At 66.1% G+C, this 225,635-nt stretch carries 213 protein-coding genes, 2 tRNA genes and 2 pseudogenes (2 of these 217 only partly in view); 72 read left to right on the top strand and 145 right to left on the bottom strand.

Going from position 1 to position 225,635, the window contains the following annotated elements; all coding sequences use genetic code 11:
* Window positions 1–283, top strand: the 3' portion of a protein-coding gene (locus Q0Q48_RS11335) for a cupin domain-containing protein (protein WP_295137522.1). It extends 266 nt beyond the left edge of the window; only the last 283 of its 549 coding nucleotides appear in the window; its start codon lies off the left edge, out of view; its stop codon occupies window positions 281–283.
* Between the two features lie 239 nt (window positions 284–522).
* Here the strand turns inward: Q0Q48_RS11335 and treY are convergent, their stop codons facing one another.
* From treY to Q0Q48_RS11270, 13 genes are all read right to left on the bottom strand, one after another.
* Window positions 523–3,027 (bottom strand): malto-oligosyltrehalose synthase, encoded by a 2,505-nt coding sequence (gene treY / locus Q0Q48_RS11330; protein WP_295137520.1) that lies wholly within the window; start codon window positions 3,025–3,027, stop codon window positions 523–525.
* The gene (gene malQ, locus Q0Q48_RS11325; RefSeq protein ID WP_295137518.1) at window positions 3,024–4,871 is read right to left on the bottom strand and encodes a 4-alpha-glucanotransferase; all 1,848 of its coding nucleotides are present in this window, start codon (window positions 4,869–4,871) and stop codon (window positions 3,024–3,026) included. Before malQ ends, treY begins: the two co-directional genes overlap by 4 nt.
* 203 nt (window positions 4,872–5,074) lie before the next feature.
* Window positions 5,075–6,844 (bottom strand): malto-oligosyltrehalose trehalohydrolase, encoded by a 1,770-nt coding sequence (treZ, locus tag Q0Q48_RS11320; RefSeq protein ID WP_295137516.1) that lies wholly within the window; start codon window positions 6,842–6,844, stop codon window positions 5,075–5,077.
* The gene (gene glgX, locus Q0Q48_RS11315) at window positions 6,841–8,949 is read right to left on the bottom strand and encodes a glycogen debranching protein GlgX (RefSeq protein WP_295137514.1); all 2,109 of its coding nucleotides are present in this window, start codon (window positions 8,947–8,949) and stop codon (window positions 6,841–6,843) included. Before glgX ends, treZ begins: the two co-directional genes overlap by 4 nt.
* Before the next feature lies 1 nt (window position 8,950).
* Complete coding sequence (gene glgB / locus Q0Q48_RS11310; RefSeq protein ID WP_295137636.1) at window positions 8,951–11,119, bottom strand: 1,4-alpha-glucan branching protein GlgB; 2,169 nt, start codon at window positions 11,117–11,119, stop codon at window positions 8,951–8,953.
* A 35-nt stretch (window positions 11,120–11,154) separates the two neighbouring features.
* Window positions 11,155–14,460: a maltose alpha-D-glucosyltransferase gene (gene treS, locus Q0Q48_RS11305; protein ID WP_295137494.1), complete on the bottom strand. Its 3,306-nt coding sequence runs from the start codon at window positions 14,458–14,460 to the stop codon at window positions 11,155–11,157.
* A complete protein-coding gene (locus Q0Q48_RS11300) occupies window positions 14,457–17,312 on the bottom strand; it encodes an alpha-1,4-glucan--maltose-1-phosphate maltosyltransferase (protein ID WP_295137492.1) in 2,856 nt (951 codons plus the stop codon). Before Q0Q48_RS11300 ends, treS begins: the two co-directional genes overlap by 4 nt.
* 384 nt (window positions 17,313–17,696) lie before the next feature.
* Complete coding sequence (locus tag Q0Q48_RS11295) at window positions 17,697–19,115, bottom strand: amidase family protein (protein ID WP_295137490.1); 1,419 nt, start codon at window positions 19,113–19,115, stop codon at window positions 17,697–17,699.
* A gap of 24 nt (window positions 19,116–19,139) precedes the next feature.
* Window positions 19,140–20,210: a sn-glycerol-3-phosphate ABC transporter ATP-binding protein UgpC gene (gene ugpC / locus Q0Q48_RS11290; protein WP_295137488.1), complete on the bottom strand. Its 1,071-nt coding sequence runs from the start codon at window positions 20,208–20,210 to the stop codon at window positions 19,140–19,142.
* A gap of 11 nt (window positions 20,211–20,221) precedes the next feature.
* Window positions 20,222–21,145, bottom strand: coding sequence for an ABC transporter permease subunit (locus Q0Q48_RS11285; protein WP_295137486.1), 924 nt, complete (start codon window positions 21,143–21,145; stop codon window positions 20,222–20,224).
* Complete coding sequence (gene ugpA / locus Q0Q48_RS11280) at window positions 21,142–22,035, bottom strand: sn-glycerol-3-phosphate ABC transporter permease UgpA (protein WP_295137484.1); 894 nt, start codon at window positions 22,033–22,035, stop codon at window positions 21,142–21,144. Before ugpA ends, Q0Q48_RS11285 begins: the two co-directional genes overlap by 4 nt.
* A 27-nt stretch (window positions 22,036–22,062) precedes the next feature.
* On the bottom strand, window positions 22,063–23,370 hold the full coding sequence (gene ugpB / locus Q0Q48_RS11275) for a sn-glycerol-3-phosphate ABC transporter substrate-binding protein UgpB (RefSeq protein ID WP_295137482.1): 1,308 nt from the start codon (window positions 23,368–23,370) through the stop codon (window positions 22,063–22,065).
* A 19-nt stretch (window positions 23,371–23,389) separates the two neighbouring features.
* Window positions 23,390–24,925, bottom strand: a complete 1,536-nt coding sequence (locus tag Q0Q48_RS11270; RefSeq protein ID WP_295137481.1) for an alkaline phosphatase family protein — start codon at window positions 24,923–24,925, stop codon at window positions 23,390–23,392.
* A 97-nt stretch (window positions 24,926–25,022) separates the two neighbouring features.
* Here Q0Q48_RS11270 and Q0Q48_RS11265 point away from each other — a divergent pair, with 97 nt between their 5' ends.
* Complete coding sequence (locus tag Q0Q48_RS11265) at window positions 25,023–25,919, top strand: LysR substrate-binding domain-containing protein (RefSeq protein WP_295137479.1); 897 nt, start codon at window positions 25,023–25,025, stop codon at window positions 25,917–25,919.
* Window positions 25,920–25,923: 4 nt separating this feature from the next.
* Here the strand turns inward: Q0Q48_RS11265 and Q0Q48_RS11260 are convergent, their stop codons facing one another.
* The 12 genes from Q0Q48_RS11260 to infA form a co-directional block, all read right to left on the bottom strand.
* Window positions 25,924–26,325, bottom strand: coding sequence for a Fur family transcriptional regulator (locus tag Q0Q48_RS11260; protein ID WP_295137477.1), 402 nt, complete (start codon window positions 26,323–26,325; stop codon window positions 25,924–25,926).
* A gap of 4 nt (window positions 26,326–26,329) precedes the next feature.
* Entirely contained in the window at window positions 26,330–27,076 is a 747-nt protein-coding gene (locus Q0Q48_RS11255; protein WP_295137475.1) for an energy transducer TonB, read from the bottom strand.
* Window positions 27,073–27,486: a TonB system transport protein ExbD gene (gene exbD, locus Q0Q48_RS11250; RefSeq protein WP_295137473.1), complete on the bottom strand. Its 414-nt coding sequence runs from the start codon at window positions 27,484–27,486 to the stop codon at window positions 27,073–27,075. Before exbD ends, Q0Q48_RS11255 begins: the two co-directional genes overlap by 4 nt.
* Window positions 27,487–27,490: 4 nt before the next feature.
* Entirely contained in the window at window positions 27,491–28,342 is an 852-nt protein-coding gene (gene exbB, locus Q0Q48_RS11245) for a tonB-system energizer ExbB (RefSeq protein WP_366915280.1), read from the bottom strand.
* Window positions 28,342–28,662, bottom strand: a complete 321-nt coding sequence (locus Q0Q48_RS11240) for a DUF3325 domain-containing protein (RefSeq protein ID WP_295137471.1) — start codon at window positions 28,660–28,662, stop codon at window positions 28,342–28,344. The genes exbB and Q0Q48_RS11240 overlap by 1 nt, the downstream gene beginning before the upstream one ends.
* A gap of 2 nt (window positions 28,663–28,664) precedes the next feature.
* Window positions 28,665–28,955, bottom strand: a complete 291-nt coding sequence (locus Q0Q48_RS11235) for a hypothetical protein (protein WP_295137469.1) — start codon at window positions 28,953–28,955, stop codon at window positions 28,665–28,667.
* Between the two features lie 365 nt (window positions 28,956–29,320).
* Window positions 29,321–29,770: a hypothetical protein gene (locus Q0Q48_RS11230; protein ID WP_295137467.1), complete on the bottom strand. Its 450-nt coding sequence runs from the start codon at window positions 29,768–29,770 to the stop codon at window positions 29,321–29,323.
* A 468-nt stretch (window positions 29,771–30,238) separates the two neighbouring features.
* Window positions 30,239–30,314 (bottom strand) — tRNA-Phe (locus Q0Q48_RS11225).
* Between the two features lie 35 nt (window positions 30,315–30,349).
* Window positions 30,350–30,571, bottom strand: a complete 222-nt coding sequence (gene yacG, locus Q0Q48_RS11220; protein ID WP_295137465.1) for a DNA gyrase inhibitor YacG — start codon at window positions 30,569–30,571, stop codon at window positions 30,350–30,352.
* A complete protein-coding gene (locus tag Q0Q48_RS11215) occupies window positions 30,564–31,748 on the bottom strand; it encodes a ribonuclease E/G (protein ID WP_295137462.1) in 1,185 nt (394 codons plus the stop codon). Before Q0Q48_RS11215 ends, yacG begins: the two co-directional genes overlap by 8 nt.
* Window positions 31,745–32,326, bottom strand: a complete 582-nt coding sequence (locus Q0Q48_RS11210) for a Maf family nucleotide pyrophosphatase (RefSeq protein WP_295137460.1) — start codon at window positions 32,324–32,326, stop codon at window positions 31,745–31,747. Before Q0Q48_RS11210 ends, Q0Q48_RS11215 begins: the two co-directional genes overlap by 4 nt.
* 3 nt (window positions 32,327–32,329) lie before the next feature.
* Window positions 32,330–32,548, bottom strand: coding sequence for a translation initiation factor IF-1 (gene infA, locus Q0Q48_RS11205; RefSeq protein WP_295137458.1), 219 nt, complete (start codon window positions 32,546–32,548; stop codon window positions 32,330–32,332).
* A gap of 189 nt (window positions 32,549–32,737) precedes the next feature.
* On the opposite strand from infA, the gene Q0Q48_RS11200 reads away from it, so the two are divergent.
* From Q0Q48_RS11200 to Q0Q48_RS11190, 3 genes are all read left to right on the top strand, one after another.
* Window positions 32,738–33,508, top strand: a complete 771-nt coding sequence (locus Q0Q48_RS11200; RefSeq protein ID WP_295137455.1) for a hypothetical protein — start codon at window positions 32,738–32,740, stop codon at window positions 33,506–33,508.
* Between the two features lie 17 nt (window positions 33,509–33,525).
* Window positions 33,526–34,110 (top strand): hypothetical protein, encoded by a 585-nt coding sequence (locus Q0Q48_RS11195; protein WP_295137453.1) that lies wholly within the window; start codon window positions 33,526–33,528, stop codon window positions 34,108–34,110.
* Window positions 34,111–34,260: 150 nt separating this feature from the next.
* Complete coding sequence (locus Q0Q48_RS11190; protein WP_295137451.1) at window positions 34,261–34,575, top strand: hypothetical protein; 315 nt, start codon at window positions 34,261–34,263, stop codon at window positions 34,573–34,575.
* Window positions 34,576–34,585: 10 nt separating this feature from the next.
* Here Q0Q48_RS11190 and Q0Q48_RS11185 read toward each other — a convergent pair whose 3' ends face one another.
* The 14 genes from Q0Q48_RS11185 to Q0Q48_RS11120 form a co-directional block, all read right to left on the bottom strand.
* Window positions 34,586–35,029, bottom strand: a complete 444-nt coding sequence (locus tag Q0Q48_RS11185) for an arsenate reductase ArsC (RefSeq protein ID WP_295137449.1) — start codon at window positions 35,027–35,029, stop codon at window positions 34,586–34,588.
* A gap of 13 nt (window positions 35,030–35,042) precedes the next feature.
* Window positions 35,043–35,531, bottom strand: a complete 489-nt coding sequence (locus Q0Q48_RS11180) for a UPF0262 family protein (RefSeq protein ID WP_295137448.1) — start codon at window positions 35,529–35,531, stop codon at window positions 35,043–35,045.
* Between the two features lie 2 nt (window positions 35,532–35,533).
* Entirely contained in the window at window positions 35,534–36,832 is a 1,299-nt protein-coding gene (hisD, locus tag Q0Q48_RS11175; RefSeq protein WP_295137447.1) for a histidinol dehydrogenase, read from the bottom strand.
* Window positions 36,822–37,502 (bottom strand): ATP phosphoribosyltransferase, encoded by a 681-nt coding sequence (gene hisG / locus Q0Q48_RS11170; protein ID WP_295137445.1) that lies wholly within the window; start codon window positions 37,500–37,502, stop codon window positions 36,822–36,824. Before hisG ends, hisD begins: the two co-directional genes overlap by 11 nt.
* 48 nt (window positions 37,503–37,550) lie before the next feature.
* Complete coding sequence (locus tag Q0Q48_RS11165) at window positions 37,551–37,976, bottom strand: DUF2948 family protein (RefSeq protein WP_295137443.1); 426 nt, start codon at window positions 37,974–37,976, stop codon at window positions 37,551–37,553.
* Between the two features lie 5 nt (window positions 37,977–37,981).
* Window positions 37,982–39,265, bottom strand: a complete 1,284-nt coding sequence (gene murA, locus Q0Q48_RS11160; protein WP_295137441.1) for a UDP-N-acetylglucosamine 1-carboxyvinyltransferase — start codon at window positions 39,263–39,265, stop codon at window positions 37,982–37,984.
* Window positions 39,266–39,277: 12 nt separating this feature from the next.
* Window positions 39,278–39,832, bottom strand: a complete 555-nt coding sequence (dcd, locus tag Q0Q48_RS11155) for a dCTP deaminase (protein WP_295137439.1) — start codon at window positions 39,830–39,832, stop codon at window positions 39,278–39,280.
* A 33-nt stretch (window positions 39,833–39,865) separates the two neighbouring features.
* On the bottom strand, window positions 39,866–40,039 hold the full coding sequence (locus Q0Q48_RS11150; RefSeq protein ID WP_295137436.1) for a hypothetical protein: 174 nt from the start codon (window positions 40,037–40,039) through the stop codon (window positions 39,866–39,868).
* Between the two features lie 79 nt (window positions 40,040–40,118).
* Complete coding sequence (locus Q0Q48_RS11145; RefSeq protein ID WP_295137434.1) at window positions 40,119–43,214, bottom strand: efflux RND transporter permease subunit; 3,096 nt, start codon at window positions 43,212–43,214, stop codon at window positions 40,119–40,121.
* A gap of 21 nt (window positions 43,215–43,235) precedes the next feature.
* Window positions 43,236–44,366 (bottom strand): efflux RND transporter periplasmic adaptor subunit, encoded by a 1,131-nt coding sequence (locus tag Q0Q48_RS11140; protein WP_295137432.1) that lies wholly within the window; start codon window positions 44,364–44,366, stop codon window positions 43,236–43,238.
* A 58-nt stretch (window positions 44,367–44,424) separates the two neighbouring features.
* Window positions 44,425–45,960: an efflux transporter outer membrane subunit gene (locus tag Q0Q48_RS11135; protein WP_295137430.1), complete on the bottom strand. Its 1,536-nt coding sequence runs from the start codon at window positions 45,958–45,960 to the stop codon at window positions 44,425–44,427.
* Between the two features lie 16 nt (window positions 45,961–45,976).
* Complete coding sequence (locus Q0Q48_RS11130; RefSeq protein ID WP_295137428.1) at window positions 45,977–46,669, bottom strand: CerR family C-terminal domain-containing protein; 693 nt, start codon at window positions 46,667–46,669, stop codon at window positions 45,977–45,979.
* A 244-nt stretch (window positions 46,670–46,913) separates the two neighbouring features.
* A complete protein-coding gene (locus Q0Q48_RS11125; protein WP_295137426.1) occupies window positions 46,914–48,713 on the bottom strand; it encodes an acyclic terpene utilization AtuA family protein in 1,800 nt (599 codons plus the stop codon).
* A 21-nt stretch (window positions 48,714–48,734) separates the two neighbouring features.
* On the bottom strand, window positions 48,735–49,520 hold the full coding sequence (locus Q0Q48_RS11120; RefSeq protein ID WP_295137423.1) for an enoyl-CoA hydratase: 786 nt from the start codon (window positions 49,518–49,520) through the stop codon (window positions 48,735–48,737).
* Between the two features lie 78 nt (window positions 49,521–49,598).
* Between Q0Q48_RS11120 and Q0Q48_RS11115 the strand changes: the two genes are divergently transcribed.
* On the top strand, window positions 49,599–50,489 hold the full coding sequence (locus Q0Q48_RS11115) for a PaaI family thioesterase (protein WP_295137421.1): 891 nt from the start codon (window positions 49,599–49,601) through the stop codon (window positions 50,487–50,489).
* Here Q0Q48_RS11115 and Q0Q48_RS11110 read toward each other — a convergent pair.
* Together Q0Q48_RS11110 and Q0Q48_RS11105 are read right to left on the bottom strand one after the other, a co-directional pair.
* Window positions 50,486–50,812, bottom strand: coding sequence for an Hpt domain-containing protein (locus Q0Q48_RS11110; protein ID WP_295137419.1), 327 nt, complete (start codon window positions 50,810–50,812; stop codon window positions 50,486–50,488). The genes Q0Q48_RS11115 and Q0Q48_RS11110 overlap by 4 nt on opposite strands.
* Window positions 50,809–52,884 (bottom strand): ATP-binding protein, encoded by a 2,076-nt coding sequence (locus Q0Q48_RS11105; protein ID WP_295137417.1) that lies wholly within the window; start codon window positions 52,882–52,884, stop codon window positions 50,809–50,811. Before Q0Q48_RS11105 ends, Q0Q48_RS11110 begins: the two co-directional genes overlap by 4 nt.
* Before the next feature lie 155 nt (window positions 52,885–53,039).
* On the opposite strand from Q0Q48_RS11105, the gene Q0Q48_RS11100 reads away from it, so the two are divergent.
* Together Q0Q48_RS11100 and Q0Q48_RS11095 are read left to right on the top strand one after the other, a co-directional pair.
* Entirely contained in the window at window positions 53,040–53,747 is a 708-nt protein-coding gene (locus tag Q0Q48_RS11100; RefSeq protein ID WP_295137415.1) for a response regulator, read from the top strand.
* Between the two features lie 64 nt (window positions 53,748–53,811).
* A tRNA-Ile gene (locus Q0Q48_RS11095) sits at window positions 53,812–53,887 on the top strand.
* 55 nt (window positions 53,888–53,942) lie between these two features.
* On the opposite strand, the gene Q0Q48_RS11090 is transcribed toward Q0Q48_RS11095, so the two are convergent.
* From Q0Q48_RS11090 to Q0Q48_RS11020, 15 genes are all read right to left on the bottom strand, one after another.
* Window positions 53,943–54,995, bottom strand: a complete 1,053-nt coding sequence (locus tag Q0Q48_RS11090; RefSeq protein WP_295137413.1) for a tyrosine-type recombinase/integrase — start codon at window positions 54,993–54,995, stop codon at window positions 53,943–53,945.
* Window positions 54,992–55,234 (bottom strand): hypothetical protein, encoded by a 243-nt coding sequence (locus tag Q0Q48_RS11085; protein WP_295137411.1) that lies wholly within the window; start codon window positions 55,232–55,234, stop codon window positions 54,992–54,994. The genes Q0Q48_RS11090 and Q0Q48_RS11085 overlap by 4 nt, the downstream gene beginning before the upstream one ends.
* A gap of 11 nt (window positions 55,235–55,245) precedes the next feature.
* Window positions 55,246–55,506, bottom strand: a complete 261-nt coding sequence (locus Q0Q48_RS11080) for a hypothetical protein (protein WP_295137409.1) — start codon at window positions 55,504–55,506, stop codon at window positions 55,246–55,248.
* Window positions 55,506–56,012: a hypothetical protein gene (locus Q0Q48_RS11075; protein WP_295137407.1), complete on the bottom strand. Its 507-nt coding sequence runs from the start codon at window positions 56,010–56,012 to the stop codon at window positions 55,506–55,508. Before Q0Q48_RS11075 ends, Q0Q48_RS11080 begins: the two co-directional genes overlap by 1 nt.
* A 69-nt stretch (window positions 56,013–56,081) precedes the next feature.
* On the bottom strand, window positions 56,082–56,501 hold the full coding sequence (locus Q0Q48_RS11070) for a hypothetical protein (RefSeq protein WP_295137406.1): 420 nt from the start codon (window positions 56,499–56,501) through the stop codon (window positions 56,082–56,084).
* A 394-nt stretch (window positions 56,502–56,895) separates the two neighbouring features.
* The gene (locus Q0Q48_RS11065; protein ID WP_295137404.1) at window positions 56,896–57,951 is read right to left on the bottom strand and encodes a phage portal protein; all 1,056 of its coding nucleotides are present in this window, start codon (window positions 57,949–57,951) and stop codon (window positions 56,896–56,898) included.
* A gap of 3 nt (window positions 57,952–57,954) precedes the next feature.
* Window positions 57,955–58,497: a hypothetical protein gene (locus Q0Q48_RS11060; protein WP_295137402.1), complete on the bottom strand. Its 543-nt coding sequence runs from the start codon at window positions 58,495–58,497 to the stop codon at window positions 57,955–57,957.
* A complete protein-coding gene (locus tag Q0Q48_RS11055; RefSeq protein ID WP_295137400.1) occupies window positions 58,485–59,018 on the bottom strand; it encodes an HK97 family phage prohead protease in 534 nt (177 codons plus the stop codon). The genes Q0Q48_RS11060 and Q0Q48_RS11055 overlap by 13 nt, the downstream gene beginning before the upstream one ends.
* A 3-nt stretch (window positions 59,019–59,021) precedes the next feature.
* Window positions 59,022–60,284, bottom strand: coding sequence for a phage major capsid protein (locus Q0Q48_RS11050; protein ID WP_295137398.1), 1,263 nt, complete (start codon window positions 60,282–60,284; stop codon window positions 59,022–59,024).
* A complete protein-coding gene (locus Q0Q48_RS11045; protein WP_295137396.1) occupies window positions 60,285–60,494 on the bottom strand; it encodes a hypothetical protein in 210 nt (69 codons plus the stop codon).
* Window positions 60,495–60,572: 78 nt separating this feature from the next.
* Entirely contained in the window at window positions 60,573–62,093 is a 1,521-nt protein-coding gene (locus Q0Q48_RS11040) for a terminase large subunit (RefSeq protein ID WP_295137394.1), read from the bottom strand.
* Window positions 62,094–62,432: 339 nt separating this feature from the next.
* The gene (locus Q0Q48_RS11035) at window positions 62,433–63,812 is read right to left on the bottom strand and encodes a phage/plasmid primase, P4 family (protein WP_295137392.1); all 1,380 of its coding nucleotides are present in this window, start codon (window positions 63,810–63,812) and stop codon (window positions 62,433–62,435) included.
* 477 nt (window positions 63,813–64,289) lie between these two features.
* On the bottom strand, window positions 64,290–64,868 hold the full coding sequence (locus Q0Q48_RS11030) for an NAD(P)H-dependent oxidoreductase (RefSeq protein WP_295137390.1): 579 nt from the start codon (window positions 64,866–64,868) through the stop codon (window positions 64,290–64,292).
* A gap of 112 nt (window positions 64,869–64,980) precedes the next feature.
* The gene (locus tag Q0Q48_RS11025; protein WP_295137388.1) at window positions 64,981–65,991 is read right to left on the bottom strand and encodes an alpha/beta hydrolase; all 1,011 of its coding nucleotides are present in this window, start codon (window positions 65,989–65,991) and stop codon (window positions 64,981–64,983) included.
* Window positions 65,992–66,096: 105 nt separating this feature from the next.
* A complete protein-coding gene (locus Q0Q48_RS11020; protein ID WP_295137386.1) occupies window positions 66,097–67,407 on the bottom strand; it encodes a carbohydrate porin in 1,311 nt (436 codons plus the stop codon).
* A gap of 224 nt (window positions 67,408–67,631) precedes the next feature.
* Between Q0Q48_RS11020 and Q0Q48_RS11015 the strand changes: the two genes are divergently transcribed.
* Window positions 67,632–68,483: an enoyl-CoA hydratase/isomerase family protein gene (locus tag Q0Q48_RS11015; RefSeq protein ID WP_295137384.1), complete on the top strand. Its 852-nt coding sequence runs from the start codon at window positions 67,632–67,634 to the stop codon at window positions 68,481–68,483.
* A 69-nt stretch (window positions 68,484–68,552) separates the two neighbouring features.
* Window positions 68,553–69,230, top strand: coding sequence for a type 1 glutamine amidotransferase domain-containing protein (locus tag Q0Q48_RS11010; protein WP_295137382.1), 678 nt, complete (start codon window positions 68,553–68,555; stop codon window positions 69,228–69,230).
* A gap of 2 nt (window positions 69,231–69,232) precedes the next feature.
* Here Q0Q48_RS11010 and Q0Q48_RS11005 read toward each other — a convergent pair whose 3' ends face one another.
* From Q0Q48_RS11005 to Q0Q48_RS10970, 8 genes are all read right to left on the bottom strand, one after another.
* A complete protein-coding gene (locus Q0Q48_RS11005; RefSeq protein ID WP_295137380.1) occupies window positions 69,233–69,691 on the bottom strand; it encodes a MaoC family dehydratase in 459 nt (152 codons plus the stop codon).
* Complete coding sequence (locus tag Q0Q48_RS11000; RefSeq protein ID WP_295137377.1) at window positions 69,688–69,993, bottom strand: sigma factor; 306 nt, start codon at window positions 69,991–69,993, stop codon at window positions 69,688–69,690. The genes Q0Q48_RS11005 and Q0Q48_RS11000 overlap by 4 nt, the downstream gene beginning before the upstream one ends.
* A gap of 3 nt (window positions 69,994–69,996) precedes the next feature.
* On the bottom strand, window positions 69,997–70,536 hold the full coding sequence (locus Q0Q48_RS10995) for a cupin domain-containing protein (RefSeq protein ID WP_295137375.1): 540 nt from the start codon (window positions 70,534–70,536) through the stop codon (window positions 69,997–69,999).
* Complete coding sequence (locus tag Q0Q48_RS10990; protein ID WP_295137373.1) at window positions 70,533–72,668, bottom strand: molybdopterin cofactor-binding domain-containing protein; 2,136 nt, start codon at window positions 72,666–72,668, stop codon at window positions 70,533–70,535. The genes Q0Q48_RS10995 and Q0Q48_RS10990 overlap by 4 nt, the downstream gene beginning before the upstream one ends.
* Window position 72,669: 1 nt before the next feature.
* Window positions 72,670–73,149, bottom strand: coding sequence for a (2Fe-2S)-binding protein (locus Q0Q48_RS10985; protein WP_295137371.1), 480 nt, complete (start codon window positions 73,147–73,149; stop codon window positions 72,670–72,672).
* A gap of 88 nt (window positions 73,150–73,237) precedes the next feature.
* Window positions 73,238–75,034: a succinate dehydrogenase flavoprotein subunit gene (sdhA, locus tag Q0Q48_RS10980; protein ID WP_295137369.1), complete on the bottom strand. Its 1,797-nt coding sequence runs from the start codon at window positions 75,032–75,034 to the stop codon at window positions 73,238–73,240.
* Between the two features lie 4 nt (window positions 75,035–75,038).
* Entirely contained in the window at window positions 75,039–75,281 is a 243-nt protein-coding gene (locus tag Q0Q48_RS10975) for a 4-oxalocrotonate tautomerase family protein (protein ID WP_295137367.1), read from the bottom strand.
* A gap of 11 nt (window positions 75,282–75,292) precedes the next feature.
* Window positions 75,293–76,003, bottom strand: a complete 711-nt coding sequence (locus tag Q0Q48_RS10970) for an SDR family oxidoreductase (protein WP_295137365.1) — start codon at window positions 76,001–76,003, stop codon at window positions 75,293–75,295.
* 280 nt (window positions 76,004–76,283) lie between these two features.
* Between Q0Q48_RS10970 and Q0Q48_RS10965 the strand changes: the two genes are divergently transcribed.
* The gene (locus Q0Q48_RS10965) at window positions 76,284–79,199 is read left to right on the top strand and encodes a winged helix-turn-helix domain-containing protein (RefSeq protein WP_295137363.1); all 2,916 of its coding nucleotides are present in this window, start codon (window positions 76,284–76,286) and stop codon (window positions 79,197–79,199) included.
* Here Q0Q48_RS10965 and Q0Q48_RS10960 read toward each other — a convergent pair.
* Window positions 79,109–79,888 carry a LuxR C-terminal-related transcriptional regulator gene (locus tag Q0Q48_RS10960; RefSeq protein WP_295137361.1) on the bottom strand — a complete coding sequence of 260 codons (780 nt, stop codon included), beginning with the start codon at window positions 79,886–79,888 and terminating at the stop codon, window positions 79,109–79,111. The genes Q0Q48_RS10965 and Q0Q48_RS10960 overlap by 91 nt on opposite strands.
* A gap of 246 nt (window positions 79,889–80,134) precedes the next feature.
* On the opposite strand from Q0Q48_RS10960, the gene Q0Q48_RS10955 reads away from it, so the two are divergent.
* Window positions 80,135–80,680 (top strand): cytochrome P460 family protein, encoded by a 546-nt coding sequence (locus Q0Q48_RS10955; protein ID WP_295137359.1) that lies wholly within the window; start codon window positions 80,135–80,137, stop codon window positions 80,678–80,680.
* A gap of 28 nt (window positions 80,681–80,708) precedes the next feature.
* Here Q0Q48_RS10955 and Q0Q48_RS10950 read toward each other — a convergent pair whose 3' ends face one another.
* Window positions 80,709–80,846 carry a hypothetical protein gene (locus Q0Q48_RS10950; RefSeq protein ID WP_295137358.1) on the bottom strand — a complete coding sequence of 46 codons (138 nt, stop codon included), beginning with the start codon at window positions 80,844–80,846 and terminating at the stop codon, window positions 80,709–80,711.
* 104 nt (window positions 80,847–80,950) lie between these two features.
* Here Q0Q48_RS10950 and Q0Q48_RS10945 point away from each other — a divergent pair, with 104 nt between their 5' ends.
* From Q0Q48_RS10945 to Q0Q48_RS10925, 5 genes are all read left to right on the top strand, one after another.
* Window positions 80,951–81,586, top strand: a complete 636-nt coding sequence (locus tag Q0Q48_RS10945) for a cysteine hydrolase family protein (RefSeq protein WP_295137356.1) — start codon at window positions 80,951–80,953, stop codon at window positions 81,584–81,586.
* A 48-nt stretch (window positions 81,587–81,634) separates the two neighbouring features.
* Window positions 81,635–82,507 (top strand): alpha/beta hydrolase, encoded by an 873-nt coding sequence (locus Q0Q48_RS10940; RefSeq protein WP_295137354.1) that lies wholly within the window; start codon window positions 81,635–81,637, stop codon window positions 82,505–82,507.
* Between the two features lie 156 nt (window positions 82,508–82,663).
* Entirely contained in the window at window positions 82,664–83,083 is a 420-nt protein-coding gene (locus tag Q0Q48_RS10935; RefSeq protein ID WP_295137352.1) for an organic hydroperoxide resistance protein, read from the top strand.
* A gap of 32 nt (window positions 83,084–83,115) precedes the next feature.
* Entirely contained in the window at window positions 83,116–83,346 is a 231-nt protein-coding gene (locus Q0Q48_RS10930) for a hypothetical protein (protein WP_295137350.1), read from the top strand.
* A gap of 3 nt (window positions 83,347–83,349) precedes the next feature.
* Window positions 83,350–83,946, top strand: a complete 597-nt coding sequence (locus Q0Q48_RS10925; protein ID WP_295137348.1) for a hypothetical protein — start codon at window positions 83,350–83,352, stop codon at window positions 83,944–83,946.
* A 42-nt stretch (window positions 83,947–83,988) separates the two neighbouring features.
* Here the strand turns inward: Q0Q48_RS10925 and Q0Q48_RS10920 are convergent, their stop codons facing one another.
* Entirely contained in the window at window positions 83,989–84,801 is an 813-nt protein-coding gene (locus Q0Q48_RS10920; RefSeq protein ID WP_295137347.1) for an enoyl-CoA hydratase/isomerase family protein, read from the bottom strand.
* A gap of 184 nt (window positions 84,802–84,985) precedes the next feature.
* Here Q0Q48_RS10920 and Q0Q48_RS10915 point away from each other — a divergent pair, with 184 nt between their 5' ends.
* The 3 genes from Q0Q48_RS10915 (at window position 84,986) to ggt (ending at window position 88,649) form a co-directional block, all read left to right on the top strand.
* A complete protein-coding gene (locus Q0Q48_RS10915; protein ID WP_295137345.1) occupies window positions 84,986–86,584 on the top strand; it encodes an aldehyde dehydrogenase (NADP(+)) in 1,599 nt (532 codons plus the stop codon).
* A gap of 263 nt (window positions 86,585–86,847) precedes the next feature.
* Window positions 86,848–86,988, top strand: a complete 141-nt coding sequence (locus Q0Q48_RS10910) for a hypothetical protein (protein ID WP_295137343.1) — start codon at window positions 86,848–86,850, stop codon at window positions 86,986–86,988.
* 53 nt (window positions 86,989–87,041) lie between these two features.
* Window positions 87,042–88,649, top strand: a complete 1,608-nt coding sequence (gene ggt, locus Q0Q48_RS10905) for a gamma-glutamyltransferase (protein WP_366915279.1) — start codon at window positions 87,042–87,044, stop codon at window positions 88,647–88,649.
* A gap of 200 nt (window positions 88,650–88,849) precedes the next feature.
* Here the strand turns inward: ggt and Q0Q48_RS10900 are convergent, their stop codons facing one another.
* Entirely contained in the window at window positions 88,850–90,070 is a 1,221-nt protein-coding gene (locus Q0Q48_RS10900; RefSeq protein ID WP_295137341.1) for an MFS transporter, read from the bottom strand.
* A gap of 906 nt (window positions 90,071–90,976) precedes the next feature.
* Here Q0Q48_RS10900 and Q0Q48_RS10895 point away from each other — a divergent pair.
* The gene (locus tag Q0Q48_RS10895; RefSeq protein ID WP_295137339.1) at window positions 90,977–91,450 is read left to right on the top strand and encodes a hypothetical protein; all 474 of its coding nucleotides are present in this window, start codon (window positions 90,977–90,979) and stop codon (window positions 91,448–91,450) included.
* 92 nt (window positions 91,451–91,542) lie between these two features.
* On the opposite strand, the gene Q0Q48_RS10890 is transcribed toward Q0Q48_RS10895, so the two are convergent.
* From Q0Q48_RS10890 to Q0Q48_RS10855, 8 genes are all read right to left on the bottom strand, one after another.
* Window positions 91,543–92,004, bottom strand: coding sequence for a carboxymuconolactone decarboxylase family protein (locus tag Q0Q48_RS10890; RefSeq protein WP_295137337.1), 462 nt, complete (start codon window positions 92,002–92,004; stop codon window positions 91,543–91,545).
* Window positions 92,004–92,441, bottom strand: coding sequence for a hypothetical protein (locus tag Q0Q48_RS10885; protein ID WP_295137335.1), 438 nt, complete (start codon window positions 92,439–92,441; stop codon window positions 92,004–92,006). The genes Q0Q48_RS10890 and Q0Q48_RS10885 overlap by 1 nt, the downstream gene beginning before the upstream one ends.
* Before the next feature lie 14 nt (window positions 92,442–92,455).
* Window positions 92,456–93,217 (bottom strand): SDR family oxidoreductase, encoded by a 762-nt coding sequence (locus tag Q0Q48_RS10880; protein ID WP_295137333.1) that lies wholly within the window; start codon window positions 93,215–93,217, stop codon window positions 92,456–92,458.
* A 36-nt stretch (window positions 93,218–93,253) separates the two neighbouring features.
* On the bottom strand, window positions 93,254–94,006 hold the full coding sequence (locus Q0Q48_RS10875; protein ID WP_295137331.1) for an SDR family oxidoreductase: 753 nt from the start codon (window positions 94,004–94,006) through the stop codon (window positions 93,254–93,256).
* A 123-nt stretch (window positions 94,007–94,129) separates the two neighbouring features.
* Window positions 94,130–96,238, bottom strand: a complete 2,109-nt coding sequence (locus Q0Q48_RS10870) for an ATP-binding protein (protein ID WP_295137329.1) — start codon at window positions 96,236–96,238, stop codon at window positions 94,130–94,132.
* 99 nt (window positions 96,239–96,337) lie between these two features.
* Complete coding sequence (locus Q0Q48_RS10865) at window positions 96,338–96,691, bottom strand: response regulator (protein WP_295137327.1); 354 nt, start codon at window positions 96,689–96,691, stop codon at window positions 96,338–96,340.
* Between the two features lie 78 nt (window positions 96,692–96,769).
* A complete protein-coding gene (locus Q0Q48_RS10860) occupies window positions 96,770–97,468 on the bottom strand; it encodes a response regulator transcription factor (RefSeq protein WP_295137325.1) in 699 nt (232 codons plus the stop codon).
* 224 nt (window positions 97,469–97,692) lie between these two features.
* On the bottom strand, window positions 97,693–99,300 hold the full coding sequence (locus Q0Q48_RS10855) for a winged helix-turn-helix domain-containing protein (protein WP_295137323.1): 1,608 nt from the start codon (window positions 99,298–99,300) through the stop codon (window positions 97,693–97,695).
* Window positions 99,301–99,429: 129 nt separating this feature from the next.
* Here Q0Q48_RS10855 and Q0Q48_RS10850 point away from each other — a divergent pair, with 129 nt between their 5' ends.
* Window positions 99,430–99,903 (top strand): GNAT family N-acetyltransferase, encoded by a 474-nt coding sequence (locus Q0Q48_RS10850; RefSeq protein ID WP_295137321.1) that lies wholly within the window; start codon window positions 99,430–99,432, stop codon window positions 99,901–99,903.
* Window positions 99,904–100,128: 225 nt separating this feature from the next.
* Here Q0Q48_RS10850 and Q0Q48_RS10845 read toward each other — a convergent pair whose 3' ends face one another.
* Complete coding sequence (locus Q0Q48_RS10845; protein WP_295137319.1) at window positions 100,129–101,046, bottom strand: MBL fold metallo-hydrolase; 918 nt, start codon at window positions 101,044–101,046, stop codon at window positions 100,129–100,131.
* Between the two features lie 519 nt (window positions 101,047–101,565).
* Here Q0Q48_RS10845 and Q0Q48_RS10840 point away from each other — a divergent pair.
* Window positions 101,566–102,048 carry a hypothetical protein gene (locus Q0Q48_RS10840; RefSeq protein ID WP_295137317.1) on the top strand — a complete coding sequence of 161 codons (483 nt, stop codon included), beginning with the start codon at window positions 101,566–101,568 and terminating at the stop codon, window positions 102,046–102,048.
* Between the two features lie 115 nt (window positions 102,049–102,163).
* Here Q0Q48_RS10840 and Q0Q48_RS10835 read toward each other — a convergent pair whose 3' ends face one another.
* From Q0Q48_RS10835 to Q0Q48_RS10825, 3 genes are all read right to left on the bottom strand, one after another.
* Complete coding sequence (locus tag Q0Q48_RS10835) at window positions 102,164–102,391, bottom strand: hypothetical protein (protein ID WP_295137315.1); 228 nt, start codon at window positions 102,389–102,391, stop codon at window positions 102,164–102,166.
* A gap of 355 nt (window positions 102,392–102,746) precedes the next feature.
* Window positions 102,747–103,520 carry a DNA-binding domain-containing protein gene (locus tag Q0Q48_RS10830; RefSeq protein ID WP_295137313.1) on the bottom strand — a complete coding sequence of 258 codons (774 nt, stop codon included), beginning with the start codon at window positions 103,518–103,520 and terminating at the stop codon, window positions 102,747–102,749.
* Window positions 103,504–104,349 carry a DUF692 domain-containing protein gene (locus Q0Q48_RS10825; RefSeq protein WP_295137311.1) on the bottom strand — a complete coding sequence of 282 codons (846 nt, stop codon included), beginning with the start codon at window positions 104,347–104,349 and terminating at the stop codon, window positions 103,504–103,506. Before Q0Q48_RS10825 ends, Q0Q48_RS10830 begins: the two co-directional genes overlap by 17 nt.
* 154 nt (window positions 104,350–104,503) lie before the next feature.
* On the opposite strand from Q0Q48_RS10825, the gene Q0Q48_RS10820 reads away from it, so the two are divergent.
* The 3 genes from Q0Q48_RS10820 to Q0Q48_RS10810 are packed head-to-tail and all read left to right on the top strand — an operon-like array spanning window position 104,504 to window position 106,560.
* Window positions 104,504–104,758, top strand: coding sequence for a DUF2282 domain-containing protein (locus tag Q0Q48_RS10820; protein ID WP_295137309.1), 255 nt, complete (start codon window positions 104,504–104,506; stop codon window positions 104,756–104,758).
* A 57-nt stretch (window positions 104,759–104,815) separates the two neighbouring features.
* Entirely contained in the window at window positions 104,816–105,292 is a 477-nt protein-coding gene (locus Q0Q48_RS10815) for a DoxX family protein (RefSeq protein ID WP_295137307.1), read from the top strand.
* Between the two features lie 17 nt (window positions 105,293–105,309).
* Window positions 105,310–106,560, top strand: coding sequence for an NAD(P)/FAD-dependent oxidoreductase (locus Q0Q48_RS10810; protein ID WP_295137305.1), 1,251 nt, complete (start codon window positions 105,310–105,312; stop codon window positions 106,558–106,560).
* On the opposite strand, the gene Q0Q48_RS10805 is transcribed toward Q0Q48_RS10810, so the two are convergent.
* From Q0Q48_RS10805 to Q0Q48_RS10795, 3 genes are all read right to left on the bottom strand, one after another.
* Window positions 106,538–107,716, bottom strand: a complete 1,179-nt coding sequence (locus Q0Q48_RS10805) for an MFS transporter (RefSeq protein WP_295137303.1) — start codon at window positions 107,714–107,716, stop codon at window positions 106,538–106,540. The two genes, Q0Q48_RS10810 and Q0Q48_RS10805, sit on opposite strands and share 23 nt — an antisense overlap.
* 30 nt (window positions 107,717–107,746) lie before the next feature.
* Window positions 107,747–108,205 (bottom strand): cupin domain-containing protein, encoded by a 459-nt coding sequence (locus tag Q0Q48_RS10800; protein ID WP_295137301.1) that lies wholly within the window; start codon window positions 108,203–108,205, stop codon window positions 107,747–107,749.
* Window positions 108,206–108,319: 114 nt separating this feature from the next.
* Complete coding sequence (locus tag Q0Q48_RS10795) at window positions 108,320–109,201, bottom strand: LysR family transcriptional regulator (protein WP_295137630.1); 882 nt, start codon at window positions 109,199–109,201, stop codon at window positions 108,320–108,322.
* A 125-nt stretch (window positions 109,202–109,326) separates the two neighbouring features.
* Here Q0Q48_RS10795 and Q0Q48_RS10790 point away from each other — a divergent pair, with 125 nt between their 5' ends.
* From Q0Q48_RS10790 to Q0Q48_RS10780, 3 genes are all read left to right on the top strand, one after another.
* Window positions 109,327–109,998, top strand: a complete 672-nt coding sequence (locus Q0Q48_RS10790; RefSeq protein WP_295137299.1) for a peroxiredoxin-like family protein — start codon at window positions 109,327–109,329, stop codon at window positions 109,996–109,998.
* Between the two features lie 68 nt (window positions 109,999–110,066).
* Window positions 110,067–110,849, top strand: coding sequence for a 3-hydroxybutyrate dehydrogenase (locus Q0Q48_RS10785; protein WP_295137297.1), 783 nt, complete (start codon window positions 110,067–110,069; stop codon window positions 110,847–110,849).
* Window positions 110,850–110,859: 10 nt separating this feature from the next.
* Complete coding sequence (locus Q0Q48_RS10780; protein WP_295137295.1) at window positions 110,860–111,873, top strand: patatin-like phospholipase family protein; 1,014 nt, start codon at window positions 110,860–110,862, stop codon at window positions 111,871–111,873.
* Between the two features lie 77 nt (window positions 111,874–111,950).
* Here the strand turns inward: Q0Q48_RS10780 and Q0Q48_RS10775 are convergent, their stop codons facing one another.
* Complete coding sequence (locus Q0Q48_RS10775) at window positions 111,951–112,667, bottom strand: alpha/beta family hydrolase (RefSeq protein WP_295137293.1); 717 nt, start codon at window positions 112,665–112,667, stop codon at window positions 111,951–111,953.
* 61 nt (window positions 112,668–112,728) lie between these two features.
* On the opposite strand from Q0Q48_RS10775, the gene Q0Q48_RS10770 reads away from it, so the two are divergent.
* Window positions 112,729–116,316, top strand: a complete 3,588-nt coding sequence (locus Q0Q48_RS10770) for an autotransporter domain-containing protein (protein WP_295137291.1) — start codon at window positions 112,729–112,731, stop codon at window positions 116,314–116,316.
* A 39-nt stretch (window positions 116,317–116,355) separates the two neighbouring features.
* Here the strand turns inward: Q0Q48_RS10770 and Q0Q48_RS10765 are convergent, their stop codons facing one another.
* From Q0Q48_RS10765 to groL, 3 genes are all read right to left on the bottom strand, one after another.
* Window positions 116,356–116,874 (bottom strand): host attachment protein, encoded by a 519-nt coding sequence (locus Q0Q48_RS10765; protein ID WP_295137289.1) that lies wholly within the window; start codon window positions 116,872–116,874, stop codon window positions 116,356–116,358.
* 98 nt (window positions 116,875–116,972) lie between these two features.
* A complete protein-coding gene (locus tag Q0Q48_RS10760) occupies window positions 116,973–118,100 on the bottom strand; it encodes a hypothetical protein (protein ID WP_295137287.1) in 1,128 nt (375 codons plus the stop codon).
* Window positions 118,101–118,110: 10 nt separating this feature from the next.
* The gene (gene groL, locus Q0Q48_RS10755; protein WP_295137285.1) at window positions 118,111–119,736 is read right to left on the bottom strand and encodes a chaperonin GroEL; all 1,626 of its coding nucleotides are present in this window, start codon (window positions 119,734–119,736) and stop codon (window positions 118,111–118,113) included.
* A 169-nt stretch (window positions 119,737–119,905) separates the two neighbouring features.
* Between groL and Q0Q48_RS10750 the strand changes: the two genes are divergently transcribed.
* Both Q0Q48_RS10750 and Q0Q48_RS10745 read left to right on the top strand, forming a co-directional pair.
* On the top strand, window positions 119,906–120,343 hold the full coding sequence (locus tag Q0Q48_RS10750; RefSeq protein ID WP_295137283.1) for a universal stress protein: 438 nt from the start codon (window positions 119,906–119,908) through the stop codon (window positions 120,341–120,343).
* A gap of 49 nt (window positions 120,344–120,392) precedes the next feature.
* The gene (locus Q0Q48_RS10745; protein ID WP_295137281.1) at window positions 120,393–121,082 is read left to right on the top strand and encodes a protein-L-isoaspartate(D-aspartate) O-methyltransferase; all 690 of its coding nucleotides are present in this window, start codon (window positions 120,393–120,395) and stop codon (window positions 121,080–121,082) included.
* A gap of 4 nt (window positions 121,083–121,086) precedes the next feature.
* Here the strand turns inward: Q0Q48_RS10745 and Q0Q48_RS10740 are convergent, their stop codons facing one another.
* Window positions 121,087–121,716: a hypothetical protein gene (locus tag Q0Q48_RS10740; protein ID WP_295137279.1), complete on the bottom strand. Its 630-nt coding sequence runs from the start codon at window positions 121,714–121,716 to the stop codon at window positions 121,087–121,089.
* Window positions 121,717–121,901: 185 nt separating this feature from the next.
* On the opposite strand from Q0Q48_RS10740, the gene Q0Q48_RS10735 reads away from it, so the two are divergent.
* The gene (locus tag Q0Q48_RS10735; RefSeq protein ID WP_295137277.1) at window positions 121,902–122,597 is read left to right on the top strand and encodes a YbaY family lipoprotein; all 696 of its coding nucleotides are present in this window, start codon (window positions 121,902–121,904) and stop codon (window positions 122,595–122,597) included.
* A gap of 23 nt (window positions 122,598–122,620) precedes the next feature.
* On the opposite strand, the gene Q0Q48_RS10730 is transcribed toward Q0Q48_RS10735, so the two are convergent.
* The 13 genes from Q0Q48_RS10730 to ppsA form a co-directional block, all read right to left on the bottom strand.
* On the bottom strand, window positions 122,621–123,316 hold the full coding sequence (locus tag Q0Q48_RS10730; RefSeq protein ID WP_295137275.1) for a CBS domain-containing protein: 696 nt from the start codon (window positions 123,314–123,316) through the stop codon (window positions 122,621–122,623).
* A 98-nt stretch (window positions 123,317–123,414) separates the two neighbouring features.
* Entirely contained in the window at window positions 123,415–124,398 is a 984-nt protein-coding gene (locus Q0Q48_RS10725) for a zinc-dependent alcohol dehydrogenase family protein (protein ID WP_295137273.1), read from the bottom strand.
* Between the two features lie 36 nt (window positions 124,399–124,434).
* Window positions 124,435–124,914, bottom strand: a complete 480-nt coding sequence (locus Q0Q48_RS10720; RefSeq protein ID WP_295137271.1) for an Hsp20/alpha crystallin family protein — start codon at window positions 124,912–124,914, stop codon at window positions 124,435–124,437.
* A gap of 100 nt (window positions 124,915–125,014) precedes the next feature.
* Window positions 125,015–125,545, bottom strand: coding sequence for a hypothetical protein (locus tag Q0Q48_RS10715; RefSeq protein WP_295137269.1), 531 nt, complete (start codon window positions 125,543–125,545; stop codon window positions 125,015–125,017).
* Between the two features lie 52 nt (window positions 125,546–125,597).
* The gene (locus tag Q0Q48_RS10710; RefSeq protein WP_295137268.1) at window positions 125,598–126,362 is read right to left on the bottom strand and encodes a L,D-transpeptidase family protein; all 765 of its coding nucleotides are present in this window, start codon (window positions 126,360–126,362) and stop codon (window positions 125,598–125,600) included.
* Entirely contained in the window at window positions 126,341–127,168 is an 828-nt protein-coding gene (locus Q0Q48_RS10705; RefSeq protein WP_295137266.1) for a universal stress protein, read from the bottom strand. Before Q0Q48_RS10705 ends, Q0Q48_RS10710 begins: the two co-directional genes overlap by 22 nt.
* Window positions 127,165–127,413 (bottom strand): ChaB family protein, encoded by a 249-nt coding sequence (locus tag Q0Q48_RS10700; protein WP_295137264.1) that lies wholly within the window; start codon window positions 127,411–127,413, stop codon window positions 127,165–127,167. The genes Q0Q48_RS10705 and Q0Q48_RS10700 overlap by 4 nt, the downstream gene beginning before the upstream one ends.
* Window positions 127,414–127,498: 85 nt before the next feature.
* Complete coding sequence (locus Q0Q48_RS10695; RefSeq protein ID WP_295137627.1) at window positions 127,499–130,009, bottom strand: cation-translocating P-type ATPase; 2,511 nt, start codon at window positions 130,007–130,009, stop codon at window positions 127,499–127,501.
* An 18-nt stretch (window positions 130,010–130,027) separates the two neighbouring features.
* On the bottom strand, window positions 130,028–131,134 hold the full coding sequence (locus tag Q0Q48_RS10690; RefSeq protein WP_295137262.1) for an SbmA/BacA-like family transporter: 1,107 nt from the start codon (window positions 131,132–131,134) through the stop codon (window positions 130,028–130,030).
* Window positions 131,134–132,078, bottom strand: coding sequence for a glucokinase (glk, locus tag Q0Q48_RS10685; RefSeq protein WP_295137259.1), 945 nt, complete (start codon window positions 132,076–132,078; stop codon window positions 131,134–131,136). The genes Q0Q48_RS10690 and glk overlap by 1 nt, the downstream gene beginning before the upstream one ends.
* Window positions 132,075–133,460, bottom strand: coding sequence for a GH1 family beta-glucosidase (locus tag Q0Q48_RS10680; protein ID WP_295137257.1), 1,386 nt, complete (start codon window positions 133,458–133,460; stop codon window positions 132,075–132,077). The genes glk and Q0Q48_RS10680 overlap by 4 nt, the downstream gene beginning before the upstream one ends.
* A gap of 15 nt (window positions 133,461–133,475) precedes the next feature.
* On the bottom strand, window positions 133,476–134,549 hold the full coding sequence (locus Q0Q48_RS10675) for a zinc-binding dehydrogenase (RefSeq protein WP_295137255.1): 1,074 nt from the start codon (window positions 134,547–134,549) through the stop codon (window positions 133,476–133,478).
* 60 nt (window positions 134,550–134,609) lie between these two features.
* A complete protein-coding gene (ppsA, locus tag Q0Q48_RS10670) occupies window positions 134,610–137,009 on the bottom strand; it encodes a phosphoenolpyruvate synthase (RefSeq protein WP_295137625.1) in 2,400 nt (799 codons plus the stop codon).
* Window positions 137,010–137,275: 266 nt separating this feature from the next.
* Here ppsA and Q0Q48_RS10665 point away from each other — a divergent pair, with 266 nt between their 5' ends.
* The gene (locus Q0Q48_RS10665; RefSeq protein WP_295137252.1) at window positions 137,276–138,019 is read left to right on the top strand and encodes a tetratricopeptide repeat protein; all 744 of its coding nucleotides are present in this window, start codon (window positions 137,276–137,278) and stop codon (window positions 138,017–138,019) included.
* Here the strand turns inward: Q0Q48_RS10665 and Q0Q48_RS10660 are convergent, their stop codons facing one another.
* Complete coding sequence (locus Q0Q48_RS10660; RefSeq protein WP_295137250.1) at window positions 138,020–138,601, bottom strand: DUF308 domain-containing protein; 582 nt, start codon at window positions 138,599–138,601, stop codon at window positions 138,020–138,022.
* Window positions 138,602–138,802: 201 nt separating this feature from the next.
* Here Q0Q48_RS10660 and Q0Q48_RS10655 point away from each other — a divergent pair, with 201 nt between their 5' ends.
* Window positions 138,803–139,066 (top strand): hypothetical protein, encoded by a 264-nt coding sequence (locus Q0Q48_RS10655; RefSeq protein WP_295137248.1) that lies wholly within the window; start codon window positions 138,803–138,805, stop codon window positions 139,064–139,066.
* Between the two features lie 30 nt (window positions 139,067–139,096).
* Window positions 139,097–139,408, top strand: coding sequence for a cytochrome c (locus tag Q0Q48_RS10650; protein ID WP_295137246.1), 312 nt, complete (start codon window positions 139,097–139,099; stop codon window positions 139,406–139,408).
* A gap of 30 nt (window positions 139,409–139,438) precedes the next feature.
* Here Q0Q48_RS10650 and Q0Q48_RS10645 read toward each other — a convergent pair whose 3' ends face one another.
* Window positions 139,439–139,798 (bottom strand): phasin family protein, encoded by a 360-nt coding sequence (locus Q0Q48_RS10645; protein WP_295137244.1) that lies wholly within the window; start codon window positions 139,796–139,798, stop codon window positions 139,439–139,441.
* 159 nt (window positions 139,799–139,957) lie between these two features.
* Between Q0Q48_RS10645 and Q0Q48_RS10640 the strand changes: the two genes are divergently transcribed.
* The gene (locus Q0Q48_RS10640; protein ID WP_295137241.1) at window positions 139,958–140,437 is read left to right on the top strand and encodes a DUF992 domain-containing protein; all 480 of its coding nucleotides are present in this window, start codon (window positions 139,958–139,960) and stop codon (window positions 140,435–140,437) included.
* A 63-nt stretch (window positions 140,438–140,500) separates the two neighbouring features.
* On the opposite strand, the gene Q0Q48_RS10635 is transcribed toward Q0Q48_RS10640, so the two are convergent.
* From Q0Q48_RS10635 to Q0Q48_RS10620, 4 genes are read right to left on the bottom strand one after another with little or no spacing between them, the layout of a single operon-like run.
* Window positions 140,501–142,102: an MBL fold metallo-hydrolase gene (locus Q0Q48_RS10635; RefSeq protein ID WP_295137239.1), complete on the bottom strand. Its 1,602-nt coding sequence runs from the start codon at window positions 142,100–142,102 to the stop codon at window positions 140,501–140,503.
* Window positions 142,099–143,592 (bottom strand): thymidine phosphorylase family protein, encoded by a 1,494-nt coding sequence (locus Q0Q48_RS10630; protein ID WP_295137237.1) that lies wholly within the window; start codon window positions 143,590–143,592, stop codon window positions 142,099–142,101. Before Q0Q48_RS10630 ends, Q0Q48_RS10635 begins: the two co-directional genes overlap by 4 nt.
* Before the next feature lie 9 nt (window positions 143,593–143,601).
* Entirely contained in the window at window positions 143,602–143,889 is a 288-nt protein-coding gene (locus Q0Q48_RS10625) for a hypothetical protein (RefSeq protein WP_295137235.1), read from the bottom strand.
* Window positions 143,886–144,227 (bottom strand): hypothetical protein, encoded by a 342-nt coding sequence (locus tag Q0Q48_RS10620; protein WP_295137233.1) that lies wholly within the window; start codon window positions 144,225–144,227, stop codon window positions 143,886–143,888. The genes Q0Q48_RS10625 and Q0Q48_RS10620 overlap by 4 nt, the downstream gene beginning before the upstream one ends.
* Window positions 144,228–144,596: 369 nt before the next feature.
* Between Q0Q48_RS10620 and Q0Q48_RS10615 the strand changes: the two genes are divergently transcribed.
* Window positions 144,597–145,010 (top strand): translational machinery protein, encoded by a 414-nt coding sequence (locus tag Q0Q48_RS10615; protein WP_295137231.1) that lies wholly within the window; start codon window positions 144,597–144,599, stop codon window positions 145,008–145,010.
* 25 nt (window positions 145,011–145,035) lie between these two features.
* Entirely contained in the window at window positions 145,036–145,185 is a 150-nt protein-coding gene (locus tag Q0Q48_RS10610; RefSeq protein ID WP_295137229.1) for a hypothetical protein, read from the top strand.
* A gap of 150 nt (window positions 145,186–145,335) precedes the next feature.
* On the opposite strand, the gene Q0Q48_RS10605 is transcribed toward Q0Q48_RS10610, so the two are convergent.
* The 8 genes and pseudogenes from Q0Q48_RS10605 to Q0Q48_RS10570 form a co-directional block, all read right to left on the bottom strand.
* Complete coding sequence (locus Q0Q48_RS10605) at window positions 145,336–146,082, bottom strand: helix-turn-helix domain-containing protein (RefSeq protein ID WP_295137227.1); 747 nt, start codon at window positions 146,080–146,082, stop codon at window positions 145,336–145,338.
* A 22-nt stretch (window positions 146,083–146,104) separates the two neighbouring features.
* Window positions 146,105–147,070, bottom strand: coding sequence for an ABC transporter transmembrane domain-containing protein (locus tag Q0Q48_RS10600; protein WP_295137225.1), 966 nt, complete (start codon window positions 147,068–147,070; stop codon window positions 146,105–146,107).
* A 13-nt stretch (window positions 147,071–147,083) separates the two neighbouring features.
* Window positions 147,084–147,455, bottom strand: coding sequence for a response regulator (locus tag Q0Q48_RS10595; RefSeq protein ID WP_295137223.1), 372 nt, complete (start codon window positions 147,453–147,455; stop codon window positions 147,084–147,086).
* Between the two features lie 50 nt (window positions 147,456–147,505).
* Window positions 147,506–148,117: a response regulator FixJ gene (gene fixJ / locus Q0Q48_RS10590; protein WP_295137221.1), complete on the bottom strand. Its 612-nt coding sequence runs from the start codon at window positions 148,115–148,117 to the stop codon at window positions 147,506–147,508.
* Window positions 148,110–149,237: pseudogene (locus tag Q0Q48_RS10585) on the bottom strand (PAS domain S-box protein); the annotation flags it as partial. The gene fixJ and the pseudogene Q0Q48_RS10585, both read right to left, overlap by 8 nt.
* A gap of 98 nt (window positions 149,238–149,335) precedes the next feature.
* The gene (locus tag Q0Q48_RS10580) at window positions 149,336–149,551 is read right to left on the bottom strand and encodes a hypothetical protein (RefSeq protein ID WP_295137219.1); all 216 of its coding nucleotides are present in this window, start codon (window positions 149,549–149,551) and stop codon (window positions 149,336–149,338) included.
* A gap of 13 nt (window positions 149,552–149,564) precedes the next feature.
* The gene (hemN, locus tag Q0Q48_RS10575) at window positions 149,565–150,908 is read right to left on the bottom strand and encodes an oxygen-independent coproporphyrinogen III oxidase (protein WP_295137217.1); all 1,344 of its coding nucleotides are present in this window, start codon (window positions 150,906–150,908) and stop codon (window positions 149,565–149,567) included.
* A 13-nt stretch (window positions 150,909–150,921) separates the two neighbouring features.
* The gene (locus Q0Q48_RS10570; RefSeq protein WP_295137215.1) at window positions 150,922–151,761 is read right to left on the bottom strand and encodes a universal stress protein; all 840 of its coding nucleotides are present in this window, start codon (window positions 151,759–151,761) and stop codon (window positions 150,922–150,924) included.
* Window positions 151,762–151,864: 103 nt separating this feature from the next.
* Here Q0Q48_RS10570 and Q0Q48_RS10565 point away from each other — a divergent pair, with 103 nt between their 5' ends.
* Window positions 151,865–152,599 (top strand): sulfite exporter TauE/SafE family protein, encoded by a 735-nt coding sequence (locus Q0Q48_RS10565; protein ID WP_295137213.1) that lies wholly within the window; start codon window positions 151,865–151,867, stop codon window positions 152,597–152,599.
* A 19-nt stretch (window positions 152,600–152,618) separates the two neighbouring features.
* Here Q0Q48_RS10565 and Q0Q48_RS10560 read toward each other — a convergent pair whose 3' ends face one another.
* A complete protein-coding gene (locus Q0Q48_RS10560; protein WP_295137210.1) occupies window positions 152,619–152,753 on the bottom strand; it encodes a hypothetical protein in 135 nt (44 codons plus the stop codon).
* A 137-nt stretch (window positions 152,754–152,890) separates the two neighbouring features.
* Window positions 152,891–153,688 carry a DUF2189 domain-containing protein gene (locus Q0Q48_RS10555; protein WP_295137209.1) on the bottom strand — a complete coding sequence of 266 codons (798 nt, stop codon included), beginning with the start codon at window positions 153,686–153,688 and terminating at the stop codon, window positions 152,891–152,893.
* Window positions 153,689–153,812: 124 nt separating this feature from the next.
* Here Q0Q48_RS10555 and ccoN point away from each other — a divergent pair, with 124 nt between their 5' ends.
* The 10 genes from ccoN (at window position 153,813) to Q0Q48_RS10505 (ending at window position 162,185) form a co-directional block, all read left to right on the top strand.
* The gene (gene ccoN, locus Q0Q48_RS10550) at window positions 153,813–155,276 is read left to right on the top strand and encodes a cytochrome-c oxidase, cbb3-type subunit I (protein ID WP_295137207.1); all 1,464 of its coding nucleotides are present in this window, start codon (window positions 153,813–153,815) and stop codon (window positions 155,274–155,276) included.
* A 10-nt stretch (window positions 155,277–155,286) separates the two neighbouring features.
* The gene (ccoO, locus tag Q0Q48_RS10545; protein WP_295137205.1) at window positions 155,287–156,012 is read left to right on the top strand and encodes a cytochrome-c oxidase, cbb3-type subunit II; all 726 of its coding nucleotides are present in this window, start codon (window positions 155,287–155,289) and stop codon (window positions 156,010–156,012) included.
* Between the two features lie 13 nt (window positions 156,013–156,025).
* Window positions 156,026–156,178 (top strand): cbb3-type cytochrome c oxidase subunit 3, encoded by a 153-nt coding sequence (locus Q0Q48_RS10540; RefSeq protein ID WP_295137203.1) that lies wholly within the window; start codon window positions 156,026–156,028, stop codon window positions 156,176–156,178.
* 10 nt (window positions 156,179–156,188) lie between these two features.
* A complete protein-coding gene (ccoP, locus tag Q0Q48_RS10535; protein WP_295137201.1) occupies window positions 156,189–157,049 on the top strand; it encodes a cytochrome-c oxidase, cbb3-type subunit III in 861 nt (286 codons plus the stop codon).
* A 19-nt stretch (window positions 157,050–157,068) separates the two neighbouring features.
* Window positions 157,069–158,541 carry a cytochrome c oxidase accessory protein CcoG gene (ccoG, locus tag Q0Q48_RS10530; RefSeq protein WP_295137199.1) on the top strand — a complete coding sequence of 491 codons (1,473 nt, stop codon included), beginning with the start codon at window positions 157,069–157,071 and terminating at the stop codon, window positions 158,539–158,541.
* Between the two features lie 10 nt (window positions 158,542–158,551).
* A complete protein-coding gene (locus tag Q0Q48_RS10525; RefSeq protein ID WP_295137197.1) occupies window positions 158,552–159,028 on the top strand; it encodes a FixH family protein in 477 nt (158 codons plus the stop codon).
* Entirely contained in the window at window positions 159,025–161,397 is a 2,373-nt protein-coding gene (locus Q0Q48_RS10520; RefSeq protein ID WP_295137195.1) for a copper-translocating P-type ATPase, read from the top strand. Before Q0Q48_RS10525 ends, Q0Q48_RS10520 begins: the two co-directional genes overlap by 4 nt.
* Window positions 161,397–161,552, top strand: coding sequence for a cbb3-type cytochrome oxidase assembly protein CcoS (gene ccoS / locus Q0Q48_RS10515; protein ID WP_295137193.1), 156 nt, complete (start codon window positions 161,397–161,399; stop codon window positions 161,550–161,552). The genes Q0Q48_RS10520 and ccoS overlap by 1 nt, the downstream gene beginning before the upstream one ends.
* Window positions 161,552–161,743, top strand: coding sequence for a hypothetical protein (locus Q0Q48_RS10510; RefSeq protein WP_295137191.1), 192 nt, complete (start codon window positions 161,552–161,554; stop codon window positions 161,741–161,743). The genes ccoS and Q0Q48_RS10510 overlap by 1 nt, the downstream gene beginning before the upstream one ends.
* 70 nt (window positions 161,744–161,813) lie before the next feature.
* Window positions 161,814–162,185 carry a hypothetical protein gene (locus Q0Q48_RS10505; protein WP_295137189.1) on the top strand — a complete coding sequence of 124 codons (372 nt, stop codon included), beginning with the start codon at window positions 161,814–161,816 and terminating at the stop codon, window positions 162,183–162,185.
* Window positions 162,186–162,198: 13 nt separating this feature from the next.
* On the opposite strand, the gene Q0Q48_RS10500 is transcribed toward Q0Q48_RS10505, so the two are convergent.
* Window positions 162,199–165,060 carry an autotransporter domain-containing protein gene (locus Q0Q48_RS10500; RefSeq protein WP_295137187.1) on the bottom strand — a complete coding sequence of 954 codons (2,862 nt, stop codon included), beginning with the start codon at window positions 165,058–165,060 and terminating at the stop codon, window positions 162,199–162,201.
* A gap of 275 nt (window positions 165,061–165,335) precedes the next feature.
* Here Q0Q48_RS10500 and Q0Q48_RS10495 point away from each other — a divergent pair, with 275 nt between their 5' ends.
* Window positions 165,336–166,319 (top strand): tripartite tricarboxylate transporter substrate binding protein, encoded by a 984-nt coding sequence (locus Q0Q48_RS10495; RefSeq protein ID WP_295137185.1) that lies wholly within the window; start codon window positions 165,336–165,338, stop codon window positions 166,317–166,319.
* Window positions 166,320–166,336: 17 nt separating this feature from the next.
* On the opposite strand, the gene Q0Q48_RS10490 is transcribed toward Q0Q48_RS10495, so the two are convergent.
* Complete coding sequence (locus Q0Q48_RS10490; protein WP_295137183.1) at window positions 166,337–167,422, bottom strand: amidohydrolase family protein; 1,086 nt, start codon at window positions 167,420–167,422, stop codon at window positions 166,337–166,339.
* Between the two features lie 10 nt (window positions 167,423–167,432).
* Window positions 167,433–168,416: a tripartite tricarboxylate transporter substrate-binding protein gene (locus tag Q0Q48_RS10485; protein WP_295137181.1), complete on the bottom strand. Its 984-nt coding sequence runs from the start codon at window positions 168,414–168,416 to the stop codon at window positions 167,433–167,435.
* 240 nt (window positions 168,417–168,656) lie between these two features.
* On the opposite strand from Q0Q48_RS10485, the gene dctP reads away from it, so the two are divergent.
* The 3 genes from dctP to Q0Q48_RS10470 are packed head-to-tail and all read left to right on the top strand — an operon-like array spanning window position 168,657 to window position 171,614.
* Window positions 168,657–169,706, top strand: coding sequence for a TRAP transporter substrate-binding protein DctP (gene dctP / locus Q0Q48_RS10480; RefSeq protein WP_295137179.1), 1,050 nt, complete (start codon window positions 168,657–168,659; stop codon window positions 169,704–169,706).
* 43 nt (window positions 169,707–169,749) lie between these two features.
* Entirely contained in the window at window positions 169,750–170,304 is a 555-nt protein-coding gene (locus Q0Q48_RS10475; protein ID WP_295137178.1) for a TRAP transporter small permease, read from the top strand.
* Window positions 170,304–171,614: a TRAP transporter large permease gene (locus tag Q0Q48_RS10470; protein ID WP_295137176.1), complete on the top strand. Its 1,311-nt coding sequence runs from the start codon at window positions 170,304–170,306 to the stop codon at window positions 171,612–171,614. Before Q0Q48_RS10475 ends, Q0Q48_RS10470 begins: the two co-directional genes overlap by 1 nt.
* A 10-nt stretch (window positions 171,615–171,624) precedes the next feature.
* Here Q0Q48_RS10470 and htpG read toward each other — a convergent pair whose 3' ends face one another.
* From htpG to Q0Q48_RS10450, 4 genes are all read right to left on the bottom strand, one after another.
* On the bottom strand, window positions 171,625–173,538 hold the full coding sequence (gene htpG, locus Q0Q48_RS10465) for a molecular chaperone HtpG (protein ID WP_295137174.1): 1,914 nt from the start codon (window positions 173,536–173,538) through the stop codon (window positions 171,625–171,627).
* Between the two features lie 80 nt (window positions 173,539–173,618).
* Window positions 173,619–176,903: an autotransporter domain-containing protein gene (locus Q0Q48_RS10460; protein ID WP_295137172.1), complete on the bottom strand. Its 3,285-nt coding sequence runs from the start codon at window positions 176,901–176,903 to the stop codon at window positions 173,619–173,621.
* 213 nt (window positions 176,904–177,116) lie between these two features.
* Window positions 177,117–177,650, bottom strand: coding sequence for an inorganic diphosphatase (gene ppa, locus Q0Q48_RS10455; RefSeq protein WP_295137169.1), 534 nt, complete (start codon window positions 177,648–177,650; stop codon window positions 177,117–177,119).
* An 85-nt stretch (window positions 177,651–177,735) separates the two neighbouring features.
* Window positions 177,736–179,364 (bottom strand): MFS transporter, encoded by a 1,629-nt coding sequence (locus tag Q0Q48_RS10450; protein WP_295137623.1) that lies wholly within the window; start codon window positions 179,362–179,364, stop codon window positions 177,736–177,738.
* Between the two features lie 196 nt (window positions 179,365–179,560).
* Between Q0Q48_RS10450 and Q0Q48_RS10445 the strand changes: the two genes are divergently transcribed.
* Window positions 179,561–180,202 carry a response regulator transcription factor gene (locus Q0Q48_RS10445; protein WP_295137167.1) on the top strand — a complete coding sequence of 214 codons (642 nt, stop codon included), beginning with the start codon at window positions 179,561–179,563 and terminating at the stop codon, window positions 180,200–180,202.
* Here the strand turns inward: Q0Q48_RS10445 and Q0Q48_RS10440 are convergent.
* Window positions 180,192–183,611 carry an ATP-binding protein gene (locus Q0Q48_RS10440; protein ID WP_295137165.1) on the bottom strand — a complete coding sequence of 1,140 codons (3,420 nt, stop codon included), beginning with the start codon at window positions 183,609–183,611 and terminating at the stop codon, window positions 180,192–180,194. The genes Q0Q48_RS10445 and Q0Q48_RS10440 overlap by 11 nt on opposite strands.
* 80 nt (window positions 183,612–183,691) lie before the next feature.
* Between Q0Q48_RS10440 and ettA the strand changes: the two genes are divergently transcribed.
* On the top strand, window positions 183,692–185,368 hold the full coding sequence (gene ettA / locus Q0Q48_RS10435) for an energy-dependent translational throttle protein EttA (RefSeq protein ID WP_295137163.1): 1,677 nt from the start codon (window positions 183,692–183,694) through the stop codon (window positions 185,366–185,368).
* Here the strand turns inward: ettA and Q0Q48_RS10430 are convergent.
* A complete protein-coding gene (locus tag Q0Q48_RS10430; protein WP_295137162.1) occupies window positions 185,365–185,931 on the bottom strand; it encodes a TetR/AcrR family transcriptional regulator in 567 nt (188 codons plus the stop codon). The two genes, ettA and Q0Q48_RS10430, sit on opposite strands and share 4 nt — an antisense overlap.
* Before the next feature lie 83 nt (window positions 185,932–186,014).
* On the opposite strand from Q0Q48_RS10430, the gene Q0Q48_RS10425 reads away from it, so the two are divergent.
* Window positions 186,015–186,701 carry a crotonase/enoyl-CoA hydratase family protein gene (locus Q0Q48_RS10425; RefSeq protein WP_295137161.1) on the top strand — a complete coding sequence of 229 codons (687 nt, stop codon included), beginning with the start codon at window positions 186,015–186,017 and terminating at the stop codon, window positions 186,699–186,701.
* A 50-nt stretch (window positions 186,702–186,751) separates the two neighbouring features.
* Window positions 186,752–187,228, top strand: a complete 477-nt coding sequence (locus Q0Q48_RS10420; protein WP_295137159.1) for a hypothetical protein — start codon at window positions 186,752–186,754, stop codon at window positions 187,226–187,228.
* A gap of 17 nt (window positions 187,229–187,245) precedes the next feature.
* Here the strand turns inward: Q0Q48_RS10420 and Q0Q48_RS10415 are convergent, their stop codons facing one another.
* The 6 genes from Q0Q48_RS10415 to Q0Q48_RS10390 form a co-directional block, all read right to left on the bottom strand.
* On the bottom strand, window positions 187,246–188,898 hold the full coding sequence (locus Q0Q48_RS10415) for a tetratricopeptide repeat protein (RefSeq protein WP_295137158.1): 1,653 nt from the start codon (window positions 188,896–188,898) through the stop codon (window positions 187,246–187,248).
* Between the two features lie 150 nt (window positions 188,899–189,048).
* The gene (locus Q0Q48_RS10410) at window positions 189,049–189,576 is read right to left on the bottom strand and encodes a hypothetical protein (RefSeq protein WP_295137157.1); all 528 of its coding nucleotides are present in this window, start codon (window positions 189,574–189,576) and stop codon (window positions 189,049–189,051) included.
* 240 nt (window positions 189,577–189,816) lie between these two features.
* On the bottom strand, window positions 189,817–190,641 hold the full coding sequence (locus Q0Q48_RS10405) for a sugar phosphate isomerase/epimerase family protein (RefSeq protein WP_295137155.1): 825 nt from the start codon (window positions 190,639–190,641) through the stop codon (window positions 189,817–189,819).
* A 71-nt stretch (window positions 190,642–190,712) separates the two neighbouring features.
* Window positions 190,713–191,525 carry a serine O-acetyltransferase gene (cysE, locus tag Q0Q48_RS10400; RefSeq protein ID WP_295137153.1) on the bottom strand — a complete coding sequence of 271 codons (813 nt, stop codon included), beginning with the start codon at window positions 191,523–191,525 and terminating at the stop codon, window positions 190,713–190,715.
* A 110-nt stretch (window positions 191,526–191,635) separates the two neighbouring features.
* Window positions 191,636–192,232 carry a phospholipid-binding protein MlaC gene (locus Q0Q48_RS10395; protein ID WP_295137151.1) on the bottom strand — a complete coding sequence of 199 codons (597 nt, stop codon included), beginning with the start codon at window positions 192,230–192,232 and terminating at the stop codon, window positions 191,636–191,638.
* 83 nt (window positions 192,233–192,315) lie between these two features.
* Window positions 192,316–193,110, bottom strand: coding sequence for a VacJ family lipoprotein (locus Q0Q48_RS10390; protein WP_295137149.1), 795 nt, complete (start codon window positions 193,108–193,110; stop codon window positions 192,316–192,318).
* Between the two features lie 243 nt (window positions 193,111–193,353).
* Here Q0Q48_RS10390 and Q0Q48_RS10385 point away from each other — a divergent pair, with 243 nt between their 5' ends.
* The 6 genes and pseudogenes from Q0Q48_RS10385 (at window position 193,354) to Q0Q48_RS10360 (ending at window position 200,939) form a co-directional block, all read left to right on the top strand.
* Complete coding sequence (locus Q0Q48_RS10385; protein ID WP_295137147.1) at window positions 193,354–194,331, top strand: metalloregulator ArsR/SmtB family transcription factor; 978 nt, start codon at window positions 193,354–193,356, stop codon at window positions 194,329–194,331.
* Window positions 194,331–195,263: a methylenetetrahydrofolate reductase [NAD(P)H] gene (gene metF, locus Q0Q48_RS10380; RefSeq protein WP_295137145.1), complete on the top strand. Its 933-nt coding sequence runs from the start codon at window positions 194,331–194,333 to the stop codon at window positions 195,261–195,263. The genes Q0Q48_RS10385 and metF overlap by 1 nt, the downstream gene beginning before the upstream one ends.
* 11 nt (window positions 195,264–195,274) lie before the next feature.
* Window positions 195,275–198,984 (top strand): annotated as a pseudogene (gene metH, locus Q0Q48_RS10375) (methionine synthase).
* Between the two features lie 7 nt (window positions 198,985–198,991).
* On the top strand, window positions 198,992–199,714 hold the full coding sequence (locus tag Q0Q48_RS10370) for a sulfite exporter TauE/SafE family protein (RefSeq protein WP_295137621.1): 723 nt from the start codon (window positions 198,992–198,994) through the stop codon (window positions 199,712–199,714).
* Between the two features lie 50 nt (window positions 199,715–199,764).
* Window positions 199,765–200,292 (top strand): hypothetical protein, encoded by a 528-nt coding sequence (locus Q0Q48_RS10365; protein WP_295137143.1) that lies wholly within the window; start codon window positions 199,765–199,767, stop codon window positions 200,290–200,292.
* Between the two features lie 134 nt (window positions 200,293–200,426).
* The gene (locus Q0Q48_RS10360; RefSeq protein WP_295137141.1) at window positions 200,427–200,939 is read left to right on the top strand and encodes a DUF992 domain-containing protein; all 513 of its coding nucleotides are present in this window, start codon (window positions 200,427–200,429) and stop codon (window positions 200,937–200,939) included.
* Window positions 200,940–200,947: 8 nt separating this feature from the next.
* Here Q0Q48_RS10360 and Q0Q48_RS10355 read toward each other — a convergent pair whose 3' ends face one another.
* From Q0Q48_RS10355 to Q0Q48_RS10330, 6 genes are all read right to left on the bottom strand, one after another.
* Window positions 200,948–201,802, bottom strand: coding sequence for a TauD/TfdA family dioxygenase (locus Q0Q48_RS10355; protein ID WP_295137139.1), 855 nt, complete (start codon window positions 201,800–201,802; stop codon window positions 200,948–200,950).
* Window positions 201,803–201,823: 21 nt separating this feature from the next.
* On the bottom strand, window positions 201,824–202,783 hold the full coding sequence (locus Q0Q48_RS10350; RefSeq protein ID WP_295137137.1) for an AEC family transporter: 960 nt from the start codon (window positions 202,781–202,783) through the stop codon (window positions 201,824–201,826).
* Between the two features lie 105 nt (window positions 202,784–202,888).
* The gene (locus tag Q0Q48_RS10345; RefSeq protein ID WP_295137135.1) at window positions 202,889–204,031 is read right to left on the bottom strand and encodes an acyl-CoA dehydrogenase family protein; all 1,143 of its coding nucleotides are present in this window, start codon (window positions 204,029–204,031) and stop codon (window positions 202,889–202,891) included.
* Window positions 204,032–204,071: 40 nt separating this feature from the next.
* Complete coding sequence (locus Q0Q48_RS10340) at window positions 204,072–205,268, bottom strand: acyl-CoA dehydrogenase family protein (RefSeq protein ID WP_295137133.1); 1,197 nt, start codon at window positions 205,266–205,268, stop codon at window positions 204,072–204,074.
* A 7-nt stretch (window positions 205,269–205,275) separates the two neighbouring features.
* Window positions 205,276–205,794, bottom strand: coding sequence for a DUF1993 family protein (locus Q0Q48_RS10335; RefSeq protein ID WP_295137131.1), 519 nt, complete (start codon window positions 205,792–205,794; stop codon window positions 205,276–205,278).
* A gap of 67 nt (window positions 205,795–205,861) precedes the next feature.
* Window positions 205,862–207,058, bottom strand: a complete 1,197-nt coding sequence (locus Q0Q48_RS10330; RefSeq protein ID WP_295137129.1) for an acyl-CoA dehydrogenase family protein — start codon at window positions 207,056–207,058, stop codon at window positions 205,862–205,864.
* A 227-nt stretch (window positions 207,059–207,285) separates the two neighbouring features.
* Between Q0Q48_RS10330 and Q0Q48_RS10325 the strand changes: the two genes are divergently transcribed.
* Window positions 207,286–207,975: an OmpW family protein gene (locus Q0Q48_RS10325; RefSeq protein WP_295137127.1), complete on the top strand. Its 690-nt coding sequence runs from the start codon at window positions 207,286–207,288 to the stop codon at window positions 207,973–207,975.
* Between the two features lie 121 nt (window positions 207,976–208,096).
* The gene (locus tag Q0Q48_RS10320) at window positions 208,097–208,576 is read left to right on the top strand and encodes a DUF2867 domain-containing protein (RefSeq protein ID WP_295137125.1); all 480 of its coding nucleotides are present in this window, start codon (window positions 208,097–208,099) and stop codon (window positions 208,574–208,576) included.
* Here the strand turns inward: Q0Q48_RS10320 and Q0Q48_RS10315 are convergent.
* Window positions 208,573–209,775, bottom strand: coding sequence for a CoA transferase (locus Q0Q48_RS10315; protein ID WP_295137123.1), 1,203 nt, complete (start codon window positions 209,773–209,775; stop codon window positions 208,573–208,575). The two genes, Q0Q48_RS10320 and Q0Q48_RS10315, sit on opposite strands and share 4 nt — an antisense overlap.
* A gap of 142 nt (window positions 209,776–209,917) precedes the next feature.
* On the opposite strand from Q0Q48_RS10315, the gene Q0Q48_RS10310 reads away from it, so the two are divergent.
* Together Q0Q48_RS10310 and Q0Q48_RS10305 are read left to right on the top strand one after the other, a co-directional pair.
* Window positions 209,918–211,045: a CaiB/BaiF CoA-transferase family protein gene (locus Q0Q48_RS10310; protein WP_295137121.1), complete on the top strand. Its 1,128-nt coding sequence runs from the start codon at window positions 209,918–209,920 to the stop codon at window positions 211,043–211,045.
* The gene (locus Q0Q48_RS10305) at window positions 211,045–212,244 is read left to right on the top strand and encodes an MFS transporter (RefSeq protein ID WP_295137120.1); all 1,200 of its coding nucleotides are present in this window, start codon (window positions 211,045–211,047) and stop codon (window positions 212,242–212,244) included. The genes Q0Q48_RS10310 and Q0Q48_RS10305 overlap by 1 nt, the downstream gene beginning before the upstream one ends.
* Here the strand turns inward: Q0Q48_RS10305 and Q0Q48_RS10300 are convergent, their stop codons facing one another.
* The 4 genes from Q0Q48_RS10300 to Q0Q48_RS10285 all read right to left on the bottom strand — a co-directional run bounded on the left by Q0Q48_RS10300 (window position 212,245) and on the right by Q0Q48_RS10285 (window position 219,007).
* On the bottom strand, window positions 212,245–213,393 hold the full coding sequence (locus Q0Q48_RS10300; RefSeq protein ID WP_295137118.1) for a DSD1 family PLP-dependent enzyme: 1,149 nt from the start codon (window positions 213,391–213,393) through the stop codon (window positions 212,245–212,247).
* Window positions 213,390–214,268 carry an SDR family NAD(P)-dependent oxidoreductase gene (locus Q0Q48_RS10295; protein WP_295137116.1) on the bottom strand — a complete coding sequence of 293 codons (879 nt, stop codon included), beginning with the start codon at window positions 214,266–214,268 and terminating at the stop codon, window positions 213,390–213,392. The genes Q0Q48_RS10300 and Q0Q48_RS10295 overlap by 4 nt, the downstream gene beginning before the upstream one ends.
* A gap of 64 nt (window positions 214,269–214,332) precedes the next feature.
* Window positions 214,333–217,107: a phosphoenolpyruvate carboxylase gene (ppc, locus tag Q0Q48_RS10290; RefSeq protein ID WP_295137114.1), complete on the bottom strand. Its 2,775-nt coding sequence runs from the start codon at window positions 217,105–217,107 to the stop codon at window positions 214,333–214,335.
* 37 nt (window positions 217,108–217,144) lie between these two features.
* Window positions 217,145–219,007, bottom strand: coding sequence for an AMP-binding protein (locus Q0Q48_RS10285; RefSeq protein ID WP_295137112.1), 1,863 nt, complete (start codon window positions 219,005–219,007; stop codon window positions 217,145–217,147).
* A gap of 78 nt (window positions 219,008–219,085) precedes the next feature.
* Between Q0Q48_RS10285 and oxlT the strand changes: the two genes are divergently transcribed.
* From oxlT to Q0Q48_RS10270, 3 genes are all read left to right on the top strand, one after another.
* The gene (gene oxlT, locus Q0Q48_RS10280; protein ID WP_295137111.1) at window positions 219,086–220,366 is read left to right on the top strand and encodes an oxalate/formate MFS antiporter; all 1,281 of its coding nucleotides are present in this window, start codon (window positions 219,086–219,088) and stop codon (window positions 220,364–220,366) included.
* Window positions 220,367–220,462: 96 nt separating this feature from the next.
* The gene (locus tag Q0Q48_RS10275; protein WP_295137110.1) at window positions 220,463–221,686 is read left to right on the top strand and encodes an acyl-CoA dehydrogenase family protein; all 1,224 of its coding nucleotides are present in this window, start codon (window positions 220,463–220,465) and stop codon (window positions 221,684–221,686) included.
* A gap of 218 nt (window positions 221,687–221,904) precedes the next feature.
* Window positions 221,905–222,273, top strand: a complete 369-nt coding sequence (locus tag Q0Q48_RS10270; protein WP_295137619.1) for a DUF202 domain-containing protein — start codon at window positions 221,905–221,907, stop codon at window positions 222,271–222,273.
* On the opposite strand, the gene Q0Q48_RS10265 is transcribed toward Q0Q48_RS10270, so the two are convergent.
* Both Q0Q48_RS10265 and Q0Q48_RS10260 read right to left on the bottom strand, forming a co-directional pair.
* Entirely contained in the window at window positions 222,270–222,881 is a 612-nt protein-coding gene (locus Q0Q48_RS10265) for a VOC family protein (protein WP_295137108.1), read from the bottom strand. The genes Q0Q48_RS10270 and Q0Q48_RS10265 overlap by 4 nt on opposite strands.
* Window positions 222,882–222,906: 25 nt before the next feature.
* Window positions 222,907–224,844, bottom strand: a complete 1,938-nt coding sequence (locus tag Q0Q48_RS10260; RefSeq protein ID WP_295137106.1) for a primary-amine oxidase — start codon at window positions 224,842–224,844, stop codon at window positions 222,907–222,909.
* Window positions 224,845–224,965: 121 nt separating this feature from the next.
* Between Q0Q48_RS10260 and Q0Q48_RS10255 the strand changes: the two genes are divergently transcribed.
* On the top strand, window positions 224,966–225,635 hold the 5' portion of the coding sequence (locus Q0Q48_RS10255; protein WP_295137104.1) for a DMT family transporter. The gene runs 257 nt beyond the window's last position; only the first 670 of its 927 coding nucleotides appear in the window; it begins with the start codon at window positions 224,966–224,968; the stop codon falls past the right edge of the window.

Below are 225,635 nucleotides of genomic sequence, written 5' to 3'. Positions count from 1 at the left end.
ATCGTTCCGGCAGATCGGCAAGGACCTGTCGGGTCGCGCGCTGCAGCTTCTGTACGAGACCTACAAGCCAGGCGCCGACACGGGAAAGATCATGCTGCGCCACGACGGTGAGGAAGCCGGCTTCGTGATCTCGGGGCGCATCGAGCTCACGATCGGCTCGACGCTGCACATCCTCAACGCGGGCGATGCCTACTACTTCAAGAGCGCCGAGCCCCATCGCTTCAGGAATGCGACGGCCAGGCCGGCGGTGATCGTGAGTGCCTGCACGCCGCCGACATTCTAGCAAAACGAAGAAAGATCTCGCGGGCCGGGCGCCACTCCGGCTGACCATGTTGGGCTACCTACGCACCGTGAGGTCATGGTCGCTGCTGTCGGATATCCGCTTTGGGCGTGCCCCCGCTCAAGGTGGACCCTCCCCGGCTCCCGTGCGTCGAGCTGCGTGTCTGCGTTCCACGCCGCCGCGAGTATCATCGCCCTTACACGCGTTGGGATGCGCTCACCAGACGGGTTATCAACAGACGTCTATCCTGGCGAAACGGACGAGAGGAGCGCTACCGGGATCTCGTTCCAGAGACCGCCGAGACCGGGTTGCGGCGACAGCTCCATGCTGCGATCGCGAAGTACATCGTGCACTGGTTTGGCGGAGCCGCCCGCGAGCCTGAGTGAAGTGCCCGACCACGCATCCGGTCGAAAGGCGAGATCACCCTCCTCCAGCATCATCGGCGCGACGAGCCGCGGGACGGCGACCAACAGCCACTCCTCGCCAGTCTGCCGCAGGAAGGCGACGACGGAATCGCGCAACGGCCCTTCGACCTCGACCGCACGGTAGCGGCCCTCCGCGAACAGGCGAGGCGCGCGCCTGCGCAGGGAAAGGGTGCGCCGGATCAGCGCCTGCTTGATGCGGCCGTCGCGCCAGTGCGTCATCAGCTCGGCCAAGCGCGCGTCCTGCATCGTGGCACGCGCAGCGAAATCGACCGGCCGGCGGTTGTCGGGATCGACGAGGCTGAAGTCCCAGAGGTCGGCGCCCTGGTACAGGTCCGGCACGCCCGGCACCGTGAGCTTGAGCAGGCACTGCGCCAGGCCGTTCACGGCGCCGGCAGGTGCGATGCGGCGGACGAATGCCAGAAGATCGTCCAGAAGGTCGGGCATGGCGGCTTCTGCCACGAGTCGCATCGTGAAGGTCCGGGCAGCCTCTTCATAGGGTTCGTTGACCGCCGCCCAGTCGCTCTCGAGTTTGGCCTCACGCAACGCCTTCTGCTGCCAGTTGCACAGACGCTGGGCGAACGCCTTACGGCCCGCCTCGTCGCCCCGGTCGAGATCGAGAGGCCAGGCGCCAACGATCATTTGCAGCAGCATTGCCTGGTCGCCCTGGGACACGGGCGACGACGTCGGATCGATCCAGTGCGACACGAGACCCGCCCACTCGGCCGCCAGCTCGCTCACCACCGCGAGCCGCGCCCGAACATCCTCCCCGCGCTTGTGATCGTGGGTGGCCGTCGCCAGCATCGTATGCGGATAGTCGGCCCGGCGCCGTTCCATGCGTGCATGGAAAGCATCGATGTCGAGCGCAAAAGTCTCTATGTCGAAGCCGACATCGTTGCGCGAGAGAAGCCGTCCATACCGATAGAAGCCGGTATCCTCGACCGATTTGGCGGCGACCGGCGCGCTGAGCTGCTGGAAACGCGCCATGGCGCGCGGCCACGAGCCTCGCTTGGAGTCCGGCGTCAGCATCGCCTCGAGCAGGGGCTCGACCGCCCAACGGTCGGTGGCGAGGCAGCTCTTCGCGACCTTCCCGGCCACCTCGCGCAAGATCTCCAAATCGTGGTCGGAGAGGAGCGTGCCAGCTCCATAGGTACGATAGACCGGCACATGGGCGAGGAACTCGATCAGCAACCGCCGCAGGGTGGGCCGCGGAATGAGGTCTGCGACGATGCCTTGCCAGGCCGCGGCGCAGGCTTCGAGCTGCGCGGAGAAACTCCGTGCAACGATCTCTCGTCGCGCCATGAGCTCTTCGTCGGCAAATCTTGCGGGGCGCCCGCTGACGCGCGTCCAGCTTTTCGTGAGAGTCGCCTCACCGGCCGGATCGTGCTGAAGCGCGCTCACCTCATCCATGAAGTCGTAGCCCGTCGTGCCGTCGCAGCCCCAGTCCTTCGGCAGCGTCTCGCCCTTCAACAGGATCTTCTCGACGACAAGCCAGGCGCTAGGTCGCCCATGCTCCCTCGCCAGCGCATCGAGCCGTTCGCGAAGTTGACGGCAATAGCCGGCCGGATCCGTGAGCCCGTCGACATGGTCGATGCGGAGGCCGTCCACCACACCCTCGGCATAGAGTCGCAGCGGCAGGGCGTGGACGGCCTCGAACGCTTCCGGCTGCTCCATGCGCAGGCAGACCAGTTCGTTGATGTCGAAGAAGCGACGCCAGTTGATGCGGTCGCCCGCCACCCGCCAGGAAGCCAGCCGATAGTGCTGACGGGCAAGAAGGTTTGCGAGACTGCCGCGCCCTTCCGCACTGCCGTCGCAAAGCGGGAAGGCGTTTTCGAAGTAGCGCAGCTCCGGCCGACTTCGGTCGTCGCGCACGACAGACAGCTCGCCGGCCGCGATGACCTCCGGGAGAGGGCGCCCGAGGACCGGCAGCAGGATTTTCGCCGTCCCCTCTTCCGTCGTCTCCCAGTCAATGTCGAACCATTCGGCATGCCGGCTCGCGCGGCCCCGGCGCAGAACATCGCGCCACCAATGGTTGCGGGTATCGGCCGCCATGTGATTGGGCACGATGTCGAGGATCAGGCCGACACCGACGGAGCGCAGAGCCCTGGTAAGCGAGAGCAGCCCCACTTCCCCGCCAAGCTCCGGGTTGACTGCCGTGGGATCGAGCACGTCGTAACCGTGCCGTGAACCCGGCCGCGCGACGGCGATCGGGGAAGCGTAGACATGGCTGACGCCCAATCTGGCGAAGTAGTCGGCGTGGTCCGCTGCATCGGCGAAGCTGAAGCCGCGGTGAAACTGCAGCCGCAACGTGGCGCGTGGGATCATGGGCGGCGCGCGACAATGGTCGCCGCGCGACCGGCGACGGCGGGATCATCGAAAAGCTTCGCGGCCGGCGGTTCGAGCCGTCGTCGCCAGTTGGGATGCTGATCGATCGTACCGGGGAGGTTGGGCTGGTCGGCGAGTCCCAAGAGATCCTCCAACGGCGCGAGCATGAGCGGCGCCGGCGAACTGGCAACGAAGCCCAGCGCCGCATCGACGGCCGGCACAGGATCGTCCGGCGCCGGCAGCGGACCTTGGGCGGCTCCGGCAACGGTGAAAGCCTGCCATAGGCGACGCCGGTCGCTCTGCCGCTCCTTGGCCTCGCCGGGAGCCGACAGGCCGAGCGCACCCCTGACTTCGATGTCGCTGCCGCGCCACCAACCGGCAACGGTCGGAAGGTCGTGAGTGGTCGTCATCGACACCGCGTCACGCCGCCAGCGGCCAGGCGTTCGGAAACTCCCGCGGTTTCGCTCGAACCACATCACGTCCATACCGGCGATGCCCGCCTCGGCGAGGCGGCGGCGGAAGCCGCGCGGAACCGTGCCGAGATCCTCCCCGATCACCACTGCGCCGTGCCGGTGTGACTCGAGAGCGAGCAGACGCAGGAAATCATCCAACGGATAATCGAGATAGGCACCGTCAGCAGACGACGCACCCTCCGGCACCAGCCACAGTCGCCGCAGCCCCATGATGTGATCGATGCGGACGCCGCCAGCGTATCGCATGGCCGCCCGCAACGTCGAAAGGAACGGATCGAACCCCGTTGCGACGAGTGCCCGTGGCGAGAAACCCGACAGGCCCCAGTCCTGTCCCGCGCGATTGAATTCGTCGGGCGGGGCGCCGATGTTCAGCCCCAGCAGCAGATCGCCCTGCCGGGACCAGGCGTGGCTGCCGGCGCGATCCATGCCTATGGCGAGGTCGCTGATCAGGCCGATTTTCATGCCCGCGCCGACGGCCGCCTCTTGCGCCGCTTCGAACGAACGCGCCGCTAGCCACTGCAGGAAGAGGTGAAAGCGGATCGTGGAAGCCTCGGCCGCCCGAAAGGCTGCCATTTCAGGATTCTCCGCTCGCGTAAGGCCGTGACGGAAAGCGGGCGGCCAGTTTCGCCAGAAGCCGAGCGCGGGCTCGGCGCGCAACCACTTGCCGTGCAGCGCCTCGAAGAGCGCGTGGCCCTGCAGCAGCTCGCCGCCCTCTCGCACGAACCCGTCGAAAGCCTTCGCGAGCCCGGTGCCTCTCGCCAGGTCCCGAGCCTCGAAGTCATCGAAGAGGCGGCGCATCAAGGTAAGCTTCGCCTCGCCCGCCGGTCGCCAGTCGACCAAGGTCGCGTGTTCCACTCCCTCGCCATCGTGGCGATGCTGGGCGACCCGCTCCGGTCCGAAAACGATCTCGGGGTCGGCGAACAGCGGATTGAAGAAGAGACGGTTCGACGGAGAATAAGGTCCGTACCGGCCGGGATCGGCGGCGAAGAGGCTGTGCACCGGACTGAGCGCGACGGCATCTGCGCCATGACGCGCCGCGCCCTCGACGAGGTGGCGCACGGCAGTCGCATCGCCAATGCCACCATCGCCGGGCCGGCGCAGGCTGTAGATCTGGGCCGCAACACCCCAGAGATGCTTGCCTTGAGCGCGATCTTCTATCGTAAGACAACGCGGCGGAGCGACCGCAACCGTCACATGACGTTCGCCGAACTCCAGCCGGTGATAGCCGACCCTGTCGAGTGTCGGGCCCAAGAGCTTTTCGCCGCGTATCGAAAATCTGAGCGTCGCGACGCTGCCATCCTCATAGGTGATCTGTCCACGGGCAGCGCCGCCGGCGCGAGCCGGAAGCGTGAGGCGGCTGCCGACCTTCATCGTGACAAGCGGTGGTAAGGTGTTGGCTGGACCGAGTTTCCGTCGACTCTCTTCGATGTCCCCGGAGGTGGCCGCGGGAAGGCCAAGGGCGCTTAGGATCCGACGGAGGGAATCGATCGAAACCTGTTGAGGGATGCCCAGCGCGTCCGTCCAGGTCTCGGCGAGGCCGGCTGCGCGGGCGAGCCCGCGGATCTCCTCGTCGCTCACGGAGCCGGTACCATCAGCGCGACCGTAGTGGCACCGGAAATCCGACCGCCGCGCGCCGCATCTGCTGCTCCGGGACGCGATTCGTACAGCAGGTCGCCGTCCACGCGCTCGATTTGCGCGGGCTCGCGTCCGAGATTGCTGGCCAGAACCAGCGTCGCACCGTCGCCGAGTCGCCAGCGAGCCACGACGGTCGACGGCTCGACGGACGATGCGCCTAGCGATCCGGTCCCTTCGAGCCTGGGCACCAGCCACTCGCGGCGAATGCCCAGGAGCTCGCGGTAGAGACGATGCCGCCCGGTCCCGCGTTCGGCGTCCGGTACGAGCCGGCTTCGTTCGAACGTCGTCGGTTCGTTGGGATCGGGAATACTCGACGTTCCCTCTCCTGGCGCGAAGCCTTTGAAGCCCGCGAATTCACGGCGGCGTCCCTCGCGGACTGCCTCTGCGAGATCGCCCGCGTGATCGGTGAAGTAGAGAAATGGTGAGGTGGCCGCGTCCTCTTCGCCCATGAAGATCATCGGCACATGCGGGCAGAGGAGCTGCAGCGCGATCGCTGCCTCCAGCAGATCCGGCTCGACACGCTCCGTCAGGCGGTCGCCGAACGGCCGGTTGCCGATCTGATCGTGGTTCTGAAGGAAAAGGACGAAGGACGTGGGAGGAAGATCGCTGCTGGGCGTCCCACGCGTCTCGCCGTTGCGATAGGCAGAGGGATCGCCCTGGTAGACGAATCCCTCGGCGAGCGCGCGCGCAAGACGCTTGGCCGGCTTGTCGGCGTAGTCGGCATAGTAGCCGTCGTTCTCGTCGGTCAGCAGCGCATGCAGGACATGGTGCGCATCGTCGTTCCACTGCGCATCGAAGTCGCGCCGCAGGTGATCGGCCACGTTGCCATCGTGCTCCAGGACGAGATGCACTTGGCGACCGGGCTCCGCCGAGCGGCGCACTTCGGCCGCCATCTCGTCCAGCCAGTCGGCCTCCGAGATGGCATGCACGGCATCGAAGCGCAGCCCGTCGAAACGGTATTCGTTCAGCCAGTAGAGCGCGTTCTCGGTAAAGTACCGGCGCACCTCGGGGCGGCGAAAGTCGATCGCCGCGCCCCACGGGGTCGCGATATCGTCGCGGAAGAACTGCGGCGCGTAGGCGGAGAGATAGTTCCCGTCGGGACCGAAATGGTTGTAGACGACATCGAGGAACATCATCAGCCCCAACCCGTGGGCTGAATCGACGAGCCCTTTCAGTTCGTCGGGCGTGCCATAGCTGCGGTCGGGTGCATATGGAAGCACGCCGTCGTAGCCCCAGTTTCGCTTCCCCGGAAAATCATTGATTGGCATCAGCTCGATGGCCGTGACACCGAGGTCGGCGAGGATCGGCAGGGCAGCCTGAACACCGGCGAAGCCACCGAACGCACCGACGTGCAGCTCGTAGAGTACCGTTTCGTGCCACGGCCGTCCGGCCCACCCGGCGTGGCGCCAGTCGTAGCTGCGCGGATCGATCACGAGGCTCGGCCCGTGCACATCGTCCGCTTGCGCGCGCGAAGCAGGATCGGGCACCGCCAGACCGTTGGCAAGACGGTAGAGATACTGCGCTCCCGGTCCGCAGGAAACCTCGGCCTCGAACCATCCATCGCCGATCGCCCGCATGGATACCGGAGCAACGCCTTCGACTTCGACGCTTACACGTGTCTGCGCCGGCGCCCAGAACCGGAAACGCGCCGCACCCGAGAGCAGGGGCGACGCGCCGAACGACAGATCCTGCATGAACTGCTTCTTCATCCCTTCGTCCTCGTGGCCAGCGCCAGCACGACGCTGCGCGGTGCGACCACGATTTCCACTCCTTCAAGATCACGCTCCGGCCCATCAGGCGCGGCGCTGTCCAGCACAATGCGCGTCGGCCAGTGCGGTTCCGGTAAAAGAAAGTGGCAGTCGGACGTTCCGGAGTTGAAGAAGGCGGTCAACATGGTGACCGAGCCGTCGTCATTGGGCCCAACCCGCCGCAAGGCGAGGCAGCGATCCTCGGCATTGTTCCAGGACTCGGCCGAGATGATCTCACCCGAAGCGTCGAACCAGGAGATGTCGGGCACGCCTTCGGCCGGAAATTCCCTGCCGTGGAGGAAGTACGGTGATCGAAGCACGGGATGACGATGGCGCAATGCCGCAACGCGCGCGACGAAGGCTGCAAGGCTCTTGCCTTCCGGCTTCTCAAGCGAGCTCCAGTCGATCCAGGAGGTCTCGTTGTCCTGGCAATAGGCGTTGTTGTTACCGTGCTGGGTGCGACCGAATTCGTCGCCGCCCAGCAGCATCGGTGTCCCCTGAGCGAGGAACAGCGTCGCGAGCATGGCCCGCTGGAGTCGTTGCCGCGTGTCGAGGATGGCGGGATCCGCAGTCGGCCCCTCCTCCCCCCAGTTGGCCGAATAGTTTTCGCCGTGCCCGTCCCTGTTGTCCTCGCCGTTCGCCTCGTTGTGGCGCTCGGCATAGCTCACCGTGTCCAGCAAGGTGAAACCGTCGTGCGAGGCTGCATAGTTGATCGAGGCCCAGGGACGGCGATGGCGCCGGTCGAAGAGGTCGCTGGATCCCGCGAGGCGAGCGGCGAAATCCGCCCGCTGGCCCGGATCGCCGCGCCAGTAGCGCCTGACGCCGTCGCGGAACCGGTCGTTCCACTCGGAGAAGCCCGGCGGATGATTGCCGAGCTGGTAGCCGCCCGGCCCGATGTCCCAGGGCTCGGAGATCAGCTTGACCTTCTGCAGCACCGGATCCTGGCGGATCGCGTCGAAGAACCCCGAGCCCGGATCGAAGCCGTGCGCCTCGCGGCCGAGGGTCACGCCGAGATCGAAGCGGAAGCCGTCGACATGGAACGCCGTCACCCAGTACCGCAGCGAGTCCATGACCATCTGCAACACGCGCGGTGTCGACAGGTTGAGCGTATTGCCCGTGCCCGTGTCGTTGATGCAGTGCCGCGGATTGTCCGCAAGCAGCCGGTAGTAGCTCGCATTGTCGAGGCCGCGGAAGGACAGCGTCGGCCCCAACTCGCTGCCTTCCGCCGTGTGGTTGTAGACGACGTCGAGGATCAGCTCGAGGCCCGCCGCATGCAGACGCCGCACTGCGATGCGCAGCTCGTCGAGCGTGCCGTCGGACAGGTATCGTGGCTCCGGGGCGAAGAAACCGATGCTGTTGTAGCCCCAGTAGTTGCGCAGCCCCTTCTCGAGCAGGTAGCGATCCTGAACGAAGGCGTGGATCGGCAGCAGCTCGACCGTCGTCGCGCCCAGCCGGCGCAGGTGATCGATGAACACCGGATCGCCCAAGGCCGCGAAGGTCCCTCGCTCGTTGGGCCGCAGGTCGTGCCGCAGCATGCTGAGTCCACGAACGTGCACTTCGTAGATCACCGTGTCGGACCACGGGACCGCGGGTGGCCGGTCGTCGGCCCAGTTGAAGCTCTCGTCCGCGACCACCGCCTTCATGACGCCCGGCGCGCTGTCCCGCCGGTCGAACGACAGGTCGGCGCGGGGCGAGTTGATTCGATAGCCGTAGAGCGCATCGGCGTTCCGCATCTCGCCGGTCAGCCGCCGCGCATAGGGATCGAGCAGGAGTTTGTGCGGATTGAATCGGTGCCCCGCCTGGGGCTCGTAGGGACCGTGGGCCCGATAGCCGTAGACCAGGCCCGCACGCGCGTTGGGCAGGTAACCGTGCCAGATCTCATCCGTGCATTCCGGCAGGTCGAAGCGTGCGATCTGACGTCGACCGGAGGGATCGAACAGGCACAGCTCGATCCGGGTTGCATGTGCCGAAAAGACCGCGAAGTTCGTGCCCAATCCATCCCAGGTCGCACCGAGCGGATAGGGCGAGCCTGCCAGCAGCCGGTCCGGCCAGGGAGATGTCGCCATCCTAGTCCTCGCCACGCAGGATTACCGCCGCAAGGGGCGGCAGGGTGAGCTGAACTGAATGGGACAGACCATGGGACGGGTGGTCCACGGCCTGGACGGCGCCGTCATTGCCCAGATCGCTGCCGCCATAGAAACGCGAATCCGTGTTCGCCACCTCGCGCCAGCGACCGGGCCTCGACACTCCGATGCGATAGCCGTGCCGTGGGACCGGCGTCATGTTGCAGACGACCAGGAGGGGCGCCCCCGACGTGGACGTGCGGAAGAAGGCAAAGACCGAGTTGGCGCGGTCGTCGCCCACGATCCAGGCAAAACCCGACGGATCGCTGTCGGATGCATGCAGCGAAGGTTCCGCCGCATAGAGACGGTTGAGATCGCGCACGAGCCGCTGGATGCCGGCGTGGGCCCCATCGTCCAGCAGATGCCAGTCGATCTCTTCGTCGTGGTTCCACTCGCGCTCCTGCGCGATCTCGCTGCCCATGAACAGGAGCTTCTTGCCGGGATGCGTCCACATGAAGCCGAAATAGGCGCGGAGGTTGGCGAAGCGCTGCCAGCGGTCCCCGGGCATCTTGCCCAACAGCGAGCCCTTCCCGTGCACGACTTCGTCGTGGGAGATCGGCAGCACGAACCGCTCCGAGAACGCATAGACCAGCCCGAACGTGAGTTGGTCGTGATGATAGGCGCGATGGATCGGCTCGTGCTCGATGTACTGCAGCGTGTCATGCATCCAACCCATGTTCCATTTGAAGGAGAAACCGAGCCCATCGGGCAGCGGCGCCGAAACGCCCGGCCAGGCGGTCGACTCCTCGGCGACCATGATCGCGCCGGGACAACGCTCGGCGACCACGGCATTGAGGTGTCGCAGGAAGCCGATGGCTTCGAGATTCTCGCGGCCGCCATGGATGTTGGGGATCCATGCGTCGGCCGCCCGGCTGTAGTCGCGGTAGAGCATCGAAGCCACGGCATCGACCCTCAGCCCGTCGACATGGAAACGCTCCAGCCAGTGGAGAGCGCTGGCGATCAGGAAGCCCTGAACCTCGCGCCGCCCGAAATTGTAGATGTAGGTGTTCCAGTCGTGATGGTAGCCCTCGCGCGGATCGAGATGCTCGTAGAGCGCAGTACCATCGAAGCGTGCCAACCCATGGCTGTCGGTCGGGAAATGAGCCGGCACCCAGTCCAGCAGTACGCCGACGCCGGCGCGATGCGCGGCATCGACGAAGCGGGCGAATGACTCCGGTGGCCCGTATGTCGCCGCGGGTGCGAACAGACCGAGCGGCTGATACCCCCAGGAGCCGCCGAACGGATGCTCCGTCACCGGCAGCAGCTCGACATGGGTGAAACCCATTTCTTTGACGTAGGGAATCAGGCGCTCCGCCAGGAAGTCCCACAGCGGACGCTCCCCTGCCCCCGCGCCGGTTTTCTGGTGCATCCACGAGCCGGCATGGACTTCGTAGATCGAGATTGCGGCCGTCGCCGACTGGCGCTCGGCGCGGCCGGCCATCCAGGCCGCATCGCTCCATTGCAGGCCGGAGGCCGGCGCGGCAACGATGGACGCCGTGGCCGGTGCCAGCTCCGCCTGCTGTGCGACGGGGTCGGCCTTCTCGGGCAGGTGCACGCCGCCTGGTCCCACGATGTCGAACTTGTAGCGCGTTCCGGCGCCGAGGCGCGGGATGAAGATCTCCCACACCCCCGCCGAGGGACGCAGGCGCATCGGATGGCGGCGCCTGTCCCAGGAATTGAAATCGCCGATCACCGCGACACGCTGGGCATTCGGCGCCCAGACTGCGAAGCGGACGCCGTCCACGCCCTCCATCGACGCGACGTTGGCGCCCAGCGCCTCGGCCAATTCGAAATGACGGCCCTCGTTGAACAGGTGGAGGTCCAGATCGCCCAAGACCGGCCCGAAGGCGTAGGCGTCCTCCGTTTCCTGCACGGCGTCCGGCCAACGGATTCGCAGGAGATACGCACCGGATCGCTGGATCGGGCCTTCGAACAGGCCAGCGCCGGCACCCGGCGTCAGCGCGCCCCAGGACGTGCCGTCATCGCGGCCGATGACCTCGACGGCCTCCGCACCCGGGACGAAGACGCGGACGATCCGGCCCGCCTTGTCTTCGTGCGGACCCAGGATGGCGAACGGATCCAGCGGACGGCATGATTCCAGCGCCTCCGCCATTTGGCGGTCGAGCCTGCCTTCCTGGGTCACCGCGTTCATGCGTTCTCCTGCGGCGTCGTCTCCCGCAGCAGCCGCGCGGCCAGGCGAGACAGGCCCGACAGCGGGATCGGCACCCAGGCCGGCCGGTTCGCCGCCTCGTAGCAGATCTCGTAGGCGGCCTTCTCAGCCAGGAAGAAATCGAGCAGCTCGCCGCGGTCCATGCCTGACAGCCCGACCGCTGCTTCGCGATAGCTTGCGAGGAAAGCGCGCTGCGCGCCCCTGCGCAGGCGGGTGACCAGCGTCAGCCGACGCGCCGGAGGGAGGCGATTGACGATCAGGTTCTTGGGATCGAGGGTCGCCGCAGCCGCGTAGTCGAGCGACCGCAGGAGGCCCGCGACATCCCGCATCGGACTCGCCTTGCGCCGCCGCTCTTCCATGGGCCGCGCCGGCTCGCCCTCGAAGTCGATGATGTAAGCGTCGGCGCTGGCAATCAGCACCTGGCCCAGGTGGAAGTCGCCATGGATGCGCGACACGATCGAGTCGAGGCCGCTTTGCGCGAGCTGCCGCAGCAAGGCCGTCAATGCCTCGCGCCGGTCGATCAATCGTTCCGCATCTGCCGCCGCCGCCTCATTGTCCCAGCTCTTGACGGCCGCAACCGCATCGATCGCCCGCGCAAGCAGACCGGTCGCCCGTTCGGTCCAGGCGGCGACGTCGTCCGCGTCCGCCCGGCGTGGCGAGAAGGCTTCGTCGGAGGTCGGTCGCGCCAGTACCTGGTGCATCGCTCCGAGCTGGCGGCCAATCGTGCCGGCGAAGGTATGGTAGTCCTCCATATCGTCGTCGCGCGACTCCGCCGTGGCCTCCCGGCTTGCAAGATTGTCGAGCGCACGGTTGAACTGGTTCAGCGTCCAGGTCCAGGCATCACCCTGGTTGCGAACAAAGGCCTGCGCCACCGCCAGCGCATACCGCTCGCCATTGGGCGAAACGCGGATAGCCTCGCCCAGCAGCGCCGGCGCATTGGCAAAGCTTTGGCTGGTCAGATAGCGGCTCATCTCGGCCTCGGGATGCTCCCCCGGCTGGATGCGGCGAAATATCTTCAGCATCACCGCTTCGTCGACGATCAGCGAGCTGTTGGATTGCTCGGCCGTCAACCAGACGACCTGCGCATCGGCCGGACGCTGCAGCAGCTCCACCTTGTCCGGTATGGCTTCGAAGACGATCCGGCCTTCAGGTGCCTGCAGCGTGACGCCCGACGCCATTGCAGCCAGCACCTCGCGCGCAAACTCCGGTACGGCGAAGGCGTCCGTAAGCAAGCCGATCCGGCGGCCGCGGCGCACGCGCGCGAGGGCGAGCTGCGCGGGCAGAGCCACGGCCTGCTTGTCTTCCCAACTCACGGAGAGCGGCAGCAGCCAGCGGCTCGTCTCGTCGCCTGCGGTTACCTCGACCTCGCTCAGCAGCAAATCGCGGGTACCGCCCGCGGGCAGCCGCGCCAGATAGGCGAAGCGGGACGATTTGAACGCCTTGTCCTTGGCGCCGAACCATCGACGTTTGGCGAGATACGGCGGCAGCGACTCGCGCTCCAGCAACGCCGCCGATGCCCACACCCCGTCGGCGAGCGAATCACGCAGCACGACGGTGATGTAGTCCGGCAAGGGTTCGGGGGCAGGCGTGTGCCACGACGGCGCATCGGTCTCACTGGCCAGGATGAACCAATAGAAACCGTAAGGAGGCAATGTCAGGAGATACGTCAGCTGACCGACGGGCGGGAATAACGAGCCGCCGTTGAGCTCGACGGGCACCCGCCCCGCAAATTCGGAAAGATCGAGCTCCACCGCCTGGGGTGTGCGCGAGACGTTCGCGACGCAGAGGATCACCTCGCCGTCGAGTTCGCGCAGATAGGCCAGCACCTTGCGGTTCTTCGGATAGAGGAACCGCAGGGTGCCCCGACCGAAAGCGGCATGGGTACGCCGCACGGCGATCATCTTCCGCATCCAGTGCAGGATCGAATGAACGTCGCGCGTCTGCGCCTCGACGTTGACCGTCTCGTATCCGTACAGCGCGTCCATGATTGCCGGCAGCGCCAGCGCGGCCGGATCCGCGCGCGAGAAGCCGCCATTGCGATCAGGAGACCACTGCATCGGGGTACGCACACCGTCGCGATCGCCGAGACGGATGTTGTCGCCCATGCCGATCTCGTCACCATAGTAAATGACCGGCGCACCGGGCATCGACAGCAGCAGGCAGTTCATCAGCTCGATGCGCCGTCGGTCGCGCTCCAGCAGCGGCGCGAGGCGACGGCGAATGCCGAGGTTCAACCGCGCCCGGCGATCCGTGGCATAGGTCTCCCACAGATAGTCGCGTTCCGAATCCGTCACCATCTCGAGCGTCAGCTCGTCGTGATTGCGCAGGAAGATCGCCCACTGGCAGTTGTCGGGAATCTGTGGCGTCTGGCGCATGATATCGGTGATCGGGAAACGATCCTCGCGAGCAAGCGCCATGTACATGCGCGGCATCAGCGGGAAGTGGAACGCCATATGGCATTCGTCGCCCTGGCCGAAATACTCCTTGGTATCTTCCGGCCACTGGTTGGCCTCGGCCAGCAACATGCGGCCGGGATAGGCGCGGTCGATCTCTGCGCGGATCTTCTTCAGGACCTCATGCGTCTCGGGCAGGTTCTCGTTGTTCGTGCCCTCGCGCTCGACCAGGTAGGGCACGGCATCGAGCCGCAGACCGTCGATGCCCATATCGAGCCAGAATTGCATCACCCCCAGGACCGCCTCGAGCACCGCCGGATTGTCGAAGTTGAGATCGGGCTGGTGCGCGTAGAAGCGATGCCAGTAATAGGCCTTGGCTTCCGGATCCCAGCTCCAGTTCGAGCGAAGCGAGTCGATGAAGATGACGCGCGTACCCGCGTACTTCTGATCGCTGTCGGACCACACATAGAAGTCGCGCTCGGGCGAGCCCGGCGGCGCGAGGCGCGCGCGCTGGAACCAGGCATGCTGGTCGGAAGTGTGATTGATGACCAGCTCGGCGATGACGCGGATGCCGAGCTTATGGGCCTCTTCGATCAGCCGTTTGACGTCGTCGAGCGTACCGTACTCGGGATGCACCGCCGTGTACTCGGCGATATCGTAGCCGTCGTCGCGGCGCGGCGACGGATAGAACGGCAGCAGCCAGATCGTGTTGACGCCCAGGTCGGCGATGTACGAAAGCCGCGAAATGAGGCCGGGAAAATCACCGATGCCGTCATTGTTCGAATCGAAGAACGACTTCACATGCAGCTGGTAGATGATCGCGTCCTTGTACCATTGCGGATCGGTCGCGACCGGTAGCGTAGCCGGAGCATCGGCGACGGGGGCGTTCATGCGGCGCTCCGGGGCGACAGGCGCCAGATGGCAAAGGGGATGACGGATGGATCGAGGCGGAGATGCTGGTTCTTGCCGTGCCAGGTGAAGCGGTCGCCGCGTACGAGATCCTCGACCTCGATGGCGCCGTCGTCCGGCAGCTTCCATTCCCACAGCGGGATCTCGAAGCCTGTCTCCTGGGCGTGATGGGGATCCAGGCTGATTGCGACGAGGACCATATCCTCGGCGCCCGGCGCACGCTTGCCGTAGACCAGCATCCGGTCGTTGCCGGCATTGTAGAAGGTGACGCCGAGATGGCTCTGCAGCGCAGGATACGACCGGCGCAGCCGGTTCAGCATCGTGATCTCCGCCACGATGTTGCCGGGCGCCGCGAAGTCACGCGGCCGGATCTCGTACTTCTCCGAATCGAGGTATTCCTCGCGGCCCGGCAGAGCTGCCGCTTCACAGAGTTCGAAGCCGGAATAGACGCCCCACAGTCCCGAGAGCGTGGCCGCCAGCACGGCACGGATCAGAAAGCCGGGGCGGCCGGAATTCTGCAGGAAGATCGGGTTGATGTCGGGCGTATTGACGAAAAAGTGCGGCCGGAAATAGTCGACGACCTCGGTCGTCGTCAGCTCGCGCAGGTAGTCGATGATCTCCTGCTTGCCGTTGCGCCAGGTGAAGTAGGTGTAGGACTGGGAGAAACCGACCTTGGCCAGGCGATACATCATCTTCGGGCGGGTGAAGGCCTCCGACAGGAACATCACGTCGGGATGGCGGCCGCGGATGTCGTCGATCATCCATTGCCAGAACGGCAAAGGCTTGGTGTGCGGGTTATCGACCCGGAAGATGCGGACACCTTCCCCCACCCAGTGCCGGACGACGTCGCGCAGTGCCAGCCAGAGCGACGGCACCGCGCCGTCGGCGTAAAAGTCGACATTGACGATGTCTTCGTATTTCTTCGGCGGATTCTCGGCGTACTTGATGGTGCCGTCCGGCCGCCGGCGGAACCACTCCGGATGCTCGCGCAGCCACGGATGGTCGAGCGAGCACTGGATGGCGAAGTCGAGGGCGATCTCGAGGCCTTGGTCCCGGGCCGCCGCCACCAGCCGGCGGAAGTCTTCGGGCGTGCCGAGCTGGCGATGGATGGCGTCGTGCCCGCCGCCCTCGCCGCCAATCGCGTAGGGGCTGCCGACGTCATCCGGCCCCGCCGTCAGGGTATTGTTGCGCCCCTTGCGGTTGACCTTGCCGATCGGATGGATGGGGGGAAAATAGAGAACGTCGAAACCCATCGCGCGCACGCGCGGCAGAGCATCGATCACATCGTCGAACGTGCCGTGCCGCTTCGGATCGTCCGTCAGTGATCGCGGGAACAACTCGTACCAGGAGGCAAATCCGGCCTGCGGCCGCTCGACATCCACCGGGAAAGGGCCCACGTCGAGGCGGAAGCGGCGTTCGGCGGCACCCGCAACGATTTCGCGAGAGGCTGCCGACGTGAGAAGGGCGACAGCATCAGCCGGTTCCGCCGCCTTGGCCTCGGCCAGCAGCGCCTTGATTCCCGGCTCCTTGACCAGTACCTCGAGAAAGAGAGCAACCTCGGTCAACTCGACGGCAACATCGATACCAGCGCGATGCTTCACCTCGAGGCCGTGCGACAGGCTGCCATACTCGTCACGCCAGGCCTCGACCGAAAAGTAATGCCGTCCGATCCGGTCCGGCATCACCGTGGCGCGCCAGCGATCGTTGGTAATGTGGGTCAGCTGCACGGCCTTGCGCTGGTCGTCGTCGGCCGACCACCACAGGACTTCGGCGCCCAGCAGGTCGTGTCCGTCGGCGAAAATATCGGCCTCGATCACCAGCGGCTTTCCGACAACGTGCTTGGCGGCGAACGCGCCGCCATTCACCGTCGGAGTCACGCGCTCGATGACAATGGGCGATTGGGCTGCCGCGGCATTCACTTCGCGTTTGCCCGGCTTCTTGCCGCTACGCACGGGCCGGGTTGGCATCACATCGAGCACGCGAATCTCTCCCGGTTCCAGGCTGGCACCCGAATCGGGTTCGGCCACACGCAGCGCACACCCTGCTGCCGGGGGCAGGATCGCGATGTCGAAGGGCAGCGCGCGTGCACGGAACAGATCGTTGTTGATCGCGATGGCTACACCTCGCCGTGGACTGCGAGCGTCCGCGCCGTCCGTCCTCAACAGGACAGACACCGGCTCCGCAGGACTGGTGAGCGACCGCAGGCCGCCGGAAACGCCCTTCGAGACGATGATCTCCGCCAACGCGGCGGCTTGTTGCAGCGCCCCGCCATGATCCGTCCCCTCTGGCACCAAAAGCCCATCGGCTGTGGCGGCTGCCAGCATCAGCGACCGGGCGGTTGCGGCGCGGCGCTCCATATCGAACGGCACGCCGGCGACACCCAGCACGGGCGCGATCCGGCGCAGCGATTCGTATTCCTCGACGAACCACGCAGCCCGGCCGTCCCACCAGCAGGTCGAGGCGAAGACGGCGGAGAGGTCCGCTCCGACGAGTTCGCCATGCCGGTGCCAGGGCAATCCAAGCGTCCATCCCCAGAAAGCGCACGCCGTTTTCATCCGGACGCGATGAATGATACGGCGCAGCGCATGCGGCGGCAGACCGTCGAGACCGAGAAGACGAAACCCCTGCGCGCCTGCGGTCACCAATTCGGACAAGAGCTCCGCCCACCAGTCGGCCGCAGCTTCCTCGGCGCCACTGCGCAACATGGCGGATGTCGCGACGCGACGATCGAGTCGGGGATCGAGCGGATTGAGGCCGGGCAAGCCCTCATAGAGGCCGGCCAGCGCCCTTGCCGACGCGCTCTCCAGGGCGAAGCGGTCGAGGACTATGTCCACAAACAGTGCAAGACCAGCCTTCTCGCAGACCTGACGCAACCCCCTGATCAGAACGAACGGCGCGCCAGCGGAGTTCAGATTGGCAATCGAGCGGCCGTGATCGGAGACAAGGAGGGGATCTCCCCCAGGTCCGAGATCGAAAACGGGACCGACGCAGACGTGATTGAAACCCGAAGCGACGGCGCTGCGTACGGCAGCTTTAAAGGCATGGAGGTCGCTCAGATGCCGCAAGTCTACATGCAGCACCTTTATCGCGCGCCCCTTCACCGTGGCAGGCACGATCGCCCCCGAGCTCGAACTCTCCCTCATGCGAAGGAAACTCCGCGGCTGGAACTTGGTTCCACCCCAGCGGAGAGCGCGGAAGAATGCCGAGGCTTCGGATCGTCAGGTGCCGGCGTAGACGGCGGGCGCGCGTTGCCGCCAATTGAAGTGTCTCTCCCAGGCGGCGCAGAATTGCAGCACGTGCTCCTCGGCGAAGCGCCGCCCGATGACCTGCAGGCCGACCGGCAGGCCCGACGATGACCAGCCGCACGGCACCGACGCGGCCGGCTGCCCCGTGATGTTGAAGGGATAGGAGAAAGGCGTCCAGCGTGCCCATGGCACCGGCCGCGTTCCCTCCATGTCCTTCGGCCCGTCGTCCTCCGCGGCGAAGGGCTCGATCGGCACCATCGGCATGATGAGCAGGTCGAATTGCCCGAACGCCTCGGCCACCGAACGATTGAAGGCGGCGCGCGCCTGCAGGGTCCGGAAATGATCCTCGAGCCTGATCGACGGCGCCCGCGCCACCATGCGCGCGAATCCCGGATCGATGCGCGCGATGTCTTCCGGCTTCAGGCCGCCATAGAGCGCGCCGCGCGCCACCCAAAGCGCATCGAAGATGTCGATCGGATCGGGCCAGTCGATCTTCGCCTCGACGATCTCGACGGGGAGATGCGCCTTGATCTCGTCGAAGGTCCTCGCGATCACGCCGGCAATGCCAGGCGCCACGGACGCACCGAACAGGGTTGGCGCCAGCACGCAGCGCAGCTTCGGCAGCTCGCCCAGCGTCTCGAGATAGGAGAGCGAGGCTGCCGGCAATGCCTGCGGATCGCGCGCATCCGGCCCCTGCAGCACGTCAAGCGCCAGCGCATAGTCCTCGACGGTGTTGGTCATCGGACCCGCGTGCGAGAGATGCTCGGTGGGGCTCAGCGGATAGGTCGGCACGCGCCCGAGCGATGCCTTCAGCGAGAAGATGCCGCAGAACGAGGCCGGCACCCGCATCGAGCCGCCGCCGTCCGAGCCCAGCGTCAACGGCACCGTGCCGTCCGCCACGGCGACGGCCGAACCCGAGCTCGACCCGCCGGCGGTCCTGGAGACGTCCCAGGGATTGCGCGTCACGCCGTAGAGCGGCGAATTGGACGCCGCCTTCCAGCCCAGCTCGGGCGTCGTCGTCTTGCCGACCATGACCGCGCCTGCGGCGAGCAGGCGCTCGACCGACGGCGCCGTCTCGGTCGCCACCGAATCGACGTACAGCCTCGAGCCGCGCTGCGTCTTGTACCCTTCGACCAGGAAGAGGTCTTTGATTCCGACGGGCACGCCATGGAGGGGACCGCGGAACGACCCGGCCCGCGCCTCCTTCTCCAGCTCCGCCGCCCGCCCCTTCGCGTCCTCGGCAAAGACGGCGCTGTAGGCGTTCACCCGGGCCTCGGTTTCCTCGATCGCATCCAGCGACGACTGGACCAGTTCCACGGGCGAAACCTCGCCCTGCCGTACGAGACGCGCCATCTCGACCGCGCTCAGGGCTGCGTACTGACGCAGTTCCATCGTCTTCCTCCCGATCCTGTCTTGCTAGAGGCGATTGCCTGATTTGGCGTCGAACGCGTGCACGTCCTTGCCGCGCACGATCACGCCGTGTTGCGTGGCCTCACCCACTTCCGTGTCGGGCGGCACCGCCACCACGAATCCCCCCCGGCCGTCGTCGAGATGCACGAGCTTCACGCTGCCCAGATCCTCGACCAGCTCGACCCGGCCGCCGAGGCCGCCGGCCTGCGGCGGTGAGAGCGTGAGCGCATCGGGCCGGACGCCGACCACGACCTGCTGGCCCGGCGCGCCGATCCTCCCGGACTCCCCCGCCGCGACCGACGGGCCGCCCGCAAGAACGATCGTGCGTCCGTCGCCGGCCACGGCTCCCTCGAAGAAATTCATCGGCAGCGAGCCGATGAAGCCCGCAACGAACAAGGTCGCGGGCCGCGCATAGACCTCGCCGGGCGAGCCCACCTGCTCGACCCGGCCGGCGTTCATCACGATCAGGCGGTTGGCGAGCGACATCGCTTCGACCTGATCGTGCGTCACCAGGATCGAGGTGGCGTCGAGCCGCAGATGCAGGCGCTTCAGCTCGGTACGCATCTGGTGGCGCAGCTTGGCGTCGAGGTTCGACAGCGGCTCGTCGAACAGGAAGACCTTGGGCTCACGGATGATGGCGCGGCCCATGGCGACCCGCTGGCGCTGGCCGCCGCTCAGCTGCGTGGGCTTGCGGCCAAGGAAGTCACCGATGCCCAGGATGCCGGCAACGCCCGCCACCTTGTCGCGAATGGTCGCCTTGGGCGCATGGGCGATCCGGAGCGAATAGGACATGTTCTCCGCCACGCTCATGTGCGGATAGAGCGCGTAGTTCTGGAACACCATGGCGATGTCCCTCTCGCGCGGCTCGAGCCGGTTGACCACCCGGCCGTCGATCGCGATCTCGCCGCCGGTGATCTCCTCCAGGCCCGCGATCATGCGCAGGAGCGTGGACTTCCCGCACCCGCTCGGCCCCAGGATGACGGCGAATTCGCCGTGGCGGATCTCGAGGTCGACGCCGTGCAGGACCTTCGCGGGCCCGTAGGATTTCTGGACTTTGCGTATGTCGACGGTGGCCAAGGAATGCTCCGCTATTTTTCCGAGTCGACGAGGCCTTTGACGAACCAGCGCTGCAGCACGATCACCACCACCACCGGCGGCAGCGTGATCAGCAGCGCCGAGGCCATCAGCGTGTTCCACTTCGGCACGGCTTCCGGTGCGGCGGAGATCTGCTTGGACAGGCCGATCACCGCGGTCGTCATGCTGGCCTCCGTCGTGATCAGCAGCGGCCACAGATACTGGTTCCAGCCGAACACGAAGAGGATGACGGTGAGCGCCACCACGTTGGTGCGCGACATCGGCCACAGCACGTCGATCAGGAAGCGCATCGGCGACGCGCCGTCGATCTTGGCCGCTTCGAGCAGTTCCTCGGGGATGGTGAGGAAGAGCTGGCGGAACAGGAAGGTCGCTGTGGCCGAGGCCATCAGCGGCAGGATCAGGCCGGCATAGCTGTCGAGCAGGTTCCACTTCACGACCGCTTCGACGTTCCATCCCGTCAGGCTCTCCAGCGGCCCGCGCAGGCCGGTCTCGTCGAGCAGCCAGCCCAGCCCCTGCAGCGGATGGGCGGCCACGGCATAGGTCGGTACGATGCGCACCTCGATCGGCAGCATCAGCGTGGCGAAGATCAGCCAGAAGGCGGTCATCCGGAAGGGAAAGCGGAAATAGGTGATCGCGAACGCGGACAAGATCGACACGGCGATCTTGCCGACCGTGACGCCGATCGAGACGACCAGCGAATTGACGAGCTGGCGGCCGAGGTCGCCGCGCTCGATGGCAACCTTCAGGTTGACCAGCAGCTCCCTGCCCGGCGTGAGCGGCATCGGCACCTGCAGCACGTCGGGCAGCGTATGGGTGGCAGCGATCAACGCGTAGTAGAGCGGCAGGCAGACGGCGATCACGCCGGCGATCAGGAGCAGGTGGCAGAAGAGGTCGAGCTTGGGGGTCCGTTCGATCATTGGGCGTACTTCACCCGCCGCTCGAGGAAGCGGAACTGGACTGCCGTCAGCCCGATGACCAGGATCATCAGGATCACCGACTGCGCCGCCGACAGGCCGAGATCGAGGCCGAGGAAGCCGTCGGCATAGACCTTGTAGACCATGATGTCGGTGGCGCCGCCGGGCCCGCCCTGGGTCAGGGCGTGGATGATGCCGAACGTGTCGAAGAAGGCGTAGACGACGTTGATCACCAGCAGGAAGAAGGTGGTGGGCGAGATCAGCGGAAAGACGATGCTGACGAACCGCCGGATCGGCCCCGCCCCGTCGATTGCCGCCGCCTCGATCAGCGAGCGCGGGATCGCCTGCAGGGCGGCGAGGAAGAAGACGAAATTGTAGCTCACCTGCTTCCACGCGGCGGCCACGATGACCAGCAACATAGCGTCGCTGCCGTCCAGCAGGGGATTCCATGGAATGCCGAAGCCCTGCTTCAGCATCAGCGCGATGGCGCCGTAGATCGGATGGAACAGGAACAGCCAAAGGACGCCGGCCAGCACCGGCGCCACGGCATAGGGCCAGATGATCATCAGCCGATAGACGGACTTGGCCCGCACGACCCGGTCGACCAGCACCGCGAAGGCGAGACCGGCCAGCACGGCCGAGACGGTCGTGCCGGTGCTGAAGATGGCGGTGCGGTAGATCGAGTTGAAGTATTCCGGACTGGTCAGCACGTCGCGGAAATTGTCGAACCAGACGAAGGTCGAGTGCTGGCCGAACGGATCGGTGACGGTGAAGGCCTGATAGAGCGCCTGTGCCGCCGGCCAGAACACGAAGATGGCCAGCACGAGCATCTGCGGCGCGAGCAGCAGGAAGGCCAGCGGCTTGTGCCGCTGGAAGTTCACCCGCTTGATCATGGCATCAGCCCGTCGCGCCGCCGCCGCTCAGTTGCCGCGCTGGCGTTCGAAGCGACGCAGGATCTCGTTGCCACGCCGCACCGCGTCGTCCATCGCCTGCTGCGCGGTCTTCTTGTTCGCCCAGACTGCCTCCATCTCCTCCTCGAGGGCCGCGACGTACTGGTTGGCGTTGCCCAACCGCACGGTCATCGTGTTGAGCGTCGGCGTGCCGCGCTGGACCTGGGTGATGGCCACTTCCTGCTGCGGGTACTTGTCGTAGTAGCCCTCGGCCTTGACCTTCTCGTAGGCGGCCTTGGTGATCGGCATGTAGCCAGTGTCCTTGTGCCACTTGGCCTGCTGGTCGGGGCTGGCGAGATGCGCGAGGAACGCGGCCACGCCCTTGTACTCCTCCGGCTTGTGGCCCTTCAGCACCCACAGTGCGCCGCCGCCGATCAGGCTGTTGTGCGGCGTCGTACCCGCTTCGTAGGGCAGCGGCGCGGCCTCGAAGGCGAACTTGGCGCTGGCCTGCAGCGAGGAGAAGACCGCCGAGGAATGGGTCATCATCGCGCAGCGGCCCGAGGCGAAGGCCGGTGTCGCGCTGCTGCCCTGGCGGCCCGAATAGGTGTAGCGCCCATCGGCGACCCACGACTGCAGGCGCGCGATGTTCTTCACCACGTCCGTCTTGTTGTAGGTGAAGACCGCGTTCAAACCATCGAGCCCGTTGTGCAGGGTGGCGATCGGCAGGTCGTGGATCGTCGAATAGTTGTCGACATGCACCCACTGCTGCCAGCCCGAGGTGTAGCCGCACTCGAAGCCCGCCGCGCGAAGCTTGGTCAGGTACTCGCCCATCTCGTCCCAGGTCGCGGGCGGCCGGGTGAGGCCCGCCTTGGCGAAGCCATCCTTGTTGTACCAGAGGATCGGCGTCGAGACGCTGAAGGGCAGCGACAGGAGCTTCATGTCCTTGGTGCGATAGTAGTTCAGCACCGGCTGGATGTAGTTGTTCCAGTCGATCTTGTAGCCTTCGGCTGCCAGCAGATCCTGCACCGGATAGACCGCGCCCGACAGCAGCATACTCTGCGTGCCCTGGCCGATTACGACCAGCAGGTGCGGGCTCTTGTTCGCCCGGAAGCCCGCGATCGCGGCATTGAAGGTCTCGTCGTAGGTGCCACGGCCGGAGGCCACGACCTTGTAGGCGGTCTGGGCGTTGTTGAAGCTGTCGATCTGCTGCTTCAAGGCATCGTCGATCGGTCCCAGGGTCGGATGCCAGAACTGGATTTCGATCGGTGCAGCCGCCGCCACCGAGGCGGCAAAGGCGGCGACCATTCCGGCGAAGGCGCCGAGCAACCTGTTCCTCATGATGGATTCCTTCTCCTGATCAGGGGCGAACGTGGAGGCCGTTGGACGAAACGTGCATGCCGGTGAAATCGCGGGCGCTCGAAACGATGCGCCACGACAGCATCTTCTGCGCATAGGACAGCATCGCCGGGGCTGCGGCGGGATCGCGCGACAGGTCGTTGAAGCAGTGCGGATCGGCGGCGAGATCGAAGAACAGCGGTGGCAGCGCGGCGAAATGGACGTATTTGAATCGCTCGTCGCGGATGACGGCCAGAGAGCAGGCGTCCATCGGCACGCCCAGCGCCGTCTCCGAATCGGCGGCGCCAAGCCCGCGGAAATCGAATTCCCAGTGCACTGCGCGGCGCCAGTCCTCGACCGGTTTTCCGTGCAGCAACGGGAGAAGCGAGCGGCCGTCGCACTGGCGCGGGATGTCGAGGCCGAGCCAGTCGAGGACGGTCGGCATCACGTCGACCGCCTCGGTGAAGCGCTCGATCGCCGTGCCGCGGCTCGCTTTCGCCGCGGAGCGTGGATCGCGCACGATCAGCGGCACGTTGTAGGCCTCGTCGAAATAGCCCTGCTTGCCGAGCATCCAGTGGTCGCCCAGCAGCTCGCCATGGTCGGCGGTCACGACGATCAGCGTGTCGTCGTAGAGCCCCCAGTCCTTCAGCTTGTCGATCAGGCGGCCGACCTGGTCGTCGACCTCCTGCACCATGCCGTAATAGGTCGCCCGTAGCTGCGCGAGATCGCTGGCGCTGAGATCGGCGACCAGCCCCTGCCCGGTGACGAAATAGTTCGCCTGGCTCTGTGAGCGCAGGTAGCTGGCGAGGAGCGGATGCTGCGCGGCCTCCGCCTCCACCGTCGCGGCGCGACGCGGCAGCGGCATGTCGGCCGGATCGTAGAGGGTGTTGTAGGGCTCGGGCGCGATGAAAGGCGGGTGCGGGCGAATGTAGGCCGCGTGCGCGAACCAGGAGGCGTCGCGCCGCACCGAGATGTAGTCGAGCAGCCGATCGGTCAGGAAGGCCGTGATGCTGTCCTCGGCCTTGAAGCGTGCCGCCGGAAAGGTCGGTCCACGGTCGCCCGCCGGGGTAGCCGGCCGATAGATCTCCGTGACGTCGTCGGCGAACGGATATCCCTTGGCCTTCAGGTCGGCCATCCACGGATAGGGCAGTTCCGGCAGGTGCAGCTCCGGCGCGAAACCGGGCATGACCGACTCGTAGGTCCGAAGCGCCGGATCGTCGGGCGGGAGGCCGGTCGGATCGGCCGTCGTGTCGGTGTAGCCGAACAGCGCCGGATCGTAGCCTGCCCTGCGGCATTCCAGGGCGATGTTGGTGAAGCGGCGCGCCAGCGGCGTGCCGTTCCGCATGACGCCGTTATTGTGCTGATAGGTGCCGGTCAGCAGCGCCGCGCGCGACGGACCACAGGGAGCCGCCTGCACGAAATGGCGGCGGCAGAGCACGCCATCGGCGGCCAGCCGGTCGAGATTCGGTGTCTTCAGGACGGGATTGCCAGCACAGCCGAGTGCGTCGGCCCGCCACTGATCGATGACGATGAAGAGGATGTTCCTCCGCGCGACCATCAATTGTCCCCCTTCCCCTTGCATGATCATCGGGTGCGCCAACCGATAGGACAATTCAATATTACTTCTGTAACTTAAAAATTATTAATATAGACGCATGCTGCACACACAGATCCGCGCCTTCGACGCCGTCGCCCATCACGGCAGCTTTTCACGCGCCGCCGACGCCCTGGGGCTGACCCAGCCCGCCGTCACCATCCAGGTGAAGGCGCTGGAAGAACGCTACGGCGTGAAGCTGCTCGAGCGGTCGCGCCGGGCGGTGCGCCTCACCGAGATGGGGGAGCGCCTGTTCCGGATGTCGCGGCGCTACTCGAGTCTCGAAGAACAAATGCGGGAGATTCTGACCGAATCCGCGGAGCTGGAAAGCGGACAACTCAGCCTCACCGCCGACGGGCCGCACATCGCCATGGGCGTGTTCGCCCGCTTCCTGGCGCGCTATCCCAACATCGAGCTGTCGGTCGCCATGGGCAACACGCGCTTCGTGCGCGAGCAGTTGATGGAGCGGCGCACCGACCTCGCGATCCTGCCCGGCGTCGAGCGCCATCCGCAGATCCACGCCATGCCGCTGTGGAAGCACACGGCCGTGCTGATCGTGGGCAACGACCATCCCTGGGCGAGCCGCGAGAACGTGCGGCTGGCCGAGCTTCAAGACCAACCGATGATCTCGCGCGAGGAGGGGTCGAACACGAGACGCGTTACTCATGCCGCGATGGCGAAGGCCGGCGTCCGGCCCCGCACCGTGCTGGAGCTGGGCAGCCGCGAGGCCGTCTGCGAAGCCGTCGGCGCCGGCCTGGGCTTCAGCATCATCTGGGAGCTGGAAGCGAGCGCCTCGACACGCTTTCGCACCCTGCACTTCCGCGACGCCAGGATCACCAGCAGCGACTACGTCGCCTGCCTGAAGAGCGAGAGCATGCGCCGCAGCATCAAGGCCTTCTTCACGGTGGCGGCAACCCTGTCGAACCAGCGCGAGGCGGCGCGGCGCAGCCTGCCGTGAGACGTCAGTTCTTCTCGCCGAACAGCTTCAACCTGAACTCGACGAGGTGGAAGCCCATGCGGCGGGCTTCCACCTCGATCATGCGGGCAAGGCCGCCCTCGTCGTCGAGCTCGATCACCTCGCCGGTCGCAACGTCGATCAGGTGCGGATGGACCGCCCGGCCGGCGCGCTCGTAGCGCGCCTTGCCGTCGCGGAAGACATGGCGCGTGACCACACCCGCCGTCGCGAGACTGTTCAACGCCCGATAGACCGTGGCCACGCCGATCCGGCGCCCGACCGAGGCGCGGCGGTGGATCTCGAAGGTGCAGGGATGGTCGGTCGCGTCCTCCAGCACCTCCAGCACGATGCGTCGCTGTTCGGTCAGCCGGACGCCGCGCTCGCGACAGAGATCCTCCAGCCGCCCCATCCCTTCACCTCCTGAGGAAGAACTGGATGGGGACGACGATCTCCAGGTTCTCGCCGGGCTGGTCCTGGGGCAGCGGCGGCAGCGGCTGGGCGCGCTGCAACAGCTCGAGCCCTTCCTGATCGAGCGCGGCATGTCCAGAGGGCCGTTCGATGCGCGCCGCGAGGATGCGGCCGTCTCGGCTCATCGTGAATCGCACATAGGTCACGCCCTCGTGCCGCGACCGCTGCGCCTCGGACGGGTAGCGCTTGTGGCGCTCGAGATGGCGCAGCAGCAGGCCCTTCCACGTCGGCAGGGTCGCCGACGGCGGCTCGGCCGAGGCGCCCGGCATCGGTGCCGCGGCCGTACGCGCCTGCTCCGGCGCCGCCTGCGGCGCCGAGACCTTGGGCTGCGGCGGCTTCTTCTCGACCTTCTTCTCGATCGGCCTGGGCTTGGGCGGCGGCGGCTTGAGGTCGAGCGGCGGCGGCGGCTCGGGATCGGGCAGGGTCACCTCCGCCAGTACCGGCGGCGGCATTTCCACCGGCGGCGGCTCCTCGGGCTCAGGGATCACCTCGCTCAGCTCCGGTCCCGGTGGTGCCTCGTTGGGCACGATCTCCGGCGCGGCCGGCAGCGGCGCCAGTTCCAGCATGATCGCGGCCGGCGGCGGCGAATACGGCACCTCGGCGGTGGCCCAGCCCAGCGCGATCCGGATCGCACCCGCGTGCAGCGCCAGCACGAAGACGAACGCGCCGATCCAGCGGGCCACTTCCCTCATTGCTCCAGCCCGACCAGGGCCACCTTCAGGTAGCCCGCCGCCCGCAGCACGTTCATCGCCTGCATCAGCTCGCCATAGGGTACCGCTTTGTCCGCCCGCAAAAAGATGCGCTCGTCCTTCTTCGCGCCCGTCGCCTCGTCCAGCGCCTTCGCCAGGGCCTCGCGACTCACCGGCGTGTCCTTCAGCGTGAACGACAGGTCCTCCTTCAAGGTGAGATAGAGCGGCGTGTCGGGCTTCGGCTGCCGCTCCGCCGTCGACACCGGCAGGTCGACCGGCACGTCGACCGTCGCCAGCGGCGCCGCCACCATGAAGATGATCAGCAACACCAGCATCACGTCGATGAACGGCGTGACGTTGATCTCGTGGTTCTCCGCCAGCTCATCGTCGCCATGGTCCAGCTTCACCGACATCGCGCTACCTCCGTCCCAGGTCGCGCGACACCAGTCGCAGCACCGCCGCCGACGTGTCGCCGACCAGAGCCCGGTAGGCCGTCACCCGCCGCGAGAAGTGGTTATAGATCACCACCGCCGGAATGGCCGCCGCCAGGCCCAGCGCGGTCGCCAGCAGCGCTTCCGCGATGCCAGGTGCCACAACCGCGAGGTTCGTCGTCTGTGAGCGCGAGATGCCGATGAAGGAGTTCATGATCCCCCACACCGTCCCGAACAGCCCCACGAACGGCGCCGTCGAGCCGATCGTGGCCAGCACGCCCGTACCCTTCAGCATGCGCCGACCCGTCGCCGCTTCGAGACGCTCCAGCCGCGACGCCACGCGTTCCTTCAAACCGTCGCGGTCGTCGACCGTGTCGGCGCTCAGCCTATGCTCGGCCTGTGCCGCCGCCACGAGGTCGCTCGACGGGGCCTTGTCGAGCGAGGGCGCGGAGTCCAACGCGGCCAGCAGGCGCCGCTGGCGCCGCACCGCCATCGCCAGCTCGAAGGTCTTGGCCACGAACACCGTCCAGGTCAGGACCGACGCCACGACCAGGCCGACCATCACCCCCTGCACCACCCAGTCGGCTGCCCGGAACATCCCCCACACCGACAGGTCCTTGGGCAGGACCGTCTGTGCCGGAGCGGCAGCCGGCGGCTGGCCGGGAGGCGTCACGGCCGACGGAGCGGCGTTGGTGGACGTAGCGGCATCGGGCGCCGACGCCGGTGCCGCAGGGGCCGCCGAGCCAGCCGGCGGCGCAGGCTCCGTCATCCCTGGTGCTTGCGCCAATGCCAGCGAAGGGAACAGCAGAAGAAGGACCAGCAGACGACGAAGCAGCATTACGCGATACCCTGAAGAGTGCGAACGACGGGGCGCAGCCAGTTGGCACGCCAGGTGACAGTGCAGGTCACGGCGATCGCGCCGACGCTCAGCATGGTCGCCCAGACGAGCGTTCCGAAGCTTGCACCGTCGCGCCACACAGCGAGCGCGAAGGAGGCCAGCAGGAAGGCGTAACCCGCGATCCGCATCGGAAGCACCAGCCGCGCCGGACAGTCACGCCCCCCGCCGGCACGCTCCCAATGGCGATCTTGGCTCAACGCCAGCAGGGCAAAGCCGAAATAGCAGGCGAGCGCCAACGCGATCAGGAGAGCGGGCGCCATCTTCAACCCCCTGCTGTCAGGCGCAGGAGACCCCAGGCGCCGCCCCACGAAGCGATCCCTGCAGCGACCATGACCAGGCAAAGACGGGCCAGGCGCCGGTCGGCGAAGGCCCAGATCAGCAGCGCCAGATAGACGAGGAAAGCCAGCATCGAGGCCAGGACCACGGCCTCGCTGCGCGCCATCAATCCACCGGCCGGCAAGCCGACGGCCGCCAGTGCGGCCAGACCGGCAGCCACGGCGTAACCGCCGCCGATGGCCGCGACGAGGCGGACAAGGACGGAAAAACCGGTCATGACGGAACCACGCTGCAACTCCCTCTCATTCATAAGACGAACGAGAAGGCCCGATTTCTCCCTGCCGGCGGCGTCGGCGAGCGATTTATTTTGCGCCGCCAACCTACCAGCTGGTTCGCTTCTGGTGCCCTGTGCCTTGACCGTCTTTCGCGCCGGCATGTCCGGCCAAGCGGGTCAATTCCTGCAGCGTGTCCAAGCGCTTCGAGGTCGGGACAGCGTGAGCTTGCAACGGACGCTGAGGCCCCACTCCCATCGACCGGTGGCCGAATCTCATCCGGCCGCGTCTGGCGGCCGCTTGAGGAATGATCCCGGCGTGGAGTCTGAGCCCGACATGAAATCCCATTCGGCGCGAAAGTGAGGACGCCTCACCGTCCGAGACTGGCGCTGGTCGTGTCCCTCGGCGGGAAGTGAAAAATCCCGTGGGGTAGGTTCACGGTCGGACCTTCTTCGGCAAGCCACTGCCGTGCAAGGGTCTCGTCGGTGAAGAGGCGCAACCGGCGGCGGTGGCCGATCCGCTCCTTCATCAGGATCGCCATGTCCACCAGGAGAGGCGGCGGGGTCTTCCCCAGATAGATTGCGATCGGTCCTGACTTGATGATCCCGCCAAGGCGCGTACTGGCGACCATGGTCTGCAGGTCCTGGTCGCTGAGCTTGATGTCCGCCCGGCTCAGGTCGAAAAGCTTGCAAAAGCCGGCGGCACCCTCTGCCCGCATGGTCTGGCGAAACGACGTGGCGAAAGACAGGTCGAACACGCCGATGCCGCGAATAACGACCAGGCTTTCCGCCGTGGAGACATTCCAGGCCAACACACACATGACGCTACTCCCCCGCTGATTGCTCTGTACCCGTAGAGCGCTCTCCCCCAAGAGCATCCTGCTATCAGTCTCAGAACAGAGTCATCATCTTTCGCGGAATTCTAGCAATTTAACTCTAGATGTCGGACAGGGCGGCATTCTTGTTCTTTTCACCAAAATATCATTTCGTCATCGCTGCGATTATCTGCGGCGGGAACGACAATTCGGTTTCTTTCTTGAAACGTCAGTGCAGGCTTCAGCGCAGAGACCTCGAAGCGCGGGGTGCTCGCGCTCCTTCGCCGGAACGACACAGGCCGTGGATCAAGAATTGACGGGCGAGACGCCAAGGCCCCGACTGCTCTCTCGATCCAACGCGAGAGAGCTTCCGCCGGAAAACCGCGCCATCAGACGGCGTCCAAAAGAAAACCGCCCATTGGGGGGCGGCTCAGGTTTCCCTGCTCAACTTGCTGATCTGGTTGAGAAACGGAATGGTGCCCAGGGGCGGAGTCGAACCACCGACACTGCGATTTTCAGTCGCATGCTCTACCAACTGAGCTACCTGGGCATGCCGTCCGTTGGAGGCGGGGCTTATAGGACGCGCTAGCTCGGCTGTCCAGACGATCCCGCTCCACCTGCAGGATCGTCCTCGCCGGGCCCCTCGTTGGTTTCGATGCGGTAGCCTTCCTTCAACCAGCGACCGAGATCGATGTCGGCGCAGCGCTTGCGACAGAACGGCCTGTACTTTGGATCGGCTGGACTTCCGCAGGTCGGGCATTTCGCTTCGATGCGCACGGCACGCAGCGGCGGGGATCGGTCAGTCATCACTCTTTTCCAGCGCTTCGAGCTGGGCCGCCAGGGTCGGGCCGCGCCGCGCGCGGGTCAACTCGAACAGGCCGAGCCGGGTGAAGCCATAGATCTGGGTCGGCACGGGGTCGCTCGCCAGATGCTCGGCCAGCACCGCCTGGACCTTGTCGCGATCGTAGGCGCTGCGCATCGTGACGAAGTCGATCACCACCGCACCTGCGATGTTGCGCAGCCTGAGTTGCTGGGCGATCGCCGGCGCCGCCTCCAGGTTGACGTCGACCGGCCGCCGTGGCGCGCGGCCCTGGCGGCCGCCCGCCCCCGCACTGTCGACATCCACGGCGCACAGCGTCTCGCCGGGCTCGAACAGCACCTCGACACCGCTCTGCAAGGCGATGCGCGGCGCCAGCGCGGTGTCGATCTGGCCCGCGACATCGTCGATGTCGAAGACCGGCATCGTCCCGTTGTGCCAGCGGACGCGGATCCTTTCGCCGAGCCGGTCCATCCTGTCCTGCAATGCGCGCGCCATGGCGCGGTCGTCGAGGATCACCTCTTCGAGGCCGGCACCATGATCGCGCAAGGCCCGCGCGATCGGATCGCGCTCGCCCGGGATGCGCGCCGACAGGTCAGCCGGCGGCTCGACGTCGAGGGCCAGTCGCCGGATCTTCTCCCACCGTTCGAGCACGCGGCTGGCGTCGGCCTGCAGAAGCTCGGCCGCGGTACCCGCGGCAGCCGTGCGCAGCACGATTCCGCCGTCGAGCAGGCCCTCGACGTGACCGCGCAGGCGGTCGCGTTCCGATTCGCCCTCGATGCGACGGGAGAAGGTCACGCCGGTGCCGTTGGGATGGTAGACGAGGTAGCGGCCACTGATGGCGACGTTCATCGAAAGCCGCGGACCCTTGTCGCCCTCGCCGTCGTTGCGCACCTGCACGAGGACGGGAGCGCCAAGCGGCGGCCAGCCGTCGATGGCCGAGCGGTCCTCGGCGCGCAGAAAGCCCGCGCGTTCGATGCCTATGTCGACGAAGGCAGCATCGAGATCGGACATCACGCGCTCGAGGCGGCCGAGGAAGATGCTCTCGACCCTCGTGGGCCTGTCGCGGCGAACTACCTGAAGTTCCATCAGGCGGCCCTCCGCCACCAGCGCCATCAGGAATGCCTTGGGAAGGACATGGCAGACGAGCCGGTCGACGCGGCTCATGGGGCTGCGGCCTTGAGAAGCGCCATGGTTTCGAACAACGGCAATCCGACGACGTTGCTGTAGGAGCCGGACAGGAAGGCGACGAAGGCGGCGGCGCGGCCCTGGATGGCGTAGCCGCCGGCCTTGCCGTGCCATTCGCCACTCGCGAGGTAGGCGTCGATGTCGGCCGCCTCGAGGCGCTTGAAGCGCACGATGGTCTCGACGAGGCGCGCGCGTACGCGGCCGTCGGGACCGGCCACGGCGACGCCGCCCAGCACGCGATGGCGGCGGCCCGACAGTCTCGCGAGGCAGTCGCGGGCCTCGGCCTCTTCCTCCGTCTTCGGCAGGATGCGGCGACTGCAGACCACGACGCTGTCGGCCGCCAGCACGAGCGCGCCGGCATGGCGCTCCCTCACGACCGCAAGCTTCGCCTGCGCCATGCGCAGCGCATAGGCGCGTGGCAGCTCGCCCGCTTGGGGCGTCTCGTCGATGTCAGCGGGGTCGATCGCGGCGGGCTCGAGTCCGACCTGCCGCAGCAGGTCGAGCCGTCGCGGCGACGCGGAGGCCAGTACGAGTGGAGGGATCGGCGAGGCGCGCAACGCCTACTTGAAGCGGAAGGTGATGCGGCCCTTGGTCAGGTCGTAGGGCGTCATCTCGACGGTGACGCGGTCGCCTGCCAGAACGCGGATGCGGTTCTTGCGCATCTTGCCCGACGTGTGAGCGAGAATGACGTGGTCGTTGTCGAGCTTCACACGGAACATCGCGTTGGGCAGCAACTCGGCCACGACGCCCGTAAATTCGATCAGGTCTTCCTTGGCCATCCGGCCTCCGGCTGGGGTGAAATTCTGGGAAAGCGGCCGGAAAATGGGCCGCAGGAAGGGCTAAGTCAATGGCAGCGCGGGCGACGGCAGAGGTTGGCCGGCCTTCTCACGAGAGCCCGCCTCGCCTATACAGGGCGCGGCTGCGGACGCCCGGGAAAGAAGGACCAGCAAAAGATGAACTCAACGTGCATGTCGGGCCTTGTGGCCGCCCTGCTCCTGGCGCCGGCGCTGGCATTCGCCCAGGCGCCGCCGGCTCCCGCGGCGGCGCCCAACGCCATCACCCATCCGGCCCAGAAGACGATCGGCAAGCCGGCCAAGCGGCAGTATTCGACGGCCCTGATCGTCATCAATGCCCGCGGGGCGAAGCTCGACGGCCAGAAGCTGGTCCTCGACGGCGTGTTGCCCACCGCAACCCTGTTCACCAGCCGGCCGAAGCGCTCGGTGGGTCACATGGTGACTCCGGACATGGCGGACATCTGGCGCACCGGCAGCTTCGCCAAGGATCCGCCTAACGCCACGGTCTCCGTCTTCAGCAAGGATGGCAGCAACGTGTCGGACCTCGTGGTGACCCTGAAGACCGCCAAGCTCGAGGGCGAGAAGCTCACTTTCGACGTCGATGTGCTGGAGGGTAGCCTCGGCGCCGCCGACGGTCCGGCCTCGGTGTTCATCGACACGATCTGGTTCGGCATCGGCTCGCACGGTGCGCAGTACTACGGCCAGAGCCAGACGACCGGTGGCGAGACGCCGGCGATCGGCGATCCGAATGGCACGAGCACGTTCAGCGGCTGGTCCAATCCCTCGCCGACGGAACCCGTCAATCCGTATCCCTATGCTGGTGGCGGAGGCGGCGGCTACAACAGCGGCGCCGGTGCGCCGCCGCCGCCCGACATCGATCCGCGCTATCAGCAGCGCTACAACGCGCCGACCTGCGGCAAGCCGCCCCTCCTGCCCTGCTACTGAGCCGCACGGTGATGATCATGCAATCCTTCCGTCTCTCCGTCGCCCTCGCGACCGCCGCCGCCACGCTCAGCCTCGCCTTCGGCGCCGCCGCGCAGACCCAACCGGCAGCGCCCGCCGCCTCGTCGGTGCAGGGCCTGCCCAAGGTCGTCGGCGCCGCGCGCCATCCGCGCCTCATCCCCTCGATGTTCGTGCTGAATGCACGGGGCGCCAAGCTGCAGGACAACAAGCTGATCCTCGACGGCATCGCGCCCAGCGTCATCGTGTTCGCCGACCGCCCGGTTCGTTCGGCCGGCCATGCGATGCTCGCTCACGTGCTCGAGGAGTGGACGCTGAAGGCGCCTAACTCTTTCGCCAAGGATCCGCCCAACGCCACGGTCTCAGTGCTGAACAAGGCGAAGGCCAGCGTGGTGGATGCCGTCGTCACGCTGAAGTCGCCGAAGCTCGAGGGTGACAAGCTCACCTTCGAGGTCGACGTGCTCGAGGGCGACCTCGCCGGTGCCGATGGCGGCGCGTCGGTGTTCATGGACCTCATCAATCTGCCGGTGCCGCGTCACAGCTCGCATCGCGCGGCCTGGTATGCGGGTTCCGACAGCGCGCGCTGACACTGTCCTTACACGCGCTCGTGCACGGCGGGAGGCTTGCCTGCGGGCACGAGTGCGCTCCCGCCACAATCGACCCACAATCCGGTCCGGAAATGATCCCGGGCGAAGGCGCTCCAGTGTGGCAGCGCTTCGCACCTGAGGAGAGACATCATGAACCGGACATTGCTTGCATTTTCCCTGGTCGGCGCCGCGGTCCTCGCGACGAATGCAGTCCAGGCGCAAGGCATGCCCACCGGTCGCGAGCCCGGTACCGAGCCCAACAGGATCTTCACGCCGACGACCGCGCCCAACTGGACGCCGACCGCCGAAGGCGCCATCGCGCGGCAGCAGATCCACGATGCCGGCTACAACGGCGTCACCATGCTCCTGCGCAACAAGGACGGCAGCTGGGAGGGCCAGGCCCTCAAGGGTGACACCTACTATCTGATCACCCTCGACCCGGCCGGGCACGTCACCCAGCGCTGAGCCGAAACGGTCAGACCGAGGGCGTGATCGGAATCCCGAAGCGCGCCTTCAGTCTGGCCAGGACCTGATCGCGGGTGTGACGGTAGGCATCGAGCCGCGTCTCCCGCGATCCCTCCACCGCGCTGGGATCGGGCATCGGCCAGTACTCGACCTCGGCAGCCGTGCCCCGCGTGAACTCCAGCGCACTGTGATGCGCCTCCGGCGACAGGGTGACGATCAGCTCGAACGACGCCGCATCGACGTCATCGAAAGTCTTGGCATGGTGACGGTGGACGTCGATGTCGATCTCGTCCAGCGCGGCGACCGCGAACCCGTCGACCTCGCTGGCGCGCACGCCCACAGAATCGATATAGACCCTGTGGCCGTAGAGCCGCTTGGCCAGCGCCTCGGCCATCGGCGACCGGACCGAATTCTCGCTGCAGGCGAAGAGCAGGCTGGACGGCAGTCCGATCATCGCCCCTGTCCGCTCACGATTTGATGTGCAGGGCGCAGATCAGGGTGAACAGCCGCCGGGCCGTGTCGTGGTCGACCTCGATCTTGCCGTCGAGCCGCTCCCGCAGCAGTTCCGATCCCTCGTCGTGCAGGCCGCGCCGCCCCATGTCGAGCGCCTCGATCTGCGACGGTCCCAGCTTCTTGATGGCGGCGTAATAGCTCTCGCAGATGAGGAAGTAGTCCTTCACGACCTTGCGGAACGGCGTCAGCGACAGGACGATGTCGCGCAGCTTCTCGTCGGACTCGCTGCGCACGTCGAATACCAGGCGCTGTTCGAAGATGCCGATCCTCAGGCGATAGGGTCCCGGCTGGCCGCCGACCAGATGGAAGTCGTTCTCCTCGATCAGGTCGAACAGTGCGACGGCCCGCTCGTGCTCCACCTCCGGCGTGCGGCGGGCGACCGAGTCCTCGTCCAGCACGACGTCGATGATGCGCCGCGTCCTGTCGATCGTTCCCGCCGGCACGGCTAACGACCCAGCCGGAGCGAAACCGACCGGCCATGGGCGCCGAGCCCTTCAGCATCGGCGAGCGCCACGGCGGACGGGCCGAGGGCGGCCAGCGACTGCGGCGTACAAGCGACCAGCGACGTCCGCTTCAGGAAGTCGGCGACGCCCAGCCCGCCGGAGAAACGCGCGGCGCGCGAGGTCGGCAGCACATGGTTCGTGCCGGCCACATAGTCGCCGATCGCCTCGGGCGTGTGGCGGCCGAGGAAGATCGCACCGGCATGGCGCAGCTTCTGCGACAGAGCCTCGGCCTCCGCCATCTCCAGGGCGAGCTCGACATGCTCGGCGGCAATGGCGTCGACGATGGGCGGCGCGGCCGAGAAATCCGGGACAAGGATCACGGCGCCATTGTCGCGCCAGCTCGGCCCAGCGATGCCCGCACGCGGCATCGTCTTCAGTTCGACCTCGACGGCGCGCACGACCGCATCGGCAAAGGCCGCATCGTCGGCGATCAGCACCGACTGCGAGGACGGGTCGTGCTCGGCCTGGGACAGGAGGTCGGCCGCGATCCACTGCGGATCGTTGTGCCGGTCGGCGACCACGAGGATCTCGGAGGGGCCGGCGATCAGGTCGATGCCGACCTGGCCGAACACGCGGCGCTTGGCGGCGGCGACATAGGCGTTGCCGGGTCCGGTGATCTTGTCCACCGGCTTGATCGACTGGGTGCCGTAGGCCAGCGCCGCCACCGCCTGCGCGCCGCCGATGCGCCAGACTTCATCGGCACCGGCAATCTCCGCCGCCAGCATGACCAGCGGATTGAGCGTGCCGCCCGGCGTCGGCACAACCATCACGATGCGCCCAACGCCCGCCACCTTGGCCGGCACGATGTTCATCAGCACCGACGACGGGTATGCCGCCGTGCCGCCCGGCACGTAGACACCGGCGGCGTCGACGGGCCGGTAGCGCGCGCCCAGTCGCGTGCCGGTGGCGTCGGTGAAGTCGACATCCTTCGGCATCAGGGCACGGTGAAACGCCTCGATGCGCTTGGCGGCGAAGGTCAGCGCCTCGCGCTGCGCGGTCGGCACCTGTGCCGCCGCCGCTTCGCGCTCGGCGTCGGAGATGCGCATGTTGGCGGCGGTGATGCCCGCCCAGTCGAATTTGGCGGTGTAGTCGACGACAGCCGCGTCGCCACGCGCACGCACGTCGGCGACGATGCCGGCCACGACGCGGTCGACATTTTCGTCGGTATCCCGATTGCGCCCCAGGAAGGCCGAAAATTCCTTCTCGAAACCCGGCGCCGAAGCGTCGAGCCTAAGCGGCACGGGGCACCCCGAGGGCGACTTCGCGGAAGCGGTCGATCCAGTGGCCGACCCGCTCGGGCCGCGTCTTGAGGGCAGCACGATTCACGATGAAGCGCGAGGTGATATCGGCGATGTGCTCGATCTCGACCAGGCCGTTCTCCTTCAGGGTGCGGCCGGAATCGACGAGGTCGACGATGCGGTGGCTGAGGCCGAGCGACGGCGCCAGCTCCATGGCGCCGGAAAGCTTGACGCACTCCGCCTGGACGCCGCGCGCAGCGAAGTGCCGGCGCGTCACCTCGGGATACTTGGTGGCGATGCGCACGTGGCTCCAGCGCCGCGGATCGTCCTTGCCGGCCATCTCGACCGGTTCGGCGACGGCGAGACGGCACTTCCCGATGCCGAGGTCGATCGGGGCGTAGATTTCCGGATAGTCGAACTCCATCAGCACGTCGGCGCCGGCGATCCCGAGATGGGCGGCGCCGAACGCCACGAACGTGGCCACGTCGAAGGAGCGGACGCGGATGATGTCGAGGTCTGGATGGTTGGTCGCGAAGCGGAGCTGGCGGGCATCGGGATCGGCGAAGGCCGCCTCCGGTTCGATGCCGGCACGCGCGAACACAGGGGCCGCTTCCTTGAGGATGCGACCCTTGGGCAGCGCCAGGATGAGCTTCTCGTTAGCCTCGCTCGACACGACAGGTTCTCCAGTAACGAATGCCCGCCCCTCGCCGGAGCCGAAGGGCTATTCGACCGGGTGGGCGGGCTTCCACGGGGTGGGCCAAGGCTCCCCGACATCTCCCAAATGGCATGCGAGACGGCCGATTTCCAGCCGTATGGCCCGGCCGGCCGAAAAGCGCAGCAGGACTGAATGCTCATTTTCCAGCACCACCGCGAGCAGTTCCAGCATCCGGTCGGGTTCAGCCGTGGGGATGTCATGGTGCCGCACCGTCGTCACCTCGTTGAAGACGAGGGCGGAATGGGTCCGGGTATGGCCAGTTGCCTGCCCCGGATCAGCTTCCCACCGGAACCGGTTGAGCAGCAGGATGAAGCGGCTTTCGTCCTTCAGGTAGGCGCAGTCGCGAACCGCCACCAGCGCGTCCTGAACGGCGGCCGAAACGATGGCCAGGTCGTCGGCGTCGAGCGCGGACAGCTTCAGCTTCGCCGTCATACGTTCTAGCCCTTCAGCCGCTCGATGTCGGCGCCGCAGGCGCTGAGCTTCTCTTCCAGGCGCTCGAAGCCGCGGTCGAGGTGATAGACGCGGTGGAGCATCGTGTCGCCTTCGGCCGACAGGGCCGCGATCGCCAGCGACACCGAAGCGCGCAGGTCGGTGGCCATGACCTCGGCGCCGCGCAGTTTCGGCACGCCGCGGACCAGGGCCGACTGGTGGTGGATGGTGACGTTGGCGCCCATGCGCGCCAGTTCCGGCACATGCATGAAACGGCTCTCGAAGATCGTCTCGGTGATCATCGAAGCGCCTTCGGCCCGCGTCATCAGCGCCATCATCTGAGCCTGGAGATCGGTCGGGAAGCCCGGGAACGGCTCGGTCATCACGTCGACGCCGTGCAAGGCGCCGTTGGTCCGGTGCACGCGCATACCGTTCTCGGTGTTCTCGAGCGTGACGCCGGCAGAACGCAGGCTGGCGGCCACCGTGTCGATCAGGTCGACCCGGCCGCCGATCAGTTCGACGTCGCCCGCGGTCATGGCGACGGCCATGGCGTAGGTGCCGGTCTCGATGCGATCCGGGATGACCGCATGCTCGATCGCGTTGAACGAGGTCACGCCCTCGATGGTGAGCGTCTCTGTACCGATGCCCCCCACCGGCACGCCCATCGCCGACAGGCATTCGGCGAGATTGGCGATCTCGGGCTCGCGGGCGGCATTGTCGAGGACGGTCGTGCCTTTGGCCAGAGCGGCCGCGATCATCAGGTTCTCGGTGGCGCCGACCGACACTTTCGGGAAGGTGTAGCGCGCGCCCCTGAGCCCCTTGGGCGCCCGCGCGACCATGTAGCCGCCGTCGATGTCGATCTCCGCGCCCATCGCGCGCAGGCCGGCGATATGCAGGTCCACGGGACGCGCGCCGATGGCGCAGCCGCCCGGCAGCGACACCTTGGCCTGGCCCTCGCGCGCCAGCAGCACGCCCAGCACCAGCATCGACGCCCGCATCTTGCGCACGATGTCGTAGGGTGCGGTGGTCGAAGTGATCTTCGCGGCCTTCAGCACCATCGTCGTACCGTGGCTGTGGCCGTTCTCGCCAGCGGTCGCCTCGATCTCCACCCCGTGCTGCCGCAGCAGCTGCATCATGGTGGTGATGTCGGCCAGGCGCGGCACGTTGTGGAGGGTGAGCGGCTGGTCGCTCAGCATCGACGCCACCATGAGCGGCAGGGCCGCGTTCTTGGCGCCGGAGATACGGATCTGGCCCTTCAGCTGGCGGCCGCCCCTGATGCGAATTCTGTCCATGGTCGCCTCCGCTCAGATTTTCGGCAGGGTGACGCCGCGCTGGCCCTGATATTTGCCGGCCTTGTCGCGGTAGGAAACCTCGCAGGGCTCGTTGCCCTGGAGGAAGAGGAACTGGCAGGCGCCCTCGTTGGCATAGATCTTCGCGGGCAACGGCGTGGTGTTGGAGAATTCCAGGGTCACGTGACCCTCCCACTCCGGCTCGAGCGGCGTCACGTTCACGATGATGCCGCAGCGCGCATAGGTCGACTTGCCGACGCAGATCACCAGCACGTCACGGGGGATGCGGAAATACTCGACCGTCCGTGCGAGCGCGAAGGAATTGGGCGGGATGATGCAGACTTCGGTGTTGCGGTCGACGAAGCTCTGCTGGTCGAAGTCCTTGGGATCGACCACCGACGAATTGACGTTGGTGAAGATCTTGAAGTCGGTGCCGACACGGGCGTCGTAGCCATAGGACGACAGGCCGTAGGAAATGACGCCTTCGCGCTTCTGGGCGTCGACGAAGGGCTCGATCATGCCCTTCTCCTGCGCCATGCGGCGAATCCAGCGGTCCGAGAGAATGCTCATTGGGGGCGCTTCTAAACGAGGGAGGGGGGCGGCTCAACCGCCGGTCTTGCCTGCGGTCGGATGACCCTGTCCCGCGCCCGACGGCTTCGGGACCTCCCCCTTGGCGCGCGCCTGCGCCTTGCGCCGCTTCAGGTTCTCGCGCAGGGCGGCGGCAAGCCGGTCTGCGCGTTCGTCCTTCTCCGGGACCTGCTTCGAGGGGGCGGTCATCCGCTCAAGGATACACTATTGTGGGGCGGCCGTGGCAGTCCCGTCTGCCGCCCCGCGTCGCCACCCCCCGGTCCGGCGGTCAGTCGCCCGCCGCCGGCGCCTCGATGTGCTCACCGGCACCGCGCTTCCTGGAATGGTCCGCCGCCAGCATCACGTAGACGGCCGGTACCACGAACAGGGTGAACAGGGTGCCGACCGCGAGGCCGCTGGCGATCACCAGCCCCATCGAGAAGCGCGACAGGGCGCCGGCGCCGGTGGCGACGATCAGCGGCACGACGCCCAGGACCATCGCCGCCGTCGTCATCAGGATCGGCCGCAGACGGATCGAAGCGGCGTCGATGATGGCCTCGCGCCGCGACTTGCCGGCCTCCTGCAGCTCGTTCGCCACCTCGACGATCAGGATGCCGTGCTTGCTGATCAGGCCCATGAGCGTGACCAGACCGACCTGGGTGTAGATGTTCAGCGTCGCCCCCGGCATGCCCACCGTGCTGAGCGCCATCAGGAAGATGAGCGCGCCCGCGATCGACATCGGCACGGAGAAGAGGATGATCAGCGGATCACGGAAGCTCTCGAACAGCGCCGCCAGCGACAGGTAGATGATGATCAGCGCGAATCCGAAGGTGACGATGAAGCCGCCACTTTCCTGCACGTACTGACGTGACGCGCCGCCATAGTCGATCGAGTAGCCCTGGGGCAGCGTGCGCTGCGCCAGCTCCTTCAGGGTCTGCAGCGCCTCGGCCTGGGACACGCCCGGGAAGGCCACACCCTGGATGGTGGCGCTGTTGAGCTGCTGAAAATGGTTGAGCGACTGCGGGATCGCCTTGGTGGCGATCGACGCGACCGTGGACAGCGGCACCGTCGTGCCGTCGGCGGCCTTGATGTGATAGTCGAGGATCTGGTCGATGTTCTGTCGCGACGACTGCTGGACCTGCGGGATCACCTTGTAGGAGCGGCCGTCGAGCGCGAAGTAGTTGACGTAGCCGCCGCCCAGCATCGAGCCCAGGGCGCCGCCGATGTCGCTCATCTTCAGGTCGAGCGCCGAGGCCTTGTCGCGATCGATCACGACCGTCGCCTGGGGCGCGTCGATCTTGAGATCGGTATTGAGGAAGATAAAGCGGCCGGTGGCGAGCGCCTCCTGCAGGAACTTCTGCGCCACATCGTTCAGCGCCTCGAACCCGCCCGTGGTGTTGATCACGAACTGGACCGGAAGGCCGGTCGAGCCCGGCAGCGGTGGCGGCTGGAAGGCGACGACCTGCGCACCGGCGATTCCCGCCAGCTGCTGCTGCACGATCGGCTGCAGCTGGTTGGAAGTCATGGTGCGCTTGTCCCACGGCTTCAGTACATAGCCCGCGATCGACTGGCCGGGCACGTCGAGCTGGAAGACGTGATCGGTTTCCGGATGGCTGGCGCCGATCTTGTAGATCTCCCGCGAGTAGATCTGGCGCTGGTCGATCGTCGAGTTTGGCGCCGATGTCGCGAAGCCGATGATGATGCCCTGGTCCTCCTGCGGCGCGAGCTCGCTGCTGGTCGCCGTGTAGAGGAAGTAGATGCTGCCGAGCACCAGCACGGCGAAGGTCGCCGTGACCGGGAGATAGTTGAGACTGCCGGTCAGCCAGCGGGAATAGCCGCGCCGCAGCCGGTCGAACACATTGTCGATGCCGCGGATCAGGCGCGCCTCCCAGCCGCGATCGTCGTCGCTGTGGGGCTTCAGCATCCGCGAGCACATCATGGGCGAGAGCGTCAGGGCGACGATCGCAGAAATGGTGACGGCGCCCACCAGGGTGAAGGCGAACTCGGTGAACAGCGCGCCCGTCAGGCCGCGCTGGAAGCCGATCGGCACGTAGACCGCGATCAGGACCACGGTCATCGCGATGATCGGGCCGCCCAGCTCGCGAGCCGCCTGGATTGCGGCCGGGAATGGCTTCTGCCCCTCCTCGAGATGGCGGTTCACGTTCTCCACCACGATGATAGCATCGTCGACCACCAGGCCGATCGCCAGCACCAGCGCGAGCAGAGTGAGCAGATTGATGGAGAAGCCGAAGGCCGCCATCATGGCGAAGGTGCCGATCAGCGACAGCGGAATGGCGATCACGGGGATGACCACAGAGCGGATCGATCCCAGGAAGGCGAAGACCACCAGGGTCACGATCACCAGCGCCTCGATCAGGGTGCGGATCACCTCCTCGATCGAGCTGTTCACGAACTCCGTCGAGTCGTAGATGATCTGGCCGTTCAGCCCCTGCGGAAGCTGCGCCTGGATCTCCGGAAAGACGTCCTTCACGCCCTTGATCACGTCGAGCAGGTTGGCGGCCGGAGCCACCTGGATGCCGATATAGACCGCCTTCTGGCCGTCGAAGCTTACTTCCGATTCGTAGTCGTCGGACCCAAGCGTCACGTTCGCCACGTCGCTCAGGCGGACGATCGCGCCCTTGTCCTGCTTCAGCACAAGGTTGCGGAACTCATTGAGCGAGCTGAGCGCCGTCGAGGCCTTGAGTGTGACCTGCACCATCTGGCCCTTGGTCGTGCCGAGCCCGGCGATGTAGTCGTTCGCCGTCAGCGCCTGGCCGACATCGGCCGCCGTCAGGCCATAGGCGGCGAGCTTCTGCGGATCGAGCCAGGCGCGCAGCGCGAAGTTCTTGGCCCCCAGCAGCTCCGCCGTCTGCACGCCTTCTACCGCCTGCAGCCGGGGCTGCACGACGCGCACCAGATAGTCGGTGATCTGGTTGGGCGCGAGTTCCTTGCTGTTGAAGCCGATATACATCGCGTCGATCGTCTGGCCGACCTTCACCGTCAGCACAGGTTGCTGCGTGCCGGCGGGCAACCGGTTCAGCACCGAGTTCACCTTGGTGTTGATCTCGGTGAGCGCCTTGCTCGAATCGTAGTTGAGGCGCAGGTAGACCGTGATGGTGCTGACGCCGCTCTGGCTGGTCGACGTCATGTAGTCGATGCCGTTGGCCTGGGCGACCGCCTGCTCGAGCGGCGTCGTGATGAATCCGGCGATCACGTCGGGGTCGGCGCCGTAGTAGGTCGTCGTGATCGTCACGACGGCATTCTCGGTGCGCGGATACTGAAGCACCGGCAGGGCACTGATGGCGCGCAGGCCGACGACCAGGATCAGCAGGCTCACCACGCTCGCCAGAACCGGGCGGCGAATGAAGATGTCGGTGAACTTCATGGAACGATGTCCTGCAGGCTGTTATTTGTCGACGATCGTCGGTGCGGCGTCGTTGGTCGGCACTGCGCGGTTGTCGACCACCACCGGCACGCCGTTGCGCAGCTTGATCTGGCCGGAGGTGACCACCGTGTCGCCCTCGGAGACTCCCTTCAGGATCGCCACCTGGTCGCCACGCGTGGCGCCCGTCGTGACGAAGACCTGTCGGGCAACGAGTTCGGACTTCGCTTCGGCGCCCTTGCCCTTGTCGTCGACGACATAGACCAGCGAGCCGTAGGGATTGTAGCTCACCGCCGTCTGCGGCAGCGTGACCAGCCGCTGCGCCGCGCCGGTGTCCAGCTCGACCGCGGCGAACATGCCAGGCATCAGCTTCTGGTCCGCATTCGGCAAGGTGGCGCGCACCTGCACGTTGCGGCTGCCCGTCTCGATCTTTGGATTGATGGCGGTGATCTTGCCTTCGAACGTGTGCCCCGGGAAGGCATCGATCTTAGCCCTCACCCTGTCGCCGACCGCGATCTGCGCCACGGCCTGCTGGGGCAGCAGGAAGTCGACGTAAATCGGATTCAGCGACTGCAGGGTGGCGATCATAGTGCCGGCCGCGAGGAACTGGCCGAGATCGACCTGGCGCAGGCCGAGCTTGCCGTCGAACGGCGCCCGCAGCGTCTTCTTGTCGAGGATCGCCTTCTGGACGGCGACCTGCGCACGGGCATTGCGGAGATTGGCTTCGTCGTTGTCGACGATCGCCTGGCTGATCGCCTGCGCCTTGAGCTGCTTCAGGTCGCGGTCGTAGGTGATCTGCGCGAGGGACGCCGTCGCCTCGAGCGACTGAAGCCGGGCTTCCTCGTCTTGCTTGCGCAGGGTCAGCAGCACCTGCCCTTCCTTCACCTCGTCGCCAGACTGGAAGGTGATCGCCTCGACCACGCCAGGCACTTCGAGCGACAGCTCCGCTCCGCGCACGGCGCGCAGGGTGCCGACCGCATCGATCTTCGGCTGCCAGTCGCTGGTCTCGGCCTTCGTCGCCGACACGGTCTGGGGCATGTTGGCCATGCCGGCCATGGCTTCCTTGATCTTGCCGTTGACGACGGTCTTGAAGCCGAACAATCCGCCGAGCACCGCGCCGACGAGAATGAGCATGATGAGCATTCGCTTGATCATCGTCTGCCTCTTGAGCTGATCAGGATGACTTGATTCCGATTGAAGGGAGCGCGGCCGATCAGTGACCGGCGCGCGGCAGCTTGATGTCTTGAACGGGCGGCAGCGCGAAGCGCGTGGGCTTGCCCATCGATTTCGGATCGACGTCGGTCCGGTTCCACCAGCCGCCGCCCAGAGCCTGGAACAGCGCGGCGGTATCGGCGTAGCGCGCGGCTTGGGCGCGCAGCCGGTTGATGATGGCGGTCTGGTAGGTCTGCTGCGCATTGAGCAGGATCAGGTAGTTCACGGCGCCGAGCTGGTACTGCTGCTCCGAGAGCCTGAGGCTCGCCGCCGCAGTCTGCTCAGCGGCGACCTGGGCGCGCAGCGTATCGGCATCGTACTGCACGGCACGCAGGGCGTTGGCGACATCCTGGAATGCCGACAGCACGACGCCGCGATACTGCGCGGCCGCCCGCTCATAGGCGGCGATCGCGGCCTGGCGCTGATGGTCGAGCTTGCCCCCGTCGAACACGGTCTGCGCGATGCCGAAACCGATGCTCCACACGCCCGCACCCGGCACGATCAGCGAGCCGATGCCCCCGGACGTGAAGCCCAGCAGGCCGGTGATGGTGAACTGCGGCATCTGGTTGGCGACGGCGACGCCGATGTCGGCGCTCGCGGCTTGGAGCTGGGCCTCGGCCGCCTTCACGTCGGGCCGCTGCTCGACGAGCTGCGAGGGCAGGCTGAGCGGCAGCTCCTGCGGCAGCTTGAGCTTGGCGAGATCGAAGCTCTCGCCGCGATCCTGGTCCGGCGAGCGGCCGACCAGCCGCATCAGCTGGTTGCGCTGCTGGGCGAGCTGCTTCTGCAGCGGCGGCAGGGTCGCCTGGGTCTGCGTGAGGGCGGCTTCCTGTGCCAGCACGTCGGCGCGCGAGGCACCGCCCAGGTCGAACTGGCGACGCACGACACCCAGCGAGTTGTTGAGAATGTTGATGATGTCCCGGGTCGCGCCGATCTGGGCCTGCAGCGACGCGAGGTTGATCGCGGCAACGACGACGTTGGAGGAGAGGGTGAGATAGGTCGCCTCGAGCTGGAAGCGCTGGTTCTCTGCGGCCGCCTCCCGGGATTCGACCTGACGCCGCACGCCGCCGAACACGTCAGGCGAATAGGAGATGCTGAGCGACGCCGAGGTAACGCCGAACACGGCCCCGGCGCCCGTCTGTCCCTGGGAGGCAGGAGAGGCGAGCTGCTGCTGGCCGGAGGCATTGGCGCCCAGGGTCGGAAACAGGCTGCCCTGCTGGGCGAAGTAGAGTTCCCGGGCCTGCCGCAGCGCCGCCTGCGCGGCATCGACATCGGGATTGGCCTGCAGCGATTCCTTGATCAGCGAATCGAGCTGCGGCGACTGGAACAGAGTCCACCATTCGCCGGGAATGTCCTGCTCGGGCGCGAAGGTCTGCGCGGCGCCGCCGGGACCGGCCGCGGAACTGGTCTGCAGCGCTAGCGGCTCGGGCGTGTAACCGGTCGAAGCAGGCTTGGCCGGCTTCACGAAGTCCGGGCCAGCGGTGCAGCCGGCGAGCAGGAAGGCCGTGAAAGCCAGGAGAAAGGGTGACCGCCTGTGCATGCTGGTACTCGCGACGCTATTTTTCGGGCGCGACGGCGCGGCAGATAGCGAGCGTCTGCTCGCGCACGATCTGCTTCATCAACTGGACGTTCTCGCCGTCGAGACCGACCGCCTTGAGGATGGGGCGCTTGTGGTTGTTGCAGAAGATGACGACCTGCCCGATCAGCGCCATCGTGCGCATCGTCATCTCCGGGTCGCCCTCGGACTTTCCGTGGATCCGGGCAAAGAGTGCGAGACAGGGATTGAAGATTTGCTGCATGCCGTTCTCGTGCATCCGGTCGAGTCCGGGCGTCTCTTCCACCTCGGCCCGCGCGAAGATCAGGCGGCGGCTCTCGACCTGGGGGCCGCTCGTCACCACGGTGACGAAGGCTTCGAGCGTCTGGCACAGAAGCTCCGTCAGCTCGGCCGACGTGGCCTCCGGATCGTCGAGCGCCGCTCGGACGCGGGGCAGCACCGTGGACATGTGCCGCTCCGTGTCGGCCACGATGTCCTCGATGATTGCCCGGTAGAGGCCTTCCTTGTTGCCGAAATAGTATTGGATGGCCGGGAGATTCACGCCCGCGCCCTCGGCGATCTGCCGGGTGCTGGCGCCCTCGTATCCGTGGGCGGCAAAGAGATCGAGCGCCTTTTCCAGGATGCGCCGACGCGTATCCTCGCCCCTCGCCTGGGTCCCGGGACGGCCACGTCCAGTGGTCTGAATATTGATCATCGCTACCCTGAGCAGTGCGGACCCGAGCCAATTACTATCAGTCGATACACTGTGTCAATCGATAGATATTATCCTGGTGCACGCGAATTCAGGGAGGCCGACAAGAGCAGGAAGGTGATGTCATGCACGCGCAGTCGCGCTGCCGCCGACGCCCGGGCGATGGACGGTGCGCCGCTCCAGACGGGCGGGTCCACAAGCCGGTAACAGCCGGACTGATGCTCTTTTCCGCGACGCCGCGAGGGGCTTAAGTGCCGAACGTCGCTCCCAGCGACTTCGGCACGCGCACCGGCATGTCCAGCAGCATCTGCGCGAAGGCCTTGGCCAGCGGATCGGCCTTGAGCGAGGCCATGCCGCCGCCGCCCAGTGCCTTGCGCAGCAGGAAGTTGAAGCCCTTGATACCCGGCAGCCGCCAGCGCGTGACCGGTCCCTCGATGCGGTGGGCGAAATACTTCGCAACCGCCTCTTCCGTCACCTCGGCGTCGAGGATGGGCTCGTACTCCGGCTGGCGCGCGAAGATGCCGATATTGGCGTTGTCGCCCTTGTCGCCGGAGCGCCCATAGGCCAGCGCGATCAGCGGCACGGTCACCGTATCGCCGGCCGGCAAGGGTTGGGCCGCCGGCGCTTCGACGGGAAGCTGTGCCAAGGTGAAGCCGCCGCTCAGCGCACCTTCCTGCATCGCGATCCGATGGCCATCGACGTCCACCGTGACCGGCACCATCGACTTCGGCACCAGGCAGGAGAACATGCGGATGACGGGCGACGGCGAGACGCGTCCGGCGCCGAAGCTGCCGGTCATGCCGACTACGCCGCCGGTCGACATCGGCGAGATCTCACGGCCGAGCAGCGCCAGCGCCTCCTTCTGGTCGTGCTTGGCGGCGATCTTGACGACGACCTCGCGCGCATCCGGCACGCGGCCGTGCGGCCCGTAAGTCGCCTCGCTGCCGATCACCTCGATGCTGACGTCGCGATAGTCCGCCATGCCCTTCTCGCCGAACAGGCGGCGCGTCTTCTTGATGATCGACTCCGCGCTGTGGCGGCCCTTGGCCACCGCCTCGCGGCCGCCCAGCATGAAGATCGAGCTGAACTTGTAGCCGTCGGGCCAGGTCGTCGAAACCTTGTAGGTGTCGGTGGGCGGGCGGCCGCGGGCACCGCTCACCCGCACGCGGTCCTTGCCGACCTGCTCGTAGGTCGCCTGCGTGAAGTCGCACACCACGTCCGGCACCATGTAGGCGCGCGGATCGCCGATCTCGTAGAGCATCTGCTCGGCGACCGTCGCGGTCGTGATCAGGCCGCCGGTATCGTCGGGCTTCGAGAGCACGAAGCTTCCGTCGTCCGACACCTCGGCGATCGGGAAGCCCATATTGTCGTAGTCGGGCACCAGCCGCCAATCGGTGAAGTTGCCGCCGTTGCACTGCGCGCCGCATTCGATGATGTGGCCGCACAGCGTGCCGGCGGCGAGACGATCGAACTCTTCCGGTGTCCACGAGAACGCGTGGATCAACGCGCCCAATGTGACGGCGGAATCGACGCAGCGTCCGGTGATGACCACGTCGGCGCCTTCGGCCAGCGCCCGGGCGATCGGGAAGCCGCCGAGATAGGCATTCATGCTGGCGATCTTCGAGGGCAGCTCGGCGCCCGTGTCCATCTCGCGGATGCCGGCGGCGCGGAATTCGTCGGCGCGCGGCAGGATGTCGTCGCCCAGCACGACCGCGACCTTGAGCGTCACGCCCGCAGCCACGCAGGCTTTCAGCACTGCATCGCGGCACGCGAGTGGATTGACGCCCCCGGCATTGGTCACGACCTTGATCTTCTTCTCGGCGATCTCGCGCGCCAGCGGCGCCATGACGACCGAGACGAAGTCGATGGCATAGCCCGCCTGCGGATTGCGCAGCTTCTGCGCCGCCATGATCGACATGGTCACTTCGGCGAGATAGTCGCTCACCAGATAGTCGACGTCGCCGTGCCGCACGAGCTGCACCGCGGCGGTCTCGGTGTCGCCCCAGAAGCCCGAATGGCAGCCGATGCGGACCGTCTTCTTGCTCATCGCGCAGCCCCCTTCGACACCTTACTTCTTCTTGCGGTTGACGAAGGCGCCCATGCGCTCGATGTGCTCGCCCTCGGCAACCGACTGGGCAAAGGAATCGATGCCGGCCTGAACGGCCTCGTCGAGCGGCAGCCGCTCCCAGCGGCGCATCAGCCGCTTCTGCGCCCGCACGGCAAGCGGCGTCGCATCAACGATGGAATGCACGCAACGCTCGACGGCCGCGTCGATCTTCGCCGTCTCGACGACTTGCTCGACCATGCCCCAGGCCTCGGCCTTGGCGGAGTCGATGTTCTCGCCAGTGAGAAGCATCCACGACGTGCGGCCCCAGCCGATCAGGCGGGGCAGCAGCGCCGCCTCGACGACGGAGGGAATGCCGACCTTGACCTCCGGCATGCCGAAATGCGCCGTGTCGGTGGCGATGCGCAGGTCGCAGGCGGCCGCCACTTCGAGGCCGGCACCCAGCGTGTAGCCTTCCAGGCGACAGATCACCGGCACCGGACAGTCGCGGATGGACTGGCAGAGCTTGTGGACCATGGTGATGAAGGCGCGACCATCCTCGGAGGTGCGCATCCCGGCCATGTGGTTGATGTCGGCGCCGCCGATGAAGGCCCGGCCGCCAGCACCGGAGAAGACGACGACGCGCAGATCCTCCTCGGTCGAGAACGCGTGGAAGGTCGCGGTGAGATCGTGCAGGGCGGACGGGTTCAGGACGTTGAGACGCCGCGCATTGTCGAACACCAGATGGGCCACCGTTCCGGCATCGCGCTTGTCGCGCCGGACCTCGATCTTGTGGGTGGCTTCGCCCATGGCGTTTCGCTCCGTGGCTCTTTGTGATTGCGCGATTCTCCCCTATTAGAACCCGCCCACGACGCTTCACAAGAGCCAATGCCCGATACGATCGACCTCTCCCGCTACACCGTGTTCGTGCCGCCGGATCCGTTCGAGGATCATGTCGGGCCGTTCTATTTCGACCTCCAGGGCGATGCCCGGAAGGCTGGCACGGTGCACTGCGTGCTGCCGACCCTGCCACGCCACAGCAATTACATGGGCGGCGTGCATGGCGGCGGCATCCTGACCTTCGCCGACTATGCGCTCTGCCTCGTGGCCGGCCGCGCCGCCGACGGCGGCACCAACACGTCCTTCGCCATGACGGTGAGCATCGCCGTCGAATTCCTCAACGGCGCCGTCATCGGACCGCCGCTGGAAGCGCGCGGCGAGCCGCTTCAGGTGACGGGCCGCCTCGCCTTCGCGCGCGGCTCGATCACCCAGGAAGGCCGGACGATCGCGCTGTGGTCCGGCGTCTGCCGGCACGTCGCGCGCGCCAAGGCGATGGCGCGCAAGGACGAGCAGGCACCGTCACGGATCGACCTGCCGCCGCAGCTCGTGCCCGAAGGCTTCGAGCCGTTCAAGGCGAGCCCCTACTCGACCCATATCGGTCCGGCCTTCGTGCGCCGGGAGGCCGACGGCGCCTCGCTGGTGCAGCCGACCCTGGCGCGCATGTGCAATTCCGGCGGCGCACTCCATGGCGGCTACATGATGAGCTTCGCCGACACCGCCATCACACGCGCCGCGGCCATGTCGACCGACATGGCACCGACCACCGTCTCGTTCGCGGCCGAGTTCCTCTCCGCCGGCGACATCTCCGCGCCGCTGGTCACGCGCGTGGAAGTGCCCAAACGCGGCAAGTCGATCGCCTTCCTGCGCGGACTGCTGGAACAGAACGACCGCGCCCTGCTCTCCTACTCCGCGACGGTGATGCTGCGGCCGCGACGCTAGTCGCTGTCCGACATGAGGATGGCGACCTTCGTCACCTCGTGACTGAAACTCTCTTCCAGTCGGCGCACAGCCGTAAGGCCGTGCGTCTTGGCCGCTTTTTCGACGGCGGCGGCGACCTGGCTCAAGGCGTTGGCGCCGATCATGCCCGACGCGCCTTTCACGCGATGCGCCGCCTGCGCGATTGTCTCCAGATCATCCGTGTCGCGGATCTCGCGTTCGGCGCCGCGCGCCGTGTCGAGGAACTCGCGTTCGATCTCGGCCAGCGTGACAGGGTCGTCGCCGAACAGCTCGGCCAGCCTGCCGCGATCATAGGCCAGATTCATGCCACACGTCTCCCAGTCGCATCCTTCAGCCAGACGTCGAGCGTCGCGCGCAATTGCTCGATGCCGACCGGCTTGGTGATGAAACCGTCCATGCCGGCTGCCCGGCTGCGCTCTTCTTCTCCCTCGAGCGCGCTGGCGGTGACGGCGAGGATCGGCAGGCGCGCACGGCCCTCCCGGGCCTCGCCTTCGCGGATGTGCCGCGCCAGCTCGAACCCGTCCATGTCCGGCATCTGCAGGTCGGCCAGCACCAGGTCGTAGCCGCCCTTGCGCCAGAGACGCAGGGCCTCCTCGCCGCTCGCCGCCACGTCGGTCGAGGCGCCCGCCAGTTCGACCTGCCGTGCCAGGATCCTGCGGTTGACGGAATTGTCGTCGACGACGAGGACACGCCCATCCAACTGTCCAACCGGATCCGGTGTTCTGGCGGAAGCCGTCGGGCAGTTGATCCTGCCGGCAGCTCGCGCGATCGTGCGCACGACGACATCGCGCCGCCACGGGCGCTTGAGGTCGGCGAGGGCGACCAGGTTCTTCGTGCCATCGATGCCCACGGCCGCCAGGTTCGACACCACGACATCGACCTCGGCGCCGGCATCGCGCAGGTAGTGCGCGATCGCGGCGCTTTCCTCCGGATCGGGCAGCGACAGGACGAGCGACAGATCCTTCAGCGGCAGATCGGCCGCAATCGGCTCGGCTGGCGCAGCGCCGAGCTGCACCGTGACGGTGAAGGTCGAGCCGACGCCCGGCTCGCTGTCGATCGCGACGCTGCCCTGCATCGCCTCGGCGAGGCGCCGCACGATGGAGAGACCGAGGCCGGTACCGCCGAAACGGCGCGTCGTCGAACTGTCGGCCTGGACGAAGGGATTGAACAGCCGGTCGCACTGCTCGGCGGTGAGGCCAATGCCGGTGTCGACGACCCGGATGCGGAGTCTGAGTCCCTGGCGAAGATCGGCCGGCGCGCGTTCGAGCACGAGGCGGACGGAGCCCGTCTCGGTGAACTTGATGGCATTGCCCAGCAGGTTGAACAGGATCTGCTGCAGGCGCAGTGGATCGCCGATCACCCGGGCGGGCACGTCGGGCGCCACGAAGGCCGACAGGAGCAGTCGCTTCTCGGCCGCCTTCGCGGCCAGCGTCTCGGCCACGCCTTCGATCAGCTCGACCGTCGAGAGCTCCAGCCGCTCGAGATCGAGATGCCCCGCCTCGATCTTGGAGAAGTCCAGGATGTCGTCGATGATCCGCAGCAGCGAGGCCGCCGAATGGCGCACGGTGCCCAGCTGGTCGCGTTGGTCGGGCGAAAGCTCGGTGCGCTCCAGCACGTCGATCATGCCCAGCACGCCATTCATCGGCGTGCGAATCTCGTGGCTCATCGTGGCGAGGAAGGTCGACTTGGCCTGATTGGCTTCCTCCGCCTCGCGCTGAGCCACCAGCGCGGCGTCGTAAGCGACCTGCAGCCGGCGCGCGAGATCCTCCTTCTCGTAGGCCAGCGCGATATTGTCGTACTGCCAGCGATGCACGTCGCGCACATAGGCCATGAGGTGTGCGACGTAGGCCGCGCCGGCGATGCCAACGAGCTGATAGAACGGCCCGCCCGAGGTGATCAGCACCAACAGCAACGGCGCCGTCGTGGCCACAGCGAAGGCGTAGAAGGTCGGCGGATGGGCGGACCGGATCGGCACCGCCGTCGTGATCGTGGCCAGCAACACCAGGCCGAGCAGCATGCGCTGCAACTCGAAATCCTTGGCAGCCAGTACGAAGCCCGCCCATCCCCAGCAGGCGCCGGTCAGGAAGGTAAAGCCTGCGAACCACCACCCCCAGTGCAGGGTCTGCTCGTCGCCCGGACGAGCCCGCGCGAAATTGCGGCGCAGGACGTCGAAGCCCAGGGTCACGGCCAGGTACGCCACGAAAGGTCCAGCCAGCTCGCTCGGGTCGATCTGCCGCCAGTAGATCGCCGCGATCACCGGCCACAGGACGAAGGAGAAATAGCGCGAGGGCGCCGATCCCTCGAACAGGCGCCTGACCAGCTCGGCGCGGACGAAACGGTCCTGCTGGGCGGCCGGGTCGGCAACGGCGAGCGACATTCAAATCCTGGAGACTAGGGCTTGGGGCGCCGCCCATGGAACGCGGCTAGGAATTGCGCGGACCCAATCGTATCAAAAATATCAAGAAAACGATATAATTCGTTGAGAAATAGTGTTATTTTGAAGGCATTAAAAGTCATTTATTAGGTTAAGATATGCAGCTACCGTCCGTATTATTGGTCGAGGACGACGCATTTCAGCGTAAGGCCGCCGAGACCTATCTTTCAAACCACGAGCTCAAGGTGACCGCCGTCGAAAACGGCGCCCAGATGCGCCGCCAGATCGCGCGCGCCATGCCGGACCTCGTCCTGCTCGACGTCCAGCTCCCAGGTCCCGAAGACGGGTTCGCGCTGGCCCGCTGGCTGCGCGAGAGCAGCGCCCGCGTCGGCATCATCATGCTGACGGCCGCCAGCGATCCGGTCGACAAGGTGCTGGGCCTCGAGAGCGGCGCCGACGACTATGTCGCCAAGCCCTACGAGCCGCGCGAGCTGCTGGCCCGCTGCAAGAGCGTACTGCGCCGGTCCGTGAACAAGGCCACACCGTCGCGGCTGGAGCGGGTGAAGATGGGTGGGCACATGCTCGACCTGTCCAAGCGCCAGCTCCTGGACGGCGAGAACGGCGACGTGCCACTCACCTCGGGCGAGTTCGACATCCTGAAGACCTTCGCCGAGAACCCCAACCGGCCATTATCGCGCGACTGGCTGCTGGAGACGACCAGCCACCGCGCCCGGGACCCGTTCGACCGCGCGATCGACCTCCGGATCACGCGCATCCGGCGCAAGATCGAGCCGGCGCCGGACAAGCCGACGGTGATCCGCACGGTGCGGGGTGTCGGCTATATGTTCGTGCCCCCCGCCGAATAGCCGGGCTATAAGGTCCCGCCCCGGTGCACCGGGGCGCGGCCGTGCCGGCCGATGCCGGTACTGGGGGCCCGTAGTTCAGCGGTTAGAACGAGCCGCTCATAACGGTTATGTCGCAGGTTCGAATCCTGCCGGGCCTACCACCGCCGAAAATTCTGCAGTCATTTCAGATACTTACACTCCGAAATCTGGCAAACCCTACTTGGGTTTGCCACTGGTTGTTCTCGTTGTGAGCTTGTGCACGGCCCCTTCAGCCAACCGGCGACGGTTGACGCTGCGCGTGTAGCGCTGAACCTCGCTCAGCGAGCGCCAGCCGCCCCAGGCCATGATTTCGTGATCAGTCCAGCCAGCTTCAGCGCCGCGCGTCGCGCCGGCTTTCCGCAGCCCGTGGGTGCTGTAGCGGGTCGGGAGGCCCGCCTCGATCGCCCAGTCGCTGAACAGGTTGCCGAAGCCGGCCGACGTGAACGCCTTGCCCTGCCCTGTCACCAGGAACGTCATTTGCCCGGCAGGCAGCTGGTCCAGCTCGGCTTGCAGCTCAGGCAGCACCGGGATCTCGATGACCGTCCCTGTCTTTTCCTGCCGGATTGTCAGCACGCCGCCTTGCAGATGCTGCCGCCCCATCCGCACCAGGTCGCCGCGCCTCTGCATGGTGCACAACGCCATTTCCATCGCGAGCCTTGCCCGCGTCCCGGACGGATGCCGACCCCGAAAGGCCGCGATGTGCTCAGCCGTCCAAACAGGATGACCCAGCGAGCGAATCGGGAGCGGCTTCACGCCGACGGTGGGATCGTCGACCCGCATGCCAACGTCGATCGCCAGCGCCATCAGCTGTCGCAGACGCTTCAGGAAGTTGTTGGCCGCTGTCGGCGTGCTGGCTTTCTTCGCCAGCATGTCTTTGACGTGGTGACGCTGGAGCAGCGCAACGCGCTTGTCGCCATGGTCGGCCCGGAACGGCTCGATGATGTTCCGATAGGTGGCCCGCGTGCTCGCCTTCAAGCCCAGGAACTCAGTGGAGCGGTAGTAACGGACGACCAGGTCGCCGATCGTGCCGGGAAGGACTTTCGAGGCGCCGACCTCGATACGCGCCGCCGTCTTGTCGTCCAGTGCAAGGCGATAGGCTTCGACGAACTCCGGACTTCCAGGATCTCCAGGCAGCGCAACGCGCTTGAAGCCAGGACGCCGCACATAGCGCCGCGTCTTTCCGTGTCGGTCCTTGAACTCGTGAATGTACTTCAGGAGCATCTTGGTCATGCCGCGTCCCATTCGTTTCGCTCGCCCGCGGCGGCGCCGGCGAGTTGGTCGAAAGCGCGGTCGAGGGCCAGGCGATCCCACACCCGCCGACCGTCCACGGCAACCGCCTTGGGCATCCGCCCATCGGCAACCAGCATGTCGAACTTGGAAGCAGAGACGCCGACATACTCGCTGGCGGCCTCGCGGCTCAGGCCTCGAGGCGGAAGGTTTGGGTGAAGGGCAGCACCGACGCGACGCATGAACCGCTCCGCTAGACCCGAACGCCGTTCGGTGCAGGCCGCAGCCTTTCGATGTCGGCCGCGCGCACGACCAGCAGCGAGTTGGCGAACGGTCCTTCCTTGATCGCCGGGAGCAGTCCTTGCCGCACCCAGCGCGAGACAGTTTTTTCCGAGCGCCGCAGCTCATGAGCGATACGCGCTCGGCCGATGACGATCGACGGATCAGTGCCATCGATCGGGCGATTTTCAGCCCCTCCAGCACAGAGGCTGAGCGCCTGGTGCCGGGCTTCCATTATTCCTCGCCGTCTTGGCCCAGCGTCATCAATTCCGCGTCGACGCGCTCGCGGATGATCTCGCGGAAGTGGGCCAAGTCGATGTTGATCGAAAAGAGGATCTTGCCGCAGGCCTCGAACGACTGGCCTTTGTGGTTCATAGCCGGGTCGAATCGGCTCGCCGGCACGAAGAACGACCGGACTTGCCCGACCACCAGCACGACTTGGTCCTCCGCGTAGGGAGTGCCAACGGCCTGATGGTCCTGCAGATAGTTCATTAGCCTGCAGGCGAAGTTGCCGGCCACAGCGGTTGTCATGCCCAGGCCATGCTCGCTGTCCATCAGCTTGGCGAAGAGGCACAGGCCCACCACGTCGAGTTCCGAGAAGGTGCGGGGCTTCCCGCGATGCCCGGCCGGGGCGCACGGATAATTCCCTGCGTTCACCGCCTCATTGAACCGCAGCCGGTCGATGCCCGCGATCTCCATCGCGAGTTGGCTGCGGATCCTGATTTTATCGTAATTCACCATTTCAACCGCTCCAGTTATTGCCAGTCGCCATAATACCGGGATTATGGCGACTGGCAATAATCATCTGGCCTACAGTCGAACGCCCGCCCTTTCCCCCTTCGCCATGGCTTCTTTCAGGTTCTGAAGCACCGCCCTGCGCAGAGTGTCGGTGTCCATCTCGCTCACGCCCTTGGCCGGCGAAAGCGGCTTTCCTTCGATCACCTGCATCAGCTCGCGGGCGCCGTCGAGGGCATCAAACACCAGCGCCGACCGCGCGCCGTCGATCTCCTCTTGGCTGATATTGGTGTTGGTACTTTCCATGGCTGCCAACGCCACCAGTTTGTCCAGCACTCGGCCAGCGGCACATTCGATTGGAATCATTGAGGTTTGCATGGTTGGCTCGTCAGGTTTCGGCTGTTCAAGGCCGGTTCGCCAGCGACGGGCTGGCAGCCGGGAGTTGAACACCTGCCTGACGACAGGCCGGAGCGCTTTTACCTTTCGGCTGGACATGGCGCACCGCTCCCGGCCATATGGCCAGGTTGGTGCGCCCGCCAAGGCGCCCACGAAGCGCTATCAGCCTGCCAAGGCTGGTCGCGCATCGGCCGCAGACCTCGCCAAAGGTCAGCCAGCCGTGTCAGGTCCGGGTGTTCAAGCCCACGGACACGCTACATGAAATCTTCGCAATAAGCACCACCCTCGCCAAAGGGTGGACGCTTGCGCGTGCCGTCGAAAAGAAAGAGCCCGGCGAACATCGTTCGCCAGGCTCTCTAAGCGTCACGCGGCAGGACTCGGTCCGCTACGCTTCGACGGGGTTTAGGGGGAACATGACCCCGGGCACTCGCCGTCTTATCCCAGTCCGATGGCGCCGAAAGCCCCTGCAGGGAGCGCCAGGGTCGGACCAGCCCTATTCCCAATCCATCTTCGCGAAGATGCCTGTCAGCGCCGCAGGATCGAGGCCGGCCTCCTTCGCCTGGGCGGCGGCCTGCACCAGCGTCGCGACCGCCCTTGCGCTGCCGCCCTGGTCGAAGGCTTGCAACGGCGTCAACACGTCGATCTCGATCGCCGCGCCCAGTTTCTCCTTGGCCTCCTCAGCGATCAGCTCGGCGATCGGCTGCAGCGTCCAGGTGGCGAGGTGACGTTGCGCCTCTCGAGTCATCGGCCCCGTGGTCGCCGGGTTGAACAGCGCCGGCAGGATGCCAAAGCATCCGCAGACTGCATCGCGTGCCGCTGCGATCATCTGAGCGGGCATGACACTTTCGAGATCCGGCGAAAGGCTGGCCGGCTTCCAGTCCGATGCCGGCGCTGGCCCGCCCGCCGCGCTGACCGTTACCGACTCTCTCAGCAGCACGCGCCCGCGCTGCCCCCGGAAAGAGCGGCCAAGCTTCGTGGAGTCTTGCTCCGGCTGCTCGGGCATCGGCACAACCTGCGAGCCGATCGGCGCCAGCTCATACACTTCCGACAACGCGCCCTCGACCGCGTTCAACATGCCGGCCGTGAGGCTCGCGCGCTTCAGTGGCGCCGTCCCATAGTAGGGCGCGGCAGGATCGCAGCCGATTCGAACGTGCAGCACCTCGCCGGCAAGCGCGGTCTGCGTCGTGCCGCCGCCGGCCTCGCTGACGCTGACACGATAGGCAGTCGGCCGGCCGTCGCGCGTGCGCAGATCCCAGTCGGCGCACGGCACCAGGCCATCGCCCTTGATCAGGAAGACGGCCTCGCCGCGAAGCGCGAGCGATCGGCCGACCAGCGCCATCGTGCGGCGATCGAGGCCGCTCGCACCCTTGACGGTCGCCAGGGCCAAGCCGTTCTCCCACAGCGACACACAGCCTTGCGCCGTCGCCGTGAGCTCGGCAACGCCACGCCGACCGGAAATGTAGGCCTCGCGCGCGGCGATGATCTCGGCCGTGAAGCCGGAACTGGCCGACCGTTTCTCAGCTCGCTTGAAGGGCCAGAGGTTCCACATCGGCTAAACCCTCCGAAACCTGCGCAGGAGGTCGGCCGCGCCGCTGTCCTGGAGCGCCTTCGCCACCGCTCGGTTGTCGTATTCACCCTGCCATACGTCGGGCACGCTTTCGGTCCGCACGCCGGGTTTGACGACGACGGCCGCCAGGTACTCCGCGAGACGCCGCCACGCTTCCTGCACGATCGCCGGCACCTCCGCGTCATCCTCGCCGACAGTTCCGATGATGCGATAGGGAGCGCAGCAAGGCAGGACGAACCCGCCCAGGGGCGAGGGAGTGAGCGGGACCGTCGCCCATGCGTCATTCTGCCAGACTTCAGTGGACGTGATGGTCGCGGGTCCCAATGGCGGCGACCAGGCGCCACGCCCCTCGACGATCCATTCGACGGTCCGCAGACTGAAGCGCCAGGCAATGTACGATTCCATGCGCTGCCAGATAGCGTCGGCGTCGAGCGCCGATGCCTTGGCAGAGAGACCGGATGGCGCGGCCGGATACCCTTCGTGCAGCATCTCCGTCTGCCTGATCAATTCGGCCATCACGCGCGCCACCGGAACATTGCGATACGCGAGGCGAGCGACCGCCCCCGAACGCCGTTCGGGAGATTGCGGGTCGCGATCGTCGTGTCTGGATAGGCCGGCCAGGCCTGGACGATCGAGATCTCGCCAAGGTCCAGCGACCGCAACTCACGATGCCGGCCGGTCCAACGCTCACCATCGGGCCTGACCTTGAAGGCGAACGACATACCGCCCAGGTCGCCGCGCTTCGCCAGCTCGAGCAAGTCGCGACCCAGCTGCGTATCGGGCACGTCCAGGTCGAAGGCGAGGCCTCGGCTATCCTCGGCGAGCCTCAGCGTGCCACTGCGCGTCCGCGCCAGCAGCCGGCCCGGGTCGTGGTCGACCAAGGCCAAGATGTCGTGACCATCCGCGAGCGTCGCCGTGAAGGCGCCAGCCGCGACGGTTTCCGTGAATGAGCCTATCCGGGCCTCGCTGCCGAAGATGGCCGCGTGCCCTTCCAGTTTCCGGCCGGCGGCGCGCAGCTCGAGCGCCGCCGAACGCCGTTCGGCTTCCATCGATCAGGCCAGGCGAACGCCGGTCAGGATCTCCAGCTGCGCGGGCCGCGCGACGGTCACATCCGCCGTCACCAGGCCCGTCAGCCGTAGGCCGCCCGACGTGGCGTCGCTATAGGGATCGCGAATCAAATCGACCCCACCCCAAAGGCCAACGAAGATCGGCGCCACACCGCCGGCCGTCGTCGTGAGTAGCGAAGTGGTCGCAAGCGGCGATCCGGTCGGCGCCGCGAGAGCATTTGCCGACATAGCGATACGATCGAGCGGAACATTCATGAGCATCTTGTCCCACTGCGTCAGAGGAGCGCCCGCTTCGAACAGGATACCGTCCATGGCGTTGTAGACTTCGGGGCGCAGCAGGATCTTCACGTCGGTTGGCCCCTTCGCCGCGTTGGCTGTCAGGAACCTCGTGATCGCGGCACGATAGGCGGCCCAGGACGCCGCGGCATTGATCGCGGTCGACGTGATGCCGTAGGAGCCGACCAGGACCCCAGACGGCTGGCCGTTGGCGCCCGTGCCCAGGAAGATCGCCTTGTCGAGCGCGGCCTCCGTCGCGGAGTTCATGTCACGTCGCACCGCCTGCTCCAGGGCATCGCCGCTCTGCTTCAGGGACTTGCGCGTGATCTTCATCGTGATGCCCAGGGTCTGATTGGGACCCAGCGCCTTATCCGTCGTGGCGAACGCGGTAGGGCCGGCGACAGCAGCGGTTTCGCCATCCGCCCAGCCAGCGGTCACGCTGCTCGTGACGACGGGCCATTCGACCAGGCCCTGGTCGATGTTGATCATCTGCGCGCCCATGTTGCCCGCGACGGACGCCGGGAACAGACGATCGATGATCGGCCGCGTCTCCTTCGGGTCCGGCACGCCGCTCGCGACGGTCTCGCCGGCACGCCGCTCCAGGGCCATCCACGGAATCGGCACGCCACGATAGCCGCCTTTGCTGCGCAGCTCCGACACGACTTCGGCCGTGGCGCCGCTCAACGCGGACCCTTCGTCCAGCGACAACACGACCTGCCGCAGCTCGAAGCGGCCGACCAGGTCGGACCATTGCTTGTCGCCCCCCGTCTCCAGCTCGTCCTTGGCCGAACGCCGTTCGCCATCCTCCGCAATGAGGGCGGCCCGATAGCGCGTTTCGTTGGTCTGGTACTCGCGATCGAGTTCCCCCATCGAACGGGTCTCATCGTCGCTCGGCTTTTCCTTGCCGACCAAGACGGCCAACGCCGCCCGGATCTCGGACTGGCGGCGGGAGATCTTCACGGACTCAAGCATTTACGTTTTCCTTTCGGTTTTGAGAGGGAGTTTCAGCAGCTCGCGCCAGGCCTGCCGGCGCGGGTCGGCATCGCCGTTGCGCTCGGCCCGCGTCTCCTCGATGTGGCATTTCCAATCGAGGGTGCGGACGTTGCTCAGCTCGTAGGCCAGGTCTGGCCGCGCCTTCGCGCTGATGATGTGTGCGACCTCCAATCGGAAATCGGCCGCCACACTTCACGCACTTCCATCCGTCGCGGCGCTTCGCGGCCAGCCTAAGCGGCGGCCATCGCCGATCATGGTGAGCCGCGCTCATGCCCACACCGCCGCGCGCGCCGGCCGGGCAACGCGACCCGACATGCGCGAGCCTTCGGCCACGGCCAGGACGGAAGCCGAGGCCGCATCGATGCGGCCGTTCGACCTCGCCTTCGCCAGCTTCAGGTTGTTTGCTGGATCTCGCAGCGTCACCGCGTCCGCGAAAGCGGAGCGGAGCAACAGGGACGGCCGGGAGCGCACGCGGCCGTCGAAGCACGCGCGCCGGAAGCGCTCGCAGTCCTCGCCGCCGTCACGAAAACCCATGCCGCGCCACACGATGTTGCAGCGGATACCCGCCTTGTCGATGCCTTCGCCGACCTCCGATTGCTTGAAGCGGTCCGCGACCAGGGCGCCGATCGGCTGGCCCTCGACGACGCGCAAGGCTTCCTCGACGAACTTCGCGACGGGCACCGTTTGATCGCCCAGGGTCGCCAGCTCGCCCCGCCCGTTCATCTGGCAGTAGCGGTCGCCGACGCCATCGGACTGCCCTCGATCCAGCAACGTCGGCCGGCTCGGAAACCAGCCCAGTGCCTCGAGGCGGCCGGTCTGCGGCCAGTAGTAGGCCGCTGCACTCATCGATGCGGACCCGCCCAGGTCCAAGCCGACGACGACAGGCCCGGCACGCTCGGCGAAAAACATGTCGTCGCTTTCACAGGCCAGCCACTCGTCGACCGTGAGCAGTAGGTCCCGCGTCTCGCCGCTCACGCGCTCGTTTCTGTTGAACAGCCTGAACGCCGTGAGCGTCGAGCCACCGCGCGCGATAGCTCGCCGGGCTTGCGCCTGGAGCCATTCGAGGGATGCACCGATGCCGGCGACGGCGCCGGGATTGGCGAGCAGCAGCGAGTCGAGATCGTCCGCAGGCAGGCCCGGCGCGGGTCGGTGTTCCTGCCGATAGACGCCCTCCTGATCTTCGTCGAGCCACCTGGAGAAGGGATGCGCGTCGCTTGCGGCCGATGTCGAGATGATCAGGGCCTTGCCACCGCGCTTGCCCAGGCCGGAGAGAAGCGCGTGCTCCAGCTCGTCGCCCTGCGCTTGCGCCCAGTGGCCGCGCTCGTCGAGCAGCGCGAACGTCGGCGATCCGCCCAGGGCCGACTTGCCATCGGCCGCAAGGGCGCGGATCAGATGGCCGCCGCCGTCGCCCGTGTACTCGATCTCGAACCGGGGCTGGCGGCGAAACTCCAGTTTCTTGGCCTTGTCGTCGGGCAGCGACCGCGCCAGCGTCGCCACGAAGTTCCAGGCGACGCGGGCCTGATCTCGCGTTCGCGCCGCGAGCGGGATTTCCCGGCGCGGTTGATGATCCCACACGCCCAGCAGAGCGCCCAGGGCGAGACCGGATGACAGCGCCGTCTTGGCATTGCCGCGCCCGATCGACAGGGCCGCCACCGACACGTCCCCGGCCAACGCCCCCTCGACGAACTGCTTTTGGAACGGCGCCAGGACCAGCTTTTGCCCGGCCCGGGGTCCCTCCGGGATCTCCAGCGTCTGCAGGAAATCGATGGCTTTGCCGGCCGCCGTCACTGCCCGCCCCCGGTCAGTGTGTGTGGAAGGAAGACTCCCACAGCGGTTACAGCCTCCCTAGGGATGCGCGGGCATTGGGACCATGTGAGCGCGAGCGCGACCATGGCGACATACGACACGAACGCCGATGCGTCAGGATAGGGACAAGCGGGGACATTTGCCCGCTTCGACGACGCTTGTGACACGTGTGACGGATGTGACGCTTCTCCGCTTATCAGCGTCTATGCGCGCACGCGCGCACGCGCGCGTAGGATGGGGATATGGCAACAAGCGTCACATGCGTCACAAGTGTCACCGGTGTGACGCATGTGACGCTTGTGACGCTTTCTCGCCGGTTGATTAGACGGGCAAACGCCCTGTTTCAGGCTTCAGGGTGAGCCCTGCGAATCCGCGCGCGCCCCTAGTCCGCTGCGGCGCTATGCCGTGCGCCTGCAAGTCTTGACTGAAGCGCTTTGAGCTTCCCGGATGCTCGCCGTTCTGCTCGGCCCACTTGCGCCACGATCCGAAGAGCTTGGTCGTGCCGGTCCAACTTGCCGGATCAAGGTCGCAACACTCGTCGATCCAAGCTGCCATCGCATCCTCGGCAGCCAGGTACTCGGCAGACGCCGCAACCACGGCCGAAGGTGGGGCGAGCCCCTGCTGCCGGTACTCCAGAGCTCCCTCAACACACCACTGGAGAATCGCCGGCCATTCACGCTTCAGCTTCTCGCGCAACTCCGGGTCGCGCGCGTGCGCCGGAATGGTGACGCCGAAGTTGATCATGTGCAGGCGCCGCCGCATCGCTTCATCGACGCTGCGCAAGACAGGCTTGTGATTGCCCAGCAAGATCAACTTGAACTGCGGCCGATACTCGAAATAGTCACCTCGCATGAAGCGCGCCGGGATCGTGTCGCCGCCCGTGATGGCCTTGATCTTCGATTCGGCCCAACGTGCGCCCGCCTCAACTTCGGATGCCGTCACCATGCGCGCTCCCTGAAGCATCGCCAGGTCGGTCGGATGCCGCTCGCTATGTGACGCCATGAACGTCTCCATAGGCGCCCGGCGATGATACTCGCCCAGGATGCCGGCGATCGTCTCGATCGCCACGGACTTGCCGTTGCCGCCCAGCCCGTAGAGGAAAAACATCGCGTGCGCCGACACGTCGCCCGTGAGGCAGTAGCCGAACACACGCTGCAAGAAATTCTCGATCTCCCGATCGCCGCCCGTGACCCTGTCCAGAAACTCGAGCCATAGCAACGGCCGCTCGCCGCCATCCGGGCCAACGGCCGTGATCTTGGAGAAGTGGTCTTCCGGCCGATGCGGCCGCAGCTCGCCCGAACGAAGATCGACGACGCCGGCAGGCGTATTCAGCGCCCAGGGATCTGCATCCCACTGGTCGACGGTCGCGGCCAGCCGTTGGTCGGCACGGCATAGCCGCTCGATCGCCCCGATCTTCTTCGCGCTCGAAATCTCCGCCGACAGAGGCCGCGCCTTGATGTCTTCGGCGATAGCCCGGCAGAATGAGCGCACATTGCCCAGCGCCGCGAGCGTTTCGTCTCGCCGCCAGTGTGTGCCGGTCCAGATGAACCAGGCTGCCCATTTGGCGACGTACCGCAGCTCGCCCAGGTGCATGCCAGCGAACTGCAGGGCCAACGCCTCATCGGAGGCGAAGAAAAGCCCCGGCTTCTCGTCGCCCTCATCCGGCGGCACCGCGTCGACGGCGAAATCGTCGTCGCTCATCGCTCGCCCCGCTCGCGTCTCCGAATGAGCCTGCTCGCCGCGCCCCATACCTCATGCAAAACGTCATGGCCCCTGCTACTGGCAATGGCCTCCAACTGCCGATCGCTTAGCCAGCCGAGCGCTTTCCCGACGCGCCGCCGCGCCGTCTCAAGGTTTGCATCGCGAAGGGCCTTGGTCAGGGCGCGTCGTGTCGCTGGGTTTGCCAACGCCTCAGAAAAGCGTTGAGAATCAATGGTGGCGGGAACGCAGGTTTGACAGCGGAAACCGTTGCGATCACACGTTTCCGACACTCCTGCCGGGCCTACCAGCCGCTCGCCGCCGCGAACACCGGCGGCGGGCGGTTAGCGCAGAACATCCGTTATTGACGTCGATCCGTGCTGCAGTGCCTCGGCTGCGCGGGCGACCTAAACTGGAGCCTCTAGGAGGCCCCTGGGCGGCCTAGGCCTGGAGAAATACTCGGCAAGCAGGCGCGATTTGTTAGGTCGACTTGCGGACCCTCGTGACGGCAAGTGTTTGGGCCCATGCCGCATAACTCGAGATCACCTTAGTCAGAAACTCCCGGGATTCTGCCGAGACCAGGGCCCCACGTTCATCGAGCATACCCGCGACCTCCGGCAGGTACGCTTCCGGTTGCTGCATTACCGGCATGTTCAGGAACACCAAACTCTGACGAATATGATGGTTCGCGCCGAAGCCGCCCAACTTGTACGGAGAAACGCTGACCACAGCGGTGGGCAGGCCATCCCAGACGCTGCGGTAGGGCGGACGGGAACCAACGTCGATCGCATTCTTAAGGCCGCCAGGGACCGAGCGATTGTACTCCGGCGTTACGATCAGGATCGCGTCAGCTCTTTGAATCTCGGCACGGAAGCGCGTCCACGACGCCGGCGGTGTCGGGTCCAGGTCTTCGGTATATAGAGGCAAGTCAGCGATCTCCACGATGCGGCAGTCGAGGGTCACCGGCGCGAGTTCCATCAAAGCATGTGCAATCTTGCGGCTGTAGGCATCTTTGCGAAGACTGCCGACGAGTACGGCGACGTTCAGCGGCGTTTCCATGGCGGTTTGACCTCCTGATTTACGCCGGCCCGATCGGACCAGCAGGCAGGAAGAGAGAAGGCTAAGCGGCTTCACCGATCCATTGGACCTGGGTGTCGGCGATACTTAGGTATCAGGATGCCGCAATGTCGATAACAGCTTGCGCAAATGCGTCAGGGGCTTCCTGTGGCAGATTGTGGCCAATCCCGCCGTTAATTTGCCGATGCTGGTACTTGCCCGTAAATCTGCGGGCGTAACTTGTGGGGTCGGGATGCGGTGCCCCATTGGCATCACCCTCCAGCGTGATGGTCGGCGTAACGATGGAAGGGAACGACGCGAGCTTCCGCTCGAGATCATCGAACCGTGCTTCACCGGGCGCCAAGCCGAGTCTCCAGCGGTAATTGTGAATGGCGATCGCAACGTGATCCGGATTGTCCAGGGCGACAGCAGATTGCCGAAACGTCGCCTCGCTGAATTCCCACCTGGGTGACGCGAGCTGCCAGATCAATCGCGCAAATTCATGCGTGTACTTGCGATAACCGGCTTCTCCCCGCTCGGTCACGAAATAGTACTGGTACCACCATTGCAGCTCGGCCTGGGGTGGCAGCGGTGCTCGATTGAGTTCCTGGCTCCCGATGAGATAGCCGCTGACCGAGACGAGCCCGCGGCAACGTTCGGGCCACAGGGCGGCGAGAATGCAGGCCGTCCTTGCGCCCCAATCACAGCCGGCCACGATCGGCCGCTCGAGGCCCAGCACGTCCATGAGCGCAATGGCATCGGCGGCAAGGGCCGCCTGCTGCCCGTTGCGGGGCGTCGACTCTGAAAGGAAGCGCGTGGCGCCGTAGCCTCGCAGGTACGGGACGATCACGCGATGGCCAGCAGCTGCAAGGCGCGGCGCCACATCGACATAGGTGTGGATGTCGTAGGGCCAGCCATGCAGCAGCAGGACCGGTATGCCCGATACTGGCCCTGCCTCCGCATAGGCGACGTCGAGGTCTCCAGCCTTTATCCGCTGCAGCGGCCCGAAGCCACGGCCGAGGGACGATTGCCCGAACGCGGATGTCGTCCCGACCGCACTAATCGCTGCCGCGCCCAACACCGTCGCGGCCAGCACCTGTCGACGTCGAACGTTCACTGGTTCCATGGTGCTTTCTCCGGTGTCGTCGATAGTCTCCGAATACGCCGCACAATGACGCGCCCGGAAGCTTCGGCACAGCTATGCGAAGGTATACTTGGCCGGACACTTCCCTCAGAAGTTGATCGACGTTGTGAATCCCAGCACGAACGCATTGGGATTGGCGCCGGTGCCGCCGGGATTGATCACGTACTGGATGCTGGGACGGAACAGGAGGCCGTTCACCGGCCGAAACGTGTAGTGCAGCTCGAAGGGAAACTCCGCGCCCTGCACGGCGACCGGACCGAGTCCGAGACTGTTTGCCAAGGCCTGCGACGCAGCGATGCGGCTGTTGACGCGGGTCATGCCCACCGCGAATCCGATATCGTCGTCCGGCCTCGATCGAAACGGGCCGGTATAGACCAAGCCGGCAGCGACCTGATTGTCGGTGGTCGAGCTCCTGTCGCTGGCCACCACGGCGTTCAGGAAAACATTGAGCCCCCTTCTCGTCTCCCATGCGGCCAGCGGCGTCAGTTGCTGGACGATGCTGAGGTAGCCGCCTGCCCGCCCCTGCTGGCGGCGAGGTCGCAATCCGGTCAGGGCATACGGGTTGCCGTTGATGTCGCTCACCACGTCGTTCACCGCGGACGTGTCGTACCATGCCCCGATCTTGTAGCTGCCAGGCAACCCGCCGGCGAGGCGCGGCAACCAGGTCAGCTCGATCGGGATGAGCACGCCCGTCGAGCCCTTGAAGAACACGGGCAGCAGCGTGTCGTCGGTCGACGCATACTGCGGATTGACGTCGTACGCGCCTGCCTGCACGTAGCCGAAGCCGTCAATATTATAGCGCAGGCGCGTCGCCCACTGGCTGACCGGCCAATTGTAGATATAGCCGGGAACGAGGTTGCCGGGCGCAGCGCCACAGAAGGTCAGGTTCTCGAACTCGCACGGGAACGAGGCGAAATCCTCGCCGAACGTCATGCGGCCGAGCTTCCAGTCGATCCTTCCGGAGAACAGGCTCTGGTTTACCCAAAGCTGCGTCAGTCTGACCGTTTGGCCGCGCCCATATATTTCCTGAACTTCCTGCAAAGTGCCCAGGGTGACATCGTCGCTGAGGTTCCGCCCGGTACGGGCCGTGAAGGTCAGCTGGAAAGTCGTGCCCCTGAGGCCCGCCAATCGCTCCAGATCCAGTGTCGCTCCAGCGACGTACTGATCGGCATACGCAGCCTCCTGCCGAATACCGCCCGTTGCGTTGAACGCGAATTCTCCGGTGTATCCGAGCTGCAGATCCAGGCCGCGATCCTGGAGCCAGAGGCGATGTCCGCTCCAATCGCCGAGAAGCCACGGAACGTCTCGTGTCCTGTCAGGCTCATACGACAACGGCTCCGTAGCCTGAACAACATCCCCACTCATCACAAGTGCCGCCAGCAGCACAGACCAGCCCACGCGCCGCCAAAGCGACGCGATACGCAGACTTCGTTTCCGCCGGCGCATTGTGTGGGACACCCGTCTCCTCGCACCCAGACATTCCGGATGATCTCATTGATGGCGGCCGCATCGGGGCCAAGCGATTGAACGAAGGTGTCGCCGATACTTTCGTTCAATGGAGCGCAGGCCATCCGCGCCACATCTATTCGCGGTCCCCAACGGTGAGCGAAGGAACTCTGCAGATGTCCCCATCCAACCGAGCGAAAGTCCGTGTCACGCGGAGGAGCGCCGCCTACTGGGTCGTCACGCTCGACAACCCGCCCGTGAACATCGTGGGCCCTGCCGAAATGCGCGAATTCATGAAGGTGCTGGAGCAGCTCGAGGCCGATCAAAATGTAAAAGTGGTCGTCTTCGACAGCGCCGTGCCCGGCTTCTTCATGGCACACTACGACCTTCTCAAGCCGCTCGAGGAGTCGACCAGCATGGAGCCCGGACCGACGGGCATGCATCCCGTGCCCGACTTCATGGTGCGCCTCGCCCGGCTCAAGGCGATCTCCATCGTCTCGATTCGCGGCCGTGCAAGCGGGATCGGCAGCGAACTCGCGCTCGCTGCAGACTTGCGCTTCGCCAGCCGCGAGAAGGCGATCCTCTCGCAGTTCGAGGTCGGTGCCGGCTTCGTGCCGGGCGGCGGCCCGATGGCCCGCCTGCCGCGCCTTCTCGGCCGCGGGCGCGCGCTGGAAATCCTGATCGGTGCCGACGATTTCGACGGTGCACTGGCGGAGCGGTACGGCTACGTGAACCGCGCGCTCCCCGATACCGAGCTGGATGGCTTCGTCGACGCGCTGGCGATGCGTATCGCGGGCTTCGATCACCAGACGATCGCCGAGACCAAGCGGCTGGTCGATGTCGCGAGCCTTCCGCCCGACGCCGAGATGCAGCCGGGCTGGGACGCCTTCATCGCCTCCGTGCAGCGGCCAGCGGCCCAGGCCCGCCTCAAGATACTGGTCGAGAAGGGCCTGCAGCAGCCCACCGACGTCGAGCGACAGCTCGGTCGCTTCACGGCGCAGTACCGCGAGGCCGGCGCGGGCGAGTAACGGTCCCGTTCCTTTTTTTCACCCTAGCATCAGCCACTCCGATCTGATGCCTCTGCCTGGAGACGGACGATGAAGATCCTGATGGTACTGACCTCGCACAACCGGCTGGGAAATACCGGCAAGCCGACCGGCTTCTGGCTCGAGGAGTTCACCGCGCCCTACTACGCGTTTCGCGATGCCGGCGCCGACGTCACCCTGGTGTCGCCCAAAGGCGGGCAACCGCCGATCGATCCCAAGAGCGACGATCCTGCCAACCAGACCGGTTCGATGACACGCTTCAAGCAGGACCCCGCGACGCAGAAGATGCTGGCGAACACGTCACTCCTGATCGACGCCACGCCGGACGGGTTCGACGCGATCTTCTATCCGGGCGGTCACGGTCCCATGTGGGACCTGGTCGACAACGAGAAGTCGATCGCCCTGATCGAAGCGTTCTACGGGAGCGGCCGGCCTGTCGCCGCAGTGTGCCATGCGCCTGCCGTCCTCCACCGCGCCACACACAAGGGCGAGGCGCTCGTCAAAGGTCTGCGTGTCACCGGTTTCGCCAACAGCGAAGAGGAGATCGTCGGTCTCACCAACGTCGTGCCCTTCCTGGTAGAGGACGAGCTGCGACGCCTGGGCGGCCTTTACGAGAAGGCGGCCGACTGGGCCGACTTCACTCTTGTCGACGGACACCTGGTGACCGGCCAGAATCCGGCCTCGTCCGGGTCTGGCGCCCGCAAGCTCCTGCAGCTGCTGAACGCGTGAGATCAGTGCAGGTTGGACGGCCGGCGGCGCACGAGCAGGCTGCCGGTCGCGACCTGCACGGTCTCGCCCGCCTGGTTGCTGGTCGTAAAGCGCACCCTGATCACGCCGTGCTCCGGCCGCGACTTCGATTCCCGCACCTCCAGGATCTCGCTCTGGACACTGAGCACGTCGCCGGCACGCACGGGAAGCGGCCAGCGCAGGTCGTCGAATCCCATGCCGATCACACCGCCGGCCGGCCTGAGGCGCCCCTCGACCAGGAGCCGCATCGTGAGCGCGGCCGTGTGCCAGCCACTGGCGGCAAGGCGGCCGAACACCGTGCCGGCGGCGCCCACTTCGCCAAGGTGAAACGGTTGCGGATCGAACTCGGCGGCAAACGACTTGATCCGCTCCCCTTCGACCCTTGCCGTCGCTGATCCGTAGACTTGGCCGACCTGGTAGTCTTCCAGATAGTGCTCGCTCATCCTGCCCTCCCTCGGACACGATCGAAGATGGCGGCATGAACATGCAATGCCGCACAGACCTCGAAGCAGAATCCGCCATCGGGATCGAACCGGCAGATGGCCCGCATCAATCCGACCTGGCCTTCGGCGATGAGATCGGAGCACGGCCTGCCGTTCGCCGCATAGCTCGCAGCGATGTCGACCACGAGCTGGCGATGCCGGCGCGCCAGCCCCACGGCGGCGGAGATATCGTGTCGCTCGTACCATTGCCGGCAGAGCGCCGGTGTCGGAGCGGCAGGAAGCGCGATGGAGGAAATAGTCATGCCCTACTCCTTCCCGCTGCGGCGTGGATCATCGTGAGGGTCGACATAGTCGAGCCCGAGCGGTCCGATGGCGCTCACCTGGCTGACGTACTCCCCCGATCTCGCCCAGTGGAAATGAGAGGTGCCGCCGGGCAGGACGATGACGCTTCCCGGCGGGTAAGCCCGCAGGCGCGATTCGTCGAAGCGGTCGCCGAGGCCGATGTAGAAGACGCCGGAGATCACCGTGTAGACCCGATCCTCGGGATGCCGGTGCGGCGCGAGCTTCACGCCGCCCGGAACCTTCACGCGAATCGTATAGGGTCCCTCCTTTCCGGGGGTGCCGACGATGACTGCGAGACGCACGGAGGGCGGAAAGGCCGGGAAGGCGCGCCACTCGACCGTCTCCGGCAGGACGGCGAGAAACGCAGATTCTCCTGGTTGATGTGGCCGCGGCGCCGCCCCCTGCTGCTGCGCCTCGGCCTGGGAGGCCGCCATCAAGCTGCTCGCGGCGACGACAAGAGTAGACAGGCCGTGCCGGCGATTGGAGCGAGGGGTCATGATCATGCCCTCGAGAGATCGATCGGCATCTTGCGCAGGCGCCGGCCCGTCGCGGCGAAGACTGCATTGGCGACGGCCGGCACGGCAGCCGAGGTTCCGGGCTCGCCCATGCCTCCCGGCGCTTCGCTGCTCGGCATTATGTGCACCTCGATCGAAGGCGCCTCGTCGATGCGCAGCATCTGGTAATCGTCGAAGTTCGACTGCTGGACCTTTCCGCCTTTGACGGTGATCTCGCCGTACAGAGCCGCGGTGATGCCGAAGTTCACGCCGCTCTCGATCTGCGCGCGAACGGTATTCGGATTGACGACCATGCCGCAATCAACCGCCGCCACGACGCGACTGACCCTCACAGACTTGTCGGCTGCGACCGTGACTTCAGCCACCAAAGCCAGGTAGCTACCGAACACTGATTGCAGGGACACGCCCCGGCCCGAGCCGGCCGGCAGATTTCCTCCCCAACCGGCCTTGTCCGCGGCGAGCTTGAGAACAGCCTTGGCCCGTGGCGACTTGTCGAGCAACGCCAGTCGATAGGCAACAGGGTCCTGCCGCGCGGCCGTAGCGAGCTCGTCCATGAAGCTCTCGACCACGAAGACGTTGTGCGACGGTCCCACGCTCCGCCAGAAGGCGGTGGGAATGCCCGGCGGCTCGACGCGAAGGTACTCGACCCGCTTGTTGGGCAGCTCGTAGGCCAGCTTCACGGCTCCATCGATGCTGTCGGGATCCAGTCCGTTGGCGAAAGCGGGCGGCAGCCAGCGCGCGATGACCGAGGATCCGGCGAAGCGGTGGCTCCAGGCGACCGGCCGGCCCTTGTCATCGAGACCCGCCGAGAGGCGATCCAGCCAGTAGGGCCGGTACATGTCCTGGCGGATGTCCTCCTCGCGCGTCCACACCACCTTCACGGGTCCGGCCACCTTCATCGCGATCTCGGTCGCACGCGTAACGCCATCGACCTCGAGGCGGCGGCCGAAGCCCCCGCCGATCAGGTGCTGATGCAGGACGACCTTCTCGAGCGGTAATCCCGTCACCTTGGCCGCCGCGGCCTGAGCTCGCGCAGCCACCTGGGTTCCCACCCAGACATCGCAGCCGTCCGGCCTGACGTGGACGGTGCAGTTCATGGGCTCCATGGTGGCGTGGGCCAGGAAGGGCACCTCATACACCGCGTCGATTTTCGTCCGTGCAGAGGCGAGCGCCGCGCCCGCGTCCCCTATCTGTTCGGCGACCGGCCCGGCGGCGAGCGTTGCCTGTTCGAGCTCGCGCACGACCTGACCGTTGCTCACCTGCCCGTGCGCACCGTCATCCCACTGGATTTCGAGCGCCGCCAGGCCCTTGAGCGCGGCTCCCATGTGATCGGCTACGACAGCAACGGCGTCGTCGAGGCGTACGATCTGGCGCACGCCCTTCACCGCTCTCGCAGCCCGATCGTCGACCCACTTCAGGCGACCGCCGAACACCGGCGACTGCGCCAAGGTCGCGACTTTCACGCCCTCCGGACGCGCGTCAATACCGAAGACGGCCGTGCCGTTGACCTTGCCGCCGGAATCGAGCCTCTTGGCCGGGGTGCCGATGAGCTTGAAGGCCTTCGGGTCCTTCAGGGGAACGTCCTTGGGAACCGGCAGCCGAGCCGCCGCAGCGGCGAGGGCACCGTAGGAGGCGCGGCGGCCACTCGCCATGTGAAGGACTTCGCCTGCCGAGGCGTGGCAAGTGTCCGGCGCAACCTTCCATTGTTCGGCAGCCGCTTTAATGAGCAGCGTACGCGCCACGGCTCCGGCTTCGCGAAGCGGCTTCCAGGACGCCATGATGGCGGTCGATCCGCCGGTTGCCTGCACACCGGCGAGCAGCGGGTTGCCGTAGGCCTTCTCGTCCGGCGGCGCATGCTCGAGGCGAACGCGGCCGAGCGGGATTTCGAGTTCCTCCGCGACGAGCATGGGGATCGACGTGTAGGTTCCCTGGCCCATCTCGACGTAGGGCATTGTGAGCGTCACCTGCCCGTCCTCGCCGATATGCACGAAGGCGTTTGGCGTGAAGCCTTTGGCGGAGGCCGATGGCGGAGCCGCAGCAGCCGGCAGGTTCACGCTGAGCAGGAGCCCCGCCGCGGCACTGGTTGTAACGAGGAAGTCGCGTCGAGAAAGTGCGGTCATGTCAGCCTCCCTGGCTCTTGCGGGCGGCGGATTGCGCCGCCTGCTTGATGGCCGCGCGGATGCGCGGATAGGTGCCGCAGCGGCAGACATTGCCCGACATCGCATCATCGATATCGGCGTCGCTCGGACTGGGATTTCCAGCGAGCAGCGCGGCCGCGGACATGATCTGTCCCGACTGGCAGTACCCGCACTGGACCACCTCGACATCGAGCCACGCCTTCTGCACGCGCGCGCCCGCGTCCGTCGCACCTACCGCTTCGATGGTCGTGATCTCCGATGTTCCGACGCTGGCAACCGGCGTCACGCAGGAGCGGGTCGCAACGCCATCGACATGTACGGTGCAGGCGCCACAGAGCGCCTTGCCGCACCCGAACTTGGTGCCGGTCATGCCGAGCACGTCCCGCAATACCCAGAGCAGCGGTGTGTCATCGTCCACGTCCACACTGTGCTTCTTGCCGTTCACCTTGACGCTCAGGCTCATGTTCGCCTCCTGCTGCAGAGGCCGGAACGATGGACCGGAGACGGCCACAGATCGATTGAACGAAGGTATGATCGATACCTTCGTATGGTTAGTAGACGCGCTTGCTCGGAGGGATCGACGACACGTCGTTGCTCAGGGGCTGCAGGTGTACCGGCCGGTAGGCGAGCCGCACTTTGCCGTCGAACTCGAGCCAAGCCAGCGTATGCTTCAGCCAGTGCGCATCGTCGCGTTCGGGAAAATCCTCGCGAGCGTGAGCGCCCCGGCTCTCGGTCCGGCCAATTGCCGAATGCAGGCTCACGAGTCCCTGGGACATCATGTTGTCGAGTTCCAGTGCCTCGACAAGATCGGTATTGAAGATCATTGAGCGGTCAGCGAGCCCCAGCTCATTGTGCAGGCTGCCGAGCAGGCCATCGAGCGCCTTGGCCCCCTTGTCGAGCAGCGGACCGTCGCGAAACACCGCACAGTACTGCTGCATGGCTAGCTGCAGGGCCAGACGGATTGCACCAACTGAGCGACTGCCCTTCGCCCAGCGCAGCCGGTCGAGGCGATCTAAGGCCCGCTCCGTCGCCTGCGCCGGCGGCGCGGCAAGCCGTTCGCCGGGACGGACGCAGGCGACGGCGCGATGCGCGGCAGCGCGGCCGAACACCACGATATCGAGCAGCGAGTTCGACCCCAGCCGGTTGGCACCATGGACCGATACGCAGGCCGCCTCGCCGATCGCCATCAGTCCAGGCACGACGGCTTCCGGATTGCCGTCGTGCAGGGTCACCGCCTCGCCGTGTATGTTGGTCGGGACGCCGCCCATGTTGTAGTGGACGGTCGGCAGCACGGGGATCGGCTGGCGGGTGACGTCGACTCCCGCGAAGATCTTGGCGGTCTCGCTGATACCCGGCAGTCGCTGGTTCAGCAGCTCCGGCGGCAAATGCTCCAGGTGAAGGAGGATGTGATCCTTCTTCGATCCACAGCCTCGCCCTTCGTTGATCTCGATCGTCATCGCCCGGCAGACGACGTCGCGGCCGGCAAGATCCTTGGCTGTCGGCGCATACCGCTCCATGAACCGCTCGCCCGTCGCATTGGTCAGGTATCCGCCCTCGCCGCGCGCTCCTTCGGTGATCAGGCATCCCGAGCCATATATGCCCGTCGGATGGAACTGCGTGAACTCCATGTCTTCCAGCGGAAGCCCCGCGCGCAGCGCCATTGCATTGCCGTCACCGGTACAGATGTGGGCCGCCGTACAGGAGAAGTAGGCGCGGCCATAGCCGCCGGTCGCCAGTACGGTGCGGTGAGCCAGGAAGCGATGCAGGCGGCCGTCCGCCAGGTCCCAGGCGAGCATCCCATGACAGACTCCATCCTCGTCCATCAGGAGATCGAGGGCGATGTACTCGACGAAGAACTGTGTGCCGTGCTTCAGGCACTGCTGATAGAGCGTATGCAGGATTGCGTGACCGGTCCTGTCGGCGGCCGCGGCCGTGCGCTGGGCCATTCGCTTGCCATACTCCAGCGTCTGGCCGCCGAACGGACGCTGGTAGATCCTGCCATCCTGCGTCCGCGAGAACGGCACGCCGTAATGCTCGAGTTCGACGACCGCCGAGATGGCTTCACGGCACATATATTCGATGGCGTCCTGATCGCCGAGCCAGTCGGAGCCCTTGACCGTGTCGTACATGTGGAAGCGCCAGTGATCGCCATCGCCCATGTTCCCCAGAGCGGCCGCCATGCCGCCTTGCGCGGCGACCGTATGACTGCGCGTGGGAAACACCTTGGTCACGCAGGCCGTCCTGAGGCCCGAGGAGGCCATGCCCAGCGCGGCACGAAGGCCGGCACCACCGGCGCCGACGATCAGGACATCGTACGCGTGCTCGACGATTTCGTAGGGGGCGACCATTCACTTACTCTTCGTTGCCTGATCGCCGCCGCCGCCGTCGGAACTCGGCAACCGGCAAGCCGCCCCATCCCCAGTTCTCGAGCGCCACTTCCTCGATGACGACGAAGGTCGCCTCGGGCGGCTTGTTCAGCACCCTGGTCAGCAGCTCTGTCGCACCTGCGATCAGGGCCGCCTTCTCGGCGGCCGTGACGGATTCCGCGCCGGGCGTATTTCCTTCTCTCGTCACCTGGATGAGGACGATCGGCATGGCAATGCTCCTCAGCGGCCGGCGCTCTGGCCACCGTCGACATGCAGGATCTCGCCCGTGACGAAGGGCGCTCCCTCCAGGTACAGAACGGCGCCGACGATGTCGGAGACGTCGCCCATATGCCCGACCGGATGGAGCGCATCGAGGGCGGCATGGCTCTCCGGCGGATGCATGGGCGTGCGGATGATGCCGGGCGATACAGCGTTCACGCGTATGCCGCGCTTTGCGTATTCGATCGCGAGGGAACGCGTCGCGGCGCTCAGGCCGCCCTTCGACAGGGAGGCCAGCACCGACGGCACGTGCGAATCGGCGTGTTCCACCAGCGTCGTGGTGATCTGTACCACGAGGCCGCTGCCCTGCTTCTCCATCTGGGCGATCGCGGGCCGGGTAATGCGGAAGAAGCCCGCAACGTTCACCCCCATGACGGCCTGGTAGTCGGCTTCGCTGTAGCGCGTGAACGGCTTGGCGAGAAAGAGGCCGGCGTTGTTGACCAAGGTGTCGATCCGGCCGAACCGCTTCATGCCCTCCGCGATGACCCGTTCGCCGGTGCTGACGTCCGAGATATCGCCCGACACCGCGAGGACATCCGGATCGCTCGTGGATCCGATCGAACGTGCCGTCGCGACCACACGATAGCCGCGCTGCCGATAGGCCTTCACCAGGGCCTCGCCGATTCCCTGGGAGGCTCCCGTGACGACCGCAACCTTCTTTTCCGATTCCATCATTTCTCTCCTTCGCAATGCCAAGGAGATGAAATCGATCGCCGCCCAAGTCGATTGGACCATGGTGTCGACGACACCTTCGTTCAACGTTCGACCTGAGACGGATGGACTACAGTCCAGCCCGGTCTGTTGGATTTCGTACCCAGGGCGGTGTTTCCAGTGTCTCTGTGCCACACGGCAGGGACGGCAAGGCCCGTAGCTCCCTGGAGAAAATCCAAACAAAAGGCGTACTTTATCGCAGGGCGCGCGCGGTTGATAATCAGTGACTTCAGCATGGATCGTGGATTTGCCAGCGAGTGCGCCGCCCGACGTCTCGAGCCAGCATAAAGCGCGCGAGATCACCTTCGGACCCTTTCGGCTGCAGCCGGAGCGTCAGCTCCTGCTGCGCGGGACGGAGGAAGTGCGCCTCGGGAGCCGTGCCCTCGAAATCCTGATCGCATTGACCGAACGCCCCGGCGAGTTGCTGACGAAGGACGAACTCCTGACGCGCGTGTGGCCCAGGATCGTTGTCGAAGAAGGAAATCTTCGTTCGCAGATCGCGGCCCTTCGCAAGGCACTGAACGACGGCCGGGAGAATGCCCGGTACATTATCTCTGTCCCAGGCCGCGGTTATCGCTTCGTGGCCCCCGTCACGCAATCGGGGGCGACGGTAGCGCCGACGATCGAAGTCGCGTCGGTAGCGGTCGAACGGATGCTGCAGCTCCCCAAGCCGGTCACGCGGGTCATCGGCCGAGCCGGTGTCGTTGCCGAGCTGAGCAGGCGCCTGCAGCGTCGCAGGCTGATTACGATCGTCGGTCCCGGGGGAATCGGCAAGACCACGGTCGCGCTGAGTCTTGCCGACGGAATCGCTGACCTCTATCCCGACGGCGTCGTCTTCATCGATCTCGCCCCCGTTTCGAGCTCGATCATGCTGTCGAGCGTCGTGGCCTCAGCGCTCGGCCTGGCGGTGGTCGCGGACGATCCGATTTCGGAACTGATCACTTTCCTGCGCGACCGCCGGCTGCTGCTCATCTTCGATAGTTGCGAGCACGTCTTGGGGACGGCCGCGGCGCTTGCAGAAGCGATCCTGCGCGGAACCAGCGAGACGCGCGTCCTCGCCACAAGCCGCGAACCGCTGCGAGCCGAAGGGGAGAGTGTCCTGACCCTCGATCCGCTGGAAACACCTCCCGAGACCGCCGTGCTGACCGCCCACCAAGCGATGGCATTCCCGGCCGTCGAGCTCTTCATCGAACGCGCCTTGTCGAGCGCCGAGTCCTTCGAAGTCACCGATGAAACCATACCGATCGTCTCGAATATCTGCCGCAAGCTCGACGGTATGGCGCTCGCCATCGAATTGGCCGCAAGCCGCGTGCACACCTTCGGCTTGCATGAGCTCGCCACCCAACTGGACGATCGCTTCAGGCTTCTGATGCAGGGCCGGGGCACGGCGCTTCCCCGGCATCGCACGCTGACCGCCGCACTCGACTGGAGCTACCAGTACCTGGATGCCACGGAGCAGGCCGTACTGCGAAGGCTCGCCATATTCGTCGGCGGTTTCACGCTCGAGGCCGCCCAGGCCGTCGCCATCGGGCACAACGACATGGCCTCGGATGTTGTCCGTGCCCTGGCCGACCTGGTCGCCAAGTCACTCATCTCGGTGAAATCCAATGAACGAACGCCGATCTATCGCCTGCTCGACACCACGCGAGCCTATGCGATGGAGAAGCTCGTCGTAAGCGGCGACTTCGCGGCGGCAGCCCGTTCCCACGCCGAGCACTATCGGGTGGTTCTGGTGCGCGCCGGCGGCGACGCGGAGACCATGGAGCTAAGGGACTGGCTCTCGACTTATGCGCGCCAGATCGACAACGTGCGAGGGGCCCTCGACTGGGCATTCTCCGCGGAAGGTGATCCAATGCTTGGGGTGGCGCTTACCGAGGCCGCATTGCCGCTCTGGATGCACCTGTCGCTCATGAACGAATGCCGGTCGCGCGTCGCACAATCCTTGTCGGTGCTGACTTCGCGCGCCGCGCGCAATCCACGCCTGGAACTCCAGTTTCAGCACGCGCTGGGGGCGGTGCTCCTGAACATCGAGGCGTCCGGCCCGGAAATCGAGACTGCGCTGAACGAAGCGCTGAGGATTGCCGAGGATCTCAACGATACCGACTACAAGCTGCGTGTCCTCTGGTGCCAATGGTGCCTCGCCCACAATTGCGGCGCCTTTCGCGAAGCCCTCGCGCTCGCCGACCGGTTCTGCGAAGTCTCCAAAGAGTCACGCGATCCTGTTGATCCCCTGACGGGGGAACGCATGCGCGGCTTCACGATCCACTTTCTCGGCGACCAGCGTACGGCCCGCAGGAAGATCGAGTACATGCTCGACAATTATGTTGCGCCCGTTCATCGCGCCCACATCATCCGCTTCCAGTTCGACCAGAAGATAACGGCGCGTAATTTCCTGGTTTCGATTCTGTGGTTGCAGGGCTATGCCAGCCAGGCCTTGGCCATGAACGCGACGAATGTCGAGGAGGCCCAGGCCTTCGACCACACAATGACGCTTTGCAATTCACTGGCCAAGGGAGCCTGTCTGCTGTCGTTGCTGGCAAGCGACCTGCACGGCGCCCAGCAGTATATCGACCTGCTGCTGAAGCGCTCGGCGCGCGATGGCCTGCCGATCTGGCATGCCTGGGGCAAGTGCTTTCAGGGAATCCTGCTCGTCAAGCAGGGCAACATCACCGAAGGTCTCGACCTGCTGAAAGTGACCCTGGCTGGTTTGCCCGAGAACCGCTTCTCACTTCGGCACACCTGGGTGTTCGCCGAGTATGCCGACGGCTTGCGTATCGCGGGCCGAATCGATGAGGGTCTCGATGTGATCGAGAAGGCTCTCGGCATGTGCCGGCGGGACGAGGAATACTGGTGCATCCCCGAGGTCCTGCGGATCAAAGGTGAACTTCTCCAGGCCAAGGGCGGTCCGACGGAGGAGCGCGCCGCCGAGGAACTGTTCCTGGAATCGCTCGACTGGGCCCGTCGACAGGAAGCCCAGTCGTGGGAATTGCGGACGGCTCTCAGCCTGTGCCGTCGGTACCATCGCGCCGGACTTCAGCGCCAGGCTCGTGCGCTTCTCTCACCGATCTACGGCCGGTTCATCGAAGGATTCGAAACGTTCGACCTGCGCCAGGCCAAGGCGCTGATCGAGGAACTCGAGGTGGGCGACGCCGGCTGAACCTGTTTCACGCGGCCCTGGCCCGTGTACGGCTCTAGCTTAAGCCTGCGGGCGCAGTCCACGAGAGCCACAAGGGTTCGGACGTTCATCTTGCGCATCACTTTGCCACGATGCGCCTTAACCGTGATTTCACTGATCCCCAGTTCGCCGCCAATCTGCTTGTTCAAGAGGCCGGATACGACCAGCGACATGACCTGACGTTCCCGTTGGCTGAGCAGGGCGTAGCAGCCTTGCAAGGTCTTTTCCTCCCTGCGCCGCACCAGCAGGTCCTTGCTCCGTTCCAGGGCCAACTCGACCGACGCGATCAGCGCGTCCTGGCGGAGGGGCTTGGCCAGGACGTCGACGGCGCCGGCCCGCATGGCTTGAACCGTGCCCAGGACGTCCGCGTGACCGGTGACGCAGATGACCGGCGTTTCCGCGCGCTCGTCCGCGAGATGCCGCGGCATGGCCAGCTCGTAGAGCACGAGGCAACTTGGGACGCTGCATTCCGGCTCCAAAAGCAGGGCTTCGGCAGAGGCAATCTCCCGAACCTGCCAACCCATGTCGTCGAGCGCGGCGGCCATGCCCCGGCGGGCGGAGGTGTCCTTTGCGACAATGAAGACGATGCACGGCGCGACGGAACGGATATTGCCCGCCATGGCCGAGGGGCGGCCCGCACTGGACGCCGGATAGGACGAGAGTCGCATCATGGGTACTCCTGGGTTGCGCAGCACCGTCTCCCGGCCATCCCGAACCCCGGTAACCACGACGGGCCGGGACCGTGGCTCTTGCACGGTGTCTGCGCAGCCTGCGTCTCCCGAGGCCGAACAGCGAATCAATCGTCGTCAAAAGTTGTTAAATCGAGCGGCCCCCTCCGCTGCAATACCTTCGTGCAATAGCCCGCCACTCGTCGCCGCCACATCTTTTGCCCACCAACACCACAACGGGAGCGGGCCATGAAGAAGTTGCTGGCGCTGACCTTGTCGATCACCGCGGTCGGGCTGCTCGTCTTTGAAGGCCGCAGCCCCATCGCACAGGACACAGGGGCACAGAAATACAGCCTGCAGGTTCCGGATGGTCTGCGGTTCGACGAGTTCAGGGGATACGAGGACTGGCAGGTCATCTCGGTCAGCCAAGTCGATGACCTGCTCAAGGTCGTCGTTGGCGACCGCGCCATGATCGACGCCTACCGGGCGGGTGCGCCGGCCAATGGCCGCGCCTTTCCCGATGGTGCCCGGATGGCGAAGATCATGTGGAAGTCGGTCCAGAACCCGGACTCGCCCACTCCGGCGCAGGTCGCGGGACCACTCCAATTCATCGACTTCATGGTGAAGGACAGCCGGCGCTTCGCCGCGACGGCGGGCTGGGGTTACGCCCAGTTCAACTACGACGCGACCTCGGGCTCCTTCCAACCCGACGGGCGTGGCTCTGATTGCGGCGCTGCCTGCCACAAGCTCGTGGAGGCCAAAGACTCGGTGTTCACCGCATACGGCCGGCGCTGAAGGTTCGGCCATGACAAAGCACCGACTCTCACGGCGTACCCTTCTCGGCAACGCATCGATCGGCCTGTCGATTGTGGTTGCGGGTGTCGACCGCCCCGGCCTCGCGTTCCAGAAACTCAGCCAGGCCGATGCGCGGTACCAGGGCACGGCCAAGGGCGGTCAGCATTGCGTGAGCTGCCTTCACTTCCAGCCGCCGCAGAGCTGCAGGTTCGTACAGGGCGAGATCAGCCCTGATGGCTGGTGCCAACTTTTCACGAAGAAAGCCGGATCATGACCCAGGAGACCGCGAACACCTATCCGCCGGCATCGACCGCAGTGCTGCTGGTGGATCCCTACAACGATTTCCTGTCGGAGGGTGGCAAGTACTGGCCCATGGCCCAGAAGGTGGCCGAGGAAGTCCGGCTGCTCGATCATCTGCGTGCGGTCGTTGCTGCTGCCCGGAAGGCCGGCATCAGGATCTTCTTCGTGCCGCATCGCCGTTGGCAGCTTGGCGACTACGAAGGGTTTCGGCATCCCACACACACGCAGCTTCGCACGGCCAAGCGCCAAGGCTTTGCCAAGGGCACCTGGGGCGGAACATTCCACGACGATTTCCAGATCCAGCCCGGCGACATCCTGATCAAGGAGCATTGGAATTCGAGCGGCTTCGCCAACACGGACCTCGACTACATGCTGAAGCAGTTCGCCATAGAGCGCATTGTAGTGATCGGCATGATCGCCAATACCTGCGTCGAATGCACCGGCCGCTTCGGCACCGAGCTCGGCTACCACGTCACCCTGGTGCGCGATGCAACCGCGGCCTACAGCCAGGAAGCCATGCACGCGGCCCATGAGATCAACGGCCCGAGCTTCGCCCACGCGATCCTGACGACCGACGAGCTCGTCGCCGCTTTCAGTCGCGCCTAGCGGACGCCCTACCTCCCCAAAGGCAGTGGCCGTCATGAGGTTCGATCCATGAGCACCGCGTATCGCACCCGGCAGATCGGCGACGTCGAGATCTTCTATCGGGAAGCCGGCCCTCTCGATGGGCCGGTCGTCGTCCTGCTTCACGGGTTCCCGACCGCGAGCCACACGTTTCGCGATCTGATCCCCATTCTGGCGCGCGACTATCGCGTCATCGCGCCCGACCTGCCCGGCTTCGGCAACACTTCGGCGCCTCCGCGCGGCCAGTTCGACTACACGTTCGACAATCTGGCCGGCGTGATCGATCGCTTCCTGGAGGCGCTGGAGCTCGATCGCTACGCCCTGTACATCTTCGACTACGGCGCACCGGTCGGCCTGCGGGTCGCGTCAAGACACCCCGAACGCGTGACGGCCCTCATCAGCCAGAACGGCAACGCCTATCTCGAAGGGTTCGGCAACTCGTGGGGCCTCTGGCAGGCATACTGGCGCGAGCCGACCGCTGCGCATCGCGAAGCCTGCCGCTTGTCCCTGAGCCCGGACATGATCCGGAACTGGCAGTACTTCGACGGTTCCGACCGGACGGGCGTATCTCCCGACGGTTACACGCTCGATATCGCCTACATGGCCCGTCCCGGCCGGTCGGAGATCCAGCTCGACCTGATCCTCGACTATCGCAGCAACGTGGCACTCTATCCGGCCTTCCAGGCCTACTTCCGCGAGCATCGGCCGCCTCTGCTGGCGGTGTGGGGCCGCAACGACGCACACTTCATACCGGCGGGGGCGCTCGCCTTTCGCACCGACGTGCCCGACGCCGAGATCCGCTTCGTCGATGCCGGCCACTTTGCCCTGGAGACGCATGCGGCGGAAATCGGCGCACTGATGCTCGGTTTCCTCGGGCGCACGCTGGCGCACCACCGACGTTGAGGGCCGACCAGGAGGCCGCGCTTCGCCTCTTACTCCTCTCACACCAAGTAAGGAGCCGGTCCATACCTTCGCATAATGGATCACGCTCCGGCGATGCCCCAGTCTTCAAAGGGCAGGGCGTGACCGGCTCGATCACCAGCCTTCAAGGAGCATCCGATGACCCAGTCCACCACGAAGACCGTCTACACAGCGAAGGTCCACACCGTCGGCGGCCGCGACAAGGGCGAGGCGCGCAGCAGCGACGGTCGCCTCGACATCAGGCTCTCAGTGCCGGATGGTCCAGGCACCGGAACCAACCCCGAGCAGCTTATGGCCGCCGGCTGGTCTGCCTGTTTTGAGGGCGCCGTCATGCTGGTGGCCCGCGAGAAGAAGGTGCGGATCGAGCATCTCGCGATCGACGCCGAGATCGACCTCAACCTGGGGAGCGACGGCTACTCGCTAGGCGCGCGCCTCAACGTCAGCCTGCCGGACATCGATCGCAAGCTTGCGCAGGAGTTGGTGGATGGCGCCCACGAGGTCTGCCCGTACTCGAAGGCATTGAAGGGCAAAATCGGCATCGCTACGACGATCGTCTAGCTCGACAGCATCGACCATTCAGGAGGCCATCGATGACCGAGGCTGAAAGACTCCGGACCGAGATTCGCGACCGAGAGAGGAGGCTGCGCGCGCCGAAGCAGCGGCGCGATCATACCAGCCGCGACAAGCCCGCTGCCACTGGCGAAACGCCCGCCGAGACGATGGATCGCAAGCTCGACTCCGCCCTGTCCGACAGTTTCCCCGGAAGCGACGCGGTTTCGTTCCTGCAGCCCACGCCAGACAAGCCGACCGGCTTGCGCTGATCCATGCGCCCGGTCTTCCCCGTCGTCGCGCTGTTGGCCGCCCTGTCTTGCCTCTCCGCAGGCCACGCCAGCGCTGATGAACTGGGTCGGGGCTGGCAACTCGAACGCGACGTCGATTCGCCGACCTATGCTTTCATCGAACCCGCGATCACCGACCTCGACGTCGACGTCATGGTGTTGTCGTGCGAGCCGACTGAACGGAAGAGCGGCTTGCAGCTAAGACTCTATCCTCCGGAACCCGGTCCTTTCCGGTCGGCGCAGTCGAGTCCCGTCGAGTTGGCCCCCGATGTCGTTATCGACATCGACGGAAGGCGATACGCCGCTCGGCTTCTGTTCGCCGATGATTTCGTGGTGGTGGCGAACGCCGCCGACGGGGCTGTGCCGGTCCTGTCGGCGTCGCTTGTGACCTCGTTGCAGAACGGGAGGCACTTCACGATGAGGCTGCACACGATGGAGGCCTCTCCCTCCTCCCGCACGACGCCGGCGTTCGAGATCACCGCCGACCTCCAGGCGGGCATCGGCGGCGCGGCCATCGCCGTACTGCGTCGTTGCGGTACGCCGAACGACACCCTGGCTTCCGGCCCGGCCAGAGCACGTTGAGCCGCGAAACGGATCTGGCCCCAGGCGACCGGTCGCCCCCTGTCACTCGGCCACTGCTTTCCCGAGGGAGAGCTCGATGGCGGTTCGCCGCTGAAGACCTTGGGCCAGCAACCTTGCCATGCGCGCCTGCGCGCCGGGACGGGCGACCGACTGGAAGAAGGCCGCCAGGGCCGGCGGAAAGGCTGCATCTGGCGGTAGCGATGCTAGGTCGAGCAGCGACTTGGCGTGGACGATCCCATGCTTCTCGAAGCCGGCCAGGCGTTGGGCGAGGCCATCTACGAACGCAGACAGCTCAGCATCGGGCAGGGCACGATTGACGTATCCATAGCGCTCCGCGACGGCGCCCGAAAAGTCGTCCGCGCCCAGCACGACCTCCATCGCGCGCCCGCGTCCCATCAGGCCGGCGAGCCGTACCATAGGATTGCCGCCGGGCACGGCGCCGACGCCGACCTCGAACTGGCCGAGGATCGCGCGCTCGAGGCTGGCGAAGCGCATGTCGCAGGCCAACGCGAACTCGCTGCCCGCTCCCCGCGCGCGCCCCCGGATCTCGGCGATCGAGACGACGGGTGCGCGGGAGATTCGGACGAGGACATCCAGCCACGGATGGAGGCCTGACGGCCCCGGTGGCATCTCCGCCGTCCGCCTCTTGTCGGCCAGGACATCCCAATGAGCGAGGAAGAAGTCGTGATCGGCGCTGCGAAAGACGATGACCTTCACAACGGCATCGGTCTCCAGCTCCGCCAGCAGCGCTTGCAGCTCGACGATCGTGTCGGGGTCGATGAGGTTTATCGGCGGATTTTCGAATGTCGCGATCCAGAGGGCCGGGTTGTCTCGTTCGATCCTGAGCTGCGCCATGCTGCCTCCTCACTGGCTGTTGCGAGCAATGACGTGCCGATCGATGGCAGGAGATTCGATGGCACGAAGGTATCGACGACACCTAGGTGCAATACCGGCGCACTCCCCACCCCTTCACTTTCGACTCGGCAAGCGACCTCCGAGCCGGAGACCGCCCCTCACATTCCTATCGTGGAGCTGCACCATGCCCGTTCAGGGAACCATGTTGATCGGACAGTCGGCGCTTCATGGCGCCGCCCCCTCGCTCAACGCCTTCGATCCCGCGCTCGGCGCGCCTATCGAGCCTTCCTTTGGCGGTGCCACCGCAGCCGACGTAAATCGAGCCTGCCGCCTGGCCGACACCGCATACGACTCCTACAGTCGAACCGATCCGGAACTCAGGGCAACGTTTCTCGAGGCGATCGCCGCCAATCTCCTGGAACTGGGCGACGAGTTGGTCGAAAGGACCATGGCGGAGACCGGGCTTCCCAGGGCACGGATCCAGGGCGAACAGGCACGAACCGCCGCGCAGGTTCGCCATTTCGCCTCGGTCGTGCGCTCAGGCCTGTGGCGCCGCGCGACGATCGTCTCCGCCGACTCGAGGAAAGCCGTGCCAAGCCCGGACATGCGACTACATAAAGTTGCGTTGGGACCGGTTGCGGTTTTCGGTGCAAGCAATTTTCCCCTGCTCTACTCGGTGGCAGGCGGCGATACCGCGTCGGCCCTTGCGGCCGGCTGTCCGGTAATCGTGAAGGCGCATTTCTCGCATCTCGGCACGTCCGAACTTGTGGGGCGCGCCCTCCAGAAAGCCGTCGCCGACTTCGGCATGCACGAAGGCGTGTTCTCCCTCATCGTCGGAGCCGGTAACGCGGCTGCCGAAGCGCTCGTCGATAATCCCGCCATCAAGGCGGTGGCCTTCACCGGCTCGCAGGCCGGCGGCATGGCGCTGGTCCGCCGGGGACAGCAGCGCCCCGAACCGATCCCCGTCTTCTCCGAGATGACGAGCGTCAATCCCAACTTTGTGTTGCCGCACGTGGTAGCGACCCGGGGCGAAGCGCTTGCAGTCCGCTTCGCCGAACAGGTGGCTGCGGGTGTCGGCCAGATGTGCCTCAAGCCCGGCGTGCTCATCGCCCTCGAGGGAAACGGCTTCGGGGCCATGCGCTCCGCACTACAGGACGCGGTGTCGGCCAAGCCGGCAGCCACCATGCTCAGTCCCGGCATTCACGACGCCTATGGGCGGCGCACCGAGCGACAACGCGCGGCCGCCCCGGTCATTGCCTCCGGTGGGCCGCCCACCGGGAAGAATGACGGCCAGGCGCTCCTGTTCGAGATCAATGCCGACGCCCTGCTGGCCGACCTCACGCTGGCGGAGGAGATGTTCGGCCCAGCCGCCTTGTTGGTCCGATGCAGCCAGTTCAGTGACATGGTCCGGATCGCGGAGCGCCTGCCCGGCCAACTCACGATGACGCTTCAAATGGATGCTGAGGATGCCGCTTTGGCGAAGGCGCTGATGCCGGTCCTGGAACGCAAGGCTGGCCGCATCATCGCGAACGGCTTCTCCAATGCCGCGGTCGAGTTCACCTCAGCCACCAATCACGGCGGCCCGTTTCCGGCAACAAGCGACAGCCGCTTCACATCGGTGGGCAGTTCCGCGATCGACCGCTTCCTGCGGCCCGTGTCCTATCAGAACGTTCCGGCCGTACTGTTGCCGCCGGCTCTAAGGGACGAGAACCCGTACGGGCTGACGCGCCTGCGCGATGACCGCTTCGAGACGGTCCGCCAGAAGCGCGAGGCGGTCCGTTGAGAGACCGCAACGTCCGATACTTTCGGACAGGGTCGTCGATGCCTTCGACCAAGCGACTGCCGAGTGCCTCCCTGGTAGGACGCACGGATGGATCCCGCCTATATCTCCACCTTGGCTGCGTTGACCGGATCCGCGATCGGCGCATTGCCCTCCTTTGCTACCACATGGACCACACAGGCTTTACAGGCGCGTGCCGTCAACGGGCGTAGGAGCGCGCTCACCGAGAAGCGCTCTATGACGAGTTCACTCAGGAAGCTTCGCGGTTGTTCGTCGATGCCTTCGAGCATGAACTGGAAGACCCGGCGAAACTCGTGTCCCTCTATGCGATCGTGCGCACCATTCGCCTTTTCGGCGGACCAAGGGCTCTGCGCGAAGCTCAGAAGGTCATGTCGCAGATCGGCTAACTCCCAGATTGGTACCGTTGCGGGGGATCAGACCAGTCGGCTAAGAAATCTTCATGGTTGATATATGCACCGGCCGTCCGGCCACCCTCGCGCCCAACGGTATGGTTACATCCCCGCATTCACTGGCGTCACAGGCCGGCGTCGATGTGTTGAGATCAGGCGGATCGGCGGTCGATGCCGCCATCGCCACCAGCGCCGCGCTTTCGGTGCTCTATCCGCATATGACGGGCGTGGGCGGTGACGCGTTCTTGCTTGTCCATGAAGCCAAGACCGGTGCCGTACGCTATATCGACGGCGGCGGACGCGCTACCGCGGCCGGCACGATCGAAGCCTTCGCCCGGCGCGGCCTAGCCGAGATACCCTATCGTGGCGTACTGCCCGGCACCCTCACTGTTCCAGGCGCGGTCGCAAGCTGGGGCATGGCTCACGCTGCCTATGGTCGCTTGCCTTTGAAGCGCTGCCTGGAGAGCGCCATCGGCTACGCTCGCAATGGCTTCCCGGTGACGGCGCGGCTCGCCTACTGGCGCGAACTGGCGCGCGATGAATTGGCAAAAAGCCCCGAAGCGGCGGCCATCTTCCTGAAGGACGGTGCGATTCTCACCAACCCCGATCTCGCGAGGACCCTGGAGGCGATCGCCAGTGACGGCTGGCACGGCTTCTATGAGGGTGAAGTAGCGGGCGAATTGGCGCGTTGGTCGAGAGCCAACGACGGCTTCTTTACTCTGGACGACCTGAAGACGCAGAAGGCGCACTGGGGCGAACCGCTCAAAGGCAGCTACCGCGACGTCACGATCTACGAAACGCCGGCGCCCACGCAGGGCTTCGCCGTGCTGGAGATGCTGAACCTGCTTGAGCCAATGGAGATGCATAAAAATCCCTTTCTGGGCCCCGACTATGTGCATTTGATGGTCCAGGCCAAGCAGCTTGCCTATCACGACCGCGACCGCCATCTCGCCGATCCACGCTTCGTGTCTGTCCCGATGGAGCGCCTGATATCGAAGAAATATGCCGACGAGCGGCGCGCTCTGATGGATCCGGCCCGAGCCTTGCCGTGGGACAAGATCCCCTCCTACGGCAGCCTGGCCGGTGACACGGTCTATATCGCCGTGGTCGACGCAGAGGGCAATGCGGTGTCGATGATCCATTCCCTTTATGGCGGCTTCGGCGCCGCGGTCGTGGCGGGTCGCACCGGAATCGTCTTGCAGAATCGCTCGGCCTATTTCTCGCTCGATCCCAAGAGCCCCAACCGGGTCGAGCCCGGCAAGACGCCATTGCACACGCTGATCGCCTCGATGGCGTTCCGCGACGACAGGCTGTGGGCTGTGGTGGGCTGCATGGGCGCCGACGGCCAGCCTCAGATCCATCTGCAAACCTATCTCGCCCTGATCGACCACGGTCGCGACATCCAGGAGGCGCTTGAGACACCACGATTCCTGTCCGGCCGCTTCGCGATCGGCGAGCCACGCGATACGCTGCACCTTGAGGGACGCATTCCGGCCGAGACCATTGCCGAGCTCGAACGACGCGGCCATATGGTCAATCGCTGGGGCGCCTGGAACGAACTCGCGGGCCACGCCCACGGCATCACCGTGGACCCGGTCAGCGGCCTGCGCGTCGGCGGCTCGGATCCGCGCAGCGATGGCGCTGCGATCGGGTATTAGCTGGCTGTGTCAGCGTCCCGCAGCGACACCGTTGGGAGCAGCTAGCATCGGGCCCGCGCAACCAGCCGACGCCTGCCAATGTGCTTTACCGCTTAGCTGCCATTCAGCCGCCACCCGATGATGCAGAGCGGGGAGAGCTGTATTCTCATCAGCGCGGCGGCGTACTCAAGGTGGCCATCGCGATCTGACGAAAATCCTTCTCAAATCCTCCGCCAAAGCGGCCAGGTTGCGACGAGCGCCAGCAGGCCCATCAAGCCGGTGATCGCCGTGGCCTCGGGCGCTCCGATGAGATCGGCGAGCCAGCCCAGCCAGACGAAGCCGATCGGGCCGGTGCCGATGCAGACCGAGAGCACACCCAGGATGCGCGAGCGCATTTCCATCGGCGCCGCGAGATAGACGAGCGTGGCCTGCAGGGTGGCGAAGGTGGCGCCGGCGAGGCCGGTCACCAGCAGCGCCAAACCCGCCAGCAGCGGCGTGGGCGCCGCCGCAAAACCGATCAGCCCGACCAGGTAGGCGGCCGTGCCGCCGACATACGCGCGGGCATGCCAGCCCGGCGTCAGCCACAGCGCCAGCAGCAAGCAGCCGGCGAAGGCGCCGACGCCGTCGATGCTGGTGAGCAGGCCAACGCCTTCGGGGCCGAGCAGCAGCCGGTCTGTGCCGATCACAGGGATCATACTGGTGAAGGGCCAGGCGAAGACATTGTAGATGACGGTGACCGCCATGATCGCACCGAGACGGCGGTCGGAAAAGATGAGCGTCACGCCCTCCCAGGTGCGGGCGAGCACGGCCCCCGCACCGGGCGAGGACGGGATGTGGCTCTGCACCATCAAAGTGGCGGCGACGGCCGACGCGTACATTGTCACGCCCAGCAGGAAGGCGCCTTCGATGCCGACGCCCGCCAGCAGCAGGCCGCCGACAGCGGGCCCTACCATGCGACTGACATTGCCGGCGCCGACATCGAGCGCCATGGCGATGGCCATGCGATCGCGGCCCATGACTTCGCCCATCATCACGCGCCGGAGCGGATTGTCGGTGGCCCAGCCGCAGCCGTTAATGAAACTGGCGACGGCGAGGTGCCAGACTTCCAGGGCTCCCCTGAAAGCGACGACGGAGAGCAGGGCCGAGGTGACCATCATGAGGCCGACGATGCCGGCCAGGGTCAGGCGGCGGTCGAACCGTTCGGCGAAGGCCCCGAGGAAGGCGCCGAACAGGCCCATCGGGACCATGCGGAGCATGGTGATCATGGCGACGACCAGGGCGGAGCCGGTCTGCTGATAGACGACGATGCCCATGGCGACCGTTTCCAGCCAGCGCACGGTGGTGACGACGAACCCGACGTACCACAGGCGCCAGAAATCCATCGGGCTGGTCCGCAGCACCTGCCGGAATGAACTCGCCGTGTTCTTGTTGGTCTCGCCCATGCCGGCGCAGACTGTCGCGCAAGGCCGCGCCAAAGTCTCCTGTCCTGACACTGGAACCGCTACCAGGCTTTCCGGCAATTGGGCGTAACCTTGAACATCCCCGTCACGCACCCAACTCATGCGACACTTTTCGGAAGTCCGACCCCTACGTAGGAACTGACGGCTCCAAAGCGGACCCGCTCGATCAACCGACGCCTGCCGATGTGCTTCAGCGCGCCAGCCGTTCAGCTGTCGCGCAATGACGCAATGCACGTAAGCCGGTGCTCATGCGCGGTGGCACGTGCCAGGCCGAACTTCCAGCAGATTTCCTTCCACCTCATCCCGCTGGCCCGTATGCCTTGCTGCGGGGACTGTCGAAGGGCCGACATACCTCATCGTGCTCGATCCACCACGAGCGCGGTACGTCTGGCGCAACAAATAGTCTGGCACTACTTCCCTGTTCAGGTCGGCAAATTTCCCTGTTATCGCGCCAAAATTTCCCTGTTCCGATCGGCCAGGTTACAGCGACCCGAGGCCGGAAATCGCTGCCAGATGAGGACTTTTCGCGCCTCGCTCGCCGGGCCGATTGGAATTTCCCAGTTGTTTTCCCTGTTAGCAGGGAATTTGACCTGAGACTGGTTAGCGGTCGACTGGCCCCACTACCAACCGAGATCGAAGCGCGAGAGGTGCAAAGCCGGGCGGCCGGATTATCCTCAATCCCGCCGTCGACCTACGCGACGATGACCGCGTCATGGTTTCGCCCCGCTCGGCTGTTCGACAACCCAAGTAGACGATGGCTTCGGCTGCCCCGTCCGCGAACCTGCTCCGTGTATCGAAACACGTGTCGGTATCTCCGATACCGTGGGACAGGGTCGCCGATGCCTTCGACCAATCGACCGCCGTGCACCTCCCCGGTAGGAAGCACGGATGGATCCCGCCTACATCTCCACCCTGGCTGCGTTGACCGGATCCGCGATCGGGGCATTGGCCTCCTTTGCCACTACGTGGACCACGCAGGCTTCACAGGCGCGTGCCGCGCGACGGGCGCAGGAACGCGCTCACCGAGAAGCGCTCTATGGCGAGTTCATTCAGGAAGCTTCGCGCTCGTTCGTCGATGCCTTCGAGCATGATCTGGAAGACCCGGCGAAACTCGTGTCCCTCTATGCGATCGTAAGCACCATTCGCCTGTTCGGCGGGCCCGGGGCCCTGCGGGAAGCGGAGAAGGTCATGTCGCAGATCGGCGCGGCGTATTTTGCGCCGAACAAGGATGTCCGCCTGTTTGCCGAAATTGCGCCCGCTGGTGAACTCGACCCTCTCTTCGCCTTCAGCGCGGCCTGCCGGGACGAACTCCAGGCCCATGGCAAGAGATACCCACGGGGGCTGACTCGGAGGAGAGGCTGATGCCCGATATTCTCGCGGCGCTATGAGCTCGTCAGTGCAAAAGGCAATGAAGTGCGGCCGGAAGGCCGCACCCCGCATCCATCCTGGTTGATTCAAGCTACAGCCTTGATGTCCTCGACCGGGTGGATCGCGCGCAGGCCAATCTGCACCCGGTTCCAGACATTGATCGCGCCGATCAGCACCGTGAGATAGGCGATCTCCGTCTCGTTGAAGTACTCCTTGAGCTGTTCGTAGTCGTCGTCAGGCGCTCCGGTGTCCGCGACCCGGGTCAGCGTCTCGGTCCAAATGAGCGCAGCGCGCTCCCGGGCGGTAAACAGGGGCGATTCCCGCCAGGCGCTCACCAGGTGAAGGCGGATGTCCGCCTCGCCCTGCTTCAGGGCATCCTTCACGTGCATGTAGATGCAGTAGCCGCAGCCGTTGATCTGCGACGCACGCAGCCTCACGAGCTCGAGCAGGCCGTGCTCTAGGCCACTCTTGCCGATGGCGGTTTCCACCGCGACCATGCCCTTGATGGCATCGGGTGCGACCTGGAAGATGTTCATACGGGGCTTCATCAGACTTCTCCTTGCAGTTGGTTGAGACGAGCGGCGGGGGCGGCACGACCTGCGTGAACGGCCCAGAAAGTCAGGGCCACTCCGATGAGCGCGGGGAAAGAGACGGCGGGAAAATCCCGAGCGAGCGCCGATGGACCGCAGATGCCGACAGCGACTTCCCAGAAGTGGAAGAGGGCATGACCGCAAAGCCAGAGTGTGGGTGTCGCCCAGAGGATGACGCGGTGCCGGGGCAGAAAGGCACCGCTCAGAAAGGCTGTCCCGACGAACAGGAAGATCAGACCGATGTCGCGGACGAAGTGCTGGTTGAACGGACCCGTGGTCGTCACGCCCGGTACCGACAGATACCAGGCCTCGGGCGACCAGAGCATGAAGACTCCGTTCGCCTCTGCGGCGACACCGATAACGGCGGCAACGCCGAGACAGGTTGTCCGAAGCATCTTTCTACTCCTTGTCACTTGTTCGGTGGCGGCGGAACGTGGGTCAGCCACCAGTCGAACGAGGTACTGCCGAGCTGCGCCTTCGGACCGGGCATGAGCGAGCGATCGTCGACCTTCACGCCGAAATAAAGGGCTCCGGGGTCCGCGACGATTCGGCGGGGATCCTTGTCAAACGCGAGTACGCGACCGACCAACTCGTCGATCGGGAACGGCTTGGGCCCGGCGATCTCGATCATGCCGTTGACCGGCGCCGCCTGCGCAGCCTCGGCCACCGCCGCGGCGACATCCTGGGCAGCCATGGGCTGGAACAGGGCATGCGGCAGCCGCACGTCGCCAGCGCTGCTCCCCGATTGCGCGATGCTGCGCAGGAATTCGAAGAACTGGGTCGCGTGCAGCAGCGTGTAGGGGATAGGAGAAGTCTTGATCAGGCTTTCCTGCGCCTGCTTGGCGCGGAAGTAGCCACTGGCCTGCAGACGGTCGGTCCCGACGACGGAAAGCGCCACGTGATGCAGGACGCCGGCCTTCAATTCGGCCGCTGTCAGGTTCTTTCCAGCGGTCTGGAAAAACTCCATAGCCGCCTTGTCCTCGAAGGACGGAGAGTTCGCGACGTCGATCACGACCTGCGCACCGGCGAGCGCCGCATCCAGGCCTTCGCCCGTGATCGTATTCACACCCGTGTTCGGGGCGGCGGCGATGGTCTCGTGTCCCCTGCCCTTCAGGATGTCGACGACCTTCGAGCCGATGAGGCCGGTGCCGCCGATGACGACGATCTTCATGGTGATTCCCCTTCGATGTGTTGATGCGTTTGCGGTTCAGGTGAGTGCGAGGCCGCCATCGACGCCAATCACCTGCCCGGTGATCCAGTCCGAGGCGGGATCGGCAAGCCGGACGATCCACCGCGCGACGTCTTCGGGCTGGCCACGTCGTCCGAGCGGAATCTGCCGGCGCTCCTGCTCCTCGACGGCCGCGGCTTGCTCGGTCGACAGTCCCATCATCCCGGTCAGTGCGCCCGACTCCGTCGGGCCGGCCGCGACGGCGTTCACGCGGATGCCTCGCGGCGCGAGTTCGAGCGCCCAGCAACGCGTCAGGTGCTCGAGCGCCGCCTTGCTCGCCGCGTAGTGCGAGAGACCGGCCCCCGACTTCTGGGCGAAGGTGCTCGAGACATTGATGACCGCGCCCCTCGCCATTCCGAGGTGGGGCAACGCGGCAGCCGTCAGGAGACTGGGACCGACGACATTCACCGCGAAGATGTTCGCAATGACAGCTTCTGTCGCGTCGGCCAGGGGAAGTATTGCGCCTGCACCGGCATTGTTGACCAGGACGTCGAGCCGACCCCACTTCTCGATCGCCGCCGCAATCGTCCGCTCGGCGTCCTCGGGCACCGCAACGTCGGCCACCAGCCCCTCGATATTGGAATGCAACGCGGCCGCCTCATCGAGGAGCGCGCGACGTCGACCCGTGACGAGCACCATGGCGCCTCGTTGGGCACAGTCGAGTGCCGTAGCATGGCCAATGCCCGAGCTTCCGCCGGTGATGACCACGACCATGTCGGTCAAGGTTGGCATGAGGTCGCCTCCGGCTTTCGCATTTCGCCTCCTCGACGGCTCGACTGGCCGACGGGATGGAGAATGGCCGAACGAGTCCTGGGCGCCCATTCATCCTGGGATTCGGTTGCCTAATCCCAAGGTTTAGAACGGCCGGGGATTGACCGGCTGGCCTCCGATTGCCGGAAGGGTGAACGAGACTCGCGCGCCGCCGCCAGGCTGGTTGGCCGCCCGAATACACCCACCATGAGATCTGATGATCGACTGGCAGATCGCCAATCCAATGCCGACGCCACCCGGCTTGGTCGTGAAGAAGCTTTCGAAGAGGCGGCCCATGGCCTCGGTGGCGATGCCGGGGCCGGAATCGCGGACCGAGAGCTCGACCAGACTGTCTTCGACCAACGCGACCGCAATATTGATCCGGCGGGCCGCCCGATCTCCCTGCGAGATCGCCTGGATGCTATTGACGAGCAGGTTCACGATCACCTGCTGGAGCTGGACGCGATCCCCAAGCACCGTCGCAGGACCAGGCGCGGCATCGATGGACCAGGCAATGCGCCGGAATTCGATGTCGTGACGGACAAAGGTCAGCGCCTCCTCCGCAACCTCATGAAGGTCGAGCGCCTTTCGCTCGGGCTCCTTGCGCGCGGCGAGACTTCGGATACGTTGAATGATCTCGTTGGCCCGGTAAGCGCTCGATACGATTCGCTTCGTGAGCTGCTTGACCTTCTCCGAATTCAGATTGTCGCGCTCCAGCCACCGCAGACTCGTCTCGGCATTCGTTACGATCGCGGCAAGCGGCTGCTTGACCTCGTGGGCGATGGACGTGGCGAGTTCGCCAAGGGTCGATATCCGGGCTGCGTGGGCATAGTCCGCCTCGAGGCGCTGGAGCTGCGCCTCGGTGCGTAACCGCTCGGTGATGTCGAGCATGGTGAGGAAGGTCGTATCGAGCTGCTCGGGCGGGGTGGAAAAAGTCACCGAGAGAATTACGTCCCTGAGTTGTCCATCGAAGGTGAGGATTTTCGCCTGCTCGCTGAAATTTCGCCGACCCTCGAAGTGCGCGATCATGACCCGCTTCGCCATATCGGGGGTCGCCGTGAACAGATATCGGACCGGACGAATTAGGTCCGCGGCACTCCTGCCGCGAAAGAGCGCGACGGCCTCTCGGTTGACTTCCGTCACGCGGACGACGTCGTTGGAGAGCTCGATCAACTCCTCATGCGCATCGAGAAAGCTGGCGATGTCGGTCACGCCTTCCGACCGCAAGCGGTCGAAAACCTCGCCGGACGCGCGCGCGTCGACCTGCCAGAGCGCGGTCGGCATATGGTGGATCAGCTTGCGATAGCGATCCTCACCGACGTGCAGTTCCCGAACAGAGCGATCGTCGCTCAGGATGCCGCTTATCATCAGATAGATCGTGTTGGCGCGGCTCTGATCCAGCGAACGCCAGGCGGCGGCGGAGGCATTTTGAAGGGGGCCGTCCGAATGCATGGCGCGCGTCTGGGTGATCCGCCATGACTGCTGGGCCAGAACCATCGCGAGCAGCTCCACCAGCATCGGACGGCACTGCGACGGCCAGAAGTCCAGGATCGGTCGCGCAATCAGCTTCATGCGGTCCGCGGTGCCGCCAAATATACGAACTGCCTTCTCGTTGACGTTAACGATCCGGCAACGGGCGAGCAGGCGGTCCAGCCCATCGGGATCGCGGGCAAGCAGCGCGCCGGTATCACCGTCCGCCAGCGCGATGCGCTCCAGGTCATCTCGCACTTCGGAGACGTCGAGTTCCCAGCATGCCGCCGTGGCGCGATGCGGCGCGGCGCATTCTGCATCGCCGGACTTTGCGGCGCCCGTACTGATGCCCTTGCCGTATTCCACGATGTCATGCGGTAGGCCCGATGCCTTATATCGAACTGTCTGCGTGACGGATGCAGTCGTCAGCGCTCCCGCCGCGGTCTGCCGGCGGACGGTACCTTGCCACGTTCCTTCCCGCAGCAATTGGCGCCAATGGCCTTCTTCAAGCTCATAATCCGGAAAGAATTCGTCCAGTCGATGGCCGACGACGGCGAGCGCCGGCCAGCCGTAAAGCGCTTCGGAGGCAGGGTTCCAGTACCGGACAATGCCTTGGGCATCGCAGACGATGACGCTCTCGGACGCCAGATCCGCAAGCCCGGTCTGGGTACCGGCACCCATGGTGCCTTCGCCCGTCAGATCCGTCGTGTGGCGTTGAAGAGAAATCCCCCGATTGTGCAACATGTCGCCACCCCCTGCTCGCGACGGGAAAACTTCCGTATCGCGATCGCTTGATGAATCCGTTCACGCACACAAGCACGGAGCCCCCCCGGGCAACTGGCACTACCGCACTAGAGCCGCGTTCAGGGTCCGGGTCAGAAGCTCCTCGCCGACCGGCTTTGTGAGATAGGCAAAAGCGCCACCTGCAATCGCTTCCGACCGGCTTTCCACCTCCATCGACGATGTGATGACGATGACGGGGAGTCTCGATCCCAAGACCATCAGTTCCCGGATCAGCTCCATGCCACTCATCCCCGGCATGCGCAGATCGGTGATCAGGCAGTCGAAGGAATTCGGCGAGTACGCCGCAAGAAATGCCTCCGCTCGCTCGAAGGTGCGGCATTCCATGCATAGCACCTGAAGCAACTCCGACAGAGCATCACGCATTGCTTCGTCATCATCGACGACCGCAATCACGGGCGGACTGGACAAGCGATTTTCCTCGTTACTGGGGCCACGCGAACCCGTTGATGCCGCCTGAGAGGTTGCCGGCGTTCAGATGGGATGATCGGCGTTGTGGTTGTGACCGGCGCGGAGTTGGACCGGCAAAGCTTCCCAGGCACGGACGAGTTCGCCGACCGAGGTCGCCTGCATCTTACGCATCATGTTGGCGCGATGGACCTTCACCGTGATCTGGCTGATCCCCAGATCGAACGCGATCTGCTTGCTGAGGCGACCGCGCGCCACCTCTTTCATGACCTGGCGCTCGCGCGCCGTCAGCGTGCCGAAACGGCTGGCTTGCATCCTGGCGATACGGGCCATGGCGCGCTGGGCGATGTCACGCTCGATCCCGAGCTTGACCGCGTCGAGCAGCGCCTGGCCACGAACGGGCTTGGTCAGGAAGTCGATTGCTCCGGCCTTCATTGCCTGGACCGTCATGGGAATGTCGCCATGGCCACTCACGAATACGATCGGCTTCCTATCGCCGCTCGAAGAGAGGTGAGTCTGGAGATCAAGTCCACTCAGGCCGGGCATCCGCACGTCCAGGACGAGACAGCCAGGCCGATCGGCCAAATCGGCCTCCAGCAACTCGCTTGTAGAGCCGAAGCTGACCGCGTCGAGCCCGACCGATTCCATCAACTCGACGAGAGCCAGCCGCAACGCCTCGTCATCGTCGACGACGATGACGAGCGGCGTCTCCGCGCCAGAGGGCAACTCCCTGGATGCGGGCCGCACCCTGACGCGGCCCTGCATCCGCAGGACGCGAGCCGGTCCCGGACCGGGTTCCCGCGACGAAATTAGCCGGCTATCCGAAGAAGTTTGCGTGTTCCCGGGCATGGCGCATCCTTACCTTGGTGCCCGGAATCGACCGTACTTGCGCGTCCAGTCACGCGGGCTGGAAGTGAAACTAGAGGAACCGCCCGGCGAGGTCGCTAAGGACATCGCTAAGACCTGCTAAACCGGCCGCCCGCGCCCTGTCACCCTTGCGGCACTCCGAGTAGTCCCAGTCCGCGGTGCATGCGATCATGACAGGCAAGATAGGTCGGATCGTCCGAGAAGACCTGCGCGCGCAGATGATCGATGGTGAGATTGAAACCGCCCATTGCCTCGCACCATGAAACCAGCGTCCGGCGTGCCTCCGTCAGGCGACCAGCGTGAGCGAGCGCCGCGACCAGGAACGCCATGGGATAAACCAGGCTCGGACAAAGGTCCGTTCCCTGCACGAAGTAAGGGATCGCCTGCTCATCGCGTGCGTGGCAGAAGTGATACTGACCGAGGAAATGGTGCCACAGGCCGGCGCCGCGATCGCGCGGGCAGAGTGTCAGCGCATCCTCGAGCGGCGCCCTCATCTCCTCGAGCCGCCCGGCCAGGAATTGAACATGCCCGACATAGGCCAGGCACTCGGCATCGCAGGGATCCAGCGATAGACCGCGCTGAAACGCAGTGAGGGCTGCCTCGAACCGTCCCTGGCGCAACCTGACATATCCCCGGCAGAACCAGGCTCGCGGCCAGTCCGGTGCCCGTGCGACGGCCTGCATCGACAGTACGTCGGCACGGCGCACCTCTGGGGCCATGGCGGCATTGGAACGTGAGGCTCGAAGATCGGTGGTCGCCCGGATGTTGCCCGCAACAATCGCGTAGGCCAGCCCCGCCATCGCCGACGCATTGAGTGGTTCGTCAACTAGCACGCGTTCAAACCACTGCCTCGCCTCGTCGAGGTCATGACGGACCAGCAGACCCCGGTTCAGCGCGCTCCACCCGCGAAAAACCGATTGGGCAACGTGGGCGGAGCCTACCTGCTCGAGCGACCGGGCGGCTTCGCGGTCGATCAGTTCCGTAACGACGCCGTGGCTTAGCCTGCTCGCGATCTCGCTCTCGATCGCGGCGAGTCCGACAAGGCGGTGTTCGAACCGATCCGCCCAGAGGGTGGCGCCGCTGGAGGAGTCGTCGATCATCACGACGAGCTGCGCATCACGACGGCCCGGCCGGACGGCTGTGCGGAGAACATAACGGGCGGTCGGCTCGACCGCCGCTGATGTCGTTGTCGCATCGCTCAGGGCGTCGGAACCCGCCGGCATTCCGACCACGGCGACGCCCGGAATTCGGGACAGGTGGACGGCGAGGTGCCTACGGATCTCGGCCGCAAATGCCCGGGACCTGTCGTCATTGGGCAAGCACTGCACCGGCATTACGAGGACGGACAGGCCATCTACGCCGGGGCGGCCCGCCGGGGCCAGGGTATCGATCAGGCTTGGCTCGGATTGCGTTGTCTCGACCGGCATGACGAAGCGGTACCCGCGCCCATGTTCGGTTCGGATATACCGGTCGGCGTCGTCGTCCGCGCGCAGCACGCGACGCAGTGCGGCCATGTGAACGGTAAGGTTATTCTCCGCGACGACCCGGTTCCCCCAGGCTGCCTGCAGGAGGTCGTCCTTCGTGACCAGTTCGCCCGCACGCCCGAGCAGCAGCAGCAACAGCTCTGTCGCCCGGGAATTCAGGACGACAAGGTCTCCCTGTCGCTCGAGGCGGCGGCTGAGCGTATGGAAGACGAACGGGCCGAAGGCGAAACTCGACGGCTTCCCCATGAACTCGATCCAGTTAGCAGATTTTAGCAACTCTATCGCAGCGTCCGGCGACTACACCATGGAAAGTACCGGCAGAATGGCCCCCTGCACGCGAGGCGAACGATGAGTGACGAATTGCGGATCAGATCCATGATGCGCTCGGATTTGCCGGAACTGCTGCGGTTGATGGAGGGCATCGTCAGCTACGAGCGCGGCACGGGATTCCGGCTGACCGAGGCCGAATTGATGCGTCGCGGATTTGGCGAGCGACCGGAGTTCGGGGCCTTCGTCGCCGACCGTGGCAATGGGCGGCTCGGCGCCATGGCCGTGCACTACGAGATCCCGTTCATGCATACGTTGCAGCCACTGCTGATGATGAAGTGGCTGTTCGTGGATCCAGACCTGCGCAGGGCGGGCGTGGGTCGCCTGCTGATCCGGCGCATGGCAAGTCATGCATGCGAGATGGGCCACGACAAGGTCTGCTGGTTCGTGCTGAAGGACAATGCGCGCGCCCAGGCATTCTACCGCGGTGTCGGCGCAATGCCGGATCCGGAATGGGACAGGTGGATGCTCGGAAGCGAAGCGATCGCAGCACTCTCGAAGGAGGAAGTGCCGCGCGTCTAGCAAAGACATGAGAGCGCAACGGCCAAGAGACTCGCAAGCCGTTTGCGGGCTCGCACACCCTACGCCAAAGGCGGCCGATAGTGTCCACGCACCATCGGCCGCCAAGGGTCTGTCTTGATGCTCTCTCACTGAGCGTGGGACGGCCCCGTCGAGACTGGGCGCGGCAGCCGAACCGAGCACAGCCTGGAAGGCTGCGCCGTGTGTCGGCTCCGGCCACGGCTGGGCTCAGTAGTCCCAGAAAGCCGGCACCCAGCGAAACGCATCGCCGTCGGCAGCCACTCGACCGACCGACGGAAACGGCAGGTGGGTGGCCACCAGCTGGTCGCCGGACGCGGCGAGGTCGCGCAGCAATCGAATGCGAACGCGAGCGGCCTCCTCGGGATCGTGCTCGAAGCCGTTGTACCAGCCTGGGTGCTCGAAGCCGACCGTGAACACGGCGTCGCCGGCGAACATCAGCCCCTCGCCTCCGGATGCGACGCGGACGATGCTGTGACCGGGGGTGTGACCGCCGGTGCGGCGCACGACCACCCCCGGCGCCACCTCGTGCACCTCGTCGAACTGTCGCAACTGGTTGCTATATGCCTTCGCGAATCGATCGGCCGTAGACCGCAGGGCGTCCGGGAATCCCGGCGGCATGTGGACACGGGTGAAGTCGGGCGACTCCCAGAACTTCACCTCGGCAGCCGCCACGTGGATCCGGACGTCCGGACGTAGCTGGTCCTTGAATCCGTCCTCGAGGAGTCCACCGATATGGTCCATGTGCATGTGGGTCAGCACCACATCGGTCACGGAGGCCACGTCGATCCCGGCAGCCGCCAGCCGGTGGATCAGCTTACCCGCTCGCGGCAGGTTGAGGTTCGGATCGGCCCCCAGCCCGGTATCGACCAGTACGGTTTGATCGCCGCTGCGCACGACCATCACGTTGAGCGCCCAGTCGAAGGCATCGGCCGGCAGGAACATGTCGTTTAGCCAGGCCGAGCGCACGCTCGAGCCGACATTGTGTCCCAACATCTCGGTCGGAAGCGGAAGCACGCCATCGCTGATCACCATTACGTCGATCTCGCCGATCCGCAGGACGTAACGCGACGGAACCAATTCGTCTGAGCCCGGCCTTCCGGGATGCGGTGCAATTTGCAAGCTCATGTCTGTCTCCTTTTGACCGCCGCTCTACACACGGCATCGACGACGCTAAGGTCAGGCGTCATTGCGATCGATTGGGTCAGGGAATAGGACGAGCGATACCTTGATTTAGGTCGTTTTCGTCTCGCAAGTTATCGACGATGCTTACAAGAACAATGTTGGCTCAGCCTGGCAATTCCGTGTTCTGGCGCAAGAATTCCCTGTTCTGGCGTCCAGCTTTCCCGGTGTTTCATCGGCCACAAGTCGGCGAGATGAGCTCGGAATTCGTCGGCAGACGTAGACTTTCTTGCGCCTATGCCCACCCTATCGGTGGAAATTTCCCGGTTACTTTCGCTCCTAGCAGGGAATTCGCTCGGAGACTGGTTCGTATCGGACTGGCTCCACTACCAACCGCTCGCCTCCGCCAACACCGGCGGCGAGCAATTGGTCCAGAGATTTTCGACGGGCCGTGGCTGCGTCGGCCACAGAAGCAACGCCGATGAAACCCCAACATGTTGCGGCGCTTGCCTTGCGAGGGACAATATGGGCCTGAGAGTTCTGAAGGCGGCGCTAGTCGCTCTCCTCGCACTGGTGGTCGGCTACGCCGCAGCGCTCGGGGTCGGCCTGGTCGCGTTCGATGTCTTCGAGGTCTCGCAGCGCGAAGGCGCCAATGCGATGGCACTGGCGTTCGTCATCTGTCCGTCCGTAGCCGTCCTGGGCGCCGTCGGCGCATCACTCTGGTACTGGATCGCCTCCGGTAGGCGCGCGGCGACCAGCCACCCCACCGCCGCGGTGGCGCACCGAGGCAACGGCGCGCGTGTTGCCGCCATTGTCGCGTCCGCAGTCATCGGCTGGCTCGCCGGCACTCTCCTGCAATGGATGTTGGCAGGTCGTTCCTACGATGCGTTCATCGTCGCGCTCGCAGTGTCCACGGCGCCCTGGATCGGCGCGATCGTCCTGGGTGGCCTCACATGGTGGCTGACACGCCAGTCCAATTTCCCCAACGCGGATCGAGGCGATTCTTGATCGCAACTTGGTCCTGTGCGTCCTGGCACGATAGCCTGCCGGCCGAATGCTCGCGGCCAACTGCAACCACGCAGCAACGGGTTCGCCTTCTGCGCCCCTGCATACAGACGTTCGGCTAGACGCCGACGAGCTTCCTGAGTTTGGGTTGCAGCCGCTCCGACCAACCTTTCACGCCGGATTCCCATATGACGAGCTTACGTGTATCCGGCAGGCCGACCAGGAAGCGTGGCGAGTAGAGAGCGTTAACGGACCGTCCTGACGGCGTTTCGAGATAGGCCTCGATCAGCCAGCGTAGATCTTCCGGCCATTCGGAAGGCAGCCGTATGAGGCGCTGGCTGGCCACTTCGACGCGTCTGTAGGTAACTCGCTTGAACTGCTCTGTTTCACGCCACTGAGGTTCGATCTGGGCACGCCAGAACAGGCAGGGCCCTCAATTTGTATGATGCGCGTTGGCGAGAACCGGCTTTGTCGATGCGGCGGCCCTGCTGGCGAGAAGAGTGAGTCCAGCGCTGCCGGAAAGTTGGAGCATGGCACGACGTTGCATGGATACCTCCGCCCGATTTCGTTCCGATGAGATCACATCCCTCAGGAAGTCGCCAGATGGTCAGAGCGACGATTCCGGGTGGCGGCAGAAGCGGTCCGATCCGAGCCCACTGCTCTTCGCCTGGCCAATACAAATTGCTCCCGCTCCGGCTTCGTCAAACTGCCACCGCCCCGGCTGCGAAGATCTGCCATTCGAGCAGGTGCCGAAATGACTGCGCCGGATCGAAGGCCGACGAGTGGGCCTGCGCCAGCCGCGCGGCCTCCCCGACCGGCACGCCACGACTGATTGCCCCGACGAAAGCCGCGTCGCCCGGATCGAGATCTGCGAACACGGCGTCGTCCTCCTGACGCATCACCAGCAGCGAAGCACCTCCAGACGCGAGATCGACCTCGGCGTCGGGCGCGCCCGGTTGGCATGCCTGCCAGATGCGCCCGAGCGGGTAGGCCGAAGTCAGCAGGGTGACATCGGCCGCAAGGGCCAGCGTAAAAGCGACCAGCCGTTCGGGTGTCATTCGCCCGAGATCCGCCGCTTCCAGGCGCGGACTGTGCGCCGCATGGAAGGCATGGTTGAGCGCCCAGTCGAGGCGCGCCGCGTCGGCGAGATAGGGTAGCCCGCGCGCCGGTGCGAAGGCCTCGATGAAGGCCGCAAAACCCTCGCCATACTCGGCGAGCACGGGGCCTTCCGGCGGGCTGTCCGCCACGAACGCCTTCGCCATGGCGTCGAAGAACGCGCCGCCGACCAGACTGGCCACCGTCGGGAAGGTCGCTGCGAGTGCCGCGACGAGGCTTTGCCGGATGTGATTGCGATGTATCCGAAGCCGCGCGTCGGCGGAGATCGAATCGCCGGCGATCAGACCGAGCAGGCGGTCGCTGCCTCCGACGACAAGGCCGTCGGCAAACGCCGTCTGCAACTCAGGCAGCGCGAGCATGGGCCCTCCCCGCCTCCAGCATGCGCGCGGCCCGACGCGCCTCACCGAGCAGGACGTCGAGCGCCGGAATGTCAGTGTCCCATTCGACGAGCGTCGGCCGGCGTCCATATCGATGCACCATCTCGCCGAACAGCTCGAACACGCGGTCGTCGATACGGCTGCCATGATCGTCGATCAGTACCGGCTCGCCATCCGCGTCGTTCACGGCATGGCCGGCCAGGTGATACTCGGTCACCGCATGGACCGGCAGGTCCTCGAGCCAGCCCGCCGGATCGAGCCGCAGATTGTGTGCCGTCACGACGACGTTGTTGGCATCGAGCAGGAGGCCGCAACCGCTGCGCCGCACCACTTCCGCAAGGAACTCCGGCTCCGACAGGGTCGAATGCCGGAAGCCGAGATAGCAGGACGGATTCTCGATCGAGACCCGGCGGCCCAACCGCTCCTGCAGCCGCTGGACGTTACGCACCACGACCGCCAGCGCCTCCTCGGTGTACGGCAAGGGCAGCAGATCGTTGTAGTAGCGGCCCCCCAGGCTGCTCCACGACAGGTGATCGGACACGAGCATCGGCTCGACCCGTTCGACCAGCGCCACCACGCGGTCCAGATGGGCTTCGTCGAGACCGTCGACGGAGCCGAGCGACAGACCCACCGCATGGATGGAGAGCGGATAGTCGCAGCGCAAGCGCTCCACCGTGCGGAGCGCGGCCGTCGGCGCGAGATAGTTCTCGGCATGGATCTCAAGGAAGCCGATCGAGGGCCTGTCGTTCGAAATCTCGGCAAGGTGCGGCGCGCGCAGCCCGATGCCGGTCATGGCTAGATTGCCGTTCATGGGTTCTCCCTTGCAAGGCAGCAGGAGCCTACTCCGAAGCCCTCCCGTTCCGCCCTCACACGCCGGCTATCGTTCCAATGCCGACTCGATATTTCAGACCGGAGCGTGCCGGCGGCATGGTCGGCCATCCCGAGAGGGAGACCAACCGAAGGAGATGACCATGAAGACCACTCTCACCATCGCGGCCGCCCTCAGCACCGCCCTGCTGTTCGGCGCGGCGGCGCAGGCCCAGGGCAACGTCGAGAAATGCTACGGCGTCGCCAAGGCCGGAAAGAACGACTGCCAGACGGCCACGTCGTCGTGCGCCGGCACGTCCAAGAAGGACGCCGAGGCCAGCGCCTGGCTCGGCGTGCCGAAGGGCACCTGCGAGAAGATCGTCGGCGGCAAGCTGACAGCGGCAAAGAGCTGATCGCATCGGCCGCCGCCAGGGAGGCGGCGGCCGACTTTTTCCGAGGAGAGAGCAACCATGACGACGGACACCTTCACCCGTGAGACCGACGGGCTTCGTCCCATCGTTTCGCGTCTCGCCGCGCTGCGCGCCGCCGGCAATCGCTTTCCGCTGTCGCTGTTGGAATTCGGCATGCGCATGGCCGTCGGCGCGACGTTCTTCCGCTCGGGCATGAACAAGTTCGAGAGCTTCGACACCGCGGTCGAGCTGTTCCGCGAGGAATACCGCCTGCCTCTGTTGCCGCCGGAGATTGCCGCCACGATGGGAACCGCCGTCGAGCTGGGCGCGCCGGTGCTGCTGGTCCTTGGCCTCTTCGCCCGACTCGGCGCCGCGGCGCTGCTGGCGATGACGCTGGTCATCCAGTTCCTGGTCTATCCCGGCAACTGGCCCGAGCACCTGATGTGGGCCTCTATTCTCGCCTATGTTCTGACACGCGGGCCAGGCACTCTGTCGATCGATCGCATCATCGCGTTCAACCTGTTCGGACGCTCTTAACTCCAGAGAGGTTCGCCATGGCCCGTCCGCGTATCGTCATCGTCGGCGCGGGCTTCGGCGGCCTCAGCGCCGCGCACAACCTCGCCGGCGCCGACGCAGACGTCACCGTCATCGACCGGCGCAACTACCACCTCTTCCAGCCGCTGCTGTACCAGGTGGCCACCGCTGGCCTGTCGCCAGCGCAGATCGCCTCGCCCATTCGCGCAATCCTGCGCCGTGCGCCCAACGTGCGCGTGGTGCTGGGCAAGGTGACGGGCGTCGACCGGCAGCGCCGAATCGTACGGCTCGAGGACCGGGAGATCGCCTATGACCAGCTCGTGCTGGCAACCGGCTCGCGCCACTCCTACTTCGGCCATGACGAATGGGAGAAGGCAGCGCCGGGCCTCAAGAAGATCGACGACGCCACCAGCATCCGCCGCCGCATCCTGACGGCCTTCGAACATGCCGAGGCGACCGACGATGCGGAATCGCGCCGGCGCCTGCTGACCTTCGTGGTGATCGGCGCCGGCCCGACCGGCGTTGAGATGGCCGGCGCCATCGCCGAGCTCGCCCACGTCGCGCTGCGTCACGATTTCCGCACCATCGATCCGCGCGATGCCCGCATCGTCCTGGTCGAAGCAGGTTCCCGCGTGCTGGCCGCGTTCCCACCTGTCCTCAGTGCATCCGCCGGGGCGGCACTCGAACGGCTGAAGGTCGAGGTACGCCTCGGCACACCCGTGTCGAATTGCGACGAGAGCGGCGTCACGGCCGGCGCGGATCACATTCCCGCCGCCACCATCGTGTGGGCTGCCGGCGTGGCGGCATCGCCGGCCGCGCGATGGCTGGGAATCGAGAGCGATCGCGTCGGCCGCGTACCCGTCGGCCCGGACCTCACCCTGCCCGGTCATCCGGAGATCTTCGTCATCGGCGACACGGCGAGCGTCGGGCGCGGCGACGGCACGCAACTGCCGGGGCTGGCGCCCGTCGCCAAGCAGCAGGGCGCGTATGTTGCGCGCGTCGTCCGGGCGCGTCTTGCCGGCCGGCAATCGCCGCCGCCCTTCCGCTATCGCGACTATGGCACCATGGCGACCATCGGCCGGCGCTCCGCGGTCGCGGATTTCGGCTGGCTGCGGCTCGACGGGACCCTCGCCTGGCTGATGTGGGGCCTGATCCACGTCTCGTTCCTGATCGGGTTCCGCAACCGCGCCGTCGTGATGCTCGACTGGATCTGGGCCTACGTGACCTTCCAGTCCGGCGCGCGGCTGATCACCGGCTCAGAGCCGGACTGATCTCGCGATCCTCTACCAGCCAGGCCGCGAGCAACGCTCCCAGGGCAAGCGACACGCCGATGCCGATCACGCAGGTCGTCCAGCCCCATCGGTCGAAGACCTCTCCCAGGACGGCGCTGCCGGCGAGGCCGCCCAGGAAATAACTGGCGAGATAGAGCCCGCTGGCCGCGCCGCGATCGATCGTGGCGGCGCGCCCCACGAAACCGGTGGCGGTCGCCTGCGCGAAGAATGTGCCCACGGCAATAAGGGCGAGTCCGAGCAGCACCGAGGGCAGGCCGGTGCCCAGCAGGAGCGGCAGCCCGGCCGCAGCCACGGCAAAGGACAGCCAGAGGGTTGACCGCGTCCCCAGGCGTCGCACGACCATACCGGCCAGCGGCGTGGTGACCACCGAAGGCAGGAACACGAAGTAGATGACCCCGAGCATCATCATGCCGATGGCGAAGGGCGGGCCCACCAGCACGAAGTTCACGTAGGTGAAGGTGCCGATGAAGGCGAACAGGATCGTGAAGCCGGTCGCGAAGGCGGCACGCAGGCCGGGATGCCCGAGGTGACGGCGCCAGCTCGAGAAGGGAGAGCCGTAGCTCATGTCCGCCGCCCTCATGGGCGGCGTGCGTTCGACCGTGAACCAGACCAGTACGGCGCCGGCAAGGTTGAGGGCTGCGAAGACCCGGAAGTTCGCGGCGAGCCCCAGGTGATCGACCACCCCCGCCGCCAGCAGACGGCCGAACAGATTGGAGGCGACGTTCCCTGTCACGTACGCGGCGAAGGCGTTCGCCGTATCGGCAGGCCCCGTATGCTCACCGAGATAGGCCAGCGTGAGACCGAACGCCGTCGACATGAAGAGGCCCTGGACGATACGCAGGGCGGTGAACGCCGGCAGAGACGGCATGGTCGCCAGAAGCGCGGTCGGCACCGCGAGCAACGCAAGGCTGAGAAGGATTCCGCGCCGGCGGTCGAGGCGCCTTCCCAGCAGGGCGACGCCCAGCCCGCCAGCGGCCATCCCGACGGTACTGGCGTTGACGGCCAGTCCCATGGCGGCGGGCGTGACACCATAGGCCGCGGTCAGGGCCGGCAGGATGGCCTGCGTCGCGAACAGATCGACGACGGTCAGGAAGGCGGTGAGGCCGATCGTGAACGCGCGCAGGACACCCGACATGATGCGATCCCTCGATTCACCGGGATCCGGTCACATGTGCTTGTCGTTGGGGTCGCTCTGGATGTCGAACGACAGCAGGACGACGGTCGCCTTGCCGTTGTTCTGCCACCAGTGCGACGTGGCGTGCGTCTCACGGGCGACCTCGCCCGCCTTGTGGACGATCGGTACGACGCAATTGCTGGCATTCTCGACGATCTCGCCGGTCACGACGTAGATCAGCGCCGGTCGCTCGGCATGGCTGTGCCAGGGCACGATCCCACCCGGCTGAATCTCGAGCTTGCGAACGCGCATCATGTGGCCGTTCAGCGAGACCTTCTCCTTCGAGAGATCGATGGCGGCCAGCACCTTGTCGGTCACGCCCTTCGGGCCATGGCTCACGGGCTTGACGGCGTCGGCCTTCATCTTGTCGGCCGGGCATTCGCCGGCGAAGGCGGGGGCGGACAGGCCGGCCACGATCAGAGTGGAAGCAATCAGGGTTCGAGCGAACATCGGTATCTCCGTGCAGTTGAGCCGCGACGTAAATGCCGCGGCGATGTCGACAGCATCGGAGCGACGGGCTTCGTGTTGAAATGCCGAGTGAGGATCGATTCGATAGCCGCGCCGTCAGGCGCTGGCGTTCATCCACGCAAAAGCGAGGATCTCCCGGACGAAGGCGCCGACCGCCGGCACGTGTGGCCGCCCACGCACGGTGACGACCTGGATGCTGCGCACGATCTCGGGTTCGATCAGCGGCCGTACACGCAGACCGGGCATGGTGACGGCAAACTCCGGGATGAAGGTAAAGCCCAGTCCCGCCATCGCCATGCTCTGCACCCAATCGTCGCGATCGGAGCGGAAGACGATGCGCGGCTTGCCGCCGTGCTCGCGGAAGATCCGTCCCGCATGACCGAAGAACTCGCACTGCAAGCGATTGACATAGGCCTGATCGTGCAGGTCCCGGACCCTCACGGCATTGAGCTTGTCGAAGGAATGTCCCGGTCCGACTCCGATCACGAACCTCTCGTCGTACAGTCGGCGGGCATGGAAACGCTCGTCGATCTCCTCGGGCTGTCCATAGACGGCGACATCCAGCTCACCCTGAACCAACCGCTCCTGCAGCATCGTATTGGAACCGTCCTGCACGACCAGCCGCACCTTGGGATGCCGCTCGCGGAACGCCTGGAGGAAGGGCACGAAGCGGCGCGGGCCGATGGTGCGCATCATACCGAGCTTCAGCTCGACATCGTCGAGCCTTGCGAAACTCTTGGCACGTTCCTTGGCGGCATCGGTCTCGATGAGGACCTGGGTGAGATGGGGGCGCATCATCTCGCCGAGCCCGGTCAGGTGCGTGTTGTTGCGCTCGCGGCGGAACAGCGGGCCACCCAGTTCGTCTTCCAGGCCCTTGATCGCGCGGGTGAGCGACGGCTGCGAGACATTGCAGGACTCGGCCGCGCGCGTGAAGTTCAACGCCTCGCACACCGCGAGGAAGTAGCGGATCTGATGCATTTCCACGGCAGCGGTCCCCCGGAATCGCAGCCATTATGCCTCGCGCGACCATAGCCTGTGGCTATCGATTGCAAAACCGGAAGGTATTTCCGAGGCCTGGAGAGGGGCGCCACACTGCAGCCCGCATGAACCTCGTCCAGACCCTGCGCGACCTGAACGACCGCCACCGGGCGGCGCTTCCGGCTCGCGACCGGACGGATTTCGAGGACGAACTCGACCGGCTGCGCATGATCCGGCTGGTCGAGGAAGGGCTTGGCCTCGGCGATCATTTGCCCGACTTCAGCTTGTCCGATGGCGCTGGCCGGCTATGGACGTCGCAGGAACTGCTCGATCGCGGCCCCCTCGTGCTGGCGCTGTTCCGCGGCGGCTGGTGTCCCTACTGTGACCTCACCATGGCCGCCCTCGAGGAAGCCCGTCCGGCGATCGAGGCTCTGGGCGCCCGGGCCGTCGGCATCATGCCCGAACGGGTGGAGCACATCGCCGCGACCGTCGAGAGACGCGGCATCGGCTATCTCATGCTGAGCGATCCCGCCAACGGCTTCGCGCGGACCTGCGGACTGGCCTACGATCTGTCGTCGGCGCACATCCGCATCCATCGCGACCGCGGCCGCGATTTCCCGGCGCTGCACGGCGACACGCACTGGCGCCTGCCGGTGCCCGCCGTCTTCGTCGTGGCGCCCGATGCGCGCGTCGTGTTCGCCTTCGCCGACGTCGATCCAGCATGCTGGCCCGATCCCGAGGCGCTGCTGACGGCCCTTCAGGCGTTGCGCGATACGCACGCCCTATCGAATCGGTAGGGATACGGCATTTCAGCGCCGCCCGCGCCGCGGGCAGAGTGGGATCGTCCACCAGGAGGAATGATCCCATGCTCAACGGCAAGACCGCCATCGTCACCGGCTCCACCAGCGGCATCGGCCTCGGCATCGCCGAGGCCTTCGCGCGCGCCGGTGCGAACGTGGTGCTCAACGGCTTCGGCGACACGATAGAGATCGAGCGAACCCGCGCCGATCTCGCCCATCGCACCAATGCGATGATCGCCTATTCGCCGGCCGACATGAGCAAGCCCAGGGCGATCGAGCAGATGGTGCGGCAGACGACCGATGCCTTCGGCGCGGTCGACATCATGGTGAACAACGCCGGCATCCAGCACGTCGCGCCGATCGACGAGTTTCCCGAAGACAAGTGGGACGCCATCATGGCGATCAATCTCTCCTCGGCCTTCCACGCCACCAAGCTCGTGCTGCCGGCGATGCGCCGCAAGGGCTGGGGCCGCGTGATCAACGTGGCGTCGGCGCACGCCCTGGTCGCCTCGCCCTACAAGGCAGCCTACGTGGCCGCCAAGCACGGCGTGCTCGGCCTCACCAAGGTGACGGCCCTGGAGACCGCCGAGGACGGCATCACCTGCAACGCCATCTGCCCCGGCTACGTGCGGACGCCGCTCGTTGAGCAGCAGATCGACGATCAGGCCAAGGCGCACGGTATCGACCGCGAGAAGGTGATTTCCGACGTGCTGCTGAAGAACCAGCCGAACAAGCGCTTCGTCGAGGTGGCGGAACTCGCGGCCCTGGCGCTGTTCCTGTGCAGCGACAACGGCGGCTCGGTGACGGGCGCCGCGCTGCCCATGGACGGCGGCTGGACCGCGCACTGAGGAGGCCGTGATGGAGATCAAGCGCATAAATCTCGCCCTTCAGGGCGGCGGCGCCCATGGCGCCTATACCTGGGGCGTGCTCGACCGCCTGCTCGACGAGGAGCGCCTGGAGGTCGAGGCGATCTCCGGCACCTCGGCCGGCGCCATGAATGCCGCGGTGTTCGCCGATGGCATGGGCCGCGGCGGACGCGAAGAGGCGCGCCGCGCCCTCGACAATTTCTGGACCAACATCAGCCGGGCCGCGCAGGCCGGTCCCCTGCAGCCCACGCCCTTCGATCGATATTCGAGCGGATGGAACCTCGACCATTCGGCGGCCTTCGTGGCGTTCGACATGCTGACGCGCATGCTGTCGCCCTACCAGCTCAATCCGATGAACCTGAACCCGCTGCGCGGCGTACTGGAGCGCTCTATCGACTTCCGGCGGCTCGAGGGTTGCCGGGCAGTGAAGCTCTTCATCAGCGCAACCAACGTGAAGACCGGCAAGGTCCGGGTCTTCCAGTCGGGCGAGATCACGGCCGACGTGCTGCTGGCATCGGCCTGCCTGCCCTTCCTCTTCCAGGCGGTCACGGTCGACGGCGATCCCTACTGGGATGGCGGCTACATGGGCAATCCGGCGATCTTCCCCTTGATCTATGGCACGCAGAGCCAGGATGTGGTGATCGTCCAGATCAATCCGCTGGGCTGCGACCGCGTTCCGACGACGGCGGCCGAGATCATGAACCGCGTCAACGAGATCTCCTTCAATTCGTCGCTGATGCGCGAGATGCGCGCTATCTCCTTCGTCACCGACCTGATCGACGAGCAGAAGCTCGACTCCAACAGCTACAAGCGCATCAACGTGCACTGGATCGAGGCGGAGAAGCAGATGCGCGGCCTGGGGGTCTCCAGCAAGCTCAACGCCAGAATGGATTTCCTGCTGCACCTCAAGGCAATCGGCCGGAAAGCGGCGGACGACTGGCTCGCCGGGCACTTCGACCATATCGGCCACCGTTCGACGATCGACATCAAGGAGAAGTTCCTCTAGCGGGCCGTCACAACAGCCGGAGACGGCAAGGATAAACGAAACAAACGAAATAAACGAATCAGACCAACCAAAAAAACCTATTCCGACAGCCTGCCAGCAGGCGATTCCGCCGATTGCCGCCCCCTTATCCATTCTGCCACGATCTCCGCGATCTCCTGGAGAACCTCCTCAGGGCTTCGGCCCGACCGAACGAGGACACCGAATGAATGGTCGGCGTCCTTCACCGGTCGGAAAGTGGCCCGTTTCCCCAGCCTCTTCAGGACCTTTCGCAGGAGCGCGGGCCGGGCCAGGCCATCCCGTGTGCCCTGGATGAACAACAGGGGAATACCAGTGGCGGACAGATGCGCCGCACGGTCCGCCGAGGGCTTTTCCGGCGGGTGCAGCGGGAATCCCAGGAACACCAGGCCTCGAACGTTCGGCAGAGGTTCCAGCGCCTGGGCCTGGGACGTCATCCGGCCACCGAACGACTTGCCTCCCGCGAACAGAGGCAGTGCCGGCGCGAGCTTCGCCGCTCTTTTAACGGCCGCGCGTATCGCCGCGTGGGCCACGGCCGGCCGGTCGGGCCGCCCGGAGCCGGCCTCCATGTAGGGAAACTGGAACCTGAGGGTGCTCACACCCGCTTCCGCCAGCCGGTCGGCCATGGCGACCATGAACGGGTGTGTCATGCCCGCCCCCGCTCCATGTGCCAGCACGAGCAGCGCGATGGCGTCGGGAGCCTCCCGATAGAGCGCCGAAACGGTCGATCCTGGCGCAACACGCAGTCTGAAGCGCCGCGCTTTCGCAGAAATTTTCATCGATCAGGGCTAAAATGCTGAAATCCGGATAGGATCAATCGGGGACGAGGCTGGGGGAAGTATGCGTAAGCACATCGCGTTGATCTGTGGGCTGGCAATGCTGGTATGCTGTGAATTCTCATCAGCCTTCGGCCAGTCTTCCGCCGATATCCCCCTGAGCTACGTCTTCGACGCCCAATCCGGCGCCGCGCGTCTCTCGATCAACATCGGCATCAACGGCGGCGCGCCGAGGCCTTATCTGTTCGACACCGGGTCCTCGCTGTTCAATGCGGCCTTCGATCCCAAGACGTGGGGCAACTTTTCGCAATATACATCGTATGTTCCGGCTTCTCCCCTTGCCAACGGCAACAACATCAAGCTCTGCTATTCGGGAAGCACCAGCAGCGACTGCCGGGGCTACATAGGCAACATCCAGCTGATACCGACGCTCAGCTTCTATGCGCCAGCGGTAACGACGACGGAAACGGCACCGGCCGCGACGCTCACCACCCCCAGCGGGACAGGGCAGGGATTTCAGGTCAATGCCGCCTACATATACTCGGATCCAAAGACCGACCCGCCGACGTTGGACTTCTTTCCGCAGTATTTCCTTGACCCCGCAACGAAGGACCTGCCGGTACAGGAAGGGCTGTTCTACGGCGTGTTCGGCTCCAGAATCTCCGTCGACCTGCTCAACAAGAATTCCTGCAGCGGCTCGAATTGCTACGTTGCCGGCGGCGTGCTCGGACAGGCGATCATGCCGGGCGCGGCGCGCCAGGGTTTCGTCGTCGCCGCCAACGGCCAGGGCGATCCGGCAGATCCGTCCGCAGCTCCGAACGCTAAGGTCTCGATCGGCGGCACGACCCGGAGCCTGACGTCATGTAATCCGTGCGTGACGGTGGGCCTGACACCGGAAATCATCGGCCAGTTCGCGCCGGTTGCGATGCCGACGCCAGGTTCGGCTCCCGGCTTGATCCCGTGGGTGACGCCGACGTCATCCAGCCCGGCGCCTGCCTTTCCCAATCCCTACGGTGGTTCGACCGGAAACAACTCGGCACCGACGGACGCCATGTATTTCAAAGTGACCGTGTCGGACGGTGGCACGACGACCGCGAAGACTTTCACGCTGTTGGATACCGGGACCAAGTATTATTCCCTGACCAAGGAATTCTCGGAAACGCTCCGAGGCACGATCTCGATCACGGGCCTGACACCGGACGAGATGCCGATCGCCGGCCTGCCGACGGTGAAGGCCCCCCTCGTCGGCAAACCCAACTTCTATGTCGACGGGAAGGGAGAGACCAACACGATAGGCATCCCGTTCTTCATGCAGAATTCGGTGATGTTCGACCTGACCGACCAGGTGACCGGTTATACGCGGTTCTTCGTCACGGCCACCAATCTCGAGACGACAGCCTCAGGCCCCCTCGTCGTCACCAAGGACAACGTTCCACTGGGACTGGCCGGCGTCATTTCCGGCGCCGGCGGCATCACCATCGACAAGGAAGCTGCCGTACAGCTCAGCGCCACCAACACCTATACCGGCGAGACGAAGATCAACGGCACTGGCGACAAACTGGGGATGCTGCTGATTTCCGGGCCGGGCAGCATCGCCGCTTCGAACAGCGTGGAGAGCAACGGCGTGTTCGACATTTCACGTGCATGGGCATCGGTCAGCATCAAGGACTTGAGGGGCACCGGATGGGTCAATCTCGGCGGCCAGAATCTCAAGATCACCGACGGCAGCAGCACGTTTTCCGGCAACATCCTCGACGGCGGCGAGTATCCGGGAATTGGTGGCAGCGTAACCATCGCCGGCGGCACGCAGACCTTCGCCGGCGATAATTTCTACACTGGCGGCACGTCGGTCCTTGGCGGCAGCACCCTCAACCTCACCGGCACGATGATCGGCAACCTCACGATCGCGTCTGGCGCGTCGTTCAACACGACCGGCGGTTATTCGGTCGCCCGCGGGTCGATGCTGAGCAACGCCGGCTCCTTCAAATCGTCAAGCGGCGCCGGATTCCTGAACCATGGCATCGCCGTCAATACAGGCGCCATGACCAGCGACGTACTCAACACCGGCTCGTTCCTGAACAACGGAACCCTTGCCGGCGCGTTCGCGAACCTGGGCACTCTGTCGGGCACCGGAAGTTTCACCGGCACACTTGCCAATACCGGCACCGTGGCGCCGGGCACGCCGTACGGCACGATGACGGTGAACGGCAGGTACACGCAGACCCCGACCGGCGCGTTCCAGGTCGCGGTGTCCTCCTCCGGCCAGGCGAGTCGACTGAACGTCACCGGCGCGACGGGCACCGCCTCGCTCGCCGGCTCGGTCCTTGCGCAGGTGCAGGGCGGAGGCTATGCGCCGCGTACGACCTATACGATCCTGCAAGCCGCCGTCGGACTGAGCGGCGGCTTCTCCAGCGTCACGAGCAGCTCGCCGTTCCTTCTGCCGAGCCTGAGCTACGACGCCAACAACGTCTATCTCACCCTGCAAATCGGCGGCTTCGCCACCGCGGCGCTCACGCCGCAGCAGCAGGCGGTTGCGAGCGTGCTGGACAACACGGCCGCCACCGCGACCGGTGACTATGCCACCGTGCTGGGCGCGCTGGCCGCGCTGTCACCGGCGCAGGTCCAACCGATCCTGACGGCGCTGTCGGGCACCAACTATGCAGGCTTCTCCTCCGCCATGGTGCAGGGCGCGCAGTTCTTCATGAACAATTTTGCCAGCCAGGCGACCGGCGGCGGTCCGTCGGGCAGCGCCCGCGTGGCGCTTGCCGAGGCATGCGACGTTGCATGCGATGAGGCGGCTACGCCGCGCTGGGGCGCCTGGGGCGGCGCGATCGGCGGCCTCGGCACGATTGGCGCCGGCACCCCGCAGGGCGCCGTCACCTACAATGCGGGCGGGTTCGCCGCCGGCCTCGACCGCGCCTTCACCGAGAATTTCCGCGCGGGCGTCACCCTGGGCTACAGCGGCGGCACACAATGGGTCTCGGGCTTCAGCGGCCAGGGCAACAGCGACACTGTGCAGGCCGGTCTCTACGGCAACTATGCCAGCGGGCCGTTCTATGCCGACGGCCTGATCGGCTACGCCTACAGCAACAATCGCATGACGCGGCAGATCCTCATCCCGGGTCTGGCGGCGCGCACTGCCTTCGGTCAGACGGGTGCCAATCAGTTCTTCGGCCAGCTCGAGACCGGCTATAGCTTCGATATCGGCACCGGGGCCGATGCCTTCATCAAGCCGTTCGCGCGAGTGCAGGCCTATACCGGCACCCAGAACGGCTTCAGCGAGACCGGAGCGCAGTCGCTGAACCTCTCGGTCGCACAGCAGACGACCAACTCGCTGCGCTCGGTGATCGGCGCGCAGTTGGGGGCGTCGATGGACATGGGCTGGCGGGACAGGCTGGCGATGCGGTTCCGGCTGGGCTGGAGCCACGAATATGCCGATGTCGGCCGACCGGTGACGGCCGCGTTGGCGGGCGCGCCGGCATCGGCCTTCACAACCTTCGGCATCTCGCCGGTCCGCGACGGCGTCCTGCTGGGCCTCTCCGCCAGCACCGCCATCGCCGACGCGACCTCGCTCTACCTGCGCTACGAAGGCACGCTGGCCGGAACGGACGGCAGCCAGGGCCTCACAGCCGGCGTGCGCATGACCTGGTGAGTCGAGGGGATCTGGCCGACCTGCAATTGCCGCCGGGCGTCACCGGCGCTTGAGGTCGGCGGCGGTAACCCTGGGTGGCGAACCCAGCTTGCCGGTGAGCAACGGCTGCAACCGACGGCGCAGGCTGCTGGGCGGCTCGCCGGTGAGGTCCTTGGCCACTTCGTGGCTCATGCAGTCCAGCACCTGCTTCGCCAGGAGGCCGCGCAACTCACCGAGGCTGCGGCGGGGCGCCACCAGCATGAGATCGTCGAAGTCACCGCGGCCGCGGGCTTCCTCCAGCACCCCCGCAAGTGTCGCCATGAATTTGTGTTTCTCGAGCTTGTGGTAGTCATGCGGTGGCTCGAATGCATGCCGGGCACCGCTGCGCGCGGCACTGAAACCGCGGCCGGGCCGGTCGCTCTTGAGGTCGCGCGTCCGCTGCCGGCTCGCCGGTGCCACCAGGTCGGAAGGGCCGACGGGAACGAGCTTTCCCAACTTTCTGTCCGGACTGAAAATGCGGGCGCGGGCGCCATCCGCGACGACGATCCATGTCTTGGTGATTCGCGTGGCCATGATCATTCGCCTCTCAGTGAATGGCGGAAGAAGCGGTTCTCGCGAAAGACTATGCCCGCGGGGACCGATGTACTTGATCTGCGTCAATCGTCGACGCGAGCCGATCACCACGGGCACCGACGGTCGGCACCGAACAGCGCGGCGAAATCCTGCTTCGTACAGGTCAACGGCCGGGCGGCCGGCGGTTCGCCGACGGCCCGCGAAAACTCGATCGTCCAGGCCGAGAAACCAGCCATGAAAAATCGGCCGACGCCCCCGACCATGGTATCTCCGTCCCCCTCTTCCAACCCGACGGCCTGCGGATACCAGGCGCCACCCCGCACGATCTGCAGCGGCCGGCTCCAGGATTCCGGATCCGCCAGATCGCGGCTCAGGCTGACGTAGATGCCCTCCTGCACCAGATCACCGGCGCCGCCGGCGGTGTGGTTGAGCAGCATGACGAAGGCATCGAGCGTGCGATTGTAGTGCAGCGCCGGCCCCCAGAAACCGTCGGGATCGGCGTGACGCCAACCGCGCCGTATCGGCCAGATCGGCCTGGGCGGCAGCCTGTCGTCGGCCGACCAACCCTTCCCGGTCCAGAGTTCGGGCCACGCCGCGAGGTCCGAGGTCGGCAGGCGCAGCACGGCTATACCCTGCGCCGACTCGTTGGGATGGTAGCTGGAGAAGAAGACATAGATCGATCGGCCGGCGCGATCCGGCAGCGCGCTGAGGTCGCCGTAACCGCCGGCGAAGAATCCGTTCCGCCACGAGCAGTCGGCACGCTCGGAGGGCAGGCGCAGGAGATCGCCGCCATGGCGCCACGTCAACCCACCATCCTCCGACCTGGCTCGGCCCATATGGGGCATGAAGTGCTTCCCGGTGCCGCAAGCCGGCGTTTCGGCGTGGAACCACCCATGAAGGAGGCCGCCCGGCTCCTGCCAGACGGCTTCGATCCACTTGCCGATCCGAGGCTCGGGATCGTCACGGAACGTTACCGCAACGGGCGGCTCGTCGAATACCAGGTCCCGCCGACCGACCCGCCTCAGCGTGTGCCCGATGGGGTCGTAATGGGAGAAGAACGCCACGGCCGAGTCCCGGGCGAGCCGGACCGGGCTGTTGCCGTCGGTGCGCCAGCATGTCCGATCGTGCAAGGTGATGGGAGAGGCCGCATGAAAGCGGACGTGCAGATCGGCGTTGCCCGTTGCGGCTACGCCCATTGCGGCCACGCCCGTCTCGTCCACGAGAGACGTCACCTGCGGAGCCCTACATCAAGCCGGCCTCGACTTCCCGTTCGTGTTCCTTCTTCGGTTCGGCGATCTCGGTCATGGTCGCCTCGCTCAGCAGCAGGATGCTGGCGACCGAGACGGCGTTCTCCAGGGCAATGCGCACGACCTTGGTGGGATCGATGATGCCGGCCTCTACGAGATCGACATACTGCTTGCGGGCCGCATCGAACCCCTGGTTGCCCTTCGATTCCAGCATCCGTGCGACCACGACACCGCCGTCCGCGGCCGAGTTCTCGGCGATCTGGCGGGCGGGCGCCTCCAGGGCACGCTTCAGGATCTGGATGCCCGTCCGCTCGTCGCCTTCTGCCCCGGACTCCTCGGCCGCGACGGCCTCGGTGCAGCGCAGGAGGGCGAGGCCGCCTCCCGGAACGATACCTTCCGCCACCGCCGCCTTGGTGGCGCTGATGGCGTCGTCGAGCGCTTCCTTCTTGGCCTTCATCTCGGACTCGGCGGGCGCGCCGACCTTTATCACGGCAACGCCGCCCGACAGCTTGGCCAGCCGCTCGCGCAGCTTCTCCTTGTCATAGTCGCTGGTGGACGCCTCGATCTCGCGCCGGATGGCCGATATCCTGGCCTCGATGGCCGCCTTGGCGCCGCCGCCGCCCACGATCGTCGTGCGATCCTTATCAACGACGACACGCTTGGCCATCCCGAGATCCTCGATCGATGCGCTTTCCAGCTTGAGGCCGAGTTCCTCCGATATGACCTTGCCGCCGGTCAGGACGGCGATGTCCTGGAGTATCGCCTTGCGCCGGTCCCCGAACCCCGGCGCCTTGACCGCGCAGCAGCGCAGCGCGCCGCGCAATCCGTTGACGATCAGCGTGGCAAGCGCGTCACCTTCGATGTCCTCGGCGATCACCAGCAGAGGCCGTCCGGTCTTCACCATCTGGTCGAGAAGCGGAAGCATGTCCTTCAGCGCGGCGATCTTGTGATCGCAAATCAGGATACGCACATCCTCGAATGCCGCCTCCATCCTCTCCGGATTGTTGATGAAGTAGGGCGACAGGAAGCCCCGATCGAACTGCATGCCCTCGACCACCTCGAGAACCGTCTCCGTCGTCTTCGATTCCTCGACCGTGATGACACCGTCATTGCCGACCTTCTCCATGGCGTCCGCGACCATCTCCCCGATCGCGACGTCGTTGTGGGCGGAGATGGTTGCGACCTGCGCCTTCTCCTTCCGCGTCGTCACGGGCCGCGACATCTGCTTCAGCGCGCCGACAGCCGCGCGGACAGCGCGATCGAGTCCACGCTTGATGTCGATGGCACTCGCGCCGGCGGTCACGTTGCGCACGCCGTCGGCGAGCATCGCGTGCGCCAGGATCGTCGAGCCCGACGTGCCGTCGCCCACCACCTCGGCGGTCCGCTCCGCCGCCTGCCGGAGCATCTGCGCGCCGAGGTTCTCCTCCGGGTCCTTGAGCTGGATTTCCTTGGCGATGGTCACCCCGTCGTTGCAGACCAGCGGCGCTCCCCAGCTCTTCTGGATGAGGACCGATTTCGACTTGGGTCCGAGGGTGACGCGAACGGCATCGGCCAGCTGGGTGGCGCCGCGCAGCACTTTCTCCCGCGCGGCCGCACGGAACATCACATGCTTGAAAGCCATGACTGTCCTCCGGTTCGAACCTGCTTGTGGGTACAGGCTAGCCCCGATCGCCCTGGCCCGACCTGATCCATGTCAACCCGCGCCCGCCTCCGGCGGGATTGATCCAGGTCAAAAGGCGAGTTTCCCAGCCACGATATCATTCTATAGTTGCAATCGGGAGGATCGGGACATGTTCAAGCACATCCTCATTCCCACGGATGGCTCGGCACTTTCCACGACGGCCATTCAGAAAGCCCTGCAATTGGCTCACGACGCTCACGCGAAGGTCACCGTGATCACCGTCATGGAGCCATTCCACGTCTTCTCCATGGACAGCACACAGCTCGCGGACACGCGGTCCGCCTACGAGAAGCATGCCAGGGATGCCGCTAGACACTACCTGAACGTCGCGACGGAGCAGGCCGAGGCGCTCGGCGTGGAATGCGAAGCCATCCACGTCGAGCATGCCATGCCGTACAAGGCCATCACGGAAACCGCGGCGGAGAAGGGCTGCGATCTGATCGCCATGGCCTCGCACGGTCGCCGTGGCGCCGCTGCCCTGCTTCTGGGAAGCGAGACCGTGAAGGTGCTCACCCACAGTTCCATACCGGTCCTCGTCTATCGTTGAGGATCGGCTGCCGCCGCGGCCCAGGCTGTGGCGGGCGGAGGATGCTGCGATGAAATGGATCAATCCGTATCTCGAGGCCCGCGAACGCATGGTTCGCGACCAGATTGCCGGCCGGGGCGTTCACGACAGGCGTGTCCTCGACGCCATGCTTCACGTTCCGCGGGAAGCCTTCGTGCCCGAGGCATGCCGTCCGGCGGCCTACTCCGACCAGCCACTCGCCATTGGCGAAGGGCAGACCATCTCGCAGCCCTACATCGTCGCGGCGATGCTCGAGGCGCTGGGACTGGAGGGAGGCGAGCGCGTGCTGGAGATTGGCACGGGCTCCGGCTACGGTGCCGCCGTTCTCGCCCATATCGCCCGCGCCGTGCACACGATCGAGCGCATTCCGGCCCTGGCCAAGGCAGCCCGCGAGACGCTCAGGCGATTGGGATACGGCAGCGTGGACGTGGTCGAAGGCGATGGCACGCTGGGTTTGGAGCGTGCCGCCCCTTACGATGCGATCGTCGCCACCGCCCACGGGCCCGGCATCCCACCCTCGCTGCGGGCCCAGCTCCGCCCGGGCGGACGTCTGGTCATGCCCGTGGCCGACAAGGACAAAGGGCAGATGCTCGTTCGGGTGATCCGCGCAGGCAACGGCCACGACAGGATGGATCACCTCGAGCCGGTCCGGTTCGTTCCCCTCGTTGGCGCACAGGGTTGGCCCGAAGGCGACACGCGAGGCTCCGTCGACCTCCCCTGAAGGGTCAGCGGCGCGGGCTCGCGAGCGCCAGGTTCTGTGGTGCCGGCCCCGTGGCGCAGCGGCGCACCGCGGCAACGGCCTTGCCGCGTGTTCCGGCAGGGCCGGCCCGAAGGTCGACCACCGCCTCGCCCTCGAAGGCAGCAGGCTGCCCGGCCGGTTCGGCGACGAGATCGAACTTCAGCCTCATCGTCGTTCCCTGCTCGATCGCGTCGAGCAGCTGCTCCGAAACGCCCGGGAACATCTCCCGGGTCTCGTCGCTCAGCACGACATGGTCTTCGGCGAACAGCAGGCCGACCGGAAAGACATGATCGTCGATGACGATCTCGGCACGAGGGTCGCGCTTCGCCCGTCCCGCCGTCACGCCATCGGGCATCAGGGGACCGTCGTTCGTCAGGTAGAGCTGGAGCTGCAGGATGCGGCGGTCGTCCGCCTGTTCGCAGGCCAGCACCACGACGTCGAGATTGAGGTTGCGGCTGCGCGGCTCGATCATCGCGTAGCTGGGCGGGTCGACGCCCTGCTCCGGGGTCCAGCCGGCGCTCGCGTCGATGTCGCCCGCAAGAGCCGGGGAGAAGCACAGCCCGGTGACGATGCCGGCCATCAGGGCCGTTCGCACAATCCGCCGCAGAGCCTGCATGATGAAGGATCCTTTCCGCGTTCGATCCCACGTTAGCCGGGAACGGCGGGACCAGAGCTGATCCAAATCAAACCGACACCCGAACGGCGGGTGGCTTCATCGGTTGATGCAGGTCAATGAAGCGGCCCGAAATGCAGGCAGGCTGAGGCGTGGAATTCCGCCATTCGCCTGCTGAGGGGCGCCCAATGTTCATCCAACGGCTTCTCCCCGCGGTGCTCGCCGCTTCCATCGCCCATTCCGCGCTGGCGGCACCGGAGGGCGACATCTCCACTCCGATGCTTTCCCGGTGTGCGGGGAAGGCCGGTCTGGAGACGAGGCAGTCGGACGCCGCCTTCGGCCTGCTCGCCCTCGACGGTCTTCCCTGGCTCTCGATCGAACGAACGGACGAGGCGGTGGGCGTCCAGCCGATCATGACCACGGTGACGGGAACCGGATCCCGGCACCGCCGGAACGGCACCTCGGTCCCGTTCCGCTTCACGTGCGTGCTCGATGCCAATGGCCAGGCCCTGATGTTCTATGCCAGCCACCTGATGCCCAAGCTGGGCGATGCCCTGCCGCCGGCGACGATCGTCAGCGGCGCGGCAACACTGGCCGAAAAGACCCCGCTACCGCGGGGTGTCGAGCTGCAGATCCAACTGTACGACATCGCGCATTCGGCGGAGGGTGAACTGCTCGCCGAGCAGGTGGTGCGCAGCGGTTGGCAGGTCCCGATTCCCTTCTCCCTGCGCCTGCCCGGGAAGTTCTCGCCCGAGGGGCGCAAGCTGGTCCTCACGGCGCGGCTGATCGCGTCCCATCAGGTCCAGTACCGGCTGCCGGGTCCTCGCATCCTGACTGACCGGGAACTCCTTGCCCCGGTCGTCCTCGTCCTCGAAAAGCCCTGAGCCAAGGCGCCTGGCGATCCGCCCTAGACGCCCATGCCAACGGAGGCGGGAATCGAGCGCAGGTGACTCCTGACCTTCTTCACGCCAGGAACGTTCTCCGCGGCCACGCGATAGGCCTTGCGGACTTCCTCACCTTCGACGAAGCCCCAGAGATGGACCACGCCGTCGCTGACGACGACATTCACAGGCCACCGCGACTTCCAGGCCTGCTTGTCGAACTCAGCCACCACGGCCTGGCGGAGCTGCTTGTCGTCGGGCAGTCCGACGGTACCCTCCGGCTCGCGCGACAGCAGCGCGCCGAGCAGGTTGGCGCGGCTGACGATTCCGACGAGCTTGTCGTCCCGCACGATCGGGATGCGCTTGACGTGGTGCTTCTCGATCAACTCGACCAGCTCGCCCAGCGTGGCTTCGTCGCTGGCGGTGACGACCTCGCGGGTCATGACGTCCGCGACCTTGCGGGCGTGCGTGGAGACAAAATCCCGGGCGGCCGCCGCTTCGCTGCCGAGCAGACGCTGCAGCCAGGACTTGCGCGGGGCCGTCTCGATCTCCGCGCGATGGATGAGGTCCGCCTCGCTCACGATGCCAAGGACGTTGCCCTGGTCATTGACGACTGGCGCCGCGCTCACCCCGGCCCCGAGCAGGAGTTCGGCGGCGTCGAATACCGTTTCCTTCACGTTCACGCAGACGATGCTCTCGGTCATGATGTCCTTGGCGCGCATATCCCCGTTCCTTTCTCTCGAACTGATGGTGCAGGGTCTGTCAGGGTGCGCACGGTCGCATTGCGCCAAGTCAAAGGCCTGCGGCCGCCGCCGGGACCTCAGGGCACCAGCACCGCCGCGCCCTGGAAGGCGCCCGAGCGGAGGTCGGCAATGGCTTCGTTGGCAGCCGACAGCGGGTAAACCGTCGTCGTCGTCTTCACCGGCACCATCGGTGCCAGGGCGAGAAACTCCCTCGCATCCTCGCGCGTGAGGTTGGCGACCGAAAGGATCTGCCGCTCTTCCCAGAGCAGGCTGTAGGGAAAGGCCGGTATGTCGCTCATGTGAATGCCGCCGCAGACCACGCGCCCGCCCTTTCGAACGGCCTTCAGCGCTGCCGGCACCAGGTCGCCGACGGGTGCGAATAGGATGGCCGCGTCGAGAGGCTGCGGCGGGACCTGATCCGAGCCCCCGGCCCACGCTGCCCCCAGCGAGCGCGCATGCGCCTGCGCCGGGCAATCTCCCGGCCTCGTAAAGGCGAAGACCTCCCGGCCCTGCCATCGGCAAACCTGGGCGACGATGTGGGCGGCGGCGCCGAAGCCGTAGAGGCCGATGCGGTGCGCATCGCCGCAAAACTTGAGGGAGCGCCAGCCGATCAGTCCCGCGCACAGCAGGGGTGCTGCGGCCACCGGGTCATCGAAGCCCTTCAGCGGAAAGGAGAAGTCCGCACTGGCCACGACATGGGTCGCGAACCCGCCATCCCTGCTGAAGCCGGTAAAGACCGGGCGATCGCATAGATTCTCCCTGTCCGACGCACAGTAGGGACAATGGCCGCACGTCCCGCCCAGCCACGGCACGCCGACGCGGGTGCCCAGGCGCATCGCCGGCACGCCGGTGCCCACGGCTTCGACGATGCCCACGATCTCATGGCCGGGCACGATCGGATGCCGGATTCCCGAGAGGTCGCCATCGAGGATGTGGAGGTCAGTGCGGCATACGCCGCAGGCCTCGACCCTGATCAGCAGGTCGCCGGGGCCGGGCCGGGGGTCGGGCCGCTCCTCGAGCTGGAGCGACCCGCCAGGGGAAGAGAGAACCATGGCCTTCAAGGACGGACTCCCTCTTCCTTCGGAGTGAACGGAGCCTCAGGCGCCCTTGATGGCGACCTGCTTGACCTGGGCCGGCGGATTGGCCGTCTTGGCGATTTCCAGCTCCAGCACGCCCTTGGCGAACTTTGCGGAAATCCCGTCGCGGTCGGCATCCGCCGGCAGCGTGAAGGCGCGCGTGAAGGAGCCGTAGCTGCGCTCCGTGTAGTGCGTCTTGTCGTCGGTCTGCTCGACCTTCTTCTCGCCGGAGATGGTGAGGACGTCGTCCTCAACCTGGACCTTGACGTCCTTCTCGTCGAGACCGGGCAGTTCGACCGTCACGGTGTAGGCTTTGCCGTTTTCCTTCACCTCGACTTTGGGAACGTGATCGAAGACCTGCAGTGCCTTCGGCGCCGAGCTGGGCGCCATTTCGGGCCAGCCGAACGGCCAGCCGCGCATCATGCGGTTGAAAACCTGGTCAAAATCGCCGCCGAACGGCAGTGCGCTACGCGGCGTCGTCAGGGACTTTGCATCTGTCATAGGAACCTCCTTTCCGGCTTCGCTGTGGTTGCAAAACCACATTACCCGCCCGCAGGTTGCCAGCCCTTGACGGAGATCAAACGCGAGACCAACCGCCTGCCTAAACGGCGAGAACGCTCACCTTCATCGTGGCGAGCTTTCGATAGAGGCGGCCGTAATGGCGGACCGGCCACCAGTCGTAGAGGAATATCTGCAGCGGGCGCCACATCGCCACCCAGCCCAGGATCAACAGGCCTTCCCGGAAGACCTGCTGGAGGGGCGCGGGCGTGATCGAACCGGCAAGCTGACGGAGCAGGATGCAGGTCGCGAGGAACGCGAGGCCGATCACGAGGGCGAAGCGGCCTTCGCGAAGCTGGAACCGGATACGCCTCGCGCTCGCCACCGCACGGTAGGCAAAATAGTTGTGAACCGCCTGCTGGATATTCGATTGCCGCGCCTGGTCGAGCTGCTCCTGCGGGACACGGATGACGAGTTCGAGCGGGCTCTGGAGCGGATACTCATCCGCCCATCCCACGATGAACTCCTCGGCTTCACGGTCGAGATCCCTTTCATGAAAGGGCGACGGATCGAGGGAGTTGAAGAGCTGCCGGATATCGGAGATCCGGATGTCGATGATCTTTGAATCAGGCATGGCTCCCTCCGGTGGTGCATCGGGGCAGCACTCGATGAATACCGCAATCAGCCTATAGCGGGCCCAGGCACGTCCCCGGAAGGCCCTCGCCGAGCGAGACGGCGGCGGCAGTCTGCAGCCTGTAGAGGTCAGGATAGTCGCGCAGGCGGCCGTCATCGTCCGGAAATCGTGTGCGATAGACCAGCGCAACCGGAATGACTGCCGGCAGAAGCTCCCGGTGAGTCCCACCGCGTGCGATCGACCGGTCGATCTCGGCCTCCGTGACGTCGAGCGCCCAGGCGGCCAGGGTGCGCGCCTGTTCCACGCGCACGCATCCATGGCTGAACGCCCGGACGGGGCGCTCGAAGTACCTTCGATCATTGGTGTCGTGCAGGAAGATCAGCTGATCGTTGTCGAGTTCGAACAGGATGCGACCGAGCGGATTCTGGGGACCGGGCGGCATGTGACGCGCGCCTTCCCAGCGCATCATGGCCGGCGTCGGTGTCCAGGACGGGTTGAACGTGACCGCCCAGATCGCCGTCGAGAGTTCGGGCGTGGGAGTCGACGGCCGGCCGACGACGACGCGGCTGCGCAGGACCGGTTTCCCATCTTCGAGCGCCACGAGTTCGAACGACGGAATGTTGACCACGACCAGCTTGCCGCGCGGCGGCACCGTGATGCCGATCCCCTGCAGCGCCGCCGCGAGTTCCGAGACCGGCGGTACCGATGGTGATGGTACCACGGAAGAGGATGCCGGCGGTGGAGCGGTGGCGCAGCCTGCGACCAGCGACAGGGCGAGGACGGCGGCCAGCCTCGCTAGTGCGAGAGAAAAACGCATCGACTACCCGACAGGAGCTCGCTGGTGATCCCGCCAAGCGTCCAGCGCCCCTGGCGGTTGTGGCCGTAGGCACCGGCCACGATCAGGTCGGCGCCGTACTCCCGCGCCAGCCCCGTGAGCTGCGATGCGTTTGCCATCTCGGCGGGCACCACCTTCTGTTCCACGGCGATGCCGTGACGGGCGAGCCAGCCCGAGACCCGCGCCACGCCCTCCCGCGCCGCGGCCTCGTCGTCCGGCGAGAAGATCTCGGCGACGAGGACGTTCCGCGCCTTGATCAGGAGGGGCAAGGCATCGGCCACGGCGCGCCGGGCCTCCCGCGTGTCCTTCCAGGCAACGAGTATCCGATCGAACTTCGCGGTCCGGCATGACTCCGGCACCAGCAACACCGGACGCCCCGCCTGCATCACCAGCTCGCAGACGTCGGGTTGCCGCGTTGCATCGGGCAGCTCGCCGGCCTTGGGCACCCCCGCGAAGACGATGTCGGCCGCAGCGGCCTCGCGGGCGAAACGCTCCGGCAACGCCTCGATGCTGCTCTCGCCTTTCCAATCGACGGGCTTGTCGTACGGCGCCACCGCCGACCGGAATTCCGCTTCCGCCGCCTGAAGGTGTCGGTCGATCTGCTTCCGGTCTTCCTCGAACAGCGCCGCTGGCACCGAATAGTCTCCACAGATGCAGTGGATCGGCCGGCAGAACGCACGGCCCAGCAGGACGGAACCGAACTGCCGGCCGAACTCCATCGCCGTGCCGATCACGCCCCGGCAATCGCGACCGGGCGAGAGCGACACCATGACTGTCCTGTACGTCACAACCACTCCTCCTTGTGGCCAGGCCGGTCATGGGACGGGTTTGGCTGCCATTGCCCACCCGGCACGAGGTGATAGCGCTGCTTCACGGCCGCCCACGCCACACGGCTGGCATGCTCTTCGCGTCCCGCCTCGCCATCATGGAGAGCCCACGTTTCGTTGAAGGCTTCCCGGTAGATATCCTGTGCTCGCAGCGGAAGCTGCTGGCGAACCGAGATCGGCAGGTTGGCGTTGGAGAGGTAGAGCATATCCGTCGCGACCCGTTTGATGGCAGCCTGTGAACCATGCTGGCGACGACACCGCGGCGCCTTGACCTATCTCAACGTCGGGCAGTCAGCTCCGCAGACTGCGCCGCCACCACGGCTTCAGCGCTTCCAGGCCAAGAATAAGGCCCACGGTTGCGATCAGCGTCACGCCCAGATCGTCGGCGTGCAGCGGCCCGAACCGGAAGAGATCCATCGCCGGCGGCCACGTCAGCGCGACCGTCAATACCCCGGCGACCAGCGACAACAGTAACCACAGAAACATGTTGGGACGCCGCAGGGCCGCGGACAAGGACGACGAGAAGGAGCGGTTCACGACGATCAGCCCGACGTTGATCAGGACGAGGGAAGTGAACATCAGGGCACGGAGCTCATCGGTCGGCATGTCCCGGCCGATCCCCACCAGCAGTACGACGGCCAGGGCAACGAGGGCCAGCGCGCCCTGCAGCAGGCTGAAGACCATCATCCCGGGCGACAGCAGGCGGCTGGCCGCCGCCCGTGGTGGCCGCTGCATCAGATCGCGTTCCTCCGCCTCGGCCTCGAAGGCGATCGAGCAGACCGGATCGATGACCATCTCGAGGAATGCAATGTGGATCGGACTGAGCATGAACGGCATGCCGAACAGCAAAGGCAGCAGCGCGAGACCGGCGATCGGTATGTGTACCGCCACGATGTACGCGCTCGCCTTCCTGAGATTGTCGTAGATGCGACGTCCCAGGCGGATCGTCCGCACGATCGAGCCGAAATCGTCATCGAGAAGGACGATGGCGGACGCTTCGCGCGCGACATCGGTGCCGCGGCCACCCATCGCCACGCCGATATGCGCGGCCCGGAGCGCCGGTGCATCGTTCACCCCGTCGCCCGTCATCGCCACCACCTCGCCGTCCGCCTTGAGCGCCTGCACGAGGCGGAGCTTCTGCTCGGGCATGATGCGGGCGAACACGTTGGTTGTGCGGATGGACTCCCGAAGGGTCGCCTCGTCCAGCCTCTCCAGCGAAGGTCCGTCGACCGTCTGGCCGGCATCGAGACCTGCCCGCTCGGCGATCGCGCGGGCCGTTGCCGGGTAGTCGCCGGTGATCATGACGACCCGGACCTGCGCCGAGCGGCATTCGCGGATGGCCGGCGGCACGTTCTCGCGCAGCGGGTCGGCGAAGCCGACCAGACCCAGGAATTCGAGATCGAAGCCCGTCTGCGCGTCCGGCAAGAGGCCGTCCGGCAACCGTCCCCGCGCGACACCCAGCACGCGCATGCCTTCAATGGCCATGTCCTCGACCGCCCGGTGCAGCCACGCCTCCCCCGCTGGGTCGAGCCGACAGAGCGCGCCAACCGCCTCCGGCGCCCCCTTCGTCGCCACGGACCGGCCGCCATCCTCGTCCTGCCAGACATGGCTCATGGCCAGCAGCGTCGGTTGCAGACCGTAGCGGCGCAGGAGCTTGCCGCCCGCCGTACTGCTTGCCTCGGCCGCAATGGCCCTTTCCATCGGGTCGGAAGGCTCGGGCGAACTGGCGCGCCGGGCCGCCTCGATCAGGGCGACGGCCTCGGCGCCGGGCGCCCCCTGCCCGGTCCGCCAGGTCGTCCCGAGCGTGCGGACTTCCGCCAGGGTCATGCGGTTCTGGGTCATCGTGCCCGTCTTGTCGGAGCACAGGACCGTCGCGGCCCCCAGCATCTCGATGGCGGAAGCGCGACGCGTCAGGACCCGCACGCGCGACAACCGCCACGCGCCCATGACCATGAAGGCCGTGAGCACCAGGGGGAATTCCTCCGGCAGGAGCGACATGCCGAGCGCGATGCCGCCCAGCACGGCCTGCAGCCAGTCGTCCTTTGTCAGGCCGATGATGAGGACGACGGCCACGGTGGCAACGGCTCCCACCGTCGCGAAGATCCGCACGAGCCGACGGGTTTCCACCTGCAGCCTCGGGGGTTCCGGCGCGATCGCCTTCAGCGATTGCCCGATACGGCCAAGCTCGCTGTTCGGTCCTGTCGCCCGTACCACCGCAACGCCCTCGCCGTGTACGGCCAGAGTGCCCGAATAGAGGTAGGGCGTGTTCTCGCCACCCGGGCGCGCAATGGCGGCCCCTGTGTCACCGGCGGTCTTGCTGACGGGAACCGATTCACCGGTGAGCAGCGATTCGTCGACCACCAGACTGCTGGCCGACACGACGACCGCGTCCGCCGGAATGCGGTCGCCTTCGAGCACGACGATCGTGTCGCCGCGCACGACCTCGCGCCCCGGAATGCGTCGCCGCTCGCCGTCGCGGATCACCAGCGCGCGCGGGCTCGCCTGATCGCGCAAGGCCGCCAGCACGCGCTCGCTGCGGGTTTCCTGAACGACCGTGATCAGAACGGACAGCGTGGCGAAGGCGAGCAGCACGATCGCCTCGCCGAGATCGCCGAGCAGCAGGTAGATGGCGCCCGCCGCCAGCAGCAGCGAGAACATCGGTTCCTTCAGCACATCGGCGACGATGCGCAGGATGCCCCGGCCGTCGCCCGTGGGCAGTTCGTTGAACCCTTCTTCCCGCAAGCGCGCTTGTGCGTCCGCCTGCGAGAGGCCCGCCTGCCACGAAGCCCCCGTCGTCTCCATCTCAGATCGGGACAAAGATCATCTCCCGGACGCAGCCTCCGTCGCCACGGGCCGGCGCGGTGCGCCCAGCCGGTCGAACGCCAGCAGCAGGACGCCCACCCGGCTGGCCGATGACGCCCATTCCGCCAGACGCGGATAATTGTCGACCAGCCAGTTGAACGCAATCTGAACCGCCGCGAACGCCGCTGCGGCCTGGGTGACTTCGCCGAGCGACAGGGAACCGTCGATATACTTGGGCACGGAGAGGATGAGACCGATGATGGGCGCCAGCAGCGTGTTGCCGGATGAAACCAGCGTGGTCCGCACGTGCTGACCGCATAGCAATCGCCAATTTCGAATCACTTCGTCCAGCGCGAAGCTCACGGGCCTCGCCTGCGCGCCGGCACCCGTCGCACCGGCCGGCGCCGTACGAAGCCGGGCGACTGCGAATTTCAGCTCCGATTCGGCCTGGTTCTTCCGTTCGATGACGTGCGCCATGCGGCGTCCGACCAACACCATGGCTCCCGTCGTGAGCATGGCGTAGACGATGCTGGCGAACACCAGATAGCCCGGCAATTCCAGGCCGAGGCGCGCAGGCCCGATGGCAATCGAGCCGCCCACCGTCCACAGGACCACCACGAACGTCGCGGCCGTCAGCACCGACGCAAGCAGGCCAGTCACGAGATCGATCGGGGCGTCGGTGGCGATGCGCGCGTCCTCGGCGATTCGGTACTCCGCGAGCTGGGGCTCATCGCTCCCCGCCTCCAGACGCCGATAGTTGCCGTCCTCGAGCCACAGCCCGACCAGATGCGCGGTGAGCCAGCCGCGCCACCTTCGCTGGAAGGTCATGCGCGCCCAGACGGCGAAGGCGGCGAGGAAGATGCTGCAGGCCGCGAGACCGGGCAACAGATAGGTCTGGTGGCGGATCCCGGTGCCATTGCGCTTTTCCAAGGCGTCGAAGAAGTCGCGATTCCAGATGTTGAGTCGATACTGGACCAGAAGCTGCGCCACGACACAGAGGATGAGCAGCCCGATCAGCGTCCATGGCACCCAGGAGCCCTTGCCGCGGCCGAACCCGAGGGCGGTGTGCCAGAAGCGCCGGAGAGGCCGCGGACCGACAGCCGACACGCCATCGTCGGTCCTCATCAGTCGCCCCGGGCCGCCAGCGCCGCCAGGCCAAGGAAAGTTGGTTCCGGCCGGACGATGACGGCGATCGGAATCCGCTCGACGTAACCGGCGAAGCGGCCCTTCGCGGCAAAGCGCGTCCGGAACGACGGGTTGCGAAGAAGCGGGACGATGTGAGGCGCGATGCCTCCGCCGATCAGCACGCCGCCGCGGGCGGCAAAAGTGAGCGCCATGTCGCCTGCAAACGACGCCAGGAAGCCACAGAACAGTTCGAGCACGGCCCCATGGCGTGGCGCCGAGCCGTACAGGGCACCCCGGACGATATCCTCGGGCGTTGGCCAAGCCGGATCGTGGCCGTCCCTCGTCGCGAGCGCCGCGTCGAGATTCACCAGTCCGGCCCCCGACAGGACGCGTTCCGCAGAGACATGGTCAAAGCGCGTGCGCAGCATCTCCAGGATTGCGGCGTCACCCGCATCGCTCGCCGCGAGCGTCGCGTGCCCGGCTTCGCTGGCGATTGTCCGCGGAGTCGTGCCCGGGAAATAACAGGAGAGGCCGAGCCCCGTGCCCGGCGCGATCACTGCAACGGGCTCGCCCACGGGCGCACTTCCCTCGCCGACGACAGCCAAATCCTCGTCACCGAAGTGCGGCACGGCCCAGGCCAGCGCCTCGAGGTCGTTCACCAGACGCGCCGAGCGAAGACGCAGCGATTGGCGGAGGCTTTCGGCGTCGAGCGTCCAGGGTGCATTTGTGAGCTTGCAGCGCCCGCCCGAGACGGGACCTGCCGCAGCAATCACCGCGCGCTCCACGATCGTCCCGTCCGGCTGCCCGTTGAGAAAGTGATGCGCGGCATCATGCATGCTGGCATAGGCGCCGGTGCGCAGCGACTCGATAGGACCCACCTGCCCGTCCGTCAGCAAGGCGAAGCGGGTGCGCGTGCCTCCGACATCGGCGAGAAGGCAACTCATGGCACGATGCCGCGAACCTGGGCAGCGATGGTCGCCTTGTACCAGCGGGCCGAGGCCTTGGGGGTGCGCCGCTGCGTGGGGTAGTCCACGCGGACGAGGCCGAAGCGGTTGGCGTATCCCGCGCCCCACTCGAAATTGTCGAGCAGCGACCAGACGAAATAGCCGCGCACGTCGGCGCCGTAGGTGACGGCCTCTTCCAGAGCGTCCACGTAGCGCGAGAGGTAGTCGATGCGCTCGACGTCGTTCACGGCCCCCGCTGCGTCGCCGGTCTCGTCCGCACCGGCCCCGTTCTCCGTCACGTAGATCGGAAGCCGATACCGATCGCAGGCGTCGAGCAGCGTATCCCTGAAGGCGTCGGGATCTATCTGCCAGCCGATCGGCGAGCGCGGGACGTCGGCCGGCGCGTCGCTCCAGGCGAAGCCCAGTCGCGACGCGGCGTCGGCCCTGGCGTAGATCGGGGAGTAGTGATTGATGCCCAGCCAGTCGATGGGACGCTGGATCCGCTCCATGTCGCCGTCCTGGACGAAAGGCGCGACGCGCTCGGCGAGCGCCTTGGGATAGGCACCGCGAACCTGCGGATCTGCAAAGGCCCGGTTCCAGTACTCGTCCAGCAGGGCGGCCGCCGCCCGATCCTGGGCCGTCGGATCGACGGGGCGCACCGGCTGCATGTTGCAGATGGTTCCGAGCGACGCACCGGGAAGATAGGCCCGAAGCACGTCGATCGCCGCGCCATGCGCCAGGTTCACATGATGGATCGCGGCATGGTGCTGCGACGGATCGTCGACTGCCGGGGGATGCCAGCGGAAGGCGTAACCGAACAGCGTGAAGACGCCCGGCTCGTTGAAGGTCGCGAATCGCTTCACGCGATCGCCCAGCCGGCTCGCCACCAGACGGGCATAGTCCGCGAACCAGCCCGCGCTGTCGCGATGGACCCAGCCACCACGATCCTGCAGCGCCTGCGGCAGGTCCCAATGGTACAGGCAGACCCAGGGTTCGATCCCCGCGGCCAGCAGCCCGTCGACAAGCCGGTCGTAGAAGGCGATCCCGGCCTCGTTCACGGCGCCCCGTCCTTCCGGCAACACGCGCGGCCAGGCAATCGAGAAACGATAGGCGCCGACACCCAGGTCGCGCATCAGGGCGATGTCTTCGGCATAGCGATGGTAATGATCGCAGGCAACGTCCCCGGTGTCACCGTTGGCGATCCTCCCGGGCTCGTGGGAGAAGCCGTCCCAGACGCTGGGACCTCGACCATCCTCCCGGGCCGCACCTTCGATCTGATACGACGACGTCGAGACGCCCCACAGGAAGTCGGGTCGCAACAGACGTCGGCTCGCCACCGAAGGCACGGCCGGGCCGCCGAATGCGGAAGGAAGACTGACCATCTCGGGTCCTTCGGTTCAGGGGGTGAGCGCGACCTTCAGGACCCCATCGCGCTGATGGGAGAAGAGATCGTAGGCCTGCTCGATCTCGGCGAGCTTGAAGCGGTGCGTCACCAGCGCGCCCAGGTCGGCCCTTCCCGCGGCGATGACGCTCATCAGCCGCCGCATGCGCTCCTTGCCTCCCGGGCAGAGCGACGTAACGATCTTGTTGTCGCCGAGACCTGCCGTGAAGGCGTCGAGCGGAATGCGCAGGTCCGACGAATAGACGCCGAGACTCGATAGCGTGCCGCCCGGCCGCAACGCGCGAAGCGCGTTCTCGAAGGTCTGCTGCGTTCCCAGCGCCTCGATCGCGACGTCGACGCCACGGCCGCCCGTGAGTTCGCGGATCGCCGCGACGGGATCGCTCTTCTTGAAGTCGACGACATGGTCGATCCCCAGTTTGCGGGCGACGGCCAGTCGCGCCGGTACGGTGTCCACCCCGATCACCGTCGTGGCCCCCATCAACCGCGCGCCCAGCGCCGCACAGAGGCCGATCGGACCGAGGGCGAAGACCGCCACGATGTCCCCGATCCGGACGCTGCCGCCCTCGGCGCCCGCGAAACCGGTCGACATGATGTCGGGACACATCAGCACCTGTTCGTCGGTGAGGTTCGACGGCACCGGCGCGAGATTTGTCATTGCATCCGGCACCAGCACGAACTCCGCCTGGCAACCGTCGATCGTGTTGCCGAAGCGCCAACCACCGGCCGGCTTGAAGCCATGCCGCGTCGCCGGTCCGTCCTGCGAATGCGCGCCGCAAAGGCAGGCGTAGCTGTGCCCGCTCGGCGTGATGGCGCCTGCGACCACGCGCTGGCCTTCCTTGTAGCCTCTGACCTCGGATCCCAGCTTCTCGATGATGCCGACCGGCTCGTGGCCGACGATCAGCCCCCGGGCGACGGGATATTCTCCGCGAAGGATGTGTACGTCGGTGCCGCAGATCGTCGTCGTGCTGATGCGCACCAGCGCATCCAAGGGACCGACATCGGGCACCGGTCGCGACTCGAGGACGATCCGGCCCGGCTCGGCAAAGACTGCCGCCATCATCTTTGGCATGATTCCTCCGTTGTTCGACGCCACGCTAGGCGCGCGGGAACGTCGGGGAATTGATATGCCTCAAGCCTCCGCGCGAAACACGACCTCCATCGTCTGCGCGACGCTCTCGGGATTGACGCTGATCGAATCGATACCGAGCCTGGTCAGGAACGACGCAACCTCTGGGTAGTTGGCCGGCGCTTCGCCGCAGATGCCGACATGACGTCCGTTGCGATGAGCGCCTTCGATTGCCTGCCGCAGCATCTCCAGCACGCCCGGGTCGCGTTCGTCGAACTCGAACGAGACCATGCTCGAATCGCGGTCGACACCCAGGACGAGCTGCGTCAGATCGTTCGACCCGATCGAGAATCCGTCGAACAACCGGGAGAACGCATCGATCTGGATGATGTTGTTGGGAATCTCGCACATCACGTAGACCTCGAGCCCCTTCTCGCCGCGCTTCAGGCCGTTCTTCTCGAGCGCGGCGATGACCTGTGCGCCTTCCTCCACCCGGCGGCAGAACGGCACCATGATCCGGACGTTCTCCAGCCCCATGTCTTCGCGAACACGACGCAGCGCGGCGCATTCCAGGGCGAAGCCGTCCGCGTAGGCCGGATGCGTGTACCGGCTGGCGCCGCGAAATCCGAGCATCGGATTTTCTTCGCGCGGCTCGAAACCGCGGCCACCCAGCAACTTGGCATATTCGTTTGTCTTGAAATCCGACAGGCGCACGATGACGGGCTTGGGGTGGAAGGCTGCGCCGATCGTGCCGATGCCTTCCGAAAGGCGCTGGATGAAGAAGTCCTTCGGATCGTCGAAGTTGCGGGTCAGCTTCGCGATCTGCTCGCGATCCGCTTGATCGGTTACCCTTTCCGGACGGGCCAACGCCATCGGATGGACTCCGATGTGCTGATTGATGATGAATTCCATCCGCGCCAGGCCGACGCCATCGTTCGGTCGCATGGCCGTTCGGAACGCGAGGTCCGGATTACCCAGATTCACCATCACGGGCGTGCGCGGCCTCGGCAGGTCCGCGACATCTCGCGCGATGATCTCGATCGGCTGCTCGCCGGGATAGACGCGGCCGGTTTCGCCTTCGGCACACGACACGGTCACATGCCCGCCCTGCACCAGCCTCGTCGTCGCTTCCGCCGCGCCGACGATGGCCGGTATGCCGTGCTCACGCGCCACGATGGCGGCATGGCAGGTCCTCCCGCCCCGGTCGGTCACGATCGCGGCCGCCCTCTTCATCGCCGGCTCCCAATCGGGGCTGGTGGAACTCGCCACGAGCACGCCGCCCGGCGGAAAGCCGGCCAGGTCTGCGGGACTCGCGACGTGATACACCTTCCCGCTGGCTGCCCTCTCTCCAACCGCCCGCCCTTCGATCAGCGGAGCGACCGCGCTTCGGACCCTGTAGGTTTCGATAAGCGAAGGCGAGCGTCTCGAAATCACCGTCTCGGGTCGCGCCTGGACAATGAAAAGGGCTCCATCCGGGCCGTCCTTGGCCCATTCGATGTCCATCGCGCGCGGTTCACCCGCCAATCGCGAATAGTGCTCCTCGATCCGCAGGGCGCAGGCGGTCAATTCCAGTACTTCGGCGTCGGTGATACAGAATCGGTCACGCTTCTCGGCCGGCGTCTCGACGTAGAAGGTGGAACCGGCGTCAGCATCTGTCCCGTAGACCAGCTGCTGCTGCTTCCCGCCGAGGGACCGGCTTAGCACGCATCGCCTGCCGGAGCGGAAGGTCGGTTTGTGGACATGAAACTCGTCGGGGTCGACCTTGCCCTGCACGATGCTCTCACCAAGTCCCCAGACGCCCGTCACCAGCACGACGTCGCGAAAGCCGCTTTCGGTGTCGAGTGTAAACGCGACGCCGCTGGCCGCCCGGTCGGAGCGCACCATCTTCATGATGCCGACGGAGAGACCGACCTTGAGGTGATCGAAACCGTTGGCATTGCGATAGACGATCGCCCGGTCGGTGAAGGCAGACGCAAAGCACCTGCGGCATGCCTCCTCGAGATGGGTGACGCCCCGGACGTTGAGGAAACTGTCATGCTGGCCCGCGAAGCTGGCCGTCGGCAAGTCTTCGGCCGTGGCGGAACTGCGGACGGCGACCGCGACCCGCGCCCCGTATATTGCTTCGAGCTTCCGATAGTTCTCCACCAGCATCGTGCGAATCTGGTCGGTTCCCGTCGCGGCATAGACGATCGCCCTGGCTTCGGCGGCTGCTACGGCCAGGCGCCTGACGTCATTCGCGCCGACCCCGTCGAGCAAGGCCGCGAGTTTTGGCCAGGCGTCACTTGCGGCAAGCGCCTCGCGATATGCTTCCACCGTCAGGGCAAAGCCGTCGGGCACCTTCACGCCCTGCCCGGACAGCGCCGAGACCATTTCTCCGAGCGACGCGTTCTTCCCGCCGACCACAGCCACATCGGTCGCGCGGAGATCCCGGAACCACCGGACCTTGGAGGATGACATGGTCATCGCGCGCCCATGACCCGATCGTGCTGGGCGCCGGAGATGAAGAAGAGACCGAGCCGGCGACGCAGCATGTGTGCCCCCATTCCATCGCGGAATGCGAGGCAATCTAGGACTGCAGTCAAGACCGTCCTTGATGTACGTCAACACATACGGCGCCATACAGGAGAGCAGGACCGCCCCGGAGTCATCCTCCCGACCGACCGCCGAATGATTTTCGCCGTGCTTGATCTGGATCATGTTCCGCCGGGCAGGCGCTGGTAGCTTTCGGCATGGCCAAGACATGGACCTTTCTGGCGATCCTGTCGGGCGTGTTCTGCACGGCGGTTGCCGAGGCGCCGCGCGCGCAGGGCTACGAAGCGTTCTACCGGAAGTGCTACGAGGACGCGGCGTCCGACCAAGTGATCACCAGTTGCACGGCTGTCATCTCCCGAGGCCTCGTGGACAGGGACGACCTGGCCACGGCCTACAAGAATCGCGGCGACGCCTACGACGACAAGGGCCTGTTTGAACAGGCGTTGGAGGACTACGACCGGGCGGTCAGGACCAACCCGCTGGATGCTGAGGCCTTCAACAGCCGGGGTGCGACGTACATCGCGCTGGAACGCTACGAGCGGGCCATCGAGGATTTCGACCAGGCAGTCAGGCTCAATCCCTCGAGCGCGGTGACACTTGGAAACCGGTGCTTCGCAAGAGCCGTCCTGGGAGAACTCGAACAAGCCCTGTCGGACTGCAACGAGGCCCTTCGTCTCAAGCAGAAGTATCCCGGCGCCTATGCGTCCCGCGCAATCGCCTACCTGAAGCTGAAACGCTACGACGACGCCATCGCGGACTACACGATGCTGATCAAGAGCCAGCCCGACAACCCCTACGCACTGTTCGGCCGTGGCGTAGCCCGGCGCATGAAGGGAGACGTGGGTGGCGGCGACGGTGACGTCGCTGCGGCGGCATCGATCAAGCCGGACATCGCCGAACACATGGCCAGGCTCGGGATCTCGCTTGGGGATTCTCGATAACTACGGGGTCGTCCGGCCGAGCCAGTAGCCTACGCTCACGAGCAGGCCGCCGACTGCCGCCGCGAACCACCCGATCAACCATAGCAGGGCCTCCGCCTGGAGGTTCGGCCAGAAGGCCAGGGCCACCCCGAACAGAACCGCACCCGCTCCATCGAACACCAGTATCCAATGACCATCGACTGCCTTGCGCACCTCGAGCGCGGCCCAGACCTGCATCGCACCGGTCACGATGGCCCAGACGGAAATGATGCCGACCAGATGTGCGGATACTTCGTCGATCGCGACCAGCGTGCCGCCGGCACAGAGCAGCCCGGCCGATCCGATCAGGCCCAGCCAGAGGCGCGGTGCGCCGCTCCGGCCGCCGACCGCGGCGGCAAGGGCGAGAACGCCATCGACAAGCGAGTAGCCGCCCCACAGCATCGCCAGACCGGTTATGGTGAGCTTGGGCCAGAAGAAGACGAGGAATGCAAGGAGCAGCGCCACCATGCCCCGCAGCAACAGCAGCCGGCCGTAATCGGATGCCACGGCCTCGAGGGGCTCTCGATCGCGGCCTGCGATGCCCTGTCCCGGCAGGTTGTTCATGAAACGCCTTCCAGAGAGAATGCAGCCGACGATCCCGGCCGCCGCCAAGGCTAGGCTGGGACCAGTTGGCGCGCAAACGCGGTGCGGGGCCGTGCCTCCATCAAGTCACCGGGGTACAGGAAGCCGCCGGCGTGTGTTTGATTTGGAGCAAGTCCTGCGACGGGGAATCCAGTAGAGTTGATCTCGAAGGCAGGCGGGGGAATGGAAATGGGCTCCGGACGGGCATTGATCACCCTGTGGCTGGTCGGCAGCGCCATGTCGTGGATCGGCTGGATGCTCTTCGTTCGCATGTCGTGCGTCCAGCAGGTCGATGGGCGTCTGTTGTGCCAGACGGAGCATACTTGGCTGGCCTTCCTGTCGCGCTCGGCGAGGGATCCCCTCGAGGTCGCCTTGTTCGGATTGATCCCAGCGCTGTTGGTGCTGTTTGTCGGCATCGCGCTCTTCCGGGCAACGCGCCGTTCCTGAGCCTGCCCGATCGTCACGGACCTTTGGATCATGGAGAAGTCGATGAACCGAATGATCGCCCTGCTGCTCGTGCTCCTGCCGCTTCCCTCGATGGCGCAGGCCCCGGGCTATGGAGCGGCCTTGGCCGAACGCTGGTGCATGGCATGCCACATCGTCGAGCCCGCACCGAGGACCGCCAGCGCAAATGGCATTCCAAGCTTCTCCGCCATTGCGGCCAAGCCCACGACAAACGCCGAGCAACTCAAGGCCTATCTCTCGACGGGCCACACACGCATGCCTGATTTCTCTCTCAGCAATAGCGAACGTCAGGCCCTGGTGAACTATATCCTGAGCCTCCGATAGCCGGCGTGAACCGCGGGCCCGCGAGGCGACCTATCCCAGAAGCCGCGTCGTCTGCTGGGCCTCGGGCGTCGCGCCGGAAAGGGTCACGCTGGTGACCAACTCGGCCAGACGCTTGGCTTCCTCGGAATAGTCTTCGGCGGCGCGAACGCTCCAGGCGCTCTGGGCCTGCCAGACGCTCGCGACGTCGCGCGCGGACAGCAGCGTCAGCCAGGTCGAGAAATTGTCCTTGAGGCGACGCTCGGCAAATTGCGAAACCTCGCTCTGCCAGGCCACACCGGCCGCCGCCCATTCCTCGAAGGAATCGGCACAGTTCGACATCGCCGAATTCCACATATCTGCCGCCGGCAGTGACTCCACGCTCGGCAGCTTGTCCGCTTGCATGTCGTTCATCTCACCCTCCGCATCCGATGAAACCATAGGCGCAGACGGGTCACCGGCCGTTGATCTGCATCAACCCGCACGAGCTTGATGCAGATCAACGCTCTCGGGTTGGTTGCGCCCTAAACTACATAAATCGGATAGTTTTTCCGTCTGACCAGGAGACAAGTGATGAACATCTATGCTGCGGCCCTCACGGCGGCACTTTCCATTCTTCCCCTCGGTCTTGCGGCGCAGGCACAGACGCCTCCCAAGGGCGTCAATGTTGGTTCGCTGACCTGTACGGTTGCCGGCGGCGTCGGATTCGTGTTCGGGTCCTCGAAGGATCTCGATTGCATCCTCGCCAAGACCGACGGCACGGCCGAGCACTACACGGGCACCATCAAGAAGTACGGCGTAGATCTCGGCTTCACCAAGCAGGGACACGTCGTGTGGCTGGTCTTCGCGCCGGGCCAGGTCGCCAAGGGTGCGCTCGCGGGCGACTATGTCGGTCCGACGGCAAGCGCCTCGGTCGGCGTGGGCGCGGGCGCCAACGTCCTGATCGGCGGCGGCAACAAGCAGGTCAGCCTGCAACCGGTCAGCGTCGAGGGCAATGTCGGCCTGAACGTCGCCGGCGGACTGGCCGAGGTGACGCTCAAGGCAGCCAAGTAGGCAAATCTCGCGACAGGATGCGCCCGAAAGGGTTCGGGCCGCATCCTGCTTCCGCCATGGCCGCTATGGGCCGCCATTGCCCAGCGCGCGGCGCAGCTGCTGCAGGAGCCGATGCCGTGCCGCATCGTCGGGAGCGGCCTGCAGGGCCCGGCGTATGTCCAACAGCATCTGCGCATAGTCGTTGTGCCAGTCGCGCCGCACGTTGGCGGCGTCGGCCGGGAGACGCGGTATCCCATCCGCCTCGGGTGTCGCCATCCACCGGCCGTCGCGGTGGACGAACACGAACCTCTCGTCGAGGGTCGGCGCGATGATCCTGCGCCGTTCGACGCCGGCCACGGCAAGCGCGTCGCAGAGGCCGTCTATCCCCTCCGGCTCCCCGTGCACGAGCATGAGCGAGCCGAGGCCGTCCAGCATCGGCCTGCACCAGGCGGTCAGCTCCTCGCGATCGGCGTGACCCGAATAGGAATCGATCGACCGGATGCGCGCCCTGACTCCTATTTCCTCGCCGTGGATACGCACCTGCGCGGCACCGCCGCGGATCAGCGCCCCCAGCGTGCCGGGCGCCTGGTATCCGACGAAGAGGATGGTGGAATCGGTGCGCCAGAGATTGTCCTTGAGATGATGCTTGACCCTTCCGGCATCGCACATGCCGGAACCGGCCAGGATGATCGCGCCGGCATGGATACGCCCGATTGCACGGCTCTGATCGACGGTCTCGCTCAACCGGAACTCACCGCCGCTGAACGCATGTCCCCCCTCCGACCGGCTGAGGGAGGAGCGATGGGTCCGAAACACTTCGGTTGTCCGGCCGGCCAGCGGCGAATCGAGGAAGACCTGCGCGCCCTGCAGTTTCCCGCCGCGCTTCAGCTCCGCGATATCTTCCAGGATTTCCTGCGTACGCTCGACCGCGAAGACCGGCACGACGACATTACCGCCGGCTGCCAGTGCTGCCTCCAGTTCGCGACCCAGGACGGCCCTGCGGCCGGCCTCGGAGATGGGCTCGCGGGAACGATTGCCGTAGGTGGACTCGACCAATGCCACATCGGCGCGCCCGGGCAGCGCGGGATCGGGCTGCAGGGCCTTGTCGAGGGGCCCGACATCGCCGGAGAATACGAGTCGCAGCGGGCTCGGCGCGGCATCGACTTCGATCTCGATAAAGGCGCTGCCGAGAATGTGGCCGGCATTGCGCATGCGGGCCCGCACGCCGGGCAGCGGCTCGAACCAGCGATCGTAGGGCTTCGCGTCGATGAAGGAGAGTGAAGCCTCGGCGTCGGCACGCGTATAGATCGGCACGACCTCGGGCTCGGCCCGGCGGGCGTTGCGGCGGTTCAGGCGCTCGACGTCGTATTCCTGGATGGCGCCCGCATCGGGCAGCAGCCAGCGAAGCAGATCGCGCGTCGCCTCGGTGGCAAAGGCTGGGCCCTGAAATCCCGCGAGCGTGAGCTTGGGGAACAGGCCGCTGTGATCGATATGGGCATGAGTGAACAGCACCGCGCCGATCTCCGCAGGCGCGAAGGGAAAGGCCCGGTAGTTCAGCGCGCGCAGTGATTTCGGCCCCTGGAACATGCCGCAATCGACGAGCAAGGCGCCGCGCGGCGTCACCAGCCGGTGGCAGGATCCCGTGACGGTGCCGGCGGCACCATGGATATGGAGAGAAAGGGTCATGCGCGTCGTCCAATGGTTATGCCGTCGCCGGCAGCGGCCAACTGGGTGGCGAAGCGGAAGTCGGCTTCGAAAGCGGCGTGGATCCGGTAGAGTGGCTCGCCCTGCTGCACGGGATCGCCGATCCGCTTGAACAGGTCCACGCCCGCCCCCTTGTCCATCGGCGCGCCGGCGAGGCGGGCAATTCGCGCCAGGCGCAGGCAGTCGATCGCCGACACGACCCCGTCGTGGGCGGCCGCCACGTCATGCGTAAGGGTACCGAGGGTGACCTGCTGCGGGGGTGCCCCCTGCGCCGCCATCAGCCGCCGCATCTTCGCAAGAGCCGCGCCGCTATGCAGCAGTTCGCGCGCCCGCACGATCCCCTGGCCACCGCGCAGCGCGGGATCGAACTCGAGCACGTGCCCGGCCAGCAGGACGGCGCGCTCCTCCAGGTCCCGCGGTGCATCCGGATGCCGCTCCAGCACCTGCATCACGTCGCGGGCTTCCAGCCACGGACCGATGCCGCGACCGATCGGCTGGCTGCCGTCGGTCGCGAGGACATCCGTGCTGATCCCTACCTGGTCGGATACATATTCGAAGAGCTTGCGCAGCCGCAGGAAACGCTCGCGGTCGCGCAGTTTCGCCGTCGGCCCGACCGGCAGATCGAGCACGAGGTGCGTCGAGCCGGCCGCCAGCTTCTTCGACAGGATCGAGGCAACCATCTGCTCGGGCGTGTCGATCGCCAGCGGCCGCTCGACCGAGATCAGCACATCGTCTGCCGGGGACAGGTTGGCATGCCCTCCCCACACCAGACAGCCATGCTCGGCCGCCACGATCTCGTGCATCTCGTCCGAGCCGACATCGACCCTCGCCAGCACCTCCATCGTATCGGCGGTGCCTGCCGGTGATGTGATCGCGCGCGAAGACGTCTTGGGAATTGTAAGGCCATGCGCTGCCACGATCGGCACGACGATCATCGAGGTCCGATTGCCCGGGATACCGCCGATGCAGTGCTTGTCGACCACCATGTCGCTGCCCCACGACAGGCGACCTCCGACGGCCGCCATGGCCCGGGTCATCGAAAGGACCTCCGGTGCCGTCGTGAAACGCGCGCTGGCGATCAGGAAGGCGGCGATCTCCATCTTGGAATAGCGATGCGCAGCAAGGTCGAGTGCGATCTCCTGGTAGGCGACCGGGTCCAGTTCGGCGCCATCGATCTTGGCGCGCACATGGTCGAGGCTGGGCGGCGGTCCGGCCTGCGCAATCTCCACAAGCGTTCCCGCCGGAAGGCCGAGCTGACGGTAGGCGAGTTCGGACAGGCCGAGCTCGTCCCTCGCCATGATCGCCTCGTCATCGACGATATTCAGGGTGGCGACGATGCGGCGGCCACCGCCCCAGATCTCGATCCGGGCGAGGGCAACGAATTCCTGGGCGCGATAGTGCTCGCAGTGGCGAGCGAGATAGGCGACGGTTTCCTGGCAGGCGTCGATCCCGAGCTTCCGGACTTTGAGCATCAAGCCAGTCTAGCGACGGCGCACCAGCACGACGAGCGCGGAGATGAGTCCCGCCACCAGGTAGAAGCAGCCGACGATCAGGGGCGCATAGACATCGCCGACCGACGCGACGATGGCGCGATAGGCCGACAGGGTCAGGAAGGCGAGGCTGACGGCCAGCAGCACGCCGACCACGAGATAGCCGGCCACGGTGGCCGCGAGCCGCCGCCCCGAGGCGACGAGGACGCCTGCGCTCAAGGTCGCCGCCGACCGGGCGAGGGCGACCAGCAAGGCTCCGGTTTCCGAGGCCATGCTCATTTGCGCCGCATGAGAAGCGCCAGCACGAAGCCGGTGGCCGCTGCCACCCCGAGCGCGGTGAGCGGCTTCCGCCGGACGATTTCGGCAAGCCCTTCCTGCCCCGCTTCAACCGCCTGTGCCGCACCCTTGGCCTTGTCGGCCCATTCGTCGGCCAGCAGGGCCGCGCGCGCCAGTAGTTCCCGCGCTGCTTCGGCTGCCGCGGTGGCCGCTTCCGTGCCCTCGCTCTGCGCAGCGCGAGCAATCGCCGCGGATGCCTGGTCCAGATGCTCGCGCAGGGCAGCCGCCTCCGTCCCGAGGTAGCCGAACCTGTCCTTGGAAGCGCACTTGGTCATGAGCATTCCCCTTTGAGAATGAAGATCGTCGGCGGAGGCCGTCTCCGCTTTGACCTGAGTCAAAGCGCACCATGAGTGCGGAGACATAATGACATCGTGCGCACGTTCGTCTTTCGCTGCCCGACCACGGGCTACAATGTTCAGGGCCGCTACGAGGATCCTAACGGACCCCTGCCCGCATTCGTTGGCCAGCACTGCCTGGCGTGCAACGGGCTGCACGTCGTGGATCCGCGAACCGGCAAGGGCATGAGCGAACTACGCGCCACTGCCATACCGCGAAGGCCATCCGATCCGACCTCGTCGACCGATTGACCTGAATCAACGCATCGCGGCATCGACGGACGCAGGATATTTATATCGTTTTCGGGAGAAACCATGACCCACAGTCACGCCATCGTCTGGATGGACAGCAAGGAAGCCCACGTGTTTCGCTTCAACGCCGACGATGTGGAGCGCGAGAACATCAAGGCCCACAATCCGTTCCGCAAGGTGCACCACAAGGCGGGGGTCATCGGCGCGGGCCATGCGGCCCTCGACCTGAGTTTCCTCGACCATATCGTCGACGCCCTGCGCGGCACCCAGGAATGGCTCCTGGTCGGCCCTGCCCAGGCCAAGGAGGAACTCGTCCGGCACCTCGACAAGCATCTGCCGCACGTCAAGGCGATGCTGGTCGGCGTCGAGGCGATGGATCATCCGACCGATGGGGAGCTGCTCGCTTATGCACGGCGGTCCTTCAAGGCGATCGATCGATTGCGCCCCAACGCGCCGATCGGCGCCGTTTCCCACTGATCATCGTGGAGGCAAGGAGAGTCCGATGACCGACATCCCGATTTACTTGCTATTGCTTGCCTGCGGCTCGTTCATGCTGCTGAGCATTTCCGTGGCCTCGGCGACCGCACAATACCTGCGGTCGCAACCGGCGATAGCCGTCGCCGTCGTCAAGCAGCAGCCAGTCAATCGCTGACCGGCGCATCCGTAGAACTGCAATCGGCCGCCCATCAGGACGGCCGCGAACACCCTGAATATGATCCGGTGGATCCGCCCAGACGGTGAAGTGCCAGCAGGCGTCCCTGTCGCCGCGCCGTATCGTCCGCCCCGCCGTACCGGTGACGGCTCAGGCGTCGAGCCTGCGCAGGGCAGCCTTATTGCAGAGATCGACCGACCGGCTGCCGGCCTGCAGCCGGATCAGGCCCTGACGCGCAAAGCACGTCAGCGTGCGCGACACGGTCTCGATCGTGAGGCCGAGATGGTCGGCGATGTCGGAGCGCTGCATCGGCAGCTCGACGTGTTCATCGTCGCTCGAGATCCGGCTGGCCATGTCGAGCAGGAAGGTCGCAATCTTCTCATGGGCGGTCTTGCGGCCGAGCAGGAGCATGTGGTCCTGGGCACGGCCAAGGCACTTCATCATCGAAGCAAGGACCTGGTTGCCGAACGCCGGATCCGCTGCCGTCAGCTCGGACAGGCGCGAGCGGCGATAGGCCACGAGCGTGGCATCCCCCAAGGCCTCGGCCGTAAAGCGGTGGTCGGCACCCGCCTCCAGACCGAATACGTCGCCAGGAAGGTGAAATGCATCGATCTGCCGACGGCCATCACTCAGCAGCTTGCAAGTGCGGATCGCGCCGGAAACCACCTTGTAGAAGTACTCGGCCGGATCCCCTTCCGCGAACAGCTCCTCACCCTTGGTCAGCATCCGCGGCTGCCCGGCCGTAACCGTACCCGGATGCTGCATATTTGCGGCACCACGCAGGGCGACGGCGGCCGGAACACGGGCGTGAATGGCTGAATTCGTGTGCATGGCTGGCTCCCGACTGGGTTGTCTGTGGCGGACACAGGGATAGGCCCCCGGCGGGCGGCCAGCCATTTGGGTCTTGAACTAAGGGATTCTACGTAGGCTCCCCCGATTCCGGCGGGGTCACCAGATCGTCCAGGACGCCGGCGAACAGCCGGTACTTGATGCCCACCACGGCCAATTCCCGTGCCCAGTTCACGACGTCGCCCCAGGGATCGTTGAGCTTGCCGAGACCCGCCACCACGGCAACGACGGTTCCAACCTCAATCTTTCCCTGCAGGACCTGCCAGCCGCCGAAGCAAAGCGCCGAGGCGACGGACAGGTGGTGCATCATGTTCATCAGCAGGTTCATCGTGAACTTCAGCTTGTAGATGCCCATGTTGAGCACGAACACGCGCTCGATCGGATCGTGCGTCCACCCCCATTCGGCCTGGCCTTCCGGCGACCGGCGCCCTCCGGAGACCCGGCTGACGAGCCCGCCGCTGATGCCGCGTTTGACCAGAATGCGTGACTGGGCGCGGCGGTTGATGGCGCGTTGCAGGAAGGGAACGAAGACGACTTGCGGCAGGAAGAATGCAAGGCCGAGCAACGCCAGACGCCAGTCGAGATAGAACATGTAGATGATCACGCTGGCCAGCACGCCGCCCTGGAGCAGGGGTTCGGACAGGCTGACGCCTGTGAAACTGCCGATGGGCTCGGCCTCCTCGAGCACCATGGAAATCTCGACTCCGGCTTCCTCGCCGCTGACGTCACGCTTGGCCCGGCCGGCATATTCCCCGACGAGACTGCGCAGGCGCCGCACCGAATCCTCCGCGACCCAGCCGCGATAGACGTTGAGGCAGAGCTTCAGGCTCTGCTCGGAGAGCACGACGCCGACATAGGCGGCAGCCAGCCACAACACGGACTCGAAGGCGCCGCGGTCCACCAGGACGTTGATCACACGGCGCTGCAGCTCCAGGGGAGCCGCGCTCAGGAGGAAGACCAGGATCGACAGGACGGCCAAGGCCGCCTGATGGCGGCCCGACGAGCGGATCACGAATCCGAGGAGCGTCGCCGGCATCGAAACATGACGGTCAGGACCTCGCATCCAGGACTCGCCTGATGCTGCCGGCCAGATCGGAAAGCGGTTTCTCCAGCACATCGCTGATCCCCAGACTGGAGGCCCGGGATCGCAGGGAGCGCGTTACCCGGCCGCTGATCAGGAGGATCGGCAGGGCAACGCCCCGGCTCCGCAGCCGCTCCACGAGTTCGAGCCCGTCGATGTCGGGCATTCGGTAGTCGATGACAAGGCATGCGCCGGCGGGCAGGTCCTTCTCGGCCAGCAGGGCATCCGGCGTGGCAAAGAGCCGGACACTGAATCCCTCCATCTCCAGCGAGAACTTGAGCGCGTTGCGCACGGCAGCATCGTCATCGACGAGCAGAATGACATCGGGAGCCTTCGACATGCAGCAAAGTCGCCCAAAGCGGCCGGTGCCGCGTTGATCCAGCGCAAATTCTAGGATTCTCCCTCGGCCAGGAGGACCATGCGCACCAGTTCGGAGAGGCTGTCGGCCTGCATCTTGGTCATCACGTTGGCGCGATAGACCTCGACCGTGCGGGCGCTAATGCCGAGATCGTAGGCGATCACCTTGTTCGCCTTGCCGGCGGCGAGCCCCCGCAGGACGTCGCGCTCCCGGCCGGACAGGGCCTCGAGACGCTTGCGTATCGTGACCACGCGGTCCTCGCGCTCGCGATTGCGGGCATGGCTGTCGAGTGCCGACCTGATCGCGGAGAGAAGGGTTTCGTCGTCGAACGGCTTCTCGATGAAGTCGACGGCGCCGGCCTTCATGGCCTCCACCGCCATGGGCACATCGCCATGGCCGGTCATCACGATCACGGGAAAGCTCGCCTTGAGCTCTAGAAGGCGGCGTTGCAGTTCCAGCCCGTCCATCTCCGGCATGCGGATATCGGTGACCACGCACCCCGGCTGGGCGTCCGGCAGGACCTTCAGAAATGCGATCGCGGAATCATGCACGCGCACGGCAAGGCCTGCGGTGCTGAGCAGGAAGGCGAGCGACTGCCGGACGTCGACATCGTCGTCGATCACGTGAACGACCTGGCTAGGCATCGTCCGTCTCCCGGTCGTCTGCGGCGGCACGCAGGGTGAAGTGGAAGATCGTGCCGCCATCCGCAGGCGACTCGACCCAGATCTTTCCACCGTGCGCCTCGACGATCGTGCGACAGATCGAAAGGCCGAGGCCCATGCCCTTGCGCTTGGTCGTGACGAAGGGTTGGAAAAGCTGCCTCGCCACTTCCGGCGCGAGGCCCGATCCGGTGTCGGCGACAGTTACCTCGACCTGATCGTCGGGGCCCGCGACCGTGGCGATATCGAGCCGCCGGATCTCCCCTCCCTCGCTCATCACGTCTATGGCGTTGCGCATCAGGTTGACGAGCACCTGCTGGATCTGGATCCGGTCCGCCAGGACGAGATCGGCGCCGGGATCGAGCCTGAACGTGACCGCAATACCGTGCTCCCTCGCACCGACGAGCGCGAGCGTGCTCGCATCCTCGATCAGCTTGGGAAGACTCTCGATCCGCCGCTCGCTCTCCCCTCGCGCCACGAACTCGCGAAGGCGACGGATGATCTGCCCGGCCCGCAGGGCCTGGTCGGCCGCCTTGGAGACGGCATCCCGCAGCATGTCGACGTTCTCGCCTTCCATGCGCTCGAGCAGCCGGCGCGATCCCTTGAGGTAGTTGCTGATGGCCGTCAACGGCTGGTTGATCTCGTGTGCAAGCGTCGACGCCATCTCGCCGAGCGCCGTGAACCTCGACATATGGGTTACTTCGGACTGCAGCTCCTTCAGCCGGTCCTCCGTGAGCTGCTGGTCGGTCAGGTCGCGGATGAAGCCGGTGAAGTGATGGCGGTCGCCGGTGCGCAACTCGCCCACCGTGAGGTGCATCGGGAACGTCGTTCCGTCCTTGCGCTGGCCCACGACGATGCGGCCAATGCCGATGATCCGCCGCTCTCCGGTCGTGAGGTAGCGCTCGATATAGGCGTCGTGCTGCTCGCGATAGGGCGACGGCATCAGCAGGCTGACGTTGCGGCCGCACGCTTCGTCCGCGTCGTACCCGAACAGGCGCTCCGCCGTCGTGCTGAGCGATTCGATACGGCCACGCTCATCGATGATGATCATGGCGTCGGGCACGGTCTGCAGGATGGACCGCAGGCGCGCCTCCGCTGCCTCGAGCGCAAGCGCGATCGACGTATGGCTCATCGGGGCATCCGGCTCATCGGCGCATCACCATGACACGTGAACTATAGCACGCGCCGGAGCGCCGGAGGCAATCAGGGTCTTATGAAGGAGAGCGGCGCGTCCTCGTCGAGATTGTCGATGGCCGCCGTGAGTTCGGCCGCGATGTCGTCGTTCGGACGGCCCAGCCGGAAGATGCGAATCGCCTCCGAGAGCAGGCAGCGCGCGACCACGTCGTCGGCTATCCCCTGCTTCGATGCCTCGGCCAGCGCCGCCTCGACGTGCCGGGAGACCATTTCGTAAGTACTCATGACGATTCCTTCTTCAGATGCCGCGGGAATGCCGGCCGTCGACGTGGCCGAGATGGGCGTCGAACGCGGCGCACACGAAACGCAGCAGCGGGCGCCCGTGCTCGGTGACGTGCAGGGACTCACCATCGCGCCGGACCAGCCCGTCACTGACGAGCTTGGGAAGCGCCGCCACGTCGGAAAGGAACGATTCGGCCGACGCGCCGTGACGGCGACAGACATCACCGAGATCGACCGAGAAATTGCACATCAGCTTCTCGATGATCTCGCCCCGTAGCCGGTCCTCTCCCGCGAACTCGAGGCCCCGGACCGCGGCGAAGCATCCGGCCTCCATGTACGTGCGATAACGCGCCGGATCCGCCACGTTCTGGGTGTACCCGCGCGGCAGGCTGGAAATCGCCGAGGCGCCCAGGCCGACGACCGATGGCTGGTCGACCACGACATATCCCTGGAAGCTGCGCCGCAGCCGGCCGCGGTCCGCCGCGGTGGCAAGCGGATCGCTCGGGTGCGCATAGTGGTCGAGCCCGATCCTCGTATAGCCTCCCTCGACGAGGCGCTGCGCCACCAGCTCCGCCATGGCGGCGCGGTCGGCCGCCCCAGGCAGGCTCTCCGCGTCGATCAGGCGCTGGCGGGCCTTCATCCAGGGTACGTGCGCATAGGCGAAGACGGCAAAGCGATCCGGTGCCAGCTCGAGAGCGGCGTCGAGTGTGCGAGCCAGCGTCTCCGGCGTCTGCCGGGGCAGGCCATAGACGAGATCGATGTTTATGTGGCGGATGCCCGCGGCGCGGACCCTCGCAATGGCGGAAGCCGTGTCCTCGACCGACTGCATCCGGTTGATCGCCTTCTGCACGTCCAGGTCGAAGTCCTGCACGCCGAGACTCACGCGATCGACGCCTATCGCCTTCATCGTCGACACGAACTCGTCATCGCAGAAGCGGGGATCCACCTCCATCGAGGTTTCCGAGCCGCTGCGCCGGTCGAAGCGTCCGGCGAGCCGCTTCGACACCTCGACGAGGTTCGCGTGGCCGAGCTGGGACGGCGTGCCGCCCCCCCACTGGATCTGGCCGACCATCAGCCCGGGAACGGCTTCGGCGACGAGATCGATTTCCTTCGCCAATGCCTGGGCATAGGCGCCGAGCGAATCCACGCGGTTCATCGCCGCCGTGTGACAGGCACAGTACCAGCACAGGCGTGCGCAGAAGGGGACGTGGAGATAGACCGTCGAGCAGGCTCGCTCGAGGTCGGCAAGCCAGGCCTTGTGCTGCACCGCTCCGACGGCGCCATGGAACTGCGCTGCCGTCGGGTAGCTCGTATAGCGGGGGACCGAGCGGTCGTACGCGGCGATGGTCTGGGCGTCCATCAGTGCAGGGCCCTTAGTGGGAGATCAGCACAGGGACGGTCATGCTCGCGAGCAGCGTGCGGCTGACGCCACCCAGCACCATCTCGCGCACGCGCGAATGGCCGTAGACCCCCATCACGATCAGGTCGCTGCCGATATCCGCGGCACGAGAGAGAATGACGGCACCGACATCGCTGTCCGCGGCAACGTCGCGCTGCACCGTCACGTTGACTCCGTGCCGGGTAAGCCAGTGCGCAACATCCGCACCCGGCTCCGCGCCATGACCGTCGGGCGATGTCCGCGGATCGACCACGAGGACGACGACCTTCTTCGCCTTGCGGAGGAACGGCAGGGCATCGGCCGCGGCGCGCGCGCTCTCGCGGCTGGCATTCCAGCAGAGCAGCACGGACTCGCCAATCGGGGCGCGTACCCCGATATGCGGTACGACGAGGGTCGGCCGGCCGCTTGCCAGGACGACGGCTTCGGGCAGGTCCGACGGGGTGGGCGTCTGGGCATCGGGATCGGTCTGACCCAGGACGAGGAGGTCGGTATAACGCGCCTGGATGACGAGCTCGGAATCGATGAAGCCGTCGGTCACGCGCCATTCGTGGGACGGAACGCGGCGTTCCTTGACAGCCTTCTGGAAGGCCGTGAGCGCAGCGGCCTGGTCGGCGTCGGCGCTGGCTTCGTAGCTCGCGAACAGGGAATCCATGGCGACGCCACCCTCGAAGAAGATGGGCGCTTCGAGCGGCGGGCGGGCATGCATGCCGACCAGATGGGCGCCATAGCGCTCCGCCAGCTCCGCCGCAACGGTCAGCCTCTGGCCAACCTTCGGAGCGGCATCACAGTGAACCAAGATCGTCTTGTAGGTCATGGGCAGCCTCCTGTGGATCGAATGCCATCGTGCCGACCGCCGAAGGGCAGGACCTTGACGCAGGTCAATCGCCACCGGTGAAAATCGTGGTCCATTGCCGGCGATGGATATTTTCTCCCGGTTCCTTGCGATGTGCGGCGACGGCCTGATGGCCGCCGCATCGATGCCGTTTGGCCTGCCGGCGGCGCTGCTTCTGGCCGGCCTTGCCGGCAGCCTCGTGCATTGCGTCGGTATGTGCGGCCCGTTCGTCCTGGGTCAGGTCATGGCCGATGCCGAACGGCCAGCGGGCGGGCCTTATGGCGAGTGGCACCGCCTCGCCGGCGCACTGCTCGTGCCCTACCATCTCGGCCGTTTCACGACCTATACAGGGCTTGGGGCCCTCGCGGGCGGAGCAACGGCTGTCTTCGCCTCGCTCGAGATCTTCAACTGGCTGTCGGCGGCCCTGCTGGTCGCGGCAGCCGGCCTGCTGGCAGCCCAGGCCCTCGGCCTCGCCCTGAACGCCGCGTCGCCCGCGACAAATCTCGTGGCGCGGCTCGCCGCCCCCCTCTCTGCCTCACAGACTTCGGTTGCGCGGTATGGCCTGGGCATCGTCCTGGGGTTCCTGCCTTGCGGCCTGCTCTATGCTGCATTGGCCGCGGCGGCTGGAACCGGATCAGTCGTGACGGGCGCCTTCGCCATGTCGTGCTTCGCAGTGGGCACCGTGCCGGCGCTCATCGCCGTCGGCTGGGGCGGGTTGATCATGCGGCGACACCTGCGGACGATCGCCCGCTGGGTCAGCCCTCCACTCCTCGCCGGCAACGCGCTGGTCATGCTCGCCCTGGCGGGCCAGAGGCTCTAGCAGCCGGGTTTGTCGAGATTCAGCGGGTCGCGAGAGACTCGAAAGCGGCGCCCGCAGCCAGAACGAGCAGGATGGCGACGAACAGCCACAATCCAATGGCACTGACGTCATGGACGAACTCTCCGGAGGTCATCCTCTTGTCATGCTTGGTCATGTCGCCCTCCTGTACCCATGCCGTCACCGCGCACGGCGCTCCTTCTCTAGACAGGTGGCTAAGCGGACCCGCACCCGCCGGCAATTCAGGAATTGACCTAGGGGACTATACGTAGCCCACCCTGCCGCACTTCAGCATCACGCCGCAGGCTCCGGCTCGAAACGGATGACGTCACGGTAAGCATGCCACGTGGCATGCGCGACCAGCGGCAGGGTCACCACCAGCCCCAGCAATCCCAGAATCATACCGAGGCCGGTGAGGAACACGATCAGGCCGGCCCACAGCAACATGGGACGTAGGTTGAGGCGGGTCGCGGCTACCGAGGTCGCGATCGCCTCGAACATGTTCGAGTTCCGCCGGTCGAGCAGATAGGGAATGGAGAAAGCGCCGATCGCGAAGGCAATCGCCGCCAAAAATGCACCCAGGCCGATTCCCAGCGCCATGAACGGGAGGCTCTTCGAAGTCGTCCAGACGAGGTCGAGAAAGCGGTCCCAGGAGGGGATGGTGCGAAATTCGAAGAGAGCGAAGAGAAGCTGCGCCAATCTCATCCAGGCCAGATGGAAGAGCAGGAGAAGCACCCCCATCAGCGCGATCTGCTCGGGATTGCGACGCCATGCCATCAGGGTGGATATGCCATCGACGGGCTTTCCGGCCTCGAGACGGCGGCTGATCTCGTACAGGCCGGTGGCGATGAAGGGGCCGACATAGAAGAAGCCCGCGCTGAGCGGCAACACCAGGTACGGCAGATCGAACCGAAGCATCAGCACGATGGCCAGCCATCCCGCCGCCACCGGCACGACGCCATAGGCGAGGCTTGTGCCAGGTGCGGCCACAATGTCGCGCCACCCAGCAGCCAGCCAGGTCCACGGACGATCGACGGGAACACGCCGGATGAGTGGCCGGGGCGTCGGAAACACCGCAATGGTCTCGCTCATCGTGCCTCACAGTCGGTTTGCATGCGGCATTGTGATCCGCCATTCGTCGCAGCAGCCTTGACCCAAATCAAGGGCTCAACGTGCGCCACCTCCTAGGGTCCCCGCGACCATTCGGGGAGTGAGCATGTCGAGCCAAGCCGTATTGACAGCCGACCAGCGTCCGGCGCCGCGTTATGTAGAGGACGTGATCCGCGCGGCCGCCGTGCTGACCATGTTCTGGGGCATAGCGGCCTTCCTGGTCGGCGTCGTCATCGCAGCCCAGCTCGTGTGGCCGCAGCTCAGCTTCGACAGCCCGTACCTGACATTCGGCCGCCTTCGGCCGCTGCACACATCCGCCGCCATCTTCGCCTTCGGCGGCACCGCGCTGATCGGCACGGCCTTCCACGTCGTGCAGAGAACCTGCCGCGCCCGGCTGTTCGGCGGCGAGGCGCTCGGCTGGTTCGTGCTGCTGGGCTACCAGTTCTTCATCGTCGCCGCGGCGCTCGGCTACCTGTTCGGCATCACGCAGAGCAAGGAGTACGCCGAGCCCGAATGGTTCGTCGACCTGTGGCTCACGATCGTGTGGGTGGCCTACCTGATCGCCTACCTCGGCACGGTGCTGAAGCGCGAGGAGCCGCACATCTACGTCGCCAACTGGTTCTATCTGGCGTTCATCATCACCATTGCGATGCTCCACATCGTCAACAACCTCGCGCTGCCGGTCTCGATCACCGGGACCAAGAGCTACGGCGCCTGGTCGGGCGTGCAGGATGCGATGATCCAGTGGTGGTATGGTCACAACGCCGTCGGCTTCTTCCTGACTGCGGCCTTCCTCGGCATGATGTACTACTACATCCCGAAGGCGGCGAACCGGCCAGTCTACTCCTATCGGCTGTCGATCATTCACTTCTGGTCGCTGGTGTTCCTGTACATCTGGGCCGGCCCGCACCATCTCCACTACACGTCCCTGCCCGACTGGGCCCAGACCTTGGGAATGGCCTTCTCGGTGATGCTCTGGATGCCGAGCTGGGGCGGCATGATCAACGGTCTGATGACGCTCTCGGGCGCTTGGGACAAGCTCCGCACCGATCCGGGCCTGCGCTTCTCCGTGACCGCCGTCGGCTTCTACGGCATGGCGACCTTCGAAGGGCCGGTCATGTCCATCAAGGCCGTCAACTCGCTCAGCCACTACACCGACTGGACGATCGGACACGTGCATTCCGGCGCGCTCGGCTGGGTCGCCTTCATCGTGTTCGGCACGCTCTACTACCTGGTCCCGAAGATGTGGAACCGGCCGGCCATGTGGTCCACGCGCCTGATCAGCTGGCACTACTGGATCGCGACCATCGGCATCGTGCTCTACATCACGGCGATGTGGGTGAGCGGCATCATGCAGGGCCTGATGTGGCGCGCCTACGACGAGCTCGGGTTCCTCCAGTACTCGTTCGTCGAGACCGTCGCCGCCATGCATCCCTTCTACCTGATCCGTCTGCTGGGTGGCGTCTGCTTCCTGAGCGGCGGGCTGATCATGGCCTACAACATGTGGCGAACCATCCGCACCGAGACGGAGACACTCGCCACCCAGACCCAACCGGCACTCGCGGCGTAAGGAGCGTCCAATGTCTATCCGCCACGAGACGATCGAAAAGAACGCCATCCTCATGCTGGTCCTCACGCTGATCACGGTATCGATCGGCGGTCTGGTCCAGATCATCCCGCTGTTCACCGTCGAAACGACGATCGAACGCATCGACGGCGTGCGCCCCTATACGCCGCTCGAGCTGATGGGCCGCAACATCTACATCCGTGAAGGCTGCTACCTCTGCCACAGCCAGCAGATCCGGCCCTTCAAGGACGAGGTCGAGCGCTACGGCCACTACAGCCTCGCGGCCGAGAGCATGTACGACAAGCCCTTCCAGTGGGGATCCAAGCGCACGGGACCGGATCTCGCGCGCGTCGGCGGCCGCTACTCGAACGACTGGCACGTCGCCCATCTGGCTTCGCCGCGCGCCGTCGTGCCCGAAAGCGTGATGCCCGCCTATCCGTTCCTGGCGAACCGCCCGCTCGACTATGCCGACATCGCCCAGCATCTCCGCACGCTGCGCAGCGTCGGCACGCCCTACACCGACGAGATGATTGCCAATGCGCGCGCCGATCTCGAGGCGCAGGTCGATCCGGACCGCGACCCGACGGCCATGCAGAAGCGCTATCCCCGTGCGCCCGTCGCCAAGTTCAACGGCGAGACGAGCACGATCACCGAGATGGATGCGCTGGTCGCATACCTGCAGATGCTCGGCACGCTGGTGCAGTTCGGCGACATCCCGCCCGACCGGCTCAAGCAATAGAGAGGAGCCCGCCATGACCCTCGAAAGTCTGCACGAACTCCTCGCCTCTTTCTGGACGGTCTGGGCCGTCATCATCTTTCTCCTGATCGCCTTCTGGGCCCTGCGGCCGCGCAACCGGAAGCGCTTCGAGAAAGACGCCCGGATCCCCCTCGACGACGACCGCTGAAGGACTGGCCATGCCAACCAAGATCGAGAAAGACACACTGTCGGGCGAGAACACGACCGGCCACGAGTGGGACGGCATCAAGGAACTGAACACCCCGCTGCCGACATGGTGGGTCTATACCTTCTACGCCTGCATCGCCTTCGCCCTCGTCTACTGCGCCCTGTACCCAGCCTGGCCGTGGCTCGGCGGCCATACTGACGGGCTGCTGGGCTACTCCAGCCGCGCGGAACTGCGCCAGGAGCTCAGCGCACAGGCGAAGGAGCGCGCAGGCTTCGTCGACCGCATCCGCGCCGCGTCGCTGGCCGACATCCGCAAGGATCCGGAACTCTTCAACTTCGCCATGGCCGGCGGCCGTTCGGCCTTCCAGACCAACTGCATGCAGTGCCATGGCGCCGGCGGCGGCGGCAGCACCGGCTTCCCCAACCTGGTGGACGACGACTGGATCTGGGGCGGCAGCATCGACCAGATCTACGCCACCATCGAACACGGCATTCGCAACAGCGACGACAAGTCCCGCCAGTCGATGATGCCGCGCTTCGGCGCCGACGGGCTGCTGACGGGCGCCCAGGTGGCCGCCGTGACCGACTACGTGCTCAGCCTGTCCGGCAAGGCGAAGGCGACGCCGGAAGGCGCCAAGATCTTCGAGGAGCAGTGCGTCGTCTGTCACAAGGCAGGCGGGAAAGGCGACCAAGAGCTGGGCGCGCCCAATCTCTCCGACGGCATCTGGCTCTACGGCGGCAGCCGTGACGCGATCTACCGCTCCATCTTCTATGCCCGCAACGGCAGCATGCCGGCGTGGAGTGGCCGCCTCGACGAGGCGACCATGAAGATGCTGGCCGTCTACGTCCACTCGCTGGGCGGCGGTCGCTAGGTGTGATGCAGGTCGAACGATGGTCTCCCCCGCTCGCAAGACCGACAGGGCCACGCCGCGGCCGCCGGAGCCGGAGCCGCCGCCGCTGTACGCGCCACGGACCCGGGTCTATCCGCGCGCCGTCTCCGGGAAGTGGCGCCACATCAAGTGGGCCACCCTGGTCCTGCTTCTCGGCCTCTACTATGTCGTGCCCTGGCTGCGCTGGGATCGCGGACCCGGCGCTCCCTCGCAAGCTATCCTGATCGATCTCGACCATCGCCGCGGGTGGTTCTTCGACATTGTCATCTGGCCGCAGGAAGTCTACTTCGTCACGGGCTTCCTGATCCTGGGTGCATTCGGGCTGTTCTTCGCGTCGTCGCTGTTCGGCCGCGTCTGGTGCGGATTCACCTGTCCGCAGACCGTCTGGACGGACCTCTTCATGTGGGTCGAGCGGCTGATCGAGGGCGACCGTAACGAACGCATGCGGCTGGACCGTCTGCCGATGTCGGCCGGCAAGGCGGCCCGCAAGACGCTGAAGCACGCTGCATGGCTGATGATCGCCGCGGCCACAGGTGGCGCCTGGGTCTTCTACTATGTCGATGCCCCCACGACGCTGGTGAAGATATTCCGCGGCGAGGCATCGATGGAAGTCTATGCCTTCATCGGCCTGTTCACCGCCACGACCTATGTCCTGGCCGGCTGGGCGCGCGAGCAGGTCTGCACCTACATGTGTCCGTGGCCGCGCTTCCAGGCCGCCATGCTCGACGAGCAGAGCCTCATCGTCACTTACCAGAAGTGGCGCGGCGAACCGCGCGGCAAGCATAAGGCCGGCGACAGCTGGGCCGGCCGCGGCGACTGCATCGATTGCAATCTCTGCGTCGCCGTCTGCCCGACGGGCATCGACATCCGCGACGGCCAGCAGATCGAGTGCATCGGCTGCGGCCTGTGTATCGACGCCTGCACGCAGACGATGGACAAGGTCGGGCGCCCGACCGGCCTCATCCGCTGGGACACTCTCGCCGCCCAGCAGGCGAAGGAAACCGGGAAGGCGTCCGTTCCGTGGCGGCCCATCCGGCCGCGCACCCTGCTCTACGCCGGCCTGCTGAGCGTCGTCGCCGCCGTCATGCTGGTGGTCTTCGCCCTGCGTGCCGACACCGAGCTGACGGTACAGCGCGACCGCAACCCGAACTTCGTGCGCCTGTCCAATGGCGACATCCGCAACTCCTATACCGTCAAGGTGCTGAACAAGCGCCGCGCGCCCCAGCATGTGCGGCTCGAGATCGAGGGGTTGCCATCGGCACAGCTGGGCTTCGTCGGTGCCGACGTCGAGGGCAGCGGGCCGACGACGACGCTGGCGGTACAGCCCGACACCGTCGGCACCTTCCGCGTGTTCGTCACGATGCCGGCGCCCGCCGCGCCGTCGGGTGCCAAACCCATCACCTTCACCGTGCGCGACGAGGCGGGCGGCGGGCGTGCCTCGCACGATGCCGTCTTCGTCGGCCCGGGACGCTGAGGACAGGATCATGACTCCCACCGATCTCGCGCGCAGCCGGCACATTCCCTGGCTCTTCGTTGCCGGTTTCGCGATCGTGTTTGCGGTCAACGCAACGATGATCGGGGTGGCCGTCGGGTCCTTCTCCGGCCTCTACACACCGAAGCCGCGCGACCGGGGCCTGCACTACAACGAGGTCATCGCGGCGCAGCAGGCCCGTGATGCACTCGGCTGGCGGGTCGAACCCACCTGGCAGCCCGGCAGCGACAGGTTGGAGATCGCCGTGTTCGATCGCGCCGGCCAGCCTCTCGCCGGCGCGCAGGTCGCGGTGGCGCTGGTGCGTCCGGCTGAAAAGGGCGGCGTCCTGGGCGTTGCGATGACCGCCGTCGATATCGGCCGCCACGTCGGCCACATCGCCCTCCCCGCGCGCGGCAACTGGGATGTCGATATCTCCATCGAACAGGGCGGGCAGCGCTTTGCGCAGACGCGCCGGATGTTCCTCAGGTGACCGACGCGGTCCTCTACGCTCCCGGCGTCTCCGTTCCCGCGGGGCTGCGAACCTGCGCGCATTGCGGCGAGACGCTGCGAGGCGCATCGGACACGCTCTTCTGTTGCCCGGGCTGCGCCAGCGCGCACGCCATCATCGGCGCCGCCGGGCTCGGCGCCTTCTACCGGCGGCTCGAAGAGACGCGCGCGCACCGGCCCGAACCGCTCGACATCGACTTCACCGCCTATGCCAGGTCCGACGGATGCGGGGGCGCCTCGCTGGACCTGCTGATCGACGGCCTCGATTGCGCCGCCTGCGTCTGGCTGATCGAAAGCCTGCTGGCCCGCAATCCCACGGTCACGCGCGCGCGCGTCCATCTCTCCACGCGGCGCCTGTCACTCGCATGGCAGGGATCGACCGGCGACGCCAATGGACACGCCGGGCTGGTCGCAGCCCTGGGCTTCCGGCTGGCGCCCTACGACACCATTGCGGCCGCGGCCGGCGACGATCGCGAAACGCGCGAGCTGTTGCGCGCCCTAGCCGTGGCAGGCTTCGCGGCGGCCAACGTGATGCTGCTCTCCGTCGCCGTCTGGGCAGGCCATGACGGCTCGATGGGCGACGCCACGCGCACGCTTTTCCACTGGTTGTCGGCGGCAATCGCCCTGCCGGCGGTCGCCTATGCCGGACGGCCCTTCTTCCGCTCGGCGCTGAACGCACTGCGCGCCGGGCGCACCAACATGGACGTGCCGATCTCCATCGGCGTCACGCTCGCCTGCGTCGTCAGCCTGCACGAGGCCTGGGTCGGCGAACAGCACGCCTATTTCGATTCGGCCATCACCCTGCTCTTCTTCCTGCTGATCGGGCGCTATCTCGACCGCCGCGCGCGCGGCCGCGCCCGGGAAGCGGTACATGCCTTGCTGGCGCTGTCCAGCCGCAGCGCCACGGTGGTCGCCGCCGACGGCAGCACCCTGTCGCGCCGTGTCGACAGTCTCGTACCCGGCGACGTGCTGCTGGTCGCCGCCGGCGAGCGGCTGGGCGCCGACGGCATCGTGAGCGAGGGCGTCTCCTCCCTGGATGCTTCGCTGGTGACCGGGGAGAGCCTGCCGCTGCCGGCCTTTCCCGGCGTCAAGGCTTTTGCCGGCACGATCAATCTCGGCGCCGTCCTGCGTGTGAAGGTCACGGCGGCGGGCGACAATACCCTGCTGTCGGAGATCGTGCGCCTGGTCGAGGCCGCCGAACGGGGACGGTCACGTTTCGTGGCCATCGCCGACCGGGTCGCGCGCGCCTACGCACCCGTGGTGCATGTGACGGCCCTGCTGACCTTCCTGGGCTGGACCCTGCTGGGTGGCCTCGCCTGGGACCGTGCGCTGCTGATTTCCACGGCCGTTCTGATCATCACCTGTCCCTGCGCCTTGGCGCTCGCGGTGCCCGTCGTCCAGGTCGTGGCCAGCACGCGGCTGCTGCGGTCGGGCATGCTGCTCCTGTCGCCGACGGCGCTGGAGCGGCTGGCACAGGTCGATCACGTGGTCTTCGACAAGACCGGCACGCTCACTCTCGGCCGACCCGAGCTGGTCGCAGCACCGGACGATCCCGAGGTCTGTCGGCTGGCCGCCTCGCTCGCGCTCAACTCCCGCCATCCACTGGCCCGCGCCCTCGCGAGGGCCATACCGGAAGCGAGCCCGGCCGCGCGCGTCATCGAACATCCCGGCGCGGGGCTGGAGAGCGATGGCGTGCGACTCGGATCGGCGTCCTTCTGCGGCGTCATGGATCCGCCGGACGACGGAAGATCGGAACTGTGGCTTGCGCAGCCGGGCCGCCCGCCCCTGCGCTTCGCCTTCGCCGACCGGCTGCGGCCGGACGCGGCCACGACCGTAGCCGCCCTGCGCCGCAGCGGCCTCGCCGTCGAAGTCCTGTCCGGCGACCGGCAGGCCGCGGTGGCCGATGCGGCGGCGGCGGCCGGCATCGCCGAATGGCGGTCCGGCGTCACACCGGCGCAGAAGGCTCAGCGCCTCGCCGAGCTCGCCGCTCAGGGGAGACGCGTCCTGATGGTGGGCGACGGGTTGAACGACGCGCCGGCGATCGCCGCTGCCCACGCTTCCATTTCGCCGACCACGGCCGCCGAAGCCACCCAATCCGCCGCCGACGCGGTCTTCCAAGGCGACGCGCTTGGGCCTGTAACGGAATTCCTGGACGTGGCGCGCCGCGCCGACCGGCTGGTCCGCCAGAACCTGGCCCTGGCGCTCCTCTACAATCTCAGCGCGGTACCGCTCGCGATCCTGGGCAATGTCACGCCGCTGATCGCAGCCGTGGCGATGTCCTCTTCTTCCCTGCTGGTGATCGGCAACGCCCTGCGTCTCGGCACCGGCGGACCGAAAGGCCGGAGGTCCTGATGGACAGCCTGCTCGTCCTGGTGCCGGCGGCGCTGATTCTCGGCCTGCTCGCACTCGCGGCCTTCCTCTGGGCCCTGCGCAACGGCCAGTACGACGATCCCGACGGGGCCGCCGGCCGAATTCTTTTCGATGACGACGACACAAGGAGCAAATGATGTCCTACTGGATCATGGGAATCATGGCCGCGCTGATGGGCCTGGTCGGGCTGTTCATGGCAGGCGCCGCCAAGGACGGTGGCATCCTGGCCTTCGGGCTCGGCCTGTCGCTGTTCGGGGTCCTGTTCTGCTGGTTCATGATAAAGACCAGCTTCGACGAGGCCGAGCGGAAAGCCACCGAAGGCCGATAGCCGGGATTGATTTGGATCATGGGCTGTTGAATTCTGGCGGGCATAGTGAGTCATTGCCCAAGGAGAACTCATGCCCCTCAAGAAAATCATCCTCGAACTGGCCCGCACGCCGGAGTTTCCCAACGGCAGCTCGAACCATGGCTATGAATTCGTCGCCCCGCTCGATGCGCAGGGTCACCTGCAGGCGGAAGGTTGGGCGAAGCACAAGGCCGCCTGCACCGTGCGGCGCTTCTGGGAAGGGGCCGACGACGAGACCGGCCATTTGATTCACCGCCGCGACGGCAAGTGGGCCTTCTCCTACAAGCCGGGCGACGACGACGATGAGCCCATCTTCCGCTTCGACACCCACAGGTTCGTGGTCGGCGAATACGTGTCCGTCACCGAGCATGACGGCATCCAGCGGCCTTTCAAGGTCGTGAAGATCACGCCGAAGGTGGTGTGACGCTTGGTTTATCCTACCAGGTCATGCGCAAGCCGACGGTGAAGGCTTGGGCATTGTCCTGCCCCGAAACCTCGCCCTCGTAGCGCACATAGACGTTCATGGCCTCTGCGACGGTGGTGGACGCCGAAATTCCCAGCACGACGCCGTCGCGCTGCGGCGCCACCCCGTAAGTCGTGAACGGGGCGGCCGGAGCGCCGGCAAACGACGCCGTCACCGGCCGCGCCGTGTCGGCATATTCGTGGCTCCAGCCCAGGCGCATTTTCATGGCCAGACGATCGCGCCAACCCAGGTCCATCGAGCCGCCGAGTTGGGCACCCAGCACCGTGCGCAGCGAGTTCGTCGTTTGCTGCGCCACCGAGAGGTTGAGCGATCCCGCCCCCGTCTCCGTGAAGGCGTTCTGGGTGCCAGTATAGGCTTGCAGCCGCACAAACGGCGTCACGAAGGCCTCCGCAAGGCCGCCGATGTCGAAGCGATAGCCGGTCTCGACCTGGCCGTAGAATTGGTTGGCGCCGGTGAAGCCGGAGGCGGTGCGCGGCGCCAGACCCGGGATCGCGATGCTGCGCCACATCTGGTTGGCGCTGTAGGCATAGCCCGCGATGCCATCGGCGTAGACCTTGCCCTCGCTGTAGTTGGCGTAAAGACCGGCCTGAAAGGTATTGGAGTTACCGCTGCCGCTGAAGCCGCCGACCCACTGGTTGCCGTTCTGGTAGCCAGCCGTTGCGCCGATTCGGAGACCCTGTGCCACGAGGCGGTCGAGACCGCCCGCGAAGCCGACGACATTGTAGGTGAGTGCGCCGCTGTTGGTGCCCCCGTTGCTGATCGTGCCCAAGCCGCCCAGCGCCCCGCCCCACGCGCCCCATAGCGCAGGGGAGGCGGTCTCGCAGGCAACGCTGCAGGCCTCGGCGAGCGCGACGCGGCCCGAGTCGGTAAAGCCGCCGCCGCCGGCTTGGCCCGCGAAGTTGGTGAGGAAAAGCTGGGTTCCCTGCACCATCAAACTAGAGAAGCCCGAATAGTTCTGGCCGCTGATCGCGTTCATCGTCGCCTGGCCCTGCTGCGCCGAAAGCGACGCGAGGGCGCCGACCACCGTGGCGTAGTCGCCCGTCGCGGTGGGTGCCGTGGCATCGAGTACCGCGCCCACCGCCGACTGGTTGGGCGTCAGCGCCGCCTGGGCGAAGCCGCCGACCTGCAGGGTCAGGTACGCGTTGTTCGCGTCGTAACTCATCGTCGGGATGAGGAAGGGCGAGGTGCTGACCACCGACTCATATGATCCGCTCAATCCAGCCGTCGTCGTCACCAGTGTATAGGTCTTGCGTGGCGCAAAGCTGCCGGACTGGCCGATGACCTGCAGGCCGCCGGAAAGCCGAGCGGTGCCGTTCACTTCGAGCAGGTCCGCCGTGGTCGGCGAGACGCGCATTCCCATCGTGCCGACCGATGTCTGGACGAAGGTGCCGCTGATCTGGTGCACCCCGCCGGCTCCTGCAGGAGTGATACCCATCCAACCGCTGTTCTCGAACCGGGCATCGGGTCCCGCGAAGACCGACACGAGGCCGTCGATCGTGCCGCTGTTGACGACCAGCGAGCCCGTTGCCGTGCCATCTGTGCGAATCGCGTATCCATACTGGCCGGCGCTGATCGTGCCCGCATTCAGCAGTGAGCTGAAATCGCCCGTCATCTGGACGGCGATGCCGCCAGGACCCGTCACGCCGATCGTGCCGTAGTTGGTCACCACGCCATAGGTGCCATTGCTGATACCGATGGCGTTGCTGCCCGTCATCCGGATGGAGCTGTTGTTGACGACGTCGTCACCCGCGCCGTTGATCGCCACGGCGCCGGCAATGTTGCTCACCAGGTTCACCGAATTGGTCACGGGATTGTACAGGCCGGGGACGTTGACGCTGTAAGCCTTGGTCACACCCCCCTCGACATAGACGCCGATGATGGTGCCGCCATAAGTCGAATTGGCGGACGTCACATCGGCGCCCGGCACGGCAATCTCGGTCCAGGTCGCGACACCCGCCGCGTCGATGTGGACCGCCCACGCATGCTGCTTGCCGTCGATACCAAGGGAGTCGGCCACGAGGTTGTAGGTGTTGGCCCGGCCGCCGCTGGTGATGCCTTCGAAATGCGTGAAGACGGCGCCTGGCGCGTCATAGCTCGTGAAGACGCCCGTCGACTGATTGTAGATGTAGCCATGCTCCGTCGGATCGGCGTAGCCGCCCGCGATTCTGTTGCCGTAAACACCATAGGCGGTGGTGCTGACCGCACCCGGCTTGTTGTTGGTCGTGAACGTCCCCGTCGGGATGTCGTAGACGAAGGCGTTGCCGGTCGCGAGCATGGTGTCGTAATTGCCGACGACCTGATTGCCGAAGTTGCTATGGGCGATCGTGTACAGCGTGGTATTGCCGGGAGTGCTGGGATAGCGCAGCGTCGTTAGTTGCGATGCGGACGGCGCCGCCGCATCGAACAGATATCCGAGGTCGTAGGGGCTGGATGCCGCCGTTATGTAGCTTCCGACGACGCGCAGGATACCCGTGGACGATCCGAAACTCGGACCATAGGGTGTGCTGCTGATGGCGCCGGGATAGTTCGACTGATTGGCCGTCGCGGTCGGAAACGGGTTCATAGTGTCGGCGGGCACGCCGAACAGCAATCCCCCCGTATTGCCGCCGGTTCCCGGAATCGAGTAGTTGCCGGTCATGTTGCCACCGCGAATGCCGGTGACCGTCGTGATGGTACTGCTTCCGTACTGATAAGTCTTGAAGCTCAGTTGCGCCTGCGCCGTTCCGGTCAAGGAGCAGAGACCCAACATGCCGATCTGGACACCAACAATGACTGAGAAGGCACCAACGGTGCCTCGGGCCTTAGTCTCCCCCATGAACTCTCCTCGCTCCAGTCGGCCGCGCCCCTGTCGCCTGGCCGATAGCCGACACCGTACCGGTCCGCACGGCGCGCGCAAACAGAGTTTCTGACACGCCGGAGATTATACTTCCGTCGCGGACGATCGAGGCGATGCGGCGATCTCCTCTTCACTGAATCATTGATGCGAAGATTCGATGTATGAGCTCGGCGCGCACTGCCACGCTTGGCTCGCAATAACCGGTTCGGAGTCGTTCCGGAGCATTGCGAGTTTACCATGCGTAGGAGTTCAGTATGACCGGCAGCACTGCAACACGGCGCCACTTTCTCGGCGCCGGCGCCGCCGCACTCGCCACCGCGGCGCTGCCGTACCAGCTGCGCGCCGAGCCCTATCCGGGGCGCTCCATCACCTACGTCGTTCCTTTTCCGCCCGGCGCCACCAATGACAATTCCGGCCGTATCATTGCCCGCAAGCTCGGCGAGAAGCTGGGCCAGACGATCGTCGTCGACAACAAGTCGGGCGGCGGCGGATCGATCGGCGCCGAGTTCGTCGCGAAATCGAAGCCGGACGGTCACACGCTGCTCAATGCCTCTACCGGCAACCTGACGGTCGCGCCGCAGCTGATGCGCACCGGCTATGAGCCGTTCCGAGACTTCAAGCCGGTCGGCTATGTCGGGGCGTCCCGCTCCGTGTTTGCGGTCCACCCCTCCTTGCCCGTCAAGACGCTGCAGGAGCTGATCGCCTACGCAAAGGAAAATCCGGGCAAGCTCAATTTCGGCTCGGCCGGCAATGGCTCCGGTGGACACCTCGCCGGGGAATACCTCAAGCTTCGCGCAAACATCGACATGGTGCATGTGCCCTATCGCGGCAGCGCGGCCGCCGCGAAGGATGCGACCGCGGGCCTCGTGCAGTTGATGATCGATCCCATCACGGCGCCGCTCGTGCGCTCGGGGCAATTGCGCGGACTCGCGGTGTCCGGAAACGACCTGCGCGACGACCTACCCGGCGTGCCGAGTATAGCCGACGCGGGTATTCCCGACTGGGAACTGAGTGGCGGATTCGTCGCCGTCGCGCCGGCCTCGACGCCGGCGCCTGTTCTGGCGCGGTTGAACGAGGTCTTCGCCGAAATCCTTTCGGATGCGCCGACCATCGCATCGCTCAATGCGATCGGCCTGCGGCCGCTCGTCCTGACACCGGACGCTATCGTCGCGAACCTAAAGAAGGAAAGCGACACGAACCGGCGAATTATCCAGGCCGCGCACATAACAGCCGACTGAGATGCACGGTCGGGACGTTACCTTGCCTGGAGATCGACCGCTAGCGCCGCCGGCAGGCGGTCCAGACCGTAGGTGCGCACCGCGGTGCCGCTGTAGAGCGCCGTCTTCTCGGCCGCGCCAGCCTTCGCCGTCAGGCGCTTGAAGGCGTTCCACAGGACCGGGTAGCTGCATTGGCCCTTGTCGACCGGGAAGTTGCTCTCGAACATGCAGCGCTCGGCGCCGAACGCCTCGATACAGGGCTCGATATATGGCGCCCAGGTCTTCGCCAGCTCTTCCGAGCCCGGCGGCTTCGGCCTCTTGTGGAAGTCGAAGCCGTTCACGAACATGGTGAGACCGCCGAGCTTCACCCGCACATTGGGCAGCGCCGCCAGCTCCCTCATGCGCTGCTTCCATTCCGGGTAGACTTCCGCATGCTTGCCGCGGAATGGACCGATACCGAGCGGGCCGCCGACATGGTCGACGACGATGGTCAGTTCCGGCACGGCCTTCGCCAGCTTCACCACCTTCGGGAGCTGGGTGTGATAGGCCCAGACGTCGAGCGGGAGCCCCTGCTTCGCCAGTCGCCGCGCGCCCTCGGCGAAGGACGGATGCTCGAGCGGCCCCGGCGGCTTCATCGCCAGGTTCGACGTGACGTCCGGCGACGGATGCCAGGCGGTGCGATTGCGGATGCCGCAGAAGCGGCCGGCGGCAATGGCGCGGTGTTTCTCGAGCAGCGCTTCGACCTTGTCCCCAAGGGTCAGGTCGACCATGCCGATGATGCCGGCGCAGGCGCGCGTCGGCCCGTGACGGCCGCTCGCACTGACGGCGGCCGCGCCGGTCACGAACTCGGTCTCGCCCAGCGACCGTTCCTCGTCCGGCCCCGAGGCGCGATACATCTCCCCGCACTGCACGAATATGGTCGCGCGCACATCGTGGCCGCTCCCCGTATCGGCCAGGAGTTGCGGCAGCAGGTAGGAATGCCCGCCGTCACGCTCCCAGAGATGATGGTGCGGATCGACGATTGGCAGGCCAGGATCGAGGATCGGCTCCTCGGTCAGGCCAAGCCAGTCCTCGCGCACGATAATCTGCCGGCCATGGCCGAGCAGCGGATCGTTCTCGGACATGGTCTGCTCCCTACTCGATACGGATGTTGGCGCTCTTCACCATGTCGGCGAAGAAGGCGATCTGCTTTTCGCGGAAGGAAGTGAATTCGGCGACCGTGTTGGCCTGCGTCAGCGCGCCCAGCTCTGCGAGCCGCTTCGCCACGCTGTCCATCTTCATGACGGCGTTGACCTCGATGTTGAGGCGCGAGATCAGCGCGGGATCACTACCCGCCGGCGCGAACAGGCCATTCCATTCCCAGGTCTCGAAACCCGGAATAACCTCCGAAATCGCGGGCACGCCGGGCAGCACCTCGACCGGCTTCGGACCGGTATGGGCCATGCAGCTCACGTCCTTCGAGGTCAGCAGCGCCACGGTGCCCGGAACGTTGCTGAACAGAAGCGGAATGCGGCCGGCGAACAGGTCGTTCCGGACCGAGCCCATTTCCTTGTAGGGCACGTGATTGATCTTGATACCGGCCTTCTGGTTCAGCAGCTCGAGCGAAACATGCTGCACCGTGCCGACGCCGGTCGAGGCGCAGTCGAGCGCACCGGGCTTGCTCTTGGCCAGCGCGATCAGCTCGGGAACGGTCTTGGCCTGGAACTGTGAATTGCGCATCAGCGTGACCGGCGTCTGCATCGTCTGGGCGATCGGCAGCAGGTCGCGCTGCGTGTCGTAGGAAAGCTTGCCCGCGAACAGCGACGGGTTCACCGACTGCGCCGTGGCATCGTAGAGGATCGTGTAGCCGTCGTTGGGTGCGCGCGCCGCGATCTGGGCGGCGATGGTGCCCGCCGCCCCCGGCTTGTTGTCGACGGTGAAGCTCTGGCCGAGCCTCTCGCCCAACGCCTGGCAGTAGATGCGGCAGACGACATCGGCCGTTCCGCCGGCGCTGTAGGCGTTGACCACACGCACCGGTTTGTTCGGCCAGGCCTGGGCACGGCCGATCGCCGGCGCTGCCAGTGTTCCCGCGACGGCGCCCAGGAAAGTGCGGCGCCGAACGATTCCATCCTTGGACATGTTGTTTCCTCGTCACATGCAGTCTTCGTCGACCGTGACGAAGCCTTCAGCCACGGCGCTCCGCTCGACAAGGGCAATCCACGCCGATCCACTGCACGCCGGAACGAAAAGTCTTATGCCGGCTCGCGAGCAGGAGGTCCGCAGCAGCAGGATCCATCGGCAAATTCTCCGTGGACATGAATTTGAACGAGGCCCATGCTGGCTTCAATCAATACACAAGCAAGTACAGGGAGGAAAAAGATGGGAGTGCTGTCAATTCGTCTCGGCGTTGCTGGCGTAATTCTTGGTCTCAGTGCTACCTCGGCGCTTGCCGTCGACGGTCCCAAGGTTTCCTGGAACCTCTCCGTCTGGGGACCGCCCCGGGCCTTCACTGCCGGCATCGAGACCCTTGCCAACTACGTGAGCAAGGAAACCGACGGCAAGTTCACCATCAAGATCCACTACGGCGATTCGCTGTCGAAGGCATCGGACAATCTCGACAATATCAAGCTCGGCGCCTTCGAGATGGCGCAGATCTGCACCGGCTACCATCCGGGCAAGCATCCCGGCATCAATGCACTCGACCTGCCCGGCCTGCCGCTGGCCGATCCCGAGGTGCACGCGATGGTGCACGACGTCTTCTACAAGAACCCCTACATCGTGAACGAATTCAAGCGCTGGAACGCCATGGTCCTGATGTCCGTCCTGCAGCCGCAGTCGGAATTCATGGGCACCGGCGATGCACCGACCAAAATGGCGGACTTCAAGGGCATGCGCGTGCGCGCGCTGGGCGGCACGGGTGCGGCCATGAAGAATCTCGGCGCCGTCCCGACCTCGGTGCCTGCGCCGGAGGTCTATACGTCGATGGAGCGCGGCGTCTTCCGGGCCGCGGCGTTCCCGTACACCTACGCCTTCGCGTCGTACAAGATTCCCGAGATCGCGAAATGGTACACGACGAACCTGTCGCCCGGCGCGAACAACTGCCCGACCATCGTCGCTCTCGACGCCTTCGGCAAGCTGCCGCCGCAGTACAAGGAGCTGTTCGACAAGGCCCGGCCTCTCGCCTACCAGGCACTGATCAAGGCTCATAGCGAGACCGACAAGAAGAACCTGGCCGACTGGGAGAAGAAAGGCCTCAAGGGAATCGTCTATTCGCCGGAGGAACTCAAGATCTTCCAGGAAGTCGGCGCCGCGCCGGTATGGAAGGCCTGGGTCACGGAAAACGCCGCCAAGGGCGTGCCAGCGCAGGAGCTGCTCGATCTCATCCTTAACGAAGCCCAGAAGGCCAAGGCCAAGCTGAAGAAGAGCTGAGGCGGCAACGTCCGTGGCTGCAATGGCTTCTTCCGGCCGGGCAATGGGCGGTGCCCTCCTCGACCGCCTCGATCGCGCCCTGCAGGTCGTCGAATTCGTGACGGCCGTGATCGGCGGCGTCGTGATCTTCGGTGTGATGTGGCTCGGTGTCGCCGAAATGGTCATGCGCAAGGCGTTCAACGCGCCGCTCTATGGCCAACTCGACCTCATCGAGCAGACCATGGCGACTTATACCCTGCTCACAATCTCCTACTGCTACCGGAAGGCGGGCCACATCAGGGTCGACATCCTGGTCGGCCACTTCAAAGGACGCCGCAAATGGATCGCCGAGCTGATGGCATCCATCGCGGCGTTCGCCCTGATCGTCCTGCTGCTGCCGGGCGTCCTGCACTTCTTCGAGAACGCCTATTACATCGGCGATTCGACGATCAACACCCAGTGGCCGACCTGGCCTTCGAAGCTGGTTCCCGTCATCGGCTTCAGCATTCTCGCGCTGCGGATCGCACTCGAAATCTGGGCCTATGTGCGGCTGGTCGCCGATCCGCTGGCTGAACCGATCGCGGTACCCGTTGCATCACACCTGCCCGAGGACGCCTGATGGAGCCCATCACGATCGGCATCATCGGGATGGTTGCCCTCACCCTCATGATCGTGGCCGGTATCCGCATCTTCGTAGCGGCGGGGCTCGTCGGCTTTTTCGGATTATGGGCGCTGCGCGGCTTCGACAAGGCCGTCGGCATCGCTGGCCACATCCCCTACTCCGACACCACGAACTACGCGCTATCGGTCCTGCCGCTGTTCATCCTGATCGGTCACCTCGCCCACCACGCCGGAATCGTGCAGGGCGCCTATCGTTGCGCACGCGCCTGGCTGGGATGGATGCCCGGCGGACTGGCGGTCGCGACGATCTTCGCCGCGGCGGGTTTTGCCGCCGTGTCGGGCGCCAGCACAGCGACCGCGGCCGTCTTTGCCCGCATCTCGATCCCCGAGCTTCTGCGCTACAAGTACCAGCCCGGCATCGCCGCCGCGGTCGTGGCCGCCGGGGGAACCCTGGCGTCCCTGATACCGCCCTCGGCGATCATGGTCGTCTACGGCATCATCACGGAAACCTCGATCGGCGGCCTGCTGATGGCCGGCTTCATTCCCGGCGTCATTTCCGCGCTCCTGTACGCCTCGATCATCGTCGTGCGGTTCAGGATCAATCCGGCGCTCGGCCAGTCGGTCCACGGTATCCCGTGGCGCGAGCGGTTCGTCACGCTGCCCGACGCCCTGCCCATCGTGTTCGTGATCGGCGCCGTGATCGGAGGCATGTACACCGGCTGGGCAACGCCGACCGAAGTGGGCGCGCTGGGTGCCTTCATCGTCTTCGTCATGGCTTTGCTCAAGCGGTCCCTGACCGGGCGCGGCCTGCTCGATTCCCTGCTCGACACCGTGAAGCTCACGGTGATGATCTTCTCGATCATCTGGGGCGTCCTGATCTTCGTGCGGTTCCTGGCTTTTGCAGGCGTTTCCAGCAGCTTTTCCGACTGGATCGTCGCCATCGGCGTGTCGCCCTACCTCGTCCTGCTGTTCGTGATCGTGCTCTACACGGTGCTGGGCATGTTCATGGACGGCATCGGGATGCTGCTTCTCACCCTGCCGGTCATCTTCCCGGTGATGATGAAGCTCGACTTCGACCCCATATGGTTCGGCATCATCGTCGTGAAGATGGTCGAAGTGGGCCTGCTGACGCCGCCGGTCGGTCTCAACTGCTACGTCGTGAGCGGCGTCCGGCCCGACATCCCGCTTCAGGCGATCTTCCGCAACGTCTGGCCGTTCGTCCTCATGGACTTCGCCTGCGTCGGACTGTTCACGCTCTTTCCCGACATCGTCACCTTCCTTCCCAGACTGACGATGAGCGGGACGTGAGGCTGTCCCTTCAGACCGTTGCAGTGCCCCGCAAGGCTCGCACGACGTAGTCGTTGAGGCGGCGCGCGAAAGCGGCCGGATCGGACGGAATCTCGCCGTCGAGGATGCAGGCCTCGTCGAGCAGCAGGTTCGCGAGATCGTCGACGTCCTGCGTGCGATCTTCCTTCTTTGCCGCGCCCAGCGCCTTCACCATCGCGTGCTTCATGTTGAGCTCGAGGATGGGTCTGGCGCCGCTGCCGCGGTTCTGGCGTTCGAGCAGGCGCTCGAGCTCGCGGTCGCGGCCCTGCGCGCTCGCCACCAGGCAGGAGGCGCTGTCGGTCAGGCGCGTCGAGGCCTTCACATCCGCCACCTTGTCGCCGAGCACCTGCTTGGCGGCGTCCAGAACGGCGGCATCGTCCTCGACGGCATCGGCGGCGACGTCCTTGGCCTTCTCCTCGTCGACGAGGGGGATCAGGCCGAAATCGACCTCGCCCTGGCTCAGCGACTTGAGCGGCTTGCCCTCGAACTCCTGCGGCAGGGTCGTCCAGAAGGCGTCGACCGGATCGGTCAGCAGCAGCACCTCGACGCCGCGCGCCTTCGCGGCCTCCAGCTTCGGGTTCGACTTCAGCCGGTCGAGGCTGTCGCCCACCAGATAGTAGATCTCGGTCTGGTTCGGCTTCAGGTCGGCCACGTACTCCTTGATCGAGCGCGGCTTGTCGCCCGCCGTCGAGGCAAAGCGTGCGAGCCCCAGGAGCTGGGCCCGCCGCTCGCCATCTTCATAGAGGCCTTCCTTGAGGATCGGGCCGAACGTCTCCCAGATCTTGCCGAACGCTTCGGCATCCTTTGCCGCCGTGCTCTCGAGCTCCGAGAGGACGCGTCCGACGAGGCCCGAGCGGATCTGCCGGACCTGCGGATTGTTCTGCAGCATCTCACGCGACAGGTTGAGCGGCAGGTCCTCGCTGTCCACCACGCCGCGCACGAAGCGCAGGTAGGCCGGCAGCAGTTCGGCATCGTCGGTGATGTAGACTCGGCGGACGTAGAGCTTCACCCGCCCCTTGCGCGCCGGATCGGTAAGGTCGAACGGCGGCGTGCTCGGCACGAACAGCAGCACCGCATAGGACTGCCGTCCCTCGACCTTGTAGTGCAGGGTCAGTGCCGGCTCGTCGAAGGCCATGGCAATCGAGCGATAGGCCTGCGTGTAGTCCTCGGGCTTCACCCCGGATTTCGGGCGCTGCCACAGCGCGCTGGCGGCATTGACCTGACGCGCCTCGCCCTTGTCGTCGATCAGCTCGATCGGGAACAGCACGTGGTCGGAATAGGTGCGCACGATGCGCTCCAGCTCGTAGGGCTGGAGGTAGCGCACCGAGTCTTCCTTGAGATGCAGCACGATCTCGGTGCCGCGCGACACGCGCGCCGCCTGCTCGGCCGTGGCCGGCGACACCTCGAAGCCGGCGCCGCCCACCGAGGTCCAGGTCCAGGCCTCGGCAGAACCGGCGCGGCGGCTGGTCACCTCGATGCGGTCGGCGACCATGAAGGCGGCGTAGAAGCCCACGCCGAACTGGCCGATCAGGCCCAGCCCGTCCTTGGCGTCCTTCAGCCCCTTCAGAAAGGCCTTGGTGCCCGAGCGCGCCAGCGTGCCGAGATTATCGATCAGCTCCTGGCGGTCCATGCCGATGCCGTTGTCGGCAATGGTCAGTGTCTTGGCCGCCGCATCGGGCTTGATCCGGATCGCCAAGCGTTCGTCGCCGGACAGAAGCTCGGGCCGGGCGATGGCCTCGTAGCGGACCTTGTCGCAGGCGTCGGAGGCGTTCGACACCAGCTCGCGCAGGAAGACGTCGGTCTCGGAATAGACCGAGTGGATCATCAGGTTGAGAAGCTCGGCCACCTCGGCCTGAAACTGGTGCTTCTCCGGACCGCCCTGGGCCGCCGAACCGTCGCCGTTCATTGCGCTTCAATTCCTCGCGATGGATTTTCCGGCGGTGGATATAGGAAAAGGAGCGTGGACGGCAAGGGTCGGCAGCGACCCTACCATGTCATGCGGACACCGGCTGTGAAGGCGTGGGCATTGTCCTGCCCGGAGACCTCGCCCTCGTAGCGGACATAGACGTTCATCGCCTCGGCCACCGCCGTCGTGGCCGCAAGGCCCAGCACGACGCCGTCGCGCTGCGGCGCCACGCCGTAGGTCGTGAAGGGGGCGGCCGGCGCGCCAGCGAACGAGGCCGTCACCGGCCGCGCCGTGTCGGCATACTCGTGGCTCCAGCCCAGCCGCACCTTCATGGCGAGGCGGTCGCGCCAGCCCAGGTCCATCGAGCCGCCGAGCTGGGCGCCCAGCACCGTGCGCAGCGAGTTCGTCGTCTGTTGCGCCACCGAGAGGTTGAGCGATCCCGCCCCCGTCTCCGTGAAGGCGTTCTGGGTACCGGTATAGGCCTGCAGCCGCACGAACGGCGTGACGAACGCCTCGGCGAGGCCGCCGAGGTCGAAACGGTAGCCCGTCTCGACCTGACCGTAGACCTGGTTGGCGCCGGTGAGCCCGTAGGCGGTGCGCGGCGCCAGGCCGGGGATCGCGATGCTGCGCCACATCTGGTTGGCTGAGTAGGCATAGCCCGCGACTGCGTCGGCATAGACCTTGCCCTCGCTGTAGTTGGCGTAGAGGCCGGCCTGGAACGTGTTGGAGTTGCCGCTGCCGCTGAAGCCGCCGACCCACTGGTTGCCGTTCTGATAGCCCACCGTCGCGCCGACCCGCAGACCCTGCGCCACGAGCCGGTCGAGGCCGCCGGCGAAGCCGCTCACATTGTAGGTGAGCGCGCCGCTGTTGGTGCCCCCGTTGCCGCCCCCGTTGCTGATCGTGCCCAGGCCGCCCAGCGCCCCACCCCAGGCGCCCCACAGCGCCGGTGCAGCCGTATCGCAGGCCACGTCGCAGGCCTCTGCCAACGCAACGCGGCTCGAGCTGCCCAAGCTGCCACCGCCGCCCGCCTGCCCCGCGAAGTTGCTGAGGAAGAGCTGGATGCCCTGCACCATCGAGCTGGAGAAGCCGGAATAGTTCTGGCCGCTGATCGAGTTCATCACGGCCTGGCCCTGCTGCGCCGACAGCGACGCCAGGGCGCCGATGACGGTGGCAAAATCTCCGGTTGCTGTGGCGGCATTGGCATCGAGCACGGCCCCGACTGCCGCTTGGTTCGGCGTCAGGGCGCCGCGCGCAAACCCTCCGATCTGCAGGGTCAGATAGACGTTGTTCGCGTCGTAGCTGAGGCTGGGCTGCAGAAAGGGCAGAAGACTGGATACCGATGCATAGGCGCCGCTGACGCCGCTCGCCGCATTGAGCAGCGTGTACTTCGTGCGCGCCGCATAGATCCCGGACTCCGGAGCGACCGATAAGGTGCTGCCCGCCCCGATCGTCGCCGTGCCGGCGACGTTCAGCCGGTCGCTCTGGCCGGACGCATTGACCTCGGCCTGGTAGGTGCCGCCGGTCTGGCTGTAGTTGCCGGTGACACTCATTGTGCCGATCGAGTTGCCGGGGGCCAGCAGGCCCGCGTTGATCAGATCGGCACCGATCGTACCGGTGCCTGACAGCACCCCCAGGTTGGTGACGTTGCCGGTGATCGTGCCGTTGTTGGCGAAAAAGCCCATGTTGGCCACGCTACCGTCTACCGTCCCGGCATTGCCGAACACCCCCGAGCTGCCATTGATCACAGAGCCGGTCAGCGTGCCCGTGTTCACCGCGAAGCCTGCGTTGGCGAGGCTGCCGTTGAACGTGCCGTTGTTCGTGAAGCTGCCTGAATTTATCTGCCACTGGAGCGGCGTGCCGACCGTACCGTTGTTGACGAAGCTGCCGCCGGCATTGACGGTGAGCAGGCCGTTGCCGGCGATCGTGCCGTTGTTGACGAAGCCGCCGCCATTGACCGTCACGTCGCCGAGGATGGAGCCGCTATTGGCGATGGTGAGCAGGCCGCCGTTCACCGTCGTACCGCCTGTGTAGGAGCTGGCGCCGCCCAAAGTGAGGTTGCCGCGGCCCAGCGTCAGGCCGCCGGGTCCCGTGATCGAACCGTGCAGAACGCCTGAGCCGTCCTGCTGCACCGTGAGGTTGCTCATCAGGAACGTCGGGAAATCAGTCCGGAACTGGTCTGGCAGGTTCAGCGTGCCCTGCAGCGCCAGCATCGGGATGATGAATCCGTTCGTGCCGGGAGCGCCGGAAGCCTGGTAGCCGACGAAGCCATTCACCGGATCGTAAAGGTAATTGAGATTTTCGAAGTAGGTGCGCCCCAGATTGGTGAACCCCGAGCGGCCTTCCGTGACCTGCACACCGAAGGGCTCGACGCTCGGCTGAGGGTTGTTCCCTTCGGCGATCGACACGAAACTGTAGGCCGGCTGTGTCTGGCCGGGCAGAAAGACCTGCACCGTCGAGCCGGCCGGCAGGCAGTTGGTCTGGTTCCCCGGGCTATCGCTGCAATGGCTCGTTCCGACGGGCACGCTGCCGCCGTTCGGCGCCGTGACGATCATGTAGGAGATGCCACTGTCCGGCAGCTGGCTCATTGATCCAAGATTGTAGGTGGTGCCGCCGGTCGTGATGATGACTGACCCGTTCTGCGAGGTCCATTGCACCGGCTGTTGCACCCCGCCGATGCTGTACCAGGATTGCGAGCCGCCGGTCGCCAGCTGCTGCAAGGCGAAGCCACCGGTGTTCTGGTCGGTGAGGCCCAGCGTGACGCCGGGCTTGGGCCCGGTCATATTGATCATGTAGCCCGGCTGCATGGTGCTCACGCCGGGACCGCTCACCAGCGACAGGAATGTGTTCATGTTCCATAAACTGTTGGCCGGCGTGTTCACCGCGTTCGGGTCCGTCCCGACCATGATGCCGCCCCGGTTGAAGCCGACGCCGAGCTGGTGAAAATAGCCATTCGTGGAGGCCAGGATCGGCACACGCGCCGTCACTGACTGGCCGTTCTCGCCGTTGATCTGAACGTTCGTGAGGTAGAGCGGGCCCGTCGGATTATTGCCGCTGGTCGTGTAGGTGATGCTCGCATAGGGCGCGAGCAGCACGTCCGTACTGGGGTTGAAGGTGTAGAACGAGCTGGACGCCACGAGGCCGAGCGAGCCGGTATCCAGGATGAACTTGTTGGTCCCGCCACCATTGAGGGTCAACTTGACCATCGCCTGCTCGGGCCCGCCGGCGGGATAGGGTTCGAAGGTGATCGGCGCGAAGAACGACCCGCCGTTGCCGTACATGTTCCAGGATTGGGCCGCCGCCGCCCCATAGAAAAGCGTGCACGCCGACGCGGCGAGCATTGCCCGCCAGACACTGTAACGGTTCAAGCCTCTACCCCCCCAACTCCCACCGAGGGCGGCGATGGCGCCGCTCCATGCTCAATCCTGAACCAAGTCGGCCGAAAGCTAAAAAAAAGGCCTGCGCGTCGTGCATCTTCACAGTTGAGGGTGGGGAGACCGGAGCGCGATGCCCCCGTCGATCGTCACGCTGGCCGCGATCATGTCGCCCGACCCAAGAGACGGTAACCCTCGCCGCGTCGCTCAGCGCTTCTGCTTGGCCCGCTCGATTGCCTCTGTGATGAGCCGCTTCGCCTCGTCGACGTCGCCCCAGCCCAGCAGCTTCACCCATTTGCCGGGCTCGAGGTCCTTGTAGTGAATGAAGAAGTGCTCGATCTGGTGGCGCGTGATTTCCGGCAGGTCGGTGTAGTTCTTCACGTGCACGTAGCGCTGCGTCAGCTTGGGCGACGGCACGGCGATGATCTTCTCGTCGCCACCGCCATCGTCCTCCATGCGCAGCACGCCGATCGGCCGCACGTTGATCACCGCGCCAGCGATAATCGGGCGGGTGTTGGCGACCAGCACGTCGATCGGGTCGCCGTCGTCGGACAGGGTGTGCGGCACGAACCCGTAATTCCCGGGATAGCGCATGGGCGTGTAGAGGAACCGGTCGACCACCAGGGTGCCGGCCTTCTTATCCATCTCGTACTTGATCGGCTCGCCGCCGATCGGCACTTCGACGATGGTGTTCACGTCTTCGGGCGGCAACTTGCCGATGGGAATGGCGTCGAGGTTCATGCCGCGATACTTACCGGAGCCGTACTCAAAAAGAAACCGGCGGCCCTTGTGGGCCGCCGGTCCCTTCTTGTCGCAGACGGCGCGTTCAGTCGTCGGCGTAGATGTTGCGATCCTTGGTCTCCGGCATGAAGAGCAGGCCGACCACCAGGGTCATGCCGGCCACCACGATGGGGTACCAGAGGCCCGAGTAGATGTTTCCGGTCGCCGCCACGATGGCGAAGGCGGTCGGGGGCAGGAAGCCGCCGAACCAGCCGTTGCCGATGTGGTAGGGCAGCGACATGCCGGAGTAGCGGATGCGGGTCGGGAACAGCTCGACGAGCATGGCCGCGATCGGGCCGTAGACCATCGTCACGTAGATGACGAGGATCGTCAGGATGGCGATGACCATCGTCATGTTGACCTGCTTCAGGTCGGCCGCGGCCGGATAGCCGGCGGCGCGGATGGCCGCGGTCGCCTCGGTGTTGAACGCCTTCTCCTTGGCGGCGCCTTCGGCCCCCGCCTTCGCCTTGTCGAAGGAAGTAATGACCTTGTCGCCGATCTTGATCTGCGCCGGCGTGCCGGCCGGCGCTGACTGATTGCCGTAGTTCACCGAGTTGCGCGCGAGGAACGACTTGGCGATGTCGCACGAGGTGGTGAACGAGGCGGTGCCCGTCGGATTGAACTGGAACGAGCACTCGTTCGGGTCGGCGATCACGGTGACCGGCGACTTCTCGATCGCCGCGTTGAGCGCCGGGTTCACTGCATTGGTCAGCGCGTGGAACAATGGGAAGTAGGTGACCATGGCTAGCGCGCAGCCTGCCAGGATGATCGGCTTGCGGCCGATCTTGTCGGACAGCCAGCCGAAGAAGATGAAAAACGGCGTGCCGATCGCGAGCGACACCGCGATCACGATGTTCGATGTCGTGCCGTCGAGCTTCAGCGTCTGGGTCAGGAAGAACAAGGCGTAGAACTGGCCCGTGTACCAGACCGCGGCCTGGCCCGCGGTGCCGCCGAGCAGGGCGACGAGCGCGATCTTGGCGTTCTTCCAGACGCCGAAGGCTTCGCGCAACGGCGTCTTGGAGCCCCTGCCCTCGGCCTTCATGCGCTGAAACGCCGGGGACTCCTGGAGCTGCAGGCGGATCCAGATCGACACCGCCAGCAACAGGATCGAGACCAGGAACGGCACGCGCCAACCCCAGGCTGCGAACTGCTCAGGCGTCAGCGACAGGCGCAGCACCAGGATGACCAGCAGCGAGAGGAACAGGCCGACGGTGGCCGTCGTCTGGATCCACGAGGTGTAGAAGCCACGACGGCCCTGCGGCGAATGCTCCGCGACATAGGTCGCCGCACCGCCATACTCGCCGCCCAGCGCCAGGCCCTGCAGCAGTCGGCAGGCGATGAACAGGATCGGCGCCGCGATACCGATTGAGGCGTAGCCGGGCAGCAGGCCGACCACGAAGGTCGCGAGACCCATCAGGGTCATCGTGACGAGGAAGGTGTACTTGCGGCCGATCAGGTCACCGAGGCTGCCGAAGAACAACGCGCCGAACGGACGGACCGCGAAGCCGGCCGCGAAGCCCAGCAGGGTGAAGATGAAGGCGGCGGTCGGATTGACGCCGGCAAAGAAGTTCGCCGCAATGTTCGCGGCCAGCGAGCCCGCGAGATAGAAGTCGTACCATTCGAAGACGGTGCCGACCGAGGAGGCGATGATCACCTTTCTCTCTTCGCGCGTCATCGGACGCGAGTGGTCGTCTACTGTGCCTGCTACGGCCATGTGCGTTTCTCCCCTTGGTACCGTGGGTGCCCATACACGGACCCCATCTTGATTCTTGTGTAAATCGCACGTCCTGTGTGCTGCAATTCGACCAAGGTCCAAGGGCGCGTAGAGTGCACCGCAGCATTTTCTACCGTTGCGCAACAAAGATTGAACGATGTCCGGGGAAACGCTCTCCTTCCTGATCGCCGACGACCATCCGATGGTGCGGGATGCACTGGCATCGGCCCTGGCACAGTCCTTCGCCGGCGCACGGTTCAACATGGCCGGCACGCTCGACCAGGCGCGGGCGGTGCTGGACCGCGAGCCTGAGCCCGATGCGGTACTGCTCGATCTCGACATGCCCGGCATGGACGGGCTGGCCGGTCTCGCGCGCCTGCGCACCGAACATCCCACCGCACCGATCGTGGTCGTGTCCGCCGCGCGCGACGCCTCGGTGGTGCAGCGTGCCTACGAGTACGGCGCCTCGGCCTATATCGACAAGTCAGCCTCGCTCGAGGAGATTGCGGGCATCGTGCGCGCCGTGCTCGACGGCGAGATCTTCGCGCCGCCGGATGCCGTGGCGGGCGACAGCTTCGCCCAGCGCGCGGCACAACTCACGCCGCAGCAATGGCGCGTGCTGGCGCTGATGGTCCAGGGCGACCAGAACAAGCGGATCGCCCACAAGCTGGGCGTCGGCGAGGCCACTGTGAAGGCGCATGTCACGGTGATCCTGCGCAAACTCGGCGTCCGCTCGCGCACCCAGGCGGTGATCGAAGCCCGCGGGCTTGCGATGCCGACCGAAACGATCAGGCAGTAAGGCGTCCGGCCGCGGCGCTACGCAGCCTCAGCAGCGCGCGCAAAGACGCCGGCTTCACCGGCTTGTGCAGCAGCTCAACCTGTTGCGCTCGCGCCCGCAGGCGCAGTGTCGGGTCACGATCGGCAGTCACGAGGGCGGCTGGCACGGTACGGCCCCAGGTCTCGCGCAGGGCAACCACGGCCTCGAGTCCGTCGGCACCCTCGTCGAGATGCAGGTCGGCCAGGACGAGGTCGGGCAACCGGCCGGCGCGCGCCACCGCGTCCAGCGCCTCGCCCGGCGTCGCCGCCGTCGCGACGTTGCAGCCCCAACCGCCGAGCAGGGCAGTCATCGCCTCGCGCACCCGAGCCTCGTTGTCGAGACAGAGCACGAAGCTCTCGGCCTCGATCGACGGCAGCGACGGCTGCACCGGCAGCGCGACGGGCGCGGTCACGACGGCCGCGACCCTCGGCACGGTGACAGAGAAGGTCGAGCCCTTGCCGGGGGCGGAGGCGAGCGCGACGGGCAGGTCGAGCATGCGCGCAATGCGGTCGACGATCGCGAGGCCGAGGCCCAGACCCCGCTCCTCGCGCTGGCCCTCGTCCTCGGGCTGAAGCCGCACGAACTCGTCGAAGATCACGGCCTGCTTGTCGGGCGCGATGCCCGGCCCATTGTCCCTCACTTCGATGCGCAACGCGCCGCCCGCGCGGCGGCAGCCCAGCAGCACCCGCGCCGTCCTTCCCTCGCTCCGACCGTAGCGCAACGCGTTCGAGAGCAGGTTCTGAAGGATGCGGCGCAGGAAGGCCGGATCGGTGTTGACGAAGGCACCCGTCGGCACAGTCGTCAGTTCGACCCCGTACCGTGTGGCTGTCGGAGCGAAGGCAGTGGCGAGCGAGTCGAACAGGGGCTGGAGCGCGAACGGCCGCTTCTCCGGCTTGAAGGCGCCGGCATCGAGCTTCGAGATGTCGAGCAGCGCGTCGAGCAGCGACTCGACGGCGCCCAGGCTCGCATCGATCTTGCCGCCGAGATCGTTGCGCGGATCACGATCGATCATCGCCGCAGTAAATAGTCGCGCGGCATGCAGCGGCTGCAGCAGGTCGTGGCTCGCCGCCGCGATGAAGCGCGTCTTGCCGAGATTTGCTGCCTCCGCCTCCGCGCGGCTGGCCTCGAGCTCGGCGGTGCGCTCGGCCACCCGCTGTTCCAGCGTCTCGGCGGCGCGGCGCAGCTGGCCGTCGCTGTCCCGCAGCGCCTCGGCGGTTCGCACGCGGGCCGTCACGTCGTTGCAGGTGGCGACGAATCCGTCCTCCGGCAGCGGATCGAGCCGCAGCTCGATCACGCGGCCGTCGCGCGTGGCGATCTCGTGCGTCTGCGGCGTCCCGGGCCGGCGCAGCAGGTCGACGACGTCGGCGGTAGCGCCGAACTCGCGCGGCGCGGCGCCGACCGCGACGGCATCGTCGTCGAGCGCCAGCAGTGAGGTGAAGCGGTCATTGAAGATCTCCAGCCTGCCCTCACGATCGAAGGCGGCGATGCCCATGCCGACATGGTCGAGCGTGTTGCGCAGGATTTCGTAGTTGTAGCGGATCGCCTCCGACGCCTCGTCGATGATGGCGCGCGCACTGCGCGTCAGCAGCCGTCCGCGCCGGACCGAGGCTGCCACGATCACGCGCGCCGAGGCAGCGCCCAGCGTGCCGGACAACATGCGCTCGGTCCGGGCGAGCGCGGTTTCCAGCGACAGCTCCCCCGACAGTGTGCGGGCCGCGCGCTCGACGCCGACGAAGCGCGCGAGGAGCTGGCGCAGCTCCTCGATGCGAGTGGCGTCGGCCGGCGCGCGGCGCGACGGCGGCCGCGGTTCGGCACCCAGCACGAAGGCATCCGCCTGCTCGCGGTCGCGGCCCACGGGGCGCACCAGCAGGGAGACGCCGACCAGCAGCGCGCTGTTGACTGCGAGGCAAGCCAGGAACCCCTGCAGCACCGGATCGAGGGCGGCCAGGGGCGCAGGCAGGTACGGCATGAACGGGGCCACCGGCCCGTCGCCCGCCCCCTGGTGCAGGGTCGGCAGCAGCAGCGCGTAGAGCCAGACGACGAAGCCGCCGGCCAGGCCTGAAACGACGCCGTAGCGATGGGCGCGCTGCCAGTAGAGGCCGAGCACGAGACCCGGCGCGAAGTTGGCGACGGCACAGAAGGAGATCAGGCCGATCGAGGCGAGCGGCAGGTATCCCGAGATGATGCGCTCGTAGGCGTAGCCGGCCATCAGGATCAGCACGACGGCGGCGCGGCGCACCAGCACAACCACCGGACCCATGTCGCGCACCACGCCGGCCTGCCGGCGCAGCAGGTACGGCATCAGCAACTCGTTGCCGATCATGCCCGACAGCGCCATGCAGGCAACGATGACCATCGAGGTTGCCGCCGACAGGCCGCCGATGAAGACGAATGCCGAGAGCCAGCTCTTGCCACCGACCAGCGGCAGCTGCAGCACGTAGAGGTCGGGGCTGATGCCCGGTCCGAGCAGCAGCAGGCCTGCCGCCGCGATCGGGATGACGAAAAGGTTGATCAGCACGAGATAGACCGGAAACAGCCAGCGCGCCGTGCGGAGGCTCGCGGGATGGTCATGCTCGACGACGGCAACGTGGAACTGACGCGGCAGGCAGAGGAAGGCCATGCCCGAGAGCAGCGACATCACCACCCAGGTGAGCGGCGAGGCCTCGCGCGTCAGGCGCTCGGCCACGGCCGGGACCTCGGCCAGGCGCCCCACCATGTCGGCCGGGCCGTCGAACAGGAACCAGACGACGAAGGGGCCGACCGCCAGCAGCGCCAACAGCTTCACCACCGATTCGAAGGCGATGGCCAGCATCATGCCGCGATGCTGCTCGGAGGCCTGCACGTTGCGCACGCCGAACAGGATGGTGAACAGCGCCATCAGCGCCGCCACGATCAGTGAGGTGTCGGCATGCACCACGCCCGGCGCCCCGCCGCTCCACGGCAAGGGCGCCGCAATGGTGCGGAACGAGGAAGACACGGCCTGGAGCTGCAGCGCGATGTAGGGCAGCACGCCCACGGTCGCGAACAAGGTGGCGATGACACCCACCGCACGGCTCTTGCCGTAGCGTGAGGCCAGGAAGTCGGCGATCGAGGTGACGTTGTGCTGCTTGGCCACCCGCACCATCTTGGCGAGGATCGGATAGCCCAGGGTCACGACCAGGACCGGGCCGGTATAGATCAGGATGAAGTCGATGCCCGAGGTCGCCGCCCGCCCGACCGCGCCGTAGAAGGTCCAGGAGGTGCAGTAGATGGCCAGCGACAGGCCATAGACCACCGGCGCCACCGAGTTCCGCGACCAGTCGCGCGCATAGCGGTCGCCGAACCAGGCCACGGCGAAGAGCAGCCCCAGATAGGCCAGCGACAGGGCCAGGACAGCCGGTTCCACCAGCATGCGTGCGCGTTTCTCCCCGCCGTCATTGAACCGCCTGGGCGGGGCCGCTACAAGCTCCGCCACACAAGGATTCGGTCACAATGGCTTCTTACCAGTACATCTACGTGATGAAGGGTCTGAACAAGACCTTTCCCGGCGGCAAGCAGGTCCTGAAGGACATCTGGCTGTCGTTCCTGCCCGGCGCCAAGATCGGCGTGCTCGGCCTCAACGGCTCGGGCAAGTCGACCCTGCTCAAGATCATGGCCGGGCGCGACGACAATTACACCGGCGAGGCCTGGGCGGCCGAGGGCGTGAAGGTCGGCCTGCTGGAGCAGGAGCCGGGCCTCGACCCCAACAAGGACGTGCTGGGCAACGTCATGGACGGCGCCGGCGACATGGCGAAGGCCCTGGCGCGCTTCGAGGAGGTGTCCAACGCCTTCTCCGATCCCGACGCCGACATGGACAAGCTGATAGCCGAGCAGGCCGAGCTGCAGGAGAAGATCGACGCCGGCAACGGCTGGGACCTGGGCCGCACTGTCGAGATCGCCATGGACGCGCTGCGCTGCCCGCCGTCGGATGCCGACGTGACCAAGCTCTCGGGCGGCGAGAAGCGCCGCGTGGCGTTGTGCCGCCTGCTGCTCTCCAAGCCCGACATGCTGCTGCTCGACGAGCCGACCAACCATCTCGACGCCGAGTCGGTGGCCTGGCTGGAGCGTCATCTCGCGGAGTTCCCCGGCACCGTCGTGGCCGTCACCCACGATCGCTACTTCCTCGACAAAGTCGCCGGGTGGATCCTCGAACTCGACCGCGGCGCCGGCATCCCGTGGGAAGGCAACTACTCGTCCTGGCTGAAGCAGAAGGACAAGCGCCTCGAGCTGGAAGAGAAGACCGCCGACGCCCGCCGCCGTACCATGCAGCGCGAGCTCGAATGGATGGGCACCAGTCCGTCGGCCCGCCGCTCCAAGAGCAAGGCCCGTATCGCTGCCTACGAGCGCATGGTCGAGGAGGACAGCCAGCAGACGCTCGACCGGGCGCAGATCGTCATCCCGGCCGGCCCGCGGCTGGGCGACCACGTAATTCGCGCCGAGGGCATTTCCAAGGGCTTCGGCGACCGGCTGCTGATCGACAATTTGTCGTTCAACCTGCCGCCGGGCGGCATCGTCGGCGTCATCGGCCCCAACGGTGCCGGCAAGACCACGCTGTTCAAGATGATCACCGGCCAGGACAAGCCCGACAGCGGCACCTTCTCGGTCGGCCCGACGGTGAAGCTGGGCTATGTCGACCAGAGTCGCGAATCGCTCGATCCCAACAAGACGGTGTGGGAGGAGCTCTCGGGCGGCCTCGACATCATCAAGCTTGGCACCAGGGAAGTGTCCAGCCGCGCCTATTGCGGCTCGTTCAACTTCAAGGGCGCCGACCAGCAGAAGAAGGTCGGCCAGCTGTCCGGCGGTGAGCGCAACCGGGTGAACCTCGCCAAGATGCTGAAGAGCGGCGCCAACGTCCTGCTGCTCGACGAGCCGACCAACGACCTCGACGTCGACACCTTGCGCGCGCTCGAAGAGGCGCTGGTCGAGTTCGCCGGCTGCGCTGTCGTGATCTCGCATGATCGCTGGTTCCTCGACCGCACCGCCACCCACATGCTGGCCTTCGAGGGCGACAGCCATGTCGAGTGGTTCGAGGGCAACTACCAGGACTACGAACTCGACAAGCACCGGCGGATGGGCACCGATGCCGACCAGCCGCACCGCATCAAGTACAAGCCGCTGGTCCGCAGCTAGGCATCGGCAGCTTTGAAGCTCCGCGCGACGTCCAGAAGGGGCGTCGCGCTCCGGCGGATGCGCGCGATCACCAGCGCGCCTTCGACTGCCGCAATCAGCTGCTGCGCCGCCGACCGTGCCTGAGCCGCCGTCGCACCGGCACGGCGGAACACCGGCGCGATGATTTCGATCCAGCGATCGATTGCGTCGGCGCCAGCCTTGGTCAGCGCCTGTGAGTGCGGTGCCGTCTCCAGCATCGTGGTCGCGATCGGGCAGCCCGACCGGAAATCCGATTCCTTCATCCAGCCCGCCATCGTCGCGCAGTAGGCCTTCGCGAAGGCCGCCGGCGTCGCGGCGCGTTCGGCATGCGCCGCCAGCATCTCGCCCATCAGCTGGCCCGCAAGCCGCACCGCCGCCTCGGCCAGCTGCTCCTTGCCGTCGGGGAAATAGTGATAGAGCGAGCCCTTGGGCGCACCGCTCTCCACGAGGATCTGCTGCAGCCCCGTCGAGGCGTAGCCCTGCTGCCGGAACAGGCGCATCGCGGTGCGCACGAGCGCGTCCTTGTGCTTGGCGGCATTGGCCATCGAACTTTCCTCGCCGTTTGACTCTATGACGATTGGTCTATATCCATCCTTGAATTATAACAATTGGTCTATATGAGGGTTTCATGCTGACGAGTGTGACTTTCGAAGACGGCGTGACTCGCATCCTGCTCGACGACGGCAAGGTCAACGCCATGTCGCTCGAGATGCTGACCGAGATCGCGACCCGGCTGGAGGAAGCCGCCTCTCACGGCGGCCCTGTCGTCGTGCAGGGCCGGCCGGGAATCTTCTCGGCAGGTTTCGACCTCAGGACCTTCGCACGCGGACCGGACGCATCGCTCGCCATGGTGCGGGCGGGCGCGGACCTCATCCTTCGCTTCCTCAAGCATCCGAGGCCGATCGTGACGGTCTGCACCGGCCACGCCTATCCGATGGGTGCCTTCCTGATGCTGGCGGCCGACGTCAGGTTTGGCGTGGCCGGCAACTGGAAGATCGGGCTGAACGAGGTCGCCATAGGACTGACGGTGCCCCACTTCGCGCTCGCCCTGGCACGTCACCGCCTGTCACCGCCGGGGCTCGCGAGAGTGTCGACGGCGACGATGTTCGAGCCTGTGTCGGCACAGCAGCACGGATACCTCGACCAGGTCTGCGAGGCGGCAGACCTTCAGCCAGCGATCGAGGCCGAACTGCAGCGACTGAAAGCGCTCGACTGGCCTTCCTACGAAGCGACCAAGAAGCGCCTCAATGATCGCATCGCCGACGAGATCACCGCAGCGATCCAAGAATACAGGCCCGGCCGCGCCGCCGCCTGATGACTGTATCGCGTTGCCGGTGCCACCGGCGACCAGCTACGATGCGCCCAATGAATCCGCTGAACGAGGTCCAGTGGGGTGCCGACTGGGCGTGGGGCATCCCGCTAATCGCCTTCACCAGTGTCCTCCATGTCTTGTGCCTGGCGCTGTTCACGGCGCGGGTGGAGTACGCGATCGACCATGTGAAGAGCCGCCGCCACTTCTCCTTCACCTTCGCCTTGGTGATGGCGTTGGCGGTCACCCTGGTGACGGCACTGCACATCGTAGAAGGCGGCATCTGGGCGCTGGCCTACCGCTTCCTCGGCGCGATCCCCGACAACCGCTCGGCCATGCTCTACTCTCTGGGCGCGCTGACCACCTACGGAGACACCAGCATCCACCTCGAGCACAGATGGAAGATGCTAGGCGCGCTCGAGGCGCTGAACGGCATGCTGCTGTTCGGCCTCACGACCGCATTCCTGTTTGCGATGATCCAGCGGGTGTGGCCGGCGGCAACACGCCTAGGCTCTGACCGCCGGCGGGATTAACCCGGGCTGAAATCCACTCACGCAGCTTCTCTCCGACACAGACAGGAAGCCCGCACCGGGAACTCTGTCCGCGCCGAGGCCAGATCCAGCCGCGCCTTGATCAGAGGCGCCTCGACCGTCTCGCCCCGCCGCGTCAGGCATTCGTGGAGGCCGTGCAGGCTCCAGACGTTCTCGGGGTGCCAGCAGGCACGGTTGGTCTTGCCGTCGAAGCCGAGGTCGGCGCGATAGACGGCCTCGGCCTCGGCGAGATGGCCCTGCTCCAGCAGCAACGCGCCGAGCGCGTGGCGGGTCGGCTGCATCCACCCCCAGGGCTCGTCGTAGGGCAGCGAATCGTCGAGTTCGACGGCGCGGCGCAGATGGGCGAAGGCAAGATCGAAGTTGCCGCGGCGGTATTCCAGCTCGCCGGTTAGCATTTCCTCGGCGATGGCCAGCAGGTCGACCATAGTGTTGTTGTGCAGGCGCCGGCTCTCGGGCACGCGCGCCTTGGCGGCCCGGAAGGCCGCGCGCGCCTGCTCGGCCTGCTCGATCTCGCCCAGTACCGAATGCGCTACGCCCTTGGCGTAGAGCGTCATCGCCGTGGTCGAGCAGTAGAGCTCGGGGTCCTTGGGCAGCTCCTGCGCGATGATCTCGCGCCACTTGCCGAAGCGCACCAGCACGTGCTGCTTCATCGAGAGATAGCCCTCGACGAAGTCGGCCATCGGCGGCGACTGGATGCGCAGCAGCTCTTCCGGCGTGGTGTCGATCAGCTCCTGCGCCGCGGTGATGGCCGGCGTGTACTGGCCGAGGAACATGGCGCCGTAGACGATGAAGTGGTGGTCGTGGCTGCGATACATCGAATAGACGTTGAGGGCGCCCTCGCGTGCGAGGTACTTGCGGTCGACCACGACGGCCTTCTGGTTGTAGACGACGACGTCCCGATAGTTGCCGCACAGTACGTCAATATGGGTCGGCATGTGCACGAGATGGCCGGAGTCCGGCACCAGGTCGCGCAGCCGGTCGCCGGCGCGCAGCGCGCGCTGCGGGAACGGTGACATCTCCATCAGGTGGACATAGAGGTGCAGCAGGCCGGGATGGTCCCAGCTCGCGGGAATGTCGCGAAAGGCACCCTCCAGCACCTCGACCGCCTCCTCCGTCCCGGCGCCCGGCGTCGGCTGGCCGGTCTTGAGGTCCCACATCTGCCAGGGCGTCTCGTTCATGATCGCCTCGGCAAAGACCGAGCGCAGGTCGAGATCGCGCGGGTGGGCCTGGAACAGCTTGCGCATCTCGACCGTGAACGCCTTGTCCCAGGTCGTCTGGTCCTCGATCGCCTCGCGCTGCGGATAGCGCGCCGGCAAGGCGCGGATCAGCGCCTGCTCGACCGGCGAGGCGCTGGGCGCGGCAGCCAGTGCACGCTGCATGGCGTCGTAGGAGGCTTCGAGCGCCCGCTTCTTGCCGGCCGGATCGTAGCGGTGCCAGGGGAGATTGTAGTTCGGCCCGGCGGCGTAGGAGATGCCCCAGTGCGCCATGGCACAGCCGGGATCGGTCTCCAGCGCCTTCTCGAAGCACTTGATCGCTTCGGCATGATTGAACCCGTAGAGCCAGTTCAGTCCGCGATCGAACCAGAGCTGCGTCTGTGGCGAAGAGGTGGTGACGGTGCGCTTGTAGGCGCCGAGATCGTAATAGTCGTCCATGGTCCATGCCCCCGCTGCGATCCGGAGACATGGTGCCGTCGGGAACGGCCCGACGGCAAGCCCGGCCGTTCCTCGCGCGGGGAACGGCTCACCGGCAAGGCGGTGCCAGCCAAAGGCCTGTGCTCGACTACGAGGAGGCCGCTGGCTGCGTCAGCCGTCCGGCCTGTTCGTCCACCGCGGCGGCAAGAGCCTCGTGTTGAGCACGAAGGGCGCGCTGTTGTCGCTCAGGCGGATCGCGCCGATGAACGGCAGATCGTAGGAAGCATGGAAATAGATCTGCGAACGCTGCACGACGCCGTAGTCCTCGTTGAGCGGCGGCAGGCCGAACAGGGCACGGAACGGACACCGGAAGGTGGCCTGCTCGCCCGGTTTCAGCTCGGCGGCAGAACCCGCCGGAAAACGCACGTCGGTCGCCTCGATGAGAGTCGGCTCGCGGCCCGAGGCGCGCACATGATCGAGCACGCAGGCAAACTTCAGGCCCTTCATCGCAAACCACGGGCTCGTATTCTCCGCCGTGAAAATCGCGTCGAAGGGCGAGCCCGCTTTCTGCTCTTCCGACGCATAGCCCGGCACCGGCCTCATCGCCCAGGCGCCGATGCCGACGCCCGCGATCACGACCAGCACGGCCAGGAAGACGATCAGGCTCTGCAGCGACTGCATGCCGCTGCGCGCCATCATGTGCAGTTCCTGCTGCAGTGTCGTGCTCGGCGGCGGCAGCGGCCCCGGGGCCCGGGGCGCCTGCTTGCGTGCCCTTGTCTTCGGGCCGGAAACGGGAGGCCTGGCGCCGGAAGATGGCGGCTTGGCGCCTGAAGAAGCGCTCTTCCGGGACTTGCTCGGGGACTTCTTCTTCTGCGCCATCGTCCAGATAAGTAGCGCCTCCGGCAACTCTCATCCATCCCGCCGCTGGTCGCAGGTGGGTCAGGCGAAGGCGGCCTCCAGGGCGCGCCGCGTCGCCCTTGCGCCCTCGCTCGCGACATCGACGGCAGGCTGGGCCCAGTGGATGGGATTGGGCGCCTCGTAGCTCACCCAGCCGCGGTAGTCCTTTGCGGCGAGGAGCTGGAACAGCTCGCTCCAGCGCACGATGCCCCGTCCCGGCGGCAGACGGTCGACCGGCGGCGCGGTATTCGGCGCCGCATCGGGCACGTCGCTGTACTGCACGTAGAAGATCTCCGAACCCGGCACCTCCTCGAAACCGCGGCCAGGACGGCCGCCGCGCTGCAGGTGATAGGCATCGAGCAGAAGCCCGACGCTCTTCTGTCCCGCCTTGGCGATCAACTCCCGCAGGATGTCGAGGCGGCTCACGATCGGATGCTGGAACTGGTACTCCAGCGCCAGTCGCAAGCCATGGCGCGCAACGATTTCACCGGCGTGACGCACGTTCGCCACGGCGTCTTCCATCGATGCCGTTCCGGGGCCGATGCCGCTCATCACCGTCGCACAATCGAGCGTGACCGCCCTCTCGCACGCCTCCACCAGGGAAGCAAACAGCCGCTCGCGATCCTCCTTCGCCGCGAAGGCCCAACCGTATTCGCAGCCAACGGCACTGACGGACAATCCGTTCGCGCGCACGCGGCCGAGCACCGCCGTGTTCGAGAGCCCGCCCTCCCCGGCGCGCTTGAAGTCGACGCGGCGCAGTTCGACCGCATCGAAACCGCCGGCCTTCGCGGCGGCGAGCGCTTCCTCGAACGGCGTCGTGTCCACGGTCCAGAGATGGAGCGCGAGACCGCGGAATCTGTGACGCATGATTTGGAATCCCCCCAACCGATTATGAACGGTCGGGTGGGACTCTCAAGGCACCGGCGCCGAGGCGCTTGCTAGATGCGGTGATCCATGTCGAGTGCCGGCTCCGGGACGTCGACGCAGCCGATGATGCGGGCCGGGACACCGGCGGCGGTGCAGCCGGCCGGCACAGGATCGAGCACGACGCTGCCGGCCGCGATCTTGGCGCAGGCGCCGATCTCGATGTTGCCCAGCACCTTGGCGCCGGCGCCCAACAGCACGCCGCGGCGCACCTTGGGGTGACGGTCGCCGCGCTCCTTGCCGGTGCCGCCCAGGGTGACGCCGTGCAGCATCGAGACGCCATCCTCGACGACGGCGGTCTCGCCGATCACCACACCAGTACCGTGGTCGATGAAGATGCTCTTCCCGATCACCGCGGCGGGATGGATGTCGAGGCCGAACAGGGCACTCGACCGGCTTTGCAGGAAGTGGGCGAGCGTGCGCCTTCCCTGCGTCCACAGCCAGTGCGATGCGCGGTAGGTCTGTAGCGCGTGATAGCCCTTGAACCAGAGCAGCGGATCGAGATGCGAGGTGCAGGCCGGGTCGCGGTCCGCGACCGCCACGATGTCGGCGCGCGCCGCGAGGCCGATGGCAGGATCGGCCGCAAGCGCCTCGTCGAAGGTCTGGCGGATCAGCGCGGCGGGCACCTCGGTCGTGCCGACAAGCCGCGCGAGATGATAGCTGAGCGCGCTTTCGAAGCGGGGTTGACTGAGGATCGTGGCATGAAGGGTTCCGGCCAGCACGGGCTCGGCGGCCGCGGCCGACTGGGCGGCTTCGCGGATTCGATCCCACACCGGGTCGACCGACCTCAAAATCTCGGCCGGGTTCTTCGCAAACGCGCTGTCCATGGCGCTCTCCTCCGCTCCGCTCTCGTCCCCTGCGACGCCCGCGGGAGCGATCGACGCGCCTCCCTTGGAAAAAGACTACGCCGACCGGCCTACCGGTGCAATTCGCCGCCTCAGCGCGCGGCCCGGGCTTCCAGCTCGCTGACCAGCGGCTCGATCTGGCCGCCCTTGGATTGGATGTAGGAACTGAAATCCGCACGTCTAGTCATGACCATGCTCACACCCTCGACCCTCACGTCGATGATGCGGTCGTTACGGATTTCCCATTCGATCTTGATGGGCTGTCCGCTCGTCTGGTTCAGGCGGCTGTCGACCATCGTCAGCCCGTTGGCGCCCGGCGTCACTTTGCCGATGGTCAGGGTCTGTCCACCATACTGACCGAAGCGCTCGCTGTAGGCCTTGGCCTCGGCGGTGGCGACGGCCTTGAGGAAGCGCGCGCGCTCCTGCTCGGTCGCCTGGTTCCAGTACCGGCCCAGCGCCGAACGTCCCATGGCGGGCATGTCGAATCTGGTCTGGAGCACGCCCAGGATCGCCGCCTGACGCTCGGCACCGGTCTTCGTCTTGATGATCTCGATGACCTGCTGCGCCGTATTCTGCACGAGCTGCGCGGGATCCGCGGCAAAGGCAGGGTGCACCACGGGAAGGGCGGCGCAAATCGCGACAGTGGCGGCCAGTTGCAACACGACACGACGGGAAGCGAACTTCGACACCGTGGACTCCTATGGTGAAATTTCGGGGGTGAGCGTTCTAGCCCGGGCGCCCGGCCAACGCACCCTCCGCCGGGCGCGTTGCTTTAACGGACCAGTGCCAGGTTGTCGCGACGCTCCAGTTCGGCTCGGGCATTGGTCTTCTCGCGCTTCTCGCGGATCTGGTCGGCGCGGTTCTGGGTGTAGGCCGAACGCAGCGCCGCGTAGTAGTCGACGCTGTTCTTCTCGAGATCGTCGAGCGCGAAAATGGTGCGGGACCGGTAGTCGACGGCGTTCATGCCGTAACGGGCGATCTGGTAGTAGTCCCAGTTGACGGAGAGATTGAAGGTCAGGATGCGGAACGGATCGACCAGATAGTCCATCATCAGGCCGGTGCCGTCGCGCGCATTGGAGGGGCCATAGGCCGGCAGCATGAGATAGAAGCCGCCATTCTCCGGCTCGACGCCGGCCCACAGGCCGATCGTCTTGCCGAAATCCTCCTTGGTGCGCTCGAGGCCCAGGCTCGTCGCAACGTCGAAGATGCCGGCGACGCCGATGGTCGAATTCACGAGGAAGCGCGCCATCGTCGTCGCGGCGCGGTTCGGATCGCCCTGGAAGACCTCGTTAATGGCAGTCACCGGCTCGCCGAGATTGTCGAGGACGTTGCGCACCCCGGTCTGGGCCCGCTCCGGCACGAGGTCGCGGTACATGACTGCCAGAGGGCGGAAGGCCATGACATCGACGGCGCGGTTGATCGAGAAGATGAAGCGGTTGGGAGTCTCCAGCGGATCCCATACCTCGGCGGCCCCGGTATCGCCGGACGCGCAGCCACCGAGCACGGTCCCCGCAAGGGCGACCGCGACAACCGAGCGGCGAATGCTGGCAGCAATGGCTCTCGTCACACCGATCATCAACGCCGACCCCGGATCATCCCGCTGGCCCGGGACGCCGGGCCAAAAAGCGTGACGCGACGTTCACCCGTCGCATCAAGTCTAAGTGTTGCACACCCGCGCTGTAGATTGAAGTGAATCCCCGGTCAGAGCACTCGCGGGCCACAGTTACTTTGTTTCTAATTGTTCCGGAGGTCGTCGGGTCCTGGCGAGAACCCATTGCATACATAAAGATATGCTTATATTGTTCTTTTCATGGAACACCTCCTCACCCTGCTGCGGGCCGCCGCCGAGGATACCAGGCTGCGGATTCTCGCCTTGGCGGCACGCGAGGACCTGACGGTCAGCGACTACGTGAACGTGCTGGGGCAGAGCCAGCCCCGCGTGTCCCGGCACCTGAAACTGCTGGTCGAGGCGGGCCTGCTGGAGCGTTTCCGCGAAGCCCAGTTCACCCGGTTCCGCCTGACCAATGGCGGCGAGGACGCCGCCCTGGTGCGCGAATTCGTGCGCCGGCTCGACCCCAAGCACCCCCGGATCGCGACCGACCGCGCCCGGCTGGACGCCGTCCAGCAGCGCCGCCAGACCGCGGCTGCGCGCTTCTTTCGCGACAATGCCCAGCGCTGGGACGAACTGCGCGCCCTGCACGTCGCCGACCGCGAGATCGAACGGGCACTCAGCCATCACCTGCCGATCGGCGCGCGCCGGCTGCTCGACGTCGGCACCGGCACGGGCCGCCTGCTCGAAGTGCTGGCGCCCAAGGTTGAGCAGGCGATCGGGGTCGACCAGAGTCGCGAGATGCTGGCGCTGGCCCGCGCCAACCTGGCTCGCGCCGGCATCGACAATGCCGACATCCGCCAGGGCGACATGTATGCCCTGCCCTTCGAGTCCGACAGTTTCGACGTCGTCACGATCCACCATGTGCTGCACTACGCCGACGATCCGGCCGCGGCGCTGGCCGAGGCGGCGCGCGTCGTGAAGCCTGGCGGCTCGGTACTGGTGGTCGACTTCTCGCCGCACGACCTGGTCGAGCTGAAGCGTGAACATGCCCACGTCCATCTGGGCTTCGCCGACAACCAGGTGCAGGGCTGGCTTCGCAGCGCCGGCCTCACGCCGCTCGAACCGATCCACTTTCCCGGCCGCCGCCTCATGACGGGCATCTGGCGCGGCGAACGCGAGCTGCCGGCTCGCGCCACCCCGCGGCCTGCGGCCATTTCCGCCCATGGAGAATCATGATGAGCCCCGATACCGGTCCGATCGGCAATCCCCTAAGCTCCACTGGCAGCACGACCGCGACCGAATTCCCGGCCCGCGCGCCGCAGCGGCTCGCCGTGTCCTTCGAGTTCTCGCCGCCCCGGACCGATGCTGCCGAGCAGACACTCTGGGAGACTGTGAAGCGCCTGACGCCGCTCCATCCGTCGTTCTTCTCGGTGACCTACGGCGCCGGCGGCTCGACCCGCCAGCGCACGCATGACACGGTCGCGCGCCTCAAGAGCGAGACCGGCATCGATGCCGCCGCGCACCTGACCTGCGTCGCCGCCACCCAGGGCGAAATCGACGATATCGCGCGCGCCTATTGGGATGCCGGCATCCGTCATATCGTGGCGCTGCGCGGCGACCCGCCGGGCGGCATGGGCGGCCAGTACACGCCGCATCCCGGCGGCTACGCCAATGCAGCGGCGCTCGTCACCGGCCTGAAGAAGATCGGCGACTTCCAGATCAGCGTCGCCGGCTATCCCGAAAAGCACCCCTCCTCGGCCAACGAGAAGGCCGACCTCGAGAACCTGAAGGCCAAGGTGGATGCCGGCGCCGACCGCTGCATCACCCAGTTCTTCTTCGAGGCCGAGGATTTCCTGCGCTTCCGCGACCGCGCCGCCGCGATGGGCATCAACGTGCCGATCGTGCCGGGCATCATGCCGGTGTCGAATTTCGCCGCCGTCAATCGCATCGCCGGCCTCTGCGGCTCCAAGGTGCCGCAATGGTTCGCCAGCATGTTCGACGGGCTCGACGACGATCTCGAGACGCGCCGCATGATCGCCGCAACGGTGGCCGGCGACCTCTGCCGCCGCCTGCGCGACGAGGGCGTCGAGCAGTTCCATTTCTACACGCTGAACCGGGCCGATCTCACCTTCGCGATCTGCCACCTGCTGGGAGTGCGTCCCAAGTGACCAGTCAATCGATGACCCGCGAGCAAAAGGCCGAGCAGCTCCGCGAGATCGGCGCCGAGCGCATCCTGATCAAGGACGGGCCCTACGGCTCGATGATCCAGAGCTACAGGCTCGATGAGGAAGGCTTCCGCGCCGGCCGCTCGTTCAACCACGACCAGAAGGGCAACAACGACCTCCTGAACCTGACGCGTCCCGACGTGGTGGGCGAGATCTGCAACGCCTATCTCGACGCCGGCGCCGACATCGTGGCGACCAACACGTTCAACTCCAACGCCATCAGCCTGTCCGACTACGGCATCGCCGGCATGGCGCGCGAGATCAACATCGCCGCGGCCAAGCTGACGCGCGCCTGCGCCGATGCCGCCACAGCGCGCGATCCCGCCAAACCGCGCTTCGTCGCGGGCGCCCTGGGGCCGACCAACAAGACGCTCTCGGTCTCGCCGAACGTCAACGATCCCGGCTACCGCGCCGTCACCTTCGACGAGGTGAAGGACATGTACCGCGAGCAGATCGACGGGCTGCTGGATGGCGGCGTCGACTTCATCCTGGTCGAGACGGTGTTCGATACGCTGAACGCCAAGGCCGCCCTCGTGGCCGTCGACGAGGCGGGCGAGGCGCGGGGCGAGATCATCCCCGTGATGGTCTCGATGACGCTCACCGACCTGGCCGGCCGCAACCTCTCGGGCCAGACAGTCGAGGCCTTCTGGCATTCGGTGCGGCACGCCAAGCCGATCACCATGGGCCTGAACTGCAGTTTCGGCGCGACCGAGCTCCGTCCCTACGTTCAGACGCTCAACCCGCAAGTCGACAGCATGCTGTGCATCTATCCCAATGCCGGCCTGCCGAACGAGCTGGGCGCCTACGACGAACCGCCGGAAATGACCGGCAAGCTGGTCAAGGGCTGGGCCGAGAACGGCTGGATCAACGTGGTCGGCGGCTGCTGCGGCACGACGCCCGCCCACATCAAGGCGATCGCCGAGGCGGTCAAGGGCATCAAGCCGCGCACCTGGCATGTCCTGCCGCCGGCATTGCGTCTTTCCGGCATGGAAGCAGCGAGTTTCTTCTGATGAGCATTGAATCGAACACGGGCGAGAGCAAGCCCGAGAGCCGCGCCACCTTCATCAACATCGGCGAGCGCACCAACGTCACCGGCTCGGCCCGCTTCAAGAAGCTGATCCTCGAGGGCGACTATGCCGCCGCGATCGAGGTCGCCCGCCAGCAGGTCGAGAGCGGCGCGCAGATCATCGACGTCAACATGGACGAGGGCCTGCTCGACGCCGAGCGGGCGATGGACACGTATCTCAAGCTGATCGCGTCCGAGCCCGACATCGCGCGCGTGCCGATCATGATCGACAGCTCCAAGTGGAGCGTGATCGAGGCTGGCCTGAAGTGCGTCGCCGGCAAGCCGATCGTGAATTCGATCTCCATGAAGGAGGGCATCGAGCCCTTCATCGCGCAGGCCCGCAAGGTCCGCCGCTACGGCGCCGCGGTCGTGGTCATGGCCTTCGACGAGAAGGGCCAGGCCGACACCAAGGAGCGCAAGGTCGAGATCTGCGCCCGCGCCTACGACATCCTGGTGAACCAGGTCGGCTTCCCGGCCGAGGACATCATCTTCGACCCGAACATCTTCGCGGTGGCGACCGGCATCGAGGAGCACAACAATTACGGCGTCGACTTCATCGAGGCGACGCGCGAGATCAAGAAGCGCTGCCCCGGCGCCAAGATTTCCGGCGGTGTCTCCAACCTCTCCTTCGCCTTCCGCGGCAACGAGCCGGTGCGCAAGGCGATGCACTCGGTGTTCCTCTACCACGCCATCCAGGCGGGCATGGACATGGGCATCGTCAATGCCGGTCAGCTCGAGGTCTACGACCAGATCCCGCAGGAACTCCGCGACGCCTGTGAGGACGTGATCCTCAACCGCAATCCCAACGCCACCGAGCGGCTGCTCGAACTGGCGCCCAAGTACAAGGGCACCGGCGAGGTCGCCGAGACGCAGGATGCCGAGTGGCGCAGCTGGCCAGTCGAGAAGCGGCTGGAGCACGCGCTGGTCAAGGGCATGGACCAGTTCGTCGTCGCCGACACCGAGGAGGCGCGACTGCAGATCGCGCGGCCGATCGAGGTGATCGAGGGCCCGCTGATGGCCGGCATGAACGTGGTCGGCGACCTGTTCGGCGCCGGCAAGATGTTCCTGCCGCAAGTCGTGAAGAGCGCCCGCGTCATGAAGAAGGCGGTGGCGCATCTGCTGCCCTACATCGAGGCGCAGAAGACGGAAGGCTCGCGGCCCAAGGGCAAGATCGTCATGGCAACGGTCAAGGGCGACGTCCACGACATCGGCAAGAACATCGTAGGTGTGGTCCTGCAGTGCAACAACTTCGAGGTCATCGATCTCGGCGTGATGGTACCGTTCCAGGACATCCTGAAGAGCGCCAACGATAACAAGGCCGACATCATCGGCCTCTCCGGCCTGATCACGCCCTCGCTCGACGAGATGGTGACGGTGGCCGAGGAGATGACGCGCCGGGGCATGAACCTGCCGCTGCTGATCGGCGGCGCCACCACCTCCAAGGTCCACACCGCCCTTCGCATTGCGCCGCGCTACAAGGGCACGACGGTGCACGTCCTCGACGCCTCGCGCGCCGTCGGCGTCTGCTCGGCGCTGGTATCGGAGTCGGGCTCGCAGGCCGAGGATTTCGCCAGCAAGGTCGCGGCCGAATACGAGGCGATCCGGGTCGAACGCGCGGGCGGTTCCAAGGAGAAGGTCGTGCCGCTCGAAGCGGCGCGCGCCAACGAGTTCAAGATCGACTGGTCGGCCTACACGGCGCCCAAGCCGGCGCTCACGGGAACGCGTGTGTTTGCCGAGTATCCGCTGCACGAGCTGGTCGAGCGCATCGACTGGACGCCGTTCTTCCGCGCCTGGGAGCTGGCCGGCAACTATCCGGAGATTCTCGAGGATCCCGTGGTCGGCGAGAGCGCAAGGAAGCTCTATGCCGATGCGCGCAAGATGCTCGAGCGGATCGTGCGCGAGAAGTGGCTGACCGCCAAGGGCGTGGTCGGCTTCTGGCCGTGCCGACGCGAAGGCGACGACGTGGTGATCTACAGCGACGAGACCCGCACCAAGGAGATCTCACGCCTCTACTTCCTGCGCCAGCAGATCGAGAAGCGGGCGCCGCGGGCCAACATGTGCCTGGCCGATTTCATCTCGCCCGAGGCCGACTGGATCGGCGGCTTCGCCGTTACCGCCGGCCATGGCATCGAGGAGCATCTCGCCCGCTTCAAGGCCGACCATGACGACTATTCGGACATCCTGCTGAAGGCGCTGGCCGACCGTCTGGCCGAGGCCTTCGCCGAGCGGCTGCACGAGCGCGTGCGCAAGACCCTGTGGGGCTATGCGCCCGAGGAGGCGCTCTCCAACGAGGAGCTGGTGCGCGAGAAGTATCGTGGCATCCGCCCCGCGCCGGGCTATCCGGCCTGCCCCGACCATAGCCAGAAGCCCGAACTGTTCCGGCTGTTGAACGCCGGCCAGAATGCCGGCATCCAGCTCACCGAGAGCTTCGCCATGGTCCCGACATCGGCCGTCTCGGGCTACTACTTCGCTCATCCCGATGCGCAGTACTTCGGCGTCGCCCGCATCGGCAAGGACCAGGTCGAGGACTATGCCGCGCGGCGTGGCGTCTCGATCGAACAGGCGGAGAGGTGGTTGCGGCCGAACATCGGCTACTGAGCCGATGCTGAGCTACGCCCTCGTCCTGTTCGTCGGCCTGGTCGCCGGAACGGTCAGCGGCGTGGTGGGCACCGGCGCGACGGTCATCCTCTTGCCGGTGCTGGTCATGGTCTTCGGGCCGCGCGAGGCCGTGCCGATCATGTCGGTCGTCGCGCTGATGTCGAACTTCGCCAAGATCACCGCCTGGTGGCGTTTCATCGACTGGCGCGCTTCCGCGGCCTATGCGGCCGGCGGCATCCCCGCGGCGGCGCTGGGCGCGCGAACCTTGCTGGCGTTGCCCGAGAACACGGTCGAGACGGCGCTGGGCTTCTTCTTTCTCGCAATGATTCCCGGCCGTCGCTGGCTTGTCCGGCGCCATGTCGCGCTGGGCTATGGCGGCATGTTCGCGGCCGGGATCGTCATCGGCTTTCTGACCGGCATCGTGGTCTCGACCGGCCCGCTCAGCGTGCCGGCCTTCGCCGCCCACGGTCTGGTGAAAGGCGCCTTCATCGCGACGGAAGCGGCGGGCTCGCTCGCGCTCTACATCAGCAAGGCCGTCACCTTCCAGGCGTTTGGCGCACTGCCGACCGACATCGCGATCAAGGGACTGATCACCGGCTCCTCGGTGATGGGCGGCACCTATCTCGCGCGCCTGATCGTCGAACGATTGAGCGTCACCGCCTTCCAGCACCTGCTGGACATCGTCATGGCTGTGTCGGGTCTGGCTCTACTTTGGCAGGCGCTGAGGTAGACGCGCACAATATTGCTTGGCAAGGATGTCGCCCCTTCGAGGAGATGACAATGGCGATCACGAAGAAGCAGGAAGAGCGCGCGCTGAGCGCAGACGAAAAGGAACTGGTCGGCATGTCGGCCGTGCGAGCCTCGCGGTCGCTGACGGACGCCGAGCTCACCCGGCTGGTTAAGCGCCTGCGCACCAAGCGCGACCGCGCGAAGACGGTGGCCGAACGCCAACGCCGCGAGATGCGTGGCAAGGCATCTGCGCGGGGCGCCTCGCCGGCGAAGGATGACGACGGATCACAACTCAAGCTCATGATCCTGTCGGCGGCGCTCATCCGTCTCGACAACGAGACCGGGCGTCGTGCGGCTGCCAAGGCCAAGGAAACGATGGTCGCCAGCGCGAAGAAGGCATTGGCGCTCAAGGAGAAGGCGAAGCCCGCCAAGGCCAGGTCCAAGACGGCGTCGAAGGCCGCAACGGGTGGCCTTCGTGGCAAGGCGCGCATCGCCGTCGAGAAGCATGTGCCGGGATCGGTGCGCGGCAGTGTCCGCAAGCAGGGCGCACGCGCGCAGGCCAAGCGCGACGCCCGCTGAGGCCTGCGGCTCGCGCTGCAACTGGCAGCACGGCCCGTGCGGACCATCCTCCCTTCCCAGCGTCCGTCCGGCGTCGTAATGGCTGTCGCTGGACGGGCGCTCCTTCGGGCGGCCATTCCCTTACAGGAGCATCAATGAAGAACGTCGTCATGACGGCCGCCCTGGCCGCCCTCGCCCTCTCGACCGGCGCCTGCAGCATGCAGCAGCAGAGTGCGCAGCAGCTCAATACCACCAACGCCAATTCACGCATCTACATCGGCTCGCTGACCTGCAACGTCGGCGGCAGCACGGGCTATGTCCTGGGCTCGGCCAAGCCGCTCGACTGCGTGTTCCTCGGCAAGGACGGCGTCTCGACGGCGCAGTACACCGGCTCGATCGACAAGGTCGGCATCGACATCGGCTACACCAAGGCCGTGCACACGATCTGGCGCGTCTACTCGCTGGGCTCCGAGCGCGGCGCGACGCAACTGAGCGGTACCTATGTCGGCGAGCAGGGCACGGTCGCGGCCGGCAACCAGGCCGGCGGCAACTGGATCTACGGCGGCCCGAACGCCGAGATCGGCATGCTCTCGTCGGGCGTGATCAAGGACGCCGGCTACAATCTCGCGACCGGCGTGGCCGCGATGACGATCCGCCTGAAGCAGTAGCTTCGGCTTCAGACCCGAGCCGCCGTCGCCGCCTGCAATGCGCAGCCGGCGACGGTGATGCGGTGCATCAGGCGCCGCTCGCCCTGATAGTCGTTCTGGGCGCTGTGCCAGGTGGCGCGGTTGTCCCAGAAGGCGATCGAGCCGTCGCGCCACTGGAAGCGGCTGGTGAACTCGTCTCGCGTGACATGCGCGTAGAGATATTCGAGCAGCGGATTGCTGTCCTCGACGCTCCAGCCCTCGAAGTGCAACGTGAAGTCCGCATTGACATAGAGCGCCTCGCGGCCGCTCAGCGGATGGCGGATCACCACCGGATGCAGCACGTCGCCGACCTGGTCGCCATTGTGAAATACGAGGTCGCTGCCGCTCGCCTTGCGCGCCGCGGTGCCGAAGCGGTGTGCCGAGGAATGCACGGCGTTGAGCCCGCGCAGCGTCTGCTTCAGCCCTTCCGACAGCGCCTCGAAGGCGCGGTAGACGTTCGCGAACAGCGTATCGCCGCCCTTCGACGGCAGTTCGCGCGCCACCAGGATCGAGCCCATGGCGGGGATCTGGTCGTAGGTGTGATCGGTGTGCCAGCGCTCGCCGATGTTCTTCTGCTGCGTCGGCTCCTTGCGGACCTCGGCGATCATCGGATAGCCGGCGACCGGCGGGAAGTAGCGGTTGATGTCGATCTGGCCCCAGCGCTGCGCGAACGCGACGTGCTGTTCGGGCGTCAGATCCTGGTCGCGGAAGAAGATCACGCCGTGCTCGACGAAGGCGCGCTGCACCTCGTCCCACTGGCGGTTGCTCATCGACTTGAGATCGAGCCCCAGCACCTCGGCGCCGCAGCCCTCGAGTTCGCGAACCTGAACCGTCTCGTACGTCATGGGCATCCTCCAGTCTTGAGCTTAGCGCGCCTGCACCCCGAGCAACAACAGTGCCACGGACAGCGTGAAGACGCTGGCGGCGGTCGAGATCACCACGGCGTTGGTCGCGCGGGCGACGCCGATCCCGTACATCTGGGCGATCAGGTAGACGTTGGCGCCGGCCGGCAGGGCGGCGTTCAGGGTCGCCACGTTGAGCCACAGCGGATCGAGCGGAAAGACGTAGCGGCCGATCGTCCAGACCAGCACCGGCAGCACGGCAAGCTTGAAGGCCGACGCCACCGCCGCCGACTGCCAGTGACCTTTCAGTCCGACATGGGCGAGCGAGGCGCCGACCATGATGAGCCCGCAGGGCGGCGCCGCCGCCGCAAGGGCCTGCAGGATGCGGTCGATGACCGCCGGCGTCGCGATTCCGGGAACGTGGGTCGTTATCTCGCCCCACAGCAGGCCGGCGAAGATCGCGGGGATCACCGGGTGCTTCAGCATCGACAGCGCCGCACCGCCCAGGCGCTTCAGCACATTGCCGCGCCGCCCGCCCGCGTCGTCCATCTCCATCAGGAAGCAGGTGAAGGTGAGCAGGATCAGCGAGTGCACGCTGATGATCATCAGCAGCGGCACCAGTCCCTGCTCGCCGAAGCCGTAGCTGATGAAGGGAATGCCGATGCCGACACCGTTGGAGAAGGAACCGCTCAGCGCAAACATGGCCCGATCGCCGAGCCGCAGCCCTTGCAGCCGGCCGAGCACCATCAGCATGCCGTAGAGGACCATCACGCCGCTGAAGAAGGCGAGCAGCACCTGCGGCTCGAGCGCTTCCAGCCGCACCTTCGCCATGGAGCGGAAGAGCAGCGCGGGGAATAGGGCGTAGAAGGTGACGGCGGTGAAACCGCGCAAGCCCTCGGGACTGAGGAGCTTGCTGCGGCCGATCACCCATCCGACCAGCACCATGCCGAAGACCGGCACGATGATGTCGACGATCGCACTCATGTGCCGGGGGCGCGCCACTCCCGCGGCGCGTTCTTATTCGTTCTGCACGGCGCGGGCTGTCGCGCCTCAGAAGGCGCTGTCGCCCGCCGGCGCATGGGGATGCGCCTAAGCTGCCATCGCGAGGTTGCTGTAGCGGGTCAGGTGGTGCTGCTGGTTGCCGAACATCAGGTCGATCATCGTCAGCCGCTTGAAGTAGTGGCTGACCGCCATCTCGTCCGTGACGCCCATGCCGCCGTGCATCTGCACCGCGCTCTGGCCGCAGAACTTGCCCGACTTGCCGATCTGGACCTTGGCGCCGGACGCGGCCTTGGCGCGCACCGTCGGATCCTTGTCGTCGATCTTCAGCGAGGCCATCAGGGTCATCGAACGCGCTTCCTGCGCGTTGGTGAAGCAGTCGACCATGCGGTGCTGGAGCACCTGGAACTTGCCGATCGGCACACCAAACTGCTTGCGGGTCTTGATGTACTCGAGCGTCGCGGCGTTGATCGCGTCCATGCAGCCCGTCGCCTCGGCGCAGAGCGCGACGATGGCGCGATCGACCGCCTCTTCGACGATCGGGAAGGCCTCGTCGACCTTGCCCAACACCGCATCGGCGCCGACCGAGACCTTGTCGAAGGTGAGTTCCGAGGCGCGCAGCGCGTCCTGGGTCGGATAGTCGCGACGCGACAGGCCCTTGGCCTTGGCATCGACCACGAACAGGGTCAGACCCTTGGGCTCGCGCGCCGAACCGCCGGTGCGGGCCAGCACGATGATCTCATCGGCGGAGGCCGCGTTGTAGACCACGCCCTTGTGGCCCGAGAGCGACCAGCCGTTGCCTTCCTTGGTCGCCTTCAGCGACACGTCGGCCAGGTTGTAGCGGCTCTGGCGCTCCAGCCAGGCAAAGGCGAACTGCTTCTTGCCCTCGATCATCGGCGCCAGCAGGGCGGCCTTCTGGTCGGCCGAACCCGCACGGGCGATCATGCCGCCGCCCAGTACCACCGTCGGCAGGAACGGCTCGAGCACCAGGCCCTTACCGAACTGCTCCATCACGATCATGGTCTCGATCGGGCCGCCGCCGTAACCGCCATCTTCCTCGGAGAAGGCCATGCCGAGCCAGCCCAGTTCGGCGAACTGCGCCCAGTTCTCCGGCAGGAACCCGCGCTCGGTCGCCGCGATCTTGCGGCGGGCGTCGAACGCGTACTTGTCGCGAACGAAGCGCTCGGCGGCTTCCTGAAGCTGCTTCTGTTCGTCGGAAAGGGACAGATCCATGTTTCTCCTCCGGAATTCTTGGTTGCGGTTATAGCCCCCGTCAGAGGCCCAGCACCATCTTCGAGACGATGTTCTTCTGAATCTCGGTGCTGCCGCCGTAGATGCTGGTCTTGCGCATGTTGAAATAGCGCGGGGCGGCCGGCGGGGCGTGGTCGGGCCCAATCGGGGTCTCGTTGGTATCGTGGAACAGCATGCCGGGCTGGTAGGGCTGGGCATACTCGCCCACCGCCTCCATCGTCAGTTCCGCGATGCGCTGCTGGATTTCCGAGCCGCGCACCTTGAGCGTCGAGACCTCAGGCCCGGGCGCGCCGCCCTGGGCCATGGTCGAGAGCACGCGCAGCTCGCTCATCTCCAGCGCCTGGACCTGCAGGTCGATGTCGGCGATCTGCGCCGTGAAGGCGGGATCGTCGGCCAGGGTGCCGCCATCCTGCGGCTCGAGGCGGGCGATCTGGCGCAGCACCGAGACGCCGCGCTTGGACGCAGGGACCTCGGCAATGCCCAGCCGCTCGTTGGCCAGCAGGAACTTGGCGCAGGTCCAGCCCTCGTTCTCCTTGCCGATCAGGTTTTCGACCGGGACCTTCACATTGTCGAGGAACACGTCGTTCACGTGATGCGCGCCATCCGTCATGATGATCGGCCGCACGGTGACGCCCGGCGTCTTCATGTCGATCAGCAGGAAGGAGATACCCTCCTGCGGCTTGGCCTCGGTGTTGGTCCGCACCAAGCAGAAGATCCAGTCGCCCCAATGCGCGAACGAGGTCCAGGTCTTCTGGCCGTTCACGATGTAATGGTCGCCTTCCCGCACCGCGCGCGTGCGCAGGTTGGCAAGGTCGGAGCCGGCGCCCGGCTCGGAATAGCCCTGGCACCACGAGACTTCGGAGCTGCGGATGCCCGGCAGGAAGCGCTCCTTCTGCTCTTCCGTGCCGAACGTGTAGATCACCGGGCCGACCATCTTCGGGCCGAACGGCAGGATGCGCGGCGCGCCCTCCTCCGCCAGCACGTTCTCGAACAGGAAGCGCTGCGTCACGTCCCAACCCGGGCCGCCGTACTTCTTCGGCCAGGTGTAGGCGAGCCAGCCCTTCTTCCCGAGGGCCTTCTGCCACACGATATGGTCGTCCTTGTCGTAGTGCTTGCCCGAGAAAGTCTTCTCGCGGGTCGCCGGCGAGAGGCTCGCGCGCGCGAAGGCGCGCACCTCGTCGGCGAAGGTCTGGTGTTCAGGGCTGAGGGTGAGGTTCATTTCGGGGTCAGCTCGCAATTCGCATCTTGCCGAGAAAGTCGCGCTTTCCCAGCGGCACACCCTTCTGGCGCAGGATGTCGTATGCGGTGGTGGCATGGAAATAGAAGTTCGGCAGCGAGAACGACATCAGGAATCCCTCTGCCTTGAACGGGATCTTGCGGTCGCCGAGCGAGAAGATCACGTCCTTGCCCTCGAAACCATTCACCACGTCGGGCTTGATCGCCTCGAGCGTGGCTCTCGCGTCGCTCACCAGCTTCTGCAAGCCGACATAGTCCTCGCCTGCGGGTTTGGGCGGCGAGAAAGCGCCGGCCATTGCCCCCTTCACGCCGCCGGCGGCGTGGTGTGCCGCCGCGACGATCTGGAAGCGGAACGGCGCCATGTCGGGAAACAGCCTGGTCTCCACGATGTCGTTGGGATCGAGACCCTTTTCCTGGCAATGGGCAAGGCCTTTGGCGAGAAAGCCTTCGACGCCGCCCAGAACCTGCAGGAACGACACGACGCTGAGGTCATAGAGAGAGATGGCCACGAAGCGTTTCCTTCTTTACGGCGATGCTACGACTGGAGGAGAGGATCGGGGTGCTGCAGGATCCTGCTCACAGCCCCAGCACCATCTTCGAGATGATGCCTTTCTGGATCTCGTTGCTGCCGCCGTAGATCGTGGTCTTGCGCGTATTGAAGTAGCGCGGCGCGGCAAGGTGGGCGTAGTCGGGGCCGACCGGCTCCTCGTTCGTGCCCTGCCACAGGAGGCCCGGCAGGTACGGCGCGGAATATTCGCCGACCGCTTCCATCGTGAGTTCGGTGATGCGCTGCTGGATCTCGGAGCCGCGGATCTTGAGGCCGGAAACTTCCGGACCGGGCTGGCCGCCATGGGCCATCGTCGAGAGGACGCGCAACTCGGTGAATTCGAGCGCCGTCACCTGGATCTCGAGATCGGCGATCTTCTCGGCGAAGCTCTGGTTCTCGATCAGCGGGCGGCCGTTGTCCTGCTCGGCCCGGGCGATGTCCTTCAGCGCCTCGACGCCGCGCTTGGACTGAGGCACGGCGGCGATGCCCAGACGCTCGTTGGCCAGCAGGAACTTGGCGCAGGTCCAGCCCTCGTTCTCCTTGCCCACGAGGTTCTCGACCGGGACCTTGACGTTGTCGAAGAAGACCTCGTTCACCTCATGGCCGCCGTCGGCCATGATGATCGGCTTCACCGTGATGCCCGGCGTCTTCATGTCGATCAGCAGGAACGAAATCCCCTCCTGCGGCTTGGCCTTGGAATCGGTCCGCACGAGACAGAAGATCCAGTCGGCCCAGTGGCCCATGGTGTTCCAGGTCTTCGACCCGTTCACGACGTAGTGGTCGCCGTCCTTCTCCGCCTTGGTGCGCAGGCTCGCGAGGTCGGAGCCCGAGCCCGGCTCGGAATAGCCCTGGCACCACCAGACGGTGCTCTCGCGGATCGCCGGAAGGTACTTCTCCTTCTGCGCTTCGGTACCGAAGGTGTAGATCACCGGCCCAACCATCTTGGTGCCGAACGGGATGATGCCCGGCGCATATTCCTCGGCGCAGATATTCTCGAAGATGTAGCGCTGGGCCGGCGTGAAGCCCGGGCCGCCATGCTTCTTCGGCCACGTGTAGACCAGCCAGCCCTTCTTCCCGAGCGCCTGCTGCCAGCGCATATAGTCGTCGCGGATCAGGTGCTTGCCGTTTTTCACCTTGTCACGCACGTCGGCCGGCAGATTAGCGCGCACGAAGGCCCGCACCTCATCGGCGAATTTCTGTTCTTCAGGCGTGAAAGCGAGGTCCATGGTCCCCTCCCGAGGAGGCATTTTCGATTTGGCCGGAGTTTAGCCACGAGCCGGATCGGAACAAGCACCCATAAACCGACTGGCGAATGTCCGCGCCGAGATGCGGAACGAGTTGACGTAAGAAAATCTCACGTCATCGCCACCGGTCTCGCAACCATTGATCCAAGTCAATTCCCTACTCCGTGTAGTGGTGTTCACTCCTTCCAGCGCAGAGTGGGAGAGTATCGATGCGGAAGAGTTCGATTACAGGGGCGATGATTGCGGCAGCCCTGATGACTTGCTCGCTGGGGCAAGCAGCCAAAGCCGACGACACCCAGAGCCCCTGGCAGGTCCGCGTCCGCGCGCTGGGCGTCCTGCCGGCCTCGGGCGGCAGCACGGTGAACGTGCAGGGCGTGCCCGCGCTTTCGTCCCCGAATTCGGGCCTGTCGATCGGCAATTCGATCGTCCCCGAACTCGACATCAGCTACTACTTCACGCCCAACGTCGCGGCCGAACTCATCCTGGGAGTCACGCCGCACAACATCACGGGCACCGGCGCCCTGGCGAATACCAACATCGGCAGGGCGTGGCTCCTGCCACCGACCTTGCTGGCGCAATGGCACTTCACCGATTTCGGTCCGTTCAAGCCCTATATCGGCATTGGCTTGAACTACACGATCTTCTTCGGTCAGAGCGCCGGCTACACACCGACGAACGGGCTCGGGGTAACCAACCTCAGCCTCAACAACACCGTCGGCGGCGCCTTCCAGGTCGGGTTCGACTATATGATCGACAAGCACTGGGGTCTGAATTTCGACGTCAAGAAGTACATCTTGCGCCCGACGTACAATGCCACGGTCAACAACACCATCCCGGTGACCGGGACGGCCGCCATCGATCCGTGGATCATTGGCGCCGGCGTGACCTACAGGTTCTAGGTCCATCGGGCGAAGGCTCGATCGATATCGGCGTCGCTCAGGCCGGTTTCGCGCGGGACGGATCGTCCCGCGTCAGCGGGTCCCGGGGTACTCTCCGGGACCTGTTCCCATATTCCATCCCATGAGCCGTATCGCCCCGCCCGCCGAGAGCCGCCTCAGTGACTGGTATCCTGGCGCCAGCCTGACCGACAGTTTTGCCGTTGCCCTGCCGCCGGGTGCGCCCGCCGACGTCGACACCCTCGCCACCCTCCTCTTTGCCGACCCACCCGCGTGGTTCACGATCCTGCTGGCGATCCGCGATCGGGTGATGACGCCGTTCGGCGTCAAGGCCTCGCACACCTTGAGCGGCGGTGAACACATCGCCTTCTTCCCCGTCCTGTCGCGCTCGACCGACGAGATCGTGCTGGGCGCCGACGACCGCCATCTCGATTTCCGGGCATCCGTGCTCTTGCGTCGCACCGACAACAGCCTCGTCGCCACGACGGTCGTCCGTTGCCACAATCTGCTGGGCCGCCTCTATCTCGCGGCGATCCTGCCCTTCCACGTTCTGATCGTGACCGACTCGCTGCGCCGCCTGCGCCGGCGCCTCCAGCGTTCCTAAGGCACGATCAAGACCTTGTCCGCCTTGAGTTTCTCGATCGCCTCGTCGCTGAGGCCGGCCTCGCGAAGGACTTCGATGCCGTCGCCGCCGATCCGCGGTGCGTGCCGGCGGAATTCGACCTTGGTCTTCTCGAAGTCGAGCGGGCTGGCGAAGGTGGTGATCGGCCCCTCGGTTGGATGCTCGCGCTCGGTGAAGAAGCCGGTGGCCTTGAGGTGCGGATCGTCCTTCAGCTCTTCCAGCGTGCGCACCGGCATGGCGGGAATGTCGGCCTCGTCGAACATGTCGAGCCATTCTTGGGTCGGGCGATGCTTCAGGAGCTCGGCCAGCACCTGGTAGAGCTCGCTGAAATGCTTGGCGCGCTCCATGCGATCGACGAACCTCTTCTCCTGGGCGAGATCCGGCCGCTCCGCCAGCTCGAAGAACTTGACCCAGTGCGCGTCGGTATATGGTAGCGCGCAGATATAGCCGTCCTTCGTCGGGAACGGATGGCGGAACTTGTTGATGATGCGGTCGTAGCCCATGGGCGCGCGCTCGGGGTTCCAGGTGGCGCCGAACAGGTGCTCGGTCAACCAGAACGAGGCCAGCGTCTCGAGCATCGGCACCTCGATCATCTGCCCCTCGCCCGTGCACTTCCGATGGTAGAGCGCGCCCAGCACGGCGATGCAGAGATGCAGCCCGGTCGTCTTGTCGGCGATCAGGCTCGGCATGAAGCGCGGCGGCAGGCCGTCGACCCGGCTCTGCAGCGAGGCCGCACCCGAGACGCCCTGCACCAGGTCGTCGAAGGCCGGCTTGTGGCCGTAGGGTCCCTTGCGCGCATAGCCCAGCGAATAGGCATAGATGATCGACGGGTTGATCTTCTTCAGGTCCTCGTAGCCCAGGCCCAGCCGCTCGATCGCCTGTGGCCGGCTGTTGTGGATGAAGAGATCGGCGTCCTTGATCATGTCCTTCAGGACGGCGCAGGCGGCGGGCTTCTTGAGGTCGAGGCAGATCGAGCGCTTGTTGCGGTTGGCCGCCATGTAGATCGGCCCCATGGCCGGGGCGTTGCCGAGGCTGCCGCCCGAGGCGCGCAGCAGGTCGCCCTCCGGCGGCTCGACCTTGATCACGTCGGCGCCCATGTCGGCCAGATGCTGGGTGGCGAACGGGCCCAGAAGAACCGCCGTCAGATCGATCACCCGTACGCCCTGCAATGGTCCCGGCATTTCCTCGTCCCCGCTATGACGTTTTGATCTTGCCCGGACCGTGCCATCGCCCTTTGCGAAATGGTAGTCCTACAGTAACACCTCGTCCCGAGGCGCTTCGCGGTGCGAGGCGCGGGACATTTCTGGAAATTGGGGTCACGTGATGGCTGGAGCGCTGGACGGTCTGCTGGTGGTGAGTGTCGAGCAGGCGGTGGCCGCCCCCTATTGCGCCGCCCGGCTGGCCGACGCCGGCGCCCGCGTCATCAAGATCGAGCGGCCCGAGGGCGATTTTGCGCGCGGCTACGACGGCTATGTGCACGGCCAGTCGAGCTATTTCGTCTGGCTGAACCGCGGCAAGCAGTCCCTTACCCTCGACTTCAAGGCCAAGGATGACCTTGCCCTGCTGCACCGGCTGATCGCCAAGGCCGACGTGCTGATCCAGAACCTGGCGCCGGGCGCCGCGGAGCGTGCGGGCTTCGGCTCGGCCGCCATGCGCGCCGCCCATAAGAAGCTGATCACCGTCGACATCTCGGGCTATGGCGACCACGGCCCTTACCGGAACCGCCGTGCATACGACCTGCTGGTCCAGGCCGAAAGTGGCCTCGCCTCGATCACCGGCACCGAACATGCCCCGGGCCGGGTCGGCATCTCCGCCACCGACATCGGTACCGGCATGTACGCCCATGCCGCCGTGCTGGAGGCGCTGATCGCCCGCGGCCGGACCGGCGAGGGCCGCGCCATCTCGGTCTCGCTCTTCTCGTCGATGGCCGAATGGATGACCGTGCCGCTGCTCGGTATGGAATATTCCAACTACGAATGGCCGCGCCTCGGCCTCACCCATCCGTTCATCGCGCCCTACGGTGTCTATCCGACCTCGGACAAGGTGCCGGTGCTGATCTCGATCCAGAACGATCGCGAGTTCGAGCGACTGTGCCACGGCGTCATCGACCGGCCGGGCCTCGAGAAGGATTCGGACTACGCCACCGGCAAGGCGCGCAACGCGCGGCGCGACGAGACCAACGCCATCGTGGCGAAGAGCTTCGCGTCCCAGACCTTCGCCGATCTCTCCGCCCGCCTCGAAGCCGCACAGATCGCCTGGGCGCGGGTGAGCAGCGTGAAGGACCTGACGACCCATCCGCAGCTCCGCCGCGCCGGCTTCAACTCGATCGACGGCAAGGACGTCTCGATCCCGGCGCTGGCCGCCTCCTACACCGGCGAGCCCGAACGGCTGGGCGACGTGCCGGCGCTTGGCCAGCACAGCGAGGCGATCCGCAAGGAGTTCGCCGCCTGATGTCCGACCGGCCGACGGGCCGCCTGCTTCAGGGAGCAAGGCTCGCGGCCTACGGCGCCGCCTACTTCTTCGCCGCCGGCGCCTTCATGAGCTACTGGCCGGTCTGGCTGCGCGACCGCGGGGTCAGCGACACCGAGATCGGCACGCTGTTCATGTCGCGCCAGATCATCACCGTCATCGCCACGCTCTCGGTGGGCTGGATCGTCCACCGCCTGGGCGGCCCGCGCGGCGTCATCGTGGCGCTGGGCATCGGCGCCGTCGTGATGATGGTCGCCTACCAGTTTTCCTATTCGTTCCTGGCCATCTTCATCGTCACCATGATCTGGGGCTTCCTGTGGTCGCCGCCGATGCCGCTCTACGACGGCGTGCTGGTGACGGAGACCAAGAAGCATGGGCTCGACTATGCGCGGGTGCGCATGTGGAGCTCGGTCGCCTTCATCTTCGGCACCTTCCTCGCCGGCATCGCCGTCGACCGCTATGGCCCGCCCTGGGTGCTCTATGTCGGGATGGCAAGCATCGTCCTTCTGGCGCCCTTTGCCCTGCTCCTGCCGGCCACGCCGCCGCGCACCGCCGCCGCCGGCCACGACCACGCATCGTTCCGCGTGTCCGAGCTCTTGCGGCAGCCGCCGTTCCTGCTGTTCCTGCTGGCCTGCGGCCTCTGCCAGGCCAGCCATTCGGTGCTCTACAGTTTCGGCACCTTGACCTGGCGCGGCGCCGGCATCCCCGACGTGACCATCAGCGCACTGTGGGCCGAGAGCGTGGCCATCGAGATCGTGCTGATGCTGTTCGGCGGCTGGCTGCTGGCGCGACTGGGCGTCTGCGGCCTGATCGCGCTCGGCCTGACGGCCGGCCTCGTGCGCTGGACGGCCATGGCCTTCACCACCGACCTGTGGGCGCTGGTCCCGCTGCAGGCGCTGCACTCCTGCACTTTCGCCGCCTGCCATCTCGGCGCCATGGCCTTCCTGCAGCGCGCGCTCCCCACGCACGGCGCGGCGATCGGCCAGAGCCTCTATTACGCACTGGGCACCGGCGCGACGCAGGCGTTCGTCTACCAGTTCTCCGGCATCCTCTATTCCGAGTACGGCCAGCGCGCCTTCCTCGGCATGACCGTCGTCAGCGCCCTCGGAATGTGCGCGCTGCTGCTGCTCGCGCGCACGTGGAATGGCGGGCTGCTGGTGGGGCAGCCGAAGGCGGCGTAGCTACCGCGACCGGCCGCGCGCCGTTACCGGCCAGATCTCCACGAGCGTGTCGCCCTTCACCACGTGATAGCTCTCGTAGAGATTCACGGTCGGGTCGCAGTGCGGTGGGATCAGCACGACCTGGTCGCCGAGCCTGGGTGCCTCCTGGCCCTTGGGCGCGATCACCGCGAGATGCTCGTCGCCCATGAAGCGGGTCGTCGCGCCGTCGACCGCGCCTTTCAGGACCATCGGCGGGCCCTTCTCGGTGGCCATCGCCTTCAGACCGGCATCGACCGTGACCATGCCCGGCGTGTTGGCGCTGACGACGCGCGCGTCGATCTGCAGCGCCTGTTCGAAGGTCGGCTTGTCGAGGCCGCGCAGGTCGCAGACGTTGTAGTCGTGGTCCATGAACACGTAGGATCCGACCTGCAGCTCGGTGAAGACGCCGAGCTTGGCGTCGATGTAGTGCGTGCCCGTTCCTGAGCCGGTGACGATGCCGGGCTTCAGGCCCGCCTCCTCCAGCTTCGCCAGGATGCCCTGCAGGTATTCCGTGCGCTCCTTGATCTGGGCGGTGCGCTCCTTGAAGTCGACGATGTGCTGGTGGCTTCCGCAGTAGAACTGGACACCGGCATAGGTGAGCGAGCGGAAGTTCGCGACCTTCTGCACCAGATCGACCGTGGCCTCGGGCGTCGCCGTGCCGGTGCGGTGTATGCCGGGATCGATGTCGACGATCACGGTGAGCGGCTTGCCGGCTTTTGCCGCAGCAGCAGCCAACGCCTCGGCATTGGCGGGATGGTCGACCACGAGCATCAGGTCGGAGACCTTGGCGTTGAGCTCGACCAGCCGCTGGATCGCCTGCGGCGTCACTACCGGCGAGGTGATGTGCAGGCTCTGGATGCCGGCCTCGCCCAGCGCCTCGGCCTCGCCCAGCTTGGCGCAGCAGACGCCCAGCGCCCCGGCTTTCATCTGGCGGCGCGCGATGTCGGCCGACTTGTGGGTCTTGGAATGCGGACGCAATTTGACGTTATGCGCCTTGGCGAAGTTCGCCATCTCCGCAATGTTGCGGTCGAGCATGTCGAGGTCGAGCACCAGGGCTGGCGTATTGAGCGAGCCGCGCGATCCCTGCTGTCCGATGAGGTGGCCGTGCAGGCGCTGCGCTTCGCTGGTCATTTCTTCTGTCCTTCGGTTTGCAATGTGCGCACGACCATGGCTTCGCCGGTTGTGCCGTGGTTGACGCCGGCGCTCTTCATGAAGGTGTTGTCGGCGCCGGTGCCCCAGAGCGCGACGCCCTGGGCCAGCAGGCCGCCATCCACCTTCACCGTCTCGCCGGTGATGAAACGGGCCTCGTCGGAGGCCAGGAACGTCGCCACGTCGGCGATATGCTCGGGCTCGCCGCGCTCGGGCCAGGGCTGCTGGGCGAACTGCTTCTCGTATTTGTCGGGCCGGCCGCGATGGACGAGCGGCGTCGAGATGACGCCGGGCGCGATGCCGACCACACGGATGCGATCGGGCCCGAGCTCCGTCGCGACATTCTCGATCAGGCTGATGCAGGCCGCCTTCGCCGCCGAATAGGCATGGCTGCCGCCACCGCCGACCATGCCGGCGATCGAGGCCGTCACGAGGATCACACCACCGTCTCCCTGTTCCTTCATCGCCTGCGAAGCATGCTTCATGCCGAGGAACACCGACCGCGTCAGCACCGCGAACGTATAGTCCCAATCCTCGACGCTGGTCTGCGCGATCGGCCCGAAGGCACCGCCGACGCCGGCATTGAGATAGGCGATGTCGAGGCGGCCGAAACGGCTTTTAGCCTCGGCCACCATGGCCGCGACATCGGTCTCCTTGGCCACGTCGCAACGCACGAAACCGACCCTCTCGCCATGGCCCTGCGCCTTGGCAACGGCCAGAGTCTCCGCGCCATTGGCCTCGTTGAGGTCGGCCACCAGCACCTTTGCGCCCTCGGCGAGGAAGCGCATGACGGTCGCGCGGCCCATGCCGCTCGCGCCACCCGTGACGATGGCCACCTTGCCCGCCAGTCGATTCATGCCGATTTCGCCCTCCGATGCCATGGTGGTGGCGCCGGCATCGCGAGGCAAGCCTGACGTTTCGCTAACCGCTGTTGCGCAGGCCGGCCGCGATGCCGTTGATGCTGAGGTGGATGCCCTGCACCACCCCGGGATCGGCATCGCCGGCGCGGTGACGTCGGAGCAGCTCGATCTGCACGTGGTTGAGCGGGTCGATGTAGGGGAAGCGGTTGCGGATCGAGCGCGCCAGCGGCGGGTTGAGTTCCAGCAGCGTCTCCTGGCGCGTGATGGCGCAGACCGCGTCGATCGACGCCTGCCACTCCTGCCGCAGGCGGCCGAAAACCTGCGCCCGCAGCGCCGCATCGGTCACCAGCTCGGAATAACGCGAGGCGATGGCGATGTCGCTCTTGGCCAGTACCATATCCATGTTCGACAGGATGGTGCGGAAGAACGGCCAGTTGTCGTGCATCTCCTGCAGCATCGCCATGCCGTCGCCGGGCCGGGCGGCGGTCCACGCCTTGACCGCCGCGCCGAACCCGTACCAGCCCGGCAGCATCAGGCGGCATTGCGCCCAGCTGAACACCCAGGGGATGGCGCGCAGGTCCTCGATGCCCTGCTTCTTCGAGCGCGAGGCCGGACGGCTGCCGATGTTGAGCGAGGCGATTTCGTCCAGTACCGTGGACTCGCGGAAATACCGGTCGAACCCCTCGGTCTCGTAGACGAGGTCGCGATAGGCGCGGAAGGCGTGCGCCGACAGCCCCTCCATGACGGCGAGATAATCGGCGGGCGGCGGCGGCCGGTCCGCGTCGAGGAGCGAGGCTTCGAGGGTCGCGGCGGCCAGCGTCTCGAGATTGCGCCGTCCGACTTCGGCATTGGAATACTTGCCGGCGATCACCTCGCCCTGCTCGGTGATGCGGATGGCGCCCTGCACGGCGCCGGGCGGCTGCGCCAGGATCGCCTCGTAGCTCGGCCCGCCGCCGCGTCCCACCGAACCGCCGCGGCCATGGAACAGGCGCAGACCCACCTGATGGCGCCGGAAGGTTTCGATCAGGGCCAGCTCCGCCTTGTACAGTTCCCATGTCGAGGTGAGATAACCGCCGTCCTTGTTGCTGTCGGAGTAGCCCAGCATCACTTCCTGGATGTTGCCGCGCGACGCGAGCAGCCGGCGATAGGCCGGCAGGCCGAGGAGAGCGTCCATGATCCGTCCGCAGCGCTGCAGGTCGCCGATGGTCTCGAACAGCGGCACGATGTCGACGTCGAGGCGATCTTCACGCGGATCGAGCAGTCCGCCCTCCTTGAGCAGCACGGCGACTTCCAGGATGTCGGAGACGCTGTCGGCCTTGGAGATCACGTAGTGCGGCATGGCGGCCCGGCCGTAGCGCCGATGCGCATCGGCGGCCACGCGCACCAGGTCCAGCTCGGCGGCCGTCTCGTCGCCATAGGAGAGATAGGGCGACGACAAAGGCCGCATGTTGCCGAGCTCGCCGGTCAGCAGGGTCACGCGTGCGCCCTCGTCGAGCGCTGCATAGTCGATGCCGGCCCCGGTCGCCGCCATGAGTTCCGCCACGACGCGCGCGTGCACGTCGGAATTCTGCCGCAGGTCGAGCGACGCCAGATGGAAGCCGAAGACGTCAACGGCGCGCCGCAGCGACCGCAGGCGTCCCCGCGCCAGATCCGCCGAGCCGTTTTCCGCAAGCGACCGGTAGATCGTGTCGAGATCCGCATTCAGCTCGACTGCCGTTTCGTAGGCGGACGCCTGCCCAACCGGCGGATGCGGTGGTTCGAGTCCGTCGAGTGACCAGGCGGTCGCGGCCAGCCGCGCGTAGATACCGACGATGGCGCGGCGGTAGGGCTCGTCCTTGCGCTCCGGCGCGCGATCCGCCGAGCCTTCGACCAGCCCGTGCAATCCCTCCGACACATGCACGATGCGGCCGTCGAGCGACAGCTCGCTGCCCAGCTGGTGCAGCTCTTCGAGATAGAAGCGCAGCGCCCGCTGGCTCTGCATGGTGAGCGTCTGGCGCGTGACATCCGCAGTGACATAGGGATTACCGTCGCGGTCGCCGCCGATCCAGCTTCCCATTCGCAGGAAGGACGGAAGGTCGATACCCTGCCAGGCCGCTTCGACGCTCCCGAGCCGGTCCTCGAGATCGGCGTAGAAGACCGGCAGGGCGCGCAGGAACGTATGGTCGTAATAGGCGAGCCCGTTGGCGACCTCGTCGATCACCCTGAGTCGCGTGTCGCGCAGGATGCTGGTCTGCCACAGAGTGAGCACGGCGCGGCGCAGCGCCAGGCGATTGGCCCGCAGCTCGTCCGGCGTGAACTCGACCCGGTCGCGCGCGTCCAGCAGGTGCGCGATCTCCATTTCGCGGTCGATCGAACTCTTGCGCCGGATCTCGGTCGGATGGGCCGTCAGGACGGCACTGCAAAGCGCACAGGTGAAGAACGCCTGTAGTCGTTCGCGGGAAACACCGGCCTTCGCCGCGCGGCCGAGGGCATAGGCCATCGTGCCCGGCGGCGGTGGCGCCTTGGCGATGTCGTAGGCCCGCACGCGCCGGATCTGGTGCTGATCCTCGGCGATGTTGGCAAGGTGCGAGAAATGACCGAAGGCGCGGATGATGCGGATGGCCTGATCGGTCGGCAGTCCGCTCATGGTGGCCTGGAGTTCCTGCCGCGCCGCCTCGTCGGCATCACGGTGGAACAGCACCCCGGTACGGCGGATGTGCTCGACCAGCTCGAACGTGGCATCGCCTTCCTGGTCGCGCACCGTCTCGCCGAGAATGCGCCCGAGCAGCCTCGTGTCGTAGCGCAGCGGCACGTCCTTCTTGGCCGCTTCCTTCTTCGACATTTCGCTCGGGCTCATGGGCTGCCTCACTCCTGTCCAACGACCGATGCACGGACTAAGCCACCTCGATGACGCCCTCGCCTCCGGCATAGAGCTTGTCGACCAGCGCCTTGCGGCGGTCCAGCGTGGCGCGCTGGTTGATGTAGCCCTTGTCGGTGATCTCCTGGGCGTCGACCTGCGGCGGCTCGGTCATCAGCAGGACGCGCCTCACTCTCATCGACGAGCCGCGGCCTTCGGCGTTCATTTTCGCGAGGCCTTCCTTGAGCGTGCCGACGACGGCGGGGTGCGCCAGGAGTTCGGGCAACGGCAGCTGCGCGCCGCTGTCGCCCGCGAGCTGGCGGCAGGCGGCGACGTTGGGGAAACCCAGCAGGCCGACATATTCGCGGTCCTGGCCGCAGACCACGGCGTCCTGCAGCACGGGCGAGGCGGCGGCGATGGCGGTCGTGCGCAGGGTGCCGACCAGCACGAAGGTGCCGCTGGTCAGCTTGAAATCCTCCACGACGCGGCCATCGAAGATGATCCCCTGGCTCGGATCCTCGGGATCGACGAAGCGGCCGGCATCGCCAATCCTGTAGAAGCCCTCCTCGTCGAACATCTGGGCCGTGAGATCGGGTTGCTTGTAGTAGCCCGGCGTCACGATCACGCTCTTCAGCCGCAGCTCGTAGCGGCCCGCCGCCGGCGTGGGCGCCATCTTGAGCTGCACACCGGGATAGGGCAGGCCGATCAGACCGACGCGCTCGGAGGCCCAGTGCACGCTGGTCGCCGTCGGCGCGGTCTCGGTCGATCCCCAGCCGGTGACGAAGGGAATGCGGTAGCCGGTGTGCTTAACCGCCAGCGCCTCCATGCGTTCGTAGAGATCGTCCGGCAGGGCGGCACCGCCATAGGACAGTACGCTGATATTGGCGAAGAACCGCCGGGCGAGGCTCTCGTCCTTCTCCAGCGCCGTGGCGAGCATCGCGTAACCCGCCGGCACGTTCGAGAACGACGTCGGCGAGACCTCGCGCAGATTGCGCAGCGTCTCCTCGAACAGGCCGGGCAGCGGCTTGCCGTCGTCGATCCAGGTCGTGCCGCCCTCGTTCAGGTTTCCCTGGAAGGTCGCGTTGCCACCCATCGTGTGGTTCCACGGCAGCCAGTCGAGCATGACCGGCGCCGCGTCAGTCGCCTTGCGCACGCGCGCCATGCTCATCATGGCGACGTTGGCGCACATCATCTCCTGCGTATTGATCACCGCCTTCGGGATCCCGGTGCTGCCGGAGGTGAACAGGAATTTCCCAATAGTCTTCGGCTCGATCGCCTCGATGGACTTGGCCACTGCGCCGGTGGCCTTTGTGGCCACAAGCTCATTCCACGGCAGCGACTGCATTCCGGGCGGTGCCTTGTCGACATGGACCAGTAGCACGCCCTCCAGATCGAGCGCCGCCAGGGCGCGTGCATAGATCTCGCCATTCTGCACGAAGACCAGGCCGGGCTTGATCAGGTCGAAGACGTATTTCAACTTGGCGTGGTCCTGGCTCATGACCGAATAGGCTGGCGATACCGGCGCGACCGGGGCGCGGGCCTGCATGGCCGCCATGGTCAGCAGGGCGAATTCGATCGAGTTCGAGGACAGGATCATCACCGGCCTGTCGGGGCCGAAGCCGCGGTCGAGCAGCGCCTGCGTCACCGAATCGACCTGCTTCCTGGCCTCGCCGTAGGTGACCTTCAGCCAGTCGCGCGCCGGGCCGCGGCGCTGCGCCAGCCACAGGCGATCCGGCACCTCGGCGGCCCACTTGGCGAGGAGCGCCGGCACGTGGCGCGCATAGGGTTGCAGGGGATGATTCGACTGCAGCACCACGGTTCCGTCGGGACGGCGCTCGACCTTGATGTCACGACTGAGGAATTCGATAGGCTTGAACGGAACCTGCATTACACTGTCCAACGACGTTCTCCCCGGCGCTTGTCCTGTTGACGCGATTTAGGGACGGGAACCATCGCAGGGCAAGGGAGCGTTTAGCGAGTGTCGCTCGGCAATTCGTCGGTGCCAGACTCGGTGCCAGCACCGACTGCAGGCCGCTGGCTGCAATTGTGCGCCGGCCTTCTCTGCATGGTCGCGGTCGCCAACCTGCAATATGGCTGGACGCTGTTCGTCCATCCGCTCCACGACAAGTACGGCTGGAGCCTTTCCAGCATCCAGACCGCCTTCGCCATCTTCATCATCGCTGAGACCTGGCTGGTGCCATTCGAAGGCTGGGTCGTCGACCGGTTCGGCCCGAAATACGTCGTGGCGGCCGGCGGCGTGCTGGTGGCAACGGCCTGGTCCCTGAACTCGGTGGCCGATTCGCTGTTCCTGCTCTACGTCGCCGCGGCGCTGGGCGGAATCGGCGCCGGGGCGGTCTACGGGACCTGCGTCGGCAATGCGGTCCGCTGGTTTCCCGACCGCCGCGGCCTCGCGGTCGGGTTCACGGTCGCGGGATTCGGCGCGGGCTCGGCGCTCAGCATCATCCCGATCCAGGACGTTATCGCCGCACGCGGCTACGAGGCGGCCTTCCTCTGGTTCGGCCTGGTCCAGGGCCTGATCGTGCTGGTCACGGCCTGGGCACTGCGCGCGCCGCCGCATGGGCAGGCGGCGGCGCCGGCCGCGCGCCTCCTCCAGACGCCCCGCGACTTCGCACCGACCGAGATGCTGCGGTCCAGGATCTTCTGGCTGCTCTACTTCATGTTCATCCTGGTCTACTCGGGTGGCCTCATGGCGACGGCGCAGATCGCGCCCATCGCACGCGACTTCAAGGTCGCCGACGTGCCGGTCAGCCTGCTCGGCCTGACGTTGCCGGCGCTCACCTTCGCCATCACGCTCGACCGCGTCATGAACGGCGTGACCCGGCCCCTGTGCGGCTGGGTATCCGACCATATCGGTCGCGAGAACACCCTGTTCGTCGCCTTCCTCCTGGAGGGCGCCGGCATCTGGGCACTCTGGATCTATGGCCAGGATCCGCTGCTGTTCGTGATCCTGGGCGGCCTCGCCTTCTTTGCCTGGGGCGAGACGGCCAGCCTTTTTCCCACCATCTGCACCGACGCGTTCGGCACGAAGTACGCTACCACCAACGCCGCCCTTCTCTACACCGCCAAGGGCGTGGCCTCGCTGCTGATCCCGCTGGCGAGCTTCTGGGTCGTCGAGACCGGAAGCTGGCACGACGTCTTCCTGGCTGCAGCGCTGTTCAACCTGCTCGCCGCCTTCCTCGCCCTGGCCGTCCTCAAGCCGCTGCGGGTGCCGTCGAGGGCCCCCGCCGGGGAAGCCTAGCTCGACCGCAAGTCGAAACCGGCATGCGACCTGAATGCCCGTTCACATTGTAGCGGTTTTCGGCCAGAGTCCGCCGCAGCACAAAGGGAGAGAGTGATGGACTTCGAATACTCGGATCGCAGCAAGGCGCTGCTCGAGAAACTCAACAAATTCATGGACGAGGTCATCTATCCGGCCGAGCCCGTCTACGAAGAGCAGATGGAGAAGGCCAAGGATCGCTGGCAGCTTCCGCCGGTCATCGAGGAGTGCAAGGCCGAGGCGAAAAAGCGCGGCCTGTGGAACATGTTCCTCCCGGCCGACCGCGAGAGCGGCGACACGCACGGCACGATGGGCCTCAGCAACCTCGACTACGCCCCGATCTGCGAGGTGCTCGGCCGGTCGTCGATCGCCTCCGAAGCGGTCAACTGCTCGGCGCCGGACACAGGCAACATGGAAGTGTTCGCCCGCTACGGCACGGCGGAGCACAAGGAGAAGTGGCTGAAGCCGCTGCTGAACGGCGAGATCCGCTCCTGCTTCGCCATGACCGAGCCCGCGGTCGCCTCGTCCGACGCGCGCAACGTCGAGTGCCGCATCGAGTCCGACGGCAACGACTATGTCATCAACGGCCGCAAGTGGTGGTCGTCGGGCATGGGCGACCCGCGCTGCAAGGTCATCATTCTCATGGGCAAGAGCGATCCCAGCGCGCCGGCCTATCGCCAGCAGTCGATGATCGTCGTGCCGCGCGACACGCCCGGCATCAAGATCGTGAAGATGCTGCACGTGTTCGGCTATGACGACGCCCCGCACGGCCATGCCGAAGTGGTCTACGACAACGTGCGCGTGCCGAAGTCGGCCATCCTCCTCGGCGAGGGCCGCGGCTTCGAGATCGCCCAGGGCCGCCTCGGACCGGGCCGCATCCATCACTGCATGCGCGCCATCGGCGTCGCCGAGCGGGCGCTCGAAATGGCGATCAAGCGGGCCAAGAGCCGCGTCGCCTTCGGCCAGCGCATTTCCGAGATGGGCGTCACCAAGGCCCATGTCGCCGACATGCGCATGGAAATCGACATGGCCCGCCTGCTGGTCCTCAAGGCCGCCTGGGCCATGGACAAGTTCGGCAACAAGGAAGCCCGCCAGCAGATCGCGATGATCAAGGTGGCCGTGCCGAACATCACCTCGAAGGTCGTCGACCGCTGCCTGCAGCTCCACGGCGCCGGCGGCGTCAGCCAGGTGTTCAAGCTTGCCAGCATGTACGCCCACCAGCGCACCCTGCGCCTGGCCGACGGTCCGGACGAGGTCCATCGCGACCAGGTCGGCCGCCTCGAGATCGCCAAGTACAACTGAGTCTCTTAGCCGGGACGGAAGCAGGCGCGATCCTCACGGGTCGCGCCTTTTTCTTTGGGGGAAGAGCGAAAGATCCTTCGCCACGCCCGGGATGAGACTATTGTTGTGATTGACGCAGTGCGCCGATCAAGAAAAAGCTGTCAGCGTGGGTGGGGTAACCCCCGCCCTGGAGCGCAGCGAAGGACCTTTGAGCTGGCGCCAAATGCGGGAGGCGAAACCTGGACAGTCCGAAGAGGAACCCGCACGTCACCGATCATCTCGCCAACGAACGCACGTTCCTCGCGTGGATCAGGACGGCGATCGCGGTCATGACGCTGGGCGTCGCCATCAACCGTTTCGCCCTCTTCCTGATGGAGATGCACCAGGTGGTGCCGACCGTGCGCGATCTCGCCAACCGCCACGTCGAGAAGCTCGGCATTGGCCTGGTGATCCTGGGCATCGTCATGCTGGTCGGCTCGACCTGGCATTACCTCCATGTCGGCAGGACGATCGACGACGAGTCCTATCGTCCATCCATAAAGGTCATGGTCGGCACGGCCATCGCCATCGGCCTGATCGGCGGCTCGACGCTGATCTGGCTCTTTTAAGCGCCCTTGGCCGGCGCCGATTGCGGCGGGGCGGGCGGACCGTCGGGCATGTCCAGCAGCTCACTCTCCGGGGCGCCGGCCTCGTAGGCTTTCACCAGCGCTTCGGGATCGAAGGCGACGCCGATCGGATTCTTCCGGAACGCCTCGGTCTGGAAATAGGCCGCCGTCGCCTCCTTCGTCGCGTAACGGTCGACTTGCAGCTCGACGCCGTTGCCGTCGGGATCGCGATAGTAGATCGACACGGTCGGGCCGTGATGGATGCAGCGCGCCGGCTCGATACCCAGGGCCTTCACGCGGCGATAGGTCGAGAGCAGCGCGCCGATGTCGGCAAAGGTGTAGGCGACATGCGCCAGGCCCGACGTCTTCGCATCGGGCGCCTTCAAACCCGCGAGGTTCACGATGCCCAGCCGGTGATGCTCGTCGTCATAGGTCAGGAAGCAAATGTAGTCGGTGCGCTGGACCACCCGCATGTTCAGCACTGCCGAATACCAGTCGATCATCGGCTGCACGTTCGAGGAGCGCAGCACGAAGTGCGCGAAGAGGATGGGTGTGGCCGGCTGGTCCGACAGGCTCTGGCGGCGCGATGCGGTGTCGATAAGGGTGTCCATGGCAATCTCCTCGGTCGAGGGTGCGTCAGTCGACGCAGCAGCTCATGCTGCTGACGGAAGGTGGAATATCGAGAGCCGGATTTTCCGTGAAGAAGCCGCTGGGGTGAAGCGCGAATCCCGCGGTGATCACGGGCTGGACCGGGAAATCCTCGGGGCGAGGAATGTGGTGCAGGCCAAAGCTGTGCCAGACCACGATATCGGTATCGACCAGGCCGCGGTCCGAGGCCGTCCAGGCCGGCAATCCGTCGCCGCCGCTGCTCTGATTGGGGTAGCGGCCAGCCGCGTAGATCTCGTCGGGATGGAAGGCGGTGACCCAGAGTTGCCTGGTCATGAAGGCCGCACGCCGGGAGACCATCGACTGGGGATGAGAGAAGGTGGGGACCGGGCTCAACGGCAGCAACTTATAGGCGGTGGGCTGCCCTAGCCGGTTGCGGGCCTCCGCACTCTCGATCTTCCAGAACCGGGCGGCGTTGAAGTCGACATTGCGCTGCGCGCCTTGCTCGGTTTCGAGGACCGTCTGGCGCGTGGTGAAGGCGTTACCGTACGGGTTGTCGGCATCCATCGGCAGCGCCACCGTGTCGACCTCGACGACGCGGTTGCGCTCGCCGTCGACCGCCACGTCGAGGCGCATGTTGAAGACGTGCTGATGGTAGTGGGCATAGACGCCCGGCGACACGATCGTCCCATAGTCCGGCGCCTCGCCGGGCCGCAGGCCGGCGGTGTTCATGATCCCGGTCGCCTTCATTTCGAAGTGGATCGAGCCGTCCTGATGGAAATACCAGAACGAGCCGTACTCGTAGTTGCCGATGGTCGAGATCGACGACACGACCAGCCGTCGGGCGCGCCTCACGTCGACCTCGCCCGTAAACAGGTCGGTATGCTTCCACAGGATGCCGAAATCCTCCTCGTGAAGGCACACCGCGCTCTCGATGCAGTAGGGATCGCCCTTGCTGTCGGCCAGCCACGCGTCGAAGTAGCGGATGGCGCCGAGACAGTCGCAGCCCAGCGTCAGGGAATTGGCCAGCACGCCGATGCCATACTCGCCGACATCGAAGGCGTTCTTGCGAAAGTGCCCGCCGCCGGGATGTCCGTAGGGCACGACCATCTCGGACAACGCGGCCCGATGCAGCACCGACCGCAGCCGTCCTTCGTCCTCGTAGCTGATCGCGTGCAGCACCAACCCTTCGCGGGCGTTGAAGCCGACGCGGAAGCGCCATTTCTGCCAGCGAACCTCGTTGCCCTCGACGACGAAGCTCGGCCCCTCCGGCTGGACGATCTCCAGCGGCTTCACGTCGTGGCGAAAGACGCTGCGATAGCGGGCGGCATAGTTGCGATCGAGCCGCGGGACGTCGGCCACGCCATAGTCGTCGACACGCAGTACCTCGGCGCGGTCGAGATCGACGACGGCACAGAGCCCCTCGATGGGGTGGGCATAGCCGTTGTCGTTCTTCTCGCTGCGGTACCAGCAGAACGTATGCGAGAGCCGCCGGCCCTCCTCGTCCGGCAGCCCGTAGTTGCCGGCCGACCAGGGGTCCACCTGGACGTTCTCGATGTCCGTGATGCCGCGCCGGGCCAGGGCCTCGCGGAAGCGCGGATCGGCCCGTGCGACCTCTCCGACAAGCGTTATGTCGTCGACCAGGATGCGCGGCCGGACGCCGGGAACGTGCCGCCAGTCGACGACCTTGTCGGCAACGAGGTCTACCCGGGCCTCCCACACCTGCCCGTTGGTACGGTCGAACGCGCAAACGAACGCCTCGCGCGGAAACGGCGAACCTGCCCTGAAGTCCTTCACGACGCTCTTGTCGGGTTCGCGCAGGCTCACCGTTTCGAACATCATGCCCGGCCCGAGATCGTGTGCCGCCCGCACGGCTGCCGACGCTCGGCGTATCTCGTCGGGGGCCAGGGGATCGAGCGGATGGCCGGGGGCCGCGTGCTTCACAGTCTCGGCGATGGCATCGGGCATGGTCTTCCTCTCGAAGGTATTGTCACGGTGACGATTGCGGAGCGCAAGACTCAGCCCTCGGGCCCGACCTGCAAAAGCAGTGCCTTGACCCCGATCCCGTATCGGCTTCCTCTGCCGACGCATGTCCGTTCCCGCCATCGACACGACCGACAGCCTGTCGCGCCTGATCCCGTCGCGCACGGCCCGCGGCTTCTTCCTGGCCGTGCTGTCAGGCATCTTCTTCAACTTCCTCAATGCCTCGGTGAAGGAACTGGCGAGCGAGATGCCGCCGCTCTACGTGGCCTGGGGCCGCTGGGTGGCCGGCGTCGCGCTGATCGCGCCCTATCTCTTCTGGCGCGCCGGGCTCGCCGGAATGAAGACCCAGGACCTGAAGCTCCACTGCTTCCGCGGGCTCTTCCATACGTCGGGCTATGCGCTGTGGTACGAGGCCGTGGTCTGGCTGCCGCTCGCCACCATGGCGGCGCTGGGCTTCACCGGCCCGATCTTCGTCACCCTGGGCGCCGTCATCTTCCTGCGGGAGACCGTGCACTGGCGGCGCTGGATGGCGGTCGGCATCGGTTTCGCCGGCATGCTGATCATCGTGCGACCTGGCCTCGTCACGGTGAACCCGGGCATCATCATGATGCTCTGCGCCGTGCCCCTCATCGCCGGTTCCAACCTCGTGGCCAAGGTCGTGTCGGGCCGCGACAAGCCCGCCGTCGTGGTGTTGTGGCAGAGCGTGATCGGCGCCATCTGCTTCACGCCGCTCGGCCTGTGGTTCTGGCAGACGCCGACCCTCGACCAGCTGCTGC

This window comes from uncultured Reyranella sp. (genome assembly GCF_945957355.1).
Taxonomy (GTDB): domain Bacteria; phylum Pseudomonadota; class Alphaproteobacteria; order Reyranellales; family Reyranellaceae; genus Reyranella.
Note: the sequence above shows the minus strand (reverse complement) of the source record. Positions and strands in the feature narration are given on the sequence as shown.

Excerpts from the sequence above, each read along its gene's own strand:
- Q0Q48_RS10310 (WP_295137121.1), top strand. The coding sequence starts at position 209,918 with ATGGCTGGAGCGCTGGACGGTCTGCTGGTGGTGAGTGTCGAGCAGGCG.
- Q0Q48_RS10315 (WP_295137123.1), bottom strand. The coding sequence starts at position 209,775 with ATGCCGGGACCATTGCAGGGCGTACGGGTGATCGATCTGACGGCGGTT.
- Q0Q48_RS10295 (WP_295137116.1), bottom strand. The coding sequence starts at position 214,268 with ATGAATCGACTGGCGGGCAAGGTGGCCATCGTCACGGGTGGCGCGAGC.
- treS (WP_295137494.1), bottom strand. The coding sequence starts at position 14,460 with ATGAACGCCCCCGTCGCCGATGCTCCGGCTACGCTACCGGTCGCGACC.
- Q0Q48_RS10560 (WP_295137210.1), bottom strand. The coding sequence starts at position 152,753 with ATGACCAAGCATGACAAGAGGATGACCTCCGGAGAGTTCGTCCATGAC.
- Q0Q48_RS10695 (WP_295137627.1), bottom strand. The coding sequence starts at position 130,009 with ATGGAGACGACGGGGGCTTCGTGGCAGGCGGGCCTCTCGCAGGCGGAC.
- Q0Q48_RS11135 (WP_295137430.1), bottom strand. The coding sequence starts at position 45,960 with ATGCACAGGCGGTCACCCTTTCTCCTGGCTTTCACGGCCTTCCTGCTC.
- Q0Q48_RS10525 (WP_295137197.1), top strand. The coding sequence starts at position 158,552 with ATGACTCCCACCGATCTCGCGCGCAGCCGGCACATTCCCTGGCTCTTC.
- Q0Q48_RS11115 (WP_295137421.1), top strand. The coding sequence starts at position 49,599 with ATGCCCGATACGATCGACCTCTCCCGCTACACCGTGTTCGTGCCGCCG.
- ppsA (WP_295137625.1), bottom strand. The coding sequence starts at position 137,009 with ATGACCATGTCATCCTCCAAGGTCCGGTGGTTCCGGGATCTCCGCGCG.
- Q0Q48_RS10795 (WP_295137630.1), bottom strand. The coding sequence starts at position 109,201 with ATGCATCAGATCCGCTACTTCCTCGCGGTGTGCGAGGCGTTGAACTTC.
- ppa (WP_295137169.1), bottom strand. The coding sequence starts at position 177,650 with ATGAACCTCGACGCCATTCCCATCGGCAAGTTGCCGCCCGAAGACGTG.
- Q0Q48_RS11165 (WP_295137443.1), bottom strand. The coding sequence starts at position 37,976 with ATGACGGCGAAGCTGAAGCTGTCCGCGCTCGACGCCGACGACCTGGCC.
- Q0Q48_RS10985 (WP_295137371.1), bottom strand. The coding sequence starts at position 73,149 with ATGAGCCTGAGCGTCAAGGTGAACGGCAAGAAGCACAGTGTGGACGTG.
- Q0Q48_RS10785 (WP_295137297.1), top strand. The coding sequence starts at position 110,067 with ATGCTCAACGGCAAGACCGCCATCGTCACCGGCTCCACCAGCGGCATC.
- Q0Q48_RS10660 (WP_295137250.1), bottom strand. The coding sequence starts at position 138,601 with ATGAACAACCTGCCGGGACAGGGCATCGCAGGCCGCGATCGAGAGCCC.
- Q0Q48_RS11025 (WP_295137388.1), bottom strand. The coding sequence starts at position 65,991 with ATGGAACCAGTGAACGTTCGACGTCGACAGGTGCTGGCCGCGACGGTG.
- Q0Q48_RS10925 (WP_295137348.1), top strand. The coding sequence starts at position 83,350 with ATGCGCCCGGTCTTCCCCGTCGTCGCGCTGTTGGCCGCCCTGTCTTGC.
- Q0Q48_RS11110 (WP_295137419.1), bottom strand. The coding sequence starts at position 50,812 with ATGAATCTGGCCTATGATCGCGGCAGGCTGGCCGAGCTGTTCGGCGAC.
- Q0Q48_RS10355 (WP_295137139.1), bottom strand. The coding sequence starts at position 201,802 with ATGACGTACGAGACGGTTCAGGTTCGCGAACTCGAGGGCTGCGGCGCC.
- Q0Q48_RS10650 (WP_295137246.1), top strand. The coding sequence starts at position 139,097 with ATGGAGAAGTCGATGAACCGAATGATCGCCCTGCTGCTCGTGCTCCTG.
- exbD (WP_295137473.1), bottom strand. The coding sequence starts at position 27,486 with ATGTCGGTGAAGCTGGACCATGGCGACGATGAGCTGGCGGAGAACCAC.
- Q0Q48_RS11260 (WP_295137477.1), bottom strand. The coding sequence starts at position 26,325 with ATGGGGCGGCTGGAGGATCTCTGTCGCGAGCGCGGCGTCCGGCTGACC.
- Q0Q48_RS10960 (WP_295137361.1), bottom strand. The coding sequence starts at position 79,888 with ATGATGCGACTCTCGTCCTATCCGGCGTCCAGTGCGGGCCGCCCCTCG.
- treZ (WP_295137516.1), bottom strand. The coding sequence starts at position 6,844 with ATGAAGAAGCAGTTCATGCAGGATCTGTCGTTCGGCGCGTCGCCCCTG.
- Q0Q48_RS10840 (WP_295137317.1), top strand. The coding sequence starts at position 101,566 with ATGGGCCTGAGAGTTCTGAAGGCGGCGCTAGTCGCTCTCCTCGCACTG.
- Q0Q48_RS11185 (WP_295137449.1), bottom strand. The coding sequence starts at position 35,029 with ATGATCGGACTGCCGTCCAGCCTGCTCTTCGCCTGCAGCGAGAATTCG.
- Q0Q48_RS10715 (WP_295137269.1), bottom strand. The coding sequence starts at position 125,545 with ATGCCTGATTCAAAGATCATCGACATCCGGATCTCCGATATCCGGCAG.
- Q0Q48_RS10415 (WP_295137158.1), bottom strand. The coding sequence starts at position 188,898 with ATGGACGACTATTACGATCTCGGCGCCTACAAGCGCACCGTCACCACC.
- Q0Q48_RS10615 (WP_295137231.1), top strand. The coding sequence starts at position 144,597 with ATGACCCACAGTCACGCCATCGTCTGGATGGACAGCAAGGAAGCCCAC.
- Q0Q48_RS10645 (WP_295137244.1), bottom strand. The coding sequence starts at position 139,798 with ATGAACGACATGCAAGCGGACAAGCTGCCGAGCGTGGAGTCACTGCCG.
- Q0Q48_RS11215 (WP_295137462.1), bottom strand. The coding sequence starts at position 31,748 with ATGAGCCGCGTCGACCGGCTCGTCTGCCATGTCCTTCCCAAGGCATTC.
- Q0Q48_RS10860 (WP_295137325.1), bottom strand. The coding sequence starts at position 97,468 with ATGCAGGGCCGCGTCAGGGTGCGGCCCGCATCCAGGGAGTTGCCCTCT.
- Q0Q48_RS10895 (WP_295137339.1), top strand. The coding sequence starts at position 90,977 with ATGGATCCCGCCTACATCTCCACCCTGGCTGCGTTGACCGGATCCGCG.
- sdhA (WP_295137369.1), bottom strand. The coding sequence starts at position 75,034 with ATGGTCGCCCCCTACGAAATCGTCGAGCACGCGTACGATGTCCTGATC.
- yacG (WP_295137465.1), bottom strand. The coding sequence starts at position 30,571 with ATGACTGACCGATCCCCGCCGCTGCGTGCCGTGCGCATCGAAGCGAAA.
- Q0Q48_RS11065 (WP_295137404.1), bottom strand. The coding sequence starts at position 57,951 with ATGTGGAACCTCTGGCCCTTCAAGCGAGCTGAGAAACGGTCGGCCAGT.
- treY (WP_295137520.1), bottom strand. The coding sequence starts at position 3,027 with ATGATCCCACGCGCCACGTTGCGGCTGCAGTTTCACCGCGGCTTCAGC.
- Q0Q48_RS11010 (WP_295137382.1), top strand. The coding sequence starts at position 68,553 with ATGAAGATCCTGATGGTACTGACCTCGCACAACCGGCTGGGAAATACC.
- Q0Q48_RS10740 (WP_295137279.1), bottom strand. The coding sequence starts at position 121,716 with ATGCAGGCTCTGCGGCGGATTGTGCGAACGGCCCTGATGGCCGGCATC.
- Q0Q48_RS10810 (WP_295137305.1), top strand. The coding sequence starts at position 105,310 with ATGGCCCGTCCGCGTATCGTCATCGTCGGCGCGGGCTTCGGCGGCCTC.
- Q0Q48_RS10260 (WP_295137106.1), bottom strand. The coding sequence starts at position 224,844 with ATGCCCGATGCCATCGCCGAGACTGTGAAGCACGCGGCCCCCGGCCAT.
- Q0Q48_RS11085 (WP_295137411.1), bottom strand. The coding sequence starts at position 55,234 with ATGCGTCGCGTCGGTGCTGCCCTTCACCCAAACCTTCCGCCTCGAGGC.
- Q0Q48_RS10555 (WP_295137209.1), bottom strand. The coding sequence starts at position 153,688 with ATGAGCGAGACCATTGCGGTGTTTCCGACGCCCCGGCCACTCATCCGG.
- Q0Q48_RS10900 (WP_295137341.1), bottom strand. The coding sequence starts at position 90,070 with ATGGGCGAGACCAACAAGAACACGGCGAGTTCATTCCGGCAGGTGCTG.
- Q0Q48_RS10445 (WP_295137167.1), top strand. The coding sequence starts at position 179,561 with ATGTCCGGGGAAACGCTCTCCTTCCTGATCGCCGACGACCATCCGATG.
- Q0Q48_RS11230 (WP_295137467.1), bottom strand. The coding sequence starts at position 29,770 with ATGTGTGTGTTGGCCTGGAATGTCTCCACGGCGGAAAGCCTGGTCGTT.
- Q0Q48_RS11050 (WP_295137398.1), bottom strand. The coding sequence starts at position 60,284 with ATGCTTGAGTCCGTGAAGATCTCCCGCCGCCAGTCCGAGATCCGGGCG.
- Q0Q48_RS11080 (WP_295137409.1), bottom strand. The coding sequence starts at position 55,506 with ATGGAAGCCCGGCACCAGGCGCTCAGCCTCTGTGCTGGAGGGGCTGAA.
- Q0Q48_RS10920 (WP_295137347.1), bottom strand. The coding sequence starts at position 84,801 with ATGGCGCAGCTCAGGATCGAACGAGACAACCCGGCCCTCTGGATCGCG.
- Q0Q48_RS11200 (WP_295137455.1), top strand. The coding sequence starts at position 32,738 with ATGTCGGGCCTTGTGGCCGCCCTGCTCCTGGCGCCGGCGCTGGCATTC.
- Q0Q48_RS10820 (WP_295137309.1), top strand. The coding sequence starts at position 104,504 with ATGACCATGAAGACCACTCTCACCATCGCGGCCGCCCTCAGCACCGCC.
- Q0Q48_RS10875 (WP_295137331.1), bottom strand. The coding sequence starts at position 94,006 with ATGCCAACCTTGACCGACATGGTCGTGGTCATCACCGGCGGAAGCTCG.
- Q0Q48_RS10580 (WP_295137219.1), bottom strand. The coding sequence starts at position 149,551 with ATGAGTACTTACGAAATGGTCTCCCGGCACGTCGAGGCGGCGCTGGCC.
- Q0Q48_RS10940 (WP_295137354.1), top strand. The coding sequence starts at position 81,635 with ATGAGCACCGCGTATCGCACCCGGCAGATCGGCGACGTCGAGATCTTC.
- Q0Q48_RS10930 (WP_295137350.1), top strand. The coding sequence starts at position 83,116 with ATGACCGAGGCTGAAAGACTCCGGACCGAGATTCGCGACCGAGAGAGG.
- Q0Q48_RS10730 (WP_295137275.1), bottom strand. The coding sequence starts at position 123,316 with ATGCGCGCCAAGGACATCATGACCGAGAGCATCGTCTGCGTGAACGTG.
- Q0Q48_RS10780 (WP_295137295.1), top strand. The coding sequence starts at position 110,860 with ATGGAGATCAAGCGCATAAATCTCGCCCTTCAGGGCGGCGGCGCCCAT.
- Q0Q48_RS10870 (WP_295137329.1), bottom strand. The coding sequence starts at position 96,238 with ATGTTGCACAATCGGGGGATTTCTCTTCAACGCCACACGACGGATCTG.
- Q0Q48_RS10330 (WP_295137129.1), bottom strand. The coding sequence starts at position 207,058 with ATGGACCTCGCTTTCACGCCTGAAGAACAGAAATTCGCCGATGAGGTG.
- Q0Q48_RS11055 (WP_295137400.1), bottom strand. The coding sequence starts at position 59,018 with ATGGAAGCCGAACGGCGTTCGGCGGCGCTCGAGCTGCGCGCCGCCGGC.
- Q0Q48_RS10600 (WP_295137225.1), bottom strand. The coding sequence starts at position 147,070 with ATGCCGGCGACGCTCCTCGGATTCGTGATCCGCTCGTCGGGCCGCCAT.
- dcd (WP_295137439.1), bottom strand. The coding sequence starts at position 39,832 with ATGAGCATTCTCTCGGACCGCTGGATTCGCCGCATGGCGCAGGAGAAG.
- Q0Q48_RS10340 (WP_295137133.1), bottom strand. The coding sequence starts at position 205,268 with ATGAACCTCACCCTCAGCCCTGAACACCAGACCTTCGCCGACGAGGTG.
- Q0Q48_RS11145 (WP_295137434.1), bottom strand. The coding sequence starts at position 43,214 with ATGAAGTTCACCGACATCTTCATTCGCCGCCCGGTTCTGGCGAGCGTG.
- Q0Q48_RS10360 (WP_295137141.1), top strand. The coding sequence starts at position 200,427 with ATGAAGAACGTCGTCATGACGGCCGCCCTGGCCGCCCTCGCCCTCTCG.
- ugpB (WP_295137482.1), bottom strand. The coding sequence starts at position 23,370 with ATGAGGAACAGGTTGCTCGGCGCCTTCGCCGGAATGGTCGCCGCCTTT.
- Q0Q48_RS11130 (WP_295137428.1), bottom strand. The coding sequence starts at position 46,669 with ATGATCAATATTCAGACCACTGGACGTGGCCGTCCCGGGACCCAGGCG.
- ppc (WP_295137114.1), bottom strand. The coding sequence starts at position 217,107 with ATGAGCCCGAGCGAAATGTCGAAGAAGGAAGCGGCCAAGAAGGACGTG.
- Q0Q48_RS10275 (WP_295137110.1), top strand. The coding sequence starts at position 220,463 with ATGGACTTCGAATACTCGGATCGCAGCAAGGCGCTGCTCGAGAAACTC.
- Q0Q48_RS10610 (WP_295137229.1), top strand. The coding sequence starts at position 145,036 with ATGACCGACATCCCGATTTACTTGCTATTGCTTGCCTGCGGCTCGTTC.
- Q0Q48_RS11270 (WP_295137481.1), bottom strand. The coding sequence starts at position 24,925 with ATGGTCGCGCGGAGGAACATCCTCTTCATCGTCATCGATCAGTGGCGG.
- Q0Q48_RS11070 (WP_295137406.1), bottom strand. The coding sequence starts at position 56,501 with ATGTCCAGCCGAAAGGTAAAAGCGCTCCGGCCTGTCGTCAGGCAGGTG.
- Q0Q48_RS10850 (WP_295137321.1), top strand. The coding sequence starts at position 99,430 with ATGATGCGCTCGGATTTGCCGGAACTGCTGCGGTTGATGGAGGGCATC.
- ccoG (WP_295137199.1), top strand. The coding sequence starts at position 157,069 with ATGGTCTCCCCCGCTCGCAAGACCGACAGGGCCACGCCGCGGCCGCCG.
- Q0Q48_RS11255 (WP_295137475.1), bottom strand. The coding sequence starts at position 27,076 with ATGAGGGAAGTGGCCCGCTGGATCGGCGCGTTCGTCTTCGTGCTGGCG.
- Q0Q48_RS10880 (WP_295137333.1), bottom strand. The coding sequence starts at position 93,217 with ATGAAGATCGTCGTCATCGGCGGCACCGGCCTCATCGGCTCGAAGGTC.
- Q0Q48_RS10935 (WP_295137352.1), top strand. The coding sequence starts at position 82,664 with ATGACCCAGTCCACCACGAAGACCGTCTACACAGCGAAGGTCCACACC.
- Q0Q48_RS10570 (WP_295137215.1), bottom strand. The coding sequence starts at position 151,761 with ATGACCTACAAGACGATCTTGGTTCACTGTGATGCCGCTCCGAAGGTT.
- Q0Q48_RS10620 (WP_295137233.1), bottom strand. The coding sequence starts at position 144,227 with ATGCTCATGACCAAGTGCGCTTCCAAGGACAGGTTCGGCTACCTCGGG.
- ggt (WP_366915279.1), top strand. The coding sequence starts at position 87,042 with ATGGTTGATATATGCACCGGCCGTCCGGCCACCCTCGCGCCCAACGGT.
- ccoO (WP_295137205.1), top strand. The coding sequence starts at position 155,287 with ATGTCTATCCGCCACGAGACGATCGAAAAGAACGCCATCCTCATGCTG.
- Q0Q48_RS10505 (WP_295137189.1), top strand. The coding sequence starts at position 161,814 with ATGCCCCTCAAGAAAATCATCCTCGAACTGGCCCGCACGCCGGAGTTT.
- glgB (WP_295137636.1), bottom strand. The coding sequence starts at position 11,119 with ATGGCGGAGGCGCTGGAATCATGCCGTCCGCTGGATCCGTTCGCCATC.
- Q0Q48_RS11235 (WP_295137469.1), bottom strand. The coding sequence starts at position 28,955 with ATGACCGGTTTTTCCGTCCTTGTCCGCCTCGTCGCGGCCATCGGCGGC.
- ettA (WP_295137163.1), top strand. The coding sequence starts at position 183,692 with ATGGCTTCTTACCAGTACATCTACGTGATGAAGGGTCTGAACAAGACC.
- Q0Q48_RS10440 (WP_295137165.1), bottom strand. The coding sequence starts at position 183,611 with ATGCTGGTGGAACCGGCTGTCCTGGCCCTGTCGCTGGCCTATCTGGGG.
- Q0Q48_RS11190 (WP_295137451.1), top strand. The coding sequence starts at position 34,261 with ATGAACCGGACATTGCTTGCATTTTCCCTGGTCGGCGCCGCGGTCCTC.
- Q0Q48_RS10640 (WP_295137241.1), top strand. The coding sequence starts at position 139,958 with ATGAACATCTATGCTGCGGCCCTCACGGCGGCACTTTCCATTCTTCCC.
- Q0Q48_RS10345 (WP_295137135.1), bottom strand. The coding sequence starts at position 204,031 with ATGGATCTGTCCCTTTCCGACGAACAGAAGCAGCTTCAGGAAGCCGCC.
- groL (WP_295137285.1), bottom strand. The coding sequence starts at position 119,736 with ATGGCTTTCAAGCATGTGATGTTCCGTGCGGCCGCGCGGGAGAAAGTG.
- Q0Q48_RS10430 (WP_295137162.1), bottom strand. The coding sequence starts at position 185,931 with ATGGCCAATGCCGCCAAGCACAAGGACGCGCTCGTGCGCACCGCGATG.
- Q0Q48_RS10655 (WP_295137248.1), top strand. The coding sequence starts at position 138,803 with ATGGAAATGGGCTCCGGACGGGCATTGATCACCCTGTGGCTGGTCGGC.
- Q0Q48_RS11240 (WP_295137471.1), bottom strand. The coding sequence starts at position 28,662 with ATGGCGCCCGCTCTCCTGATCGCGTTGGCGCTCGCCTGCTATTTCGGC.
- Q0Q48_RS10510 (WP_295137191.1), top strand. The coding sequence starts at position 161,552 with ATGTCCTACTGGATCATGGGAATCATGGCCGCGCTGATGGGCCTGGTC.
- Q0Q48_RS10325 (WP_295137127.1), top strand. The coding sequence starts at position 207,286 with ATGCGGAAGAGTTCGATTACAGGGGCGATGATTGCGGCAGCCCTGATG.
- Q0Q48_RS10700 (WP_295137264.1), bottom strand. The coding sequence starts at position 127,413 with ATGCTCTACCTCTCCAACGCCAACCTGCCGATCTCGGTTCGCCAGCAG.
- Q0Q48_RS10635 (WP_295137239.1), bottom strand. The coding sequence starts at position 142,102 with ATGACCCTTTCTCTCCATATCCATGGTGCCGCCGGCACCGTCACGGGA.
- Q0Q48_RS11075 (WP_295137407.1), bottom strand. The coding sequence starts at position 56,012 with ATGGTGAATTACGATAAAATCAGGATCCGCAGCCAACTCGCGATGGAG.
- Q0Q48_RS10320 (WP_295137125.1), top strand. The coding sequence starts at position 208,097 with ATGAGCCGTATCGCCCCGCCCGCCGAGAGCCGCCTCAGTGACTGGTAT.
- Q0Q48_RS10990 (WP_295137373.1), bottom strand. The coding sequence starts at position 72,668 with ATGACCGCACTTTCTCGACGCGACTTCCTCGTTACAACCAGTGCCGCG.
- Q0Q48_RS10830 (WP_295137313.1), bottom strand. The coding sequence starts at position 103,520 with ATGCTCGCGCTGCCTGAGTTGCAGACGGCGTTTGCCGACGGCCTTGTC.
- Q0Q48_RS11150 (WP_295137436.1), bottom strand. The coding sequence starts at position 40,039 with ATGACCGCCCCCTCGAAGCAGGTCCCGGAGAAGGACGAACGCGCAGAC.
- Q0Q48_RS10710 (WP_295137268.1), bottom strand. The coding sequence starts at position 126,362 with ATGCGTTTTTCTCTCGCACTAGCGAGGCTGGCCGCCGTCCTCGCCCTG.
- Q0Q48_RS11140 (WP_295137432.1), bottom strand. The coding sequence starts at position 44,366 with ATGATCAAGCGAATGCTCATCATGCTCATTCTCGTCGGCGCGGTGCTC.
- Q0Q48_RS11030 (WP_295137390.1), bottom strand. The coding sequence starts at position 64,868 with ATGGAAACGCCGCTGAACGTCGCCGTACTCGTCGGCAGTCTTCGCAAA.
- Q0Q48_RS10485 (WP_295137181.1), bottom strand. The coding sequence starts at position 168,416 with ATGTCCAAGGATGGAATCGTTCGGCGCCGCACTTTCCTGGGCGCCGTC.
- Q0Q48_RS10565 (WP_295137213.1), top strand. The coding sequence starts at position 151,865 with ATGGATATTTTCTCCCGGTTCCTTGCGATGTGCGGCGACGGCCTGATG.
- Q0Q48_RS10265 (WP_295137108.1), bottom strand. The coding sequence starts at position 222,881 with ATGGACACCCTTATCGACACCGCATCGCGCCGCCAGAGCCTGTCGGAC.
- Q0Q48_RS10945 (WP_295137356.1), top strand. The coding sequence starts at position 80,951 with ATGACCCAGGAGACCGCGAACACCTATCCGCCGGCATCGACCGCAGTG.
- Q0Q48_RS10770 (WP_295137291.1), top strand. The coding sequence starts at position 112,729 with ATGCGTAAGCACATCGCGTTGATCTGTGGGCTGGCAATGCTGGTATGC.
- Q0Q48_RS10385 (WP_295137147.1), top strand. The coding sequence starts at position 193,354 with ATGGAACACCTCCTCACCCTGCTGCGGGCCGCCGCCGAGGATACCAGG.
- Q0Q48_RS11125 (WP_295137426.1), bottom strand. The coding sequence starts at position 48,713 with ATGAGCAAGAAGACGGTCCGCATCGGCTGCCATTCGGGCTTCTGGGGC.
- Q0Q48_RS11100 (WP_295137415.1), top strand. The coding sequence starts at position 53,040 with ATGCAGCTACCGTCCGTATTATTGGTCGAGGACGACGCATTTCAGCGT.
- Q0Q48_RS10350 (WP_295137137.1), bottom strand. The coding sequence starts at position 202,783 with ATGAGTGCGATCGTCGACATCATCGTGCCGGTCTTCGGCATGGTGCTG.
- Q0Q48_RS10605 (WP_295137227.1), bottom strand. The coding sequence starts at position 146,082 with ATGGCTGGCCGCCCGCCGGGGGCCTATCCCTGTGTCCGCCACAGACAA.
- Q0Q48_RS10490 (WP_295137183.1), bottom strand. The coding sequence starts at position 167,422 with ATGTCCGAGAACGATCCGCTGCTCGGCCATGGCCGGCAGATTATCGTG.
- Q0Q48_RS10410 (WP_295137157.1), bottom strand. The coding sequence starts at position 189,576 with ATGATGGCGCGCAGCGGCATGCAGTCGCTGCAGAGCCTGATCGTCTTC.
- Q0Q48_RS10470 (WP_295137176.1), top strand. The coding sequence starts at position 170,304 with ATGGAGCCCATCACGATCGGCATCATCGGGATGGTTGCCCTCACCCTC.
- hemN (WP_295137217.1), bottom strand. The coding sequence starts at position 150,908 with ATGGACGCCCAGACCATCGCCGCGTACGACCGCTCGGTCCCCCGCTAT.
- Q0Q48_RS10500 (WP_295137187.1), bottom strand. The coding sequence starts at position 165,060 with ATGGGGGAGACTAAGGCCCGAGGCACCGTTGGTGCCTTCTCAGTCATT.
- fixJ (WP_295137221.1), bottom strand. The coding sequence starts at position 148,117 with ATGCCTAGCCAGGTCGTTCACGTGATCGACGACGATGTCGACGTCCGG.
- Q0Q48_RS10790 (WP_295137299.1), top strand. The coding sequence starts at position 109,327 with ATGAACCTCGTCCAGACCCTGCGCGACCTGAACGACCGCCACCGGGCG.
- Q0Q48_RS10690 (WP_295137262.1), bottom strand. The coding sequence starts at position 131,134 with ATGAGGACCGACGATGGCGTGTCGGCTGTCGGTCCGCGGCCTCTCCGG.
- Q0Q48_RS10420 (WP_295137159.1), top strand. The coding sequence starts at position 186,752 with ATGAATCCGCTGAACGAGGTCCAGTGGGGTGCCGACTGGGCGTGGGGC.
- Q0Q48_RS10955 (WP_295137359.1), top strand. The coding sequence starts at position 80,135 with ATGAAGAAGTTGCTGGCGCTGACCTTGTCGATCACCGCGGTCGGGCTG.
- Q0Q48_RS10540 (WP_295137203.1), top strand. The coding sequence starts at position 156,026 with ATGACCCTCGAAAGTCTGCACGAACTCCTCGCCTCTTTCTGGACGGTC.
- Q0Q48_RS10305 (WP_295137120.1), top strand. The coding sequence starts at position 211,045 with ATGTCCGACCGGCCGACGGGCCGCCTGCTTCAGGGAGCAAGGCTCGCG.
- Q0Q48_RS10475 (WP_295137178.1), top strand. The coding sequence starts at position 169,750 with ATGGGCGGTGCCCTCCTCGACCGCCTCGATCGCGCCCTGCAGGTCGTC.
- infA (WP_295137458.1), bottom strand. The coding sequence starts at position 32,548 with ATGGCCAAGGAAGACCTGATCGAATTTACGGGCGTCGTGGCCGAGTTG.
- Q0Q48_RS10680 (WP_295137257.1), bottom strand. The coding sequence starts at position 133,460 with ATGGTCAGTCTTCCTTCCGCATTCGGCGGCCCGGCCGTGCCTTCGGTG.
- Q0Q48_RS10800 (WP_295137301.1), bottom strand. The coding sequence starts at position 108,205 with ATGTTCGCTCGAACCCTGATTGCTTCCACTCTGATCGTGGCCGGCCTG.
- Q0Q48_RS11195 (WP_295137453.1), top strand. The coding sequence starts at position 33,526 with ATGCAATCCTTCCGTCTCTCCGTCGCCCTCGCGACCGCCGCCGCCACG.
- Q0Q48_RS11005 (WP_295137380.1), bottom strand. The coding sequence starts at position 69,691 with ATGAGCGAGCACTATCTGGAAGACTACCAGGTCGGCCAAGTCTACGGA.
- glgX (WP_295137514.1), bottom strand. The coding sequence starts at position 8,949 with ATGGCGACATCTCCCTGGCCGGACCGGCTGCTGGCAGGCTCGCCCTAT.
- Q0Q48_RS10885 (WP_295137335.1), bottom strand. The coding sequence starts at position 92,441 with ATGCTTCGGACAACCTGTCTCGGCGTTGCCGCCGTTATCGGTGTCGCC.
- metF (WP_295137145.1), top strand. The coding sequence starts at position 194,331 with ATGAGCCCCGATACCGGTCCGATCGGCAATCCCCTAAGCTCCACTGGC.
- Q0Q48_RS11000 (WP_295137377.1), bottom strand. The coding sequence starts at position 69,993 with ATGACTATTTCCTCCATCGCGCTTCCTGCCGCTCCGACACCGGCGCTC.
- Q0Q48_RS10950 (WP_295137358.1), bottom strand. The coding sequence starts at position 80,846 with ATGCTGACCGCCCTTGGCCGTGCCCTGGTACCGCGCATCGGCCTGGCT.
- Q0Q48_RS10735 (WP_295137277.1), top strand. The coding sequence starts at position 121,902 with ATGTTCATCCAACGGCTTCTCCCCGCGGTGCTCGCCGCTTCCATCGCC.
- Q0Q48_RS11265 (WP_295137479.1), top strand. The coding sequence starts at position 25,023 with ATGCTGCACACACAGATCCGCGCCTTCGACGCCGTCGCCCATCACGGC.
- Q0Q48_RS10630 (WP_295137237.1), bottom strand. The coding sequence starts at position 143,592 with ATGCTCAAAGTCCGGAAGCTCGGGATCGACGCCTGCCAGGAAACCGTC.
- exbB (WP_366915280.1), bottom strand. The coding sequence starts at position 28,342 with ATGCTGCTTCGTCGTCTGCTGGTCCTTCTTCTGCTGTTCCCTTCGCTG.
- Q0Q48_RS10405 (WP_295137155.1), bottom strand. The coding sequence starts at position 190,641 with ATGCGTCACAGATTCCGCGGTCTCGCGCTCCATCTCTGGACCGTGGAC.
- Q0Q48_RS10765 (WP_295137289.1), bottom strand. The coding sequence starts at position 116,874 with ATGATCATGGCCACGCGAATCACCAAGACATGGATCGTCGTCGCGGAT.
- Q0Q48_RS10720 (WP_295137271.1), bottom strand. The coding sequence starts at position 124,914 with ATGACAGATGCAAAGTCCCTGACGACGCCGCGTAGCGCACTGCCGTTC.
- Q0Q48_RS10855 (WP_295137323.1), bottom strand. The coding sequence starts at position 99,300 with ATGGGGAAGCCGTCGAGTTTCGCCTTCGGCCCGTTCGTCTTCCATACG.
- Q0Q48_RS10745 (WP_295137281.1), top strand. The coding sequence starts at position 120,393 with ATGAAATGGATCAATCCGTATCTCGAGGCCCGCGAACGCATGGTTCGC.
- Q0Q48_RS10425 (WP_295137161.1), top strand. The coding sequence starts at position 186,015 with ATGCTGACGAGTGTGACTTTCGAAGACGGCGTGACTCGCATCCTGCTC.
- Q0Q48_RS11090 (WP_295137413.1), bottom strand. The coding sequence starts at position 54,995 with ATGACCAAGATGCTCCTGAAGTACATTCACGAGTTCAAGGACCGACAC.
- ccoP (WP_295137201.1), top strand. The coding sequence starts at position 156,189 with ATGCCAACCAAGATCGAGAAAGACACACTGTCGGGCGAGAACACGACC.
- Q0Q48_RS10665 (WP_295137252.1), top strand. The coding sequence starts at position 137,276 with ATGGCCAAGACATGGACCTTTCTGGCGATCCTGTCGGGCGTGTTCTGC.
- htpG (WP_295137174.1), bottom strand. The coding sequence starts at position 173,538 with ATGAACGGCGACGGTTCGGCGGCCCAGGGCGGTCCGGAGAAGCACCAG.
- Q0Q48_RS10750 (WP_295137283.1), top strand. The coding sequence starts at position 119,906 with ATGTTCAAGCACATCCTCATTCCCACGGATGGCTCGGCACTTTCCACG.
- Q0Q48_RS10995 (WP_295137375.1), bottom strand. The coding sequence starts at position 70,536 with ATGATCATGACCCCTCGCTCCAATCGCCGGCACGGCCTGTCTACTCTT.
- murA (WP_295137441.1), bottom strand. The coding sequence starts at position 39,265 with ATGGACAGAATTCGCATCAGGGGCGGCCGCCAGCTGAAGGGCCAGATC.
- Q0Q48_RS10775 (WP_295137293.1), bottom strand. The coding sequence starts at position 112,667 with ATGAAAATTTCTGCGAAAGCGCGGCGCTTCAGACTGCGTGTTGCGCCA.
- Q0Q48_RS11015 (WP_295137384.1), top strand. The coding sequence starts at position 67,632 with ATGTCCCCATCCAACCGAGCGAAAGTCCGTGTCACGCGGAGGAGCGCC.
- Q0Q48_RS10890 (WP_295137337.1), bottom strand. The coding sequence starts at position 92,004 with ATGAAGCCCCGTATGAACATCTTCCAGGTCGCACCCGATGCCATCAAG.
- Q0Q48_RS10815 (WP_295137307.1), top strand. The coding sequence starts at position 104,816 with ATGACGACGGACACCTTCACCCGTGAGACCGACGGGCTTCGTCCCATC.
- Q0Q48_RS10845 (WP_295137319.1), bottom strand. The coding sequence starts at position 101,046 with ATGAGCTTGCAAATTGCACCGCATCCCGGAAGGCCGGGCTCAGACGAA.
- Q0Q48_RS10825 (WP_295137311.1), bottom strand. The coding sequence starts at position 104,349 with ATGAACGGCAATCTAGCCATGACCGGCATCGGGCTGCGCGCGCCGCAC.
- ugpA (WP_295137484.1), bottom strand. The coding sequence starts at position 22,035 with ATGATCAAGCGGGTGAACTTCCAGCGGCACAAGCCGCTGGCCTTCCTG.
- Q0Q48_RS10595 (WP_295137223.1), bottom strand. The coding sequence starts at position 147,455 with ATGTCGAAGGCTCCCGATGTCATTCTGCTCGTCGATGACGATGCTGCC.
- Q0Q48_RS10625 (WP_295137235.1), bottom strand. The coding sequence starts at position 143,889 with ATGAGCATGGCCTCGGAAACCGGAGCCTTGCTGGTCGCCCTCGCCCGG.
- Q0Q48_RS11105 (WP_295137417.1), bottom strand. The coding sequence starts at position 52,884 with ATGTCGCTCGCCGTTGCCGACCCGGCCGCCCAGCAGGACCGTTTCGTC.
- Q0Q48_RS10805 (WP_295137303.1), bottom strand. The coding sequence starts at position 107,716 with ATGTCGGGTGTCCTGCGCGCGTTCACGATCGGCCTCACCGCCTTCCTG.
- cysE (WP_295137153.1), bottom strand. The coding sequence starts at position 191,525 with ATGGACAGCGCGTTTGCGAAGAACCCGGCCGAGATTTTGAGGTCGGTC.
- Q0Q48_RS10675 (WP_295137255.1), bottom strand. The coding sequence starts at position 134,549 with ATGCCAAAGATGATGGCGGCAGTCTTTGCCGAGCCGGGCCGGATCGTC.
- Q0Q48_RS10970 (WP_295137365.1), bottom strand. The coding sequence starts at position 76,003 with ATGGAATCGGAAAAGAAGGTTGCGGTCGTCACGGGAGCCTCCCAGGGA.
- ccoS (WP_295137193.1), top strand. The coding sequence starts at position 161,397 with ATGGACAGCCTGCTCGTCCTGGTGCCGGCGGCGCTGATTCTCGGCCTG.
- ccoN (WP_295137207.1), top strand. The coding sequence starts at position 153,813 with ATGTCGAGCCAAGCCGTATTGACAGCCGACCAGCGTCCGGCGCCGCGT.
- Q0Q48_RS10450 (WP_295137623.1), bottom strand. The coding sequence starts at position 179,364 with ATGACGCGCGAAGAGAGAAAGGTGATCATCGCCTCCTCGGTCGGCACC.
- Q0Q48_RS10915 (WP_295137345.1), top strand. The coding sequence starts at position 84,986 with ATGCCCGTTCAGGGAACCATGTTGATCGGACAGTCGGCGCTTCATGGC.
- Q0Q48_RS11295 (WP_295137490.1), bottom strand. The coding sequence starts at position 19,115 with ATGGAACTGCGTCAGTACGCAGCCCTGAGCGCGGTCGAGATGGCGCGT.
- Q0Q48_RS11035 (WP_295137392.1), bottom strand. The coding sequence starts at position 63,812 with ATGAGCGACGACGATTTCGCCGTCGACGCGGTGCCGCCGGATGAGGGC.
- Q0Q48_RS10975 (WP_295137367.1), bottom strand. The coding sequence starts at position 75,281 with ATGCCGATCGTCCTCATCCAGGTGACGAGAGAAGGAAATACGCCCGGC.
- Q0Q48_RS10365 (WP_295137143.1), top strand. The coding sequence starts at position 199,765 with ATGGCGATCACGAAGAAGCAGGAAGAGCGCGCGCTGAGCGCAGACGAA.
- Q0Q48_RS10300 (WP_295137118.1), bottom strand. The coding sequence starts at position 213,393 with ATGACCAGCGAAGCGCAGCGCCTGCACGGCCACCTCATCGGACAGCAG.
- Q0Q48_RS11120 (WP_295137423.1), bottom strand. The coding sequence starts at position 49,520 with ATGGGCGAAGCCACCCACAAGATCGAGGTCCGGCGCGACAAGCGCGAT.
- glk (WP_295137259.1), bottom strand. The coding sequence starts at position 132,078 with ATGAGTTGCCTTCTCGCCGATGTCGGAGGCACGCGCACCCGCTTCGCC.
- Q0Q48_RS11285 (WP_295137486.1), bottom strand. The coding sequence starts at position 21,145 with ATGATCGAACGGACCCCCAAGCTCGACCTCTTCTGCCACCTGCTCCTG.
- malQ (WP_295137518.1), bottom strand. The coding sequence starts at position 4,871 with ATGAAGGTCGGCAGCCGCCTCACGCTTCCGGCTCGCGCCGGCGGCGCT.
- dctP (WP_295137179.1), top strand. The coding sequence starts at position 168,657 with ATGGGAGTGCTGTCAATTCGTCTCGGCGTTGCTGGCGTAATTCTTGGT.
- Q0Q48_RS10495 (WP_295137185.1), top strand. The coding sequence starts at position 165,336 with ATGACCGGCAGCACTGCAACACGGCGCCACTTTCTCGGCGCCGGCGCC.